Genomic DNA, 225,989 nt, shown 5'->3' on the forward strand with positions numbered 1-225,989 from the left:
GCGTCGATCCAGTCGTTCGCCAGGCCGATCGACAGCTGGCCCGCGAACACCGCGAGCGCGACGAGGAGCACGCTCCACACCGGGTGTCCGACGGCGACGGCGATCACCGTGGCGAGCACGGTCACGGCCACGGTCGGACCCGGGTGCGACGCGGCGAGGAGCAGACGCACCCGGGAGGTCACGGCGCCAGCCTACGGACTGCCGGGAACCTGAGCGTTCTCGCCGTTCCCAGCGCGCCCCGCGCCTGGCATGCTGGCGGGGTCTCCCGTGTCCGCGCGCCGTCCGCGCGCCGAACCGGGCCGACGGAGGGGAACGCATGGACGGCTGGGCCGGGGGGCTGCCGCCCGCTGCGCACGACCGCATCGAACGCCAACGGTCGAGCGGCGTGGCCGGGTCGTTGCTGTCCGCCGCCGGCGCGGCCGCGATCCGCGCGGTCGACCTCGCGCCGGTCGGCGAGGTCTTCGGGTGCGTGGTCGAGCAGCTCGCCTACGCCGGTGGCGGATGTGGTATCTGGTCGTCGGGGCTGAACATCCCGTTCGGCGGCGGGTACTCGGCCTTCCCCAACGGTTCCGGCACGGCGACCCTCGGACGCTCGGGACCGTTCGGCTCGGGCGGCTTCGGGTCCGGACCCTTCGCCTCGGGTCCGTTCGCCTCCCAGCCCGGCGGGTACGTCCCCTGGACCTCGCCCGTCCTCACCACGGGGAGCGACGGCCGGAACGCCGGCTTCGGCTCCTACGTCCACGCCGTGCAGGAGGCCTGGCACGGGGCGCTCGACCGGATGATCGCCGAGGCTGCGGCCCTCGGCGCCGACGGTGTCGTCGGGGTCCGCATCCGGCGCACGCGGCTGGAGACCGCGACCCACGAGTTCACGGCGACCGGCACCGCGGTGCGCACGCTCGACGCCTCGGTCTCGCCGCACGCGCGGTCGGCACGCGACGTCTGGGCGGCCGGGTCGACCGCCGAGGAGGTCGCCGCCCTCATCCGCTCGGGCTGGGTCCCACGCGGGATGGCGTTCGGCGTCTCCATCGCCACGAAGCACGAGGACCCGCTCCTCAAGTCACAGCGGAGCGTCTGGTCGGGCAACGTCGAGATCGAGGGCCTCACCGAACTCGTGAACGCCGCCCGTCACGACGCCCGGGTGCAGCTCACCCGTCGCGCCGCACCGCTGAACGGCTCGGACATCGTCATCACCGGCAGCAGCCTCGGCGAGTTCGACACCCCGTGCGGCGAGGAGGTCGACCTCCACGCCGAAGCGACCTTCACCGGCACGGTCATCGCGCCGGGCCCCATGCACGCGTTCCGCGACCACTCCGCGACCGCCGCCGCCCGGCGCGACGTCACGACCGTGATCCCGCTCCGCGACACCACGAGAGGAACCACCCGCCGATGAGCACCACCGGACCCGACCTGTCCCGCGTCCCGCTCCCCGCCGACGCCACCGCGCGCCTCGACGAGGGACGGCGCCGCCTGTTCACGTCGGACCTGTCGGTCAACGAGTTCCTGCTCGTGCGGCAGGCCGGGTTCCGTCCGGTCGGTCTCGTCCTCGGCTCGAGCGTCTACCACGTCGGGATCCAGACGGGACGCTGGAGCAAGAACATGGAGCTCGACAAGCTCAGCCAGGCGATGTACCACGCCCGGGAGCTCGCCATGACGCGCATGGAGGCCGAGGCGGACCGACTCGGTGCCGACGGCATCGTCGGTGTCCGGCTCGAGATCGAGTTCAAGGAGTACGGCAACGACCTCGCCGAGTTCGTCGCGGTCGGCACCGCCGTCGTCGCGGACGCCCCGCCGCCCACGGGCAAGTGGCGCAACACCCGGGGCCTGCCGTTCACGTCGGACCTGTCCGGGCAGGACTTCTGGACCCTCATCCAGGCCGGGTACGCGCCCCAGGGCCTCGTCATGGGCACGTGTGTCTACCACATCGCCCACCGCGGCATGATGGCGTCGCTCGGCACGATCGGCCAGAACACCGAGATCCCGCAGTACACCGAGGCCCTCTACGACGCGCGGGAGCTCGCGATGGGCCGGATGCAGACCGAGGCCGAGTACCTCGACGCCGAGGGCATCGTCGGCGTGCAGCTCCTGTCGCTGCCGCACCGGTGGGGCGGCCACACGACGGAGTTCTTCGCGATCGGCACCGCGGTCCGGCCCCTGCGCGAGGACCACGTCATCGCCACGCCGGGGCTCGTGCTGCCGCTCACCGACCGATGACCGTGTCGCTCCCGGTGCCCCTGCCGTCCGCGGACGAGCCGCAGGCGCTCGTCGAGGCGCTCGCGGTGAACGCCGCGCGCGCGCTCGGCCCCGCGGCCGACGCGGCGCTCTCGGTCGAGCGCGACCGGTCGCTCGGCGATCGCCTCGCCGGGCGTCCCGGGACGGTGACCGCCCTCCGGCTCGAGGGCGTCGACGCGCGCATGACGTTGCGCCTCGAGCGGCACCGACTCACGGGGGAGGCTGCGCAGGTCTCGGGCGGCGTCGTGATCGCGCGTCGGGCGATGCCGCTCGGCGCATGGCTCCAGGCGTTCGCGGGCGAGGTCGCCGCGGTGGCCGCGGACGCCGCGGGTGACGCGGCCGTGGCCGCACGGGCGCTCGCGGCCCTCGGTGTCGCCCCGGCCGCCGACGTCGTGCGCGTCGACCCGTCGGACGTCGCCGGCGGTCTGCTCCCGCTCCGCGCGGCCGTCGCCGGACGCGTGCCCGAGCCGGCCGCCGCGATCGTCGACCGGATCGCCACGGCCCTCCAAGAGGCCCTGCCGCGCGTCACCGGCACCGGCGAACCCGAGGTCGTGGTCACCCGGACGGCGACCGACTACCTGCCCGAGACGCTGCGGGCGTACCTCGCGCTCCCGGCGGAGTGGGCGGCGCACCACCGGCTGTCCGACGGCCGGACCCCGGCCGAGGCGCTCGTCCAGCAGCTCACCGCGCTCGAGCAGGCGGCCGCGCGGATGCGCGACGCGGCCGTCGAACGCGACGCCGACGCCCTCCTCGTCAACGGGCGCTTCCTCGACGACCGGTTCCGGACCTCCCGGCTCGACCTGCCCTAGCCGCCCGGCCTGCCACGCGCGTCAGGCGGTCCGGCTCGCGTCCTCGGCGTGGGAACGAGCGAGCGCTCCGCGGGCACGGTCGACCTGCGCGCCCAGCGCGTCCACCGTCGTCGCCATGGACTGCACGGCACCCGCTCGGTAGGCGTCGATCGCGTCCATCGTCGCGAACACCTGGTCGAACGCGTGCTGGAGGGTCTCGACGCTGACCCCGGACGACGTCGCCTGCTCGTGCACGGCCGCGGTCTGCTGCCGGAGCAGGTCGCTCGTCCGGCCGATCATCGCGTCGGTCGCCGAGTTGAGCGCGGCGACCTGTTCGAGGACGAGCCGCTGCTGCCCGAGCGCCTGCGCGACGACGATGGCCGTGCGGAGCGCGGCGACGGTGGTCGTCCGTGCGCGGTCGACGCCGCGGATGAGCTCGAGGTTGTTCTTGCGGATGAGGTCGAGCGCCAGGTACCCCTGCACGGACACGGCGATCTGCGTCGCGAGGTCCTGCCGCCGCTGCCGCACGGGGAACAGCGCGTCGGCGACCAGCGCGTCCGCCGCGCGGTCGTCCGAGGCCCGGAGCGCCTCGGCCTTCGCGCTGATCGCGTCGTCGAGGGCGGCCGCCAGCGTGGCGTACTCCGCGAGTCGTCCCATCGTGGCCCACAGCTCCGCCCGCTCCTGCTCGATGGCGGCGTTGTCCCGGCGCAACGAGTCCTGACCGGACACGAGCGCCGTGATGATCGCGTCGAGTTGCTGCTGCGCGGACTCGTACTTGTGGAAGTACCGGGCGATCCGGTTCGCGCCCGGCAACCGACCGAGCAGGCGGCGTGCGCCGGTCAACTCGGCGCGCGCGGGGTCGAGGTCCGTGACGGTCTCGCGGAGGTCCTGCAGCGTCCGGGCCACCGCCGCCTGCGGATCACCCGCCGGGCCCTGGCCCTTCGCGGCGGCGAGCGACGTGGCGGGCCGCTCGAGCATGCGGCTCGATACCTGCGACGCCGACCGGATGTCCTGTTCGCCCATCCGCACGAGGTCGTCGACCCGCTTCGTGAACTCGGGGCTGCCGGGCTGCTCGGCGGCGAGTGCATCGGCGAAGGCGCGGGCCTTGTCCTGCAGTTCCGACCGCTTGTCGGCGGGGACGGCCACCATGCCGACGGCCTGGTCCGGCTCCACCTCGGGCACGGCGGCCGGCGGCGTGAGCTGGAGCTCCTGCCCGGTGGGCTCCGGCGGGGTCAGCGGTGCGTCGAGGTCGAGTTCGGACATGCGGTGTTCCCCCTCCGGCGACCGGCCGTCGGCGCCCGCGCCCAGCGTAGGGCCGGCGGCGTGGTGTGCGCCGGACGGCTCCCTGAGAAGACGGTCATCGTCCAGGGCCGACGGGCGCAGCGCGATCCGGGCGCGGCGGCCCGCTCCTGGTGGGGCGGCGAACCGCCGCGGCCGTTCCTCCTCAGACCGTCAACCGGTACATCCGGGCCTGCGCGTTCCCCGCCTCGGTGCCGATCGTCAGCCCGGCGGTGGTGGGCGTGACGGACCAGGGCGCGCCGACGCCGGCGGGCGGGTAGACCTGCTCGACGGTCGGCACGCTGCCACCCAGGTGCGGCAGGGCGAGCTCGACGTCGCCGGCCGCGGCCGGGAGGCGCCACACCACCAGGAGCGTCTCGTCACCGGCGTCGAACGCGACCGACAGCCACTGGTCGTCCCACGTCGGCAGCCCGGTCGGGAACCGGGGGACCGCGCGGGCGAGGGTGTGCTTGGTGGCCTGGTGGGCCTCCACGGCGGCACCGACCAGGGCGAGCTGGTCATCGTCCATGCCGCTGAGCACGCCCGCGAGGTACAGGCGACCGGCGAGCCCGGCACCCATCGCGAACACGATCTCCTCGTCCGACATCGTCGGCTGCGGGTACGCCCAGTTGCCCGCCTGCTCGGGCAGCACGTGTGCGAGGGCCCCGACGGCGATCGCCGGGTACAGGAGCGGGTCCTGCTGGTCCGAGGTGGACTGCAGCTGCAGGGTGCCGAGCATCGCGGGATCCGAGCGCATGGCCCCGGATCCGCAGTTCTCGATGACCAGGTCCGGGTGGCGGTCGAGCACGTCGCCGAGCCACGCCAGCAGCGCCCGGTCGTGTTCGAGCAGGCCCTGGCCCGCGGACTCGGCGCCGACGTCCGTGCCGGCGCCGGGCGTGACGTTGTAGTCGAACTTGAAGTAGCCGATGCCGAACTCGGCGATGAGCCGGTCGACCGCCTCGTCGAGGTGTGCGCGTGCCGCCGGGGAGCGCATGTCGAGGAAGTACCGCTGGTGCTCGCGGATCCGTTCGCCGTGCCGTCGGAGGAACGCCTCGTCGGGGAGCGTCTCGGCCGCGGTGCTCGTGACGCCGACCACCTCGGGTTCGAGCCAGACCCCGGGCACCATGCCACGGTCCCGGATGTGGTCGACGACCGCGCCGAAGCCGTCCGGGAACCGCAGGGTGGACGGCCGCCAGTCGCCGACGCTCGCCCACCATCCGGCGGAGTCGTCGTACCAGCCGGCGTCGATGCAGAAGTACTCGGCACCGGCCCGCGCTGCTGCGTCGACGAGCGGCAGGAGCTTCGCCGTGGTCGGGTCGCCCTCGAGCGTGTTCATGTAGTCGTTGAACACCACGGGCAGCGTGTCACCGACGGGGTGCGGTCGTCGGGCCGCGCGTCGATGTGTGGCGAGGTTCCCGAGGGCGTCCTCGAACGACGCCGCGACGGTCACGGTGACGGGCACGGTCGTGAACGTGACGTCGGGCGTCAGGGTGAGCGACCACTGGTGGTCGGCGTCCTCGGGACCGAGCAGCGCGACGTAGGCAGCGTCGTGGGAGCGGTCGCCCTTCGGTGGTCCGTACGGCTCCGGCGCGCGGACCCGGTCCTCGATCGGCACGGCGCCCCGGTTCCAGTCGGGGTCCTCGCCGACCTCCCAGTGCCAGGCGCCGTTGTGCTCGATCTGCCACGCGAGCGTTCGGCCGGTGCTCCGGGCGACGGCGGCACCCGCGGGGTTGTACAGGCCGGACGACCACGTCGAGGTGCTCGTGGCGGCGATGCGGTTCCGGCTCGTCTCGCCGCGCGCCCCGGGGTCGATGGACGGCAGACCGGGAGCGCGGAGCGGGGTGGGCGCCCACCGGTTCTCGGCGGACCACCCGGTGCGCGCCGACCAGATGTCGAGGTCGTCGATGTCCTCGGAGACCACGGCCCCGGTGGCGAGACTCGTGACCGCCCAGAGCGTGAGGGGAGCCGCGCCGTCACGGAGCGACACGGTCGTCACGGTGCGGACGGCGGGCGCTCCGCCGACGAGCTCGAACCGCGAGGTCACGACGAGCCCGTCGGGGTGCTCCTGGCGGATCTCGAGGCACTCGCGCCCGGGCCGTCCGTCCATCGCGGGCTCGGTCGTCGCGACGTGCGTGACGTACCGGAGGCCCGCGCCGAGTTCGGTGCCGTCGAACCGGTAGCTGTTGTTCCGCCGCCCGTACCGGGGCGCGAGCACCTCGACGAGGGGCTGCGTGGGCAGCAGGTCGTCCTGGATCCGCGGCGCCGGAGCGGCCGGACCCGCCAGTGACACGAGCCGGACCGGCCCGTCCTCGTCGGCGGCGAACGTCAGGGTGAGGGATGAGGGTTCCCAGGAGAAGTGCGTCACGGTGCTTCCTCGCATCGGTCGGACGGGTCGGTCAGCGGCGACCGTAGCACCGCGAGAGCGGTTTTGGTAACGTTTACATTCGTTATCATCCCGTTACCGAACGCGCTTGACCGGCTTCCCGGCCGCCGGACATGATCGTCCCCACGTTCCGGAGCCGAGCAGCCCGGGACCCACATCTGGCCCAGGCGGACACCCCGTCCGCGGGTCTCCATCGGCGATGGCGCCGGTGGTCCGTCGGCGTGCCCGCCGGCGGTCTCGTCAGGACTCGAGGAGGCGTCCGTGAACGATCAGAAAGCCCAGCCCGGAGACGACGGACGGCTCTCACGCCGTGGGTTCGTCGGCATGGGCGCGGCCATCGCGGGCGGGGCCCTGCTGTCCCCCCTCGCAGTCGCCGGCGTGCCGTCCGGCGCCGCCGAGGCCGCCGTCCCGAAGAACGTGAAGGCCGACCTCGTCCTGTCGACGTGGGACATCGCCGCGGACCTCGTCACGTACGCGAAGTTCGCCGCGGCGTACAAGAAGACGCATCCCGGGGTGAACATCAAGATCCAGAAGACGCCTGGCGGCGACTTCAACCAGTGGTTCACGACACAGCTCAGCGGTGGGAGCGCGCCCGACATCGTCCGCGTGACGTGGCAGTCGTTCGGCCGGTACGCCGAGAACGGCGGCCTCATCGACCTGTCGAAGTGGGTTCCCGCGCGGTACGGCAAGGGGTTCCAGAAGAGCTTCTGGCAGGCGTCGCTGCTCGACGGCAAGCCGCACGCGATCCCGCAACACACCGACACGTTCGCGACCTACTACCGCAAGGACGTCTTCGCGGCGATCGGCGAGCAGCCCCCGGCGAGCATCGGGCAGGCGTGGTCGCTGTCCGAGTTCCACGACCTGCTCGTCAAGGTCAAGAAGCAGACCGGCAAGTACGGCATGGTCTACGGCTTCGGCGGTCCGAACACGGCCTACCGCTGGCTCCCGTTCCTCTACATGATGGGCGGCCGGTTGCTCGACAACGACCTGAAGAAGCCGATGATCAACACCAAGAAGGGCATCGCCGCGCTCGACTGGTTCCAGGGCCTGTACAACGACGGCCTCATCCCGAAGTCGAACACGATCAAGGCCTCGAACGACGCCTCGACGCTCAACAGCTTCACGACCGGTCAGGTCGGCGTCATGCTCTACGGCGACTGGCTCATGGGGGACGTCGGCAAGGGCCTCGATCAATCGAAGTGGGACGTCACGTACATGCCGAAGGGCAAGAAGGCCGCGTCCGACCTCGGCGGGAACCTGCTCGGCGTCTCGAAGTCGTCGAAGCACCCCGACGTCGCCGCCGACTTCATCAAGTTCGTCTGCAACCAGGCGAACATGGAGTACTTCTGCGAGAACGACCTGTTCCTGCCGATCCGCACCGCGCTCGACGCCGACTCGCTGCACTTCAGGTCCAACAACGACCAGATGAAGACGTTCGTGGAGCAGGTCGCCACGATCCCGACGAACATGGCGAAGATCGAGACGAGCCCGCAGTTCAACCAGATCAACGAGGTGCTCGCCGACCAGCTCGACCTCTGCTTCATCGGGACGCAGACCCCGAAGGAGACGGCGAAGAACATCTCGGACGGGATCAGCCGTGTCGTCGGCTAGCGAGGTCGCCGCGCGCGGGGTGGTCGGGTCGGTCGACGTGCGGCCGTCGTCCCGCACCGGCGGGCGGCCGCCGCGTCGGGGCGGGCGGCGTCGCGTCCCGGTCGCCGTGCCGTGGACCTTCGTCGCCCCGTCGCTGCTCCTCTTCGTCGTGTTCGCGTTCGGACCGATCATCGTGTCCGTCGTGCTGTCGTTCCAGGACGTGCAGACGTTCGGCGGCGGGAGCTGGATCGGTGGGAAGAACTACGCCGACATCCCGAGCGACCCGGTGTTCTGGACGAGCGTGTGGAACACCGTCGTGTTCACGCTCGGCACGGTGCCGACGTCGGCAGCGATCGGGCTGCTGCTCGCCGTGCTCCTCAACCGCAGGCTCCCCGGCCGCGGCGTCATCCGCAGCCTGTACTTCCTGCCGATGGTCGTGTCCGGCGTGGCCGTGTCGCTCGTCATGGCGTGGATCTTCAACGCCGACAACGGGATCGCGAACGCCGCGCTCCAGGCGCTCGGGCTCCCGCGGATCACCTGGTTGTCGTCGCCGCACTGGGCCATGGCCACGGTCATCCTCACGGTGGTCTGGGGACGGATCGGGTTCTGCATGGTGACCTACCTGGCGGCGTTGCAGAACATCAACCCGAGCGTGCTCGAGGCGGCGAGCGTCGACGGTGCCGGCAGCGGCAAGCGCTTCTCGAACATCGTCTGGCCGCTGCTGCGACCGACGACCTACATCCTCGTCGTGCTCAACGTGGTCTTCTCGATCCAGGCGTTCGACGTCATCTACGTGCTCACCGGCGGTGGTCCCGGGTTCTCGACGACCGTGCTCGTGCAGTACATCTTCCGGGCCGCGTTCACGCAGGGGACGATGGGGTACGCGTCCGCCGTCGGCGTGCTCCTCGTGCTGACGCTGCTCCTGCTGACACTGGTGCGGAACGTCCTCGCGCGCCGCACCGAGGAGGACCAGGCATGAGCACCTCGACATCGCGTCCCGTCGAGCGGGTCGGCAGCTCCACCGCCGTTCCCGCCCGTGCCGTCGGACGCTCCAGGGCCGGTCGTCCGGGAGGCACGGCACGCGTCGTGCGCACCCGTCCCGACCGGCGCGTACCGATCCAGGACCGGATGACCCCCGCGCGGTGGGTCATCTGGGCGGCGATGGTCCTCGGGGGACTCGTCATGGTGTTCCCGGTCTACTGGGTGTTCGTCACCGCGATCAGCCCGGGCGGCCTCGCCCAGACGTCGGGGTTCTCGCTGTGGCCGCACCGGGTCGACCTCGGGGTGTTCGCCAAGGCGTTCGCGGACCAGCCGGTGCTGACGTGGCTGGTCAACTCGGTGGTCATCGCGGTCGCCGGGGTCGTCATCTCGGTGTTCATCAGCGTGCTCGCCGGGTACGCGTTCGCGAAGTTCTCGTTCCGCGGACGGAACCTGCTGTTCGGCGCGATGCTCGTGACGATCATGGTGCCGATCCAGGTGGTCATGGTGCCCGAGTTCGTCATCATCTCGAAGCTCGGACTCGTCGGCACCCCGTGGGCCGTGATCCTGCCCTCGGCGGCACAGGCCGTCTCGATCTTCATGGCCCGGCAGTACATCCAGGCGATCCCGACCGAGCTCATCGAAGCGGCTCGGGTCGACGGCGCGGGGGAGTTCCGCACCTTCCGGACCGTCGTGCTGCCGGCGTGCGGCCCGCTCGTCGCGGTCCTGACGATCCTGACGTTCGTGTGGCGGTGGAACGACTTCGTCTGGCCGCTCGTCGCCCTGCAGAAGCCGGAGAGCTACACGATCTCCGTGGGCTTGTCCTCGCTGAACGGGTCCTACTCGCACCCGTGGGACGAGATCATGGCGATCACGCTCATCTCGATGATCCCCGTGATGATCGTGTTCTTCGTCTTCCAGCGGCAGTTCGTGCAGGGCATCGCGGAGTCCGGCATCAAGTGACCGGCGCGTGGTGTCGGGATAGCATCGTCCGATGGTCGAGCGTCCGCCCCGCGCGCCGGGCATCGCGGACGTCGCCCGGATGGCCGGCGTCTCGGTCGCGACCGTCTCCCGTGTCCTCAACGACCCGGGGGTCGTGAGCGAGCGGCGTCGGACCGCCGTGCAGGACGCCATCGTCCGACTGGGCTACCGGCCGAACGAGGCGGCCCGCGCGCTCAAGTCGGGTCGCCAGAAGATGATCGGCGTCATCACCGGAAACACGACCCGGTACGGGTTCGCCTCGGTGCTCCGGGGCATCGAGGAGGCCGCGCGTGAGGGCGACTTCCTCGTCACGATCACGGTCGTCGAGAACGGGGACCCCGACCACGTCCGGTCCGCGGTCGAGCTCGTGCTGTCCCAGCCGTTGTCCGGGATCATCGGCATCGAGTTCGACGAGTTCGTGACGGCGGCACTGGCGCGGATCCCCGCGACCATGCCGACCGCCACCGCGGCGATGGTCGGCACGAACCGGTCGGGCCTGCCCTACGCATGGCTCGACGACGAACTCGGTGCGCGACTGGCGACCGAGCACCTGCTCGCGCTCGGTCACCGCACGGTCCACCATCTCGCCGTCGACTACCCGAACGACATCGGGCACGGCCGGACGTACGGGTACCTGGCCGAGCTCGCCGCCCGCGACGCGCCGGTGCCGCCCGTGGTCGCCACGGACTGGGCCCCGATGAGCGCCCGGGCCGCCGCGATCGAGCAGCTCCCGGACGACGCGACCGCCGTGTTCTGCTTCAACGACGAGGTCGCGATGGGCGTGCTCCGGGCGATGGCGGACCAGGGCCGCGCCGTCCCCGGCGACGTCAGCGTGGTCGGGTTCGACGACATGCCCCTCGCCGAGGTGTGGACGCCCGGGCTCACCACCGTCCGGATGGACTTCGCCGGACTGGGCCGCGCCGCGTTCGAGGTCCTGCGCGCGACGATGGCGGGTGCCCCGCCCCCGACCGCGCGGGCGATCCGGCCCTCCCTCGTGGTCCGCGGCTCGTCGGGCGCACCCCGCGCCGCCGCGCGACCGTGACGCGTTCGACGGTCCCCGCTCGGACGCTCCCGCCGGGCCGAACCGGGCCTCCCGGCGTCACGCGAATCGCGCCCGGCGAGCACGATGTGGTACTCACGTGTGTGCACCCCGCCCATCCCTCGGAGGAACGACGATGACCACGATCGACGGCACGGCCCGCCACGACCGGCCACGCGACGACGTCCGGGGCGAGGTCGACGACGACCTGCGCGGCGACGTCAGCTTCCTCGGGAACCTGCTCGGGCGGGTGCTCCGCGAGACCGGCGGCGAAGCCCTGTTCGCCGACGTGGAGGCCCTGCGCGCCGCCGTGATCGACGCGTACGAGGGCACGGACGACCGGGCCATCGACCGGGCCCAGGAGATCGTCGAGGGCTTCGACCAGGACCGCGCGGAGCAGGTCGCCCGGGCCTTCACCTGTTACTTCCACCTCAGCAACCTCGCCGAGGAGCACCACCGCGTCCGCGTCCTCCGACGCCGTGGTGACGTGGGGGGCACGCCGGGGGACTCGATCGCGGCGACCCTCGCCGGACTGCGTGACGCACTCGGCGAGGACGAGGCGGCCGCCCGCCTGGCGGCCCTCCGGTTCCACCCGGTGCTCACGGCGCATCCGACCGAGGCCCGACGCCGAGCCGTGGCCACGACGATCCGCCGGATCAGCGACCTGCTCGACGCACGGGACGCCGTCCGGAACGCCGTCGACGGTGCCGAGAACGCCCGCCGCCTGCTCGAGGAGGTCGAGACGCTCTGGCGTACCTCGCCCCTCCGGCCCACGCGTCCCACCCCGCTCGACGAGGTCCGCACGGCGATGAGCGTCTTCGACCAGACGCTGTTCGAGATCGTGCCGGCGGTGTACCGGCTGCTCGACGACCGCCTCCTCGGCGACGACGCCGGGCGCCGTCCGGTGGCCGCCCCGGCGTTCATCCGCCTCGGCAGCTGGATCGGCGGCGACCGCGACGGCAACCCCCACGTCACCGCCGAGGTCACGCTCGAGGCGGCCCGGATCCAGTCCGAGCACGTCCTGCTCGGGCTGACCCGCGCCGCGACCCGGATCGCCGACGCGCTGACCCTCGACGACGGCGGCACCCCGCCGACGGCCGACCTCACCGCGCTCGACGAAGCCCAGCAGGCGCTCGACGCCGAGGTCGCCGCCCGCATCGCGGTCCGCGCGCCGCAGGAGGTCCACCGCCGCGTGCTCCTGTTCGTCGCGGCCCGCATCGACGCGACCCGGCGCGAGGACGTCCCGCTCGCGTACGCCTCGCCCGAGGACCTGCTCGCCGACCTCCGGACCGTCCAGGGCTCGCTCGCCGCCGCCGGCGCCGAGCGCGCGGCCCACGGCGAGCTCCAGAACCTGATCTGGCAGGTGGAGACCTTCGGCTTCCACCTCGCGGAGCTCGAGGTCCGGCAGCACTCGCAGGTGCATCGAACCGCCCTCGCCGAGGTCCGTGCCGGCGTCGAGCACAGCCCGATGACGGACGAGGTGCTCGCGGTGTTCCGGGCGATCGCGTCCCTGCAGGCGCGGTACGGCGTGCGCGCGGCGTGCCGGTACGTCATCTCGTTCACGCAGTCGTCCGAGGACATCGCCACGGTGTTCGAGCTCGCCGAGGCCGCACTCGGGTCCGCCGAGGCCGCGCCGGTGCTCGACGTCGTCCCGCTCTTCGAGACCTTCGCCGACCTCGACGCGAGCACGCGGATCCTCGACGAGGCCGTCCGCCTGCCCGCGGTCGAACGTCGACTCGCCGCGACCGGGCGCCGGCTCGAGGTGATGCTCGGGTACTCCGACTCGTCGAAGGACGTCGGTCCGGTGTCGGCGACGTTCGCGCTGTACGACGCCCAGGCCCGGATCGCCGCGTGGGCTGCCGACCACGACATCGAGCTGACGCTGTTCCACGGCCGGGGCGGTGCGCTCGGCCGCGGCGGCGGTCCGGCGAACGAGGCCGTGCTCGCGCAGCCGCCGGGGTCGGTCGACGGCCGACTCAAGATCACCGAGCAGGGCGAGGTCATCTTCGCCCAGTACGGCGACAAGACGATCGGCGCGCGGCACCTCGAGCAGATGGCCGCTGCGACCCTGCAGGCGTCCGCGCCCTCGAACGAGTCCGTGACCGCCGCGGCCGCCGATCGCTTCGCGGACGTCGCCGCCACGATGGACCGCGCATCGCGCGCGGCCTTCTTCGACCTCGTCAAGGCGGACGGGTTCGCGCCGTGGTTCGCCACCGTCACGCCGATGGAGGAGATCGGGCTCCTCGCGCTCGGCTCCCGGCCGGCCCGTCGCGGCTTGTCCGTGGAGTCCCTCGAGGACCTCCGCGCCATCCCGTGGGTGTTCTCGTGGACCCAGGCGCGCATCAACCTGGCCGGCTGGTACGGCCTCGGGTCGGCGCTGGCCGCGGTCGGCGACGTCGAGCTGCTCCAGGACGCCTACCGGTCCTGGCCGCTGTTCTCGGCGATGATCAAGAACGTCGAGATGTCCCTGGCGAAGACCGACGAGGCGATCGCGAACCGGTACCTCGCGCTCGGCGACCGCCCGGACCTCGCCCGCATGGTCCTCGACGAGATGGCTCTGACGCGCGCCTGGGTGCTCCGGACGAGCGGCTCGTCGGACGTCCTCGAGGACCGGCCCGTCCTGAGCCGCGCCGTCCGCCTGCGGAGCCCGTACGTCGACGCCCTGTCGCTCCTGCAACTCCGGGCGCTCCGTGGCATCCGGACCGCGAGCGACGGCGACCCGCAGGACGCCGACCACCGACTGCTGCTCCTCACCGTGAACGGCGTGGCCGCCGGTCTGCAGAACACGGGTTGATCCCGTCGTCCCGACGGCGGACGGGAGGCACGGGGATCGCGGTCCCCGTGCCTCCCGTCGTCTCCGTGGAGGCGTCCCTCCCGGGCGGGATCAGACGCCGACGGTGATCGCACTGGTCGGCACGGCGGCCGCGGCGGTCGCGACGGGTTCACGCCGGAGCGCCACGACCGTGACGTCGTCGTCGTGCCCGGCGGTGCGGGCCATCGCGACGAGGGCCTCGACCACGGCGCCCGGCCGCGGATCCCGGCGGGCGATCGCGGCGACCTGGTCGATCGTGTCGAGTCCACCGCCGAACAGGTCGAGCACGCCGTCGCTGAAGGTGACGAGGACGTCCCCGGGCGCGATGGCGATCTCCATCGTCTGCCAGGCGTCGTCGATCCCGAGACCGATCGGCAGGTGCGCGGTGGTCAGACGCTCGTGGGTCCCGTCCTCGCGGACGACGATCGACAGGCCGTGTCCGGCGTCCGCCCAGCGGAGGACGTCCCCGCTGAACCGGGCGTGGAAGAGCGTGGTGAAGGCCGTCGACTCGCCTCGGTCCGCGACGTCGGTCGAGAGCCCTTCCGAGGCACGCACGATCGCGGCCGCGGGGTCGGGATCACGCCGGGAGCTGCGGACCACGGCCCGCACGGCCGCGGCGATGAGCCCGGCGCCGACGCCCTTGCCCATGACGTCGCCGAGGGTGATCGCGATGCCCTCGTCGGTCCGGTACCAGTCGAAGAAGTCGCCGCCGACCGTGGCCGAGGGCAGACAGGTCCCCGCGACGGAGTAGCCGGGCAGCGAGCAGAGGGGCTGGGGGAGGAGCGAGCGTTGCACCGCGGCGGCGCGGTCGATCTCGTCCGTGACGGCTGCCTCGCGCTCGGCGGCGAGGCGCAGCTGCGTCGCGTGCTGCCGGGCGAACTCGTTGACGACGAGCGCCACGGTCGTGTAGACGACGAGCACGACGACGAGGCGGATGAGCTCGGTGACCCGGCCGCTGCCGCTGATCCCGAAGACGAACGGCGTGAGGATCACGACCGCGGTGCCGAGCATCGCGTAGAGGACGTGCCGTCGGCCGTCGGTGGCGGCGAACCACACGACGGGCAGGACCACGAGGGCGGTGAAGATCGACGCCGACGAGCCCGTCGCCCATCGGAGGACGCCGAGCGCCACGAAGTCGACCGCGGGCACGAGGAGCGCGAGGGCACCGAGCCGCTCGCTGCGCGCGGTCACCACGCTCGCCCAGAGCGTGGCGATCGCGGTGAGCACCAGGCTCACCGCGAGTCCGGTGTGGTCCGACACGGCGAGCTGCGGGACGGCGACCGAGAGCACCGCCGCCAGGGCGACCAGCACCGCGATCGGTGCCTGCTTGAGGAACGGTGTCACCGAGTACCGGTGGATGAACCGACGCACGCTGGTCATGGGGGGTGCCTCCGGTCCGCGTCCACGAGAGTGATCGTGACGACGATAGGTGTCGCGGCTCCCGCTTCCCACCCCCAGAACGGGCACGGCGGCGGATGGGCGCCACGCCGGAGCGGGTCGCCGCTGCATGGTCGTCGGCGTGCATGCGCCGTCCGGGACACGGGCGACGTCATGGGTGCGGAGTAGACCGGTGCCATGACCGACAGCTCGAAGGACCCGCAGCTCGTTCCGCTCGCCGGCAGCGAGCGTCCGTCCGCCCCCGGCGTCCGCGCCGCGGCGGCCCTCCCGCCCGACTCCCCGGTCCAGGCGACCGTGGTGGTGCGGCGCGCGAACCCCGTCGCGCCGCTCGACGGCACCGCCGTCCCGATGGACCGCGCCGCGTTCGTCAGTGCGCACGGGGCGACCGAGGCCGACCTCGACCTCGTCCGCACCACGCTGGAGGCCCTCGACCTGACCGTCCTCAGCGCCGACCCCGCCACGCGTCACGTGCGCGTCGAGGGGACGACCGCGGCGATGGGCCGGGCGTTCGGCACGGACCTCGAGACCGTCACGAGCGACGCGCCCGGCGGTGGCAGTGCCCAGCACCGGCACCGGTCGGGGAGCCTGAGCGTCCCCGCGGCACTCGACGGCGTCGTCGTGGCGGTGCTCGGCCTCGACGACCGCCCGCAGGCGCGGACGCAGTTCCGTTCCGTGCCCGCCGCCGCCCGCTCGACCAGCTACTCGCCCGTCGAGCTCGGCACCGCGTACGCGTTCCCGCCCGACATCGACGGCTCGGGCCAGACGGTGGCGATCATCGAACTCGGCGGCGGGTACGTGCAGTCCGACCTCGACACCTACTTCTCCGGTCTCGGCGTGGGCTCCCCGTCCGTGACCGCCGTGGGTGTCGACGGCGCCGAGAACGTCCCGGGTGGGGATCCGAACGGCGCGGACGGCGAGGTCATGCTCGACGTCGAGGTGGTGGGGGCGCTGGCTCCCGGAGCGGCCATCGTCGTGTACTTCGCCCCGAACACCGACGCCGGCTTCGTCGACGCCGTGGCCACCGCGGCGCACGCGACTCCGACCCCGACGGCCATGAGCATCAGCTGGGGACAGAGCGAGGACGCCTGGACCGCCCAGGCCCGCTCCGCGCTCGACGACGCCGTGGTCGACGCGGTGTCCCTCGGGGTCACCGTGACCGCGGCCGCGGGCGACAACGGCAGCACCGACGGGCAGTCGGACGGCGGGCAGCACGTGGACTTCCCGGCGTCGAGCCCGCACGTCCTCGCCTGTGGCGGGACGCGGCTCGAGGCCTCGGGCACGACGATCACCTCCGAGACCGTGTGGAACGACGGTGCGAGCGGTGGTGCCACGGGCGGTGGGGTCAGCGATGCGTTCCCGCTGCCGACCTGGCAGCAGGGCGTCGGCGTGCCGGGCACCGCCGAGTCGTCGGGCGGCCGAGGCGTCCCCGACGTCGCCGCGGTCGCCGATCCCGAGACCGGGTACGAGGTCCTCGTCGACGGCAACCGCACCGTCATCGGCGGCACGAGCGCGGTCGCTCCGCTGTGGGCCGCGCTGATCGCCCGGATCGTCCAGTCGACCGGGCGGCCGCTCGGGCTCGCGCAGCCGGTGCTGTACAGCGCGGCGTCGACCTTCCGCGACGTCACGTCGGGGTCGAACGGCGCCTTCGCGGCGGCTCCCGGGTGGGACGCCTGCACCGGGCTCGGCTCGCCGGACGGCGCTGCACTGCTCGGAGCCGTGGCCGCGGGCAGCGGTAGCGCTGGCAGGTGACGTCTCCGGACGACACCGCGGCCCCGCTCGGAACGCGACACACCGCCGATCATCCGGGTTCCTCCGCTCCTCCTGCCTACGATTCGGCCATGGAGACCCAGTCCGGAGCACGTCCCGCCCTCGTCGACCCGTTCGGCCGCGAGGTCGAGGCGTGGCTCCGGGACGTGCCGGCGGTCCACGCCCCGTACGTCCCGGACCTCGTCGTGCCGCCGGTGACCGGGCCCGTCGCACTCCCGACGGAGACCGACACGGCGGCCGCTCCGGACGCGGGCGGCACGGACGCGGGCGGTCCGGAGACGGCGGCCGAACCCGTCGCCGCTGCGGCCGTCGTCGCCGAGCCCGTGCGGGCACTCGACGTCGCTCCGCTGGACGACCCGGCACCCGCCACGCTCGTGGACCCCGCGCCCGCCGCCTTCCGCCGTGATCGCGGACGGCACGCCTCCGCCTGCGCCCCGACGTTCCCCGAGCCCCCGGCCCGGATCTCGCTCCGGATCGGGGACCTCGCCGTCGAGCTCGCGACCGCGACCGGCCGGAGCACCGTGGAGCGCATCTCCCTGCTCGAGGAAGAACTGCGCCGCCGCGACGAGGACCGCGCGCGCTTCGCCGCATGGGAGGCCCGGATCGCCCGGTCCTCCGACCCCGAGGTCGCCGCCGCCCGGGCCTGGGCCACCGAGGTCTTCGCGGACCTCCTCGCCGCCGCCGTGGTCACTCGACCAGCCCGCACCGCCGTCTCGACCCGGGCCACCACCACGCCGGCCCGGGGCGACGCGCTCCCCGCCCTGCAGTCCGTCCTCGCCGACGCCCTCGACCGCGAGGACGTCGACGTCGAGTCTGCCAGCGCGCTGGTCGCTCCGGTGGCCGCGGTGACGCGTCCGACGCCGCTCGTGCCGCCCGCCACGGGCCCGAGCGCGATCGACCACGAGGCCTTCGTCGCCGCGTTGCGCGCCCACACGGGTGCCGACGCCGGTGCGGCGACCGCGTTCCCGCTCGGTCCGGTCCGGTCCGGGTCCGACACCGCGGTCGAGGCATCTGCCGGGCCGCTCGCGGGCACCGACACCGACGAGCAGCACCGTGCCGACGCGGCGGCACCGGGGGAGCCGGTGCCGTCCGACGTCGCGGCGACCACGCCGAGCTGGTGGGCACGTATCGTCGCCCGCGTGCTGCGGGTCCTCCGCCGCGCCTGACGTGCCGCTCGGGGCTGGCGTGCCGCTCGGCGCCGACGTGCCGCTCGGGGCCGACGGCCCTCGGTAGACTGGGCCGATGCCGACCCTCCGCGCCGTCCTCGCCGCCGCCGAGGCCCTCTGGCCCGCCGACGGCGCCGAGTCGTGGGACGCCGTCGGCCTCGTGTCGGGCGACCCCGATGCCGAGGTCCGTCACGTGCACCTCACCGTCGACGCCGTCCCCGAGGTCGCGCGAGAGGCCGTCGCGCTCGGCGCCGATCTGCTCGTCGCGCACCACCCGTTGCTCCTGCGTGGTGTGACCACGATCGCCGAGACCACGTACAAGGGGTCGGTCCTCGCCACCCTCGTGCGCGGCGGCTGCGCGCTCCTCGCCGCGCACACGAACGCCGACGTCGTGACGACCGGGACCTCCGCGGTGCTCGCCGACCGCCTCGGCCTCGTCGAGCAGCGCCCGATCGAACCGGGCGCCCGACCGGGGACCGGGATCGGCCGGGTGGGCGTCCTCGCCGCCCCGATGACGCTCGGGGCGCTCGCGCGGCACCTCGTCGACGTCCTGCCCGCCACGGCGTCGGGTGTCCGCGTGTCGGGCGAGCACGACCGCCCGGTCCGGACCGTCGCACTCTGCGCGGGTGCCGGCGACTCCCTGCTCGGTGCTCCCGAGGTGCTCGCCGCCGACGTCTACGTCACGAGCGACCTCCGGCACCATCCCGCGTCGGAGTTCCGGGAGCGCGCGATGCTGTCGGATGGTCCGGCACTCGTCGACACGTCGCACTGGGCCACGGAGTGGCTCTGGCTCGACGTCGCCGCCGCGCAGCTCGCCGACGCCACGGGCGTCCGGGTGACCGTGAGCGACATCCGAACCGACCCCTGGGACTTCGCCGTCCTCCCGTCGTCCGCCCCGCATGCCGACGGGACCGACGAGGGGCCCCAGCCGACCGACCCGGAAGGAGCCGCCGCGTGAAGGCAGCCCCGGAGGCACAACTCCTCCTCCTCGATCTCCAGCGCATCGACAACGACGTGACCCGCATCGGCCACCGCATCACCGGACTCCGCAAGGGGGAGCACCTCGCGGAGCTCGGGCGGCGGGCGGCGGTGCTCCGCAGCGACCTCGCCGCGGCGACCGGCAGCGTGGAGGACGCCGAGCGCGAGCTCGCACGCCTCGAGTCCGACACCGCGACGGCACAGGCCCGGATCGACCGCGACACCACATTGCTCCAGGCGGCGAAGAACGCGAAGGACGCCGCCGGGCTCGAGAGCGAACTCGCCAGCCTCACCCGCCGCATCAACGACCTCGAGACCACGGAGCTCGAGGTCATGGAACGGCTCGAGGTCGCGCAGGCCCGCCTCGGCGACGTCCAGGCGCAGCTCGCCGAGATCGACGGCGAGCACGACCGGCTGCTCCACGAGCGGGAGGCCCAGGTGGCCTCGCTCGAGCAGGACCTCGGTCACGTGCGGGCGAACCGCGAGACCGTCGCCGCGCGCGTCCCCGCGGACCTCCTCGCGCTGTACGAGCGGCAGCGGGCGCGGTACGGCTTCGGCGCGAGTCTGCTCCAGGGTGGGGTCTCGACCGCGTCCGGTGTGTCGCTCACGGCCTCGGACCTCCAGACCGTCCGCGCGGCCCCGCCGGACGAGGTCCTGCTCTGCCCGGACAGTGACGCGATCCTCGTACGGACGGCCGAGTCCGGGCTCTGACCACCCGGTGCGACCGCCGCGGTGGCCGTGCTGAGGGCCGTCCGAGCGGCAACGACTGCGATCTCGGCGATCGGGCCGGTAGGGTGGACGCGCGAATGGGTCGGTGAGACGGTCGCGTCACCCCTCGGGGTGCCGAGGAACGTCCGGGCTCCACAGAGCAGGGCGGTGGGCAACACCCACCCGGGGCAACCCGCGAGACAGTGCCACAGAGAACAGACCGCCGTCGGGGCGACCCGGCGGTGAGGGTGAAACGGTGGTGTAAGAGACCACCAGGGATCCGGGTGACCGGATCTGCTCGGTAAACCTCGCCCGGAGCAAGGTCAGACAGAGGACGACGAAGCTGCTCGCTGAGTCCTCGGGTGGACCGCTGGAGGCCGACGGCGACGTCGGTCCGAGATAGATGGCCGTCACCGCCGCGCGAGCGGCGGGACAGAACCCGGCGTACGGCCGGCCCATTCGCACCGACGTCGTCAACGGCCGACGAACCGGTACCTTCCGGTTGAACACCGGCATGCCGCGGTTCCACCGGAAGCAACCGGTTCAACGGGGCGGGACGCGGCAGGACCGGCGGACGGGAGGGGCGGTGCCAGGCGGCGCCGCCCCTCCCGACCGTCACTCCTTGCTGTCCGCCGCCAGCTTCGCGGCCCCGATGATCCCCGCGTTGTTGCGGAGCGTCGCGGGGATGATCTTCGCCTGGAGGTCGAGCAGGGGCAGGAACTCCTCGTGCTGCTTCGAGATGCCGCCGCCGACGACGAACAGCTCGGGGGACAAGTACGCCTCGAGGTGGGAGTAGTACTTCTGCAGGCGCTTGGCCCAGTGTTTCCAGGAGAGGTCGTCGCGCTCCTTCGCCGCGTACGACGCCTTCGTCTCGTAGTCGACCCCGTCGATCTCGATGTGGCCGAGCTCGGCGTTGACGATGAGCACCCCGTCGTTGATGAGGGCCGTGCCGATGCCGGTGCCGAGCGTCGTCATGATGACGAGGCCGTCGACGCCCTTCGCCGCACCGAACTGCTGCTCGGCGAACCCCGCCGCGTCGGCGTCGTTGACGAAGTGGATCTGGCGCCCGAGCCGCTTCTCGAACAGCTCCTCGGCCGGGAAGCCGATCCACTTCTTCGACACGTTGGCCGCGGACATGGTCCGGCCGTCCTTCACCACGGCGGGGAAGCAGATGCCGATCGGCTCGTCGTTCGTCATGCCGAGCTCGTTGATGATCTCGACGACGACCTCGGCGATGTCGTCCGGCTTGCCGCCCTCGGGCGTGGCCTTCTTGATCCGGTCGCTCGTGAGCGCGCCGGACTCGACGTCGACGATCGCGCCCTTGATGCCGGTTCCGCCGATGTCGACGCCGACCGCGAGTTGTGCCATGGGGGAGTGCCTTCCGGTGCTGGTGGGTTCAGGAAACGGTGAGGAGCTCGGCGCCGCGTTCGGTGACGACGAGGGTCTGTTCGAACTGTGCCGTCCAGGACTTGTCGCGGGTCGAGACCGTCCAGTCGTCGGGCCAGATGTCCGCGTCGATGCCACCGAGGGTGAGCATCGGTTCGATCGTGAACACCATGCCGGGCTCGATGACGGTGTCGTACTGCGGGGCGTCGTAGTGGGGGATGATGAGCCCGGAGTGGAACGCCCGCCCGACGCCGTGGCCGGTGTAGTCACGGACGACGCCGTACCCGAACCGCTTGGCGTAGGACTCGATCGCCCGCCCGATGACGTTCACCTGGCGTCCGGGAGCGACGGCGCGGATGCCACGGCGCATGGCTTCCTCGGTCCGCGTGACGAGGTCCTGGACCTCCTGGCTCGCGGTGCCGACGACGAAGGTCCGGTTCGTGTCCCCGTGGACGCCGTCCTTGTACGCCGTGATGTCGATGTTCACGATGTCGCCGTCCTGCAGCACCGTGTCGTCCGGGATGCCGTGGCAGATGACCTCGTTGACGCTGGAGCAGAGCGACTTCGGGAACCCGCGGTAGCCGAGCGTCGACGGGTAGGCGCCGCGCGCGACGATGAACTCGTGGCCGACCCGGTCGAGCTCGTCGGTGGTCACCCCCGGGCGGATGGCGGCGGCGACCGCGTCGATGGCCTGCGACGCGATACGGCCCGCGGTCCGGATCCGCTCGACCTCGTCGGGCGTGTACGTGTCGCCCAGGCCGTGCTCGTGCGGTTCGACGTGGCCCACGTACTCCGGTCGGGCGATGTCCGCGGGGACGGGGCGGGTGGGACTGATGCGGCCGGCAGTGAGGTGTCCGTGTTCGTCCCGGGGCATGCTGCCGAGTCTATCCGGCGGTCACGGGCCCGATCCTCGCGCGTACGCTCGCGGTCATGAGCGACGAACGGATCGAGTCCCAGTTCTGGTTCAACTGTCCCTGACGCCACCTACCCCAGTGTTTCCGGGGGTTCAGCCCTCCGCGGTCCCCAACTGGTCCCCACGAGCGTCAAGCGCGGTGCTCATCAGGTCCGCGGCAGCGACCCGCGTGCGGTCCTCAGCGGTCGGCCACAGGTGCCCGTACGTGTTCAGGGTGGTTGTTGCCTTGGCGTGTCCCAGCGCCCGCTGCACCGTCACCACGTCGCAGCCCGCAGCGATCAAGCCGGACGCGTAGAAGTGCCGAAGGTCGTGGGGAATCAGGTCCAACCCGACACGCTCGCACGTGCGGTCGAACGCGCGGCGCATGTTCCTGGGGCTGGTGGGCACGCCGGGGAACAACCATCCGTCGTCGCCATGCACGCCGACCCGTTCGATGTGCTGGGCCAGGAGCGTCACCAACGCGTCGGGCAGGTACACCTTCCGCTCGGACCCGTACTTCGGCGCTGACACCTCGACACCCGTCGGTCCGTTCTGCACCTGCCGTTGGACATGGAGGGTGCGGCGGAGGAAGTCGATGTCCCGGACCTGCACGGCGGATGCTTCACCGATCCGCAGGCCCGCGAACGCTGCGAGGGCGACGAACGGCGCGAACCAGTCTTCTGCGGCGGTGAGCACCTGCCCGACCTGCTCGGGGGTGGGGATGCGCATGGCGTGCTCGGTGCGGCGCTGACGGGGGAGTGTGACGGCTTCGGATGGGTCGGTGGCGATGATGCGGTCGCGGATGGCTGCGCGGAGGACGGAGCGGACGTTGTTGACGCGGGTCCGGATGGTAGATGCGGCGAGGGTGGCGGTCATCGTCTTCACCCACTGCTCGACGTGGCTGCGGCGCAGTTTGGCGAGGTCGGTGTCTGCGAAGGTGCAGCAGCGGATGGCGGTGTCCATCGCTCGGAGGGTGGTGGGTGCCCACACTTGCCGGGTCTTCCATTCAAGGTAGAAGTCGCGGAGGGTGAGCCGTCCGGCGTTGGGGTCCACGTAGGTGCCGGTGACAACGGCGGCGGTGACTTCGTTGAGCCACTTCTGGGCGTCGCCCTTGCGGTCGAAGTGCTTCGCGTGTTGCTTGCCGTCGTCGTCGCGGTAGCGGGCGCGCCACTTGCCGTCGGGTCGTCTCGCGATGCTTGCCATGAATGCTCCTCGGGTCCAGCGTGCTGGACAGGTTAACGCGGCTGCTGTACCCGGATGAGGTTGCCTGCCCTCGGTACCTGGGAATCCGCTTAAGATCAGCGGCCTGGCGGTACCCCGCGAAACGCATTCGCTCACGCAGGATTGCCTGTCCCCGTGCCTTTCTAGCGGTACTTTCCGTCCGACACAATGCACTCACGCTGGCGTATTACTAACGCCAACGTTGCCATTGCGGGCTTCTCCGAACTCATCTTTACTCGCTCTTGTCAGCACGACAAACAAACGGCGAGGACACATCATCATGGCAACGAAACTGCTCACTGTGGACGAGGTAGCGGAACGGCTCCGGCGAACCCCCGCAACCATCCGTTGGATGCGAGCCAACAACAAGGGACCGAAGTCGGCAAAGGTCGCGGGCCGCGTCATGTTCCGCGAAGAGGACGTTGAGAACTACATCAACCTTCAGTTCGATGGCGGCGACGAATGAGCATGACGCGAGGGGAAGCGCTCGTCATGCTCGCCATCATCGAGATACGCCAGGACGCAATCGATGAGGCCCTGTCGAAAGCGATCCGCTTCCTCAACGAAGAAGGCCCCCACAAGAGCAGCAACTCTGTGGAGGCCACCGAAACGAGTCCTTCCGGGAACGAAACGGTCAACAACATGATTGCACGCAACGGCGGTGAACACCATGAGTGACCTCGCCTCTTGGATCGCTTGGGACTACCCCAAGGACGACCTGTCGTCCGGGCAGGGCCTGGCCCTGCTCGCGCTCGCGCAGGAGTCGGTGGAAACGGACGGGCGGTTCATCGCCACCACGACGTACGCCCGCCTGAGCCGCCTCACGGGCCTGTCCACGGGCGCGCTGCGCAAGTCCCTCCGGGTTCTGGAACAGCGCCGCCTGATCCGCCGCGGACCGATCCGGGTCGCCAACAGCCGCAACGCGTTGGGCCTGGTGTACCTCGACTTCGCGGAGGTGGACGATGCCTGACGCTGTTGAGGAGTACCTGCTGCACCTGCTCGCTGACCTGATGACGGGCACGGTCGGGTTGGACCAGATGCCCGCTGCTGTCGCTGCGCTTCTGATGTGGGGGAACCAGCCGCTGCGGGACCGCATCGACCAGTTGCAGCACGAATGCGACCGGTTGTACGGGGAGGTGGCTCGGAGGACGCCGCCTGTGCAGGCGCTGCCTGAGCCGTTCGCTGAGGTGCAGGAGCGGCGACGGCAGATGTACGCCGTGGGAGGTGCCGCATGAACGAGAACTTGCAGCAGCCCAACGAGTCGGACGAGCAGTACCAGGCTCGCGTGGACGACGCGGTTCGGAACCGGAAGATGGGTTTGCTCATCGACCGGCAGGCGCGCGCCGAACTCGACATCGTCGCGGAACCGGAACTGCGGTTCCTGACCCTCGACGACATCCGTGCCCGACCGCAGATCACCTGGCTGGCGGACCGGTTCATCGCTCGCGACACCGTCGCCGCGTTGTCCGGCCCGAGCGGGGCGGGGAAGTCGTTCGTGGCCGTTGAATTGGCGTGCTGCATCGCGACGGGACGTGCGTTCCTCGGGGAACGGCCGGTGCGGCAGGGTCGGGTGCTGTACATCGCTGGTGAGGGCATCGCGGGGCTGGGGCAGCGAGTCGTGGCGTGGGAAGCAGCGCACGGCACGACGGTGCCGTCCGACGGTCTGCACTTCCTCGACGCGGGCGTGAACCTGTCCAACGAGGGCAGCGTGAACCGTCTCATCGACGGCAACGCGGAACACCGCTTCGACCTCATCATCGTGGACACGTTCTCCACCCTCGGCGGGGTGCGCGACGAGAACGCCGCACCGGAAGTCGCGACGGTCATCGCGGCGCTGGTGCGGGTTAGGCAGGCGAACCCGGGCAGCGCGGTGCTGATCCTGCATCACACGGGGAAGGACGCGGACCGGGGTTCCCGTGGGTCGTCGGCGTTCCAGGCGAACGTGGACACGGTGTGGATTCTCCGCGGCGAATCCGCAGCGTTCAGCCTCAGCAGCAAGGCGCAGCACGGCGGGAAGATGAAGGACGCGCCGACGGACGAGATCGTGGGCCTCAGGTTGGACACGCAGGACCGGTCCGCTGTTGTCGTCGGCGGTGCAGCCACGCTCGACGCGGATTCGAAGGATCGGCTGCTGACCGCGATCCGCACCGCCTTCGGGGACGACGAGTTCCGCACCGGGCAGATCACCGACGACGCGATGCTCGCTGACCTTCGGATCAGTGAACGGACCGCGAAGAACGCGCTGCGGAACCTGACCAGCAGCGGGGCCCTGACGCAGGTTCGTCATGGCGCGTACCGCCTCGCGGAAAGTGCAACGACCGGATAGTGCAGCCAGTTCCGGGAACCTGCACAACCCCGCCGATCCGCACAAACAAGCGGATCGGGAAGTGCAACTCCGAAAGTGCAATCGACCCCCACTTACAGGGGTAGGGACTTGCACTTCGTGCCAAGTCCCTGACTACCAGGACGGTGAACAGATGAGTCAGCACCACCGCAACGGCGGATGGACCGCCAAACACCTCCGCGTGTGGAAGCCCCGCATAGCAGCCACCCTGCCCGCACCCTGCGTCGACTGCGGCAACCCCGTGTTCCCCGACCAGCAGTGGGACATCGGCCACATCATCCCCGTCAGCGCAGGCGGTACACCCACAGCCGACAACCTCGGCCCCTCACACCGGCACTGCAACCGCTCCGCAGGCGGACGCCTCGGAGCAGCACACACCAACAGCGGCCACCGCACCACCAGCCACCACGACCCCCGCTACCCGCAACCGTAAGGACCACACCATGCGCACCTACGAAACCGTCGCCTGCCACACCTGCAACCGGCTCCTCGGCATCGCCGAAGCAGGCACCGAAGCCCTCGACCTCGAAGTGCAGCACCTGCTCTGGGACTGCCCCGAAGGCACCTTCCGACCCGACCACCCGAACTACCACCGGAACACCAAATGACCGTCACCTGCCGCTACTGTGCAGCCGTCCTCGGCACCACCACCAAACAGCGCACCGCCACCACCATGCGCGCCGTCCACATCGGACGCTGCCCTACCCTCATCGCACAACGAAAGGAACACCGATGAACAACCGACAAGCAGCCCTCATCGCCGCCGCCTCCTCCGTCACCGACAGCGCCTGGGGGAAGTCCATCACCAAAGACAACGTCGCCAAACGAATCACCGACAACGCTCGCCTCTTCGAACTGTGGCTCATCGAACGTGACTGGGCCGAACGGGAACACCGCGCACCCATGCCCTTCGAACTCGTGCAATGGGCAGCACGCGCAGTAGCCGACGTGGAAGCCAAACGCAACAGCACCGTCACCGCCCTCACCCTGCGAGACAACATGCCCACCTTCCTGCTCACCGACGACACCGCAGTAACGATCACCGACGCCGCAGGGCACTGGAAACCCCGCCACTCCTGACCGTCCACCATCCAAAACATCACACACGCGCGGTTTTTCACACACACGTATGAACCCCCGCCTGTGGGCAGCACAAACCCCCTCCCCATTGAGCCCAACTCGAGTTGAAGGATTTGATGATGACCGAGAACACGCCGGTTGCTGAGCCGTTGCATGTGTCCGTTTTGGACGGGTTCGAGGTGCGCCGTGACGAGTTCGTGCGGGGTGCTGAGGAACTGGGGTTGAACACTCCCCGGAAGCGGTTGCATCCGCAGCAGTTCGTTGTCGCGGATGTGTTGCAGGCGGAGCGGGCGGAGGAGACTCCCGCGTTCGGGATGGTGGGGGTGTGCATTGAGCGGCGGGCGTCGAAGACGACGACGATTCTGGCGGTGCTGCTGGGCCGCTGCATTGAGCGCGAGGACTACCACGTGGTGATGACGGCGCAGACGGGTCAGAAGGCCCGTGACCGGTTTCTGAAGGACATTGTCGCGCCGATGGAGCGGCGGTACGGGGAGGACAACATTCCGTGGCGCATCAACCGGGGTCGTGGGTCTGAGTCGATCCGGTTCCCGAACGGGTCGTCGTTCAGCATTCAGCCTCCGAAGCCGGACAACTTCCGCGGTGACGCGTTCGACGCGGCGTTCATTGATGAGGGGCAGGAGTTCGATCCGGAGTTGGCGGAGGACCTGCTGGGCGCGATCCTGCCGACGTTCGACACGCGTCCTGGCGGCGGTCAGTTGGTTGTCGCGGGAACGGCGGGGGAGCACCGTTCTGGGTTGCTGTGGGACACGTTGCAGTCTGGCCGTGCCGGTGAGGCGGGCATTGTGGAGTACGCCGCCCCGGACGGCACTGACCCGGAAACGTACGGGGACCCGGAGTTGTGGGCGCGGGTGCATCCGGGTGTGGGGACGTTGACGACGGTGGAGGCGGTGCGACGGAACTTCAACGCGATGTCGCCGCTGATGTTCGCCCGCGAGTACCTGGGTATCTGGCCGACGGTGGGGATGAACGCGTTCATGGATCAGGTGAAGTGGGCGGCTGGGACGGTGGAGGAGCCGTGGCCGTCGGCGGATCAGTTGCCGCGTGGGTTCGCGTTGGCGATGGCGGTGCATCCGGATCAGTCGTGCGCGTCGATCGTCGCGGCGTGGCGTGAGGGTGGGGATGCGTACATCTACGTGCTGGACTGGCGGACGGGCACCGATTGGCTGCCGGAAGCGGTCGCGAAGTGGGCGCAGCGGTTCCGGACTCCGGTGGTGCATGACGGGAAGGGGACGGTGTTGGTGACGGTGGAGCAGTTGAACCGGATGCCGCGTCGTCCGTCGTTGGAGCCGCAGTTGTGGGGGCAGGTGACGACTGCTGCGGCGCTGCTGATGAAGGAGTTGGACGGCGGCAGGTTGCGGCATTTCGCGGGTCAGGAGCGGCTTGATGAGGCTGCTCGGGTGGTGGTGAAGCGGGGAACGAAGGACTCGAAGGCGTGGGCGTTCGGGCGTCGGGACGTGGGTGACGACATCACCCCGTTGGAGGCTGCGTCGATGGCGTTGCGGTACTTCGATGAGCGTGGGGAGCGCCGTCCGGCGCGGTCGATCATGGCTGCTTGACCGGCATCCGCGACACCTGTAGCGGACCCTGCCGGTAGACGGTCCGTGTACACCCCCATTGGGGGTGTACGAAACCTACAGTCGGAGTTGTGGGATTCCTCTCCGCTTTGGGACTCGACCGGAAGCGCTTCGACGCGCTGTCAACACCGGTCGATCTTGGCGTTGTGTCCCCGTGGTCTGACGGGAACTTGCAGCAGATCGTCGTAGCCGACGTGTTCGGCGCGGACATCGCTGACCGCCTGCCGATGGACCGCACCCGGGCGATGACCATTCCCGTGGTCGCGCGCGCCCGGAACCTGCTGGTGTCCACCATCGCGAAGTACCCGCTGCTGGCGATGAACGCCGCGGGACCGCTGGACCCGAAGGCGCAGCCAACGTTCCTGTACCGCACCAACGGACTCGTGCCGCCGCAGGACCGCATGGCGTGGACCATCGATGACCTCATCTTCTACGGAGTGTCGTTGTGGCTGGTGGAGCGCGGCGCGGACGGGCAGATCACCGACGCGGCGTGGGTTCGTCGGGAGCAGTGGCACATCGAAGCGGGCGTGTTCGAGGTTGAAGACGACGACGGGCAGTGGCGTCCCCTGACCCGGGAGCAGTACATCCTGTTCAACCCGCCGTTCGAGGGGCTGCTGACCATCGCGCAGCGCAGCCTCCGCGGCGCTATCGCCACTGAAGAGGCGTGGGTCGGCCGGATGCTGAACCCCCTGCCGCTCCTGGACCTGCACATCACCGACGACACCCGCCTGGAACCCGAAGAGGTGCAGGCGATGGTGCAGCAGTGGGCGAAAGCACGGATGAGTCCGAACGGCGCTGTCGGTTCCACCCCGCAGAACGTGGACCTCCGCGTCCTCGGCAACGTGCCCACCGACCTGTTCGTGGAGGGCCGCAACGCGATCCGCACCGACATCGGATCGTTCCTGAACATCCCGGTGCAGATGCTCGACGGCACCGTGCAGGACTCCACCGTCACGTACTCGTCCACGTCGTCCACGTCGTCGTCGAACCCGAACTGGACCCGTTACTACACGGAGTCCGTGCCGTTCTGGACCGCGTTCATCGAAGCGGCGCTGTCGCAGGACAACGTCGTGCCCCGCGGTACCCGCATCCGCTTCGACCGAAGCGAAGACCTCGAACCGAACGTTCCGCAGCCGACCGGGCTGCCTGAGGAGGACTGATGACCGAGTTGGTGCAATCCGGCGACTTCGCCGTTGACGTTGAGAACCGCAGCGTCCGCGGGCTGCTCCTGCCGTGGGGTGAAACCAGCCGCCTGTCCGCGTCCGGTGAGAAGCCGATCGCTTTTCCCCGCGGCTCCGTGCCCGCACCCACCGACCCGTCGTACATCTCCGTCAACATCGGCCACGACCGGTACCAGCCCGTTGGCCGGGTCACCGCGATCGAGGACACCGACAAGGGCCTCGTCGCGGACTTCGCCATCGCGAACACCCCCGAAGGCGACGAGTTCCTCGACCAGCACAAGGCCGGAACGATCCGGAAGTTGTCCGCCGAACTCACCGACATCGTCCGCAGCGGCGTCAACGGCGTGAAGGCCCGACTCACGGGCGCCGCGTTCGTCAGCGAAGGCGCGTTCGCGTCCGCCGCTCTCTTCGCCGTCGGTGATGTGCGCGACGACCAGACCACCGACCCGGCACCCGCCGCGCCGGACACCATCCCGGCTGAGGAGCCGGGCGACACCCAGGAGGACACCGTGGGCGACACCCAGGTTCCCAACACGCTCGACGCGTCCCGCACGGGAGCGCCGAAGCCCCTCAACAAGCACGCCATGTTCGCGCTGCTCAACGCCGCGAAGGCGGGTCAGGCGACCGGCGACCAGATGGAACTGCTCCGCAAGCAGGTCGGTCACACCCCGGAGGGTGCCCTGTTCGCCCTCAGTGACGTGATCTTCGACGGCACCACCGCGCAGCACACCGGCCCCGCCTCCACGATGACGGTTCCGCAGTGGCTCGGTGAGGTGTACTCGTCCGCGACGAAGCCGTACCGGCCCACCTACTCGGACCTGTTCACCAGTCAGAACCTCACCGGCCTCGTCGTCAACGGCTGGCGGTACACGCAGGCCCTGACCGGTGGCGACTGGGCTGGCAACAAGACGGCGATCCCGTCGGGGAACATCGCCGTCGCGCCCGTGCAGGTGCGTGCCTCCCGGTTCGCTGGCGGCGCGGACGTTGCCCGCGAGTACCAGGACTTCGCTCTTCCGGGGTTCTTCGACGACCTGTTCAACCAGTTGGCGTTGTCGTACGCGAAGTGGAAGGACCAGAGCATCGTCGGCCCCGCCGTCGTTGCCGCTGCGACCGCTGTCGCCGCCGACAACCCGGCAGGGCTCAGCATCGGTTCGGCTCTGTCCAAGGTGCTGGACGGCGCTGTCGCGGTCGCGAAGTCGGGGTCGCTGCCCGGGTTCGCGATCGTCGGGTTCGACGACTACAAGCAGATGCTGAAGACCCCGCAGCAGGACATCCTCGGCTACCTGAACGCGGCTCTCGGCATCGACCGGGGTGACCTCGCCGGGTTCGCGATCCGCCCGTCCGCGCTCATCACCGACGGCTCCGTGCTCGTCGGCACCCGCACCGCGGCGACGATCTTCGAACTCGGTGGTGCCGCTCCGATCCGGGTGCAGGCCCCGAACATCGCCAACGGTGGCATCGACATCGCCGTGTTCGGCTACGCCGCCGCGCTGGTGACCAACACCGACGAACTGGTGAAGGTCACGCCGTACTCCGCGTCCTGACGCATCCGCGGGGGTCGGGCATCCGCTCGGCCCCCTGACGACCGGGAGGTTCCTGATGGCTCTCGCCACTGCTACCGCCAAGAACAATCTGGCGAACGCGTACGCCGCTGCTGCGCAGTACGCGGCGTTGTACACGACGGTGCCTTCCGACACTGCGGGTACGGAGGTCACGGGCGGCGCGTACTCCCGGAAGCCGGTGGCCTGGTCCAACGCGGTGCAGGGCAGTGTCAACGCGACGGTGACGTTCGACGTGCCTGCCGGTGTGACGGTGCAGGGCGCGGGCGTGCACAACGCTGCCTCGGCTGGGTACTTGGACGGCTGGTCGGTGCTGCCGCAGACGTTCGCGACCGCGGGCAAGTACACCCTCTCGCTCACCTTCTCGGAGGCGTGACCGTGGCTGATGTCGTTGAGTACGCATGGACCGGAACGGCGAACCTCTCGCCGTCGGTTCAGCGCGTCAACGGCGTCGTCACTCGTACCAACCTCGTGACGAACCCCGGCTTCGAGGTCGGGACGGCGGACTGGGGTGCAGAGGCCAACGTCACGGTCACTCGTGTCACCACCGGGCAGGCATCGGGAGTCGGCGCTGCTCAGGTCGTCAAGAACGTCGCCACGGCCAGCAGCACGGGCTTCCGTTACACCAAGTCCGGTCTGACGGTCGGGGCCACCTACACGATGTCTGCCTCTGTGAAGAGCGTGCAGGGACACCCGATCGTGTCCTGGACCAACCAGTCCGTGCAGGGACCGGCGTTCACCACGACCGACTCGTGGCAGCGCGTCACGTACACGTTCGTTGCCACCACGGCCACGGGCCAGAACTTGTTCCTCATCATGAACAGCGGGGCCGGTTCGAGCGGTGACGGCTACCTCATCGATGAAGTGCTACTGGAAGCGGGCAGCACCGCGGGGATGTACTTCGACGGATCGGCCGTGTCGGGCACCACCTACGCCTGGAAGGGAACCGCGAACGCATCGCCCTCGGTGCAGCGCGTTGGGACTCTCACGCGGACCAACTTGATCACCAACCCCGGACCGGGCGGCAGCGGTGGCACCACCACCGGATGGATGCAAAGCGCGGGCACTGGCGGCACGACCACCCTCTCGGTTGTCCACGATGGAAGCGAACCGGCGAGCGCGCGTGGGTTCGTTCGTGTCAAGTGGACCACCGCTCAGACCGCTGTCGGTGGGTCTACCTACTGGACTGGCCTGCCGGTGACCGTTGGCACGACGTACACGTTCAGCGGCTATGTCCGGTACTCACAGGCGCAACGTCTCCGTGCACGGATCGCGTGGCAGGACACGACCGGGACGATCATCACGACGGCGGACAGCGCCGTGTTTGACCAGCCGCCGAACTACTCGTGGAACCGGCTGTCCGTCACCGCGACCGCTCCGGCGAACGCTGTTACAGCGACGGTGTACATCTACATCACCACGGGCGGCAACGGCAGTCTCATGGCCTCGGGCGCGTTCGGGGACCTGACCGCATGGTTGTTCGAGGCATCGTCCACGCTCGGTGACTACTTCGACGGTTCGTTCCCGTGGAGCCTCAACGGCTGGACCGCGAACACCGGCACCACCACCAGCACTCAGGCCGGCCTCCCCGAACTACTCGCCGCCACCAACGGAACCACCGACGGACACTCCACCGCCGACACCGCCCTCGAACTCATCGCCGCCGCCACCAGCAGCAGCGACGCCCAAGTGTCCGCGTGGGGCGTCAAGCCCCGCGTGTTCACGATTCAACTTCCCAACTTGGAGGTGACCGTCGCATGACCGAATCCATCGGCCCCTTCCACATCGGAGACAGCCCCACCACGCCCGTCGAACTCGCCCTCAGCGGCGACGAAGCGTTCGACCTGTACACGTCCGCCGACGTGACCCTCACCAACGCCACCGGCACCACCGTCGCGTCGTGGACGGACCTGCCCATCGACGAGGAAGCCATCACCATCCTCGTGTCGATCCCCGTCGGATCGTTCCAGACCGCAGGCATCTACCACCTCACCCCGCGGCTCATCGGCCACGGCACCGTCACCCTGCCCGGAGTGCCCGTCATCGTCGAAGCCAACGACGGCTGGCACACCGTCGAATCCGCGCGCGGCGAATGGGCCGGAGCACCTGACGACGCCGCACTCTTCACCCTCCTGAACATCGCGAAGGGACAGGTGCTCGCCTACGCACCGCGACTCACCAGCAACGTGCCCGACGCGTACCGGAAAGCGCAGGTGATGCAGGCCCGGAACCTGTACAACGCGTCCAGCACCGACCCCAACGGGTCCTGGAACGGCGGCGACATGGTGATCCGCACCGCACCTACCCGATGGACTGGACCGTGAAGAACCTGCTCCGCCCGCAGCGGGCCGTTCCGGTGGTGTTCTGATGGCCCTCGAAACCGACAACAACGTCCCCGCGTTCCGGCAGTTCATCGTCGATCAGGTCAACGAGTTTCTGCCCACCGGCTGGCGGTTCGAACCGTACCTGACCGACGTGCAGACGATCAGCGCGCCGACCCTCACGTTGACGTTGAAGACCATCGACCGGCACCCGAACCTGCCGAAGTCGCACCTTCAGGTCACGTACACGCTGTCCCTGTTCACGCCCGTTCAGTTCGCCGCGGGCGACCAAGCCCTGGACGGGAACATCGCCGCGCTCCTGCTGCACCTGAACACGCTGCGGGACATCACGTGGGCCAACGCCCGCCACGTCACCACCGGCAACGACCAGTACCTCGGCTTCGACATCGACCTCACCTTCACCGTCCAGCAAACCAAGGAGAACAACTGATGGCTACCACGCCCGTGACGCCGGTCCCCGTCGTCCTCAACAACATCGTCTTCACCCTCACCATCGGGTCGAACACGTACGACTACTCCGCAGCCATCTCGTCCGCGGAGTTCACCCCGTCCAGCAGCCAGGTCAACTGGAAGGGCATGACGCCGACCTCCGCGTTCTCGTTCGCCACGTCCGCCACGTGGACCCTCGCGCTCGCCCTCGCGGACGACATCGCCACCGCGAACAGCCTCACGAACACGCTGCTCGCCAACGCGGGGAAGACGGCCACCGTCGTCTACCGGCCTGTCGCTGGCGGTCCCGGGTGGACGGCGACGGTCAACTGCACCCCGTCCGGGCTTGGCGGCGCTGTGGACACCGTGTCCGCGTCCACCGTCACCCTCGGCGTGCAGGGCACTCCGTCGGCTGTCGCCGCCGCCTGACCGGTCACTAGCAGGGGTTGAGGTTCCGCATGGTTGCTACGCCGCTTCGCATCTCCGTCTACGAGTCGGAGGAGTTGCAGGCTGTGCTGACCGCCATGCGGAACCTCGACAAGACCACCAAGAAGTGGATTCGTCAGGAGACGCGGACGCAGTCGCTGCCGATCTGGCAGGACGAAGTACGCGGGCACGTGACGACAGCACTTGAGACTCGGGTGCTGTCCGACACCGCTCGCGTGCAGCCGTCGGACCAGAACGTGCAGTTGCGGTCCGCGTCGTCGGTGGCTCGGATGCGGGGCGGTGGCACGCCCGCGGCTCTCGCCCACGCAACGGAGTTCGGTGCGAACCGGGCTGAGGAACGCACCTACGAGCGGCGCACCCGCTCCGGTCGGATGGCGACGGTTCGCAGGCACACCCAGCGGCAGTTTAAGCCGGTGAACCGCGGCGGCTATGTCGTGTACCCGGCTGCTGCGCAAGCGATCCCGCGGCTGGCGTCCCTGTGGGCACAGACGGTCGCGCGGGCCGCGCACGACGCGATGGAAGGGCATGAGGATGGCTAGCGGTATCAGCATCAGCATCGGTGCGAACACCCGCGACTTCGTCTCCGGGGTGCAGCAGGGCTCCGACGCGTTGGAGAAGTTGCAGCAGTTGTTGCAGCGCATCGGTGAGGGCGGCGGCAACGTCTCCGACGATGACCTCACCGCGATCATGCGGCAGGCGCAGGAAGCCACCGCTGCGGTGGAGAAGTTGAAGGCCACGTCGGACACGGTGCGCAGCAGCGGCTCCGGTCCGGCGATGGTGTTCGACGAGATGGGTTCGAAGGCGAAGGAGTCCGGCGAACGCGTTGAGGAGGGCAGCAAGGTCGGTGAGGCCGCGCTGATGAACCTCGGGTTCTCCGCAATGACCGCGGGGGAGGCGTTCAAGGGTCCGTCGGGGCTGCTGAACAGTGTCGGGTCGTTCGCCGCGTTCATGGGTCCCGCGTTGGGTCCTGAACTGGCGTTGCCGATCACGGTCCTCGGTGTTGCGATGGCTGCGGTCGGTCAGACGATGGGCGATGACACGGAGGCTGCGAAGGAACTGCAAGCGGCGGTGTCGAACCTCGTGTCGTCGTGGGTGGGGTCTGGTGACGGCATCTCGGCGTTGGACGCGAACCTGCGGGACTGGACGAAGAACTCCGCCGATTACGGCGGTTCCCTCGGCAACCTGCGGAAGGAACTGGGCCTGACGGACCAGTCGTACCGGGATGTCGCTGACGCCATCGCGTCGGGCAGTGTGCCCGCGATGCAGCGAGCGGTCACGTCGATTCAGCGGGAGATCGACGCACGGAAGGCACTGTCGCAGGCTGCGGAGTCTGAGTCGCACACGGCGTACAACAGCCGCGCCGCGGTCGATGACGAGACGGGGGCGCGGAACCGGAACTACTCCGCCGCGTTGAAGCAGATCGACGCGCAGGACGCGTCCACGGCGGCGCTGAAGAAGGCGAAGGCGGAGATTCAGGACAACATCACCAAAGAGCAGCAGGCGCGCGTTGAGGAGGCGGCGCTCGCCGCTGCGATGGGTGAGACGGTCAAGCAGTACAAGGCGCAGGAGGCGGCGTCGGCGCAGGCGAAGTCCGCGAACGAGGACTTCAAGAACTCGGTGCGTGACACGGCGAAGGCGTCTGCTGACTCCGCGAACGGCATCATCGCGAACTCGAAGTTGAGCGCGAAGGCGTACATCCAGAATCAGGACGCTCAGGTCAAGGCGATCCAGAACTTCGAGTCGAACGCGTCGAAGGTGTACCAGACGGTGGACGCGAACACTCGCGACTACTTGAAGAGTCAGGGCACGTCGATGTCGCAGGAGTACGCGACGTATCTCGCTGCGACTCCTGCGCAGCAGGCGCAGTTGCGGAAGGACTGGGCGATTGAGGCTCAGATCAGCGGTGACACGAAGGACGTGGACGCGAAGACCGCTGCTGAGGGCAAGAAGACCGTGGACGGTCCGACGGTGCGCGCGAAGGGCGACACGAAGGATGTGGACTCGAAGGTTCAGCGGATGGGCCGGGAGTCGCAGGCGGGGCCGACTTCGAAGATTCGCGGCAACACGGACGACGTGGACAGGAAGGTTGCGAAGAAGAAGGCGGAGCGTGACGACGGGCCGACGGTGAAGTTGCGGGCCGACGACGACGCGGTGCAGCGCCGCATCGCGGACCTGCGTGGGAAGACGTACAGCGGTCCGACGGTGCGGATCGGCGCTGACTTGTCGGCTTTCAACGCAGCGGTGCAGCGGGCGCGGGGCACGTCGATCACGGTGACGGCCACCATCAACGGGAAGCGGAACTTCTGATGACGACAAGCCTGTCTATGACTGTGGGTGGCGTGCAGACGGTGGTGCAGCCGCTGCTGATGTTGGGATACGCCGATACCCGGAACACGAACACGGTGGTGCACACCGTGTTGGGCGCAGCGGAACCGGATGTGATGTGGCGTCCGCCGTCGCTGCGGACGGGGACGTTCCAGTTCCTGTTCGACAACAGCGATGACGCGCAGACCGCGCTGACGATCGTGCAGAACGGTGCACCCGCGTTGATGGATGACACGGACCGGCCGGAACTGGCGATGTCGTTCGTGGCGTCAGGTTCGGTGTCGTTGGAGTTGGACGACCAGACGCAGACGCTGTGGGTGCTGTCCGTCGGATTTCAGGAGGTGTAGTCGTGATCCTCCGACAGACGTACCAGGCTTATGTGCAGGCATCCCCTGACTCGCAGCCCCTCGACGTGGTGGATGCCACCGTGACGTTGGACGAGCAACAGGTTCCGTTCGGTAGCGCGTCGCTCACGATCAACACGCCAACGCCCGCCGTGCTCGCGTTGCTCGACCCGCGAACCAACCCGAAGTTGGTTCTTGAGATGACGGCTGAGAACGGCGCGAACAATTTGCGCACCATGTTCCTGCTGGTCACGGGCCGGACTGTTGACCACGACGAAGGCACGACATCGGTGACGGCGGTGACGTTCGATCAGCAGGTCGTGAATTACCGGCTGGTGGCAGCGGAGGCTGACAACTCGTTCCGCGCGGTGCAGTCCTCGGTTCGGGCGATCACTGAGAAGGTGCTTGCCGATATCGGACTCGGGTTCGTGCCCTCGGTGAACGGGACCGCCGACGCCGACTTCACGACGCTGACGAACCTGACGAACTACATCACGAACGGTGCGTTCGAGGACTCGACGGTGACGGGTTGGACTGGCAGCAATGCGACGTTGACGCAGGTGACGGCGTGGGCGCAGTCGGGCACGCACAGCATGCAGATCGGTCCGTCCAGCACGTCCTCCGCTGACTCGTACGCGCTGATGACGCTGACGAACCTGACCCCCGGAAGCACGTACACCTGCTTCGGGTACGAGCACCTTCCGGCGACGCAGAACAGCACCGCGGCGACGAGCACTCGGTCCCGCGCCATCGTGATCGTGACGACGCCGACGGGCGGGTCGGCTTCGGTCCTGGCGCAGTCGGCGCAGCCCGCGAACGCTGTCGGGATGTACCGGGTGTCGGTGACGTTCACGGTGCCCGCGAACACGGCGTCGGTTCAGGTGCGGTTGTACAACGGCGGGCAGTCGGGTTCGACGGTGACGCAGTGGGACAACGTGATGTTGGTCGATGGTGACGGTACGGAGACTGACGGCACGGCGCTGGCGTACTTCGATGGAGACACGCCTGACACTGCCCTGTATGGGTACGCGTGGACGGGCACGAACGGCGCGTCCACCTCGACGCGGGTTCCGGTGTTCAGCCGTCCTCCCGAGTCGTTGGCGTGGTCCCCGGGCCAGTCGGCGTGGGACTTCCTGTCCCCGATCCTCACCGCGGTGGGGTTGCGGTTGTTCTGCACGGACGGTGCCGACTTTTTCCTGGTGGACAACACCTACTCGGAGGACGGGTTGGTGACGCTTGCTGTTGGTCGCAACCTGTACTCCGCGTCCAGCACGCTGGACAGGACGCAGACGGCGGTCGATGGTTCGTTGATGTTCTTCGAAGCGGCCGTGGTCACGTACACGTGGACGGATCAGGCGGGCAACACGGAGACCGCGTACGACTCGTACTCCGCCGTGGACAACCCGTCGAACGTGCTCACCGTGTCGTACGACAAGGCGTACCCGGGGCCGGGAGCGGCGAAGTACATGGTCACCCGGAACATGAACCGTGGGTACGGGCTGGACCTGACGGCACGGCCGGACTTCAGGGTCACGCCGTCGCAGCAGGTGTCCGCGACGGTTCCCGGGTTGGACCCGCAGGTGGGGTGGGTGTCGTCGGTGACGTGGTCGCTGGCGGCGGCGGAGATGACGGTCACCACCCGGGGACTCATCAGCACTCCGACGACGAGTTGGTTCTTCGTCGCCGGTCAGACTTGGGCGTCGTCTGCTGGCACGTCCTGGGCGAACGACTAGGGAGACATCATGGCTATCGGGGATGCGGCTGCGGCAGCGGGACTCGTCGTGTACGGGTCGGACCAGGACCGGTCGTTGGGGTACCAGAACGACAACCAGCGCGGCGATGATGTTGCTGCTGTGATGGCGCGGACGGATGCGTTGGAGGCGGCAGCGTTGAACCCGCCGCTGTTCTCCGCGTACCGGGGTGCGGCGCAGAACGTGGGGTCGAACACGTGGAGTGTGATCGCGTCGGATCGGTTCACGGTGGAGGTGAACAGGGGCTTCGCGTCGTGGGCGAACGGCGGTCTGGTCGTGTCCCGCGCGGGCGTGTACGAGGTGTCGTGCCATGTGGAGTTCCTGGGCGATGACTACAACCAGGTTGGCTGCCAGTTGACGGTGAACACGTCGTCGCCGGACACGGATAACACGTTGTGCAAGGGCGAGGTGATGGGTTCGGGTTCGGGTTCGCACAACGGCGGGCCTACGGGCTTCGGGATGCGGCGGCTGGCTGTTGGGGACGTGGTGCGGATGTTGGTGCTTCAGACGAACACGAACGACAACGTGTGGTCGTATGGGCCGTCGAAGCCTGACCTGGGGTGGACGATGCGTTGGGTTACCGCGTGACCGTAGGTTGAGCGGATGACGAGTATCGAGAAGCAGACAGCGCAGATCGTTCTGGACCTGCTCAGCGGAACCGAGGGCGCAACCAGCGAGGAGCGCCGTCAGGCGTTCCTTACCAGCGGGAAGCAGTTGCAGGAGGCCGGTGCGTTGCCGGTGGTTCTCGACGATGACGGGACGGCGCTGGTTGACCCCACGAAGTTCCTGATCGGGATCACGCTGGTTGACCTCTACCTCGTGCAGCGCCTCACAGGATTCACGGGACTGAGCCGTGAGGAAGTGATGTTCGACGCGCGCCAGTTCGTTGACTCGCTCGATATTTAGGAGTCCTAGGCGGTGAGGAAGTTGCCTACGGTTCCGGTGACGATGCCGATGACGAGCAGGGCGATCGTGAACCACTGCTTCCGTGTCGTGTAGTTGTCGAACAAGAAGCGTTCCCGGTCCGAGAGTTGGTCCGCCTCGGTCGTGCCTGCCGGGGGAGAGTTGCCGTCGATGCTGCGCTGCTGCACCGGACGCCGTAGCAGCCGCTGTCCGGCTCGGATGTCCTTGATGACCAGGAAGACACCGCCCGTCTCGGCTACGCACGAGATGGCGAACAGGACGCGGGCAAGGTTGTCCAACATGGGGCTGAGGGTAGGGCAGTCCCCACCTAGTCCCCAAAAACGTCTCTACGCCACTCGAACCCACTCGCGCCCACAGCACTCAGACCCGCGAGAATCCAACGCTCTGAGTATTCTGCAACACATGGCACGCATCGAAGAGCAGTTCTGGTTCAACACCACCACGCACCAGGTCGAACAGGGCATGCAGTCCCCGAACCGCGACCGCATCGGGCCCTTCGACACGCGCGAGGAGGCGCAGGCGGCACTCGACCGTGTCCGTGCGAACAACGCACGGTGGGACCAGGAGGACGCGCAGGGCTGACCGTCCCGCCGCTGCCCCGCCGATGTCCGGTTCGCGCGAGCGGAGGTCCGATGTGCGCAGGACCTCGTCCGGCTTGCGCAGTCCGATCGCGTCGCGACCCCGTCGGACGTACCGTCGGAGCGGGCGGGGAGGCTGACCACGGCGACCCACCGATGCCAGCATCCGGTCCGGTGTCCTCGCTCCGTCGAGAGGAGGCACCAGATGAGCCTGTACGAGTCCCAGTCCGGCGTGGAGCCGGCCCGCATCGCCACCTACCGCCGGCTCCGGCAGCAATGGCGCCGCGGCACGCTGACGAGCAGCGGTGGCCCACGGTACGAGGACTTCTTCAGCGACGACGCGTCGTCGCTGGTCGATCGCTAGCCGACACGAGGAACGGCCCGGCACCCATGGGGTGCCGGGCCGTTCGTCATCCGGCCGGGAGGCCCGGCCTCAGCGGTACTGCTGCGGCCGGTACGTGATCGGCAGACGACGGTCGCGTCCGAACGCCATGCCCGAGATCTTCGGGCCGATGGCACCCTGCCGGCGCTTCCACTCGGAGCGGTCGACCAGCCGGGTCACCTCGGCCACCGTGTCGGGGTCGTGACCCTCCGCCACGATGTCGGCGGCACCCAGGGCCCGGGTGATGTACCCGTCCAGGATGCTGTCGAGCACCTCGTACGGCGGGAGCGAGTCCTCGTCCTTCTGGTCGGGACGGAGCTCGGCCGATGGCGGTTTGGTGATCGAGTTCTCGGGGATCGGCTCGGTCTCGCCCCGTCCCGCGGCGAACCGGTTGCGCCACGTGGCGAGTTCCCACACGAGGGTCTTGGGGACGTCCTTGATCGGTGCGAAGCCGCCGACCGAGTCACCGTAGATGGTGGAGTACCCGACCGACAGTTCGGTCTTGTTCCCGGTCGTGAGCACCAGGTGACCGTCGAGGTTCGACAGCCCCATGAGCACGAGCGCCCGGGCGCGGGCCTGGATGTTCTCGGCGGCGAGCCCGGTCAGGTGGAGCTGGTCCTCGAAGGGGCGTACGAGGTCGGCGATCGCCTCGGTCCGGTAGTGCAGGCCGAGGCGTTCGGCGACGTCGTCGGCGTCCGAGCGGGAGTGCTCCGACGACCACTGCGACGGCATCGAGACGCCGTACACGCGGTCGGGGCCGAGGGCGTCGACCGCGATCGCCGCGCACACCGCCGAGTCGATCCCACCGGACAGGCCGAGGACGACCGAACGGAAGCCGTTCTTCTCGACGTAGTCGCGTGTGCCGAGGACGAGCGCGTTCCAGATCTCCTCGAGGTCGTCACGGGGTTCGGCGACGTCGCGGGGGAGTGCCGGGCGTTGGCCGTCCAGCGCGATGCTCCCGGGGGTGGTGTCCGGGGTGTCGAGGAGGACCCGGTGGACGTCCTCGGTCACGACCGGGTCGGTCGCCGGCGCGGGGTCGAGGTCGACGAGGAGCAGGTGCTCCCGGAACTGCGGGGCGCGGGCGAGGACCGTCCCCGCTTCGTCGACGACGAGGCTGTCCCCGTCGAAGACCAGGTCGTCCTGGCCGCCCACGATGTTGACGTAGGCGACGATCGTGTCGGACTCCGTGGCCCGCCGGGTGACGAGCGGGAGGCGGACCTCGTCCTTGTCCGCGATCCACGGCGAGGCGTTGACGACGAGGAGCAAGCCTGCGTCGGCGGCGAGCACCCGGGCGACCGGACCGCCCTCGCGCCACAGGTCCTCGCAGATGATGATCGCGACGTCGACGTCGGCGATGCGCGCGACGAGCAGGTCGTCGCCCGGGATGAACACCCGGTACTCGTCGAACACCGAGTAGTTCGGCAGGTGGTACTTGGCGGTCGTGGCGATGACCCGCCCGTGCTGGAGCACGCTCGCGCAGTTCTGGGCGATGGCGCTCGGCGCGGTGGTGACGTCCACCGAGCGGGGCTCGAACGGGCCGTCCGGGTGGCCGACGACGACGGCGACGTCCCCGAGGCCCTGGTCGGCGAGCCGGCGTGCGAGGGTCTCCACGGCCTCCCGTGCGGCGCGGAGGAACGACGGGCGCGAGGCGAGGTCCTCGATGGGGTACCCGGAGATCGCCATCTCGCCGAAGGCGACGAGGTCCGCGCCCTGCTCGGCGGCCGATCGCGTGGCCGTGATGATGCCTGCCGCGTTGTGCTCGAACGCCCCGACGACCGGGTTGGTCTGTGCGAGCGCCAAGCGGAGTCGGGGCATGGCCACTACCCTAGTGACGACCATCAGAAAGGGCGTGCATGGACAAGCAGACGGACTTCGTGCTCCGCACCATCGAGGAGCGCGGCATCAAGTTCATCCGACTCTGGTTCACCGACGTCATCGGCACGCTCAAGTCCGTCGCGATCGCCCCCGCCGAGGTCGAGGGCGCGTTCGCCGAGGGGATCGGGTTCGACGGCTCCGCGATCGAGGGCCTCACCCGCTCGTACGAGGCCGACGTGCTCGCGCACCCGGACCCCTCGACGTTCCAGATCCTGCCCTGGCGCGGCGAGGTCGACCCGACCGCCCGCATGTTCTGTGACATCACGACCCCGGACGGGCAGCCCGCGGTGGCCGATCCGCGCAACGTCCTCAAGCGCACGCTCGCACGTGCCGGCGAGCGCGGCTTCACCTTCTACACGCACCCCGAGGTCGAGTTCTACCTGCTCAAGAGCCTGGCGCTCACCGACGGCCGTCCGGAGCCCGTCGACCAGGCCGGGTACTTCGACAACGTGCCCGGCGGCAGTGCCCACGACTTCCGGCGTCGTTCGGTGCGCATGCTCGAGGACCTCGGCATCTCGGTGGAGTTCTCCCACCACGAGGCCGGCCCGGGCCAGAACGAGATCGACCTCCGCTACGCGGACGCCCTGACGACCGCCGACAACATCATGACCTTCCGCACCGTCGTGAAAGAGGTCGCGATCGAGCAGGGCGTCTACGCCACGTTCATGCCGAAGCCGCTGTCGGGTCGGCCGGGTTCCGGCATGCACACGCACGTGTCGTTGTTCGAGGGCGACCAGAACGCCTTCTACGAGCCCGGTGGCGAGTACCAGCTGTCGACGATGGGCCGTCAGTTCATCGCGGGGCTGCTCCGACACGCGCCCGAGATCACCGCCGTCACGAACCAGTTCGTCAACTCGTACAAGCGCCTCTGGGGCGGTGACGAGGCTCCGTCCTTCGTGACGTGGGGGCACAACAACCGCTCGGCCCTCGTCCGCGTGCCCCTGTACAAGCCGAACAAGGGGCAGTCGAGCCGGGTCGAGTACCGGGCGATGGACTCCGCCGCCAACCCCTACCTCGCGTTCTCGCTGCTCCTCGCCGCGGGGCTCAAGGGCATCGAGGAGGGCTACGAGCTCCCCGCGGAGGCCGAGGACAACGTGTGGAGCCTCACCGACGCGGAGCGCCGTGCACTCGGCTACAACCAGTTGCCGGCGAGCCTGGACCACGCGCTGAGCCTCATGGAGGACTCGGAGCTCGTCGCCGAGACACTCGGCGAGCAGGTGTTCAACTTCGTGCTGCTCAACAAGCGGCAGGAGTGGAAGGCCTACCGCGACCAGGTGACGCCGTTCGAGCTCGAGACGAACCTCGAGCGGCTCTAGCCGGACCGGACCACGAGCGGGTCCGAGCGCACGGTGCTCCGGGCCCGGAACCACCGCCGAGCAGGACCAGGAACCGCATGAGCGACACGACGACGATGACGTCGCGGAGCGTGTTGGCGCGCCTCGGGTTCGCGGACCTCGGGACGGCACAGGAGCGGATCGCGGCCCTCGGCCGTCGGGTTCCCGTCGCCGAGGCCGCGTCGACCTGGGGGGCCACGGCCGACCCCGACGGCGCACTGCTCGCGGTCGAGCGGCTGCTCGACGCCGCGCCGGAGGCCGTCGCCCCCGTGCTCGCCGACCGAGCAGCCACCGAGCGCCTCATCCGCCTCATCGGGGCGTCGGCGGGGCTGGCGGAGTTCCTCGTCCGTCGGCCCGGGGAGCTCGCCCTGCTGCTCGACCCCGTCGCACCGCCGGACGACGCCGACACCTACCGGCAGGCGCTCGAGCGGGCGGTCGACGGCGCGGTCGGCGAGGACGCCCGGGTCCGGCTCCGGGTGCGCTACCGCAGCCTCCTGGCCCGCATCGCGCTCCACGACGTCATGCACCCGGACGCGACCGAGGCGTTCCCGGCCGTCGCCGCGGGACTCGCCGACCTCGCTGGCGCCGCCCTCGACGTCGCCGTCGCGATCGCCCGGCGCGAGGTCCCGTTCCCGGAGGGCGACGTCGCCGCGACTCCGCTCGCCGTGATCGGCATGGGCAAGGCCGGCGCCCGCGAGCTCAACTACGTCAGCGACGTCGACGTCATCTTCGTCACCGAGCCCACCGAGGGCGTCGGCACCGACCGCGCGGTCCTCATCGCGACGCGCATCGCGATCGCCGCGACGCACGTCATCACGGATCTCGCAGCGGAACCGCCCCTCTGGGAGGTCGACGCGAACCTCCGCCCCGAGGGCAAGGACGGCGCGCTCGTGCGGACGCTCGACTCGCACGTGGCGTACTACGCCCGGTGGGCCCGCGAGTGGGAGTTCCAGGCACTGCTCAAGGCGCGGCCGATCGCCGGTTCGCGCGACCTCGGCGAGCGGTACGTCGCGGCGGTCGCGCCGTTCGTGTGGGAGTCATCCGACCGGCCCGGCTTCGTGGAGTCCGTGCAGCGGATGCGCGAACGCGTCACGGCGGCGATCCCGGGCGACCAGGTGGACCGGCAGATCAAGCTCGGACCGGGTGGGCTGCGCGACGTCGAGTTCACGGTGCAGCTCCTCCAGCTCGTGCACGGTCGCACGGACCCGACCGTCCGGCAGCGTGCGACGCTCGATGCGATGGCGGCCCTCACCGATGCCGGGTACGTCGGGCGTCCCGAGGCGGCGCGGTTCGGGCCGGACTACGCGTTCCTCCGGGTCCTCGAGCACCGCATCCAGCTCCGGGGGCTGCGTCGCACGCACCTCATGCCCGCCGACGAGTCCGACCTGCGCGTGTTGGCGCGGTCGACCGGGCTCGCGACGAGCGCCGAGCAGCTGCTCGCCCGGTGGCGCTCGGTCAAGCGCGAGGTCCGCGGCCTGCACGAGCGGCTGTTCTACCGACCGCTGCTGTCGGCGGTCGCCGCGACGTCGGCGGACGGCATCGTGCTCACGAGCGACCAGGTGCGGCAGCGCCTCGCGGCGATCGGGTTCGTGGACCCGGACGGCGCGTTCGAGCACATCCGCGCGCTCACGCAGGGGGTGTCGCGACGGGCGACGATCCAGCGCACGCTCCTCCCGGTCCTCCTGCGGTGGATGGCCGAGGGTCCGGCACCGGACCGCGCCCTGCTCGCGTTCCGACGGCTCAGCGACGCGCTGGGGGAGTCGAACTGGTTCCTCCGCATGCTCCGCGACTCGGACGGCGCCGCCTACAGCCTCACCGTCGTGCTGTCGGAGTCCGCGTTCCTGGCCGGTCTGCTCGAGCGGACGCCCGAGGCCGCACGGTGGCTCGACGACCCCGACGAGCTCCTGCGACCGCGTCCACGTGCCGCGCTCGTCGCCGAGGCCGAGGCGACCGTCGCGCGCCACGCGACGGACGACGTGGGCGCCGCCGCGGTCCTCCGCGCTGCCCGTCGGCGCGAGACGCTCCGGCTCGGCATGGCCGCGGTCATCGGGCGGATCCGGGTCGAGGAACTCGGTGAGGCGCTGACGGACGTGTCCGAGGCCATGCTCACGGGCGCGCTCGAGCTCGCGCGCCGGGGGACCGCGCCGGGGCTCGAGTTCGGCATCGTGGCGATGGGCCGGTTCGGCGGCCGCGAACTCGGCTTCGGCTCCGACGCCGACGTCCTGTACGTGTACCGCGCGGACGGCTGGGACCGCGAGGCCGCCGCACGTGCCGCCCGCCGCATCGTGACGCGCCTCGGGACCTGCACCGAGGACGCCCTGTTCCCCTTCGACCTCGACATCGGACTGCGGCCCGAGGGTGTGAACGGCCCGGTCGTCCGGACGCTCGAGTCGTACGCCGCGTACTACGCCCGCTGGTCCCTGACCTGGGAGGCGCAGGCGCTCCTCCGCGCCCGCGGTGCGGTCGGCGACGACGCACTGCTCCGGAACTTCGAGCACCTGGCCGACCTGACGCGGTACCCGGAACACCTCGACGACCGCGAGGTCCGCGAGGTCAAGCGCATCAAGGCGCGCGTGGAGTCGGAGCGGCTGCCTCGCGGCGCGGACCCCGCTAGGCACCTCAAGCTCGGGCGGGGATCACTCAGCGACGTCGAGTGGTTCGTACAGCTCCTCCAGCTCCGGCACGCACTCGCGATCCCCGGGCTCCGGACGACGTCGACCCTGCGGGCACTGCGCGCCGCCGAGCGCGCCGGGCTGGTCACGACGGACGACGCCGAGCGCCTGGCCGACGCGTGGCTCCTGGCATCGCGGGCCCGCAGCGCGCTGGTGCTCTGGACGGGCCGCACGACCGACGTGCTCCCCGTCGAGCGAGCCCAGCTCGAGGGCGTCGCACGGTTGCTCGGGTACCCGCACGGGTCGGCGTCGCAGCTCGAGGAGGACTACCTCGCGACGACGCGCCGCGCTCGGCAGGTGTTCGAGCGCGAGTTCTACGGAGGACCGGACCGGAGCCCCGTCGAGGGCTGACATTCCTGCGGACGAGAGCCGCCGGGCGAGGGTCGGTGCTCCCGGGCCGGCAGACCACTCGGATCTGCGCCCGACACGCCCGAGATGCAGATCTCGCGGGTGATGCGCCCGACGATCACGGGTGATTTCGTGTTGGCGCGGATCGTCCCCCGACCTGGGAACGGTGTACCCCGGCGCTCAGGGACCGCGCGGCTCGGGCCCGGCGTCGCGCGCGGTTCGACGCAGTGCTCCCGGTCCGGCCCCCGGACGACACCTGTCAAGCACGAAAACATGCTGTGACCAGGTGATCATGCGAGACCGACCGAAGCGGCGAACGGCCGTTCCAGCGCCGGAACACCGGCTCGATGCGGAACCGTCGGTCCCCCTTCCTGCTGTCGGGCGGACGGCGGACATGTCGGGTAGGGCGAACGACCGACCCTGATGTACCCCGTAACGCACGTGTAACACCCCCGGACGGGGGCCGCGTTGCGGACTCCGGCAGGCTCTGTCACAAATGAAGCACCCGAACTGACCCTGGTTCCCCGATGGCGCGGAATCCCACCTCGAACGCCGAAGCAGGGATCGATGTTCACTTTCATCCTCCAAATCCGCCAGATGGTCGATGGACACCCGGAGTTCTACTTGTTCACCGTGTACTCGGCGATCATCTGGCTCCTCTGGATCGCCAAGGTGGTGATCTCCGCCCGGTACCGGCCGTACACGGGCACGTTCACGGGGACGACGAGCGTCGTCGTCCCCGTCGTCGACGAGCCACTCGACCTCTTCCGTGACGTCATCGGCCGCATGGTCGAGCAGCGTCCGGGCGAGATCATCGTCGTCATCAACGGCGCGCCCAACGCGGGGCTCGTGCAGGTCTGCGAGGAATTCGCACCCCTCGTGACCTGGACGCACACCCCGATCCCGGGCAAGCGCAACGCCGTCAAGATCGGAACCGAGCTCTCGCGCGGTGACATCACGATCCTCGTCGACTCGGACACCGTCTGGACCCCCGGCACGCTCGACGAACTCGTCAAGCCGTTCGCCGACGAGTCCGTGGGCGGCGTCACGACGCGCCAGCGCATCCTCGAACCCGAGCGCAGCTGGATCACCCGCTGGGCCGACTGGCTCGAGAACTCCCGAGCCCTCTACTCGATGCCGGCGCAGAGCGTGCTCGGGCAGATCGGGTGCCTGCCGGGCCGGACGATCGCGTTCCGCCGCAGCATCCTCATGCGCGTCATGGAGAAGTTCATGACCGAGAAGTTCATGGGCGTGTTCCTCGAGGTGTCCGACGACCGGACGCTCACGAACCTCACGCTCAAGGAGGGCTACCGGACCGTCTACCAGTACACGTCACTCGTGTACACGGACGCGCCGCTCAAGGTGAAGAAGCTGTTCAAGCAGCAGCTCCGCTGGGCGCGTGGTTCGCAGTACAACACGCTGCGGATGCTCCCGTGGATGATCGGCCACGCCCCGATCCTCGCGCTGTTCTTCGTGACCGACATCATCCTGCCGTTCATGCTCTTCGGTGTCATCGCCGGCTGGGTGTACCGCGCGTTCACCGGTCAGGGCCAGAACCTCTACCAGGGCATCCTGCACCAGTACGGGTTCTCGACCGGCTTCGTCTACGTCGCCGCGCTCATGGTCGTCTCGAGCGTGCTCAGCATGGCGATCCGGCAGATGCGGCACCTCGCCGAGAAGCCGTCCGACTTCGTCCGCCTGCCGATGTTCATCATCGTCTCGACGTTCTTCCTCATGCCGATCCGGCTGCTCGGGTTCTTCCGCCTCGCGCACGCCTCGGGCTGGGGCACCCGCGCCGGTGCGTACGCGGGCGGACCGATGGAGACCGAGCCCGCCGTGCCCGTCCCCGGCCACGACAGCACCCCGCCCGTCAGCCCCATCGACCGGATCGACGAGGTCCGCTCCGAGGACGTCGACCGCGAGTTCGAGCAGATGTTCCAACTCGGCTCCTCGACCGGCGCCGACGCCACCAGCACCTCCACCACCACCGTCCTCGCGACGCGTCGGGACACCGTCCGGGACGCCCGCATCTCGCGCAAGGCGGCGGCGACGCCCGCCAAGCGCGTCAACCCCTACGCGGTGATCCCGTACCTCATCGGTGTCGCGATCTTCGCCCTGGAGGCACTCACCATTGTCTGAATCCATCCGCCACTCCGGAAGCTGGTGGGCCCCGTCGAGCAAGCACGCCAAGCGCACCGCCGTCGGGACCACCGCCATCGTCGTCGCCCTCGCACTCATCACGTGGGCCGTCTGGATCTTGCCCGGCAACGTGGTCAGCACCGCCGTGCACCACGCGCTGGGCGTGAAGACCCAGGCCCAGAAGACCGCGGACGCCACGGCCGACGCGGCGAAGCTGCAGGTGAAGCTCACCGCCGCGCAGCACCGCATCTGGAAGCTCGAGGGGCAGCTCCAGTCCGCGAACGCCTCCGGCGCCTCTCGCGCCGAACGTCTCGCCTCCTTGCAGGCGCAGCTCAAGACCGCGTACGCCAAGCTCGGCACGGCCGAGTCGGCGGCGTCCGGTGGGACCACGACCGCGTCCGGATCGACGTCGGGCGGGTCCGGTTCCGCCAGCGCCTCCAACGGGTCCGGCGGGTCCGGTGCCGCCCCCGCGGCCGCCGGGAACCCGGCCAAGGCGTCGTCGACCTCGACGGCGGCCGTCGCGGCCCCGACGAAGGCCGAGGTCCTCGCGCAGACGTCCCGCTGGTTCGGCCTGTACACGGACCAGTCGCCCTTCAACTGGGCGACGTACGACGACACCGCCACCAAGATCGGGACCGCGCCGAACATGGCGGGGTACTTCCAGGGCTTCGACCAGGACTTCCGAGCCGACGCGGTGCAGCGCTCGTGGGCGAACGGCCGGCTCCCGATGCTCACGTGGGAGTCGCAGCCGAACGCCGCTGGCAACAACGCGCCGGACCAGTCCGCGTACAGCCTCTCGCACATCATCAAGGGTGACTTCGACGCGTACATCACGAAGTACGCCGAAGCGGTCAAGGCCAACGGTCAGCCGGTCGCGATCCGGTTCGACCACGAGATGAACGGCAACTGGTACCCCTGGTCCGAGGGCGTGAACGGGAACACCCGGGGTCAGTACGTCGCGGCGTGGCAGCACGTGTGGAAGATCTTCCAGACCACGGGAGCGAACGCCGACGCCATCTGGGTCTGGGCTCCGTCCCGGGTTGACGTGCTCCCGACCGAGAGCACCACGGCGTGGAACCACCGCACGATCGACTACACCAGGTCGCTGTACCCGGGCACGCAGTACGTCGACTGGGTCGGCATGAGTGGGTACTACCGCTCCGCGAGCTCTGACCCGACGTTCGACACCACGTTCGGTGCGACGCTCCAGCAGCTCCGGCAGATCGCGCCGGACAAGAAGATCCTGCTCGCCGAGATCGGCGCGACCGAGACCGGCGGCAGCATCGGCTCGGCCAACGCACCGAGCCAGAAGGCCGCGTGGATCACGTCGCTCTTCGACGCCCTGGCCGAACCGCAGAACAAGGACATCATCGGGTTCTCGTACTTCGACGAGACCGCGACGACGATCGCGGACGGCGTCCGCAGCACCAACGACTGGCGCATCGACTCGCGCTCCGACAGCCTCGCCGCGTTCACGGCGGGCATCGCACGCACCGACATCGACTACGACCTGCAGGAGGTCAGCAAGTGACGAACAGCAACAGCGAGCACGCCGCCACCGGGCTCGACACCCGCCCGGCGCCCCGGATCAGCGTCATCGGGACCGGGTACCTCGGTGCGACGCACGCCGCGGCCATGGCCGAGATGGGGTTCGACACCATCGGCGTGGACGTCGACCCGTCGAAGCTCGCGGCCCTCGCCGCGGGCGAGGTCCCGTTCTACGAGCCCGGGCTCCCCGAACTCATCACCAAGCACGTCGCGAGCGGCAAGCTCCGCTTCACGGCGGACCTCGCCGAGGCGGTCGCGTCGAGCGATGTGCACTTCATCTGCGTCGGCACGCCCCAGCGAGCGGGTAGCCATGCGGCGAACCTCAGCTACGTCGAGAGCGCCACCCGGTCCGTCGCGGAGCACCTGACGCACCCGGGTCTCATCGTGGGCAAGTCGACGGTCCCGGTCGGTACGGCGGCACGGCTGCGCTCCCTCGTCGCCGAGTTCTCGCCCGCCGGCATCGACGTCGAGCTCATCTGGAACCCCGAGTTCCTCCGCGAGGGCAAGGCGGTCGAGGACACGCTGCACCCGGACCGCCTGGTCTGGGGCGGTGCCTCCGCGGCGGCGGACGCCGTCATCCGCGAGGTCTACGCCGCACCGATCGCCGAGGGCACGCCCGTCATCGCGACGGACCTGCCGACCGCCGAGCTCGTCAAGGTGAGCGCGAACGCGTTCCTCGCCACGAAGATCTCGTTCATCAACGCGATCTCGGAGCTGTGCGACATCGCCGGCGCGGACGTCACGACGCTCGCCGACGCCCTCGGGCACGACGTGCGCATCGGTCGCAAGTTCCTGAACGCGGGCCTCGGCTTCGGCGGTGGCTGCCTGCCGAAGGACATCCGTGCGCTCATGCACCGCTCGTCCGAGCTCGGCGCGAACCGGGTCGTCGGCCTCATGCAGCAGGTCGACGAGATCAACATGGGCCAGCGCCAGCGCGTCATCGACATGGCGATCGAGGCGGCCCAGGGCTCGGTGCTCAACCGGCGCATCGCCGTCATCGGCGCCGCGTTCAAGCCGCTCACCGACGACGTGCGCGACTCCCCGGCGCTCAACGTCGCCGCGGCCCTGCACCTCCGCGGCGCGCAGGTCTCGCTCTGGGACCCGGAGGCCGTGGAGACCGCCAAGCGCAGCTTCCCGACGCTCACCTACGCGGAGAGCATGGAGGCCGCGGTCGAGGGTGCCGACATGGTGCTCGTCCTCACCGAGTGGGACGACATCGTGCAGGCCGACCCGTCGAGCCTCCGTGCGCTCGTCGGTCGCGCGATCGTGATCGACGCGCGCAACTGCATCCCTGTCATCGACTGGGTCAAGGCGGGGTGGTCCGTCCGATCCCTGGGCCGGACCGCCTCGGTCGCGGGTGCACCCGTGAGCATCGCCGCCGGGACGAACGACTTGATGGCCACGAGTCGCTAGCCCCGCGGGGAACCGGAGGGCCCGTGTCGGCGGACACGGGCCCTTCGCCGTTCCCGCACACGGCCGGGAGGTCCGTCCCGCGTCGCGCGCTGCGGTGACGCTCGCGGGCGGCCCGGCCCGTGCCTCCCAATCCGTGCCTCCCGGCCGTCCTCCGCGGTGACGAGACGACGAGAGGCCCGCACCCTGCCGGGTGCGGGCCTCTCGCGAGCGGCTGCGACTCAGACGCCGAAGTACATCTCGTACTCGAACGGGTGCGGGCGCTGCGCGTACGGGAGGATCTCCTTCTCGTACTTGTAGTCGATCCAGGTGCGGATGAGGTCCTCGGTGAAGACGTTGCCCTTCGTGAGGAACTCGTGGTCGGCCTCGAGCGCGGCGAGGGCCTCCTGGAGCGACGACGGCACCTGCGGGATGTCCTTGGCTTCCTCGGGCGGGAGCTCGTAGAGGTCCTTGTCGACCGGCTCGTGCGGCTCGATGCGGTTCTGGATGCCGTCGAGCCCGGCCATCATCTGCGCGGCGAACGCGAGGTAGGGGTTCCCCGAGGCATCCGGTGCACGGAACTCGATGCGCTTCGCCTTCGGGTTCGTGCCCGTGATCGGGATGCGGATGGACGCCGACCGGTTGCCCGCCGAGTACACGAGGTTGACGGGGGCCTCGAAGCCCGGGATGAGCCGGTGGTACGAGTTGATCGTCGGGTTCGTGAAGGCCAGGACCGCCGGGGCGTGCTTGAGCAGGCCGCCGATGTACCAGCGGGCGATGTCCGACAGACCCCCGTAGCCGTTCTCGTCGTAGAACAGCGGCGAGCCGTCGCTCCACAGCGACTGGTGTGTGTGCATGCCCGAGCCGTTGTCGCCGAACAGCGGCTTCGGCATGAAGGTCGCGACCTTGTTCCACTGCTCCGCGGTGTTCTTGACGATGTACTTGAACTTCAGGATGTCGTCGGCCGCGTGCACCATCGTGTCGAAGCGGTAGTTGATCTCCTGCTGCCCGCCCGTGCCGACCTCGTGGTGGGCGCGCTCGAGCACGAGGCCCGAGTCGATGAGCTTGAGCGAGATGTCGTCACGCAGGTCGGCGGTCTTGTCGACCGGCGACACCGGGAAGTACCCGCCCTTGTACGCGGTCTTGTTCGCGAGGTTCCCGCCCTCTTCGCGACGACCGCTGTTCCAGGCGCCCTCTTCGCTGTCCACCTCGTAGAAGCTGCTGTTCTGCTTCACCTCGTAGCGGACGTCGTCGAAGATGTAGAACTCGGCCTCGGGGGCGAAGAACGCGGTGTCCGCGATGCCCGTGGACGCGAGGTACTTCTCCGCCTTCTTGGCGACCTGACGCGGGTCACGGGCGTAGATCTCGCCGTTCCGCGGGTTGTAGATGTCGAAGACCATGATCAGCGTCCGCTCGGCCCGGAACGGGTCGATGTAGGCCGTCGTCACGTCGGGGATGAGCTGCATGTCCGACTCGTGGATCGAGGCGAACCCGCGGATCGACGAACCGTCGAAGAGCTGCCCGACGGCGAAGAAGTCCTCGTCGACCGTGGAGGCGGGGATGTTGAAGTGCTGCTGGACACCGGGCAGATCCGTGAAGCGGATGTCGAGGAACTTGACATCCGTGTCCTTGATGAACGCGAGCACCTCGGAGGAATCACTGAACATGTGAGTCGTTCTCCAATGGTTGGTGATGGCGGGGGCCAGGAGGCTACCTCCGTCGAGGCTATTGACCCGGCATTTCCCCGACGTGACTGCATTGTTTCCGGCATGTTACGTGGCGGTCGGCCCAGTACCCTGGGTGGTATGCCCGGTCCGACCTACTCAGCCCCCGCCGCCTCGTCGGACACCTGGCCCGGGAAGGACCTCGGGCTCCCGGCTGAAGGGTCCCGGAGCGTCGCTCGGCTCGGTCGTCGGATCGCTGCCCTCGCGATCGACGGTGTCCTGGCGGACCTGGTCGCCGTGGCGCTCCACGTCTACCCGTCCGGCCGCGACGTCGCCGAGGGCTGGTGGGTCCTCGGGATCTTCGCCGTGCTGCAGATCGTCTTCATCGCCGTGCTCAGCGGCAGCTTCGGTCACCTGTGCGTGGGGCTGCGGGTCGTACCTGTTCGACCCGGGTACATCGGCGTGGTTCGGCCGGTGGTCCGCACGGTCCTGCTGTGCATCGTGATCCCCGCGTTCATCTTCGACCGGGATCAGCGTGGGTTGCACGACCGGATCCCGGGCACCGTGCTCGTCCGCCGATAGCCGAGCGCGCCGTCAGGGGACGAGGCGGACACGCGAGTTCCGCCCCCGCGAGCGGAGTGGGCCGACGTTTCGCCCCGGGAGCGGAGGGCGCCGACGATTCGCCCCGCGAGCGGAGGGCGCAGACGACGAAGGCCCCGCAGTCGAGCGGGGCCTTCGTCGTGATCCGGGGTGCTCAGCGAGGTCGCCCGGCACGCATGCGCGTCGGGTCCATGCCCTTCGGGATCGCGGACGCGGGGTTCTGGGTCAGCGAGTCGAGCCGGTTCGCGACGGCGACGACCTCGTTGCGGTTGAGCGAACGCTTCAGACGGTTCATCCGCCGTGGCAGCCGGTGCAGCGTGACAGCGTCCTCGCCGTCGCCCACGGCGATCACGTGGAGCGCGACGTTCGGCACGATGCGGTGCACCTTGCGTCGCTCCTCCTCGACCAGGCGGGAGAGCGTCGCCGTCCGTCCCTCGGTGATGAGGACCACGCCGGGAGTCCCGACGGCGCGGTAGACCGCGGCCTGCGACCGGGCATGCACGGCGACGGGCATCTCGCTCGACCGCCAGTTGCGGCGGAGGGAGTTCGACAGGACGGCGCCGACCGCGCCGGGCTGGCCGTCGATCTGCGAGTACGCCGCCCGCTCGGCGAGACGCCCGAGCACGATGAGGAACAACAGGACGCCGAGCAGCACGCCCGCGACGATCCAGAGGATCTGGGCGAAGACGGTCTGGTTCGGCAGCAGGAACGCCAGCAGGACGCCCGCGAGCACGGGAACGCCGAACGCGAGGATGAACCACCCGAGCGACGTCGGGTCGGCGCGCCGCGTCATCTGGAAGACCTGGAACATCTGCTTGAGACGTCCGGGCTCCTTCGCCGTCGGCTCCGGGGTCGTGGTGCGTGCCATGCGTCCAGGATACGGCCTGCCCGGACACCGGTGATCCCGAGGTCGGCGCTGTGGGCGAACGAACCGTCCTGGTCCGTGTGGAGGGCGCGGGAGCCGTCGTCCACATGTGCCCGGCCGCCCGATCGTTCCCCTGGTGGATTCCGTGGCGGGCCGTGGCGGCGTGGGGACCGCGATGCTACCGGGCATGGACGGATGGTTGCGAGGAAGGGACGGGCGACGGAACGGGCGGATCGCGCCACCGCAGGTCCGGATCACCCGGAGACCCGACCGGCGTACCCCGCGCGTCGACCGTGGACGGGGCCACGGTACCGAAGCGGACGGGGGTACCGACGTCGCCGAGGCGGTCGTGGTGGACGACCAGGGGTGGCCCGGCTCCTGGATCCCGTGCGTCGACGTGGACGCGGCTGCTGGCTTCCTCGGATGGGTGGCAGCGAGAGGTGTTGACGAGGACCGCCACCTCGTCTGCGTCTCCGCGCTGGCTGCCGGTCCGGACGGCCTCCCGATGGCGTTCGTCCGTCAGGTGGAGGGTCTCCCGCTGCCCATCGCGCTCGACGTGCTCGGCGGACTCACGGTCGGTGTCGCGGTGACGCTCGGGCTGCCGCTCGTCCGCCTCGCCGTGCGCGCCGCCGTGTCGGGCAGCACCCCGGGCCTCCTGCCGTTCGGCCCGGTGCGTCCGTCCGACGTGCTCGTGGACCGCTCGGGGGCGGTCGTCGTCGCCGAGCCGCCCCCCGGCGCATCCGGGGGTCCGCCACACCCGCCCGGTTCCGGCACGGAGAGCGCCATGATGCGTTCCTCGGCGGCGGGACGTCGCCACCGCGCGCCTGCCGGTGTGGACGGCCTGCTCGTGGCGTGCCGCGTCGTGTGGGAGCGGGCGGACCCGCGTCTGCCCGAAGTCGACCGCGTGTTGCGCGCACTCGACGAGGCGCGCGCCGACGTCGACGGCTGGACCGATCGCGTGCCCGCGGCGATGGTCGCCGCGGCGGTGCCTCGCCCGGTCCGATGGCCTCACGACGCGACGTTCCCGGGCACGGTCGCCACCGACAGGGCCTCGCCGGCTGCGGTGCATGGGGGAGCGACGCGGTGGGGCGCAGGGGGAGCGGTGCGTGCCGGCGCGGGCCACGGCGACGGCGCGTCCGCGCCGCTCCCGAGCCGCGTGGGCACGATCGTCGGCGCGTTGTCGGCCGGTCTGCCGGTACCCGGGGGTCGGCGGCTCCCGCTCCGGGTGGTGATCGGCGGCCTCTTGGGCGTGGTCGGGCTCGTCACCGGGCTCGTGCTCACGGGCGGGCCGCGCGCGGCGACCGCGATGCCGGTGTCGCCCGGTGCGGGCACGACAGCGGCCCCGGTCCTCGTGCGAGGACCGGGGCCGCCGTGATCGCGTCAGTACCCGAGGTGCGCCGTGAAGTCGCCCGCCTCGAGCCGGTTCTTCACCGCGACGAGGTACCGCGCGGCGTCGGCACCGTCGATGATCCGGTGGTCGTACGACAGCGCGAGGAACACGGTCGATCGGATGGCGATCGCGTCCTGACCGTCGACGGTGATCACCGCCGGCTTCTTGACGACGATGCCCGTGCCGAGGATCGCCGACTGGGGCAGGAACACGACCGGGGTGTCGAACAGCGCACCACGCGAACCGGTGTTCGTGAGCGTGAACGTGCCTCCGGAGAGCTCGTCGGGCTTGAGCTGGTTGTTGCGCGTCCGCGCGGCCAGGTCCGCGATGCTGCCGGCCAGTTCCGCGAGGCTCAGCTCCGCCGCGTCCCGGATGACCGGGGTCAGCAGCCCGCGCTCGGTGTCCACCGCGATCGAGAGGTTCTCGGTCTCCGGGTACACGATCTCGTCGCCCTCCACCGTGGCGTTGAGCTTCGGGTGGGCCTTGAGGGCTTCGGCGGCGGCCAGGGCGAAGAACGGCATGAAGCTGAGCTTCGAGCCGGTCTTCTGCTGGAACTCGGCCTTGTGCGCGTCACGGAAGCGGGCGACGTTCGTCACGTCGACCTCCACCACGCTCGTGAGCTGGGCGGTGGACTGCATCGACTGCACGGCCCGCTCGGCGACGACCTTGCGCAGGCGCGTCATCTTCTCGCGGGTGCCGCGGAGCGGCGACACCTCGGCGACGAACGGTGTCCCGCTCGCAGCCGGAGCCGTGGTCGACGCGGTAGAGGCCGCCGCTGCGGCAGCGGCCTCGGCGGCCGCGAGGACGTCCTCCTTGCGGACACGCCCGCCGACACCGGAGCCGGTCACGGTGGCGAGGTCGACGCCCTTCTCGTTCGCGAGCTTGCGGACGAGCGGGGTGACGTATCCGGAGGTGCCTGACGTGGTCGGGTTCGGGACCGTGGCCGACGTCGCCGGGGACTGCGGCGCCGCAGCGGGGGCTGACGGCACGGCGGCCGGAGGAGCGGGGACCGGCGCCGGCGGCGCGGGCACGGCGGCGGGCGGCGCGGGCACGGCGGCCGGCGGAGCGGCGGGAGCGGCCTGCGCGGCCGGCATCGGCTGGACGGCGGGCGGCGCCGGCGGTGCCGGGACGGGTGCGGGAACCTCGTGGTCCTGCTCGTCCGTCGGGGCGGCGAACGGGGCCTCCTGGTCGGCGGCCTGCTCGTTCTCGGGCGCGACCGGCTCGTTCGACTCGACGGGCGCGGCATCCTGCGCGGGGGCATCGCCGGACGCGCCCTGGTCGGAACCGTCACCGATGCGGACCAGCGGCGTCCCCACCTCGACGGTCTCGTCCTCGCCGACGAGGATCTCCTCGACCACACCCGCGACCGGTGACGGGATCTCCGTGTCGACCTTGTCGGTCGAGACCTCGAGCAGCGGCTCGTCGACCTCGACGCGGTCGCCCACGTTCTTCAGCCATCGGGTCACCGTGCCCTCGGTGACGCTCTCCCCGAGCGCCGGGAGGTTGACGGATTCGCTCATCAGGTGGACTCCTCTTCGAAGGCGTGGTGGTGTGGTGGTGCGGTGGTGCTCGACCGGGTCCGGCGGAGCGTCACAGTGCGTGGAGGGGCTTGCCCGCGAGGTGCAGGAACGCCTCGCCGAGCGCCTCGTTCTGGGTCGGGTGTGCGTGGACCAGCGGGGCGACGTCCTCGGGGTGGGCTTCCCAGTTCACCGCGAGCTGGGCCTCACCGATGAGTTCGCCGACGCGCGCACCGATCATGTGCACGCCGACGACCGGACCGTCGACCACGCGCACGACCTTGATCGAGCCGGACGTGCCGATGATGTGGCTGCGGCCGTTCCCTGCGAGGTTGTAGTCGTACGCGTCGATCTTGTCGGCGCCGTACTCCTGCTCCGCCTTCGCCTGGGACAGCCCGACCGAGGCGACCTCGGGGTCGCAGTAGGTGACCTTCGGGATGTTCTTGTCCTCGATGATGACGGGACTCAACCCCGCGATCTCCTCGGCGACGAAGATGCCCTGCTGGAACCCGCGGTGCGCGAGCTGCAGGCCGGGGACGATGTCGCCGACGGCGAACACGCCGGGGACGCTCGTGCGGAGCCGGTCGTCCGTGAGCACGTACCCACGGTCCATCCGGATGCCGGTTTCCTCGTAGCCGAGCCCGGCCGTGACGGGACCGCGGCCGACGGCGACGAGCAGCAGGTCGGCCTCGACGGTGGAGCCGTTCTCGAGCGTCACGACGACGCCGTTCTCGTGCTGCTCGACGCCCTGGAACCGGACGCCGAGCGAGAACCCGATGCCGCGCTTGCGGAACGCCCGCTCGAGCTGCTTCGACATCGCCTCGTCCTCGTTCGGGACCAGGTGCGGCAGCGCCTCGATGATGGTGACGTCGGCGCCGAAGGACTTCCAGACGCTGGCGAACTCGACTCCGATGACACCGCCGCCGAGGATGGCCACCTTGTTCGGCACGTAGTCCATCTGCAGGGCGGTCTCGGAGGTGATGACCCGCCCGCCGATCTCGAGACCGGGCAGGCTGCGCGAGTAGGAACCGGTCGCGAGCACGACGTTCTTGCCGGTCACGGTGCGTTCACCGACCTGCACGGTGGTGGGGGAGGTGAGTCGACCGGAGCCCTCGACCACGGTGATGCCGCGCGCCTTGATCAGCCCCTGCAGGCCCTTGTACTTCGAGGTGATGACACCTTCGCGGTACTCGATCACCTTCGGGACGTCGATGCCGTGCAGCTGGGCCCTGACGCCGAAACGCTCGGCGTCACGGGCGCCGTCGGCGATCTCGGCCGCGTGGAGCAGTGCCTTGGTCGGGATGCATCCGCGGTGCAGGCAGGTCCCGCCGAGCTTGTCCTTCTCGACGAGCGCGACGCTCATCCCGAGCTCCGCGGCCCGGAGCGCCGCGGCGTACCCGCCGCTGCCGCCACCGAGGACCACGACGTCGTAAGTCTCTTCCGTCACCTGGTGCAACTCCCTCGTGCGAGAGGGCCGATCGGGCCCTCGTGGAACGCCGCGCCGCGGCGGCGCCCGGCGGTCGGTGCCCTGGTTCGGGTCCCGTGCCGTGTGTGAGCAGTCGGCGGATGACAAGCACATCCGCCGGAACGACCCTACTCCTCGGACTGCAGCTGTTCTGCGAGGGCGACGAGTGTCCGGACCATGACGCCGGTCGGACCCTTGCCGAGCCAGCCGTACCCGCCACCCTTGTTCTCGGCGGGCCCGGCGATGTCGAGGTGGGCCCACGGGATCGTGCTGCCGTCCGGGCGGGTGCCGACGAACCGCTCGAGGAACCGGCCCGCGAGCAGCATCCCGGCGGCCGGCTGCCCCGGCGTGGCGTTCACCATGTCGGCGACCTCGCTCGCGAGCCGCGCGTCCAGCTCGTCGGGCAGGGGCATCGGCCAGACGAGCTCGGAGACGGATTCGGCCACCGCACGGACGCGGTCGACGAGGTCGTCCGATCCCATCAGCCCGGACGTGCGGTCACCGAGGGCGACGACCTGCGCACCCGTGAGTGTCGCGACGTCGACGATCGCGTCCGGGACCTCGAGCGACGCCGCGGCGAGGCCGTCCCCGAGGACGAGGCGCCCCTCGGCGTCGGTGTTCGTCACCTCGACGGTCTTGCCGTTCTTGAGCGTCAGGACGTCGCCGGGGCGCGTGGCGGACCCCGACGGCATGTTCTCGGCCAGGCACAGCCACGCCGTGACGCGGACGTGGAGCCCCAGGCGGGCGGCGGCGACCGTGGCGGCGAGCACGGTGGCGGCGCCGGTCATGTCGTCCTTCATGCCGTTCATGCTCGCGGCGGGCTTCAGCGAGAGACCCCCGGAGTCGAAGGTGATGCCCTTGCCCACGAGCGCGAGGTGCTTCGACGCTCCGTCGGGCGCGTACCGCACGACCACGAGCCGGGGCGGCCGGACGGAGCCGCGGCCGACCCCGAGGATCCCGCCGTAGCCCTGCTCCTCGAGCGCGGCGACGTCGAGCACCTCGACGTCGAGGGGGAGACCGCGCGCTGCGTCCAGGGCGGCCTCGGCGACGTCCTCGGGCGCCATGTCGGCGGCAGCGGTGTTGACGAGGTCACGGACGAGCGCCACCGCGTCGGCGACGATCGCCGGTCGGACCGTGGCCTCGGCCGGGGCGGCCGCGAGCACCGTGATCCGTTGGTCGCCGCGGACCGGTCCGGTGGTGCCGGTGCCGCGGTGCCGGGTGAACGTGTAGGTCCCGAGGGCCGCGCCCTCGAGCGCTGCGTCCACCAGGTCCTCGTGATCGGTCGGGAGGCCCAGCGCGATCGAGACGACGTCGTGCAGCTGTCGGACGGCGCTGCCGGCAGCCGCACGGATCGACGCCGCGTCGACCCGGCTCCCCAGGCCGATGAGCGCCACGCTGCGCGCGGCGAGGCCGGGCGCCGGCAGCCGGACCAGCTGGTCCTTCGTGCCGCGGACGCCGAGCGCCGCGAGGTCGATCCCGAGGTCGACGACGGTGCCGTCGGCGGTGGGGGCGACGACGGCGGGCGAGCCGTCGGAGCCCGGGCGGACCCCGAGCACGAGGACGTCGGCGTCGACGCTGTCGGGGCGGTCGGAGGTGGTGTCGAGCGTGGGGCGGACCATAGCGCCAACCCTACTGACGCGCTCGTGCCGGACCGTCGGAGCTGTTCGCTCTGGGCGTGCAGCGGCGGTCGGGGGTGTCCGACGGCCCCGCCTAGCATGGTCGGGATGAACCCCGAAGACCTGTACACGCTGACCGCGGCAGCGGCGGACGTCCCGCCCGGTCTGCACCTGGTCGCGGGCCTGACGGGGTTCGCCGACGCCGGCACGGCGGTCGGTCAGGTGACCGAGACGCTGCTCGCCGGTCCGGGGGCGGTGCTCGTCGCGGAGTTCGATCCGGACATCCTGCTCGACTACCGGGCGCGCCGCCCGGTGATCACGTTCGACCGCGACCACATCGCCGAGGTCACGCCGTCCCGTCTGACGCTGCACCTCGTGCACGACGAACTCGGTCGCCCGTTCCTCTTCCTCTCCGGGTACGAGCCGGACTTCCAGTGGAACCGGTTCGTCCGCGCGGTGGTCGACCTCGCCGAGGACCTGGCCGTCACCGACACGACGTGGATCCAGTCCATCCCCATGCCCGTCCCGCACACCCGTCCGATCGGGATCACGGTGAGCGGGACACGCGCGGACCTCGTCGAGTCGATGAGCATCTGGAAGCCGCAGACCCAGGCACCGGCGAACGTGCTGCACCTCGTCGAGCACCGCATGAGCGAACTCGACCGCCAGGTCACCGGTCTCGTGCTGCTCGTCCCGCACTACCTGTCCGACACCGAGTACCCCGACGCCGCCGTCGCCGCGCTCTCCGGCATCGCGGCGGCGACCGGCCTGATCTTCCCGACGGACCGCCTCCGCGAACTCGGGCGCGACTTCCACAACCGCGTCGACGAGCAGGTCGCGGGCAACGGCGAGCTCGAGCACCTCGTGCAGGCACTCGAGGAGCGGCACGACACGTACGTCGAGGGCAACCCGGTGTCGTCGCCGCTCACCGGTGCCGACGGTGAGGTCCCGACGGCGGACGCGATCGCGGCCGAGCTCGAGCGCTTCCTGGCGGACCGCCGCCCGGACGGCCCCGACGGGGTCGCGGGCGACGCCACGCTCGACTGAGCCGCACGACGTCGGCAGCCGGAGCCGCACGGTCCAGAGGGCGGCCGCTGGATACGCTGGCGAGGATGAACTCCCGCCGCTCGTGGACCGTCTGGTCCGTCGCCGTGCTCGCCTACGTGCTGGCCGTGCTGCAGCGGTCGTCGCTCGGTGTGTCGGGCGTCCAGGCGCAGGAGCGGTTCGCCGTGTCCGCGGCCGTGCTCTCGACGCTGGCGGTCGTGCAGATCGCGGTGTACGCGGGCCTCCAGATCCCGGTCGGGATCCTGCTCGACCGGGTCGGGCCACGTCGGCTCGTCGCCGCCGGCGCGGCGTTGCTCGCGGTCGGTCAGGCGGTGGTCGCGATGTCACCGACGATCGGTCCCGCGATCGGCGGTCGGGTGCTCGTCGGCGCCGGCGACGCCATGACCTTCATCTCGGTGATCCGGCTGTTGCCGATGTGGTTCACCGGGCCGATCCTCCCGCAGATCTCGCAGTGGACCGGCAACCTGGGGCAGCTCGGGCAGATCGCTTCGGCGTTCCCGTTCGCGGTCCTGCTCCACGCCTCCGGGTGGAGCGCCGCGTACGGCGTCGCGGCCGCGGTGAGCCTCGCCGGGTTCGTGCTGGTCGCCGCGTTCGTCCGCAACGGTCCGATCGCGGTGCGGACGGACGCCATCCCGTTGCCCGGCTCGCGGCGCGGCGCGTTCTCGACGTTCGGGCAGGCGCTGCGGCGTCCCGGGACCCAGCTCGGCTTCTGGTCGCACTACGTCACGCAGTCGTCTGGGACCGTGTTCAGCCTGTTGTGGGGCGTGCCGATGCTCGAGCGCGGGCTCGGGTACTCCGCGACCGTGGCGGCGGCGTTCCTCACGGTAATCGTGCTCGTCGGGTTCGTGGTCGGCCCGGTCCTCGGGGTGCTCTGCGCACGCTTCCCGTTCCGGCGGTCGAACCTGGTGCTGACGATCGTGGGCGTCATCTTCGCCGCGTGGACGGCCGTGCTGCTCTGGCCCGGCGCTCCGCCGACGTGGCTCGTCGTCGTGCTCGTGGTGGTCCTCGGCGTGGGCGGCCCCGGGTCCCTCATCGGCTTCGACTTCGCGCGGACCTTCAACCCCGTCGGGTCGCTCGGTTCGGCGAACGGCGTCGTCAACGTCGGCGGGTTCCTGGCTGCCTTCGTCATGATGTACTGCATCGGCGTCGTGCTCGACGCGGTCCACGACCACACGGGCGCGGCGGTCTTCGCGTGGTCGTCCTTCCGGGTCGCCCTGCTCGTGCAGTACGTCGTGGTGGGGTTCGGCGTGGTGATGCTCCTCGTCGCGCGGCACCGCACGCGAGCACGGATCCACGCCGAGGACGGAATACGCGTCGGCCCCCTCTGGGTTGCTCTGGTGCGGCGTATGCGCGCCGGCCGTACGACGGACGGGCCGACCAGACCCTGACATCGCATCCCACCCGACCACGCATCGTGCGTTCGATCGACCTCGAGCGGACGACACGCGTCGGGCGGCGGCGGGACGTGCAATAATGGCGTACGGACCCGTTCGGGTCCTGGTACGCCGATCAGCGGCGAGCTCCGGCTCGTGGTGATCGGGGCACGAGGACTTGACATGGGTCCTCATGCTGCCCGGAACGCAGGGTCCTGACGTCGGTCCGCCGACGGCGGGGGCAGGACAGCGAGGGGCCGTCACGACCCAGGACGTGACACGACGAGAGAGGTGATCGCATGGCTGCCCGGAGCACGACGATCGATGCGACGAAGGCCACGGCCGACGCCGAGACGGTGGAGACCGCGACCGATGAGAACGCGGCACCCGCCGCGCCGAAGAAGCGCGCCCCCGCCAAGAAGGCCGCGCCGAAGAAGACGACCGCCAAGACCGCGCGCGGCAAGGCGGCCGCCCCCGCCGACGACGAGCCGGACACCGTCGAGGACGCGCCGGAGGACGCCGTCGACGTCGAGGCCGACGACACCGAGGTCGCGGCCGACTCCGAGGACAGCGACACCGAGGACGGCGAGGAGACCGAGTCCGAGGACACGGCGACCCCCGCGCCCGAGGCGGCCCCTCCGGCGGGCGCGCTCGTCATCTCGCAGGCCGACGACGACGAGGTCCCGGTCTACTCGACCACGATCACGGGCGCCACGGCGGACCCGGTCAAGGACTACCTGAAGCAGATCGGCAAGGTCCCGCTCCTGAACGCGGCCGAGGAGGTCGAGCTCGCGATGCGGATCGAGGCCGGCCTGTTCGCCGAGGACAAGCTCCAGCACGCGACGGGGCTGTCCAAGCAAGAGGAGCGTGAGCTCAAGTGGGTCGCCCGCGACGGTCAGCGCGCGAAGTCCCACCTGCTCGGTGCGAACCTCCGCCTCGTGGTGAGCCTCGCCAAGCGCTACACGGGTCGCGGCATGCAGTTCCTCGACCTCATCCAAGAGGGCAACCTCGGCCTCATCCGTGCCGTCGAGAAGTTCGACTACACGAAGGGCTTCAAGTTCTCGACCTACGCGACCTGGTGGATCCGGCAGGCGATCACCCGCGCCATGGCGGACCAGGCGCGGACCATCCGCATCCCGGTCCACATGGTCGAGGTCATCAACAAGCTCGCCCGCGTCCAGCGGCAGATGTTGCAGGACCTCGGACGTGAGCCCACGCCCGAGGAGCTCGCGCGTGAACTCGACATGACGCCCGAGAAGGTCGTCGAGGTCCAGAAGTACGGCCGCGAGCCGATCTCGCTGCACACCCCGCTCGGCGAGGACGGCGACAGCGAGTTCGGTGACCTCATCGAGGACACCGAGGCCGTCGTCCCGGCGGACGCAGTGGGCTTCACGATGCTGCAGAAGCAGCTCGAGAGCCTGCTCGACTCGCTGTCCGAGCGCGAGGCGGGCGTCATCCGCATGCGCTTCGGGCTCGGCGACGGCATGCCGAAGACCCTCGACCAGATCGGCGACACGTTCGGCGTCACCCGCGAGCGCATCCGCCAGATCGAGTCGAAGACGATGGCGAAGCTGCGCCACCCGTCGCGGTCGCAGTCCCTGCGCGACTACCTCGAGTAGGCCCCGCGTGCGTTTCGTCGTCCCGATCCTCATCGGGCGGATCCTCCGCGCCCTCGCTCGTGCGCGCGGCGGGGGGTCCGCCTACCCCGGCTACATCCTCCTCAAGCTCGTTCCCGACTTCCTCCGGCACGTGTCGCGGCAGTTCCCGAACGGGATCGTGTTCGTCCTGGGTTCGAACGGCAAGTCGACGACGACCCACATGATCTCCGAGATCATGCGGGCGCACGGGCTCCGCGTGTTCACGAACCCGTCCGGGGCGAACCTGCCGCAGGGCATCGCGTCGGCGCTCCTCTCGGAGGTCGGGCTGACGGGACGCCTCAAGGCGGACATCGGCATCCTCGAGGTCGACGAGGCCTTCGCCGTGGAGCTGTCCGGCATCCTCTCGCCGTCGACGGTCACGATGCTCAACGTGCAGGTGGACCAGCTGTACCGGTTCTTCGAGACGGAGCGCGTCGCGACGATGATGCTCGACACCGCGGCGACGTCGTCGCGGAACGTCATCACGAACCACGACGACCAGTTCCTCGACGCCTACGAGGGCCGGGCCGGCCAGCGGGTCCTGCGCTTCGGCGCCGCGCCCGAGGTCGTCGCTGCGGCCCCGAACGGATTGCAGAACGCGGACGACTTCGCCCGGGACGCGTCGGGCACGACCGCCGCGGACGCCGAGGTCGTCGAGTCCACCGGGGACGCAGCGGTGGTCCGCTTCGGTGGGGCCGACATCCCGGTGCGGCTGCCGGCCCGGGGGCTGCACTACGCGGTGGACGCCGCTGCTGCCACCGCGACCGCTTCGGCCGCCCTCGGCGAGCAGTTCCGCGCGGAAGCGGTGACCCGGGCCTTCACCGCGATGAAGCCGGCCTACGGGCGTGGTGAGCGCATCCCGATCGCGGGAGAGCACGCCGAGTTCACCATGTTCAAGAACGCCGCGAGCCTGCAGCTCAACCTCGACGCCCTGTCGACGCCGCCCGAGCAGGTGCTCATGGCGATCGACGAGGGCACGCCGGACATCTCCTGGATCTACGACATCGACTTCTCGCATCTCGACCACGTGGACGTCGTGTCGGGTGACAAAGCGTGGCAGATCGCCCTCGCCCTCGAGTTCGCCGGGGTGCGGATCGGCCGTGTGGAGCCTGATGTCGAGGCCGCGATCCGACTGATGTCCGGACTCGGAGCGACGACGTCCGGTACGAAGCACTTCATCGTCAACTACGAGATCATGATGCTGGCCCGCAAGGCCCTCGGTCATCCCGACCTGGAGAGGACGGCATGACGGCCGATTGCCTCACGATCCTGCACCTCTACCCGCGGCAGATGGGCGTCTCGGGCGACCGGGGGAACGTGACCGCCCTCGTCGCCCGCGCGGACGCCGCCGGGATCCCGACCGAGGTCGTGCGCCACGACGTCGGGGACAGCCTCCCGACGGACGCCGACGTCGTCGTGGTCGGCAACGGCCCGCTCAGCGCGATGCGCTCGCTCGGCGGGGACCCCGCCCGGCTCGCACCGTTCCTCCAGGACGCCGTCGCCGCCGGCGTGCCGCTCGTGGCGGTCGGTGGCGGCTACGACCTGGCGACCCGCGAGGTCGTCCCCACCGAGGGGACGCCGGTGACCGGCCTCGGGGTGTTCGACGCCCGCGCCGTGCGGGGCGCCGAGCGCCGGGTCAACTACTTCCTGCTCGACGTGCGTGCGACCCTGCCCGGCGGAGACCAACGCGTGGCGGGGTTCGAGGACCACGCGACCCGCATCGAGAACATCGATCCCACGGCGGTGTTCGCGGACGTCGTGTCGGGCGGCGGCAACCAGGACGGCACCGGCACCGAGGGCTCGGCGACCGCCGCGGCGTTCGGCACCCACACCCAGGGGCCGCTCCTGCCACTGAACCCGCACCTGACCGATGCGGTGTTGGCCGCCGCCACCGGTCGTCTGGGTCGCGAATACGCGCCGGATCCGGCCCGCACCGCCGCCGTGGACCGCTACGCTCGCGAGGCCCGCGCGGTGATCACGCGCTACGTCGACAAGGCGTTCAAGCGCATCGCCTGACGCGGTCGCGAGCGGCACACAGGCCGGGTACGCGAGAGGCCGGATCCCCGATGGGGATCCGGCCTCTGTTCGTCGGACCGACCGCGGCGATCGCCGTGGCGGGGCCGGGCGCTACTTGCTCTCGTAGAGACGGCTGGTCTCGTCGTGCCACTCGAGGGCGGTCGCGGCGAGCTTGTCCTTGAACTCGGCACCGTGGTGGGCGCAGAAGAGGAGCTCGCCGCTCGCCATCGTGGCTCGGATGTAGGCCTGCGCGCCGCAGCTGTCGCAGCGGTCGGCCGCCGTGAGCTGGTTGCTGCCGAGGTCGTCGATGGAGAGGTCCTGCACGGTCTGGGACATGGTGTGCTCCTCGTTGATCGGAGGCGGTGCCGGGGTTGGTGCGTCCATTTCAGCACGCGCTCCCTGGGATCCCCGCATTGTGGTCGCGCTGTTTCGCTGACCGCGGATTCCGTCGACGGTCACCTGCGCGTCGCGGACACCGCCGGGAGGCGCGGGTCGGCCGAGCGTCGTGCGCTCACGTCCGGGGTGGTGCGCCAGGAGCGTCACCGGTCGCGGGTAGCCTCGGCAGGTGAGTTCCGACTACAACGCCCGCCATCTCTCCGTGCTCGAAGGGCTCGAGGCGGTCCGCAAGCGTCCCGGGATGTACATCGGTTCGACGGACTCACGAGGGCTCATGCACTGCCTGTGGGAGATCATCGACAACTCCGTCGACGAGGCCCTCGCGGGCCACGGCGACGAGATCACGGTGCGGCTGCACGCGGACGGCAGCGTCGAGGTCGGGGACGTCGCGCGTGGCGTGCCCGTCGACGTCGAGCCGAAGACGGGGCTGACGGGCGTCGAGGTCGTGTTCACCAAGCTCCACGCGGGCGGCAAGTTCGGGTCCGGCTCGTACGCCGCGTCCGGCGGTCTGCACGGGGTCGGCGCATCCGTCGTGAACGCACTGTCGGAACGCCTCGACGTCGAGGTCGACCGCGGCGGCAAGACGTACGCGATGTCGTTCCACCGCGGTGAGCCCGGCGTGTTCGACGACGCTGCGGGCATCGGCCCGGACGCACCGTTCACCCCGTTCACCTCGGGCAGCGAGCTCCGATTGATCGGCAAGGTGAAGCGCGGCGTCACCGGCACGCGCGTCCGGTACTGGGCCGACCGGCAGATCTTCACCGCCGACGCGGTGTTCCAGCTCGGCGACCTGACGAACCGGGCGCGGCAGACGGCGTTCCTCGTGCCGGGTCTCGGCATCACCATCACCGACGAACGCCCGCACGCGATCGCCGCGGCGTCCCGGCTCGCCGAGGGGCAGGGCGCCGAGCGGCTCGAGGGACCGGTCGTCGAGCGGTTCCGGTTCGACGGTGGCATCAGCGAGTTCGCCGAACACCTCGCTCCGGACACGGCCGTGACCGACACGTGGCGCGTCACGGGGACCGGTACCTTCACCGAGACCGTGCCGGTGCTCAACGACGCCGGGGCGATGGTCGCGACCGAGGTCGAGCGCACCTGCGAGGTCGACGTCGCGCTGCGCTGGGGGAGCGGCTACGAGACCGTGACCCGGAGCTTCGTCAACATCATCGCGACGCCGAAGGGCGGGACGCACCAGACGGGCTTCGAGAACGGTCTGATGAAGGCGATCCGCGCGCAGGTGGACGCGAACGCCCGCAGGCTCAAGGTGGGGCAGGACAAGCTCGACAAGGACGACGTGCTCGCCGGACTCACCGCGGTGCTGACGGTGCGGCTGCCCGAGCCACAGTTCGAGGGGCAGACGAAGGAGATCCTCGGCACGCCGGCGGTCCGGCAGATCGTCGCGAACGTCGTGGCCGCCCGGATGACCGAGATCCTGACGTCGACGCAGCGGACCGAGAAGGCACAGTCGCAGGCGCTGCTCGAGAAGGTCGTCTCGGAGATGAAGTCCCGGATCTCCGCTCGCGCGCACAAGGAGACCCAGCGCCGCAAGAACGCGCTCGAGAGCTCGTCCCTGCCCACGAAGCTCGCTGACTGCCGGTCGAACGACGTCGCCGCGAGCGAACTCTTCATCGTCGAGGGCGACTCCGCGCTCGGCACCGCCAAGCTCGCCCGGAACAGCGAGTACCAGGCGCTGCTTCCGATCCGCGGCAAGATCCTCAACGTGCAGAAGGCCTCGGTGAGCGACATGCTCTCGAACGCCGAGTGCGCGTCGATCATCCAGGTGGTCGGAGCCGGATCCGGACGCTCGTTCGAGCTCGACCAGGCCCGTTACGGCAAGGTCATCGTCATGAGCGACGCCGATGTCGATGGTGCGCACATCCGCACGCTGCTGCTGACGCTGTTCTTCCGGTACATGCGCCCGATGATCGAGGCCGGCCGGGTGTTCGCCGCCGTCCCGCCGTTGCACCGCGTCGTGGTGGTGAACCGGGGCAAGCCGAACGACACGCTGTACACGTACTCGGAGCAGGAGCTGCAGGGCGTGCTCCGGAAGCTCGAGAAGTCGGGCAAGAAGTACCAGGAGCCGATCCAGCGCTACAAGGGCCTCGGCGAGATGGACGCCGACCAGCTCGCCGAGACCACGATGGACCGGGCGCACCGGACCCTCCGGCGCGTCAACGTCTCGGACGCCGAGAACGCCGCTCGGGTGTTCGAGCTGCTCATGGGCAACGACGTGGCGCCACGCAAGGAGTTCATCCTGGCCGGCCAGGGGCTCGACCGGGACCGCATCGACGCCTGACCGGCCCAGGCCCCGGCCGCCCCGCGGGGTCGCCTTCCGGCCGCTCCGCGGGGTCGCCTTCCGGGCCCGCTACGCGGGGTCGGACTCCGCCCCGATGGGGACGGCGGGGCTCGCACCGATCGTGGTCACGACGGCCTCGAGCGGTGACCCGGACCCGTCGCGCTTGGACAACCAGTCGGGCAGTGTCCGGGCCGCGCCGTCCGGACCGAGCGCGTGCGGGGGAGCGACGCCGGCCCACGCGACGGCGAGGCCGTCCTCGCCCTTGAGGAACGCGTGCGCCCGGACCCCCATGGTGCCGCGCCCCTTGGCGGGGAACTCGGACAGAGCGGAGACCTTGGCGCGGCCGGGGTCCGTGCCGGCGAGCGTCGCGGACGACGTGGGCACGGTCGCGACGACGACGTCGGCCGCTGGGTCGACGGTCGTGAAGGCGATGACCGTGGCACCCGCGGCGAGCTGGACGCCGGCGACGCCGCCCGCGGGGAGCCCCTGCGGGCGGACCACGGCGGCGGGGAACCGCAGGAGCTGCGCGTTCGAGGTCACGAACACGACGTCGTCCTGTTCGGGTCCCTGTGTGGCGCCGACCACGGCGTCGCCGTCCTTGAGGGCGATCGCCACGACGTCGGGCTTGTCCGGCCACGCGTTCGGCACGACGCGCTTGACGACGCCCTGCCGTGTGCCGATCGCGAGCGCGTTCGGTGACTCGGGGTCGAGGAGCGCGACGACGGTCTCACCCGACGGCAGGCCCAGGTAGTCGCGGACACGCACGCCGGCGTCCAGGCGGACCGAGGCCGGCGGGACGGCGGGGACGTCGACGGGCGAGAACCGCACGACGCGGCCACGGTCCGTGAGTGCGCCGACGGAGGACCGCACCGTGGTGGCGACGGTGGACCGCACGGCGTCGTGCTTCGATCGCGCCGGGGTGCGCGCGACGCGGTCGGAGCCCTCGGTCTGGTCGACGCGCACGAGCCGTCCGGTGGTGGACAGGAGCACGCGGCACGGTGCGTCCACGATCTCGAGCTCGACGGCGGCCTTGCGTCCGCCGCGCACGGGCGCGTCGGCTTCGGTGAGCAGGGTGCGGCGCGGGGTCGCGAAGCGGTCCGCGACCTCGGTGAGTTCCGTGGCCACCTGGGTCCGGAGCCGGGCGTCGGAGCCGAGCAGTTCCTCCAGGGCGGCGATGTCGGTGAGCAGCTCGTCGCGTTCCCGCTCGAGCTCGAGGCGCGAGAACTTGGTGAGGCGCCGCAGGCGCAGCTCGAGGATGTACTCGGCCTGCACCTCGGACAGGTCGAAGACCTCTTGGAGCCGCGTGCGTGCGGCCTCGGAGTCGTCCGAGGTCCGGATGACCTCGATGACCTCGTCGATGTCGAGGATCGCGATGAGCAGGCCCTCGATGAGGTGGAGACGCTCGCGACGCCGCGCGAGGCGGTAGCGGGACCGGCGGGTCACGACGTCGAGGCGGTGTGCGACGTAGACCTCGAGGAGCTCCTTGAGCCCGAGCGTCTGCGGGGTGCCGTCGACGAGGGCGACGTTGTTGATGCCGAAGCCGTCCTCGAGCGGGGTGTGCTTGTACAGCTGCTCGAGCACGGCGGACGGGTTGAACCCGGTCTTGATCCCGATGACGAGCCGGAGTCCGTGGTTCCGGTCGGTCAGGTCGGTGACGTCCGAGATCCCCGAGAGCTTCTTGGACTGGACGCCGTCCTTGATCTTCTCGATCACCCGCTCGGGACCGACGAGGTACGGCAGCTCGGTGACGACGAGCCCGGTCTTGCGTGGGGTGATGCTCTCGACGCTCACCTTGGCGCGGGTGCGGAAGGAGCCGCGGCCGGTGGCGTAGGCGTCCCGGACCCCGGCGAGGCCGACGATCGTGCCGCCCGACGGCAGGTCGGGGCCGGGCACGAACTCCATGAGCTCGTCGAGGGTCGCGTCGGGGTGACGGAGCAGGTGCTTCGCGGCCTCGACGACCTCGCCGAGGTTGTGCGGCGCCATGTTCGTGGCCATGCCGACCGCGATCCCGGACGCGCCGTTCACGAGCAGGTTCGGGAACGCCGCGGGCAGCACCTCGGGCTGCATGAGCTGGTTGTCGTAGTTCGGGACGAAGTCGACGACGTCCTCACCGAGGCCGTCGGTCATCGCCATCGACGGCTCGGCGAGTCGTGCCTCGGTGTAGCGGGCGGCGGCGGGTCCGTCGTCGAGCGAGCCGAAGTTGCCGTGGCCGTCGACGAGCGGGACGCGCATCGTGAAGTCCTGTGCCATCCGCACGAGGGCGTCGTAGATCGCGCCGTCGCCGTGCGGGTGCAGCTTGCCCATGACCTCGCCGGTCACGCGCGCGCACTTGACGTGTCCGCGGTCCGGGCGGAGGCCCATCTCCGACATCTGGTACAGGATCCGGCGTTGGACGGGCTTCAGGCCGTCACGGGCGTCGGGCAGCGCGCGGGAGTAGATGACCGAGTACGCGTACTCGAGGAACGAGCCCTGCATCTCCTCGGAGACGTCGACGTCCTCGATGCGCTCACCGTCGGGGAGGCCGACTGCGTCCGTGCGTGCCATGGGCCCTCTCTGTCGCGGCGCTGTCTGGTTGACTGGGCCGGATGACTCCGATGGTACCGACGGCGACGCAGGACACCGCGAACCTCGCCGACGTGGTGCCGGCCTGCCTGACCGCACTCGGCCACCCTGGACCAGCGCTCGCGGGGCTCGGTCGGGAGGCCCGGATCCGGCTCCGTCCCGCCCGGTCCGCGATCGTCGTGCTCGTCGACGGACTCGGTGCGAACGCCGTGCGGGCGCGCGCCGGTCACGCGCGGTTCCTCGCCGCCGAGAAGCGCCGCCTGCGGAGCGGGTTCCCCACGACGACCGCCGCCGCGCTGACGACGCTCAGCACGGGTGCGACGCCCGGGACGCACGGCGTCGTCGGGTACAGCGGGTTCGACCCGGGCTCGGGCCGCGTGGTCAACCTGCTCAGCGGCTGGGACACCGAGGTCCCCGCGGGGTGGCTGCTCGTCCCGACGCTGTTCGAGCGGGCCGTGGCCGACGGGCTCGTGGTGCGGTCGGTCGGGCCGGCGCGATACCGGACGTCGGGGTTCACCGCGAACGTCCTGGCGGGCGCGGACTACGTCGACGCCGACACCATCCCCGCCCGGGTGGACGCCGCGCTCGAGGCGGTCGCCGACGGGCCGGCCACGCTCGTCTACCTGTACGTGCCGGAGCTCGACTCGATCGCCCACAAGCGCGGCTGGCAGTCGGACCGGTGGACGAGTGCGCTCGAGGCCCTCGACGCAGAACTGGCCCGGCTCGCGGCGGCGCTCCCGGCCGATGTCGGCCTCGTCGTCACCGCGGACCACGGCGTGCTCGACGTCCCCGACGAGGCGAACGTCGCCATCGCTCCCGACCTGCTCGAACCGGTCGTCGGGTTCGCGGGGGATCCGCGCTGCCGACAGCTCACCCTGGCGCCGGGGACCGACGTCGACGCCACCGTGCGGGCGTGGCGGGAGCGCGTCGGCAAGCGCGCGTGGGTGGCGAGCCGCGACGAGGCGATCGCCGCCGGGTGGTTCGGGGCGGTCACCGACCCGGTCCGGGCGCGACTCGGCGACGTCGTGGTCGCCGCTCGCGGTCAGTGGGCGTTCAACGACGACCGCGAGGCCGGCGAACACCCCCGGCGGATGCTCGGCCAGCACGGATCGATGTCGGACGACGAGACCTACGTCCCGCTGCTCCTCGCGGGGGCGTTCGCCACCTGAGGTCGGGGTGCCGGATCAGGCCAGGTCGTCGTCCGGCCGCGTGCCGAACACGATCTCGTCCCAGCTCGGCATCGCCCGTCGGCTCCGCTTCTTCCGGTCCGGTCGGCCTCCGTCGGGCTGCTCCGCGGTGGAGCCGGACTCGTCCGCCCGGGGCGCGGACGACGGGCGGCCGCCGTCGCCCACCGGGTCGTCGACCCCGTCGGCGTCGCCGACCTCGCCGGGAGCGAGGGTGTCGAGCGGGATGTCCACGACGGTCACCGACCGGCGCTGCCGGTCGTCCCCGCGGCGGTCGTCCGAGTGGTCGCCGAACGTGGCGGCCTCGCGCTCACCGCGCCGGCGCCGCAGCGCCTCGAGCAGGTCGGCGGTCTCGTTCCCCGGGCCCCGTTCCTCGACGGCCGGCGCGCCGATGCGCGGCAGCGGTGCGCGGAGTGGCGGACGGTCGGCGGCCTCCCGGTCCGGTGCCGGACGCTGGTCGGTCTCGACCCGGAACGCGCCGGAGTCGAACCGGGTGGACGCGCTGTCCTCGGGCTCCGGATCGACGGCGCGGAGCCGAGGGGTGAGGCCCTCGTCGTCGTCCTCGCGCGACAGGCGGTGCGCGTCGCCGTTGTCGGGCGTCAGCGTCGAGGTCTTCGGGTCGAAGCGCCACTGCGCGTCGTGCTCGACCTCGTCCGCGATGTAGTGGACCTGCACCTGCCAGCCGTGCTCGACGTCCTTCCGGCTGGACCAGCGGACGTCGGTGGCGTCGCCGGCCTCGAGCCGCGCGGTGATGGCGTCACCGAATACCTCGGGTGCTCCCGCTTCGCCCGTGACGGAGACGCGGCGGGCGGCGTCGAGCACGAACGACCGCTCGGCCATCACCGGCCCCTCGAACCGACGGACGTCCTCGACCGCGACGCCCATGAGCTCGGCGACCTGCTCGCTGCTCAGTCCGGCGCGGATGCGCGCCTGGATCTCCTTGGGCGGGATCCGGCGGTGCGGCTCGCCCTCGGCGGGGCTCGCCTGGCGGACCTGGCCGGACAGCGAGGGGGTGACCGCGAGCCGGTACTCGCTCCCGGAATCGGTCGCGAGGAGGATCGCGCCCGGTTCCACACCGATGACTCTCACGTCTTGCATCTGTCCGCCTTCCCGTGCATGCGTACAGTCCGGAAGTGTGCCACCCGCCCGACCCCGCGACCGGGACGTCGTGGGCGTGCCGCGCGGAAACGTCGTCGGCCTGCTGTCCGTGGCCGGCCGCTGACGCCGGTGCCGACGATGGCGTGAAGACGGGCTGGAAGCGGGAATGCGCAGCCGGCCCGACGGGTTGCACCGCCTGCTGGAGCACCGGATCGCACGGTTTGCGAATCATCGGTACTTGATGCAAACTGTCGCCGCCGATCCCGGCGACGACCCCTCTCAACGAGAACGGATGGGCATGGCCACCGACTACGACGCCCCTCGGAAGACCGACGACGACTCCGAGTCGATCGAGGCACTGAAGGAGCGCGTCCCCGACAAGATGTCGGGTGTCGTGGACGTCGACGACGCCGACAACCCCGGCAGCTTCGAACTCGCCGGACAGGACCTCTCCGACGTCGACCTCGACGTCGTGGTGCTGCCGCCGCAGGTGGACGAGTTCACCTGCGTCGAGTGCTTCCTCGTGAAGCACCGCTCGCAGCTCGACCACGAGACGAAGCTCGGTGCGGTCTGCATGGAGTGCGCCTCGGCGTAGTCCACATCCCGCACGTCGAACGGCGCCGGATCCCGATCGGGATCCGGCGCCGTTCGTCGTCCTCCCGACCGGCGCCGTTCGTCGTCCTCCCGACGGGTCAGCGTCCGAGGGCCGCGACGACCTGGTCGGGGTGCCGCACGGACACCAACCAGTACGGGGTCGGGTCCTGCGCGTCGGCGACCTCGACCTTGACCACCCCGTGGACGTAGCCGCGGAAGAGCGTCCACGCGCGCGCGTCCAACGTCGGCCCGCGCTCGCGGGTCGCCGCGCTGCCGTCGTACCCCTGCACCGCGCCGACCGCGCTCCGCGGCAGGTGCGCGCGGCCGGCCCGGAACTCGTCCTCGGTCACCTCGACGATCGGTGCGAGCAGCCAGAGCATGACGAGGACCGCGAGCTCCATGCCGATCGCGACGACGACGCCGACGGTGGTGTTGATGGGCAGGAACACGAGCAGGCTGGCGGGGATCACCAGCGCGGTCGCGAGGTAGAGGGTCGGGGGAGCCCAGAGTCGTTCGCGGTACACGGTCACCCCCCTATTCGACCACGCCGTGTGCACTACCCTCGTCACGTGACCGAGCCCCTCGACGTGCCATGGACCGGGGCGGACGCCCCTCGGTTCGCCCATCCGGGAGACGCCGGAGCCGACCTCGTCTCCACCGAGGCGGTGGTGCTCGCCCCCGGTGAGCGTCGACTCGTCGGCACCGGCGTGCGGATCGCCCTGCCCGACGGGTACGCCGGGTTCGTGGTGCCGCGGAGCGGTCTGGCCGCCAAGCACGGGATCACAATCGTCAACGCGCCCGGCACGATCGACGCCGGGTACCGCGGGGAGCTCAAGGTCGCCCTGCTCAACACGGACCAGCGCGAGTCGTACTCGGTGGCGGTGGGGGACCGCATCGCCCAGCTCGTCGTGATGCCCGTGCCCGCCGTGCGGTTCGTCGCCGTCGACGAGCTCCCGGACAGCGTCCGCGGACACGGCGGATTCGGGTCGTCCGGGTACGGTACGGCGGTGGACGTGAGCGTGGCGGCCGCCCCCACGACGGAGGGCGCGGCGGACGGCACGCGACCCGGAACGGACGACCAGGAAGGAGCCGGCGCATGAGGATCGGCAGGGGCAAGAAGGGCACCGAGCCCGCCGAGGAGGTCGAGCTCGCCTCGACCACGCCCGAGGTGGACATCGCGGACGAGGCCGACGAGGCGCTCGACGAGGTCGTGACGGTCGAGCCGACGGCGAAGTCGGCTCCCGCAGACCGCGAGGAGAACGGGCCGCTCGACGAGACCGAGGCGAATCCCGTGCGTCCGTACGTCGACCTCGGCGGGGTGAAGATCCTGCCGCGCGAGGGCCTCCACCTCCGCCTCGAGGTCGAGGAGGGCTCGCAGCGGGTCGTCGCGGTCGGTCTCGACTTCGAGGAGTCGACGCTCCAGGTGCAGCCGTTCGCCGCGCCCCGGACGACGGGGCTCTGGCACGAGATCCGCGCGCAGATCGCCGAGCAGATCGGCCGGCAGGGTGGCGTGGCGACCGAGGTGGACGGGCCGCTCGGCCCGGAGCTCCGCGCGGACGTCCCGGTGGTCGGCGAGGACGGCGTCACCGACGGCCTGCGGACCGCGCGCTTCGTCGGGGTCGACGGGCCCCGCTGGTTCCTCCGCGGTGTGATCGCCGGCAAGGCGGCGGAGGACCCCGAGGCCGCGACCGAGATCGAGGACCTGTTCCGGAGCGTGGTCGTCGTCCGCGGGACGAGTCCCATGCCGCCCCGCGACCTCATCCCGCTCCACATGCCGAAGACGATGCCGACCGCGACGATCTGATGACGTCGGACCCGAGCGCCCCGCTCCCCGAGGACCACGCCACAGACCACGCCGACGCGCTGTCGTTGTCGGCGCAGCTGCGTGACGCGGTCGCGCGGGCCGGCATCGCGCGGGTCGCTCCGGGCGAGGCGCCATCGGGCCGGGCGCTCGTCGCGGCGGTCGGCGGGGTGCGCGGACTGGCCGAGTCGATCCTCCCGGGGTTCGCGTTCCTGATCGTGTTCGCCGTCACGCACCAGCTCGTGCCGAGTGTCGTGGTCCCCGTGCTCGTCGGGCTCGTGTTCGTCGGGCTGCGGCTCGTGCAGCGTCAGCCGCTCGTCACCGCGCTCTCCGGGATCCTCGGCGTCGCGATCTCCGCCGGCCTGTCGCTGTTCACCGGGCGCGCCGAGAGCAACTTCGTGCCGGGCATCGTCGTGAACGCGGTGTCCCTGGCCGTGTTGCTCGCCACCCTCGTGGCCCGACGGCCGCTCATCGGGATCGTCGTGGGGCTCCTGCTGCCGGAGGGCGACCACTGGCGCAGCGACCCCGGCAAGCGCCGTGTGCTCACCGTGGCGACCTGGCTCTGGGCGGGGCTGTTCGCGGTGCGGCTCGCGATCGAGGTCCCGCTCTACCTCGCCGCGCAGGTGGAGCTCCTGGCCGGCATCAAGCTCGTGACCGGGGTACCGCTCTACGCGGCGATGCTCTGGGTGACGTGGCTGCTCGTCCGCTCCGTGTTCGGGCAGGTCGCCGACGGCGGCACCGGGGACGTCGACGCCGCCGGAGGCCCCGACCGCGTGTAGCATCTGTCTCGACATCGAGACATCTCGGGCCCGCGACGGAGCGGACCCGACCAGCAAGGGAGGCGGCACGATGGCTGCGTTGAACAGCTTCGGTTCGAAGGACGTCCTCACGGTCGGGGGTGTCGACCACGCGTTCCACCGCATCGACACCGTGCCCGGGCACGAGCGACTCCCGTACAGCCTGAAGGTCCTGCTCGAGAACCTGCTCCGCACCGAGGACGGCGCGAACGTCACCGAGGCGCAGATCCGCGCGCTCGGCTCCTGGGTGCCGACCGCGGAGCCCGACACCGAGATCCAGTTCACGCCCGCGCGCGTGGTGATGCAGGACTTCACCGGCGTGCCGTGCATCGTCGACCTGGCCACCATGCGTGAGGCGATGGCGGAGATCGGCGGGGACCCGACGAAGATCAACCCCCTGGCACCGGCCGAGCTCGTCATCGACCACTCGGTGATCGCCGACCTCTTCGGGCGTGCTGACGCGCTGCAGGTCAACACGGACATCGAGTACGAGCGGAACGGCGAGCGGTACCAGTTCCTCCGCTGGGGGCAGACCGCGTTCGAGGACTTCAAGGTCGTCCCGCCGGGCACCGGCATCGTCCACCAGGTGAACATCGAGTACCTCGCCCGTGTCACCTACACGCGCGAGATCGACGGCGAGCTGACGGCCTACCCGGACACCCTCGTCGGCACCGACTCGCACACCACCATGGTGAACGGGCTCGGCGTCCTCGGGTGGGGCGTCGGCGGCATCGAGGCCGAGGCGGCGATGCTCGGTCAGCCGGTGTCGATGCTCATCCCGAAGGTCGTCGGGTTCAAGCTGTCCGGTGCGATCCCGGCCGGCGTCACCGCGACCGACGTCGTCCTGACGATCACCCAGATGCTCCGGAAGCACGGCGTGGTCGGCAAGTTCGTCGAGTTCTACGGCGAGGGCGTCGCCCAGGTGCCGCTCGCGAACCGCGCGACGATCGGCAACATGAGCCCCGAGTTCGGGTCGACCGCCGCGATCTTCCCGGTCGACGACGTCACGCTCGAGTACCTGCGCCTCACCGGGCGCGAGGAGTCGCAGATCGCCCTCGTCGAGGCCTACTCCAAGGCGCAGGGCCTCTGGCACGACCCCTCGGTGGAGCCGGCGTACTCCGAGTACCTCGAGCTCGACCTCTCGACGGTCGTGCCGTCGATCTCCGGACCGAAGCGCCCCCAGGACCGGATCGAGCTCTCGGTCGCCAAGGACCAGTTCGAGGTCGACCTGGCGAACTACGCCACGATGACGCCGTCGGAAGAGGACAAGGCCGTCGCCGACTCGTTCCCCGCGTCGGACCCGGTGGCCGTCGCGCCCGGCGACGAGCACGCCGTCCAGGACGACGCGGACGCCCAGCCGTCGGAGGTCCCGCTCCACGCCGCCAGCGCGCCGAACACGGCGTCGAAGCCGGTCCGGGTGGCGCTCGACGGCGGCGACGCGTTCACGATCGACCACGGCGCGGTCGCCATCGCCGCGATCACGTCGTGCACGAACACGTCGAACCCGTCGGTCATGCTCGCGGCCGGGCTCCTCGCCCGGAACGCCGCGAAGAAGGGCCTGAAGTCGAAGCCGTGGGTCAAGACCACGCTCGCGCCCGGGTCGAAGGTCGTCACGGACTACTACGAGAAGGCCGGGCTCACCGGGTACCTCGAGGACCTCGGGTTCTACACGGTCGGCTACGGCTGCACCACGTGCATCGGCAACTCCGGCCCGCTGCCCGACGAGATCTCGCAGGCGGTGCAGGACAACGACCTCGCCGTGACCGCGGTGCTCTCCGGCAACCGGAACTTCGAGGGGCGCATCAACCCCGACGTCAAGATGAACTACCTGGCGTCCCCGCCCCTCGTGATCGCGTACGCGCTGGCCGGGTCCATGCACTTCGACTTCGACGCGGACGCGCTCGGCACGGACCAGTCGGGGGAGCCGGTGTACCTCAAGGACATCTGGCCCGACGCGGCCGAGGTGCAGGAGGTCATCGACCACTCGATCGACACCGGGATGTTCACGCACGAGTACGCCTCGGTGTTCGAGGGCGACGACCGCTGGAAGTCCCTGCCGACGCCGACCGGTGACACGTTCGAGTGGGACGCCGAGTCGACCTACGTCCGGAAGCCCCCGTACTTCGAGGGCCTGACGATCGAGACCACCCCGGTGTCGGACATCAGCGGCGCCCGGGTGCTCGCGAAGCTCGGCGACTCCGTCACGACCGACCACATCTCGCCCGCCGGGTCCATCAAGGCGGACAGCCCCGCCGGGCACTACCTGGCCGAGCACGGGGTGGACCGGAAGGACTTCAACTCGTACGGGTCGCGCCGCGGCAACCACGAGGTCATGATCCGCGGGACGTTCGCGAACATCCGCCTCAAGAACCTGCTGCTGGACGGCGTCGAGGGCGGGTACACGCGGGACTTCACGACCCCGGAGGGTGCACAGGCGTTCATCTACGACGCGTCGCAGCACTACCAGGCGCAGGGTGTCCCGCTCGTGATCCTCGGCGGCAAGGAGTACGGATCCGGGTCCTCCCGCGACTGGGCGGCGAAGGGCACGAACCTGCTCGGCGTCCGTGCGGTGATCGCGGAGAGCTTCGAGCGCATCCACCGCTCGAACCTCATCGGCATGGGTGTCGTGCCGCTGCAGTTCCCGGCGGGCGAGACCGCGGACTCGCTCGGACTCGACGGCACCGAGGTCGTGTCGATCTCGGGGCTCGAGCAGCTCAACGACGGGACGACCCCGCGCACGGTGCACGTCACCGCGACGCCGAGTGAGCACTCGCCCGCGGGTGCCCAGCCCGTCGAGTTCGACGCGGTGGTGCGCATCGACACCCCCGGCGAGGCCGACTACTACCGCAACGGCGGCATCCTGCAGTACGTGCTCCGCTCGCTCGTCTAGGTGACCGGTGGACGGACGGGAGGGAGGGTGCGACTGGCACCGTCCCTCCCGTCCGTCCAGGTCACCATCTGCGCGACGAGCCCCGCGCCGCCAGCAACCAGACCGTTCTGCGGTGGCGCGAATACACTGAGCGTTCGCCCACGAAAGGAGCGTCCGTGAGCCTGTTGTCCGGCATCCGGTCGCCACGCGACCTGAAGCGTCTGTCCGACACCCAGATGGTCGAGCTCGCAGCGGAGATCCGCACGTTCCTCGTGGCCGAGGTGGCGAAGACGGGCGGGCACCTCGGGCCGAACCTCGGCGTGGTGGAACTCACCCTCGCCATGCACCGGGTGTTCGACTCGCCGCACGACCCCATGGTGTTCGACACCGGGCACCAGTCGTACGTCCACAAGCTCATCACGGGGCGACAGGACTTCAGCGGCCTGCGGACACAGGGCGGTCTCGCCGGGTACCCGCAGCGATCCGAGTCCGAGCACGACATCGTCGAGTCCTCGCACGCGTCGTCGTCGCTGTCGTGGGCGGACGGCATCTCGCGGGGGTTCCAGCTCACCGGGCAGAGCGATCGCACCGTCGTGGCCGTGGTCGGTGACGGCGCGCTCACCGGCGGCATGACGTGGGAGGCCCTCAACAACATCTCGGACGACAACGACCGCCGTCTCGTCATCGTCGTCAACGACAACGGCCGCTCCTACGCGCCGACGATCGGCGGCATGGCACGGTTCCTCAACCAGGTGCGGACGCGGCGTGAGTACCGCGAGATGTACGAGCGCACCCAACGCTTCGCGAGCCACTTCGGGCATCCCGGACGTGCCGTGTACCGGGGACTCCGGGGCGGCATGCACGGGTTCCTGTCGCGGTTCACGAACAACGAGGCGCTGTACTCGAACCTCGACATCAAGTACATCGGACCGGTCGACGGCCACGACGAGCGCGCGCTCGAAGCCGCGTTCCGGCAGGCGAAGGACTACGGGACGCCGGTCATCGTGCACGCGATCACGGAGAAGGGGCACGGCTTCGAGCCCGCGCTCCGCGACGTCGCCGACCAGTTCCACGCCGTCGGGCACATCGACCCCGAGACGGGCGAGTCACTCGAGAGCGCGAGCGCCGGACCCGCCTGGACGGACGTGTTCGCGGAGGCACTCGCGCAGGCCGGCGACGACGACGAGCGCATCGTCGCGATCACCGCGGCGATGCTCCGGCCGACGGGACTGCACCGGTTCCAGGAGCGGCACCCGGAGCGCGTGTACGACGTGGGGATCGCCGAGCAGCACGCCGTCACCACGGCAGCGGGGCTCGCGTTCGGCGGACTGCACCCGGTCGTGGCGCTCTACGCGACGTTCGTGAACCGCGCGTTCGACCAGGTCCTCATGGACGTCGCCCTGCACCGCGCCGGCGTGACCTTCGTGCTCGACCGCGCCGGCGTCACCGGTCCGGACGGGCCGAGCCACCACGGTATGTGGGACCTCGCGATCCTGCAGGTCGTCCCGGGCATCCGCATCGCTGCGCCCCGTGACGCCAGCACCCTCCGCGAGGAGTTCCGCGAGGCCGTCGCCGTCGACGACGCCCCGACCGTCGTGCGGTTCCCGAAGGGCGCGGTCGGGCCGGACATCCCCGCGGTGCACCGCCTCGCGGACGGCGTGGACGTGCTCCGGTCGGCCTCGGACTCGTCGGACGCCGAGGACGTCCTCATCGTCGCGGTCGGGGCGATGGCACCGATCGCGCTCGACGTCGCCGCGCTCCTCGAAGCGCAGGGCATCGGCGCCACGGTGGTCGACCCGCGATGGGTCGTGCCCATCGCGACCTCGCTCGTCGACCTCGCGCGCGACCACCGGCTCGTCATCACGCTCGAGGACGGCGTCCGCGTCGGGGGCATCGGGACGCGCCTGCGGCAGGACCTCCGCGCGGCCGGGGTCGACACCGCGGTGAACGAGCTCGGGCTGCCCGACGCGTTCATCGACCACGCGTCGCGGTCCCAGATCCTCGAGCAGGTCGGACTGTCGGCACAGGCGATCGCGCGCGACGTGATCGACCAGGTCGTGGGCACGAAGCTGCCGAAGGCGAAACCCGCCCCCGCTCGCGAGTCGTCGGGCTCGGCGCAGCGCTGACGGCGGCGGGGTCCCCGACCGCCGTCGCACCGCCGGGGTGCCGGTCGCGCCGGGGCATCCCTGTTTCCGAACGGGATGCCCCGGTGCGACGCGGCCGGAGCGGCGCTCAGCGGGAGGCCGGACCCACGATCCGCGGGTCGTGGAACGTGCCGCCGAACACCCGCTCGGACGCGCCGACCCGGTCGAGGTACGGGCTGATGCCGCCCGAGTGGAACGGGTACCCGGCGCCGAGGATCAGCCCGAGGTCGATGTCCTCGACGGCGGAGACGACGCCCTCGTCGAGCATGCGGTGGAGCTCGTCCGCGAGGCCGTCCTCGAAGCGTCGCTGGATCTCGGCCGCGGACGACGGTGTCGCGTCCTTCCTCGCGGGCGCGACGAGTTCCACCGCCACCCGGTCGTACCCGGTCACGGCGCCCTTCTTGTCGCGCGTCGTGATGGCACCGTGCTCGGCGAGCCGCCGGAGTCCGTCGCCCGGCCAGTAGCGGTCGGGGAACGCCTGGTGGTGGGAGTCGAGCACGTGGGCGCCGACGGGCAGACCGACGAGTTCGAGCAGCTCGAACGGCGACATCGGGAGGCCGAGCGGCGCGGCGCCCTCGGCCACGACCTCGAACGGGGTGCCCTGCTCGACGCCGCGCATCGCCTCGCCGAGGACCCGGGCGAGCACACGGTTCACGACGAAGCCGGGGGCGTCCGCCGTGATGATCGCGGTCTTCTTCAGCGTCCGCGCGACGGCGAGTGCGGTCGAGACGGCCTCGTCCGACGTCCGCGGTGCGCGGACCACCTCGACGAGCGGCATGACCGCGACCGGGTTGAAGAAGTGGAAGCCGACGAGGCGGTCCGGGTGCTCGAGCGCGTCGGCCATGGCCTCGACCGAGAGCGACGACGTGTTCGTGGCGAGGATCGCGTCCGGGGCGACGATCTGCTCGACCCGGCGGAGGACGTCCTGTTTGACGCCGAGTTCCTCGAACACGGCCTCGATGACCCAGTCTGCGTCGGCGAACGGCTCGAGGGACACCGTGCCGGAGACGAGGCCCACGATCCGGTTGGCGTCGTCGGGCGAGATCCGTCCCTTGCCGAGCAGCGCGTCGACCTCGCTGCGGATCCGGGCCACCCCGGCATCGACGCGGCCCTGGTCGAGGTCGGTGATGACCACGGGCACACCGAGACGGCGGGCGAACAACAGCGCGAACTGCGACGCCATGAGTCCGGCACCGAGCACGCCGACCTTCGTGATCGTCCGCGGAGCGGCCTCGGGTGCGCCGACCGGACGCTTGGCGCGCTTCTGCACGAGGTCGAACGCGTACATCGACGCGGCGAACTGGTCGCCGCTGATGAGTTCCGCGAGGGCGTCGTCCTCGGCCGCGAACCGGTCGTCGAGGCTGCCGGAACGGGCGGCGGCGACGAGGTCGAGAGCGACCCGGGGCGAGCGCGGCACGGTGCCGATCCGGCCCGTGACCTGCCCTCGGGCGACCTTGACGACCGTGCCCCAGGTGGCCTTGGCGAGGGTGCCCGGCTCGTTCGGGCGCTGCACCGTCACCCGACCGGACAGCACGCCGTCGGCCCAGCGCAGCGCATCGGTGAGGAACATCGCCGAGGGCACGAGCGCATCGCCGATGCCGAGTTCGACGGCGGTGGGCCCGTCCATGAGCCGGTTGTTCTTCAGCGGGTTCTCCACGATGACGCGGAGCGCGCGCTCGGGCCCGATGAGCCGCGGGAGCAGCGTCGCGCCGCCCCAGCCGGGGATGATCCCGAGGAACACCTCGGGCAGCCCGATGCCCTGCGCCGCGGACGAGAACACGCGGTAGGTGCAGTGCAGCGCGACCTCGAGTCCGCCGCCGAGGGCCATCCCGTTGACGAAGGCGAACGACGGCACGCCGAGGTCGCCGAGCCGCCGGAGGGTGTCGTGTCCGAGCCGGGCGAGCGCGTGCGCGGTCTCGCGGTCCGGCACGCGGGAGGCCTGGGAGAGGTCGGCGCCGGCGGCGAGGCAGTACTGCTTGCCCGTGATGGCCGCGGCGCGGATCGTGCCGGCGGCGGCGTCCGCGCGCACCTGGTCGAGCGCCTCGCCGAGCGCCCGGAGCGACCGCGGGCCGAGCGTGTTGGGGCGTTTGTGGTCCTTGCCGTTGTCGAGTGTGATGAGCGCCAGACGGCCTCCGGAGGGCAGCGCCACGTGGTTGACGTGGGCGTTCGTGACGACCTCGTCGGCCGCGAGCGCCTCGAGTCGGTCGAGCACGGCCTGGTCCGGTGCCGCGGTGGCGTTCGTGCCGGTCGTGGTCATGTCAGGCCGCCTTCCGTGCCGCGCTGCGCGAGAAGCCCGGGTTCTCCCAGACCACCGTGCCGCCCTGCCCGAGTCCGATGCACATCGTCGTGATCCCGTACCGGACCTCGGGGTGCTCGGCGAACTGGGCGGCGAGCTGGGTCATGAGCCGGACACCGCTCGACGCGAGGGGGTGGCCGACCGCGATGGCCCCGCCCCACGGGTTCACCTTCTCGCTGTCCTCCGGGATGCCGTAGTTGTCGAGGAACGCCAGGACCTGCACGGCGAACGCCTCGTTGATCTCGAACAGCCCGATGTCGTCGATCGACAGCCCGGCCTTCCGGAGCGCCTTGTCCGTCGCCGGGACGGGTCCGACGCCCATGACCTCGGGGTCGACGCCGGCGAACGCGAACGACACCATGCGCATCTTCGTCGGGAGTCCGTGCTGCTTCGCGCCGTCCTCCGAGGCGAGGAGGCTCATGGTGGCGCCGTCATTGAGGCCGGCGGCGTTGCCGGCGGTGACCCGTCCGTGGGGCCGGAACGGTGTCCCCAGCGCGGCCAGGGCCTCCAGAGTGGTGCCGGGCCGCGGCGGTTCGTCGCGGTCGACGACGTCCCAGCCCGATCCGGTCGCGACCGCGACGGGGACGAGGTCCGGCTGGAGCTTCCCGGCCTCCCACGCCGCCTGGTACCGCTGCTGGGAGCGGACGGCGTAGGCGTCGGTGCGGTCCTTCGTGATCGCGGGGAACCGGTCGTGCAGTCGTTCCGCGGTGTTGCCCATGACGAGTGCGTCGCCCGCGACCATGCGCTCGGCGAGGAACCGGGGGTTCGGGTCGACCCCGAAACCCATCGGGTGCCGACCCATGTGCTCGACCCCGCCGGCGATCGCGACGTCGGCGGCGCCGAACGCGATCGCCCCGGCCAGGGTCGTCACGCTCGTCATCGCGCCGGCGCACATCCGGTCGATCGCGTACCCGGGAACCGACTTCGGGAGGCCCGCGAGCATGCCGACCGTGCGGCCGAGCGTCAGTCCCTGGTCGCCCTGCTGGGTCGTCGCGGCGACCGCGACGTCGTCCACGGCGGCGCCGTCCAGCGACGGGTTCCGGTCGAGCAGACCACGCATCGCGTGCGTCGCGAGGTCGTCCGCCCGGGTGTTCCAGAACACCCCCTTCTCGCCGGCGCGTCCGAACGGGGTCCGGACACCGTCCACGAAGACGACGTCTGATGCCTTGGTCACATGAGCCTCCTGATCTTCCTCGATCATCGCCGACGCTATGCCGGGCGCGACCCCGGAGCGAGTCGGTTGGCCGGTTCCTACGAGGCGGACTCGCCGCCCGGCTCGTCGGCCTGTCCGGCTGCCACAAACGCGGCGGCGATGCGGTCCGCGGTCTCCTCGATCTGCCACGGGCGGGCGTCCAGCGCGGCCAGCGCGTCGGCGACGGTCTCGGGGGTCACGGGCGAGGGGGGCTCCCACGCGAGCGTCCGGAGGGTGTCCGGAGTGAGCAGGTTCTCGACCGGGAGCGCGAGCTCCTCGGCGCGCGCCACGACCGCCGGTCGCGCCGCCTTGTACCGGCGATCGGCCGCGGGATTGCGGTCCGACCACGCACGCGGCGGCGGGAGGGACGGCTCACCCGTTCCACGCACCGACGGGAGGTCCGTGGTCGCCCGGCCCTCCTCGACGGCGGCCCACCACCGGTCGAGTTCGCTGCGGCTCGCGCGTCCGGAGAACGTCTTGACGGCACCCAGCTCGCGCTTCGACGACGGGTTCGCGGCCGCGGCGGCGATGATCGCCGAATCCGGGATCGTGCGCCCGGGCGCGACGTCCGCCGCCTGGGCGTAGGCGTCACGCGCCTGCCAGAGCGCCCGTGCGATCGCGAGGGACCGCTGTCCGCGGAGCGTGTGCAGCCCCGAGAGCCGGCGCCAGGGCTCCGCGCGCGCGGGCTTCGGCACGCGCGTCAGGACCGCCGCGAACTCCTGTTCGGCGATGCGGGCCTTGCCGGACCGTTCGAGGCGCTCGGCCATCTCGTCGCGGAGGTCGACGAGGAGCTCGACGTCGAGGGCCGCGTACACGAGCCACGCCTGGGGGAGCGGACGTGTGGACCAGTCGGCGGCGGAGTGCTCCTTGGCGAGGTGGATCCCGAGGAGCTCCTCGACGACCGCGCCGAGGCCGACGCGGCTGAGCCCCGCGAGCCGCGCTCCGAGCTCGGTGTCGAAGATGCGCCGCGGCACGAGCCCGACCTCGCGGAGGCACGGCAGGTCCTGGCTCGCGGCGTGGAACACCCACTCCTCGTCCCCGATGACCGCTTGGAGCGCGGCGAACGCGTCGGCGTCCTCGGCCCTGATCGCGATCGGATCGAGCAGGAACACCCCGGCACCGCGGCGGTAGACCTGGATCAGGTAGGCGCGCTGGGAGTACCGGTAGCCGCTCGCGCGCTCGGCGTCGACCGCGACCGGACCGTGACCGGCTGCGATGTGCGCGACGGCCTGCCGGTACGCCGCGAGGTCCTCGATGACGCGGACGGTCGCGTGGGAGTCCTCGACGCCGGGGTCCGTTCCGTCGGGCGTCGTGCGCTGGTCAGTCACGGGCGAGCCGCCTCGGGGCGAGGAGGGTGACGCCGTCCGACGACGGTGGGAGTCCGGCGAGCATCGCGACGATGTCCTCCCAGGCCCGCACGTGCGCCGTGAGGTCGTCATCGGTGGGGCTCCACGAGGCACGGAGCTCAAGCTGGGCGCCGTCGCCCTGGGCGCTCAGCTCGCCGTAGCCGCGCGAGATGATCTTGGTCGCCGTGCCGGAGGCGTGGTCGTACGCGGCACCGTGCGCCGCGAGGGCGTCGACGAGCCAGCTCCACGTGACGTCGGCGACGAACTCGTCCACCCCGATCTCGGGCTCGAGGGGCGCCTGGGCGAACGTGACGACGCGGAACGGGCCGTACCAGCCCTCGGGCTCCGCCGGGTCGTACATGGCGATGAACCGACCGGTGCCGAGGTCGGAGTCGACCCCGTGAGCGATCCCCGAGACGTCGGCGGCCAACGCGAAGGAGTGCGGCGCCACCCGGCTCGGCGACGGGATCTCGGTCACGGTCGTCTCCGACCGGGTCGAGCCCTGGGCCACGAACGCCCGCAGGCGCGCGAACGCCTCGGGTTCCGCGGTCGGTGCAGGGGTATCGGACACCTCTGCAGACTAGGCTCCGGAGCCGGGACCGGGAGGGGCGGCACGCCGTCCGTCGGTCTGCTCGGCAGAGAGGACGCGTGCGATGACCGGAACGGCGTCGTCGGCGCGCCTCGCGAGGAGTGTCCTCACGGTCGGTCTCGGCGTCGGCACGGTCTCCCTCGGACGCACCGTGACCTACGCGGCGACGGCCGCCCGGACCTGCCGCTGCACCCGGCCGAGCATGCCGACCATGCCGCGGATCCGCAGCGGGCTCACGGCCTCGCTGAGTCCGAGCGTCAGCGGGTAGTCCGCCGGCACCGCCAGGACCTCGTCCGAGGTCAGTCCGCTGAGTCCCTGCGCGAGGATCGACGCGAAGCCGCGGGTGGTCGGGGCCTCGCGCGGAGCCGTGGCGTGCATCGTGACCACGCCGTCATCGACCGTGACGAAGATGAACACGGGGGACTGGCACTCCTCGACGCGCTCGAGCAGGTCCGGGTGCTCGGCGTACTCCTGCGGCAGCGCCGGGAGTTCGTCCGAGAACTCGAGCAGCAGCTGCAGGCGGTCCTGGAGCCCCAGCGCGAGGAAGTCGTCGCGGATCGTGGCGAGCGACGCGGGCAGCGTGTCGGTCATCGGGTCCGTCCCGCCGGGATGTCGCCCGGCTCGGTGCCCGTCGCGATCGGCACGCGCACCGCGCTGCCCCACTCGGTCCACGAGCCGTCGTAGTTCTTGACGTCCTGGATCCCGAGCAGGTGCGTGAGCACGAACCAGGTGTGGCTCGACCGCTCGCCGATGCGGCAGTAGGCGATCACAGCGTCGTCGTCGCCGATGCCCGCACCGTCGCGGTACACGGCGTCCAGCTCGGCTCGAGGACGGAACGTGCCGTCCGGCGCCGCCGCGGTCGCCCACGGGATGTTCGTGGCGGTCGGGATGTGGCCGGCGCGCAGCGCGCCCTCCTCCGGGTAGTCCGGTGCCGTGGTGCGCTCACCCGAGTACTCGGCGGGGCTCCGGACGTCGATCAGGGGCTCGCCGAGGTGCGCGAGGACGTCCTCCTTGAAGGCGCGGACGGCGCTGTCCCGCCGCTCGACCACGGGGTACTCGACCGGCGTCACCTCGGTCCGGTCCGTCGTCATGGGGCGACCCTCGGCCACCCACTTCGCCCGCCCGCCGTCGAGCAGACGGACGTCCTCGTGCCCGAAGAGGGTGAAGACCCACAACGCGTACGCGGCCCACCAGTTGTTCTTGTCACCGTGGATGACGACCGTCGTGTCGCGCGCGATCCCCTTGCCGCCGACCAGGCGCGCGAACGCCTCGCCGTCGATGTAGTCGCGCTGCACCGGGTCGTTCAGGTCGGTGTGCCAGTCGATCTTGACGCTGCCGGGGATGTGGCCGGTCTCGTACAGGAGCACGTCCTCGTCGGACTCGACGACGACGAGGTCGTGCTGACCGGGTTCCGCGGCCGTCAGCCGTTCGGCGAGCCACGCGGTCGACACGAGTCGCTCGGGGTGGGCGTACGCGGCGAACTGCTCGGACGGGTCGACCGGGGCGGTCATGGGTACCTCCTGGGCCCCTCGGGGCCGGTTCGGATCGTGCGGGTGGACATCGGACGCGGATAGCATCGACGGGCGGCGCCCGGACAACGCTACGCGTCCGCACCGTCCGTGGTCGATCAACGTGACGACGGGTGACGCTGTTCCCGATCCCTCGACGGAAGGTCCGCCCAGCATGCCGAACGACGCCGTCGGGACCCTGCCGCGTCTGGCGGACCGGGACCCCGTCGTCACGCCGGAGCAGATGGCCGCGGCGCTCGTCCCGCCGCCGCAGTTCGCCGACGCGTCGTTCGCCTCGTACCGACCCGACCCCGACTTCCCGTCGCAGGCCGAGGTCCGCGACGCCGTCGAGCGGTTCGTCGCCGACCGGCCCGTGTCCGCCCGCCGCGGACTGTTCGGCCGTCGGCGTCCCGCACCCGAGCCGACGACGTCGGGCGTGTACCTCGACGGCGGCTTCGGTGTCGGCAAGACCCACCTGCTGGCGGCGGCGTACCACGCGGAGACCGGCCGCCGGACGTTCGGGACGTTCATCGAGTACACGGCACTCGTCGGTGCGCTCGGGTTCCAGGGCACCGTGGACCTCCTCACGGGCACGGCGCTCGTGTGCATCGACGAGTTCGAGCTCGACGACCCGGGCGACACCATGATGATGACCCGGCTGATCCGGGAACTCGCCGAGCGCGGCACCCGCATCGCGGCGACGTCGAACACGCCGCCCGGGGCCCTGGGCGAGGGCCGGTTCGCGGCGCAGGACTTCCTCCGGGAGATCCAGGCGATGGCGGACCGGTTCACCACGCTCCGCATCGACGGGCTCGACTTCCGCCGCCGCTCCATCGACGAGACCGCCGCGACCGTCGACGACGTCGCCGCGGTCCTCCGCGCCCTGCCGGGAGGCCAGGCGCGCGTCACCGAGGACCGGTTCGCCGACCTCGTCGCGCACCTCGGGACGGTGCACCCCTCGCGGTACGTCGCGATGGTCGAGGGGCTCGACGCGGCCGGCCTCGTCGACGTCGTGCCGTTCACCGACCAGACCGACGCGCTCCGGTGGGTCGCGCTCGTGGACCGCCTGTACGACGCCCAGGTGCGGCTCGTGGCGTCCGGCACTCCGCTCGACCAGGTGTTCCCGGAGTCCATGCTCTCGGGTGGGTACCGCAAGAAGTACCTCCGTGCCGCGTCGCGCGTGGTCGCGCTGACGCGCGCCTGAACGCCGCTCCGGCGCGTCGGCTGCGCGTCGGCACCTGTTCGGGGGAGGTCCTCGGCTGCTGTCGAGCGCCGCGCCAGCCTGCCGAAACACAACGTTCACACGGCGGCGCGTCGTGTTACATCCGTGAAACACGCCGTGCTCCGGAGTGAAACCTCTCGTCGCCACACTGGTCCCACCCGAGGCGGGCCCGTCAGACGCGGACAGCGCCGCCGACGCGGTCCACAGCAACAGAGAGGTGAACAGATGCTCAACCAAGGTCAAACGGCCTTCATCTTGATCATGGCGGCGCTGGTGTTGTTCATGACGCCGGGCCTCGCGTTCTTCTACGGCGGCCTGGTCAAGGCGAAGAGCGTCATCAGCATGATGATGATGTCCTTCGGCGCGATCGGTCTCGTGAGCGTCCTGTGGGTGCTGTACGGCTACGCGATCTCGTTCGCGAACACCGGCCCCGGCACCCACGTCGTCGGCAAGGTCGGGTTCTTCAGCATCGACCTCAACCAGCTCGGCCTCGGCCAGGCGTTCGAGCAGTCGCAGGCGTCGACGCTCCACGCCACGTACCCCGACCTCGCGTTCGTCGGGTTCCAGGCCACGTTCGCGATCATCACGGTCGCGCTCATCTCCGGCGCCATCGCCGACCGCGCCAAGTTCGGCGCGTGGATGATCTTCTCCGGCATCTGGGTGACCCTCGTCTACTTCCCGGTCGCCAGCTGGGTGTTCAACCTCAAGTCCGGCATGTTCGCCACGTGGGGTGTCATCGACTTCGCCGGTGGCACGGCGGTCCACATCGACGCCGGTGCCGCGGGCCTCGCCCTCGCGATCGTGCTCGGCCGCCGCGTCGGGTTCGCCAAGGGTGCCCACAAGCCGCACAACCCCCCGTTCGTCCTGCTCGGCGCCGGCATCCTCTGGTTCGGCTGGTTCGGGTTCAACGCCGGGTCCGAGGGCGCCGCGGACGGCATCGCCTCGCTCGCGTGGATCAACACGCTCGCCGCACCCGCCGCCGCCGTGCTCGGCTGGCTCATGATCGAGAAGATCCGCGACGGCAAGGCCACCTCGGTCGGCGCGGCGTCGGGCGCCGTCACCGGTCTCGTCGCGATCACGCCCGCCTGTGCCGCGCTGACGCCCGGCTGGGGCGTCGTCCTCGGGTTCGTCTCGGGCATCATCTGCTGCTTCGCGATCGACTGGAAGTACCGCCTCGGCTTCGACGACTCGCTCGACGTCGTCGGCGTCCACCTGGTCGGCGGCATCGTCGGCACGCTGTGGCTCGGGTTCTTCGCGAACACCACCGGCCTCATCTACTCCGGCTCGTTCGTGCAGCTCGGCAAGCAGGCCACCGCGGCCGGCGTCGTGCTCGTCTACTCGTTCGTCCTCGCCTTCGTCATCGGCTGGATCGTCGAGAAGACCATCGGGTTCCGCGTCCGCGCCGAGGACGAGGTCGCGGGCATCGACACCGCCGTCCACGGCGAGGAGGGCTACGTGCTCTACGAGGAGGCCGACCGCACCCCGGTCTCCGTCCGCTGACCCACGCGACACGCACGACGCCCCCGGCTCCGCGCCGGGGGCGTCGTCGTGTCCGGTGGCAGACTGACGCGGTGACCACGACGACACCGCCCACGCTCGCCAACTTCCGTGAGGTCGGCGGACCCGGGTTCCAGGCGGGGCGGACCCGCACCGTCTACCGCTCGAACACCGAGGACGTGCCGGCCACCGCCTACCCCGTCGTGCTCGAGACGGTCGTGGACCTGCGCCGCGGCGACGAGGTCGCCGCGCTCGCGCACCCGCTCCGCGCGGCCGCGGGCTACCGGAACGTGCCGCTGTTCGACCCCGCGGCCGGTGAGGAGTCGGCCCCCGACGCCCTCGAGCTCCGCGACCAGTACGTGGACTGGCTCGTGCGGCACCGAGCGACGATGCTCCTCGTGTTCCGCGCCCTGGCCGAGACCGAGGGCGACGTGCTGGTCTGTTGCTCCGCGGGCAAGGACCGCACCGGCGTCGTCAGCGCGTTGCTCGCCCGGCTCTGGGGCGCGGACCTCGACCGCATCGGCGCGGACTACGCCGCGACCGGGGCGGCGCTGGCGGACCGTTTCGCCCGCGAACGCGCTGAGGCTGCCGACGCCGAGCACTTCGACCGGAACGCCCGATCGGAGGCCGCCACGGCCGTCGCGGTCGTCGAGCACGTGGAGGAGCGGTTCCTGTCCGTCCGCGGCTACCTGCGCTGGCTCGGGCTGAGCGACCGCGAGGTCGACCGGCTCTGACCTCGGGTCCCGGCCCCCGGCCCGGGGACCGCGAGATCGCGGACGATGCCGCCCTGTCGTGTGTCAGAGCGGCATCTCGTGCGACCTCGATCGTCCCGGGGACCGGGTCCGGGGTCCCGGGGTCCGGGGTCCCGGCGTCAGGACATCACGGCAGGTCGGCGCCGTCCGCGCGGTCGCCGCCCGGTGCCTCCTGGTCGTCCTGCTGGGTGCCCGAGGACGCGTCGCCGGCCGCATCGGCCGCGCCGACCATCGCGTCGCCGCCGCGCGCGTCGTCACCGAGTGCGGCCAGGGCGCTCTGCTCCTGCTCGCCCCGGTCCTCCCGGTCGAGGCCGGACGAGCCGTCCTCGGCGCGACCCATCTGCTCCGGGTGCTGGTCCATGTGCCGGTCGCCCGACTCGGATGCCTCGTGCTGCAGGCTCGCACCCACGCTCGCGGCACCCTCGTTCATCCCGCCGCGGTCGTTCACCATGTCGTCGTCCTCTCCGAGTTCTCGGCCACCGGATGGGTGACCGGCGCGTCCGTCGTCACCAGGCGTAGTCCTCCGGGGACGTCTTGTGCCCCGGGAAGATCTCGTCGAGGCGGTCGAGCGCTGCCTGGTCGAGGTGGATGTCCACGGATGCGACCGCCGACTCGAGCTGCTGCATCGTCCGCGGGCCGGTGATCGGCGCGGTCACGCCCGGCTGGTGGAGCAGCCACGCGAGCGCGAGCTCGCCCGGCGCGTGGCCGATCTCCTTCGCGAACGCCTCGTACTGCTCGATCGCGGGTCGGTTCGCCTCGAGGGCCTCCTTCGCGCGACCCTCGAGCCGGCGCGAGCCCTCCTCGGTCTTCTCGATGACGCCACCGAGGAGACCGCCCTGGAGCGGCGACCACGGGATCATGCCGAGGCCGTACGCGCGCGCGGCGGGCAGGGTCTCGCGCTCGACGTCGCGGACGAGCAGGTTGTAGATCGACTGCTCGCTCACGAGGCCGACGAAGTTCCGGCGCGCGGCGGCCTCCTGCGCCTGGGCGATGTGCCACCCGGCGAAGTTGCTCGACCCGGCGTACAGGACCTTGCCCTGCTGGACGGCGACCTCCATCGCCTGCCAGATCTCCTCCCAGGGCGTCTCCCGGTCGATGTGGTGGAACTGGTACAGGTCGACGTGGTCCGTCTGCAGCCGGCGGAGCGAGTCGTCGAGCTGACGACGGATCGCCAGGGCCGAGAGCTTCGACTCGTTCGGCCAGTCGCCCATGTCGCCGTACAGCTTGGTCGCGATGACCGTGCGTTCGCGGCGGCCGCCGCCCTGCGCGAACCAGCGGCCGACGATCTGCTCGGTGACGCCCTCGCCCTTCTGCCAGCCGTACACGTTGGCGGTGTCGAAGAAGTTGACGCCGAGGTCGTGGGCGCGGTCCATGATCGCGAACGAGTCCTCCTCGCTCGTCTGTGGTCCGAAGTTCATGGTGCCGAGCACGGCGCGGGAGACGGACAGGCCGGTGCGTCCGAGGTGTGTGTATTCCATGCCTCCGGGTCTACGCCTCCCGCTGAGCGCGGGTCCAGGAGCAGCGGACCAGCCTGGGTGCCGTGCGTCCGCCACGCATCGCCAACGGACGCCGACGGAGCAACGACAGGAGAGGACCACATGAGCGACCAGCAGCAGCCCCCGCAGCAGCAGGACACCCCCGGCAGTGAAGCCGAGCTCGGCCCCAAGGCGGACCACGGCGAGCAGTCGTACAAGGGCTCAGGCAAGATGACCGGCAAGCGTGCCGTCATCACGGGCGGCGACAGCGGCATCGGCAAGGCCGTGGCCATCGCGTTCGCCCGCGAGGGTGCCGACGTGCTCATCAGCTACCTCCCGGAAGAGGAGGAGGACGCCCAGGACACGAAGCACTGGATCGAGGACGCCGGCCGGAAGGCCGTCCTGTTCCCCGGTGACCTGTCCGACCCGGCGTACTGCCGCTCCGTGATCGCGACGGCGGTCGAGGAGTTCGGCGGGCTCGACGTACTCGTCAACAACGCCGCGTTCCAGATGACGCACGAGACGCTCGAGGAGATCCCCGACGAGGAGTGGGACCACACCATCGCCACGAACCTCAGCGCCTACTTCCACCTCGCGAAGGCCGCCCTGCCGCACATGGAGGCGGGCGCGTCGATCATCGGCACGAGCTCGGTCAACTCGGACAACCCCGTGCCGACGCTCCTGCCCTACGACGTGACGAAGGCCGGCATCGCGAACTTCTCGGCTGCGCTCGCGCAGCTCGTCGGGTCGCGCGGCATCCGCGTGAACAGCGTCGCGCCCGGGCCGATCTGGACGCCGCTCATCCCGTCGACGATGCCCGAGGAGCAGGTCGAGTCGTTCGGGTCGCAGGCGCCGCTCGGTCGCGCCGGCCAGCCCGCGGAACTCGCCCCGGTGTACGTGCTCCTCGCCAGTGACGACGGCAGCTACGTCTCCGGTGCCCGTATCGCCGTCACGGGCGGCACGCCGATCCTCTGATCCGCGGCCACGGGACGGACGGGAGGCGCGACATCGAAACCGGTGCCGCGCCTCCCGTCCGACACCCGGCCGCGTGGGGTACGACTGGACCAGCGAGAGGAGTGACCATGCCCGCGAAGGACGAGATCCCGAGCACCCTGCAGCGCTCGGATGAGCACGCGCAGGAGATCTACGCGAAGACGCTCGACTCGGCGAACGAGACCTACGGCCCCGGGGAGCGCGCCCACCGGACCGCGTTCGCCGCCGTCAAGCACGAGTACGAGAAGATCGGCGACCACTGGGAGCGCAAGGCGGAGAACGGTCCGTCCGACTCCGGTGCAGCCGGGAGTCGTGACGACGGTGAGACCCAGCAGGGCGTCGACGCGAACGCGTCCAAGCAGCACCTCATGGACGTGGCGAAGCGGCTCGACGTCAGCGGGCGATCGTCGATGACCAAGGACGAACTCGTCGACGCGATCAAGAAGGCCAACGCGAAGGCGACGCGCGACGCCCGCTCGTGAACGTGCACGAGGGCCCCAAGACGGGGTCGGGTTCGTTGTCGTGCGCACTGCACGGTCGCCGGGCGCGCGTCGACTAGCGTCGATCCGGTGAACGACGCGAACACGCCCGGCAGCCGCATCATCGGCCTCGGGCACCACCAGCCCGCCCGGATCATGACGAACGACGACCTCGCGGCGATCGTCGACACGAACGACGAGTGGATCCGGACCCGAACCGGGATCCGCACGCGGCACATCGCCTCCGAGGCCGACACCGTCACGAGCATGGCGATCGAGGCCGGCCGTGCCGCCATCGCCGACGCGGGCATCGACCCCGCCGAGATCGACCAGGTGTTCGTCGCGTCGACCTCCGCCACCGACCGCGCGCCGTACACCGCCGGACGCGTCGCCGTCGCGCTCGGGCTCACTGCCGGCCCGGCGCCCATCGACATCAACACCGCCTGCTCCGGCTTCGAGTACGCGCTCGCCCTCGCCGACCAGTCCATCCGGCTCGGCAGCGCCACGACCTCGCTCGTGATCGCGTCCGAGAAGATCTCCGGCCTCGTCGACTGGACCGACCGGTCGACGTGCGTCCTCATCGGCGACGCAGCCGGAGCCGCCGTCGTCCAACGCAGCGACACCGCCGAGATCGGCCCGGTGTCCTGGGGGAGCGTCCCGCACCTGCTCGAGGCCGTGCTCGTCGACGGGGACCCGCAACGGTTCTCGCAGGAAGGCCGCTCGATCTACCGCTGGGCGATCACCGAGGCGGAGGGGCACGCGCGCCGCATCGTCGAGAAGGCCGGGATGACGATGGACGAGATCCAGGTGCTCGCGTTCCACCAGGCGAACCTCCGGATCATCGAGCCGCTCGCCAAGGCGCTCGGGGGCGACACGAAGTTCGTGATCACCGACGTGCAGGAGTCCGGGAACACCTCGGCCGCGAGCGTGCCGCTCGGGTTGTCGAAGGCGTGGGCGGCCGGGAAACTGCCCGAGGGCGTGCCCGCGCTGCTGTTCGGGTTCGGCGGGGGCTTCGCGCACGCCGGACAGGTCGTCCGGACGCCGGTCCGGCGGGGCTGAGTCCACCGTCGGTGCGGCCGTGGCGCGCCCGGCCCGCTCGCTACGACGCGGGCGTGTCCGTGCCCGTGTCCGGGTCGGCCCAGAGGTCGTCCGTGTCGGCCGGACGACGCCAGGGCAGGGCGCGCTGCCGGCGCCGCGAGGTCCCGGCCTCGACGCCCGGGGCGACGTCGCGCCCGCGTCGAGCCCGCTCGGGGCGCGGCGACACCGGGAGCGGGAAGTGTGCCGGCGGCGGGCCGAACGCCGTCCGCGAGCCGTCGATCACCTTGCGGCCGAGCGCGTGGTTCCCGACGCCGCCGATGACAGCGCCGATCCCGAACGGCACCGCGCGGCCGAGCACGCTCGCCCCCTGCCGCGCCAGGAAGCGCTTGACGAACGAGTCACGGAGCCGCCCGCCGATGCCGCTGACGACCGAGCGGGGCAGGCTCGACGTGACGAGTTCGCCCCAGAACGCCGTCCGCGTCGGGCCACCCCCGGCCTGGGCCGCGAGCTGCTTGACGAGCGAGGTTCCGGGCGCGCCGAGGATCATCGCCATCACGAGCGTCCGCGCTCGTTCGGGGTCGGTCACCGCGATGCCGTGCACCTCGGTGACCGACTGGGCGAACAGGGCGCTCGCCTCGAGGAACGCCGCCGTCTCCGCGCCCGTGAGGCCGAGGCTCGTCGCGAACCCGACCCCGGGGATCACCGCGCTCGCTCCGACCGCGGCGCCGCCCGTCGACACGGCGGTGAGGTACTGGCGCTCGAGGATCGCGATGACCTCGGCCGGTGTGGCGTCCGGGCGGCGCCGACGGATCCGGTCGACGTGTGCGACCACCACCGGGCGTTGCACGCTGAGCACGCGGTCGAGCGTCGCCGACCAGCGAGTGGACGCCAGGCCGCTCGGGCCGGGTACGTCGGTCTGCGCCTCGACCGAGGTGTTGTCGGTCGGGACCGTGACGGGAAGGGGGACGATGGCGTTTCGATCGCCCGGGGTGCCTCGTTTGGCCATTCGTGCACCCTACGCTCGGCGGTTTCGCGGGTGCCGGGGCCGGTGCGTTCCGCCCGCCCTGCCTGCGCGCTTCTTCCGCTTCAGACTGCGCGTCGGGGCGGCGATGGGGCGGAGGGGTAAGCCCGCGCGGGGGAGCGTCGGCAGCTCGGCCCGCGGGCGGCGTCGGCGTCGTGGACGCGTGCTGGCGGCGTGGACGCCGGTCGTGCGCTCCGGGGATCCGTGAACGGGGCCCGTACCGACCGTGCGCGCCCGGCGGTTGCCGGTCCGGCGGGGACGAGGTGGGCCTCCCGGTCGGTGGCGGCACCGGCGGCTGTCGGCGGCGCGACCAGAGCGGGCGTGACGAGTCGACGGCATGCAGTGATGCTCGTGGAGCAGGGGCGCGCCCACGCACCGGGAGCACTGGACTGGGGACGGGCCTGCTCGTGGATCACCTGGGGAGGAGTGTCGTCACCGTCGGAAGCGAGTGGTGCGTCACCTGGTGACGGTCCCGCTGTCGTCCGTCATCGGTGATGTCGTCGTATGCGCGGGAACCAGATGCACGCGTCTTCGGTGACGGTGTGCGTGTCGGACGACCGCCGACCTGTCGGGAAACCAGCGGGAGCGGCGGGGCGGCGTCAGCGGCGCGCGAGCACCGCTCGGAGGGGGTGGTCCTGCCCCTCGAGGATGAGCTGCGCGCCGATGCCGGTCCGGGCGTTGACGATGACCGGCGCGAGCAGGTTCACCGTCGTGCCGCTCTCGGCGGGGTTCGCGACGACGAGGAGCATCGCCTCGCCCGCGTCGCGGAGGTCGAGGAGCGCGGTCTGCTCCTCGGTGATGACGGGCGTGTAGTCGGGCAGGTGCACGGCGGCGTCGAGGACGAACAGGCGTGGGTCCTCGGTGCCGGCAGCGGTGGTGCCGTGCCCGGCGAGGGCGAAGAGCCCCTCGGCACCGGTGACCTCCTGCAGGGTGAACGACGTCAGGGGTTCGAGACCGAACGGTGGGACGGTGAACGTCAGCGGGATGTTCATGAGAGGTAGTCCATCAGGGTCGGCTGCAGCGTCTTCGCGGTGACGGCGAGGGCTGCCTGGTAGTTGGTCTGCTGGAGCTGCAGGTCGAGGATCGCCTTGGCCACGTCCTTGTCCTCGATCTGGGAGCGCTGTCCCTCGAGGTCGGTGGACCGGGACGCGAGCGTCGACTGCGCGGCGATGACCGAGGAGTGTCGGGTGCCGACGTCGCCCTGGACGCCACGGACGGCGGCGATGCGGCTGTCGACCTGACTGATCCGCGCGCTGACGTCGGCACCGGACTGCAGGTCGCTGCTGATGTCGTCGATGAGGCTGAACACCGAGTCACTCCCGGTCCCGAAGACGGCGCTACCGTCGGTGTCGACGCGCACGGTCGTCCCCGACGCGATCCGGCGCTGCACGCCGACGTCGGTGCCGTCGGTCGACCCGTTGTAGGTGAAGTCGCTGCCGTACGCGGCGGACGCGTCCGTGTTGCCGGCGAAGACGGCCCGACCGCCGTACTGCGTGTTGGCGTCCTGGAGCAGGTCCTGCTTGAGTCCCTGGAGCTCGGTGACGATCGCGTTCCGGTCGGTGTCGTTCAGGGTGCCGCTGTTGGATCCCTGCACGGTGAGGTCCCGGACCTTGTTCATGACCGAGTACACGCTCGCGAGCGCGGAGTCGGTCGTGGCCAGCCACCCGGCGCCGTCGTCGGCGTTGCGGGAGTACTGCGCGTTCTGGGCCTGGGCGCTCCGCACGGTGATCGACTTGCCGGTACCGCTGGGGTCGTCCGACGGGACGGTGATGTTCTTCAGGCTCGACGCCTGGTCCTGCAGCTGCGCGAGCCGCGCGGCACCGGTCTGGAGACGCTGTTGCGCCGCCGCCATGGACATCTGGGTCGTGACACGAGTGAGCATGACGATCAGCTGATCCCGACGACGCCGACGTGGTTGATGAGGGTGTCGAGCATCTGGTCGACCGCGGTGAGCACGCGCGCGGCCCCCTGGTAGGCGTGCTGGTAGGTGAGCAGGTTCACGTTCTCCTCGTCGAGGTCGACGCCGGCCCCGGACTGCTGCTGCGTCTTGGCGCTCGTCGCGGCGAGTCCGGTGAGGGTGGTCTGGGTCGCGGCCGTCCTCGACGTCGTGCCGATGCCGGTGACGACGTCCGACCAGGTCCGGTCGGGGGCGTCCGCGGCGGAGCCGATCTGGCCGATGGTGTCCGCGATGCTGCCGCTGTACGAGCCGTCCCCGGTCCGGACGGCGATGCCGGCGGCGTCGGTCGGGACGACGGTGAGGCCCTGCGCGGCCGGGACACCGGCCGCGATCGCGAAGAAGTCCGTGCCGGTGGCACCCGCGGGGGTGTACCCGGTCTCGTGCACGGCGTTCACCTGCGTGGCGAGCGCGGTCGCGACACGGTCGTACCCCGCGGAGGCCTCGGCGAGGGCGCCCCCGGTGCCGTCGGCGTTCGCGGGCGCGAGGACGCTGAGCGTGCCGGCGATGCTGCCGCCGTCCAGTGTGACGGCCGAGCCGGACCCGCCGACCCACGACAGGGTCACCGGGGAGGCGGCGGCGCCGCGCAGCGTGTCGGAGCCGGTGACGGCCACGGCGTGGGCGGACGTGCCGTCGACGATCGCGTTCCCGCCGATGACCACGTCGACCGTGCCGTCGCCGTTGTCCCGCACCGTGGCGCCGGACAGGGACGCCATCTGTTCGGTGAGCACGTCGCGTTGGTCCATCAACTCGTTCGTCGAGCCGCCCCCTGCGGCCGTGGTGCGGATGCGGTCGTTGAGCGCCGCGACCTGGGTCGCCGCGGTGTTGAGCTGCCCGACCGCGTCGCCGACGTCGGACCGCGCGGAGGCCCACTGCGCGTCGATCGCCTGGGATCCGGTCCGCAGCGTGCTCGCCACCTGCGTGGCCGAGCTGAGCACGACGCCGCCGGACGCGGTGTCCCCGGGGTTGTTCTGGAGGTCGGACCAGGCCGACCACATCGTGTCCAGCTGGCTGGACAGTCCGTTCGCCCCGGGTTCGTTCAACGACGTCTCGAGGTCGGACAGTGCGGATGAGCGAGCCGACGCGTACCCGGAGGCGGACGCGGAGGCACGGACCTGCGTGTCGAGCGTCATGGTCGCGAGTCGGGCGATGCCGTCGACGGAGACGCCCTGGCCGGCGGTCGCGACCGTACCGGTGAGGAGCCCGGTCGCGGCGACCGGCGGGATGGACGTCTGCGTGATCCGCTGCCGGGTGTACCCGGTCGTCCCCGCGTTCGCGATGTTCTGACCCACGACGTCGAGTCCGGCACGCGCCGCGGAGAGCCCGGAGTAGGCGGTTGCGAGCGATCCGAAGGTGCTGACCATGACTACAGGCTCCCGTCGAAGAAGTGCGCACCGGCGGCGCCGGCGTCGGCGGACCCGCGGCCGTCGTACGTCGCGACCTCGCCGACCGCACCGGCCAGGGTCTCCTGCGTGGCGCGCGCCGCCGCTCGGAGGAACCGCTCGTTCTCGTCCCGCAGCGCGGCGACCTGCGCGGTCAGCTCGATCATCGCGCGGAGGTGCGCAGCGAGGATCTCGCCCCACGGCCCCTCCGGCGCGGCGGCCGACACGATCTCGCGGAGGGGTGCGTCGGTCGGCGCGCCGAGATGCTCGGCGACGGCGGCGCTCTCGACGCTGCGCTCGAGGCCGACGGCGCGCAGCCGCTCGAGGACCTGTTCGACCTCACGGCTCGCGTGGTCGACCCACCGCGAGCGTCCGGCGGTCAGGAGCAGCTGCTCCTCCTCGAGCTTGAAGGTGAGGAGCTCGAGGAGCTCGCGTTCCCGCCACAGCACGGCGGACAGTTCGTTCATGCCCAAGGTCTCCTCCCGGTGATCGGCTCGCTGCGTCGACGAGCACTATCGGTCCGCACGTCCACCGCCGTTAGGAGCGACGGTGGGAGCGACCTGGGCGCACTAGCCGAACCCCCGGAGGGGCACCAGTGGCACCGCGCCTCCACTTCGGGGGGACGGGAACCGCCTTGTCCCCCGAAATGCCGACCCAGGGCGCCCAGGAAACCCCCGGACTGGGGCCGGTGGAGGTCTCCTGTCCCCCTCAGCTCGTCGATAGGTTCATGACTGCACCGCGGGCGACCGCACCGATCATCGAGGGGGAGACACCGGATGGACCGCACGGCACGGAACGCACTCGTGGTGGAGAACCTCCCGCTGGTGGGGTACCTCGTCGCCGAGGTCTGCGCCCGTGCGACCCACCTGTCGCGCGACGACATGGCCTCCGTCGGTGCCCTGGCGCTCGTCACCGCCGCGGACGCGTACGACCCCTCGCTCGGGGTGCCGTTCGGTGCGTACGCCCGCACGCGCATCACCGGGGCGTTCGCCGACGACATGCGCGCCGGCGACTGGGCCAGCCGTGGGACGCGCAAGCGCATCAAGGAGACGCTCGCCGTGCAGGACACCCTGACGGCGCAGCTCGGACGCGCGGTGTCGGTCCAGGAGCTCGCGGACGCCATGGGGGTCGACCGCCAGTCCGCGGCGGACGCCCTCGCCGACGCGGGCCGGACGGTCACCACGATCGACGAGACCGTGCACGACTCGCTCGCGGCCGAGGTCCCGCTGCCCGGTGACGACCTCCTCGCCACCGAGCGCACCCGCTACCTCCGCGCCGCCGTCGCCGCTCTGCCGGAGCGCATGCGGTTCATCGTCGAGGCCGTGTACTTCGGCGACCGCACCGTCACCGAGGTCGCCGAGGAGCTCGGGATCACCCACTCGGCGGTGTCGCAGCAGCGGTCCGAGGCGATGCGCCTGCTCCACGACGGCCTGACCGCCCACTACGGCGACAGCGACGACGTCGTCGTCGAGCCGCGCTCCCGCACGACGGCCGCGCGACGCAGCGCCTACCTCGCACGGGTCGCCTCGAACGCGGCGGTCGGCATGGCCCGCGCCGTGATCGAGCCCCTCGCCGGAACTGCCGCCGCGGCGAGCTGAGAACGTCGGGAGCACGGCACGCGGAAATCGGTCCGCACCGTCTCCTAACGGCTCCGGCCGCACGGCCGAGAGTCCTCGATGCCAGCCCATGGACGGGCCGGCGCACCACACCCACGTTTCACGGAGGAAATCACCATGGGTATGTCCATCAACACCAACCTCTCGGCACTCGACACGTACCGGAACCTCAACGCGACCCAGAACGACCTGTCGAACTCGCTCGAGAAGCTCTCGAGCGGTCTGCGGATCAACAAGGCCGCCGACGACGCCGCCGGTCTGTCGATCTCCGAGGGCTTGAAGTCGCAGGTCGGTGGCCTCACGGTCGCGGCCCGCAACGCCCAGGACGGCATCTCCGTCGTGCAGACCGCTGAAGGTGGCCTCACCGAGGTCCACTCGATCCTCCAGCGCATGCGTGACCTCGCCGTGCAGGCCGGCAACGACTCGAACAACGCCGACTCGCGCACCGCGATCACGACCGAGGTCTCGTCGCTCCAGTCGGAGCTCAGCCGCATCGCCTCGTCCACGAACTTCAACGGCACGTCGCTGCTCAACAGCAACAGCACGCTGAAGTTCCAGGTCGGCGCGAACGGTGACGCCAACAGCCAGATCTCGGTCGACCTGTCCGGCGCCAACGTGAACAAGGTCGTCGACGCGCTCGGCGCGACGCAGTCCGACGGCACCGCGTTCACGATCAAGAGCGGCACGAACATCAACACCGCCTTCCAGGGCAAGTCGCTCTCGTTCGAGGCCGGCAAGGGCACCTCGTCGGACCTCAAGGTCACGACGGGCACCCTCACGGGCTCGAACGCCGACGGCACGTTCACGTCGGTCGACGATCTCGTGTCCTCGCTGAACGGTGACGCCACGTTCTCGAAGAACTTCACCGCCACCGCGGTGAAGGACGTGAACGGCGCGACCACCGGCTTCAACGTCCGCGCGAACGACGGCAGTGCGGTCGACACCGCCAGCCCGCTCGGGACGGCGGACACCACCGGCACCCTGACGGGCGCCGCCGGTTCGTCCACGACGGGCCTGCAGTTCGACACCGCGGACCACGCTCAGGCGGCGATCCGTGCCATCGACGCGCAGATCACGGCCGTGTCGACCGCCCGCTCGAACCTCGGTGCCGTCCAGAACCGCTTCGATCACGCCATCAACGTGACGAACGTGGCGAAGGAGAACCTCACCGCGGCGCAGTCGCGGATCACCGACGTCGACATGGCGGAGGAGATGGTCAACTACACGCGCGACAACATCCTGAGCCAGGCCGGCACGGCGATGCTCGCGCAGGCGAACCAGAGCACGCAGGGCGTCCTCTCGCTGCTCAAGTAACACCCCTGGCGGCCGCCGCCGTACGGATCCGTTCGGGTGATCCGTGCGGCGGCGTCGCTGCCGTCGAACGACCGGAAGGAGCCCCACGGTGTCCACCACCTCCGCCTTGACGACCACCTCGACGTCGGCATCGGGCACGCTCGGCATCGACGGCCTCGCCAGTGGCCTCGACACCACGAGCATCATCAACTCGCTCATGTCGATCGAGCAGCTGCCGCAGTCGCTGCTCCAGGACAAGGTCACGTCGACGAGCGCGTTCATCTCGTCGCTGCAGACGATCAACGGCCTGTTCGCGACGATGGCGACGAAGGCCACGGCCGCCGCCACGAGCACCTCCCTCAACCTCCTCACCGCGTCGAGCTCGTCCTCCGCGGTCACCGCGAGCGTGTCGAGCACCGCGGCCGCCGGGAGCGTCAGCTTCACGGTCGGGAGCACCGCCGCAGCGCAGGTCGGTGTCACCGCCGCGATGACGACGTGGTCGAGCAGCGCGCCGACGCTCACACTCGTCTCCGCGAGCGGTGCGAAGACCGAGATCAGCCCCGCCTCCGGCTCGCTCGACGACGTCGTCAGCGCGATCAACAAGGCGGGCGCCGGCGTCACCGCGACGAAGGTCGCCGCGGGGACGACGGCCGACGGCACGAAGCAGTACCGGCTCCAGCTCACCGCGACGGCCTCGGGGTCGGCGGGCGCGTTCACCCTCTACCGCGGCTCGGGCAGCGACGTCGACGCGGGGACCGCGACGAACGTCCTCACCGAGTCCGGTGCCGCCGTCGTGCAGCAGGCGTCCGACGCCTCGGTCACGCTGTGGGCGGGCACCGCGGCCGCGCAGACGATCACGAGCTCGACGAACACGTTCACCGACCTCGTGCCCGGACTCACCGTGAACGTGTCGGCGGTGTCCGCGTCGCCGGTCACGGTCACCGTCGCCCAGGACACGACGAAGGCCACCGCCGTCGCGTCCGGCCTGGTCGACGCGCTCAACGCGATCACGAGCTACTACTCGTCGAACACGAGCGTGTCGACGTCGACGAGCGCCACCGACGGCTCGCAGTCCACGACCGCGGGCGTGCTCCTCGGCGACGCGACAACGCGGGACGCCGTGCAGCAGATCACGAGCGCGATGTCGACACCGGTGAACGGCCAGTCCCCGTCCTCGATCGGCATCGAGATCACGAAGGACGGCGACTTCACCTTCGACTCCGACGCGTTCCGGGCCGCGCTCGCGACGGACCCCGCCGGCACGCAGAAGATCCTCTCGGGCCTGGCGCAGAACGTCGCGAACGTCGCGAACGGTGCGTCCGACAAGTACAGCGGTTCGATCACGACCGCGATCACGGGGCAGCAGTCCGTGGTCACGGACCTCAACCAGCAGATCAGCGACTGGGACACGCGGCTCGCGGACCGCCGTGCGACGCTGCAGGAGGAGTACACGAACCTCGAGACGAACCTGTCCACCCTGAAGTCGCAGTCGACCTGGCTCACGAGCCAGATCTCGTCGCTGCCCTCGTACTCGTCGTCGAGCAAGTGACCCGATGAACGCCTTCGACCTCGCCTCCGCCGCCGCGTTCCGTCGCGCCGCCGCCGAGGGCACCGCCGCTGACGACCGTCGCCGCGCGCAGTACGCGACCCAGTCGGTGCTGTCCGCGACCCCGGCCCAGCTCGTCACGATGCTCTACGACCGGCTGCTCCTCGACCTGCACCGCGCCGAGCAGGCGCAGACCACCGCCGACTGGTCGACCGCTCGGGAGCAGCTCATGCACGCGCAGGCGATCGTGGGGGAGCTGTCCACGTCGCTCCGCATCGACGTGTGGGACGGCGGGGAGGGGCTGCTCGCCATCTACAACTACGCGTCGACCGCGCTGATCACCGCGAACGTGCACCACGACGTCGACGCGACACGGCAGTGCATCCGTCTGCTCGAGCCGCTCCGTGCCGCGTGGCACGACGCCGCCGCGGCGTTGCCCGCGTCGGCGACGGCGACCGGGACCGGGGGAGCACTCGGTGTCGCCTGAGTGGTCGACGCCCGGCGAGCAGTCCGGTCAGGATCGCGGCGACGCAGCGACCGTGGACGCGCACTCGGCGTGGGACCGCGTCCTCACCGACCTCGAGGTCGCGGTCGCCCGCGCCGACGCCGTCGGCGTCGCGGTCCCGGCGTGGACCCCGCCGACCGGACTGGGACGGATCCCGCGCGAGCTCGTGGGTCGGGCCTCCCGGCTGCTCGCAGCGCAGCGGGACGCCGTCGCGCGCGTCGACGCGGCCAGGAGGGACGTCGCCGCGCACCTGGGCGCGCTGCGGTCCGTCGCGTCGTCGCGGGCGCCGGAACCGGCTCGGTACCTCGACGTCACAGGCTGACCGACCCCCGTTCGGGGCGACCGCTTACGTGGGCCGGGCGGTGCGCCGATAGCCCCTCTCGAGCACGGATCGCTCGTCCTCGGCCACGGATCGGCCTCCGCCACCGGCGACCCCTCGTGGTCGCCGTCCTCGTGGAACGGCTGGTCATGCTCGACTCCGTGTCGACCTCGGCGCTGCAGAGCGCGCTCGACGGTCTCTCGCTCCGGCAGAAGGTGATCGCGAACAACGTCGCGAACATCAACACGCCGAACTACCACGCCGAGAAGGTGCAGTTCGAGGACGCGCTCGCCCAGTCCGTCGCGGACGGGAACGGCAGCACGACGCCGACCATCGCGCGGAGCCTCGAGCCGACGAACACGAACGGCAACAACGTCGACCTCGACGAGGAGACGCTGTCGAACGTCGACACGACCCTGCGGTACCAGTTCGCGTCACAGGCGATGAACGCGGAGCTCACGGCGGTCCGCGCGGCGATGCGGACCGACTCGTGACCACGTTCGACGCGATCGGCATCGCGAGCACCGGCCTCACGGTGCACCGGAAGTGGCTCGACGCGATCTCGGACAACATCGCGAACGTCAACACGGTCAAGTCCATGGACGACTCGGCGTTCCAGGCCCGGTACGTCGAGGTCCAGGAGGGCGACGGCGTCTCCGGCGCCTACGTCGAGGGCGCAGCGTTCGGCAGTGCCGCCGGCCGCGTGACCTACGACCCGGACAACCCGCTCGCGAACAAGGAGGGGTACGTCCGGATGCCGGACATCGACCTCGGGACGCAGATGGCGGACCTCATCATGGCCCAGCGCGGCTACCAGGCGAACGCCGCCGTGGTCGACCGTGCCAAGACCGCCTACGAGGCGGCACTCCAGATCGGGAAGAACTGATGCCCATCGACGCCGTCAACGGGGTCACCACGAACGCGCTCTCCGGCGTGTTCGGCACCTCGCAGGCCACCACGCCCGCCACCACCGCCGAGCCCACGACCGGCACCGACGGGTCGTTCGCCACGAGTCTCGGCAACGCGGTGGACGGCCTCCAGTCGCTCGAGAGCCAGTCGAACACGCTCGCCGTCAAGGCCGTGACCGGGAACCTCGACGACATCCACGACGCGACCATCGCCGCCACCCGCGCGCAGGTGACGCTCGAACTCGTCTCCGCCGTGCGGAACAAGGGCGTCGACGCCTTCAACGAGATCATGAGGATGCAGGCCTGATGCCGCTCGCACTCCGCAACGCGTTCGCGCGTCTCGGCGCGACCCTCAAGGGCTTCAGTGTCGCGCAGCGCACCATCGCGGTCATCGGGATCGCGGCCGTCGTGCTCGGCGCGATCGCCCTGACGAGCTGGCTCTCGAAGCCCTCGTACGCGCCGCTGTTCACCGGCCTCGCCGCCACCGACGCGAGCTCGATCACCGACCAGCTGACGACGGACAACGTGCCGTACCAGCTCACCGACGGCGGGGCGACCATCCTCGTGCCCCAGGGCGACGTGTACCAGGAACGCCTCAAGGCGGCCTCGAACGGGCTGCCGTCGTCGAACGAGGGTGGGTACGCACTGCTCGACAAGATGGGCGTCACGGCGTCGGAGTTCCAGCAGAACGTCACGTACAAGCGCGCGATCGAGGGCGAGCTCGCCAAGACGATCAGCGCCATGGACGGCGTGCAGACGGCGTCCGTGCAGCTCGCGATCCCCGAGAAGAGCGTGTTCGTCTCGGAGACCAAGGACCCGACCGCGTCGGTGTTCGTCGAGCCGAAGGCCGGCCAGACGCTGAGCACCGAGCAGGTCCAGGCGATCGTCCACCTGACGAGTGCCGCCGTCGAGGGCATGCAGCCGACCGACGTCTCGGTCGTCGACGCGAAGGGCGACGTGCTCTCGGCCGTCGGCACCGGCACCACCGGCGGGTCCGACGACCAGGCGAGCGACTACGACACCCGCGTCGGCCAGCAGGTCCAGGCACTGCTCGACAAGGTGGTCGGCGCCGGCAACTCCTCGGTCGTCGTCGCGGCGACCATGGACCCGAACTCCGGGACGCGCACCACCGAGTCGTTCGCCCAGCCCACGAGCGGCCCCGTCGCGCTCAACGAGTCCAGCTCGACCGAGAGCTACGACGGCTCCGGCGCCGGCGGATCCGGAGCGACCGGTGTCCTCGGCCCGGACAACATCGCCGTGCCGAGCGGCAGTTCGACGAGCGGCACGAGCGGATCGAGTGGGTCCAGCGGCTCGGGCAACGGTTACACGAACGAGTCGTCGACCAAGGACAACGCCGTCGACAAGACGACCGAGACCACCACGATCCCGGCCGGTGCGCTCAACCGGCAGACGATCTCGGTCGCGCTCGACAGCAAGGCCGCCAAGGGCGTCAACCTGCAGAGCATCGACGACCTCGTGGCCAACGCCGCCGGTGTCGACCAGACCCGCGGCGACCAGGTGAAGGTCGCGGTCGTCGACTTCAACAACGACGCGGCCAAGCAGGCCGCCGCCGCGCTCAAGGCCGCCGACGCCCAGGCCGCCGCGACCGCGATGTGGTCCACCATCCGCACCGCGGCCATCGTGGGCGGTGTCGTGCTCGCGATCGTCGCCGTGCTCGTCATGATGGCCCGCCGGGGTCGGCGCGCCGAACGCGAGGACGTCGACCTCGGCGAGCTCGACGCGTTCTCCGACGCGTACGAGCTGCCGATCGCGCTCGACGGTGCGGACCCGCGTGCGTCGCTCGCCGCGGCGGACGCACCGACCATCGCGCTGCCGACGCTCGGTGAGGCGCCCACCGGAGACGCCCCGACCGAGGTGCTCTCGAGCGAGGACGTCACGGCGGAGCGCCGGCGGGCGGACATCGCCGCCCTCGCCGAGCGTGATCCCGAGAAGACCGCCGACCTGCTCCGCGGGCTGCTCGACGACAGGACCTCGGTGTGAGCACGCCGCTGACGACCCCGAGCAGCGGGGCCCCGACGGCCGGGACGCAACAGCTCACCGGCGCGCAGAAGGTCGCGGTCATCCTCATGCAGATGGACACGGCCAGCGCCGCGAAGGTCATGAAGCAGTTCTCGGAGCTCGAAGCCGAGGAGATCACGGCCGAGATCGTCCGGATGCGCCGCGTCGACCAGACGGTGGCGGACCGCGCGATCGCCGAGTTCCACCGCATCAGCACGACCGGCCGAGTCACCCGCCGCGGGGGCAAGGACGCCGCGCTCGGACTGCTCGAGGCGTCGTTCGGCTCCGAGCGGGCCGCGGGTGTCATGGAACGCCTGGCGTCCACGATGGCCGGGGCGTCGTTCGAGTTCCTCGACGAGGCCGAGCCCGGGCAGGTCGTCACGCTGCTCGACGGCGAGCTGCCGCAGACGATCGCGCTCGTGCTCGCGCACCTCAGCGCCGGGCAGGCGTCCGCGGTGCTCGCCGGCATCGACGAGGCCGCGCGGACCGACGTCGCGCAGGCGTTCGCGACCATGGGCACGGCGACCCCGGAGGCCGTCGGGATCGTGGCCGCCACGCTCCGCGGTCGCGCCGGCGCCGTCGTCGCTCCCCGCGAGAGCGTCGAGGTCGTCGGCGGCATCGCGCCCCTCGTCGAGATCATCAACCGGTCGGACGTGTCGACCGAGCGGGCCCTGCTCGACAGCCTCGAGTCGCGCGACCCGGAGCTCGCCGAGGACATCCGGTCGCGCATGCTCACGTTCGCCGACATCGTCAAGCTCGAGGCGCGGGACATCCAGCAGGTGCTCCGCGGCATCGACTCGAAGGTGCTCGCGACGGCGATGAAGGGCGCGCAGCAGGCGGTCGTCGAGACCATCCGCGCGAACGTGTCCGAGCGCAACCGTGACCTGCTCGACGACGAGGTGCAGTCGATGGGGCCGGTCCGCATGTCGCAGGTCGAGGAAGCACGTGCCGAGGTGGTCCGTTCCATCCGCGAGCTCGAGGCCCAGGGCGTCATCACGGTGCACCGCGCCGAGGAGGACGACTTCGTTGAGTGACGTCGACACGAGCGCTGCCACGTTCACCCGGATCGCCTATCCCTCGATCGCGGCCCCGGCCGAGGAGCGTCGGAAGGCGCAGGCCGACGTGCGCGGTCACGCCGCGGGCTACGCGGCGGGCCTGCGCGCCGCCGAGGCCGAGGCGTCGGCGCGGCGGGCTGAGCTCGAGGCCGAGCACGTGGCCCGCACCGCAGCGCTCGAGGCGCGGACGGCCGCCGCCGTGGCCGCGCTCGAGACCGCGACGCGCGCGCTCGTGGCACGCGTGGTCCCGGTGCTGCACGAGGCCGAGGAGACCGTGGTCACCACCGCCGTGGAGCTCGCCGAAGCCGTCGTCGGACACGAGATCCGGGCCTCCCGGGCGGTGCCCACCGACGGCCGGGAGGCGCAGCACCCGTCCGGCGCGCTCGCGACCGTCCGACGCGTGCTCGCGTCCCTCGACACCGACGTCGCGCTGGCGGTGCGCCTCAGCCCGGCGGACGCCGCCGCCGTCGCAGGGGCCGCTCTGCCGGTCCCCATCGTCGCGGACCCGGCGTTGCGCGACGGCGACGCCGTGGTCGACCTGCCCTCCGGGATCCTCGACGCGCGCATCACCACGGCGTTCGCCCGCGTGCGTGCCGCGCTCGACCTCGCGCCGGACGACGGGACCGCCTCGTGAGCGTGGGAACGCCGCTGCGGATCCGTCCGGCGGCACTCGACCGCGCCGTCGCGGCGGCACGTCCGCAGCGGGTCGGCGTCGTCACGAGCGCCGTCGGACTCGGACTCACGATCGCGGGGCTCGACTGCGCGATCGGCGAGGTCGTCGCCGTCGGCCGGGACGGCGAACCACCGGTCGCCGTCGAGGTCGTGGCCACCGACGCGAGCGGCATCCGCTGCATGCCGCTCCACCGACTCACCGGCGTGACGGCGGGCACCCCGGCACGGCCGACCGGGCGTCCCGTGCTCGTGCCCACCGGTGCCGGTCTGTTCGGGCGTGTGCTCGACGGGCTCGGGCGGCCGATCGACGGTGCCGGGCCGCTCGACGCCGACGACCTGGTGCCCCTCGACCACGACACGCCCTCCGCCATGCACCGCGCACGGATCGCGACCCCGCTCCAGCTCGGCGTCCGCGTGCTCGACACCCTCACCACCGTCGGCCGAGGGCAGCGCCTGGGGCTGTTCGCCGGCTCGGGTGTCGGCAAGTCGTCCCTGCTGTCGATGATCGCGCGGGGGAGCGACGCGGCCGTGAGCGTCATCGCCCTCGTCGGTGAACGCGGTCGCGAGGTCCGGGAGTTCCTCGAGGACGACCTCGGGCCAGCCGGGCTCGCTCGTTCGGTCGTCGTCGTCGCCACCTCCGACGAGCCGGCGCTCATGCGGCTCCGGGCGGCGTTCCTGGCGACCCGCATCGCCGAGTCGTTCCGCGACGCCGGACAGGACGTCGTCCTCATGATGGACTCGCTCACCCGCGTCGCGATGGCGCAGCGGGAGATCGGCCTGTCCGTGGGCGAGCCGCCCGCGACCCGCGGGTACCCGCCGTCGACCTTCTCGCTCCTCGCAGGCCTGCTCGAGCGTGCCGGAACGGACCGCGTCGGCAGCGTCACCGGCCTGTACACGGTGCTCGTCGACGGCGACGACCACAACGAGCCGATCGCCGACGCGGCGCGGAGCATCCTCGACGGGCACGTCGTGCTCGACCGGCGCCTGGCGGTCACGGGACACTTCCCGTCCGTCGACCCCCTCGGGTCGGTGTCCCGCGTCGCCGGCAAGGTGACGCCCGCGGACCGCCGCTCCCTCGCCACCACGCTCCGATCGGTCATGGCCGCGCGGAAGGCCGCGCAGGACCTGCTCGACGTCGGGGCGTACCAGCGGGGGAGCAACCCCCTCGTCGACGCCGCGGTGGACCACCAGGGCGCGATCGACGCGTTCCTCCGGCAGGGCATGGACGAGCGCGCCGAGGCCGAGGACTCCTGGCGACGGCTCGCCGCCCTGGTCGCGCGGTTCGGGGGCGTCTGATGCCCCGCCGCTTCGCCCTGGCCGGACTGCTCCGCCTCCGGCACGCGCAACAGGACCAGGCCGCCGCCGAGCTGGCTGCCGCCAACGAGCGGCTCCGCGACGCCGCCGACGCACGGATGGCCGCCCGCCGCACGCTCGACGACCCGCAGGCCGAGGTCACCGACGCCGCGGTGCTCAGCGCGGTCGCCGCCGCCCGCGCCGCGACCCGCGGGATGCTCGAGGAGCTCGCGGGGGTCGAGGCCACCCGCCGTGCCGCCGCCGACCGGGCCCGCAGTGCCCACCACGACGCACGCCGTGCCGCGATCGGACTCGAGAAGCTCGAGCAACGGCACGCCGAGCGCGTCGCCGAGGAGGACCTGCGCGCCGAACAGCTCGTCCTCGACGAGATCGCCGCCCGCACGGCACGACCCACGCCGCCGGAGACCGAGCGTCCCGCGGCCCCGACCGACCCCACCGGAGGTGCCCGATGACCGTCGACGCGGTGTTCGCCCGGATCCAGGAGATCCAGTCCCAGATCGCCACCCTGCGCGGCGGTGTCGACGCGAGCGCGACCGCCACGAGTTCCACCGATGCCTCGACCGCGTTCGCGGACGCCCTGAGCGCCGCGAGCGACCCGACGACGGCGACCGGCGCCAGTGCCACCGCTGCTCCGGCCACCACCGACGCTGCCGCGCCGACGTCGACGGATGCCGAGGCCGGCACGCTGGCGACGGGGTCCGGGGCCACCGGAACCGAGGTCGTGGCGGACGCGGAGAAATACCTCGGCGTGCCGTACGTGTTCGGTGGCACCACCCGGTCCGGTATGGACTGCTCGGGACTCGTCCAGACGGTGTTCAAGGACCTCGGCGTCCACATGCCCCGCGTCGTGCCGGACCAGGCGAAGATGGGCGTCGCCGTGCCCTCGCTGGCCCAGGCGCAGCCCGGGGACCTCATCATCCCGAAGGGCGAGGGCCACGTCGTCATCTACGTCGGCAACGGGAAGGTGCTCCACGCGCCGCACCCCGGCAAGGACGTCCGCATCGTCGACAACTGGCTGAAGGACAGCGACATCGCGACGATCCGACGCATCGTGCCGTCGACCGCCACGTCCTCGCCCCCGTCCGCGGCCGCCTCCGACGCGTCCGCGGTCGCGTCCGCCCGGTCCCTCCTGGCGTCGCTGTCATCCGCGACGGGAGCGGGCTCGAGCGCGTCGTCGCTCGACGCGCTGGCGTCGCTCGGCGGGCTGTCCTCACTGTCCTCGCTGTCCTCGCTCGGGGGCCTGTCGTCGCTCTCGTCGCTCGGCGGCACCGCGGGGACCTCGTCGGCCGACCTCCAGACAGCGGCGCTCATGTCGCTGCTCGGCGGCGGGAGCATCGCATGACCGTGCTCGCCACGCCCGCGGCACCGCCGCCCGCGGCGCCACGGTCCGGTACGGGACGTCCGACGTCGCCCACCGGCTCCGGGGACTTCGACGCGACCCTGGCCTCCGTCGCCACCGACAGCGATCGGGACGGCCGGTCCGACGACCGGCTGGACCAGGAGGCCGGCGTCCGACCCGATCACCGGCCCGCTCCGTCGACCGGGAGGCCCGGGAGCAGCCACGAGGACCGCGCCGCACGACCACGGGGTCGCCACGACGGCGCCGACCGCCATGCGGAACGAGCCCGGTCGGCATCGACGCCCGCGAACGGGACGGACGCGGGCGACCAGTCCGGCGCCGACGTCGGGGACGGGCTCGTGGACGTCGCCGGCGCCGCGGCGCTCGCGAGCCTGGCTGCTGCCGTCACCGGGGCGTCCTCGGCGACCGCCGGTGCGCCCTCGGCCGTGGCCGACACCGGAGCCGCGTCCGGCTCGGCCGGCGCTGTCCCGACGGGCGCGGGTGCTGCGCTCGACGTCCCCGGTGCCACGACCGCCACGGCCACCACCGTCGCCGGGGGCGCCGTGCCGACGGGCGTCGGTCTCGGCGCGGACCCGACCACCGGCCGCCGCGCGGCGCTCGGGTCCGGTGCCTCCGGCCCGACATCCGCCGTGCCGGCGACGCTCACCCCGATGGGGGGACTGCCCGGACTCGCCGCCGCCCCGGTGCCCGACGGCGTTCCCGGGAACACCTCGGCCGACGCGACGTCCGACCCGAGCGCGACCGCAGGCGTCCCCGGCACGCTCGCCGGAGGCACCACGGCCCCGGGTGGCGCCTCCGTCACGTCGACGTCGCCGGTCGGAGTCGACTCCGTCGGCCGCAGCCGGCTCGGCCGGAGTGCCACCGGCACCGGCGCCGGCACCGGCGCCTCCCGGTCCGGCTCAGTCGAGACCAGGACCTCCGAAGCCATCACCGACGGGGTCGGCATCGCCGGGCGCGCCACCGACGCCTCGAGCACCGGAGCGAGCGTCACCGGACCCGCCACGACCGGCACCGCGACGAGCGGCACCGCGACGACCGGACCCCTGCCGAGCGCGGCGGCGGCCAGCGGGGCGATCACCGCTCCGCCGTCGACGGCGACCGAGCGACCGGCGGTCCGCATGGCCTCCGCGGACGCCGCACCGTCCCTCCCGACCCGCACCGCGGGACCGGCTCCGGCCGGGCCGGCGCGCACGACGACCGGACCCGCGGCCGTCGACCAGCGCGCGCCGGACGCGGCCCCGTCCCTCCCGTTCGCCGTACCCGCGGTGGCCCCGGGAGCCGGACCGGCCGGTCCCGCGGTGTCGGCGACCGCCGCAGCGCCGTCGCCGACCCCCGCGCCGTTGGCGCAGCAGCTCGCGCGACCGCTGTTCACGCTCGCGGCAGCACCACACGGCGAGCATGTCGTGACCGTCACGGTGAGCCCGGAGACGCTCGGATCGGTGACCGTCCGCGCGCACGTGTCCGCCGACGGGATGCGCGTCGAGCTGTTCGCCGCGTCGGACGCGGGCCGGGACGCGGTGCGGTCGATCATGCCCGAGCTCCGACGTGACCTCGGGCAGACCGGGGTGGCGACGACACTCGACCTCTCGGGGCAGAACCAGCCGTCGGACACGGGCGGCGGCGACCGGCGACCCTCGACCGCCCCGAGGCCCGCGTCGGGCGGTCCGGTCGGGCCCACCGGCGCCACGGCGGCGTCCGCTGACGCCGCTGCGGCCGCCGGACGGACGGCCACCCCGACCACCGGGCTCGACGTCCTCGCCTGACGGCGCTGACGAGACCCGAACGACGACCGATAGTCACCGAGAACGAACGAAGGACCGCACATGGCACTCGACGGCATCACCGGCACCGTGGACACGGCCGCCCAGGCATCAGCGCTCGCGGCGAACCCGACGACGACCTCGTCGACGATGGACTCGCAGATGTTCCTCAAGCTGCTCGTCACGCAGCTGCAGAACCAGGACCCGTCGAGCCCGATGGACACGAACGCCATGATCAGCCAGCAGACGCAGATGGCGATGATGGAGCAGATGACGAACCAGACGTCGACCGCGAACGAGAACTTCTCGCTCCAGATGCGGATCGCCGCCGCCAACCTCGTCGGCAAGCAGGTCTCCTACACCGACGCGACGACCGGCACCGACGTGACCGGCACCGCCACCGCCGTCTCGTACGCCGGGAGCGTCCCGCAGGTGACCGTCAACGGGAAGGAGGTCGCTCTGGACAGCGTCTCCGGCGTCACGACCACGACCAGCAGCGGGTCCTGAGGGCCCCGCACCTCCCCGGGCCCTGCCCGCACGACCACCCCGGCCAGGACGGCCGGTCGGACCACCACCGCACAGCACGGACGCGCCGCGGAGACCACCACTTCCGTCACCGACGGCGAGCCAGCCGGCCCGTCGCCCTCCGAAAGGACGCACCATGCTCCGCTCGCTGTACTCCGGGATCTCCGGACTCCGCTCCCACCAGGAGATGCTCGACGTCACGGGCAACAACATCGCCAACGTCAACACGGCCGGCTTCAAGTCGTCGACGACCGTGTTCCAGGACACCCTGTCGCAGATGACCCAGGGTGCGGGCTCCCCGCAGTCCGGCCTCGGCGGCACGAACCCGGCCCAGATCGGCCTCGGCGTGCAGGTCGCCGGCGTCTCGACGAACTTCGCGCAGGGCTCGGCCGAGGCGACCGGCAAGGCCACCGACCTCATGATCTCCGGCGACGGGTTCTTCGTCACCCGGCAGGGCAACGACACCGTCTACACGCGAGCGGGGTCGTTCGACTTCGACGCGCAGGGCCGACTGACCACGCCGGACGGGAAGATCGTCCAGGGCTACTCGGCCACCAACGGCGTCGTCGACGACGGCGGCCAGCTCGGCGACATCACGCTGCCGCTGACCGCAGCGGCACCCGCTGCCGTGACGACCTCGGCCACGGTCGACGGCAACCTGCCGTCGGACACCGCGACCGGACAGGTGATCACCCGCGACAGCGACGTGTACGACGCGTCCGGCACCAAGCACGCGATGACGCTCGCGTTCACGAAGACCGCCGCGGGCTGGAACGTCAGCGGCACCGACGGTGAGGGCAACGCCGCGTCCGGCACGATCACGTTCGGCGCCGACGGCAAGATCAGCGGCGGTGGGACGCTGAAGATCGGTGGTATCACCGCTGACATGACCCAGCTCACCGGGTTCGCCACGCTCTCGACCGCGTCGATCAGCAGCCAGAACGGCCACGCGGCCGGCACCCTCAAGGGCTTCTCCATCTCGCAGGACGGCACGCTCGTCGGCCAGTTCTCGAACGGCTCGACCGAGGCGCTCGGCCGCATCGCCCTGGCGTCGTTCGCGAACCCGGGTGGCCTCGAGAAGGTCGGCGACTCCGGCTACCGCGCCACGGCGAACTCGGGTTCGGCGCAGGTCGGGAGCCCCACGTCCGGCAGCCTCGGCTCGCTCGCGTCGGGCACGCTCGAGATGTCGAACGTGGACCTCTCGCAGGAGTTCACGAACCTCATCGTCGCCCAGCGTGGGTTCCAGGCGAACGCCCGCATCATCACGACGTCCGACTCCGTGCTCGAGGAGCTGACGAACCTCAAGCGCTGACGCGCACGCCGCGCGGCCGGGAGGCCCGGCGGACGTCCGGTTCACCGGTCACGTCCGCCGGGCCTCCCGGCATGTGCGCGGTCACCGGCGCGCCGCTGCCCCTCGGGTGCTGGGAATTCGAAGCACCTACGATGGAGGGATGCCCGTCGACGAAGCCCGACCCCTGCTCGACCCCGTCGAACTCGACGCGTACTTCGCGCTCATCGAGGTGAGCAGTCTGCTGCGCCACACGGTCGAGCAGCAGCTGCGTGAGGCCGGCGACCTCAGCTACGTGCAGTTCCAGCTCCTCGCCACGCTGGGCGACGCTCCGGACGGCAGCCGCCGGATGACCGAACTCGCCGACGGCGTCGTCTACAGCCGGAGCGGCCTCACCTACCAGGTGGGGCTGCTCGAGCGGGCCGGGCTCGTCGCCCGGAGCACCTCGGCCGAGGACGAGCGCGGCGTCACCGTGACGGTCACCGACGCGGGTCGCGCCGTGCTCGCCCGCGTGTTCCCGGGCCACGTCGCGGTCCTCCGCGAGCTGTTCCTCGAGCCGCTCGGCCACGACGACATCGAGGCGCTGTCCCGCGTCCTCGCCCGCGTCCGCGATCACATGCGCACCATCCCGCCCCGTTCCGCCCGGCCGCGGCGCACCCGTGCCGCACGGCGCGACACGCCGAGCGGCGACTGACCGGAACGGATCGTGAACCCGATCGCCCGGTCCGTGCAATACCTGGTGTGAGCACCGACAGCGACATCATCCGGCGGACCCTGGAACGGCCCGCCGAGTTCGCCCAGCTGTACGACCGGCACGCCCCGGCGATCCACCGGTTCGCAGCGCGCCGCGCGGGACCCGACGTGGCCGAGGACCTGGTGTCCGAGACCTTCACCGTCGCGTTCGAGCGCCGGACCGCGTACGACCTCGACCGCGCGGACGCCCTGCCCTGGCTGTACGGCATCGTCACGACGCTGCTGAAACGGCACCGTCGGATCGAGGCGCGGCTCTGGGCGAGCGCCCGGGCCGACCCGACCGCGCTCGTCACCGAGCACGACCACGAGGCGCTCGAGGCCGAACTCGCGGTCCGCCGACTGCGCTCCGCGATCCAGCGGATGCCCGCCCGCGACCGCGACGTGCTGCTGCTCTACGCCTGGGCCGACCTCGACTACGAGGGCGTCGCCCTGGCGCTGGACGTTCCCGTCGGGACCGTCCGCTCACGACTCAACCGAGCACGCCGCACGCTGCGTGCCGCTGCAGGCCGCGACGCGGCTCAGGAGGTGGAACATGGACGAGTTGACACTGCTCCGGTCCGTTCGTGACGACGTGGAACCGGTCCAGCCGGAGACGTTGGCACGCGGCCGGGAGGCACTGCTCGCGCACATCGAGCAGGGCACGCCCACACGGGGTCCGGTCCGACGTGGATCCGGTCGGCGCGGCCGCCGTGCCGGGTGGATCGGCGCCGGTTCCGTCGTCGCCGCGGGCGTCGCGGCGGCCCTCGTCGTCGGGAACGTGATCGGCGTGGCCGGCACCGGACCGCACGGCAGCGCCGCGCCGGCCGCGGCGGAGGTCCTCACCCACGCCGCCGCCTCGACGACCGCCACGACGGACCCGGTCGTGCACCCCGGTCAGTACCTCGAGGTCGCGACGCGGGCCGTCTACGCATCCGGGTTCGAGGACGACCACGGCTCCGGCACCTACCTGTCGTCGCAGGACGGCCAGTTGTACGTCCCCGCCGACACGGCCGGTGACTGGGTCTGGGTCCGCGACCCGGAGCGGGTGGTGCAGACGTTCGGGCCCGACTCCGAGCGCGCCGCGCGCGTGTCCGACAAGGCGAAGGGGGAGTACCTGCGCGCAGCCGGTGGTGGGTTCTACGGGAGCCCGGCCGTGGTGTCGCCGTCGGACCTCGCGGCCCTTCCACGGGACCCCGCCGCGCTGCTCCGGCACGCCTACGACGCCACGAAGGGCCAGGACGACCCGGACCTCGCCGCGTTCGGGTGGATCGCCGACACGCTCCGCAGTGGACTCGCACCGGCGGACCTCCGCGCAGCCCTGTACAAGGCGGCCGCGGGCATCCCCGGGGTCGTCCTGACCGACCGCCAGGCCAACCTCGAGGGGCGGACCGGCGTCGCGATCGGCTACGCACAGGGCAACGGCGACCAGCAGGAGCTCATCATCGATCCGTCCACGGGCCTGCTCATCGGCGAACGCGAGGTCGTCACGGGCGGGGCGGCTGCCTCCTGGAAGGTGCCCGACGGCACCCCCATCGGCTGGACCGCGGTGACCACGAGCGTCGTCGACGCCGCACCGGCCAGGAGCGCCCGGTGAGCGCCGCACCGCAGGTCGAGACCGTCGGCGTGGACACCGTGCCGCTCCTGGTGATCCCGACACCGAGGACCCGCTGGGTCGACGTCACCTGGGCACTCGAGCGCGAGGCCGCGAACGGACGATGACGGCCCGTGCCGGGGAGCGGTACCGCCCGACCACCGGGCGTACGCTCCCCGGCATGACCGCCGCCGACCCCGCGATGCCGACCCTCGTCGCCACCGTCCTCGACTCGCCGCGCCCCCTGGAGCTCGCCCGCTTCTACGGCGCCCTGACGGGTTGGACGGTGTTCGAGGACGACGACAGCTGGGCCCGGGTCCGTCCTGACGACGGCCCGGGCCTCTCGGTGCAGCTCGAGCCCGAGTACGTCCCGCCGACCTGGCCCGGCCGATCGGACGCGCCCGGCATGCAACTCCACCTCGACTTCCTGGTCGAGGACCTGCCTGCCGCGGTCGCGCGAGCCGAGGGGCTCGGCGCACGGCAAGCCGCGTGGCAGCCGACCGAGGACGTCCGGGTGATGCTCGACCCCGACGGCCACCCGTTCTGCCTGTTCCTGCCGGGGGCTTGAGCGTTCCCGGCTGTCCCCGCCGGTGGTGCGGGCCGGCGGGTCAGCTCCCGTCCCCGGTCGGACGGACGGGCGACGGCGCCGGCCACGCCCCGGCCGGCGCACCGTCCGACCGCCCGTGCTCCGCGGCGAGCCGGTCGGCTCGGCGGAACTCGCCGCGCCGAGCGATCGCCCCGGCGGCGCCGGCCGCGACCGAGATGGGTACGAACAGGATCGCCGACGGCGGCCAGACGGCGATCGGGACCGCGGCGAGCGTGCCCGCGAGCACCGAGGTCGCGACGACGTGCACCGCGCGCGAACGGACGGGGCGCATCACCCGGCCCAGTGACCACGTGAACGGCAACGCGACGAGGACGGCGCCGAAGGCGAACACGGCAGTGAGGCCGTCCATCCAGACGACCCAGAGCAGCATCTGGCCCACGACCTCGTACCAGGGCCCGCCACCGACGCCGATGCCGTCCGTGAGCGACACGAGCGAGGTCCCCGACAACCCCAGGAGCAGGACGATCGGCAGTGTCACCCCGACGAGCCACCCGTACGCCCGGATCTCGAGCCACCAGCTGTCGGCCCACGTCCGGGTCCCGTTCTGGCGGTCGGTCATCATGCGAGGCGCCCGGCGACGATGCCGACGATCTCGGTGACCGCCGAGCGGAACGGGCGGATCCGGAGCATCGGGAGTGCGAACCGGAGGACGCGGAGCATCGCGTCGACGAGACGTGCCGTGCGGGCCTGCTCGGCGGAGGTGTCGTAGGTCCAGAACAGCGTGAGGAGCAGGTAGCCGGTCCAGAGCGCGATCGGCAGGTCACCCGCGAGGTCGCGGGGGAGCTGTTGCCGCGCAGCGTCGACGGCCTCGCGGAACAGCCCGAGCACGAGGTCCCGCGCGGCGGACGACTCGGTGGACAGCGGGTTGATCGGGGAGCCGGGCGCCATCGCGGCCGCGAGGAACTGCGGGGCGATCGCGTGGTAGCCGCGGAGGTTCGCGAGCCCGGTCCGGACGACGATGCCCACCCGTGCCGTCAGATCGTCCTCCACGGCGAGCTGCGGGAGCGCGACCGCGCGGTGCTCCTGCTGCACGTCGACGTAGAGCTCCTGGACCAGGTGGTCTTTCGTCGGGAAGTGGTAGTAGGCGTTCCCGACGGAGAGTCCGGCGTCGGTCGCGATGCCTCGCATGGTCGTACCGTCGTAGCCACGCTCGCGGAGTGACCGCAGCGCGACCTCGCGGATGTGCGCCCGTGTGCGGCTGCGCTTCGACTCCCGGTCCTCGTTTTCGAACATGTTCAAAAACTAGCGCGCGATGCGTTCCGCCGTCCAGCTTCCGGGACGGCGTCGTCCAGTGCGTCACCGTCGACCGGCTCCGTCCCTCCGGACCGTGCGGCTCGGCGGATGGCATCCACCACATCGAGGTTCGCGACGATGTCGTCGCCGCGCCCGTACGCCGTGCTCGGATCGGGGACGCCGGCACCGACACGACGGACGAAGGCGTCGAGCTGGTGGTCGAAGCTCGTGCCGCCGGCGACCGTCGTCATCGTCGGAGCGCCGTGTCGGGGGATGACACGGAGGCTGTTTCCGTGGTGCGGCACGATCGGTCCCGTCACCGTCACCTCGGCCCCCGCGAGTTGGAGCGTGAGGGACACCGGATCGTCCTGGTCGAACGAGCAGTGGATGCTGGCGGTGGTGCCCGTGGGGAAGCGCAGCGTCGCGATCGTGTCCGAGTCCGCGCCGCTCGGGTTCCACCGCTGACGGGCGGTCACCTCGCTCGGCTCCGCGTCGAACAGGAGTCGCGACCAGTGCACGGCGTACACGCCGTTGTGGAGGAGGGCACCGCCTCCGAGCGCGGCGACGTGCAGGATCGACTGCGGATCGTACGGGCGGGTGCCGTTGACAGATGAGCTGATCGACGAGAGCGGCCCGTACCGGCCGTCCCCGACCAGCGTCCGGAGTGCGTCGAACAGCGGGTGGAAGCGGTAGTGGAACCCCTCCATGACGAGCCGCCCCGAGTCCGCCGCGACGGCGACGATCGCGCGACCCTCGGCGCCGCTCACACCGATCGGTTTTTCGCACAACACGTGTTTGCCCGCGCGGAGCGCCGCGATCGTCCACCGTGCGTGTTCGGCCGCGGCGTTCGCTATGTACACCGCGTCGACGTCGGCGTCGGCGAGGACGTCCTCGTAGTGCTCCGACGCGCGCGGGATGTCCCACGTCCGCGCGTACTCCGCGGCTGCCCCGGGGCGACGCGCCGCGACCCGCGCGACGCGCACGTCCGGACGACGTGCGGCAGGCTCGAGCAACCCGGATGGACCGATCGTCGACGCCCCGATCATCCCGAACGTCAATGACATGCTCGCTCCCTCGTGGCTCATCTCGGTGTTCGTGTTCGCTCCGCGCGACGCGCGGACGCTCACCAGGTGTCGGGACGCGCTCCCAGCGGGACGGGCTCCGGTCGCTCGACGCGCGACGCGATCTCGATGACGCGGTGCTCGACGGCGGCACGGGTGATCGACTCCATCACGTCGAGCACGTGGAACGCGAGCGCGCCGGAGGCCCGGTGCGGCCGGCCGGTGGCGATCGCGTGGGCCATGTCCGCGAGGCCGTGACCGCGGCCCGCGTCGGCGTACCCGCCGGCGACCGGGAGCTCCCGCCACGCGTCGCTCCCGGCGACGAACACCGACACGGGGTCCGAGAAGCGGTTGGGGTCGGGCACACCCAGCGTGCCCGCGGTGCCGTACACCTCGAACAGGGGTGCGCGGGTCGCCCAGACCTCGAACGACATCGTGACGGTCGAGACGCTGCCGTCGACGTGCTCGAGGATCGCGACGACGTGGGTGTCGACCGACACGTCGATGCCCGTCCCGGCCGCCGGGCCCGTACCGATCGTGCGCCGGCGGTCCGATCGCGTCGCACTCGCGCTCACCCGGGCGACGGGGCCGAGGAAGGTCACGAGGCTCGACAGGGAGTAGGGACCCATGTCGAAGAGCGGACCCCCGCCCGGCTGGTAGTAGAACCCCGGCGCGGGGTGCCACAGCTCGTGCCCGGGCGCGCTCCAGGCGACGGCGGCACCGACGGGTGTGCCGATGAGCCCGTCGTCGATCGCGGCCCGTGCGGTCTGGATGCCGGTACCGAGCACGGTGTCCGGGGCGCTGCCCACCCGGACGCCCGCGCGCGCGGCGGCCTCGAGCACCGGGGCGGCCTCGGCGGTCGAGAGCGCGAGCGGCTTCTCGCCGTACACGTGCTTGCCGGCCGCGACGGCGCGTGTGGCCACGGACGCGTGTGCGGCGGGGATCGTCAGGTTGAGCACCACGTCGACGTCGGGCGAGGTCAGGAGGTCGTCGACCGCGAGTGCCTGCACGCCCGCAGCGGCGGCGACGGCAGCCGCACGGTCCTCCAGGACGTCCGCGACGGCGGTGAGCCGGAGTCCGGGCAGGGACGGCAGGTCGGCGAGGTACTGGGCGCTGATGGTGCCCACGCCGACCAGGCCGACGCGCATCGGGGCGGTCATCGCGCGGCCTCCCCGTGGAACTCGACGCGCGGAGTCGCACCGTCGAACGACACCCGTGTCGCGCCGATCCGCCACGTGTGCCCGTCGTCCGCGTTCGCCTGGAAGAACAGGACCCCGGCGTCGGGGCCGTCGGCGAGGAACCCGGGATGTCCGGACTCGCTGTGGTTCCAGGCGCCGCCCGGACCCGCCGGGATCAGCGGCTCGTCGGCACCCCGCGTCCACGTCCGCGCGTCCGTGCTCGTCGCCCAGCCGATCTGCTGCGGGCAGTTGTTGTACGCGCCCGCGTAGAACATCGTGAACGTCGTGCCGTCCCAGCGCAGCGCCGGCGCTTCGATGCACTCCTGCTCCCACGGCAGTTCCGGTGCCAGCGCGGGACCGTCGACCGACAGCTGCTCCCAGTCCGCCCTGCCGAAGGCGCTGTCGAGGGGCGCGCGAGCGGTGCCGAGCATCTGGATCCGCATCTCCGGGTCGCGCGTGACCCAGGCGAGCACGAGGTGCTCGTCGGTCGCCACGAGGTCGGCGTCGATCGCACGTCCGCACGTCCAGTCGCCCGACGGCGCGAAGACCGGGTTCTCGGGGTTCGGCGTGAAGGCGATGCCGTCGTCGCTCACGGCGTGGCAGATCGCGTCCTCGCGACCACGGCCGTAGGTCTGGAAGAACAGGTGCACGCGTCCGTCGAGCACGACCGCACCGGGGGCGGCGGCGCCCGTCGCGTCGTAGTCGCCGAACGGCGGCAGGACGGCGACGGTGCGCCAGGACACGAGGTCGTCGCTCTCGGCCACGGCGACCGACCAGCCCTCGGCGACGTCGTCGGACCCGGACGGCAAGGAGCAGTAGAGCAGGTAGCGGCCACCGAACCGGATCACCGACGGGTCCTTCGCGTACGGGCGGCCCCGCCGCGAGGTGTCACCCCACGGTGCGCCCACCAGTCGAGGGGTGCCGGGGAGGTCGATGGACCCGAGTGCGTCGTCAGCGGTCATGCCCCGAGCCTGCTCCCGATCCGCTCGTCATGCCGCGACGAGCAGGTACCCGGCGAGCACGAACCCGCACACCGCGATGGCGACACGGAGCACGGACTGCGGGACACGCCGTGCGACGCTCGGACCGATCAGCCCGCCGATGAGCGCGCCGAGGCCGAGGGGCCACACCGCGGCCCACGTGACCGTCCCGGAGAGGGCGAACAGCACGGCGGGCACGATGTCACCAGCGAGGAGCAACACGTTCTTCAGCGCGTTCGCACGGTGCAGGACGGGTTCGCCGTCGAGCAGCAGCACGGCGATCATGAGGACCCCGGAGCCCGCCCCGAAGTACCCGTTGTAGAGCGAGACGCCGGCGACGCTCGCCGCGGCGACCGGGCGCGCCATCGTCGTCGCCGTCCGTCGGCGGTCGATCCACGGTTGCACGAGCAGCAGGGCGGACCCCGCGGCGACGAGGAACGGGACGATGCGGTCGAACACGTGCGACGGCGTCGCGAGCAGCAGGGCCGCGCCCGCGGTCGACACGACGACCGTGACCGGCAGCCACCGCCGGACGGTCGGCGCGTGCCCGACCAGGTCGCCCCGCGCGCGGAGGGCCGATCCCGCCCCGCTGCCGAGCAGGGCCACTGAGTTCGTCACGTTCGCGGCGAGGGGCGGGATGCCCACGGCGAGCAGGGCCGGGTACGCCACGAGCGACGTGATGCCGCCCGCGGTGCCGATGACGCCCGCGGCGACACCGGCCACGAACAGGAACACCGCGGTCGTCACCGTTGGATCCTGGCACGTCGCGGAGCCCGGCCGACGGGTCCGCGCCGTGGCTCGGCGGGTTCCCGCTGCCGGTCGTCAGGCGGTCGCGGTCCTCGGCCGGGAGGCCCGGTGCGGGGTTGCGGATGGGTCCGGCTCCTCGAGGTCGATCGTCCCGGAGCGGTTGCGTCCCTGCGTCTCGAGCACCGCGCTCCGCACCACGGCGCCGAGATCGCCCGTCCGCGCGTACTCGGCGCGCTGCCGCTGGGCACCCGTGCCGTGCGCGAGGACCTCGGCGATGCCCCGCTCGACGAACTGCTCGTCACCGTTCGCGCGGAGCGCCGGGCCGAGGCGCTCGAGGAGCATCCCGATGACCGTGCGCGCCTCCGCCGCACGTCCCGTGACCGGGTCGACGAGTTCGCCCTCCAGTCCCTCGAGTGCCGCCCGCCAGTTCGCCAGTCGAACCGCGCACGCGGGAGCGTCCGGGGCGGGCACGCCGTTGCGCCAGTCCGCCGCGGCGGTGTCGACCATCGCCCGCACGATGCCCGCGATCATCGCCGTCACCGCCGGGTCGAGCGGCACGTCCGCGACGCGCACCTCGACCGTCGGGAACGACCGCGACAGCCGAGCGTCGAGGTAGAGCATGCCCGCATCGAGCAGGGCACCGGTGCCGAGCATCGCCTGCTCGACGGCGTTGTACCGGGCGACGGATCCGAACCGCTCCATCGGCCCGGCGGAGGGCCACCGCGTCCACTCGATGCTCCGGTAGCTCGCGTGCCCGGTGTCCTCGCCGTCGTGGAACGGGGAGTTCGCGGTGAGGGCGATGAGGACCGGTGTCCAGGTGCGGATCCGGTCCAGCACGGCGACGCCCTCGTCCTCGGACTCGATGCCGACGTGCACGTGCAGCCCGCAGGACAGGCTCCGACGGGGCAGCGCTCCGTAGCGGTCGAGCATCGTCCGGTACCGCGGTGTGTCCCGGGCGTGCGGTCGCGTCGGGAGCGGCGCGCTCGCGAGTGCGGCGACCCGGGCACCCTCGAGCGCCGCGATCGCGTCGACCGTGCCGCGGTTCGCGAGCACCTCCTGCTCGAGCGCCGACAGCCGGTTGTGCACCGACGACACGGTCTCCAGCATCTCGAGCTGCATCTCGCCCGTCAGGGAACCGTGGGCGCGTGACCCCTGCAGCCGGGTCCGCCAGCCGAGGACCTCGTCGGCCAGGGGCACGGGCTCGCCGGTCTCGCCATCGACCAGCAGCAGTTCTTCCTCGACACCCATGGTTCGCATGCCACAACTGTGTGCGGACGCGGCCGGGAGGACTCACGGGGTTGCCAGGTGGACGACGCGGGTGTAAAGCGCGCGATCGCCGCCCGTGCGCGAGGGGCTAACGGCGGCGACGCCACGGCCGATAGTCGTGCCTGTACCGCTCAGGACGAGCGGGACACCCGCCCCACGGACGGCGGCGGGAGCACACGACCTAGGACGGGCCATGATCGTCGTCACGCGACTCAACGACAGCAGATTCGCTGTCAACCCGGATCTCGTGGAACGCATCCAGGAGAGCCCGGACACCACCCTCATCATGGTGGACGGCGCGAAGTACATCGTGCAGGAGTCGATGGCCGAGGTCATCGACATGATCGCCGCGTACCGCGCCCGGATCATCGCGATCGCCTCCGGCGTGGCCGACGACACGGCCTCGAGCGTGAACACGACGGGCCCGCAGCCGGTCCTCGCGCCGGTGTCCGACATCGCCGCACCGCGCACGTCCGAGGGGCGGCGCTGACGTGGACCTCGCGACGATCATCGGCGTCCTGCTCGCGTTCGGGGCGCTCTTCGGCATGGTCTCGATGGAGCACGTCGAGATCTCCGGACTCATCATCCCCGCCCCGATGGTGCTCGTGTTCGGCGCGACGCTCGCCTGTGGCCTCGCCGGAACCACGCTCAAGGACGCCATCGCGAACCTCAAGGCGATCCCGACCGCGTTCACCGGCAAGGTCGTGCCCCCGGCATCGGTGATCGAGGACGTCGTCGGTCTGGCTGAGACGGCGCGGACGAACGGCCTGCTGTCGCTCGAGCAGGAGGCCGACAAGCACGACGACCCGTTCCTCAAGAAGGCGCTCCAGAACATCGCGGACGGCACCGACGGCGAGGAGCTCCGGATCCTCCTCGAGGACGAGATCGAGTCGAACGCATCGACCCTGCGGAACGCGAGCAAGTTCTTCATGGGACTCGGCGGATACGCCCCGACGGTCGGCATCATCGGCACCGTCGTCAGCCTGACCCACGTGCTCGCGAACCTGTCGAAGCCGGACGAGCTCGGGCCGCTCATCGCGTCGGCGTTCGTGGCGACGCTCTGGGGCCTGCTCAGTGCGAACTTCCTGTGGCTGCCGATCGGCGGCAAGCTCAAGAAGCTCGCCGACCTCGAGGTGGCTCGACAGACGCTGCTCATGGAGGGCCTCCTGGCCGTGCAGGCGGGCAGTCAGCCGCGCCTGCTCGGCGAGCGGCTCCGCGCCATGGTGCCGCCGTCGGCCCGCGGTGACGCGGCTCCGGCCAAGGGCGCCAAGGGCAAGGGCAAGGGCGCCGCCGACGACGAAGCGCTGGCGGCCTGACGTGGCTGGCAGAGGGCGAGGGCGCCGCGGTCACGGCGGCGGCGGACACGATGACGACGACCACCCGGACGAGCGCTGGATGGCGTCGTACATGGACATGATCACCGTGCTCATGTGCATGTTCCTGGTCCTGTTCGCGATGTCGCAGGTCGACCAGCAGAAGTTCATCGCGCTCAAGGACTCGCTCGCGACCGGCTTCGGCCAGGTGCAGAAGCAGAAGGTCGACACGGCGTCCGGCACGGTCGTCAAGCCCGACGAGGTGACGAAGAAGGACGGCAAGGGCTACGCGCTGTCGAAGTCCGATGCGGAGCACTCGAGTGCGGCGAGCGGCACGGCGAACAGCAACGCGGACGGCACGAGCGCCGACCCGAGCGCGGTCGCGGTCCCCGCGGCGGCCCCGACGCCGAACACCGCCGTGGCGAAGGCGAGCAAGGCGGACGTCGAGGCGGCGAAGAAGGAGCTCGACGACCTGAAGGCGATCGAGGCCGCGATCAAGAAGAACCTGACGGCCGAGGGCAAGACCGCGAACGTGCAGTTCGACCTCGACGCCCGCGGGCTGACGGTCCGGCTGGTCGGGAGCGAGACGTACTTCGCCACCAACAGCGCGGACCTGTCGGACGAGGCCCGGGCGGTCATGGACGCGATCGCCCCGGTCCTCAAGAGCAGCGGCCACGACATCAGCGTCGAGGGGCACGCCGACCAGCGGAACTCGACCGCGCCCTACGCCACGAACTGGGAGCTGTCCGCGGCCCGCGCGACCGGCGTGCTCCGGGATCTCGTCGAGCGCGGAGGCCTGCCGGCCGACCACGTGCAGAGCGTCGGGTTCGGGTCGAGCCGGCCGCTGTCCAAGGGGTCGACCGACGCCGACCTCGCGCTGAACCGTCGCGTCGACATCGTCGTGCTGTCGAACCAGGACCAGGACGTCAGCGCGCTCATGCCGGCCATCGCGGCTGCGCAGGACGCGGCGCATCGGGGCGAGACGGCGGGGACCACGGCGCCGACGACCGCGGAGGGCGATGGGTAGCGGCGACGGGACCCCCGCCCAGTCCGGGGGACAGCGCTAACGACGGATCACCGCGGGACCGATAGTGCCCGTCGTGACCGACCTCCTCGCCCAGCGCGCCGTGGCGTCCCCCCGCGACGACCACGGTGGGGACCAGCGTGCGCACGACGACGCCCAGGTCGAGGTGGTGGACTTCCGTCGACCGACGACCCTCGCCCGTGAGCAGTCCCGCGTGCTCGAGCTCGCGTTCGAGACGTTCGCGCGGCAGTGGGGCACCCAGTTGACCGCGAAGGTCCGGGTGCTCTCCCAGGTCACCTGCGAGCAGGTGCAGGTGCTGACGTACGACGAGTACGCCGCGTCGCTGCCGCCGCTCACCGCGATGGTGCTGCTGACGATCGAGGACGTGAGCGCCAAGGGCGTCCTGCAGTTCCCGCTCACCTCGGTGCTCACGTGGGTCAGTCACATGCTCGGAGCGGCCCGACCGCTGCCGGCCCCCGAGCGCACCTTCACCCCGATCGAGCAGGCGCTCGTGCGCAAACTCGTCGAGGACGCGCTCGACGACCTCCGCTACTCGCTCGGCACGCTCCTCGTGCAGCCGATCGGGGTCGGCTCGTTCCAGTGGAACAGCCAGTTCGCGCAGGCGGCCACGAAGAGCGACCTCATGCTCGTCGCGTCGTTCGACATCCGCGTGGGGGAGCGCATCGCGCCGGCCACCCTGGCGATCCCGCTCGAGGTCGTCCTGCCGCAGCTCGGCGAGTCGAACCCGACGGTGACGACGGCCGATCCGCGCGAACTCCTCGACGCGCAGATCGCGAACGTGCCGGTCGGGGTCTCGCTGCAGCTCGCCCCGGCGGTCGTGCGTCCGGCCGTCGTCCTCGGCCTCGCGGTCGGCGACGTCGTGCCGCTCCCGCACCCGCAGCACCGTCCGCTGACCCTGACGGTCGACGGCGAGCCGATCGGCACGGCGGCGGTCGGCGCGAACGGCTCACGTCTCGCCGGCGTCGTCGTCGCCACCACGCCCGCCGCCGCCGGCGCCCACGCACGCACTCCGAACACCGAAAGGGCGTCATGACCGCCACCATCACCCTGCAGACCTCGGTCGCCGAGGCGCTCGTCGGTCAGCTCCCGACCCCCACGCCCCTGCGCGCCACCCCGCTCACGCCGGGAGCGGCGAGCGGTGCCGCCGGGCAGGCGGGCGGCGCGGTCGTCGCGTCGTTCGTCGGTGCCCTGTCGGCCGACCTCGCGCTCGTGCTCCTCGACCTCGACGGCATGACGGCCGCCGGCGGCGTCGACGCGCCGCTCGTCTCGGTGACGGACGTCGTCCGGCCAGCGCTCGAGGCGGCGGCCGGCATGCTCGGCGTGGGCGTGCTCGGCGAGGCCGTGCGCGCGTCCGCCGCGTCACTCCTGCTCGACCCCCAGACCACCGTGTTCGAGCTGAGCGCCGCGGGCGTCCCGGCGGGGTGGTTCGCCATCCGCATCCGCGAGGACGCACCCGCGGCCGCGGCCGCGGCCGTCGCCTCGTCGATCAGCGGCAACCTCGGCCGGATCAACAACGTCGAGATGGCGCTCACCGTCGAGATCGGTCGCACCCGCATGGCCGTCCGTGACGTCCTGGGCCTCGAGCCCGGGGCCGTCGTGGAACTCGACCGATCCGCCGGCGCACCGGCCGACGTGCTGCTCAACGGCCGCCTCATCGCGCACGGCGAGGTGGTCGTCGTCGACCAGGACTACGCCGTCCGCATCACGAAGATCCTCGACGTCGCCGAGGGGATCTGACCCTCCGTGGACACCCTCGTCGTCGCCCTCCGGGTCGCGCTCTCCCTCGGCGTCGTGCTGGCCCTGCTCTGGTTCGTGCAGCGCCGCGTCGCGAAGAGCACGACCGGCTCGTCGCGTGGTCGCGGACGACGCTCGGCGGCGGTCCAGGTCGTCGCGCGCCAGGGGATCGGTGGCAAGGCCAGCGTCGTCGTCGTCGACGTCGAGGGTGAGCGGCTCGTCCTCGGTGTGACCGAGCAGCAGGTGGCCGTGCTCGCCTCCGGGACCGCGCCCGCTGCGTCGGCCGCGGGGTCCGACGCGGGGTCCGACGCGGGGTCCGACGCGACCGACCCGTTCCGGGCGGTCCTGGCGGCACAGGCTGCACCGTCCCTCCCGGCCGCCGCGCAGGCGCTCACCGAGGAGCCGGAGAGCGCCGCACCCGTCCTCCGGGCCCGCCCCCGCAACCGCCGCGCCGCGCACATCGCCGTGCCCACGCAGCAGCAGCTCCAGGGCTCGATCCTGTCGGCGGACACGTGGCGGCAGGCCGCCGCGGCCGTCCGCGCGAGGCGCGCCGGATGACGCTCGTCCCCGGCGGACGCACCCCGCTGCGTCCGCTCGTCCTCGCGCCCGGCGTCGGCCGGGAGGCCCGGAGCAGCCGAGCCCGCGCGGTCCGGGTCGCACGCATCGCCGTCCTGGTCTTCCTCGGTCTCGCAGCGGTCGTCGGCTTCCTCATGCTCACCGCTGGCGGCGCGCACGCCGCCGGCGTGGTCGGGCCGACCGCACCCGCGGCCCCCACCGCGCCCGCGACCCCGTCGACGAACGGCGGCCTCGACGTGTCCGTGAACGGGCCGGACGGCACCCCCTCGTCGGCGGTCGTCACCCTCGTCGGCATCACGCTGCTCAGCGTCGCACCCGCGTTGCTGCTCATGATGACGTCGTTCACGAAGATCTTCGTCGTCCTGTCGATGACCCGGAACGCGCTCGGACTGCAGTCGATCCCGCCGAACCAGGTGATCGCCGGGCTCGCCCTGTTCCTGTCCCTGTTCATCATGGGGCCGATCATCGGGCACATCAACGACGACGCCCTGCAGCCGTACCTCGCCGGGCACATCGACTTCCAGCACGCCGTGGACGTCGGCAGTGCGCCCCTGCGGAAGTTCATGCTCCACCAGACGCGGCAGGAGGACCTGGCGTTGATGACCCGCGCGGCCGGCCGGCCCAACCCGAAGAACGAGGCCGCGGTGGGGATGACGACGTTGGTCCCGGCGTTCATGATCTCGGAGCTCCGCAGCGCGTTCATCATCGGGTTCGTCATCTTCCTCCCGTTCCTCGTCATCGACCTCGTCGTGTCCGCGGCGCTCCAGTCGATGGGCATGATGATGCTGCCGCCGGTGATGATCTCGCTGCCGTTCAAGGTGCTGCTCTTCGTGCTCGTCGACGGCTGGGGACTCATCATCAAGTCGCTCATCGAGAGCTACCAGGTGGTGTCGTGAACCAACAAGCCGTCATCGACCTCGTCCTGCAGGCGCTCATCGTCGCGGGCAAGCTCGCCGCGCCCGTGCTCATCACGTCCCTCGTCGTCGGGTTCGCGATCTCGCTCCTGCAGTCGATCACGCAGATCCAGGAGGTCACGCTCGCGTTCGTCCCGAAGGCCCTCGCCGTCGCCGTCGCGCTCGTCGTGTGCGGCAACTGGATGATCGACGAGATCGTCGGGTTCACGCACTTCCTGTTCGACCAGATCCCGAACCTGCTCGGGAGCTGACGTGGACCTGTCGATCGACTTCGACCAGCTCGAGGGCACCATGCTCGCGGGCGTACGGATGGTGGCGTTCATCGTCATCGCGCCGCCGTTCTCGTACAAGGCGTTCCCCGGCACGGTCAAGGCGATGCTCGCGATGGGCCTGGCGCTCGCGGTCGCGCCACGGGCGGCAGCCCGGTACCACGCGCTCGACACCGGCGCGTTCGTCGTCGCGCTCGTCGTCGAGCTCGCCGTGGGACTGACCCTCGGGTTCCTGGTCTACCTCGTGTTCGCGGCGGTCCAGTCGGCCGGCGCGCTCGTCGACCTGTTCGGCGGGTTCACGCTCGCGCAGGCGTACGACCCGCAGTCCCAGGTGAACGGGGCGCAGTTCACGCGCCTGTTCGAGATGACGTCGCTCGCGCTCCTGTTCGCCTCGGGCGGGTACCAGCTCATCGTGGGCGGCCTGACCCGCTCGTTCGACGCGGTGCCGCTGGCCGGGTCGTTCTCGCTGGCCGACCCGGTGCACGCGATGCTCGCCGGCACGACGCAGATGTTCCTCTCGACACTCCAGATCGCGGGCCCGCTCGTCGTCGTGCTGTTCCTGTCCGACGTCGGCCTCGGCCTGCTCACCCGCGTCGCACCCGCGCTCAACGCGCTGCAGCTCGGGTACCCGATCAAGATCGGTCTGACCGTCATGTTCGCCGGCGCGTTGTTCATGGCGCTGCCGAGCGTCGTGTCCTCGCTCACGGGTGACGCGGTGACCCTGCTGACCGGAGGGCGGTGACCATGTCCGACACCGGAGAACGCACCGAACAGGCGACCGAGAAGCGGATGAAGGAGGTCCACCGCAAGGGCCAGCTCAGCCGTTCGACCGACCTCAGCGCCTGGCTCGGGGTCGCCGCGGCCGCCGTCATGGTGCCGTCCACCATCGCATCGGCCGCCGCAGCGGGCACGGACCAGGTGTTCCGGATCGAGCGGGTGATCGCCCACCCGACGGTGGGCGCCGTCCGCGAGACCATGGCCGCCGACCTCGGCTCGATCGGGTCGACCCTCGCCCCGATGCTCGGCGTCGTCGCGGTCGTCGTGGCGGCCACCGCGATCGCGCAGGGCGGCGTGCACATCAAGCGCATGACCGGCAACTACGAGCAGTTCAACCTGCTCACCGGCATCACCCGGGTGTTCGGCACCCAGGCGCTCTGGGGCGGCGCGAAGGCCCTGCTCAAGAGCGCGGTCGTCGGGCTCGTGCTCTGGGGGGCCGTGCAGGGCCTCGTGCCCGTGCTCATGTCCTCGGGGTCGCTGCCGCTCACCGCGGTGCTGCAGGCCGCCGGGAACGGCGCCGCCACGCTCCTCCGCGCGGCGATCGCGGCCGGCCTGCTCCTGGCGGCGGTCGACGTGTTCGTCGTCATGCGCCGGAACCGCAAGAAGACCCGGATGACGAAGAAGGAGGTCAAGGACGAGCACAAGAGCACGGACGGCGATCCCCACGTCAAGTCGCACCGGCGCTCCCGACAGCTCGCGATGAGCCGGAACCGCATGATCGGTGCGATCGCCACGGCCGACGTCGTCCTGACGAACCCGACGCACTTCGCGGTCGCGATCCGGTACGAGCCGGGCAAGTCGGCACCGAAGGTCGTCGCCAAGGGCGCGGGCGCCGTCGCCGAGGTCATCCGCGACCGTGCCGAGGCGGACCGTGTCCCGATCGTCCGCGACGTCCCGCTCACCCGTGCACTGCACGCCGCGTGCGAGATCGGCACGGAGATCCCGGTCGATCTCTACACGCCCGTGGCCCGGGTCCTGTCGTTCGTCATGGCGCTCCGCGCCCGCGGCGCCGCCACCGGCGTGCACTCGGCCCCGCGTCCCACGACCGCCGACGAGGTCGCCACCGTCATCGCCGCCGACCAGCTCGCCGGGGACGCCCTGCCCCGCCGCATCCGTCATGCCCGGACCACCGAAGGAGCCCCAGCGTGAACCGCAAGGACCTGCCCAAGCTCGCCGTGCCGATCGGCATCGTCGGCATCATCCTGCTGCTCATCATGCCGGTGCCGTCGTTCGTCCTCGACTTCCTCATCATCTGCAACATCCTGCTGGCGCTCGTCATCCTGCTCACGACGCTGTTCGTGCGGAAGCCGCTCGACTTCTCGGTGTTCCCGTCGCTGCTGCTCGTCGCGACGCTGTTCCGGCTCGGACTCAACGTCGCGTCGACGCGACTGGTGCTCGGCAAGGGGTTCGCGGGCGACGTCATCCAGGCCTTCGGGCACGTCGCGGTCTCGGGGTCGGTGATCATCGGCGCGGTGATCTTCATGATCCTCGTCGTGATCCAGTTCGTCGTCGTCACGAAGGGCGCCGAGCGCGTGGCCGAGGTCGGGGCACGGTTCACGCTCGACGCGATGCCCGGCAAGCAGATGGCCATCGACGCGGACCTCAACGCGGGACTCATCACCGACACCGTCGCCAAGGAGCGCCGGGCAGCGGTGTCCGCCGAGGCGGACTTCTACGGCGCGATGGACGGCGCCTCGAAGTTCGTCAAGGGGGACGCGATCGCGGGCATCCTCATCATCGTCATCAACCTGGTCGGCGGCATCGCGATCGGCATGGTGCAGAACGGGCTGTCGATCACCGACGCGTTGGGCAAGTACGGCATCCTGACGATCGGTGACGGCCTCGTGACGCAGATCCCGGCGCTGCTCATGGCGGTGTCCACGGGCATGATCGTCACCCGGTCGAACGCGGACGCCGACATGGGCTCCTCGGCCGCCACGCAGCTGACGCAGTCCCGCAACGCGATCCTCATCGCGGGGATCGCGGCCTGCGGCATGGCGTTCATCCCGGGCATGCCGATCGTCCCGTTCCTGCTCGTCGGGGCGGCGCTCCTCATCGTCGCGTACCGCCTCGGGGTCACGGCGAAGGCCGATGCGGCCGCCGCGGAACGGGCCGAGCGGGCCGCGGCCGTCGCCCCGACGGGGGACACCCCCGAGGACCTCATCGAGCAGATGCGGGTGCACGCGCTCGAGATCCTGCTCGCGCCCGACCTCGTCGACATGGTGTCCGGGGCCTCGGACGACCTGCTCGGGCGCGTCCGCGCCCTCCGCCGCAAGATCGCGGTCGACATGGGACTCGTCGTCCCGCCGGTGCGCACGCGGGACAGCGTCGACCTGCCGCCGTCGACGTACGCGATCCGCATCGCGGGGGTCGAGGCGGGCCGCGGCACCGCGCCGGCACGGAGCGTGCTCGCCCTCGGCGACCAGCTCGACGGGCTGCCGGGGGAGCCGACGACCGAGCCGGTGTTCGGGCTGGCCGGCAGGTGGGTTCCCGCCGAACTCCGGCACGCCGCCGAGATGACCGGCGCGACGGTGATCGACCGCGTGTCCGTGCTCGTCACACACCTGCAGGCGATCATCGGGGACAACGCCGCCCGGCTGCTCACGCGTGAGGACGTCAAGGTCCTGACGGAGGGCGTCAAGCAGACCAACCCGGCAGCGGTCGAGGAACTCGTGCCGGGCATGCTGTCGATGGCCGAGCTCCAGCGTGTGCTGCAGGGCCTCCTGGCCGAGCGCGTGCCGATCAACGACCTCGGGCGCATCTGCGAGGCGCTGACGCTCCGGGCGAAGGTCTCGACGGACCCCGAGGGACTCGTCGAGGCGGCCCGTGCGGCGCTCGGCCCCGCCCTGGCCGCGCGCTACCTCGACGGCAGCGTGCTCCGGGTGATCATGATCGACCCCGGGCTCGAGCAGTCCATGCTCGAGGGGCTCCGCCCCTCCGAGCAGGGCACGCAGATCCTGCTCGACGCCCACCGGGTGGAGCAGGTGCTCGGATCGGTCCGCGATGCCGTGGGCGCCGTCGAGCACCAGGGCCTGTCGGCCGTGCTCGTGTGTGCGCCGCAGCTCCGTCCGGCGATCCACCGCCTGGTGTCCGCCCAGTCCAACGGCCTGCCGGTGCTCTCCTACCAGGAGGCGACCGCCGCGGGCTCCACCATCGAGACCGTGGGAGTCGTCCGTGCCGCCGATCCGATCGCAGCGTAGTGCGCCGACGCTCGACGCCCTGCGCGCCGACGTCCGCGCCGAGTTCGGCCCGGCGGCCCGCATCGTCGCGGCCGAGCGGGTGACGACGGGCGGCATCGGCGGCCTGTTCCGGAAGCACCACTACGAGGCGACCGTCGAGGTGCCGGCGCCCGGCGACGAACCGGTGGCGCGCGTCGCCATCGACGCGGGTGGGCCCCGTCGCGCCGGGATCCTCGCGTTGCTCGAGGACGCCGAGGCCCGGGAGGACCGGCTCGCCGCCGCCGACGCCGTCATGACCCGTCGTGGTCGCCGCGCCGCCGAGGAAGCGCGCGGGTCCCTCCGCCCCGTTCCCGGCATCCCGGCCTCGGGCAGGTCGGTGTCGTCCGGTCCCGGCCCGGCCGGTCCGCTCCTGGTGGGAGCGGACGAGGAGGTCGTCGCGACCCGCTCGGACGCCTTCGCTTCGCTCATGGACGACTTCACCTTCAACGGCCTGGCGCCGCGCGTCCCGCTCGGTGAGGCCCTCGGTGGGGGCGGGACGGCGACGCCCGCGGTGGGTCCGGCCGTTCCGCTGCCGTCCGACCGGGAGGACCGGCTCGTCGAGTCGACGCCCCTCACCCCGGTCGCGGCCGGCGTCGACGGGTTCGTGCAGGCTCCCGTCCCCGACGCGACGGACCGGATTCCCGACCCGCCCGCGGTCCGTCGCGCCGACGGTGACCTCGTGCTCGTCGTGGGCCGGTCCGCGGCGGTGACCGAGGTCCTCCCGGTCGTGGCGACCGCACACGCGCTCCGGATCCTGCCCGTCGAGGACCGGCGATCGGCGATCCTCGCCCGGGCCGCGGGGGTCCAGGAGGGCACGGCGGTCGTGTCGTCGTTCGTGTGGAGCGGTGCGGCGGACGACCCGGAGCGTGCCGCACGACTCGTGGGGATCGCGCCCGACCAGGTGTGGGTGGTCGTGGACGCGGGCCGCAAGCACGACGACACGGCGCGCGAGGTCCGCGCGGTGCAGCGGACGATCGGCGTGACCGGGGTCCTCAGCGTCGGGGCCGAGGACACGACGACGCCGGAGACCGTGCACATGCTCGGGTTCCCCGTGGTCGACGTCCGGAGCTGGCGGTGACCGTCGACGCGATCGGCGCCGTGCCGAGTCCGCACCGGGGGCTCCCCGCGCCCGTCCGCCGATAGGCTGTCGGGATGCTGGTGCTCACACGCAAGATCGGCGAGCGGATCCTCGTCGGTGAGGACATCGTCATCACCGTCCTCGACTCCCGCGGCGACGGCGTCCGCATCGGCATCGACGCCCCGCGCGGCGTCAAGATCCAGCGTGAAGAGGTCGTCGCCGCCGTCACCGAGGCGAACGTCGAGGCGAGCCGGTCCTCCAGCGATGCCGAAGCGCGGCTGCGCGCGGCGCTCGGTGCCCTGGGCGGGGGCGGCGGCGCCCCGGGTGGGGACCGTCGCGGCGACGCCGAGGAGTCTCGCTGAGGCTGCCCCCCGGCTGATCGCGTCAGGCGAGCGCGACCAGCGCTGCGAACGCCCCGGCCCACAGCATGCTCGCGAGCGTGCCGATGATGAACCGTTCCCGGGCCTCCGCGCTGTCGAGCTCCGAGAACCGGCCGAGGCCCTTGATCGCGATCACCGCGGCGACGATCTCGAGTCGACCGACGAGGATCGCCGCGACCACCGCAATGCGTTCGAGGTGACCGATCGCCGCGCCACCGCGGAGGACCTCGTGTCGCTGCCCGTCCCCGCGCTGGTCGAGGATGAGGATGCCCCCGTTGCGCCCGGGCGTCGCGTCGCGGTGCGTCGCCAGGCGGAGCACGACGGCGGTGGCGGGTCCGCCGCCGACGACGCCGAGCACGCTCATGAGCACGGTCATGACGCTCGCGAGTGCCGGGTCGGGGGCGGGGACGCCGACGTGGAACGCGAGCGCGAGTCCGCCGGCGGCGAGGGGCACGACCCCGGCGAGGCCGGCCGCCGTGCGGGGTTCCCGGCCCGAGGTGAGTGCGAGCACGCAGCAGACGAGCAGGACCACGGGGCCGACGATCCAGACGAGGACCTGCGCCGCGGTCATGCCGGCGCTCCGTCCGGTTCCGGGCGGTCCGCGTCCTCGAGCAGCCGGACCAGCGCCGCCCGCACGGCATCGTCCTCACGGAGCCCGGCGGCGGCCGCGCGCTTGCTCGCCGCCTGCGGGCTGATCCCCAGGTGCCGGGCGGCCTCACGCTGGCTCATGCCCTGGTCGAGCAGGTCGGCCAGCTCCCAGCCCTCGGGGGACCGGCGCGCGCGGAGCCGGATTGCCTGCGTGACGAGGGGTTCGACGTCATCGGCGGTGCGGTGCCGGCCCGGCTCGACGGCGACCGCGACGTGGTCGGGCCGGTCCTTGGCGCGCTCGACGGCTTCGCGCGCACGGTAGAACGCGGTCCCGGATGCCGCACGGGTCGCCGTGGGCAACGGCGTCTGGACGTCGCCGATGCCGCACCCGATGCTCCAGTCACCCGCGCGGGCGAGCCGGAAGACGACGTCGAGTGCGGCGCCCGCGTCGGCGGTGGCGATCTGGAGTTCGTCGCCCGCGGTCCGGTCCGCGGGGAGGAGCAACCGGGGCCCCACGGCCGCCCTGATCGCGGCGAGCGCGGCCTCGACGAGGTCGGCTCCGTGTCGACTGTCGATCTGGTCTGCGGTGATGACGTACATGCTCGACCTCCGCGTCAACCCTACGAGGTTGATCTGGTGCCGATCAACCCTGGGAGGTTGATTGCTCCCGGATCAACGCGCCAGGGTTGATCGTTCTGCTCATCGTCGCGGGCGGGGCTCCGCGCCGGGAGTCCGTCCGGCGGCCCGCTCGGCGGCGTACCACGCGCGGGCCTCGTCCTGCCGTCGCGCCTCCGCCCCCGAGGCGATCGGCGCGCGGACGTGGCCGGGCTCGTACCCGAACGTCGCCACGAGGTCCGTCGCCAGCGGCCGGAGTCGACCCACGAGCCGGTCCTTGGTGGCCGAGACGGCAGCGCCCCGCTGCGCGGACAGACGCCCGTGCATGAGGTGCCAGGCGAGGTGCTCCTCGACGAGCCCGAGTCCGAAGCAGTCGCGGAGCCACGTCAGCACCGTCCGCGAGTCGTCGTCGGGGGCGTCGGCGAGCGCCGCCGTGAAGGCGTCCCACTGCATGAGCTCCGCGTGGGCACGAGCGGCCTCGATGAGCTCGTGCTGCTGCTCGTTGAGGAGGCGCGCCTGGCGGACGCGGTCCTTCCCCGCGCTGCGGAGACGCATGCCGATGCCGGCCACCATCGTGTCGACGCGGTCGGCGAGGAGTCGGCGCTGCGTGACCGGGTCCCGGAGGTCCTGCGACGCGCGGCGGACGGAACCGCGGTCGAGCACGGTCTGCCCGACCGCACGGACCCGCGTCACGTCGGCGACCCGGCCGGCGACCCGAGCGGCCACGAAGCGGGCTGCCCCGGCCGGGTCCCGTGGTGCCGCGGCGGCGAAGTCACCGAGCAGGCGCTTGCCCACCAGCTGGAGGAGCACGGTGTTGTCGCCCTCGAACGTCACGTACACGTCGAGGTCGGCCCGGAGGCCGGTGAGCCGGTTCTCGGCGAGGAACCCGGCCCCGCCGCACGCTTCGCGGGCCTCCTGCAGCGTGTCGAGCGCGGCCCACGTGGACAGCGGTTTGAACGCCGCGGCCTGCGTCTCGAGGTCCTCGCGCCGCTCCGGCGTGTCGGCGCGACCGCTGAACACGTCGTCGAAGGTGCGGAGGAGCCGCTCGTGGGCGAACGACTGCGCGAACACGCGGGCGATCCGGGGGATGAGCCGGCGCTGGTGCTGCCCGTAGTCGAGGAGCACGCCCTCCTCGCCCTCGGCGGTCGGGAACTGCCGACGCTCGGACGCGTACGTGACCGCGATCTGCAGCGCGAGCTTCTGTGCGACGACCGCGGCGCCGTCGAGCGACACACGGCCCTGCACCAGGGTGCCGAGCATGGTGAAGAACCGGCGGCCGGGGGACGCGATGGGCGACGAGTACGTGCCGTCCGGCGCGACCGCGCCGTACCGGTCGAGCAGGTTGGTCCGCGGGACCCGGACGTGGTCGAAGTGCAGCCGGCCGTTGTCCACCCCGTTGAGGCCGCCCTTGACGCCGTCGTCCTCGCCACCGATCCCGGGCAGGAACGCGCCGGTCGCGTCGCGGAGCGGCACGTAGAAGGCGTGCACGCCGTGCCCGACCCCGCCCGTGACGAGCTGCGCGAACACCACCGCGGCGACCCCGTGCACCGCCGCGTTCCCGATGTAGTCCTTCCACGCACCCCGGAACGGCGTGTGGATCTCGAACTCCTCGGTCGCCGGGTCGTACGTCGCGGTCGTGGCGATGCTCTGGACGTCGGAGCCGTGCCCCGTCTCGGTCATCGCGAAGCAGCCGGGCACCGTGAAGTCGAGGATGTCGGGCAGGAACTCCTCGTGGTTGTGCTCCGTGCCGAGGTGCAGCACCGCCGAGCCGAACAGGCCCCACTGCACGCCCGCCTTGATCTGCAGCGACGGGTCCGCCGTGGTGAGCTCCTCGAAGGCCGCGACGTTGCCGCCGTGGTTCTCCTGACCGCCGAACGACCGCGGGAACGGACGCTGGATCGCGCCCTGTTCGACGAGCAGCCGGCACTGTGCGAGGGCCCGCTCGCGGTGGTCGTCGACCGAAGCACCCTCGAGGCGGTGCGTCGCCGGGTCGAGCACCAGCGCGCGCGAGATCCGGCGGTCCTCCGCCCAGCGTCCGAGCAGCATCTCGGCGACCCCGGGGACGTCGATGCGCGGACGGGACCGCCGGTCGGCCGCGTGGGGTGACGAGCCACCGGACGCGTCCGGTGTGGGTGCGATGGGGACGTCAGGGACGGCGATGTCGACCATGGACGGGAGGCTATGCCCGCCTCCGCGTGCTCGCCAGCAGCCGCGTGGTCGCCCGACAAGGCCGACCCGGGGGAGTCGACGCCCCTGTGGAGGTTTCCTCCAAGCGGCCTCCGGTGCGGGTCCACAGGATGCAGCCCGTCCGGATGGGGGAGCCGTCCCTCCCGACCGGGTAGCGTTGCGGACGCACCGTTCGGATCTGGAGGACCCCCATGCTCACTGTCATCGCAGTCGTCATCATCGGCATCGGCGTGCTCGGCGGCGTCGGCGTGTGCGCGGCGTTCGGCGCCATGCTCAAGGGCGGCACCGAAGGCCGCAGCTGACCCGACGGGACGCCGTGCCACCATCGGCGCGCCGTCCCGTCGCCGTCCGGGCTAGCGTGGCGAGGAGTCCCGTCCAGCACTCCCTCGAAGGAGCAACCGCGTGCCCGCCTCCACCGTCCGCGTCGGCGTCCAGATCGCCCCGCAGCACTCGCCCTACGCCACCATCCGCGACACCCTCGCCGAGCTCGAGGACCTCGGGGTGGACATCGCCTTCAACTGGGACCACTTCTTCCCGCTGTCCGGCGACCCCGACGGAACGCACTTCGAGGGCTGGACCATGCTGGCCGCCTGGGCCGAGCAGACGACCCGGATCGAGTTCGGCCCGCTCGTGACGTGCAACACCTACCGGAACCCGGACCTGCTCGCCGACATGGCCCGCACCGTCGACCACATCAGCGCGAAGGACGGCGCCGGGCGGCTCGTGTTCGGCATCGGGTCCGGGTGGTTCGAACGCGACTACGCCGAGTACGGGTACGACTTCGGCACGGCCGGGAGCCGGCTCGACGCGCTCGATGCCGCGATGCCCCGGATCGAAGCCCGTTGGGCGGCGCTCAACCCCGCGCCGACCCGGAAGATCCCCGTGCTCATCGGCGGTGGCGGCGAGAAGAAGACGCTGCGCATCGTCGCGGAGCACGCCGACATCTGGCACAGCTTCTCGGACGTCGAGACGCTCGAGCGCAAGCTCGGCGTGCTGCACGAGTGGTGCGAGCGCGTCGGCCGGCCCACCGACGCGATCGAGATCTCGACGGGCGTCGACGTCTCCGGCACGCTGACCGCCGAGCAGGGTTCCGCCCTCGACGCCCAGCACGCCCTCGGGGCACGGCTGTTCACCATCGGGGTGAGCGGGCCGGACATCGACCTGGCGCCGGTCAAGGCGCTGCTCGCCTGGCGGGACGGCGTCAGCGGCTGAGACGAGGCCACCCTGCGGAACGACGAAGGCCCCGGGGACTCCCCGGGGCCTTCGTGGTGGTGGGCGATACCAGACTCGAACTGATGACCTCTTCGGTGTGAACGAAGCGCGCTACCAACTGCGCCAATCGCCCCTGCGCGGCTGCCCGCGCCCATCGATACTACTGGAAGCAGCGCCGTCGTCCTATTCGGCGACGTCCCCGCGCGTCGTCAGCTCGCTGACACGCCCGGCCTGGCTCGTTTTGCGATCCGGGCGGGAGGTCGGATAGAGTAACGGAGTCGCAGCGAGCGGCGGGCCGGAAACGGACCGTCCAGTGGCGGCGATGCGGATGTGGCGCAGTGGTAGCGCATCACCTTGCCAAGGTGAGGGTCGCGAGTTCGAATCTCGTCATCCGCTCGAGTGCAGGATCCCCGGATCCTGAAGGCTCACCAGAGAGGATCCCCACCGATCCGGTGCTCACGGAGACGTGAACCTCAGCACGGTGGGGTGGCCGAGAGGCGAGGCAGCGGCCTGCAAAGCCGTATACGCGGGTTCGAATCCCGTCCCCACCTCGAATTCGTATCGTTCGCAAGGGCGGTAGGAGTTCAACTCTGGGCGATTGGCGCAGCGGTAGCGCGCTTCCCTGACACGGAAGAGGTCACTGGTTCGATCCCAGTATCGCCCACCACGTAGCAGCCCCCGGTTCTCCGGGGGCCCTCTTCGTTTCGCGGTGTGGTCGTGCTTCTCGCTTCATCCCGAGGCACCGTTTGGCACCCCCTGCTGCTGACGTCGCCGGCAAGGTGACGAGAGGGATTCTGCGGTTCACGCAGACGTGCCTCCGCCTCGCCGATCCGCCCCGGCGGATGCCGACGTTCGAATGACGTGCCCGCATCGAGACTGACACCGGACGGGCTCTGTGAGACACGGCGTCCGGGGCATCGTCCGGTCGTGCTCCGTCGTTCGGCGGGGGACCATGCATCGGGCACTGGTCACAACGAGTCGTCGACGACGGGTGCAGCTTGAGCACCGTCGATCACGGTGAGCAGCAACGCGTTCAGCTGAGCACTCTGCGAGGCGTCCAACCCGAAGGCGCTGAGGTCGTTCGTCGCCAGGGCCACAGTCTGTGCCGCATCGAGCGCGGCCTGCCCGGCCGGCGTGATCGCCGCCGGGTTCCTCCGGCCGCGTGCGCGGACACCGACCCTGTGGACGAGGCCGCTTCGCTCCATCCCGTCGAGTACATCGGACATGCTCTGCGGGCGCACGAAGACAGCCGGGTCCGTCGAGGTCCGGTTGACGATCGGCTACCGGACGGCCGACTCTGCCTCTACCCAAGCGTTGCCGATGCACTCGATCTGGTCGTTCACTGTCATACCTGTGACGTCGAGGATGAGGTCTACCGCTGGCGGAGTGGCACTGATTCGGTGCAGTAGCTCGAATTCTTCTTCCGTGATGTAGACCGGACGGGTGGTTGCTCGTGTGCGGGCCTCGTCGAGGGTGATAGCGAGGTGCACGATGAAGCACTCGGGTAGCTGCGAGCGGTACACGGGTAGGACCTCGGAGGTCACGACGTCCGAGGCTGTGACAACAAAGCCGGCGTCGCTGAGGTTTCGCGCGAGGTTCGCAGTGTTGCGGGCCGCGAGCGTGTGCTGCGCCCTTCCGTCCGGGCCGGACCACAGCGTGGAGGCCCCGGCGACGATGAGTTGACGGATGTCGTCACCATCGATGTAGGCGGCTCGCTCCTGAGCGGCGGCGAGAGCCCGAGCGCAGGCGTCTTACCGACTGCCGGGCCGCCCGAGAGGAGTAGTGGTCGCATCGTTGCGTCCTTTCGGCAGCGGATCGATTCAGACTACGACGCGTTCAGGTGCGCGATCGGCTCTCAAGACGCCATCGGGAACGACCTAATCGAGCCGGGAGGGCAGCCGATCGCGGCCCTCCCCGCTCCGATCAGAGCGTCCGGGCGTAGTCGACGGTTGGGTACGGGATGAAGCCGAGGGATTCGTAGAGGGCTCGTGCCGGGGCGTGGAACTCGTCGCCGCCCGTTCCGATGTGCACCACGGTGACCCCAAGCTCTCCGAGCCTTGTCAGTGCCGCGGAGCAGAGCGCTCGCGCGACTCCACGCCGTCGAGCATCAGAGTGGACGGCAACCATCTCCAGTCGGCCGGAGGTCTCACCCGTGGTGTTCCAGCCGACGTAGCCGAGCGGTTTGCCGCGTTCTTCCGCCAGTGTGATGAAGCGGCCCTCCTCGGGAGCGAGCAGGGAGGGGACTTCGTGGCGGTAGTCGTCCTCCCAGTGCCCGTGGTCGTGTGCGGTGACCTCGGCCCGTAGCTGCACGAGGGAGCCGGCGAGGAGAGGCCGGAAGGCCTCGATCGTGAGTGCGGTGAGCGCGGGCAGGTCGAGCGGTGTGCAGTCGCGGATGTGCATGGTTGTGCTTCTTTCGTGAGCAGTCTGAAGGCTCCACGCCCGGGGTTGGGGTGGAGGAGAGCGACGGCCACAGCCGTCCCTTCAGTCGCGCGTGCGCCAGCTCGCGAAGCAGTCCATGTGACCACGGTATCCAGGGGGTCTCAGCCGGGGAAGAGGTGCGTCCTCGCGTGCTCCGGCCACACATCGGCTATCGGGCGGTGGTCGTCCACCTCTGGAAGCGTTGACCAGGAGGGAATCGGCGACCGCACGCCATCGAGTTCTCCTTTGTGATTCCGCAGCAGGAGAAGGTGCTCAGGCTGCAAGAATCGCTGAGTGACCAGGGGTGGCGGGGCAGAGTTTCCGGACGTAGACGTTCGTTTTGAGGTGCAGCCGCGGCGACTTTTCGGGCCGTTCTGGCAGCTACGGGTCGTTGACACCGTCACCGGTGCAGCGATTCCGGTGAGCGGCGGGGCGATGCTCACCGGTTATGGATCCGTTCGTCGCGCCGCGAAGTACTCGACGCTGTATTACCTGAACCGGGAGCGTCGGCGGAACGATCGCGCGGCCCGCCGACGGCAGGCACGGTGAACCGACCGAGTAAGCGCAGCGATCGGGCAGGTGACAGGGATTCCGAGTGGTCGCGTCGGATCGGGCCGGAAGCGACGCGGACACGACGCACGGCCGTGCGGGCGCAACGTTCCGCGCGCGGTGTCCTCATCGTCTACGTCGCGGGCCTGATCATCGTGTTCGGCTCGCAAGGCTTCCGCTCGACCGGGGAACGGACGCTTCCGAACGTGCTCCTGTTCGGAAGCATGATCCTGGTGCTCGCCTGCGAGACCGAGCTGACCATCCGGCAGCAGAGGTCCATGTCGCAGGCGCGGAAACAGGCCAGCGCAGTGCTCACCCGTGGCACCGGTGAGACCCGGAACGTGCTTCCCTCGGACGACTACCTCCTCCAACTGTCACGGTTCGACCAATGGACCGCCCGGTACAAGCTTCGATGGTTCGACGGCACGGTCCCGTCCTCCCGAAGCGCACAGCCGTAAGCGCCGACCTTTCGTCTGGACAGCCGCAGGAAGGCGCGAGTTCCGGTAAGCCATCGGCCATCGGACGCCGCTCGTCGACGCGGCCTACTCCGTAAAACGCGTCAGCCAGCACGTCTGCTCGACGGTGGTCGGAGATGCTGCCACTTCCCTAGGATCGAAGCATGGACCTTGCCGACGTTCTCAAGAGAGTTGAGGCGTCTTACCGCGGCAGTGCGTCGTGGACCGACCCCCATGTTGACCGCGAGGTCGAGGATGCCGAGTACTCGCGGGTCACCGATCCGGACCGCTACCGGATCGTGGGAGCCAGGGCGAGTGCGTGGGAGCGAGCCCTCGTGGACCTGGGCCTCGCCGCCGCTGAGCAGGCACGGCTTCCCGATTGGCCGTACGGCCCGAGGGGCGTCTTCGCGATTCGCCTCCGCCCACGCGTCGCCGACGCGTTGGAACTCCTCGTGGTGCACGGGTCGATGGAGTCAGTGTCCGACACGGTGATCGGCATCGGGATCGGAATCCCACCCGTGATGGTGGCCATGGAGCCCGACTGTGGGTGCGACGCATGCGACTCCGGCTCGGCCGATCTCCTCGACGTGGTCGACCAGGCGTTCGTCGACGTGGTCTCTGGCGAGATCCTCTACGCCGAAGGCGACGGTTGGACGCTCATCGACACTCATGAGCGTTCTCAGTACACCGGCGGCATCAACGCTGCAGCGATCGCCGCTTCGGTCCGGCGTGGTGACCCAGTCGGCATTCGTGCCTTGATCGGTCGGGCTTGGCTCTCTGCAGCGGACCAGTAGGCAGCGTGATCGGCGTCTCGGCAGCCGATCGGCTACCGAACGTTCTGAGCGAGCGTCACCCACTCCTCGTCGCGGACGTAGCCCAGCGCATCGTTCGCGCGGAGGATCGCGACATTGTCCACGGAACCACCTGTGCGAAATCGCGTAACGCCCTCTGCCGCGAGCGTCAGCACAGAAGCCGCCTTCACGGCGATACCCAAACCCCGACCACGCCAGGCTCGGTGGACAACGGTGAAGTGCGTCTCAGCCTCCACTCCGTCGATGTCCACGAAAGTATTGGGCCTGGGTGGGGCCATCATCATCGCAGGAATAACGGTCGGAGCAGCAGCTCCGGCATCGGCGGCCACGGCCGCCGCCACTGGGACCGCAGACGGAGTGGCGCGTGTGGTCGATCGTACGTCCGAAGCGATGCCCGTCGACAGTACCGCGATCCGAACGCTCCACGCACGCATCCAGTCTCTGAGCACAGCTCAACGGACTGAGGGAAGCGAGTGTCGGCGCAGTGCGGTCGACGGCGGACATCCCGCTTCCGGCGGGGGTGACGATGAAGCCGGGTGAGACCGTGCTGGTGAACTACGCCGACGGCGTCGTGACCCACACCGCCATCACTGCTTCCTGCACTTCGACCTCGAGCGCCCAGACCCCGTACAAGGAGTCTGGGTACGCCTGGTCGTACCACGACCACCACCTGAGTGCTGGGTGCGCCGGTGGCACTTCCGTGAACGGGCTGCTCGAGACCAAGGCGACCATCGGGTGGACGGCACGCGATTTCGAGACCGTGACCGTAGACCCGAACTCGTCGATGTACTGGGCCACGGACGCGAAGTGCAAGGGCAGCTCGAACACCAGCTGGCACGGCCTGAACTCGATCGGTTCTTCGGTCACCGCGCAATCCGCGACCAAGACGCTCGCCTGTAGCGTCTAGGTCGGCTAACTCCTAAGGAGGCATCATGGCAACGTCGGATATTCACATGCAAACCAGTCGCGCTCACGCGTCGGCTGGCCGAGTCACCCTGGCGGTCGTCGCCGGCGTCGTGGTCGGACTCCTGGCGTACTACGTCATCTCCGTCGTGGCGACTGCGCCGCTCACCGGCTGGTTCACCGTCCACCCGCTGATCCTGTTGATGGTCGGGGTGGTCGCTGCGGCATCGGTGTTCGTGTCGTGGCGGGTACCCGTGATCGGACTCGCGGCAGGCGTCGTTGTCCTGGCCATCGTCGCCTTCGTCGTCGTGGAGCGAGTGAGCTGGAACAGCAGTGACGTCGGAACGCTTACCCCGACAGGAGTCCTCGGATACGGTGCCGCAAGTGGCTACCCGATCATGCTCGGGGCTGTCATGGTCACCGGTTCCATCATGCAGCTGCTGACACAGCGCACTCACCGAAAGTAGTCATCCTGAAAGCGGCTCCGGGCATCGCCTGGGGCCGCTTTTTTGGCTGTGGGACACGACTGTGGGTTGGCGTGCGCGTGGCGGCGGGCGAGCAGGGACGAAGGCGCCTCGAGCTGGAACCGCGGCCACCGCCGGGCTGCCGCCTGAGATCAACCAGTGGATGTCGAGTAGATCTCGGGCATCGGATGCCCGACACCCTTCCGGTTCTGGTGCATGAGCGCGCCCTGCTCAGCGCCCATCCGGTATAGCCACCCACCTCGCGAGTGGCCACCGCACTCGCACTTCCAGTGGAAGTGCTCGAGCTGCATGGCGTCGTAGCTGCCGTCTCCACCACGGTCGTCTGAGCGGACCGCATTCACGAGGCCCCGGAGGAAGTCCCAGACCATCAGGACACGCTCGGTGCGCTCTTGCCGCCGAGCTGTTCGCGGCCGATCCCCGTCTTCAGGACTTTCTCGTCCCACTGCTCCACGAGCTCCATGACGGACGACGGGTCGACGCCGTCCTTGACTGCGTCGTACCGGGTTCCCTCGTCGACGTGCTCCGCCGACGCCTTGAACGCGTCGAGGTGGAAGTAGCTGTTCCAGCGCGTCTCTCGAATCATCGTCGACGAGTAGGGGTCCGCAAAGTGCCCATCAGGTGATCATCACTCAGGACTACGGCGATCGTCACGCTGAGGTCTGGCCCGGAACGGCGGCCAGCCGCTCCACGGCCCCGATCAGCTCCAGGACGGACCCGAATCGCTGGTTGACGTGATGCGCTGTGCACTTCTGCACGACCTTCGCACCTCATCCTCGCCGGTGAACAGCGACTCCGGCCCAGAGAAGATGTACGACAGCTCGTCCAGGAGCGCCCTATCGGCGCGGAGGAGAGCGCATGGCAGATTGCAGACCGAATTATCCGCGAAGGCCCCACCGGGCTTTAGCTCGCCCGTCCGGCTGACGATCCTGTTCGGGGCGTCAAGACGTTCGGTCACTCACTAGCGCCCAGCAGTTGCTTGCGCGGGGCGATGCTTGCCGCGAGAACGGTGAGCAACCCGACCAGGGCGAGTGGGACGGCCACGTCGGCGTGATCGATGAGGGCGCCGGTGGCGGCGGAGGCGAGCGCAGCTCCGAGATTGACAGCGGTGTTCACCCAGGTCGAAGCCTCGGTCCGGGCGGCTTCGGGCACGACAGCCTCAGCGACGAGGTACCCGGTGATGAGGGACGGCGCGAGGAACAGACCGAGCAACACGAGCCCACCTGCGAACCAGATCAGGCCACCGACCTGGGAGACGCCGACAGCGACGATCCCCATGCCGACGGCAAGCAGCAGCAGCTTCGTCCCGAGCGTTGCCCGCCAGCGGATGTGCCCGTAGAGCACACCGCCGATCGCGCTCCCGGCGGCGAACGCAGCGAGCAGCCACCCCGAGCTCGCCACGGAGCCGTGTTCTTCCGCGACCGCGGGCGCAACAATCTCGGCAACACCGAGCACGCATCCGACCCCGACGAGCACGACCAGGACGCGAGGGAATCCGGGCTGTCTCAGCGGCCGCTGCGCTCGGTAGGTGTCGCTGCTGTTTGACGACTGCGCCCGTGACGCGGTACTCGTCGTGAGCCCGAGGGTGCCGACGAGAACGACCACAGCAGTCAGCAACAGGCCGATCGCGGCTGTTGTGGCGGTGATGACGCTGGCGATCAGGACCGGACCGATCACGAAGAGCAATTCCTCGGCGACCGCGTCGACGCTGAACGCTTGCTTCCGCTGTTCGCCCGGTTGGGTGAGGGCCGCCCAGATGACGCGCATCGCCGCTCCCAGCGGCGGGGCGGTCACCCCGATCACGGCGCTTTCGGCGAGGATGATGAGAAGTGGTGCATGCGCGGCGACGGATGCTGCGAGCACGGCGAGGCCCGCGGCTTGACTGGCGCCGAGCGTCGTGAGAGCACGTCGTTGCCCCCATCGGTCGACTGCCCGGGCGCGCGACGGAGCGGCAACGACGTTGGCTACGCCGAAGACAGCGGCCGCGACACCTGCGGCAGCGAATGAGCTGGTGCTTTCCTGTACGGCGAGGACGATGCCGAGGCTCGCCATCGCGAGAGCGGAACGACCGACGAGTGCCGGGATGAAGGCGCGAAGCGCGTCGGGAATACGAAGCACGGTGAGCATGGAGAACGCTTGGTGATGCGCTTACAGCGTGCGGCTGAAGCGGTACTAACGGTTGAAGCCCGGGGCACGACAAAGACACCCTGGGGTCAGGTTCCTGCGCGGGCGAGACGCAGGGCCGTTAGTTGAACATCACGATGTGCACGTTGCGACGGTAGCACCGGCAGCGCGCTGCCTCAGTAGCCGATGACGACCCGTAGCTGCCAGAACGGCCCGAAAAGTCGCCGCGGCTGCACCTCAAAACGAACGTCAACGTCCGGAAACTCCACTCCGCCACCCCTGGTCACTCAGCGATTCTTGCAGCCTGAGCATCATCTCCTGCTGCGGAATCACGAAGGAGAACTCGATGGCGTCCCGTAGCCGATCGGCAGCCGAGACGAGCGGTCAGTCCTGCTTGCGCTCGTCCTCGTCAGCCCACCGACGAAGCAGCTGGCGGTTTTCGCGTACTCGCGCAGTCACCGCGACAGCCGCAGTAGCAAAGCCCGCAACGATCATGATCCATCCGAGCACCATCTGGCCCGACGTCGAATAAGTCGAATAAGTGGACCCGAGCACTCCGACGACGATGCCAACGAGGGCGATGACAGGAAGACCGACCTTCACGACGTGAACGGTACCGGGAGCTAGCTGCTCCTGTGCCCGGTAGCGGATCAGCTAGCGAACGGTCGTGGTTCGCAGGGGTGAGCACGCAGCGACAACTACGGCGGCGGCGAACACGAGAGTCACCGCGAGCAGGGCGAAGCGATCTCCGGCGACGGTCATGAGGGCACCGCCACCCACTGCTCCTACTGCGGCGAGCGTTCGGTTCGCGCTGCGCATCGTGCCGTTCATGCGGCCGAGGAGGGCGTCGGGTGTGACGGTCTGGCGGAGGCTCATCTCGTTCGCGTTCTCGCACCCCGCCGCAGCGCCATGCACGGCGAACGCGACGAACAAGACCACGACGGCCACCAGCGGCGCTGCAGCGCCACTGCCAACGGTTGCGAACGTGATGGCCGCCCACGCGATCGGGTACGCGGCTCGAGCGGCGATGATCGTCTGGCCGGCACCGAAGCGGGTGCCGAGGCGCGGCGCAGCGGTAGCGCCGAGGAGCATCGCGACTCCGCTGACGGCGATGATGGCCCCGTACACGGCGGCTGGTAGTGCGAGGGTGCGAAGCGCGAGGGTCGCGAATACCGTCAGACCCGCGGCGTTGGCGAGGAACCACAGGTGTGTGGACAGCGCCAGAGGCGCAAGCGTTGCATGACCGTACGTCCAACGCAGACCGTCAACGATGTCGTGCCGCAGCCGCGTACCCGGCAGGCGTGCCCGCTTCTGCTCGACAACGCGGACCCGGGCGATGAGGACAGCGTCGACGAAGTAGCTCACCGAGTCGAGGGCGATCGCGACCGGCGCGGTGACGATGCTGACCACGACACCGCCGAGAGCCGGGCCCACCGTCTGCGCTGCCGCGTCACTCTGATCCACCCGCGCATTCGCCGCCAAGAGGAGCGGGCGAGGGACGATCCGAGGCAGGAGAGACTGCGTGGCGGCGAAGCCCACGACCGACAAGGCACCGAACACGAACAACGCCGCCGCCGTCACGCAGAGGTTCAGTAGTCCAGTCAGCCAGAGGACCGGAATCGTACCGAGGCACACGCCACGACCGACACTCGCCCAGATCAGGAGTGGCTTCCGCCGGAAGCGATCGACGTACGCGCCGACGATCAGACCGAACAATGCATACGGGAGGAATTGGGCAGCGTTCACCAGGCCCACCTCGAACGGAGTGGCGTGCAGCACCGTCACCACGAGAACCGGTACGGCGACCGCGCTCACCGCTGATCCGAACGACGAGACTGTCGCGGCCGACCAGTACGAGCGGAACCCGGGCACTCGACGCAGCGTGGTCACGTCGTCGCCCATGCGCCAACGCTTGCAGATCGCAAACCCACGAGCAAGGAGCTCGGCACCATACGTCCCTGTGCGGGTGGCTGATTGCTCGCCGGGCGTTCGTGGCACTGTGAGGTCATGGTTTCCAGCGTCGCCGTCCTCTCCGATGTGCACGGCATGCTGCCTGCGCTCGAGCGGGTCCTCAGCGAGCCAGCCGTGGAGCGCGCGGAGCTGATCGTCGTGACGGGAGACCACACCTGGGGCCCTCAGCCGGCGCAGGTCCTCGACCGCCTCATGCAACTCGGCGACCGGGCGGTCCTGATCAGGGGGAACGCGGACCGGGAGCTGCTGTCCATGTCTCGTGGGATCGACGTCGGCCTCGGCGATGACCCCGTGTCAGTGTGGGGCGCGGCGCAGCTCGCCTCCGAGCACCGTGCCCTCCTGGAGTCGATGGCTGAGAACGTCACGGTCGACATCGACGGGTTCCGGCCGGTGTTCTTCTCACATGCGACGCCGCGCAACGACGAGGAAGTGGTCCTGGCGCGTCGCGGTGTTCGGAGGTGCGAAGACCGTGCCGTGCCAGCTCGTACCCTCGCGGCTCTCGACGACGCGACGTTCGACGTCACCGCCGCTCGAGTGAGCGACGGCCAACTGTTCCTGCACGGGTGGGTCGACGAACACGACACGAGCCTCGGGACGGTGCGACTTCCGGTCCTGCTGACTGTTTCCAAGACAACCGACGTCGTCATGGACAGCACCGGCGGGACCGGCGAGCTCGTGCCCGAAAGCATCGACGTCATCGCAACAGCGGTGACGCTTCGAGGCGTCATCCCATGTGTGGTCGTCGTGACCACGTCGACGCGGAGCGAAGTGCCGCTCGACGTCGGAACCAGCCCGATCGCGCTCCGCCGATGGTGCCGATGGTGGCCATGGGACGGTGCGCCGGCGCTTCTGAACTACCGCGCCGTGTCGAGGCGGCTCGGGGGCACGGCCTGCCCCGCGTGCACGCATCGGTGGGACGAACACCCGGGCGGAGAGGACGTGACGCGGACGACCTGCGGTGAATGCGAGTACGAGCTCGGCACGGTGAGCTGCCGCCGGATGGATCGATCTGCACGGCGACGGTGCCGCGTTGGCTTCTCGAGCTCGGCCGAGCGGACCCCGGGCGCGGGCACCCCTTAGCGGGGGGCGGTCAGCATCCCGCTAGCTGATCTTGCCATCGAGACGCGCGTCGACGCTGGCGTGGCCGTAATCTCACTCCATGGCCGAGGCCCTGTTCCCCCTGGTGAGTGTGGCGATCCTCGTGCTCACCGTCGGAGGAATCGTTTGGCGAGGGCGAGACAAGCGACGGGTTCGTGACGCTCAGCTCGCGCTCAACGCTCAACCCCTGTTGAGCCTGATCCCGGCCGCGTTCCTCGCACTAGGTGCTGTTGCACTCGCCATCCTCGGCTTTGGATCGCTTGCAGCAGGCTTCGCGCCCCGGTGGGGCTTCTTCCCCTTGGCTCTCGAGGCGCTAGTCATCATTGGTTTCACCGTGTGGATCGCCCGTTGTCCGTTCCCCGCGGACTGACGCGTCGCATCTCCAGCTATGCCGACGTCGGCTACCGATCGGCTATTGAGATGGAGCCGACCCGCCTGGTAGGGGCGCTCCAGTGCTTTGGATGATCTGCCACGCTGCATCGGTCAAGGTGCAGCGGGGTCCTACTTGGATCGCTCGCAGGCCAACCGCTTCGGCGCCGGCGATGTCGGCGATCCGGTCGTCACCGACCATCCATACGTCCTCCCCGGCGCCCGCAATCTCCATCGCGCGCGCAAAAATGCGCGGATTCGGCTTCTCGGCTCCCACCGCTGCGCTCGTGACGGTGGCATCGATCCAGGGGCCGAGTCCGAGGTCAGCGACGAGGTTCGGGAGTTCGGGCGCGTGGTTGCTGAGGATGACGTTCCGATACCCGACGGCAGCCGTGCGCGCGAGCGCCGGTATCGCGTCTTCGGCCAGATTCCAGGCCGAAGGCCGGTAGTACTCAATAGGGATCTCGGCGATCGCGCGTTCCGCATCTTCTCGTCCCACGCCCGCCACCGTGTACGCACGGAGGAACACAGAATGCTGTGCAGCCCACCATGCGGCAGCGGACTGCGTTACGCGCACGATGTCGGGTGAGTGCCAGGGGAAGCCGACAGAGAGCTCGGCGGGGAAGTCCGCTGCGGCGAGTCCGAGCCCGGGAGCGATCGGCTGCAGCGCCTTTTCCAGAGTGGAGGACCAAAGACCTTCACGAGACGCCAACGTGCCGTCGAAGTCCCACAACACGACGCGATTGGTTCTATTGCGCACGTCGCCAGACTAGGGCCGGCAACGCAGTTGTGCCCTCCCAGTAGCAGACCTTTCATCGGCCGGGAATGAAGGCGTGCTGAGTTGCCGGCAAGTCCTCCTCGATCAGCACCCCGACTGCCTCGTCATCGTCCCTACATCGACTGGTCCCGACACCGTCACCGGGTGGGCGTTGTTGCCCTACACGTACAACTTTCCCGACGCCCACCCAGAACGCTTCATCCGCTTCAACCCGCGGTACTACAACGCGATCGTCGAGGGCCGCAAGACCGCAACCACGCGCCTCAACGAACCAGGCGCGACCGGACCAGCTTGGCTCCTGTTCGAGTTCGACGAGACCTACAAGCGCCTACCCGCTGAGGTCGAACTCATCGAAACCAAGACGTTCGACGAGCTCACCGACGCTGATGCTCGAGCTGAAAACGCTGCCACCGCTGAGGACCTTCGGGGAGCTTGCGGCACCACTACCCCTCCCTCACCGACACCTCGACCGTCGACATCGTCCACTTCAAGCTCACCCCCGCCCGGTGAAGGATCGACTAGCGAGACGGAGCGTGCCGGGCTGCCGATGGTAAACAGACGCATGCGCATCCGCCCCTGGGCTCTCACGCTCCTGATCGTGCTCGCGGCTTGCGGCGTTGCACTCTTCGTCCTGCCCCCGGGAATGCCGACGCAGATCCTCGGGGCAGTGCTCATCGTTGTGGCGTTCGCGGTGTTGATCGTCTCAGAACGAGCTGGTCGGTCGGGGCGCTGACGGCACGGCAGGTGATCCACAACGGGTGAACCAAAGCGACAGCGGTCTCGACGCATGGGTGAGGGGGATACCGGCTTCATGACATAGCTCGAGGCGCACCTCTTTCGGCGCTATCAGGATCGTCGCGCTCGGCAGCACCCAGCTCAGGCCTCGGCCGCGCGCCCGGCGCTTTACCCGTCCCTGGGACTTGGCGGCCGCTCCATCGAGCGCTCGATCGCGTCGAACGTCACTCCCGACCCGGGTGCTTTCGAACGGGCAGCTGAACACCTGCACGCTCGAGTCGTCCAACAGGACCGGGGCCACATCGACCTCTTACAGGCGGGGCGGTGGCTTCGTGATCATTGACCCAGTGAAGCACCCGCACCGGTCCTCGCACGGCTTGGTGACGACCTCGCGGAGCTTGCTCGCCGCGAGCAACCGAAGGGGGCCGGTTGCGATCGGCTGACGAGCAGCCCTGGCTGCCAACGCTGCCGGCGCGCTGTCTCTGACGGTCGGCATGCTCCGGGCAGCTCCTGTCTGACGTGGCGGAACGTCCGCGTCGTGCTGCCGGAGCCTCCGCTGCAATGACGCAGATGACGAGCGGGACGAGACCGCCGACGGGATTTCCCCACGACCATCCCACGAGAGGTCCTATGCTGGTTCGTGCCGTCGCGATGCCGGGCATTCGGGTTGCCCTGGAACGCAACGGCTCCGTGCGTGCCTGCAGCATTCGGGTTGCTGCAGGCACGCACCTCCGGCCGCCCTCGACGATGCCCTCCGCGGCTGGGTCGCACGGTACGACGTGGACGAGCTCCCCACCGACGGCACCGGCGACACCGATTGGCTTGCGGAGGTGCGCTGCCTGCTCCAAGCACTGCGGGGCCAGAACGCGGACCGGTACCACGTCGTCGTCGACGAGCCCTGGTGGGGGTGACCGGTCCGCTCATGGTCGACGGGTGCCTGTTGGTGATGGCTCGTCTGAGCTACTGCGGACCGTCGTCCCAACGGACCGGCTGCTGGCGGTCGTCCGTCCGGAGCACCGCCGCCAGGAGCTGGTCACGGCGCGTCCCTCGATGTGTCAGGGCTGATCGGAGCCGTCCTTCGAGGCGGAACCCACATCGTTGCGCGACCAGAGCGGAAGCCTCGTTCTCAGGGAGGGCATGCCACTGCACACGGCTGAGCCCGAGACCGTCGGGAGGACCGGCGAACGCCCAGTCGAGGATCGCGCTGACCGCTTCGGTCATGAAGCCGTGGCCGCGACCGGCGGGCGCGAGCAGGTACCCGACTTCTCCGGCTCCGTCTGCGACACCGAAGATGCTCACCGCGCCCACGACGTCGGTGGGGTCGGCTCGCGGGCGGACCGCGAACTCGAACCGGGTCCCGTCCCGCCATCCCGCTTCGACCTGCCGGACGAACGACTCAGCTTCGTCGCGTCCGTAGGGCACCGGTATCGGGGTGAACGCGATGACGTCCGGGTCCTGGCAGTACGCCACGATCTGATCCGCGTCCTCGGTCGTCTGCGGGCTGAGGACGAGCCGCGGCGTTCGGAGCGTCACCGGTTCCATCGCCCCACGCTACCGAGCGAGACGGCGCAGGGAGGGGCTTCGGGCCCAGCAGCGGCCGGTCCTGGTCTCACCGCCCCGCGCGCGTCGTCGCGACGCACTGGCGGCGACGGAGGAGGTCCTGCAGGTCGGGGCAGTCCCAGGTCGTCCATCCGTTCTGGCCGTACGCGTCGAACGCCGAGGTGGAGGCCATGGAGACGCCCGACGGCGTCGTGCGCACGAAGGTCGGTACCGGGGGTCACCCTCGGTGGTGAGACCGACCCAGCTGAACGTCGCCGAGCCTCCAGCGGCACCGCGAGCACGGCGAGCGCTGCGGCCACCGCCACCACGGGCCTCCCTACCGACATGGCACGAGCGTGGCGGATCAGGCGGCCCGGCGACGTCACGATCGAGCGACGGTGCCGTCGGGTCGAGCGTCCTGCTGGCTCTCGTGCAGACGGTCGATGACGGACCGGTTGGTGGCCGCCCCGACGGTCCCGTACGCGATCAGCGCTGCACCGCGGAGCGCGTCGAGCGCGGCCGGCACCAGTGCCACCGATGCGTACGTGTCCTCGTCGAGCGCGTCCGCGAGGCGGGCGGTGAACGCCGGCGTCGTCGCCAGACCACCCGTCGTCGACACCGTCACGCGGTCGCCGCCGATGAGGGGCGCCAGCAGTCCGACGCCGCGAGCGGTCTTGCGGGCGAGATCACGGAGCGCCCGATCCGCCAGTGGCGATCGGTCGGCGGCCTCCGTCACGAGGGGCGCGAGTGCGCCGAACCGGTGCCGGACCTCCATCCGGTCCACGTGCGCGAGGCCGAGGATGACGTGGCGGAGTCCCGGCACGTCGTCCGCGCCCCAGGAGCGGAGGACCGCCGCGACGAACTCGTCGTCGTCCGGACCGGCGGCGCCGAGCAGGATGAGCTGCACCGCCTCGTAGGCCAGGTGCCGGGCCGCGCCGGCGTAGTGCTCGAACTGCCCGCTCTCGACCTCGGTCCCGTCCGCGTCGATCGCGAGGATCATCGAGCCGGTGCCGGTGACCACCATGATCCCCGGGGCACCGAGCAGGGCGCCGCGGTGCGCGACGACCGCGTCGTTCAGGATGAGCCGTTCGCACTGCAGCCCCGGCACGCGGAAGAAGTCATCGGCCCAGCCGTTGTCCCCGTCGCCCTGGTTCGAACCGGCACGGCTCACCATCGCCAGCCCGGCGACGAGCGCGACAGCGTCAGCAGCGTCGCGGCCGGCGTCCTGCAACGCGCGGACCGTCGTGTCCGCGACGTTCGCGGCGGCGTCCGCTTGGTGGTACGGACTCCCGCCTCGACCCGTCGCGGAGCCGAGCAGTCTGCCGTCGAGGGCGAAACACCCGACGCGGGAGAACGTGCCCCCGGCGTCGGCGGCGATCACGAAACGGGGGTCCCCTCCGGCGTCGGACATGGGCCGAGCGTAGCCAACCCGCGCTCGACGCCGCGCTGTCGCCGCTCCGTGCATCACTCGGTGGCACTACCGCACCGTCGGCACGTGGACCACGGGCCGGTGGCGGTTGTCGATCTCCGCGCTCGGCCGCCACCATGGCACCACGCTCGGTGACCCGCGTCGTCGAACCGTCCGGTCGACTCGGATGCGCTGGGGATCCGATGCGCCCGTTGACGAGCGGATCCGGACCGAGCAGGCTGGCTCGCGACTGCGACGACCCCGGAGGCATCGATGACGACCAGCATGTGGGTGAGCATCACGTCAGGAGATCTCGCGCGATCGGCAGCGTTCTACGAGGCGCTCGGGTTCGTCGTCAACCCGGACTTCTCCGATGAGCACGGGACGTGCTTCGAGGTCGCCGACAACCTGCACCTGATGGTGGTCGCGCGGGACTTCTTCGCGACGATGACCACGAAGGAGATCGCCGACCCGAGGACGCATGCGCAGGTCGGCCTCAACCTGACGCGCGACTCCCGCGACGAGGTCGATGCGATCGTGGAGAAGGGGCTGGCCGCCGGTGGGCACGAGCCGCAACCAGCGCAGGACCTCGGGTTCATGTACTCCCGCGACCTCGAGGACCCGGACGGGAACAACCTCGGGTTCCTCTTCATGGCCCCGGCGGACTGAGGGTCGCGGGTCACCCGGTCATGAGCTCGTAGGTCGTCATCACCCTTGGCCGGCGGGCGCGTAGGCGACGAGCGGTGAGCCATTGGCAGCGCAATCGTGCTGTGCCCGCTGCATGGCCGCGCGGAACGCGGGCGCGTCCGGGTCGAACTGCGCGGACGCGACGGTCGGCGGCGAGCTGGCAACAGCGTCCTGGATGCCGGTGAGGTCGGCGACCAGGCCGCGATCCGGCGTTCGCAGCATCCCCGACACGACGGTCGGCGTCAGATCGACGATCGCGGCGTACCCGGCGTCCTCGATGGTGCCCGCACTCCGCTCGCTGTCTGCGGCGGAGAGGTCCGTCTCGAGCTCCGTCAGCCCTGCGCAGGTCACCGCGATGTCCGGGTCGGGCGTCGGTGACGCGGCGGATCCCGTGCTGTGCGCGACGGCGCTCCGTGCGGTGTGATGCGGCGCCGCGGCAGAACATCCGGTCAGCGAGATCACCGCGCACGCGGCAGTGATGGCGACGAGCAGTGTGCGCATGGTGCCCCCTCGTGCGGCACGTTTCCCCTCGCTGCCGCGTCGACTCATCCTGCCGCATCCACTGTCGCCGCTGCCCGCAGAACGAGTCGGATCGCCACCTCGAGCCGCGCCCGGTACTCGTCGCGGGTGTCGACCTGGTGTTTCAGCCCCACGGACACGCTGCTCAGCGTCCGTGCGACGTCCGCTGCCGCCGCGCAGTGGTCGCTGATCGCCGCGGTCACCATGGCCTCGAACCGCGCGGGAGCCTCACGGGCGGTGGCATCGAGGAGTTCCGGGTTGTCGGCGATCACGGCGGACACGTCGCGCACCATCGGTCCGACGTACCGTCCGGCCCACCGGTCGAACGCGTCGAGCAGGCGGTCGGCGATGGGCCGCGTGTCGTCCGCGAGGAGCTGTTCGATCGCTGCCAGATCCTGGGTCAGGACGTGTGCCGCGGCCTCCCGGAACAACGCCTCCTTCGACTCGAACAAGAAGTACAACCCCGGGCGGGAGATCCGTGCTGCTCGCGCGATGACGTCCATCGATGTCCGCCGGTATCCCGCTTGTGCGAACGTGTCGAGCGCTGATTCGAGCACGGTCCGACGGCGTCCCACATCCGTGCCGGTGGAGGTGTCGACCATGCCGCCGATGATACCGCCTTCCATACCGACTAGACAGAACCTGTCTAGTCGGTACAGTTGCCCGCATGCCCCTTCCGCTCATCCGAACGCGGTTCGACGCCGAGTCCACCGCCGCTGACGTCCTGGTCGACGTCGATCTGATGGGTCTGCGCGCGATCGTCACGGGCGCGTCGTCAGGACTCGGCGTGGAGACGGCCCGCGCCCTCACCGCCGCCGGCGCTGCGGTCACGCTCGCCGTCAGGAACACGTCTGCCGGCACGGCGGTGGCCGACGTCGTCGCCCATTCGACGGGCCGCCGGCCGGACGTGCGTCACCTCGACCTCGCGGATCGCGCCTCCGTGGCCGCCTTCGTGGCGCATTGGGAGGCTCCGCTGCACTTGCTCGTCAACAACGCCGGTGTGGTGACCGGGGGGCTCGAGCGGACGGCGGAAGGGCGTGAGCTGCAGTTCGCCACGAATCACCTCGGCCACCACGCGCTCGCGAATGGTCTTCGACGGTCACTCGCCAGAGGCGCCGCGGAGCGCGACGGCGCCCGGATCGTCGCGCTCAGTTCCACCGCGCACATGCGGGCGAACGTCGACCTCGACGACCTCGACTTCACCCGATCCGAGTACGATCCCCAGATCGCCTACGCACGAGCCAAGACCGCGAACTCCCTGTTCGCCGTGGCGGCGACGCGCCGTTGGGCGGACGACGGCATCGTCGCGAACGCCGTCAACCCGGGCGGGATCGCCACCGGGCTCCAGCGGAACTTCTCGGCGGCGCAGAAGGCGTCGTTGGAAGCCGCCGAAGCCGCTGGCGTGTTCGCCTACAAGACGGTCGAGCAGGGCGCCGCGACCACCATGGTCGCCGCGGTCGCGCACGAGTTCGCCCACACCGGCGGGCACTACCTCGACGACTGCCAGGAGGCCTACACGGTTCCGAACGAGGCGAGTCTCGCGGATCACCCGCACGGGGTGAAGGCGTGGGCGCTCGATCCCGACGCGGCGGATCGGCTCTGGAGGGCGTCGGAGGAGCTCACGCGCGGGCCTCACTGACGCGGATCCGCCGAGAGCGACCCAGGCAGGTGCTCCGTCGTGCCGATCTCGCCCACGTGGTAGCCGAGGGCGACGACGTCGAGACGTGTGATCGACCCGTGCGGGAGCCCCGCGAGGGCGTCGGGGCGGAGCGATCGCATCTCGTCGTCGGAGAGGATGTCTCGCAGCACGTCGCGGATGATGCCGCCGTGCGTGATCACGACGAGATCACCTGCGTCCGGGAGTGCCTCGTCGATCAGGTGACGGAGCCGTGCCGCGGCTGCGCGCGACGAATCGCCGACGGCCGGGACGAGGTCCCGATCGCGCTCCGTGCGGTCCCACGCTTCTCGGAACGCATCCCACGATGCGTCGTCGACGACCGGTGGGTCGTACTCCATGCGCTCACGCGCCCGGTCGTCCACTCGAACAGGGAGCGCGGGGCGGTCGATCAGCAGCGGCGTCGCGGAGTCGCGGGCGCGGCGCGCCGGGCTGATGACGATCCTCCCGATCGGCTCGGTCCGGAGGCGCTGCATCACCGCGTCGGCCTGCTGCGTCCCACGCACCGTGAGCGCTCCGTCGCGGTGCCGGACCTGTTCGCCGTGGCGGACGAGCCACACGCGCTGCACCACCGTCGGCTCCTCGGTCCTCGGGCGCCCCGGCCGGTCTCGTCGCTCAGACCGGACCGAGCGGCTGCAGATCGCCGTCGGGCAGCTCGACCCGGATCGGGTCACCAGGACGGACGACCCCGCCGGACACGACGACACCCATGACGCCGCCCTTGCGTTCGACCGAGCCGTCCTCGGCCCTCCCGAGGACCGCCCGGAGGAGGCCGGGCTCGAACTCGTTGATCTGCTGGCACGGATTCCGGAGGCCCGTGATGCGGACGCGAGCGTCCGACCCCAAGAGCAGGAGCGCATCTGCGGGAAGACCGAGGAGGTCGACCCCGCGAGTCGTGATGTTCTCGCCCATCTGACCCGGCTCGACGTGGTGTCCCGCTTCCGCCACGTCATCGAACAGCTCGGCGTGGATCAGGTGCACCTGGCGCAGGTTCGGCTGGGACGGGTCCCGTGCGACGCGAGACCGGTGCTGAACCGTGACGCCGGCATGCGCGTCACCCTCGATGCCCAATCCCGCGACGAGCACCACCTCGTCCACCACCGGTTTGCTGAACCGATGGGCACCGTCCCTGCTCACTGCGACGACGCGAGGGTGGGTGTCGTGATCTGCGCTCATGGCTCGATCATGGCGCAGGACCGCTCGGGACGGACCCTGGCAGACTGCACGACATGCACATCGGGGGAAGGGTGCCGACGGACCAGCCGGATCTGAAGCTGGCGATGCGTGCCGAGGCGGACGCGCTCGGGATCGCCGTCGCCGGATTCGTTCCGCAACGGCATCTCGAGGACCTGGGCGTCGCCGGTATCTCGTCGCATGGCCAGGGGAGTGGTGCGGACGCCGTCACCATCAGCGCGGCCGTGGCACGGATGTACATGGTGTGGAAGAACCCGGACGACCGTTCGGACCCGGTGAACCTCGCGGACCTGACCTCGGAGATGGAGGACGCGCTCGCTCGGCCGGTGCCCCGGGACCTGCCGCCGTGGCTGCTCGAGCGCCGGGAGCGGATGCGTCATCCCTCGCTGTGGGAGGCCGTGCAGACACACTGGTTCGCTCCGGGATCCGCCGCGCCCGGCGACGACGAACGCGATCCACCGGAGTTGCTCCGCGCCCACGTCGACCACATCCTCCACAACCGGTTCCGCGACGAGTACGGACTCGGCGACCCCACGATGGAGCCCGGCTGGACGGAACTGGTCTCGATCCGCGCGGTGCAGCCGCGGGCGGTCGTCGTGGACGGAACGGCGAGGGACGGGTTCACGATCGACACCGACGCGTTCGTCCTCGGGCTGGCGGTGCCACTCGACGATGGCCGGGTGATCACCTCGGTCGTGGAGCGGGACCTGCTGCCCTGGGTGACGACGGAGTTCGTCAGCGACGCAGGCTGACGCCGCCGCCGTCGTTGCCGCACCGATCTCGGTGAATCCGTTCGGCCTCCTCCGCGTCACCCGGATGTCACCCGAACAGGGTTGAATGCTGCTCGTCGGGGTTCAGGGGAGAGCAGCATGCGACGTTCAATCGCAACATCGGTCGTGGCGGCCGTGGGGATCGCCGGAGGTCTGCTGACCGCGATGCCCGCGACGGCGGCGCCGTCGGCGGATCTGGTGGTCAACGAGGTGTACGGCGGTGGGCGCAACGCCGGCAGCACCTTCACGAACGACTTCGTGGAGTTGGCGAACCGGGGATCGTCGACCATCGACCTCAGCGGTCACTCGGTCCAGTACCACGCCGGGTCCGCGACGGGCACGTGGCAGGTGACCCCGCTGAGCGGGACGCTCGCTCCTGGTGGTCGCTACCTCGTCGCCGAGGCGAAGGGCGCTGGCGGGACGACCGCGCTGCCGACGCCGGACGTCACGGGCACCATCGCGATGAGCGCCACCGACGGCACGGTCGCCGTCGTCGCGAGCCGGACCGCGCTCACCTGTGCCGACAGCGCCACGTGCGTGAGTGCGTCGGTCGACCTCGTCGGGTTCGGCTCCGCGGCGATCGCCGAGGGCAGCCCGGCCGTCGGCGCCTCGAACACGGCCTCGGTGCAGCGGCAGGGGGCGTCCGACGACGACCACAACGCGACGGACTTCGCCGCCGCTGCACCCACCCCGGGTGCGGCGAACACAGCATCGACGACGACCCCGCCGACCGGCCCTGCGCCCGAGCCGGGCACGGTCCGCATCCACGACATCCAGGGGACGTCGTTCGTCTCGCCGCTCAACGGCGAGCAGGTCACGAACGTCCCCGGCATCGTGACCGGGATCCGGACGTCGGGCAGCAGCAAGGGCTACTGGATCCAGGACCCCGACGCCGACAGCGACCCCGCGACGAGCGAGGGCGTCTTCGTCTACAGCTCCTCGAGGGCGGCGGTCGCCGCGGGTGACAGTGTCCTCGTCAGCGGCACGGTCAGGGATTACTACCCCCTCGCCTCCGGTGACACCACGGCGACCACCTCGAACCTGTCGGTCACGGAGCTCACGAACGCCACGGCGACCGTCGTCTCGACGGGGGACGCGCTGCCGGCGCCGATCGTCCTCGGCCCGACGAGCGTGCCCGACACGTCCGCTCCGGACCTCGCGGGCGGGAACATCGAGTCCACGCCCATCACGCCGACACGCACGGCGCTCGACTTCTTCGAGTCGCTCGAGGGCATGCGTGTCGAGGTCGACGACGCCCGCGTGGTCGGGCCGAGCGACGAGTACGGCGAGCAGTACGTGACGACGAAGCCGTCCCAGCTCCCGACGACGCGCGGCGGCACGCTCCTGACCGCCGAGAACGCGACGCCGTCCGGACGTCTCGAGGTCGTCGCGGCGAACGGCAGCAATCCCCGGGTGGACGTGGGTGACGTGTTCCGTGGTGCCACCGTGGGCGAGGTCGACTACTCGCAGTACGGCGGGTACGACCTCACGGCCACGACACTCGGGTCCGTCGCGCGGGGAGGCATCACCCCGACGGTCGCGACGACCCCGAAGCCCGATCAGCTGTCGGTCGCCACCTACAACGTCGAGAACCTGGCGCCGTCGGACCCGGCGACCAAGTTCGCCGCGCTCGCGAAGGGGGTCGTCGCGAACCTGCGCTCGCCCGACATCCTGACCGTCGAGGAGGTGCAGGACGACGACGGCGCGACCGATGACGGTGTCGTCGCGGCGGATCAGACCATCGCCAAGCTCACCGCTGCGATCACCACGGCTGGAGGCCCGTCCTACGCGTCCCGTGAGATCGATCCGGTGAACGACGCCGACGGCGGTCAGCCCGGCGGCAACATCCGCGTCGTGTTCCTCTTCAACCCGAAGCGCGTGAGGTTCGACGACCGCGGTCCTGCGTCGGTGAACCGGTCCACCACCGCGACCGTGGTCACCTCCTCCCACGGCGTGCCGGACGTCACCCTGTCGCCGGGGCGCATCGCTCCGACGGACGCCGCCTGGCAGAGCAGCCGGAAGCCGCTCGTGGGCGAGTTCACGTTCCGCGGCCGGCGCGTCTTCGTCATCGGCAATCACTTCGACGCGAAGCTCGGCGACCAGAACCAGGACGGTCGATTCCAGTACCCGGCGCGGTCGTCCGCCGTGCAGCGTCAGCAGCAGGCGCAGCTCGTGCACGACTTCACGGCGCAGATCCTCAAGGTCGACGCGAGGGCCGCGGTCGTCGTGGCGGGTGACTTGAACGACCACCAGTTCAGCCCTGCGCTCGCCACGCTCACCGGCAAGCCGTTGCACGGCCAGGCCGCGACGAAGCCGGTCCTCACCGACCTGATCACCACCCTGCCGGCGAACCAGCAGTACACGTACGTGTACGACGGGATCAGCGAGGTCCTCGACCACATCCTCGTGACCGCGGGCGTCGGGACGCCGGACTACCAGGTGGTGCACCTCAACGCGGAGTTCGCCGACCAGACCAGTGACCACGATCCGCAGGTCGTCCGCGTCTTCGGACACCATGGAGGGCCGTCCCAGGCCGTCCCGCCAGCGGCGGTGGCGCTCGGCTACAGCGACGCGCTGGACAAGCTCGTGCACAACGGAGCCGAGGTGGGTGGCCTCTCGTCGCTGGCCTACGACGGCCGGTCGCGGTCGTGGATCTCCGCCGTGGACAACCACGCGGACGACCCGTCGCGGATCTGGTTCTTCCGGAACCTCGACGACCCGACGGTCACCCGTGATCCGTTGGTCCTGAGGAACGAACAGGGCGTTCCCTACACCGGTCTCACGGCAGACGACGAAGGCCTGGCGGTCCTCCCGAACGGCGACTACCTGGTGAGCTCCGAGACGGAACCGTCGATCCGGGTCTTCGGCCGCGACGGCGTGCAGAAGGCGCAGCTGCCGGTCCCCGGACGGTTCGCGGTGACCGGCACGGCGTTGTCCGGAGCGGGGCTCGAGGGTGCGAGCGTCCCGGGCGAGGCCACCGCGAACGCGACGCTCGAGGGCCTGTCGATCTCGCCGTCCGGGCACACGATCGTCGCGTCGATGGAGGGCGCGCTGTCCGGCGACGTCTCCGCCGCCGGTGACGCCACCGCCCACCGTCTGCTCGTGTACACCCGGGGGCGCTCCGGCGCGTGGGCGCTGACGAAGCAGGTCGGGTACCGCACGGACACGGGCAACCGCATCCCCGAGGTCGCGCTCGTGTCGGACGACCGGATGCTCGTCGAGGAAGCCGCGTTCTCGGCGACCGCGGGCAACTCCGCGGACCTGTACTCGGTCTCCGGTCTGTCGCGGGCCTCCGACGTGAGCGGGGTCAGGAACCTCTCGGCCGCACCGGCGTCGAGGATCCTGCGGAAGACACTGGTCGCCGATCTCGTGAAGGGTCCGACGCTCGGCGCGACGGCGCTCGAGACCCAGACGAACCCGCTCCTCGACAACTACGAAGGCATGGCGATCACGGGCCGCGCTGCCGGTGGGCGCGTGGGCGTCGCGCTCATCTCCGACGACAACTTCGGCGCGCTGCAGCGGACGCGGATCCTGGACCTGGCCGTGCGGCTGCCGCGGTAGCCATGCGCCCTGGGCTCGCCTACGGCGTGGGTGCCTTGCCCTCGGCAACACTGGCGCGAGAGGCTGCCGGCATGACATCTCCCTCTGGTCGCGGACCTCGTCGGCACCGCGGCGTGGTCGTCGGTGGCGGCATCGTGTTCGTCATCGGCCTCGCCGCACTCGTACTCGGTGGTTGGTTCGACGCCGTGACAGCGGACGGCGGCGGGGCCAACATCGGGGCCGGGGTGCTGGTGCTGTTCGGCGGGATCGTCGCGGCCACCGGTGCGGTCATGTTGCTCGTGGTGACCGCTGGCACCGTCGCCGCGCGAACGCGACGGTGAAGCGTGTCTCTGAGCGCTGAGGGTCACGACGACACTCGGTGGTAGCGGTACCAATCCACCTGGTCCGGGTCGCCGACCACGAGATCGAGTTGGCGATGTGCGGCCGACCCGCGAACGATCGCGGTGCAGCGGTCTGCATCGCGGTTCTCCCAGCACACGGTCTTCCACCCCCACCCATCGCCGTCCTCGATGTGCCAGCGGCCGGTGCTCGTGGAGGGCGTGGCCGGGTCATCAGGCTGTGCCGTGATCCCGCGCAGGGGGACACCCACCAGACGGACCGTGCCGCCGCGGTCGAACCGGATGGTGCCAGCGCCGTCCGAGGCCCAGGTCCCGACGAGGTCGGCGCGGGCGAGGGGCGCGGTCGGGAGGTCGGCCGCGTCCTGGCCGCACCCGGTCACGGCGAGGACCGTTGCCAGGGCGATCACGGCCCCGACTGCTGTCCGCACTCGTCCCATCCCCAGCCCCCTCGTGCTGATGACACACTACGGGCGATTCGGCAACGGCTTGCGCTCTCGTGCGTGCGGCCAGCGGGGATCAGGACCGCTGACCGTGAGATTCATTCGAACCGGCGGACCATGTCAGCAGACGGATCCTGGTCGATCACGAGCGCGGCGCTCCGCTCCTCGGCGTCCGCGGTGGCTGCCCAGGCCGCGAGTAGCTGCAGCGCCTGTTCCGAGGCGGAGTCCGGCAGCGTGCCGTAGACCACGAACGTCAGACCCGTGTCGGCGTTGAGGTCCAACGCCTCGTAGGTCAGCTCGAGGTCCCCGACCACCGGGTGGTGGATGCGCTTGAGGCCGCTCCGGTGCGCGCGGACGTCGTGCGTGGCCCATCGCACGCGGAAGTCGTCGCTCCGGGTCGAGAGCTCGCCGATGAGGTCGGTCAGCCCCTTGTCGTACGGGCTCCGGCCCGCCTCGGTACGGAGGACCGCCACGAGATCGGACGCGAGCTGGTCCCAGTCGGGGTAGAATGTGCGGGCACGGGGGTCGAGGAACGCGAACCGCGCGGTGTTGGGCGTGCCGATCGGGTCGATGAACAGCGGCGAGTAGAGGGCACGTCCGAGCCGGTTGCCGGCGAGGAAGTCCGACCGGCCGTTGCGGACGAACGCCGGGGCGCTCATCGCGTCGAGCATCCGCTGCACGTTGGGCCGGACGCGGTTGGTGAGGCGACGACGCCGGGCGGTGGGCGCGGCGTTCTGGGTGTGCGCGAGGTCGAACAGATGCGCGTGCTCGACCTCGTCCAGCTGCAGTGCGCGCGAGAGCGACTCGAGGACGGTGTCGGAGACCCCGCCGAGGTTCCCGCGTTCCAGGCGGACGTAGTAGTCCACGCTGACACCGGCGAGCAACGCGACCTCCTCGCGTCGGAGTCCGGTCACGCGTCGGTTGCCGCTGAACACGGGAAGGCCGGCCTGCTCCGGAGTGATGCGGCCCCGTCGGGAGGTCAGGAACTCCTTGACCTGTGTCGTCGCGTCCATGTCATCGACGGTACGACCACCGTCGGCGACCGGGGAGGTGCTGTCGGTACCCCGCGCCACCGGCAGGAGCTCACCAGCCGACCGGCGAGCGACTGGCGAGCGGCCGGTGCGCGACCGGTGCGCGGTCGGACGGGAGGCCCGCTACCGCCGGCACCGCGCCTCCCGTCCGACCGGTCGGCGCGTCAGGCCTCCGGGATGACCCGCGCGTCGAAGCGCGAGGAGTCACCGTCGGGGTCGGGGCCGCCCCGCCGTCCGGTGTCGAGCGCGTCGAGCCGCGCGAGCTCGTCGTCGGACAGCGCGAAGTCGAACACCGCGAAGTTCTCGGCGATACGGCCGGGGTCGGTGGACTTCGGGATCGCGTTCCGGCCCTGCTGCACGTGCCAGCGCAGCATCACCTGCGCCGGGGTCCGCCCGTGCGCCTCGGCGATCGCCCCGATGGTCGGGTCCGCGAGCACGCTGACGCGCTCGTCGCCGCCCCAGCCCGGGTAGAAGGTGATGCCGCCGATCGGGGACCACGCCTGGTCGAGGATGCCGTGCTCGGCGTCGACACGCTGGACCTCCCGCTGCGTGAAGTACGGGTGCAGCTCGATCTGGTTGAGCGCCGGCACCACCTCGGTCTGCGCGAGGAGGGACTCGAGGTGGTGCGGCATGAAGTTGCTCACGCCGATCGCGCGGACCTTGCCCTCGGCGTACAGCGACTCCAGGGCCTTGTACGCCTGCACGGTCTTCTCGAACCGGTCGGGTGCGGGCTGGTGGAGGATGAAGACGTCGATGGTGTCGATGCCGAGCTTGCCGGTGGCCTTCTCGAACGCATGCAGGGCCTCGTCGTACCCGTAGTCGGACGGAAACACCTTCGTCTCGATGACGATCTCGTCCCGGTCGAGGCCGGAGGCGCGGACCGCCTGGCCGACCTCACGCTCGTTGCCGTACGCGGCTGCGGTGTCGATGTGGCGGTAGCCGACGTCGAGTGCGGTGCGGACCGCCTCGACGGTGTCCTCGGGGGAACTCTGGAAGACGCCGAAGCCGATCGGCGGCAGCTGGACGCCGTTGTTGAGTGTGATCATGTCCATGACGACGACGTTAGGTCCCGCGGCCGGAGCGTGACGGGGGCTGCCGTTCCCTCCCTCCGCCACGCCGTGCCCACGCGGTGCAGCGGAGGGACGCCCCGGCAGAACCGGGGACGACGGTCCCTGTCACCGGTCAGGGGAGGACGATGACCTTCCCGGCGATCCGACCGGCCTCGGCTTCCGCGTGGAGCGCGGGCAGGTCGCCCAGCGGGATCCGACGGGTGACCTCGACGGTGAGCGCGCCGTCGTCGACCAGGGACACCAGTTCGGCGAGGCGTTCGCGGTTCGGCAGCACGAACACCGTCGATGCCCGCACGCCGCGGGACTCGTCGTCGGGCGTGGCCATGAACGCCGTCGTGCTGACGACCACGCCTCCGTCGCGGACGGCGGCGACGTCCGCGGCGAACTGCTCCGGGTCGATCGGTGCGAGGTTGAGCAACACGTCGAACTGGCCGTCGACGGATGCGAGCAGATCGGCGTCCGTGTGGTCGATGACCTGGTCGGCGCCGGCCGCGCGGACGGCGTCGATGCTGCGGGGGCTGGCGGTCGCGCTGACGAACACGCCGGCGCGCTTGGCGAGCTGGATCGCGTACTTCCCCACGACGCCACCGGCGCCGACGATGAGGACGCGCTGACCGGCGTGGAGACCACCGTCGTCGAAGAGCGCCTGCCATGCGGTCAACGCGACGGACGGCAGCGCGGCTGCGTCGGGGAGCGGGATGCTCGTCGGGGCGGGGACCAGGGCCTCGGCGGGTGCGATGACGTACTCCGCCGCGCCACCGTCGCGCTCCATCGGCAGGAAGCCGATCACGGCGTCGCCGACGGCGAGCCCGTCGACGTCCTCGCCGACCGCGTCGATCGTGCCGGACACGTCGTACCCGGGCACGTGGGGCAGCGCGATCGGGATGGGGAGGAACCCGCCGCGCATCCCGGCGTCGGCCGCGTTGTAGGCGGATGCCGCGACGCGGACCCGCACCTGCCCGGCGCCCGGGGTGGGCTGCTCGATCTCGACCTCCTCGAGGACCTCGGGACCGCCGACCTCGTGGAACTGGACTGCCTTCATGATGGACTCCTTCGCTCACTGCTTCGAACTCGAAGCGATACCAGAACCGTACACCTGCTTCGAATACGAAGCAACACTGATCCGGTCCCTGATCGCCGAATGCGTCCGGAAGCCCCCGAACTGGGCACTACGCGCGCGCCGCCGAACCTGTTGTCATGGGCAACAGCTCCTCACGTGTGTACCCGACGCACGTTTCCCTGCTCCCGTGTGACCCGACGCACGACCGCGCCGAACCACGTCGTCAGGAACGTCATGCCCCGCTCGGGATCCCGTCACCCCGTCCGCCTCCGGACCATGACGCGTGCTTTCGCCGCGACCGTGGCCGTGGCCCTCGCCGCCCTCGCCGTGGGTGCGAGCGTCGAGCCGGCGAACGCGGCCACGCAGAACCCCGTGGGCGCGTTCGACACGGCATCGGGCGGTGCGGGCGCGGTCACCGTCGCCGGGTGGACCGACGACCCGAGCAGCGCGGCGTCGAGCAACAGCGTCACCGTCACCGTCGGTGGCACGAACGCCGGAACGCTCCGGGCCACCGGGGTCCGAGCGGACGTCGACCGGGCCAGGCATGTCAGCGGGAACCACGGGTTCTCCGGGACCCTGACCACCGCGAAGACGGGTGCGCAGTCGGTCTGCGTCACGGCGGTGAACACGGGCGCGGGGACCGACACGAACCTCGGCTGCAAGACCGTCACGATCACCGCCGCGAACCCGGTCGGCGCGTTCGACACGGCGTCGGGTGGTACGGGCACGGTCGGTGTCGCGGGGTGGACCTACGACCCGAGCAGCGCGGCCGCGAGCAACAGCGTCACCGTGACGGTCGGTGGTGTGGCCGTCGGCACCCTGCAGGCCACCGGGGCCCGCGCCGACGTCGACCGGGCCAAGCACGTCAGCGGGGACCACGGCTACTCCGGCAGCCTGACGACGTCGAAGTCCGGAGCGCAGTCGGTGTGCGTCACCGCGGTGAACACCGGCGCGGGTTCGAACACCGCGCTCGGGTGCAAGACGGTCACGATCACCGCCACGGGCACGGCACCGGCACCGGTGAGCGGCGCGAACGTCACCACCAGCCCGTCCGGGGTGGCGATGCCGAAGGGCGACGTGACGTCGAACGGTCGCGTGTGGAAGCAGGCGTACGCGCAGGACTTCACCACCCCCGCCGCGGTCGGCACGGTGCTGTCGAGGTACCACGACCTGTCCGCGTACGACGGCTCGAGGGACACGTCGGGGCTCGGGCAGTACGCGCCGAACAAGGTCCTGTCCGTGTCCGGCGGCGAGCTGGACTTCGATCTGCACAGCGAGAACGGACAGCCGCTCGTCTCCACCGTCGTCCCGGACAACTACCTGCCGTTGACCACGGGCCGCGTCTCGGTCCGCTACAAGACGACGAAGACCCCCGGCTACAAGTTCGTCGGCATCCTCTGGCCCGAGGACGACAACTGGAACGAAGGCGAGATCGACTGGCCCGAGGCGGACCTGGGCGGCACCCCGCGCCCTGCGTCCGCCATCCCGGGTACCTACGCGAACGGGCGGATGAGCTTCGCGCCAGCCGTCACCAAGTACGCCGGGTCCGACACGACGGGTTGGCACACCGCGACCACCGAGTGGGACCACGGCGTCGTCCGGTTCTCCTGGGACGGCACCCTCGTCGACTCCGTGACGAACGCCGTCCCGACCACCGCCTTCCGGCTCACCCTGCAGGCGGAGACCTGGATCGGTGAGGGCGCCGTCCCGGCCACGGCGACCGGACACGTGGACGTCGACTGGGTCAGCATCTGGAAGTGACGACGCTCCTGGCGGTCCTCCGAGCACGAGCCAAAGCGGTGGATTCGTCACTTTTCGTCCTCCCGCTCTAGGATCGTGACGGGCATCCGGTGGTTCCGTGTGCCCGTGGGGGAGGGCCCATGTCGATCCGTAGTGTCCCGGGGTCGATCGCGTCCGGGGGTCGGTCGCGTTCGTCCCGTCCGCGACATCCGACCCGTCCGAACGGGCAGGGACTGCCGCAGCCGGTGCAGCCGACGCTGTTCCACCGAGTGGCCGAGTGGACGCGCACGCCGGTCCCCGGTGACGCGGCGTGCGAACGGAGGGTCTGGATCGCGTTCGACGAACGGCTCGTCTCGTACTCCGAGTGCGAGGGCGAGACCTCGCACACCGCGGTCTGGTGCGTGGACGAGTTCCTCCAGCACTTCGCAGACCGCCTCGACGAGGACGACGCGTCGCGCTGGTTGCTCCCGCACCTCGAGCGGCTCGCCTCGACCGGGGGCGGCAAGGCCGCGACGCTGCGCGCGTACGCCGCGCGGCACGACGGTGCACCACCGCCGACGATCGTGTGCGATGTCGTCCTCTGACCGCGCCCGCGCACGCGGTCCGCGGCTCAGCAGGGGCGCCCGGGAGGCCCGCTCAGGCCACGCGCGCCTCGTCCGCCGCCAGGTGGTCGGCGAGCACGTCGCGCACCGTGGTCCACGGGTACGGCCCGTAGCGGTCGTTGTCGACATGGCGGAGCTGCGCCTGCCCGCTGAACATGCTCACGAAGTACTGCATCCCCTGCCACGCCGGGAACGTGTCCTGGTCGCTGCGGGACAGTCGGCGGACCACCTTGCTCATGACGGACAGGGACCCGGTGGTGCCGGCCCACTGCAGCCCGAAGGGCGTGCCGGTCAGTTCGGTGAGCGTGCGGGCGACGTCCCGGGCGGAGACGCGGTCGCCAGCGACCTCGACGACACGCGGTGCGTCCTCGTCGAGGGCCACGAGCGCGGTCACACGGGCGACGTCGTCCTTGGTGGTGAAGTCGAGCACCTGGTCGGGTGACGACCAGTACATGACGCGGTGGCGCCCGAACGCGATCATCGGCGCCTGCCCGGTGAGCATGTCCGTGAACGCGCCGTTGAGGACGGAGGTCGCCCGGATCGGCGCGGCGTCCACGTCCGCCGCGAACTCACGGCGGAGCTCGAAGTTGCGGTTGCTGCCCACCGCGATGCGGCGGTAGTCCGAGGAGTAGTCCGACGGGACGAACCGGGGCACGCCCGCGGCGACCGCGGCCGCGAGCAGCGCGCGCTGCGCGTCGACGATGACAGGGCGCACGCCGCTCACGGCGGAGACGACCGACTCGACACCCGTGACCGCGCGGGTCAGGGCCTCCCGGTGGGAGTACGCAGCGGCGACGACCTCGACGCGGTCGTCGGACCCGTACCGCTCGTCGGCGGCGGTGCTGCCCGGACGGGTGAGGACGCGGACCCGCACGTCCCGCTCCAGGAGCGCACGGACGATGCGGTGACCGAGGTCACCGGTGGCTCCGGCGACGAGGACGGTTCGGGTCATGGCGGTGCTGCTCCTGGTGGTCGCGCGGACGTGCCGGACGCCGACGGCGATCGACGGGACGGTGACGGCCGGAATGGTGCTCGACGGGCCGCGCCGTCGGTGGCACACCCCGGAGGCTACCGCGCGGGGACCGCCGGCGCCCTGGGCCCCGAAGGCGGGGCTTGTGCGGCGGACCGCGGTGCGGATTCACTGGCGGAGCACCGTCGTGCGGCCGTGGTTCGCGGGCCGACCGGCGGATCGAGGCCGCCCCGCCCGGAATGAGGATCCCCATGCTGTCCCTGGTCTACATGAGCACGAGTGTCCGACCGCTCTCGGACGACGAGTTGTCCGCGATCCTCACCGACGCGCGCACCCGCAACACGGCGCTCGAGATCACCGGGGTCCTGGCACACCGCGACGGCCGGTTCATCCAGGTCCTCGAGGGCCCGGACGACGCCGTGCGCGAGCGGTTCGAGGTGATCCGGCGGGACCCTCGACACACGGACGTGCGGCTGCTCTGCGAGGACCCGCTCGACGAACGGGCGTTCCCCGGATGGTCGATGGCGTTCCAGCCGGCGGACGCGGACATGACCGCGGTCGCGGGGTTCTCCGACCTGACCGTGGCCGGTCGGGACGAGCACCGGAACGCGTCGCGCGGTCGCGCCCTGGTCGAGTGGTTCCGGAAGCGTCCGTCGTTCACCTGATGCCGGTGACCGGGGGCAGGGCCCTGGATCAGCCCGCGGCGCGTGCGACCGTCCAACCGGCGTCCGTCCGGTCGTAGCGGAGCCGGTTGCTCGGTGCATCCGCGGCGCCGCGCCAGAACACCATCCGCACCGGGGTGATCGCGTAGCCGGCCCACGTGGTCGGTGGATCCAGGTCGGGGCGGTCGGCGTCGAAGGCAGCCCAGCGCGTCCGGCGGTGGTCGGACTCGACCGCGGCGAGGTCGTCGTCGTTGAGCCAGGCGAGCACCTGCAGGTAGCGACTCCGCGCGGTGTAGGCGTCCCGGGCCTCCCGGTCGGTGACGCGCTCGACGTCGCCGGTGACGACGAGCTGCCGGGCCAGCTCGGGCCAGACGAGCGTCACGGTGGCACGGGGCACCGCGGCGATCTCGGCGGCCTTCCGGCTGCGGCTGTCGGTGTGGAAGTGCACGCGACGGCCGTCGAACAGGGACATGAGGACCGTGCGCGCGGCGGGGTAGCCGTCGAGCCCGATCGTCGACAACGTCATGGTCGGGGTCACACCGGATCCGGGCGCCGGCAGCCAGCGCGCGGCGAGCGCGAGCGGGTCCATGGGGACGTCGTCGTCCGCGTCGGCGCCGTGGGCGAGCCCGCCGACGACGACGCCCCCGTCCGTCACCGCGGGACCGCGGGGTCGAACCGGGCGATCTCGTGCAGGGACGCGACGGCCTGGTCGAGCGACACGTCCCACAGGAGCTTCCCGTACTCCGCGCTCGCACGGCTGGCGTCCCCGACCACACCGGGCGTGCCGAAGTCGTTCGAGAGCCAGCCGAAGCTGACCGGGCCGCCGTTGAACGCGATGCGCTCGAAGTCGGCGATGTGGTCCGGCACCCAGCGGTCCGCTCGGGCGAGGTCCACGAGGTCCGGACGCAGGTGCAGGATCATCGAGGTCTCCGCGGCACCGCCGTGGATGCCGAGGCCGCGCTCGTCGGCGTCCTCGCCGTCGGGTCCCGGGACACGGGCGAGCGTCGGCATGAGGAACGTCTTCAGCCCCGTCCGTCGGCGGATCTCGCGGAGCGCCACCTGGAGGAGTGCCGTGTTGCCGCCGTGGCCGTTCGCGAACACGAGCGTCCCGGCGCCCATGAGCGCGACCGCCCGCCCGATCTGGACGACCGTGTCGAACATCGTGTCGGCGTCGAGCCAGACGGTACCGGGAGCCCAGCTGTGCTCGTCGGACTTCGTGAACGCCAGGGTCGGCAGTTGCCAGACGTCGAGGCCCTCGTCGGCCGCTCGCTCGACCGCTGCGCCGCCGATGTGCTCGGCGAGCAGGAAGTCGGTGACGAGCGGCAGGTGCGGGCCGTGGTGCTCGACCGCGCCGGTCGGCTGCACGACGATCGTGTCCGGGCCGAACCGGGCGGCGACGTCCGGCCCGGGCAGCTCGGCGAGCTTGCGCGTGCTCACTTGCCGAACCCCGGGATGCCGGTCGAGGCGGCCGACGCGGGCTGCGCCGAGGCCGTCGAGCCGCCCGTGACGACGAGCGCGGGGTCGACGAGCGCGGGGTCGACGATGTGTCCGGGATTGAGCACGCCCTCGGGATCGGTCCGCTGCTTGAGCGCCACGAGGTCCTCGACGCCGTGGTCGACGTAGTACTGGTGCGGGCTGTGCACCCGCACGCCGAGGGCCTCGAGCAGCGGGTACCCGGCGTACACCTCGTCGGCTCCGGTGTACGGCGCGGTGAGCATGCCGATCGGGAACCGGTGGGCGGCCTCGATGTGGAGCATGCCGCCCGGGTAGACGCCCTCGACGTCGGCGATCCGGTCGATGAGCGCCTCGCCGCCGACCTCGACGTGGAAGTACACGGTGTCGGGTGTGTTCCGCTTGAGCCACCAGATCGGGTGGTTGTACGAGAGCATCGACACCTTCGTGGTCTGCTGCAGGCCCTCGCGGACCTCGACGACCGTGCCGCCGGCGACCTCGATGAGCCCGGTCGCGTCCTCGAGCGCGGTGGCGTCGATGATGCCGCGCAGGCTCGCCGCACCCGCCACCACGGGCGTGTCCTTCGGGAGCGTGGCGGCGATCTCGGCACGGTCCGCGCTGACGAGCCGGGGCGCGGGCGTCAGACCGCGGAGCGTCCGGACGGCGGTCAGGGCCCGCTCGAACGTCGGGAAGCTCGCGTAGACCGCGCGCCAGTCCTGCAGCGGCTCGAGCCGGACCGTGGCCCGCGCGATGACCCCGGCGGTGCCGTAGGTGTGCACGAACGTCTGGGCCTCGTCCCCCTCGACGTGGAGGAGGCCGTCCTCACCCGGGAGCGCGATGTCGAGGGCGGTGACGAATCCCTCCCAGTTCGAGCCGTGGGAGATCGACCCGGTCCCGCCCGAGCCGCCGGACAGGAAGCCGCCGATCGTCGACTGCGCGGTGGACGGGTACATCCACAGCTGCTGGCCCTGCGCGGCCGCGGCCTGCTCCATCATCACCATCGGGGTGCCGGCCTCGGCCGTGATGACCCCGTCCCCGACCTCGACGACCGCGCGGGCACGCGAGGTGTCGAGCACGAGACCGCCGTCGAGCGGGATGCCCTGCCCGTAGTTGCCGGTGCCCTTGCCGCGCGTCGTCACCGGGACGCCGTGCCGTGCCGCCGCCTGCACCGTCTGCGCGATCGCGTCGGCACTGGCCGGGTAGGCGACGAGGTCGGCGAGGCCGAGGGGCAGCTGCTCGGTGAGGATCGGGCTCATCGTCGCCTCGTCGACCGACGCGCGCTCGCGGGTCTTCGGGTCGGCACTGACGCCGCGGTCACCGAGCAGGTCGACCAGGTCGAGCCGCAACGCCTCGAGGGCGGCGGGGGTGGCGGGCATGTGGGGCTCCTTGCTGGTGGGGTGGCGTGGGGTGGGCGGCCGGGAGGCGCGGTGCGGGGCCGGCACGCGCCTCCCGGCCGGTGGGTCGGCTAGAAGCCGAACCCGATCTTCTTGTCGATGAACTGGTTGGTGTACAGGTCGTCGGCCGTGAGCCCCGACTGGACGTGACCGCCGGACTTCTCGAAGATCGGCGCCGCCTTGGTGATGAACGAGTTCAGCCGGCTGGCGTCCATGTCGCCGACGTAGCCGTTGCTGCCGTCCGTGGCGACCTTGAGCTTCTTCATCTGCTGGACGGCGAACGCACCGACCTTGGCGTCGTAGGTCCAGCCGTTGTTGTAGTCCTGCACGAGCGTGTCGATGAGGTCGTTCGTCGGTGTCGGGTTCGTGAAGTAGTCCACGTCGGCCTGCTGCATGACCGGCACGAGCTTCTTCAGGCACGGGGTGAGCTTCGCCAGGTCGCCCGAGCGGACGGACATGGTCTCGGGGTAGGGGTTCCACCCCGTGCTCGAGACGAGCGAGGAGTCGAGCTTCTTGCCCCAGGCCGCCACCTCGTGCTGGTAGATGTACGGCTCGGCGGTCGCGAAGCCCTGCTGCGCGTCCTTGCCGCCCGCGGTCACGAACTTCGACGGCGTGCCGTCGTAGCTGCCGTCCTGGACGCTCGTCGGGAGGTATCCCGCCTGCGCCAGGTAGGTCATGTACGCGGCGCCGCTGAAGTAGCGGACGACGCCGCCCTTGGCCTTGAGCGCCTTGCCGAGGCCCTTGATGCTGTCGACGCTCTTGTACGTCGCCGGGTCCCACATGAGCACCATGGGCGACTCGTCGTTCTCGGCGAACACCGCCGTGGTGGGCAGGTTGCCGGAGAACTCGACGGCCTCGTCGGTGGAGACGTAGCCGAGCGTGATCGACTTGTCCTGGTACATCTGCGAGCTCACCGTGGAGTAGCCGATCGCGGGACCGCCCGCGCGGATCTCGAGCTGCACACCCGTCGACTTGCCGTTCGCCATGAGGTCGCCCGTGACGGACTTGCCCGAGGCGTCGATCTTCGGGTTCGCCCCGAGCATCTGGTAGACGTGCCCGTGGTCGGCTTCGGGGTTCCAGTCCGTCTGGACGACGACGGTCGAGGGGCAGACGCCGGACAGGTCGACGGCCGGGCCCTTCGCGGCGGACGACGTGGTCGCGGCGCCGGCGCTGTCCGACGTGCTCGTCGAACAGCCGGTGAGGGCGAGGGCGGTGACGCCGAGGGCTGCGGCGACGACGCCGAGACGGGTTCTGCTGCGCATGGGTGCTCCGTTCGTGGTGCAGGTCGGGGTGGTGCGGGGTGCAGGGTGTGGTGGGAGGGGGAGACGATGGGGGCGGGAACTCAGCCGAAGTCGTGCCAGCGGCCGACGGCGAGACGCCCGATGAGGCCGAAGACGAGGAACACGGCGACGCCGAAGAGCGAGGCGACGATGATCGTCGCGTAGAGCTCGGGGCCCATGAGCCGCGACGCGGTCACCTGGATGAGGACGCCGAGGCCCGGGTTGCCGCGCTGGAAGAACTGGTCGCCGACGATCGCGCCGATCACCGAGAGCCCGGCCGACGTCCGCAGTCCGACGAAGATCGACGGCAGCGCGGCGGGGATCTGCAGCTTGAGCAGCTGGGCGCCGCGGCCGGCCTGCTGGAGCCGGAACAGCTCGCGCGCCCCGCGGTCGGCCGACTGCAGACCGAACAGCGTGTTCGACACCATCGGGAACAGCGCGATCATCACCGTGACGATGACGCGGCTGGCGAACTCGTACCCGAACAGGGCACCGATCAGCGGGACGAGCGCCAGGATCGGCACGCACTGGAGCACGACGGCGTACGGGTACAGCGAGTTCTCGAGCCACTTCGCCTGCGCCATGAGCATCGCCCAGACGACGCCGATGACGATCGCGATCGCGAGCCCGGTCAGGGACACCAGGGCCGTCCGCGCGAGCGCCTGCCACAGCTGCCCGTCGAACCCGGAGGGCGTGCCGTCGGGACTCGTGTCCCAGACGATCGCCTTGGCGACGAGGTGCGGGTAGGGGACGAGGAACGCCAGGTTCTTCGCCTTGTCGTAGTACGTCGCGGCGACGTACCAGAGGGCGATGAGGACGACGAACACGGCCACGGGTTGCCACCACATGACGGCGGGCCGTGTCCTGCTGCGTGTCTGACGGGCGGCCGCTCGGGCGGTGCGGGTCTCGGCGACCTCCTGCAGCGTGACCATCAGCGGTGTCCTTCCCGGAGCGCGTGCGAGACCTCGCCGACGAGTTCGGCGAACTCGGGCGTGAAGCGGATGTCCGGGTCCCGTGGCATCGGGAACGGGACGTCGAAGCGTCGGACGACCGTGCCGGGACGGCCGGACATGACGATGACCTTCGTCGACAGGTAGACGGCCTCGGACACCGAGTGCGTGATGAACAGCCCGGCGAAGCGCTGTTCGACGAACAGGCGGAGCAGTTCGTCGTTGAGTCGCTCGCGCGTGATCTCGTCGAGCGCGCCGAAGGGCTCGTCGAACAGGAACAGCTCCGGGTCGAGGGTGAGCGACCGGGCGAGGGACACGCGCATCCGCATGCCGCCCGACAGCTGCTTCGGCAGGTTCGTCTCGAACCCGTTCAGTCCGACGAGGTCGATCGCCCGGCGCGCCTTCTCGGCCCGCTCCGCCTTGCCCACGTGGCCGAGTTCCGCGAGCAGCTCCACGTTCCCCTGCACGGTGCGCCAGGGGAGCAGGGTCGCGTCCTGGAACACGTACCCGATCCGGGAGGCCCCGACCGACGCGGTCCCGTCGGACGCGGTCTCGAGTCCGGAGGCGATCCGGAGGAGGGTCGACTTGCCGCAGCCGGACGGACCGACGACGGACACGAACTCGCCGCGGTCGACCGTCAGGTCGACGCCCTGGAGGGCGATGGTCCCGTTCGGGAACGTCATCTCGACGTTCCCGAAGTCGAGCAGCGTGTCCGTCGACGTGGCGGGCGCGGGTGCGGTGGTGGTCACGGCTACCTCTTCGTTCTGGTGGATCGGGCTGGGTCAGGCGGCGGGTGCCGGGGTGGCGGTTGCGGGGGTGGTGTCGGCGGGAACGGTGTCGCCGGGGGCGGTCGGCGCGGGGGTGGGCGCGGCGACGGAGCGGTGGACCTCGGTGACCGCGACGAGCCGGCCGTGCGCGACGACGAGCCGGTCCGCGGGGGCCTCGGCGACGGCCTCGATGAGGCTCGACGCGGCGATGGCCAGGAACTCGGCCCGCGCACCCGGCACCGCCCCGGCGGGCGGGAGGCCCATCACACTGCGGGCGCCGTCGCTGACGAGCCGGTACGCCTCCTCCGGCGTGAGGTGTCCCGCGGTCACGAGCAGCGAGGCGGTCTCGAGCGCGTCCGACCGCCCGACCGGGTTGAACGGGTCCCGCACGTTGTCCGCTCCGGCCGCCACCCGGACGCCGGCGTCGAGGAGCGCCCGGAGCGCCGTCAGACCGCGCGGCGTCGACACCGGGTGCTGCCAGCCCTGCAGGTACAGGTTCGTGATCGGGAGTGTGATGACGCCGAGGTCCGCGGCGAGCACGTCCTCGATCACCTCGGCGCGGCGCTGCGGCGACAGGGTGCCGAGACGCACGCAGTGTCCCGCCGAGTACTGCCGGTCCCGTGGCCAGTCCCGCACCGTCCGCGCGTAGCGGTCGAGCGTGACCGGGCCGTCGAGGCTCTCGTCGGCGTGCATGTCGACGCCGAGTCCGCGCCGCGCCGCGATCGCGAGGAGGCGGTCGAGATCGGCGTCCGGGTCGTCGGCGAGGTGCGGGGCACCGCCGACGAGGTCCACCCCGAGGTCGAGCACCGCTTCGACGTGCGCGTCCGGCGCGCGGTGACCGGCGAGTGCGACGAGCTCGATGTCCATGAGGCCGGCGAGTTCACGCCGCACCCGGAGCAGCGCTCGTGCGCCGCGGGTGGCCTGGTCGGTCGTGGCCGTTCCGTCGCCGCTGAGCACGTCGACGTGCGTGCGGACCGCGGTCGTGCCCGTGGCGAGCATCGCGAGGGCCTGGGTGCGGGCCCGGTCGGCGATGTCGTCGACGGTCATGTCCGCCGCGTGGGCGATCCAGGCGCCGATGGCCGAGCCGAGGTCACCGAGCGGGGGTCGGATCCGGTCGAAGCTCAGCGCCTTGTCGAGGTGCGCGTGGGGCTCCGCGGGGGCCGTGAGGAGCAGACGCCCCTCGAGGTCGAGGGTGGCCTCGGCGTCCGCCGTGAGCGTGCCGGCCGGGGCGACCTCGGACACCGTGCCGCCCTCGATCGCGATGTCGACACGGCGCCCGTCGGGCAGCAGTCCGTGGCGAAGGAGTGCCAGTGGCCGGGGCAGTGTCGCGCTCACGGGATCCCTCCGCTCGTGTGCCAAAATGTTGATCGCATCAACATCGGCGATGCTAGGGCGGCCACGTTTCCCGCGCGTTTCGCCCCCGTTGCCGCATGTAACGACCCGCGACGCCGCCCGCAGCGGCCAGCACGATGGAGGAGCCCGTGGTCACCACCGAGGTCGTCGACCCCGACGCCGCCGGCACGCGCGTCGTCGACGAGCAGGCCCGCCGGATCGGCCAGCACATCCGCGAACTCCGCCGTGACCGGTCCCTGACGCTCGTGCAGCTCGCCGACCGGAGCGGACTGTCGCACTCGTTCCTCAGCCAGCTCGAGCGCGGGCACACCCGAGCGAGCATGGTGTCGCTCGACCGCATCGCCGGCGCGCTCGGGACGAGCCAGGTCGCACTGCTCGCCGCCGGTGACCCGCAGCTCCGCGAGCCCGACGATCCGCGCCCCGAGGTCGTCCGCGCCCACGAGGGTGCCCGGAGCCCGTTCGCCCTGGGATCGGCCCGCCTGCTCGTGCACGGCGGCAGCCACGCGTTCGAGCCCCTCGAGTGGATCGGCGCGAACACCGATCCCGGCGAGCACTACGAACACCACGAGGACGAGTTCCTCACCGTCGTGGCCGGGGCGGTGCTCCTCGACCTCGCCGGGGACGTGACGCGGCTCGGCGTCGGCGACTCCGCGTACTACCGCGGCGGCACGCCGCACCGATGGTGCAGCGCCGACGGCGAGCGGTTCCACCTCATCGTCGTCAAGCAGACGCCCGCGCCGACCGGAGGTGCCGCATGAGCGCGCAGGAGGCCCGCATCGCCGTCCGGGTCGCGGCCAGGACCGCGGTGGCCCGGGACGTCGTCACCCTCGACCTCGCTCCGGTGGACGCGGCACCGCTGCCCGCGTGGACCCCGGGGGCGCACGTCGACCTCGAGGTACGCCCCGGGCTCGAGCGGCAGTACTCCCTCGTCGCCACGACCGCGGACGGGCACTGGCGCGTCGCCGTGCTCCGCGAGCAGGAGGGCCGCGGGGGATCCGCCGCCGTGCACGACGTCCTCGTGCCCGGCGAGACCGTGGCGGTCCGCGGTCCGCGCAACCACTTCGCGTTCGACCCCGCACGCCCGGCGGTGTTCGTGGCCGGCGGCATCGGGATCACACCGATCCTGCCGATGATCGCCCTGGCCGAGGCCGACGGCACCCCGTGGACCCTGCACTACGCGGGACGGGATCGGGCGGGGATGGCGTTCGCGGCGGACCTCGCCGCCGCACACCCCGCCGAGGTCCGGCTCTACCCGGGCGACGAGGGCACCCGGCTCGACGTGCCGGGCCTGCTCGCGGGACCCTCGGACGCGGTCGTCTACGCGTGCGGGCCGCGGCGGCTCGTGGACGCGGTCGTGGCGGCCGGCGCCCACCGCGGCCCTGACGCCGTCCGCGTCGAGCGGTTCACGGCCGCCGACGACGCCACCGCACCGGGGGAGCCGTTCGAGGCGGAACTCGCGCTGTCGGGGATCACCGTCACCGTGCCTCCCGACCGATCGCTGCTCGACGTCGTCGAGGACGCGGGCGTGCTCGTACTGTCGTCGTGCCGCGAGGGCACCTGCGGCACCTGCGAGACCCCGGTGCTCGAGGGGGAGGTCGAGCACCGGGACACCGTGCTCAGCGCCGAGGAGCACGCCGATGGGCGGACGATGATGATCTGCGTCTCGCGGGCGCGCGGCGGATGCCCCCGGCTCGTGCTCGACCTGTAGGGCCCATCGCTGCCGGAGGGCGCGCGCCGACGACGACTGCGCTGTCGCTGCTCGGCGCGCTCGTCGTCCGCGCGCGCCCTACGGCTGTGACGGGGACGGCGCCGCGTCGATCCGCTGCGCGCGGAGCTCGTCGACGAGTTCGGGACGCGAGCGCATGTAGCGGATCCCGGACTGCGTGCCCCACACGTACAGGCCGGCCGCGAGCACCGCGAGCACGACGGAGTCCCACGGCGCCCCGATGAGGCCGAGGCCGCCGAAGCTCCCGATCGCCGACATGCCGTAGACGACGGCGAGATACGCGACGAGCCAGATGCCGCCGACGACCTCACCCGCACCGTGGTGCTGCAGGGCGTACGTGACCGCGTACCAGATGAGTCCGACGACGATGATCGGGATGGTGAGGACCAGCTCGGACCACGGCACCCAGTAGATGACGAGCGCGCTCACGACGAACGCGAACGGCGCGATCACCGACATCCCGGGCAGGCGTGCCGCGCGGTCAGCCAGACCCGACCGACGGAACGCGACGAGCGACACCGAGCCGATCGAGAACGTGAAGGCGATGAGCGTGCCCGTCACACCGATGATCGCGTGCCAGCTCGGCAGGGGGAGCAGGAACAGGATGCCGACGAGGAAGTTCGTGATGAGCGCCCGTCGCGGCACGCCGGATCCCGGGTGCACCTTGGCGAACCACGAGGGGAAGAACCGGTTCTTCGCCAGGCCGAACATGTTGCGCGCGTTCGACGCCGTGAAGACGATGCCCGACCCCGACGGCGAGACCATGGAGTCGGCGATGAGGACCCAGTACAGCCAGGTCATGCCCAGGAGCATGGCGAGCTGCGCGAAGGGTGAGTTGAAGTCGATGCCGCTCCAGCCCTTGCCGAGCAGGTGCTGCGGCACGCCGAAGATGAACGCGAGCTGCAGCAGCAGGTAGAGCGCGATCGCCGCGAGGATCGTCGTGACGAGTGAGGCCGGGATGTTCCGGTGCGGGTTCCGGGCCTCGCCCGACAGCTCGACGATGTTGCGGAAGCCGGTGTAGGCGAACACCATGCCCGCGGTCGCGATGGTGCCGAGGGCCGCGCCGATGCCATACGGGGCGAACCCGCCGCCGGCGGCGAAGTTGTGCGTGCCACCCGCGCCACCGCTGTGCGTGAACCCGCTCGCGAACAGCATGACGATGGTCAGTGTCGGGATGCAGATCTTGACCGCGGTGACGATGTTGTTGCTGCGTGCGAAGAACTGCACACCGAAGTAGTTGACGACGACGAACACCGCCATGAGGCCGATGGCGACGAGGATCCCGGGGAACGTCAGCTGGCCGTGGCGGAAGAGCCCGGGGATGTACGAGCTGGCGTACTGGACGACGCCGGACGCTTCGGTCGGCGGGTTCGCGACGTAGGTGACCCACATGCTCCAGCCCACGATGCTCGCGGCGAAGCGCCCGTTCGAGTACAGCGGGTACCGGACCAGCCCACCGGATTCCGGGTGCACCATGCCGAGCTCGGCGAACACGAGTGCGACCGCGAGCATGACCGCGCCGCCGATCACCCACGCGATGAGCGCTGCCGGCCCCGCCGTCTGTGCGGCGTACATCGCGGAGAACAGCCAGCCCGAACCGATGACGCTGCCGATTCCCGTGGCGACCAGGGACCAGTAGCCGAGCCGCTGCTTGAGGTGGCTGTCCTCGCTCGTGGCGGACTGGGGGACCGGACTCGCGCTGACCATGCACCCGTCGTACCCCGATCCACGTCGGTTGGCACGACTCGAGCCGCCCGTGGACCACGGCGCGCCGACATCCGGGAGGTCCGTGTCGGCATGTGCGACCGGTACAGTCCCGCGCATGATCGTGTGGATCAACGGCACCCACGGTGTGGGGAAGACGACGACGAGCGCGCTCGTGCAGCAGATGCTCCCGGACGCGCGCGTCCTCGACGCCGAGAAGGTCGGTGAGGTCCTCATGGACATCCGACCGGGCCTCCCGGCGACCGACGACTTCCAGCACTGGGCGCCCTGGCGACCGCTCGTCGTCGAGACCGCCCGACGCGTGCTGCAGTACACCGGTGGGATCCTCGTCATGCCGATGACCGTCCTGATCGAGCGGTACTGGCGCGAGATCAGCGACGGCCTCGCCGCGCATGACATCCCGGTCCGCCACTTCGTCCTGCACGCCGACCAGGAGACGATCCGCGACCGGATCCAGAACGACCCGGTCCTCGGCCCGTCGACGTTCCGCTTCTCGCGCCTGGAGCCCTACGCCGAGGCCGCTCGCACCTGGCTCCACGCCGAGGCGGAGGTGGTCGACACGACGCACATCGACCCGACGCAGGCGGCGCAGCGGATCGCCGCAGCGGTCCGCGCCGGCTAGGGCCGGAGGCCTGCGGACCCGTGCCCACGGGCCTCCCGATTCAGGGCCGCTCCGTGCCCTCGAGCGGGCCCCCGCCGAGCGCGGACAGCCGGGACAACCCCGCCTCGGCGACGAGCTGCTGGGCCAGCGGCCGAGCCCGCGCGACGGCCTCGGCCGGATCGACGCGCGTGACCTCGCCATCGGCGAGGCTCAGCTCGCCGTCGACCCACACGTCCTTGACCTCGCGGCTCCCGGCGACGAACACGACCGCCTGGTAGGGGTCGTGCACGTTCGCCAGCGCCGGGCTGTCGCCGTCGAACACGACGACGTCCGCGCGCTTGCCGGGCTCGAGCGAGCCGATCTCGCCGTCCATCCGCAGTGCCCGGGCGCCGCCGATGGTGCCCATCTCGAACGCTTCGCGGGCGCTCATCGCGGTCGCCTGCAGATCGCGGATCCGGGCGAGCAGCGCGGCGGTCTTCATCGCCTGCAGGAAGTCCTGGGAGTCGTTCGAGGCGGGACCGTCCACGCCGATGCCGACCGGGACGCCGAGGGCGCGGAGTTCGGCGACGGGCGCGATGCCGCTCGCCAGGATGCCGTTCGCGACCGGGTTGTGCGCGACGCCGACGCCGTGCTCCGCGTAGAGCTGCCGGTCCTCCCGGTCCACCCACACGCTGTGCGCGGCGATCACGGGGACGGCGAACATGCCGGTGGCCGCCGCGTGCCCGACGACGGTCTTGCCGGTGCGCTGTCGCGCCGCGGTGACCTCCTCGCGCACCTCGTGGATGTGGATGTGGATGCCGTGGCCGCCGTCCACGGCGTACCCGATGTGCTGCTCCCACGCGGCGTCCGTGTAGCGGCCGATGGAGGAGATCCCGACGCGGAACGAGCTGTACCGGCTCGCGGCGGTGGCTTCCTCGAGCACACGGAGTTCGTCGAGGATCGGCGCGGGCCCGAAGTCCCGGTCGACGTCACCGGACCCGAACGAGAGCACGCCGCGGAGCCCCAGCTCGTCGAGCGCCTGGACGACGCCCGGCGTGGCGGGGTCGCCCGGGATCGGGTCCGAGCAGAACATGTCGTTCGCCGTCGTCACGCCGCTGCGGAGCATCTGGATGCCCTGGAGCATCGTCCCCGCGTACGCCTTGTCCCGCGTCATGACCGGGTTGACGGGTGCGATGAGTTCCTGCAGCCACTCCCACAGCGTGTACTGCGAGCCGATGCCGGTGATGAGCCCCTCGCTGAAGTGCCCGTGCGTGTTCACGAACCCGGGCGTCACGATGTCGTACGCCCCGCCGCGGACGACCGCGTGTGGGTTCACCGCCCGCAGGTCGTCGTAGGTGCCGACCCCCGCGATGCGATCGCCGTCGACGAGGACGGCACCGTCACGGATCGCGGCGGGCGTCGGCGAGGCGTCGGAGTGTGCGGGGACACCGGCGACGGGGACGGACTCGGGCGCTCCGGTGAGCACCCACCCGCCACGGATCAGGGTCTGGGCCATGCCTGTGACCCTAGGGGCGACGTGTTCCGGGGATGTTTCCGATCGATCACGAGCACCGCCCGGTGCCGGTCCGCGTCATCGCGCCGAAACACACCGCCACCGCCCGGAAACACTGCGCTGCTACAACGGCCCCATGCTCACCGTCACCGGCGCCGTCCGTGTCCTCGTCGATCCCGGCACGGAGCGCGGCGGCGACGTCGTCCTCGAGGACGGCCACGCGGAGTCCTCCAGCCTCGACGCGACGGGCTGCGTCGTCACGCCCGGACTCGTGAACGCACACCACCATCTGTTGCAGACGGCGTTCCGCACCCTGCCCGGAACGCGTGGGGTCCCGATGGCGGACTGGCTCCCCGCGATGGCCGCCGCCTACGGACGAGCGGGGCACGACCCCGAGCTGTACGGACTGGCGGCGACCGTGGGGGCCGCCGAGGGCCTCCTGAGTGGCGTGACGACCATCGCCGACCACCACCTCAACTGGTCCACGGGCGCCACCCCCGACGACACCGTCGCGCTCGCGCGGGCGACGGCCGACGCCGTCCGCGCACTCGGCGGCCGACTCGTCTTCGTCCGCGGCTCCGCTCGTGACGACCCGGAGCAGGCCGCGGCGTCGGCCGACGCGATCGTCGGCGCCTTGCTCGACCGGGAGGCCGTGGGCGGCGTCGACCCGGACGGTCGCCTCCAGGTCGCGGTCGGGCCGGCGGGCGTGCACTCCGACGGGCGCGAGACCTTCCTGGCACTCGGTGAGGTCGCCGCGCGCCACCGCCTCCGGCGGCGGACGCAGGCGAACGAACAGGTGGACACCGCGATCGCGCTCGAGCGGTACGGCCGACGCCCCATCGACCTCCTGGAGGAGTGGGGCTGGCTCGCACCGGACGTCACCATCGCGCATCTGTGCGACGTCACGGACGACGAGATCGCCCGACTCGCCGGGGCCGGTGTCACCGCGACGCACGCGCCGGGCTGCGACGTGCCGATGGGCTGGGGGATCGCACCGGTCGCCCGCCTCGCCGACGCCGGGATCGCCGTCGGACTCGGGACGAGCGGTGGCGGGAGCAACGACGCTGGCCACCTGCTCGCCGACGCCCGTCTGGCCATGCAGGTGTCCGCGCTCGTCGGCCCGCAGCTCCCGGCCCGCCAGGTGCTCGGGATGGCGACCGCCGGGTCCGCGGCCGGTCTCGGTCGGCCGGAACTCGGTCACCTGGGTGCCGGGACCGCCGGTGACCTGTGCGTGTGGGACGTCTCGGGCGTCGCCGATGCCGGCGTCGATGACCCGGTCGCGGGCCTCCTCTGGGCGTCACCCGGTCGCCGTCCACGGCACGTCGTCGTCGGCGGCCGCGTCGTCGTCCGGGACGGGAGGCTCGTGGCCGCCGACGAGCGCGAGCTGGCGGCCCGGCTGCGGGAGCGGTTGGCTCGGACGCCTGCGGTGGTCGCCTGACCGGAGCGGCATCGGCCTCAGGTGCGCCTACCGATGAGATCGCCGGCGCCAGCGCTCCGCGAGGCGCTGGAGGTCGCCCCACTGACCGGCGAGCACCACCGCGAACGCTGGGAACCCCAGCGCGAGCACCGCTGGGGGAATCCACGTCTGGTCGATCCCCTCTTCGTCCCAGACCGTGGCAGGCAGGCCGTCGTCATCCGCGTCGAACGTCCGGTAGCCCGCGCGCACGGCATCGCCGGGGTGGGCCCCGTCGTCGTCATCGAACCCGTCGAACTCGACGTCGTGCGCTACCGTGCCTCCGTCGTCGCTCGTCCATGTCCCGGTCGAGGTGCAGGTCCTGCCTTCGCGACCCACCGTGCACTCCCAGAGCGTCTCGCGATACGTGCCCCAGTGAACCGGTTCATCGAGTGCCGCGTGCTCCTGCACCGCTGTGAGAGCGAGGAACACGCCGGCCGCGAGGAGCAGTGTGTAGACGGTCATCGCCGCGATCGTGAGAACGAGCGGACGCCGGGAGAGCTTGCCGGAGTGGCGGCCCGATCGCGTGTGCCGACGATGCAGGGCCGGACCAGGGTCGAGCGATGACACCGGGTCAGTCTGCCGACCCGCGGAGGTCGGGGCGACCCTTCAGCACCGGCGTGGCGGCGGTCCGGACCCGGGCGAACCGAGCAGGGGTCATCACGCCGGAGTGTCGCGTACGGCTCGGACGGTGGCCACCGAGGTGACGGAGAATCTCCCGTCATGACCGTCTCACCGGTGGTTGATGGCGAAGCAGCTCAGGCGGGCAGCTCGCCGAGCACGCGCCGCCACGCCGCGGTGAGCGTCTGGTACTCGTCGTCCGGGATCAGGTCGCGGACGCCGGCCGCGAGTACCGCGGAACGGACGGCTTCCTGCGCGCCGTCCTCGGCGAGTTCGTCGTCGTGGATGTGACGGAGGTCGCGTGCAGCCGCACGGCCGGCGTCCTGCGCGGCTTCGATCTCGTCGACTCGGCCCGCGGTGCCCGCAGCGTGGAGCGCGTGCTCCCAGGCGGCGACGAGCTGCACGTTCGTGACGACGGGGACGTCGATGCCCCCCTGGATCTCGAACGCCCAGCTCGGCTCGGGCAGCACGATGTCCTCGTCGGCCTTCCACAGGCGACCGAGCGCCTCGGCCTCCTGCGCCGTGAGGGACCCGGCGCGCTCGATCATCGCCTGGAGGTGCTGCGCGTACGTCCGCTTCGACATCGTTGCCTTCCCGACCGCCGCCGGTGCGACGTGCCGTAGGTCATCCTGGCATCCCGACCAGCGAGGTGGCGGGAGACGGCGCCAGATCCGCGAGGACGAGGAAGCGGCGCCCTTGTCTAGGGTCGGGATGTGCTCGTCTCCTCCGACCGCCTGACCCCGCCGCCCCAGCGCGTCCTGGTCGCCGGGCCGTCCGGCGCGGGCAAGACCACCTTCGCGCAGCAGATCGAACGCGTCGCCGGGTTGCCGCACACCGAGGTCGACGCGCTCTTCCACGGTCCGGGCTGGACGCCCCGACCCGACTTCGTCGAGGCGGTCGACGCGTTCACGCGCGAACCGAGGTGGGTCACCGAGTGGGCGTACACGTCGCAACTCGGCGACCTCGTGGTCTCGCGTGCGGACACGCTCGTCGCGCTCGACTACCCGGTGCTCCTGCACATGTCCCGCCTCGTGCTGCGGACGATCCGACGGTCGGTGCGACGCGTCGAGCTCTGGAACGGCAACGTCGAACCGCCGCTGCGGACGTTCTTCGGGAACCCCGAGCACATCATCCGCTGGGGCTGGAAGGGCCGCGCACGGATCAGAGCGAACGTCGTCGCCGCTGAGCGCGACTGGCCGCAGCTCCGTGTCGTCCGTCTCCGCTCGCAGCGCCAGGCGGACGCGTGGTTGCGGTCGCTCGCGCTCTGACGGACCGCACGACGATGAGCGCGACGGCGACGATGACGCCGATCAGGACCCCACCCCACACCTGCCACGACCGTGCCTCGGTGGTGAACAGGAGGACCGCGAAGTCCGCGAACTCGCTCGGCACCGTGAGCAGCGCGCGGGACCCGAGCGCGCCGGTCAGCGCCGCGATCGAGGTCGGTCCGATCCACGCCAGCCCGAACGCGACGACGGCCCCGACGATCTGCCGACCGAACGGGCGCTGCCAGAACGAGCCGACCGCGACACCGACGGCCAGCCCGGGCAGCAGGTGGGACACGGACAGCAGATCCGCGGACCAGGTCGGCGGTGCCGTGGTCGGCCGGACGACGAGTGCGTCGGCCCAGTCCGTCAGCGTCGCCGCGGCGAGCGCGATGCCGATCACGGGCCCGGGGGCCGGAACAGCGACGACGAGCGAACAGGCGACGAGTGCGACCACGGTCGCCGACAGCGCGATGACCACCAACCCGAACAGGTAGACCTGCTCCGGGGTGACGAACGTCGCCACGTACCCCGTCGGACGACGGAGTCCGACCCCCGTGACGACCGCCGACTCGACGACCGCGACGAGGTCGAGCGCGAACACGCCGATCAGCGCGGCCAGCACCGTGCCGATCGTCCGTGGCACGCGCACGGCGCGGAACAGCACGCCGGCGAGTGCGCCGCCCACGACGAGCATCGACGCCATGAGCGCGACGTCGTACTGGCTGAACGGCAGGAGCGCGATCGGCATCTGGTGCGGCGAGGTCACGTCGGACGCCCAGAGGTTCTGCAGCGGCAGCCGCATGCCGGTGATGATCCACGGCAGCAACCCGACCGCGGCGGATCCGGCACCGACGGCGAGTGCGGTCGTGCGGCTCCGGCTGGTCGGTGCGACGGTCATCCGAGGACGCTAGCGGGACGGTGGCCGGCGCGACGTCCTCCGCCCGGTGGATCTGTGGGGCCGCGGACGACCGATCCCGTCAATCCAGCCGCTGCCACCCGGACAGGGCGCGCCATGTGCCGGGGTCGAACGTGAACCAGCTCCCGAGCCCGGGCTGGTCCAGGCCTCGGCTGATCGGTGCGCCGGTCAGGCTCGCCAGCAGGAGACCGCCCACGCCGCCGTGCGAGACGAACGCGACGGAGTCACGCGTGTTCGTCAACTGCCTCCGGACGGCACGCTCGATCCGTCGTTGCGCATCGACCGCTCGTTCCCATCCTCGGATCGACGACGTGGGTTCGGCGAAGAAGGCGTCGACGGTCACGTCGAACTCGTCGGGCGGGAGGTAGCCGGTCGCGCTCCGGTCCATCTCGCCGAGTTCGCGGTCCACCACGACTTCGACGCCCAGGGCCGCGGCCAGGACGGCCGCCGTCTCCCGGGCCTTCCGTTCGGCGCTGCTGACGACGACGTGGGCAGGACGCGGAACGACCTCCACCGCATGGGCGGCGCGCGCCCGTCCCGCTGCCGAGAGGCCCCAGTCCTCGACACGCGCCATCGGTTCGATCGTCACTTCTGGATGGGTGATGAACGTGCACGGCATGTGGAGACGGTACCGAGGCCGCGAGCACGCGGCGGTGGTGCTGGAGGCCTGTCGACTGACGTCCACTCGGTCGTCCGGCCGAGCCACCTCGTCCGGGCGGCTGACGACGGCGGGGTCCCCGACGACGACGATCGTCCCACCAGCGCCCGGTCCGACACCGGAGCGAGGCGCGTCGACGGAGCGGACCGGCAGCGGTCCGACGGAGGGGAGTTGTGATGGACGACAGGTCGAGCGCGGCGGGGACGACATGGACCGCAGCAGGCACCGAGCACCCTGCACGAACAGCGCTGGTGGACGCGCAGTCGTCGGGGTTCGACCCCTGGGTCGCGTACTTCGAGGCGAACACCGCGCGACAGCAGCGACTCGAACGGGACTGGGACCGGTCGGCTTCCGTCGTGCTGAGCGACCGGCAGCGGCGTGGGTTGGTGAGGTCGTTCCAACGCCTCGAGCTCGGTGAGGGTGGCGACGGGGTCCGGCTGCTGTCCAAGGCGACGGCGGCCGGCGACCCCGTGTACACGCGGGCCCTGGAGCTGCTCGTGTCGGAGGAGCAGAAGCACTCCGCGCTGTTCGGCGTGGGCCTCCGCCGGATGGGCGCACCCTCGCTCCGGCGGCACTGGTCCGACTCGGCGTTCACCCGACTGCGACGTCTGCTCGGGCTGCGCACCGAGATCGCGCTGTTCATGATCGCCGAAGCGGTGTCCGTCGAGTACTTCGAAGCGCTCGCGGACCACGCGCCAGATCCGATCCTGCGCGGGATCGGCGAGCGCATCCGGACGGACGAACGGGAGCACCTCCGGTTCCAGGTCGACGGACTCCGAGCCGGGTTCGCCGACGCCTCCGACCTCACGAGGGCCGCCGTCGGGGTCGCGTGGTGGGTCGTCGCCGTCGGAGCTGCGACGGTGTTGTGCGTCGACCACGCCGAGGCGCTCCGTGCATGCGGACGGCGACCGCTCGGCTACTGGGGTCGAGCACTCCGGCGGTTCCGTTCCGTCGCGCGGTCAGCGCTCTGGGGCGGGCACTCCCGCGAACCGTCGGAACCGGACGACCGTCCGCACCTGCTCGGCCCCGAGGTGGCGATCGACGCGGCGAGCTGACCCGCGCGCACCGTCAGGCGCACCCGCGATGCGGTGCCGACCACCCCGCTCAGCCCGCCTCCCCGTTCGCGAGCGCCCAGACCCGGTCCCGGGTCATCGGGAGGCGGTGGGGACGGACGCCGATCGCGTCGCGGACCGCGTTCGCCACGGCCGGCGCGACGGGGTTGTAGGGTGCCTCGCTCATGGACTTGGCGCCGAGGGGCCCGAGGGGGTCGTGCGTGACGGCGAACACCACCTCGGTCCGCGGCACGTCGGAGATCTTCGGGACCCGGTAGTTCCGGAAGCTGTCGGTCGTGACGCGGCCGGTGTCGTCGAGCACGACCTCTTCGTACAGCGACGAGCCGATCGCCTGCGCGGTGCCGCCCTCGACCTGGCCGCGGAGCTGTTCGGGGTTCATCACGGTGCCCGCGTCGACCGCCTGGACGCTCTGCAGGATCCGGACCTCGCCCGTCGGTCGATGCACCGCGACGCGGATCCCGTGCACCGTGAACGCCACGGATCGCGGCGTGCCGTCGTGGTGGCCGTGCGCGACGAGGGGACCGTCGGCGAGGAGCTCCGCGGCGGACACGAACTCCTGCCCGATCCGGACGCCGTCCGGTTCGACGGACACGCTCGGCCCGAGGATGCCCGACGCCGTCCGCGGAGTCCGCGCTGCGACGACGTCGAGGGCCCGGGCCGTCATCGCCTCGCGCAGGTCGAGGGCGGCCGCGTACAGGGCCTTGCCCGCGACGACGACCCCGGCCGAGCCGAACGCACCCGTGTCGTGCCGGGCGGCGTCGGTGTCCGACTGGTGGATGTCGACGCGGTCGGGCGTGGTGGCGAGCGCCGTTGCGACGAGCTGCGCGTGCACCGTCGTCGTGCCGTTGCCGAACTCGGCCGTCCCGACGCCGATCCGGTAGCGCCCCTCGGGCGTCAGCGCCACGGTGGCGTGGGCGTGGTGGCCCCGCGGGGGCAGCGTCGCGATCGCCGCCAGCGCCATGCCCGATCCGAACGCCCAGTCGCCGGACGCGGGGTCGAGCGCGGGGCCGTCCATCCGCGGCACGAGGGCATCCCGCGCGGCGGTGTCGGGTCCGGTCCGCAGGGCGTCCTCGACCAGGTCGATGCACTGGTCGAGTCCGTAGCTGCCGTCGAAGTGCAGGTCGGACTCCTCGTCGGGGTCGGTGACGACGAGCGGATCACCCGGCACGATGACGTTCCTGCGGCGCATCGTGAACGGGTCGATGCCGAGGCGGCGCGCGAGTTCGTCCATGGCGGACTCGATCGCGAACACGACCTGCCCGAGTCCGTAGCCGCGGAACGCCCCGCCGGGCAGGTTGTTCGTGTAGACGGACTCGGCGTCGACGCGCTTGGCCGCGCACCGGTACACGGCGACGGACTCGCTCACCGAGTGGAACATGACGCCGATGCCGTGGTTGCCGTAGGCGCCGGTGTCCATGGTCTCGTCGACATGGAGGGCCGTGAGGACCCCGTCAGCGGTCGCACCGAGTCGGACCCGCACGCGCATCGGGTGCCGCGTCGGGGCGATCGTGAACTCGTCGCGTCGCGCGTACTCGTACTGCACGGTCCGACCGGTCCGGAGGACGGCGAGCGTCACGAGGTCCTCGGTCAACATCTCCTGCTTGCCGCCGAACCCGCCGCCCACCCGCTTGGCGAGCACCCGCACCCGCTCGGGGTCGAGTCCGAACACGCGGGCGATCTCGTCGCGGACCAGGAACGGCACCTGCGTCGAGGTCCGGAGCACGAGTCGGCCGTCGTCGTCGAACCACCCGCGGGTCGCGTGTGTCTCGAGCGCTGCGTGCGAGACCCGGCCGGTGGTCCACTCGCCCTCGACGGTCGCTGCCGATGCGGCCAGCGCGGCCTCGACGTCCCCGGTCTCGTCGTGGAACGCGGCGACGACGTTCCGACCCGGCTCCGCGATCCGGTGCTCGTCCGTGGTCTTGTCGCCGTGCAGGAGCGGCGCGCCCGGAGCGCGGGCGGCGTCGGGGTCGTGCACGCTCGGCAGCACCTCGTACTCGACGCGGATGTGCTCGCACGCCTGTTCGGCGATGCGCACGCTGTCCGCCACGACGGCCGCGACGCGTTGCCCGCGGAACCGCAGCACGCGGTCGAACACGCGGGTGTCGTCGGGGTCGTCGAGCCGCGACTCGTGGCGTCCGGTGGAGAACAGGACACCGGGGTCGTCGTGGTGGGTGAGGACCGCGTGGACGCCGGGCAGGGCCTCCGCGTTCGTGACGTCGATCGCGGTGATGCGTGCGTGGGGGTGGGGGCTGCCGAGCACCGCGACGTGCAGGAGCGCCTCGGTCTTCCGGACGTCGAGCGTGTACTCCTCGCGGCCCGTCACGATGCGCATCGCCGCCGGGGCGGCCACCGAGGTGCCGACGGCGTCGCCGGTGGTCGGCGTGCAGGTGTTCCGCACACCGGCGAGCGCGTCCTCGATCGCCCGGTAGCCGGTGCAGCGGCAGAGGTTGCCCTTGAGCTTCCGGTGCAGGTCGGCGTGGTCGTCCTCGGTCAGGGTCGATGCGGTGACGACGAACCCGGCGGTGCAGAACCCGCACTGGAACACGGCCGCGTCGGCGAAGGCACGCTGCACGGGGTGCGGGTCCTCCGGCGTCCCGAGCCCCGCCGCGGTGGTGACGGTCGCACCGTCGAGCCGATGGGCCGGCGTGATGCACGCGTGCACGGGTGTGCCGTCGACGAGGACCGAGCAGGCACCGCAGTCGCCGGAGTCGCAGCCCTTCTTGACGGCCGTCACGCCGTGCTCGCGGAGCAGGGTCCGGAGGACCTGACCGGGCTGCGGGGCGACCTCGAGCTCGGCGCCGTCCACGTGGAGCCTCACGACGCCTCCCCGGTCCGGCCGGTGGGGCCGCCGACCGACGCGGCGGCCTCGTCCCGGAGTTCGTGTGCGAACCGCACGCTGACCGCGCGGCGCCACGCGGGGCTCCCGTGTGGGTCGTCGTACCAGTCGGTGACGTCGGCGAGCACGGCGGCCAGCGCGTCGTGCGATGGGACCGCGTCGAACCGGAGCACGACCGGGCGCGGTGTCGCGGCGGTGATGACGAGCGTGAAGCCGCCGGGGACGCCGGAGGACCCGGGCGGGCCCGACCGACCCGGACGCCCCCAGCGCGCGGTGACGAGCGCCCCCGACCGTCCGTGCGGGCTGAGCGACACCCGTCGGTACCCGGTCTCGTGGCGGAGCGCGGCGACCGGGACCTCGAACGCCCGCAGCACCTCGCCGTCCCGCAGGTCGAGCGTCCGCACGCCCTGCACGAGGTGCTCGACGGCCGTCCGGCGCTCGGCCCCGTCGGGGGTCCACACGACGGCCGTCGCGTCGAGCGTCGCGAGGAGTGCGATCATCGCTCCCGCGGGGAGCCCGACCGCGACGTTGCCGCCGACCGTCGCCGCGTTCCAGATCTTGAACGAGGCCAGGAGCGCGTTCGCGCACCGACCGACGAGCGGCCACGCGGTCCAGTCCGGGTCGGGGGTGGTGCGGACGAGGGTGGCGATCGTGCAGGTCGCGGCGATCGTGAGCGTCTCACTCGTGCGTTCCACGTCGGGCCAGCCGAGCGTCGTGAGGTCGACGAGCCCGGTCAGGCCCGGCTGCTCCTCGGAGTGGAGCCAGGTGCCGCCGCCGAGCGGTCGCTCACCGGGTGCGAGGGCGAGGTCGTCGCGGTGTGTGGGTGTCCGCACGGTGCGGACGGTGACGAGGTCCATGGACGGATCCGATCTGCGGGAGGGGGACGGGGACGCGCGGGACGACCGGACCTCGGCCGTGCGCGATCATGCCCCGGTTCCACGCCGCGAGCGGTCGTCGGTGCGTGACCATGGCGACCTCCCGTCCCGGATCCGGGCTCGCCGCCGGACCTCGTGTGCAGCGACGCTACGGTCGGCGTGTTTCGGCCGAGGGGTCGGCGTGTTTCCGCCCGGTTACGGCTGGCGGGGTGTCGGCCCACCCGCCGAGACATGCCGGAAACACGGCTGTGCGATCCTCCCGACATGCAGCCTCAGCGAACCGATCCGGGAGGCACGGTGCACGCGACCGCGCCGGTCGCCGTCCGCGGCCACCGCGTCTGGACGGACGGCGGGTTCCGTCCGGCCACGGTCCTCGTGCGGGACGGCCTCGTCGACGCCGTGCTGCCCCTCGACGCACCGGTGGAGGTGCCGGTCGTCGAGGTCTCGGCCGGCCGCGTGCTGCTCCCGGGGCTCGTCGACACGCACGTGCACGTGAACGAGCCGGGCCGGACGGAGTGGGAGGGCTTCGCGTCGGCCACCCGTGCCGCGGCGCTCGGCGGGGTCACGACCATCGTGGACATGCCGCTCAACTCCGTGCCCCCGACCACCACCGTCGACGCACTCGCCGTCAAGCGGGAGCGGGCCCAGGGTCGGGTCGCGGTGGACGTCGGGTTCTGGGGCGGCGCCGTCCCCGAGAACCTCGGTGCGCTCCGGCCCGTGTGGGACGCCGGCGTGTACGGCTTCAAGAGCTTCCTGGCACCCTCGGGCGTCGACGAGTTCGGCCACCTCGACGCCGACCAGCTCCGGCGTGCACTGGCGGAGATCGCCGCGTTCGACGGCGTGCTCATCGTGCACGCCGAGGACCCCGCGCACCTCGCGGACGGCGGAGCCCTCGGCACCGGGTACGGCGCGTTCCTGGCGTCGCGGCCACCGGCCGCCGAGGAGGACGCGATCGCCCGGGTGATCGACGGCGTCCGCGCGACCGGGGCACGGGCGCACGTCCTCCACCTGTCCGACGCCGGGGCGCTGCCGATGCTCCGCGCCGCCAAGGACGAGGGCCTGCCGATCACGGTCGAGACCTGCCCCCACTACCTGACGATCGACGCGGAGTCCGTGCCGGACGGCGCGACCGAGTTCAAGTGCTGCCCGCCGATCCGCGAGGCGGGCAACCAGGACGCCCTGTGGGCGGGCCTGCTCGACGGCACGATCGACATGGTCGTCACCGACCACTCGCCGTCGACGGTCGACCTCAAGCGGGGGAGCGGCGGCGACTTCGGCCTCGCCTGGGGTGGCATCGCGGGCCTCCAGGTCGGGTTCCGCGCGACGTGGACCGAGGCGGCCCGGCGAGGTGTGCCGCTGGAGCGGATCGTGCCCGCGTTCACCACCGGGCCGGCCGCCCTCGTCGGCGTGACCGACCGTGCGGCGATCGCGCCCGGCGCCGTCGCGCACCTCGTCGAGTTCGACCCCGACGCCGAGGACACCGTGCACGTCGAGGCGCTCGAGCACCGCAACCCGATCTCGGCCTACGACGGACGGACCCTCCGTGGCCGCGTCACGCGCACGTGGCTGCACGGCGCGCAGGTCGCGACCGCCGACCAGGGCGTGACCGCGGTCGCAGGACGGCTGCTCCGCCGTGCCTGAGCCGCAGGGGGGACGCGCCGTGGAGCGGGCGGACGTGACGGAGTGGGGGACGGTCCTCCCGGACGGCGTCCTGCAACCCGGGACCGGACCGGTGCGGGGCGACCACCTCGTCGAAGCGCGACCGGGCGACGTGCTGTGGGGGCGCCTCCCGGCGCGTGACGACCGGCCGGTCACGACCGTGCAGCCCGGCGACACCGTGACGTTCGACACCGTGAGCCACGAGGGGATCCTCGCGGACCAGGGCGGCGATCCGGTGGCGTTCTTCGCCCGGCACGGCGTCCCGCGGGAGTTCGTGCTCGACGACGCCGTCGCGATCACCGAGGAGCTCCGTCGCGACCCGGTCGACGGGCCGCACGTGGTCTCGCGGCCGGTCGCCGTCGCGGGCGCGGAGCCCGGCGACCTCGTGTCGATGACGCTGCTCGAGGCGCTGCCCCGCGTGCCGTACGGGATCGTGTCGAACCGGCACGGCCGCGGGGCGCTCCCGGGCGAGATGCCGCGCGGCGAACTCCCGGTGAGCGTGTTCGCGGACGTGGTCGAGCGCGACGGCGAACTGCGCGGCCGTCTGCCGGTCGCCGAGGACGGTCCGCGCCTCGTGACGTTCCCGCTCCGGCCGTTCCTCGGCATCGTCGGCGTGCAGGTGTCCGACGACCTCCGCCCGCACTCGGTGCCGCCCGGGCCGCACGGCGGCAACCTCGACATCGCGCTGCTGACCGCCGGGACGACACTGCACCTGCCCGTGCAGGTCCCGGGCGCCGGGGTCTACGTCGGCGACCCGCACTTCGCACAGGGGGACGGCGAGGTCGCGCTCACCGCCATGGAGGCCTCGCTCCGCGCCACGTTCCGGGTCGACGTCGTGCCGCGGGAACGCGCACTGCAGGAGTTCGGTGAGCTCGCCGGACCGCTCGGCGAGACCGCGGAGTACCTCGTGCCCACCGGCCTCGACGCCGACCTCGACGAGGCCGTCCGGCGGTGCGTCCGCCAGGCGATCACGCTCGTCCGTGCCCGGTGGGGTGTCGACGAGCACATCGCGTACGCGTACCTCAGCGCCGCGACCGACTTCCGCGTGTCGCAGGTCGTCGACCTCGTGTGCGGGGTGCACGCGACGATCCGCGTGGCCGACTTCGCCGCGGTGCCCCGTGCCGCGGTGCCCCGTCCGGCGGTGCCCCGTGACCGGTGAGGTCGGCGGGGTCGACCCGCGCGCGACGGTGACCGGACCGAGCTGGCCGGAGGGCCTGCACGCGGCGTTCGACCGCTACGAGGCGGCGCTGCTCACCGACGACGTCGCGGTCCTCGACGCGCTCTTCGAGCCGGGGCCGGAGACCCTCCGCGCCGACGCGGCCGGGCTGCTCGTCGGACACGACCGGATCAGCGCCTTCCGCTCGGCGCGTGGCGGTGTGCCCGGGCGGAGCATCGGGCGGACCGAGCTGCGACCGCTCACCGACGACGTCGTGCTGGTGGTGGCCGAGTCGCACGTCCACACCGGTGGCCGGGGCATCCAGACGCAGCTCTGGCGCCGCACGGAGGGCTCCTGGCGCATCGCCGCCGCGCACGTGACCAGCCGGGCACCCGCGTTCGACCGGACGATCTGGCGCGTCGTCGGCGACCCCCTGGTGCCCGGCGCGTCGGTACCGGCGCCGGACCGAGGAGCACGGGACCCAGCGCTCCCGCTCGCCGGTACCGCGCTCCCACTCGCCGGCGTCCGGGTCGCGGTCAAGGACCTGTTCGCCGTCCGCGGGCAGGTCGTCGGTGCGGGGAACCCGGTGTGGGAGCGCGAGGCCCTGCCGGCGACCACCGACGCTCCGGCCGTCCGTGCCCTCCTCGACGCGGGCGCCTCGATCACCGGCATCGCCCGGACCGACGAGTTCGCCTACAGCATCGCGGGCCGCAACGCGCACACGGGCACCCCGCCGAACGGCGCGGCGCCGGACCGCATGCCGGGCGGCTCGACCTCCGGCCCGGCGGCCGCCGTCGCGCTCGGCCAGGCGGATCTGGCGCTCGGCACCGACACGGCCGGGAGCGTCCGCGTCCCCGCCTCGTACCAGGGGCTCTGGGGGCTCCGGACGACGCACGGTCTGGTGGACCGGGAGGGACTGCTCCCGCTCGCGCAGTCGTTCGACACGATCGGGTGGCTGGCCCGGGGCGCCGCGACCGTCCGCGCCGCCGCGGTCGCGTCCGGTGCGTCCGGCCCCGCCGATGCGCCCCCGGACCGAGACGCCGCCGACGCGCCCCTCGACGCCGCCGACCTGGTCGTGTCCCGAGCGCTCCTCGACGCGGTCCAGCCCGCGACCGGCGCTGCCTTCCGGCGGTGGCTCGCGGCGGCCCGGCTCGAGCCCGACGAGGTCGCGCTGCCGCCGCTCGACGAGCTCGCCGAGACCCTCCGCGTCGTCCAGGCCGCCGAGGCGTGGCGGAACGACGGTGCCTGGGTGACCGCGCACCGCGACGCCCTCGGCGTGGACGTGCTCGCCCGCTTCGACGCGGCCGCCGCCGTGGACGCCGCGGCCGAGGCCACGGCCCGCCGCCGACTCGCCGAGCTCCGCACCGCGGTCCGGACCGAGCTCGACGGACGGGTCCTGTGCCTCCCGACCGTGCCCGGCCCCGCGCCGCTGCGCACGGCCGACGCGGCGGACGTCCAGGTGGTCCGTGCCGCGACGCTCCGCATGACGGCCGTCGCCGGGGTGGGCGGTCTGCCCGCGGTGTCCGCACCGTTCCTCATGGTCGACGGCGCACCCGTGGGCGTCTGCCTCGTCGGCCCACCGGGACGCGACGTGGCGCTGATCGACCTCGCCGTGTCGCTCGGCACGCCGCGGCGCTGAGCGGCAACCGAGTGGCGGCACCTGTTACACGCCTGAAACGACCGGCCCAGTAGCGTCGACCGTGGAACGGAAGGAACACGTATGCAGCCAGTCGACCCGCCCGCACGACTCCTCATGGGTCCCGGCCCGGTCAACGCGGACCCGCGCGTGCTCCGGGCGATGTCGACCCCGCTCGTCGGGCAGTACGACCCGTGGATGACCGCGACGATGACCGAGACGCAGGGCCTGTACCGCCAGGTGTTCGGCACCGACAACGACGCCACGGTGCTCGTCGACGGCACCTCGCGCGCCGGGACCGAGGCCGCGCTCGTGTCCCTGCTGGCGCCGGGTGACCGGGTGCTCGTGCCCGTGTTCGGGCGCTTCGGCCACCTGCTCGTCGAGATCGCCACCCGCGCGCAGGCCGAGGTGCACACGATCACGACCGACTGGGGCCAGGTGTTCCCGCCGTCCGTGATCGAGGAGGCGATCATCGCGACCCGGCCCACGGTCCTGGCGATCGTGCAGGGCGACACGTCGACGACGATGAACCAACCGCTCGACGAGCTCGGCGCGATCTGCGCCCGGCACGGCGTCCTGCTCTACACGGACGCCACGGCGAGCCTCGGCGGCAACGCGTTCGAGATGGACGCCTGGGGGATCGACGCGGTCACCGCGGGCCTGCAGAAGTGCCTGTCCGGTCCCTCGGGCAGTGCGCCCCTCAGCCTGTCCGACGCCGCCGTCGCGGTCGTGCGGTCACGGCACTCGGTCGAGGCCGGCATCCGCGAGCCGGGCGACGACGTGCAGGACGACCCGATCCGGTCGAACTACTTCGACCTCGGCATGGTCCTCGACTACTGGGGGCCGCGACGCCTCAACCACCACACCGAGGCCACGAGCATGCTCTACGCCGCGCGGGAGTGCGCCCGCGTGCTCCTCGACGAGGGGCGCGATGCCTTCGCCGCCCGGCACGCCCTGGCCGGCGCCGCGATGCTCGAGGGGGTCCGCGCGCTCGGCCTCAGGGTGTTCGGCGACGTCGCCCACAAGATGCACAACGTCGTCGCGGTCGAGATCCCCGAGGGCGTCGTCGGCGACCGGGTCCGCTCCGCCATGCTCGAGGACCACGGCATCGAGATCGGCACCTCGTTCGGGCCGTTGCACGGTCGCGTCTGGCGGATCGGCACGATGGGGGTGAACGCCCGGAAGGACGCCGTCGTGACGACCCTCGCCGCGCTCGAGCAGTGCCTCCGTCGTGCGGGCGTCGCGGTCCCGCAGGGGGGCGGCGTGGACGCCGCCCTCGACGTCTACGCGGGCGAGCGCGCGACGCCGACCGCGGACCGGCAGGCACGGTGACGGAGCCGACGCGCGCCTCCCGTCCGGCAGCGGCACGGGCCGCGACGATCGCCGACCGCTGCGACGAGCTCGCCGCCGTGACCTCGATGGAGGGCGGCATCCGCCGCGTGTACCTGTCGCCCGAGCACGCGCGGGCGAACACGATCGCGGCCGGGTGGATGGAGCAGGCGGGGCTGCGGACGTGGCAGGACGCCGCGGGCAACCTGCACGGACGGGTGGCGGCGCTCGGTGCCGACGGTGACCCCCGACCGGTGCTCCTCGTCGGCTCGCACCTCGACACCGTGGTGGACGCCGGACGGTACGACGGCATCGTCGGCGTGCTCATGGGCATCGCGCTCGTCGAGCTGCTCGCTGACCGCGTCCACGACCTGCCGTTCGCGATCCAGATCGTCGCGTTCTCCGACGAGGAGGGCACCCGCTTCGGCAAAGCACTCCTCGGTTCCTCCGCGGTCGCCGGCGTGTGGAACGACGCGTGGTGGGACCTCGCCGACGGAGACGGCACGACGCTGCGCGACGCGTTCACCGCGTTCGGGCTCGACCCCGCCCGGGTCGGGGAGGCCGCCGTCGACGCCGGATCGCTCGCCGGGTACCTCGAGGCCCACATCGAGCAGGGCCCGTTCCTCGACCGGTCCGGGCAGGCACTCGGTGTCGTCACGAGCATCGCCGCTGCGCGACGGTTCAGCGTCGAGGTCGTGGGGGAGGCCCGGCACGCGGGCGGGACACCGTACGAGATGCGCCACGACGCGCTGCTCGGCGCGGCCGAGGTGGCCCTCGCGGTCGAACGGACCTGCGTGGCCGAGCAGCACATCGGTACCGTCGGCACCATGACGGTCGAACCCGGCGCGGTGAACGTCATCCCAGGGCACGCGCGGCTCTCCGTCGACCTCCGGGGCGAGTTCGACGACGGACGGGACCGTGTGTGGGACGCCCTGGTCGCGGAGTTCGACCGGATCGCGGAGCGCCGCGGCCTGACGATCACGCCGACCGAGGTGCACGCCGCCCCCGCCGTGTTCTGCGCACCGCGGCTCATGGACGCCGTCCGGACGGGCATCCGGGCGACCGGCGAACCGACCCCACCGGAGCTGTTCTCGAAGGCGGGCCACGACGCGATGTCGCTCGGCCTCGTGACGGACGTCGCGATGCTGTTCCTCCGGAACCCGGACGGCATCAGCCACCACCCCGACGAGTTCGTGTCGGTGGCGGACATCGCCCTCGGGCTCGACGCGCTCGTCGCCGCGGTCGAGGCGCTGGCGGCGGCGGAGGTCGGCCCGTGACGGCGCCGGACCTCCGGAGTCGGATCGCCCGGGTCTGGGACGACCTCACCCCGGCCGAACGACGGGTCGCGGCCGTGGTCCGGGACGACCCCGAGCTCCTCGTCCTCCGCACCTCGGCGGAGACCGCGGCCGAGGCCGGCACGTCGAAGGCGACCGTCAGCCGGCTGGTCCGCGCGCTCGGCTACCGCGACGCCGCCGACGTCCGCGAGGCACTCATGGCCGCCCGCGGTGCCGGTCTGCCCTGGTCCGCCGAGGACGCCGCGCACGTCGACGCGCGCGAGGTCGAACGCCGGAACCTCGACGCCGCGTTCGCCTCCCTCGGCCGGGCCGACCGGGCGGGACTCGCGCGCCGCATCGTGCACGCCCGACGCGTCACCGTGGTCGGGGTCCGCAACGCCCATCCGATCGCGCTCCAACTGCGCGCCCAGCTCGCCCAGGTCCGCGCCGACGTGCGACTCGCTCCCTCCGCGGGCCAGAGCGTCGGCGAGGACGTCGCCGACGTCGGGGCCGAGGACCTCGTGGTGGTCGTGACCGTGCGTCGGCACGCCGCGGTGGTCGGCGCGCTCGTCGAGCAGTGCGTCGCGAACGGTGCCGACGTCGTCGTCATCGCCGACCCGACCGCGGCGGTGCTCGCAGCGTCCGCACGCACCCTCGTGCTGTGTCCGGTCGACTCGCCGTCCGCCTTCGACAGCCTCGCCGCGATGGCGGCGGTCGTCGCGGCCATCGCGAACGACGTGTACGACGCGAGCGGCCCGGCGGGACGCGACCGCGTCGCCGCCATCGCCAGCACCTACGCCGCGCTCGGCGAACTCGACGAGGGCGACCGTCGGCGCCCCACAGGACGACCGGGAGGCCCGCAGCGGCACCCGGGGGAGGACCGCCATGGACGTGCCTGAGTTCGACGCCCTCGACCCGGACGCCGCCGCGGCGCTCGTCCGGAGCTGGGCCGACGTCCCGCGCTGGGTGGACGCGGTCGTGGCCGCCCGTCCGTACGCGACCGCCGCCGCGCTCGCGCAGCGCGCCGGCGACCTCGCGGCCGGCTGGACCGACGACGAGGTCGATGCCGCGCTGGCCGACCACCCCCGCATCGGCGACCGGCCCACCGGCACGGGTGCGAGCGCCGCGGCGTCACGGACCGAGCAGGCCGCCTCCGCCGACGCGGACGCGACGACCGCGACCGCGATCCGCGACGGCAACGTCGCGTACGAGGCGCGGTTCGGCCGGGTGTTCCTCATCCGCGCCGCCGGCCGGACGGCCCCCGAGATCCTCGCCGAGCTCCGACGGCGACTCGACAACGACGACGACACCGAGCGGGCCGAGGTCGCGGAGCAGCTCCGCGCGATCGCCCTGCTCCGACTCGAACGGAGCATCGGATGAGCCACCTCAGCACCCACGTCCTCGACACGACGCACGGGAGGCCCGCCGCGGGCATCGCCGTCACGCTCACCGACGCCGCGGGCTCCGTGGTCGCGGTCGGCACGACGGACGAGGACGGCCGGGTCGGGGACCTCGGCCCGGACCTCCTGCCGCCCGGCGCGTGGACGCTGACGTTCGCCACGGGGGAGCACTGGGCGCGACTCGGGCTCCCCGTATTCCACCCGCGCGTCGACGTCACCTTCGTCGTGCCCGAATCCCCGGCGGGCCACTACCACGTGCCCCTGCTCATCAGTCCGTTCGCCTACTCCACCTACCGAGGGAGCTGACCCCATGACCGACACATCCAGCGTGCACCTGGGCCCGAACCAGTACGGCAAGGCCGAGGTCCGCCTCGTCCGCGTGACGCGGGACACCGACCGGCACGAGATCGAGGACCTGACGATCACGACGCAGCTCCGCGGTGCCGCCCTCGCCGACTCGTACACGTCGGGCGACAACGCGAAGGTCCTGGCGACCGACACGCAGAAGAACACGGTCTACGCGTTCGCCCGCGAGCACGGCGTGCACAGCCCCGAGGAGTTCCTGCTCCGTCTCGGCCGACACTTCACGACGGCGTTCGACTGGTACGAGGGCGCGACGTTGACCGCGGACCAGCACGGGTGGGCGCGCATCCCGGTGGACGGCCGCGACCACGACCACGCCTTCGTCCGCGCCGGCAGCGGCACCCGCACCGCCGTCGTGCAGGTCGACGGCGACGACGTCCACGTCCTCGCGGGCGTGACCGACCTGACCGTGCTCAAGTCGACGGGGAGCGAGTTCCACGGGTTCCCCCGCGACCGCTACACGACGCTCGCCGAGACCGACGACCGGATCCTGGCGACCTCGGTGACGGCGCGCTGGCGGTACCTGCCCGAGGCGGTCGAGGCGGGCATCGACTGGAACGCCACCCACGCGGGCGTCCTCGAGCGCATGCTCGCGACCTTCGCCGACCTCCACTCGTACGCGCTGCAGCAGACGCTGTTCGCGATGGGCCGCACCGCGATCGAGGCGTTCCCCGAGATCGCCGAGGTCCGCTTCTCGATGCCGAACAAGCACCACTTCCTCGTCGACCTCGCGCCGTTCGGCCTCGACAACCCGAACGAGGTGTTCTACGCCGCCGACCGCCCGTACGGACTCATCTCCGGCTCGGTGGTCCGCGACGGCGTCGCCGAGGCCCCCGCCGCGTGGACATCGGTACCCGGGTTCGTGTGACCACCGACGCGACCGGGGAGCGTCCCGGCAGCACGGTCGTCGGCCTCGTGCTCGCCGGCGGCGCGGGCTCCCGCATGGGCCGACCGAAGGCACTCGTCAGGGGTGCCGACGGACGCCCCTGGGTCGAGCGCGCCGTCCGGACCCTGCTCGACGGTGGCTGCGCGACCGTCGTCGTGGTCCTCGGAGCGGCCGCCGATGTCGCACGGCCGCTCGTACCCGACCATCCGGCCGTCCGGGTCGTCGTCGCCGGCGCTTGGGCGGAGGGACTGGGGGCGTCGCTCCGCGCCGGACTGGTCGCGGTCGCCGACGGCGACCGCGCACCCGGCGACCGCTCGTGTGACGACGACGGCGCACGAGGCGGCGCCGACGCGGTCCTCGTGACCCTCGTGGACCTCCCTGAGCTCCCCGTCGCTGCCGTCCGACGCCTGCTCGAGGTGGAGCCGCCCGGTCCCTCCGGACCGCACGGAGGCCGCCGTGCCCGCCTCCGGCAGGCGATGTTCGGCGACCGACCGGGGCATCCCGTGCTCGTCGGGCGCGCACACTGGGCACCGCTCGCGACGTCCCTGCACGGCGACCGCGGGGCCGGAGCCTACCTCCGCTCGCACGGGGTGGAGCGGGTCGAGTGCGGCGACCTCTGGGACGGTGCCGACCACGACCGGCCGGCCGGATCGACGCCCTGACCCGGTTCCTCGTATACACGCCATCGCGATCCTGACCGCTCCGCCGAGCTCCTGACGGCGGCTTGAAACTGCTCCTCAGCAGGGGTTTCCCTCGCGCCCCGGTACCGCGTCCAGCATCGCTTCACGAGCCGGTAACGCGCGTTCACACCCCGGAAACACGGTTCTGTATACCGTTTGGTCACCCACCCCCTCCACCCCGAGGAGCACTCCGCGTGACCGACTCCCTGCGCCACCCCGACGCCGACCCGACCGGCTTCCGCCTGGTCGGCGTCCTGCACCTGCCGCCGCTCCCGGGTGCCGTGAACCACACGGGCGTCCCGGTCGCCGACATCGCGGTGCGCGCCGCCGAGGACGCCCGCGCCCTGCAGGACGCCGGCTTCACCCACGTCATGGTGCAGGACGCGAGCGACATGCCCCAGGCCGTGCGTGTCGACGCCCCCACGGTCGCGGCGCTGTCCGTCGTCGGCGCCGCGGTCGTCGGGGCCGTCGACGTGCCGGTCGGTGTCGTCGTCGGCCACAACGACGGCCCGAGCGCCGTCGCCATCGCCCACGCGATCGGCGCCACGTTCGTCCGCGTCAAGGTGCTCACCGGCGTCTCCGTCGGCCCGACCGGCTGGATCGAGGGCTGCGCGTACGAGGTCGCCGCGATGCGCCAGCGCCTCGGCAGCGACGTCGAGGTCTGGGCCGACGTGCACGAGGCGACGAGCCTGGCACTCGCGGGCAGCGGGGCGTGGGCCGCGCAGGAGGCCCGGGCCTTCGGTCGCGCCGACGTCCTCGTCGTCACCCGGGACAGCGGCGTCGGGGACGCGCTCGACGACATCGACGGCCTGCGCGCGACCGCCCTGGACGCGCCCTTCGTCGTCGGTGGCCGCGTCGGGCTCGACACCATCGCGCAGACCGTCGCCCGGGCGGACGGCGCGATCCTCGGCAGCGCGATCAAGCGGTCGAGCGCCCCGGACGCGCGCGTCGACCCCGCGGTCGCCGCCGCCTTCGGCCGCGCGCTCGTGCCCGCCGCCGCCTGACGCCCGGCGACACCGGCCCCGCCCCCGCCCGCACGGCCCACCCCACACCAGCACCAGCGCCGGACCCCAGGACAGGAACCATGACCACCACCCCGCCCAGCCCGTTCATCGGCCAGGACAGCCCGCTCGACGCGCGCCAGCAGCAGATCGTCGAGCGCGTGTCGGCCGCGGAGCACGCGTCGATCGTCGCCCTGCCGACGGACCACCCGCTCGACCCGAAGCGGCGTGCGCGGGACGAGGCCACCTACCCGGAGCTCATCGCGCAGCCCGACCGCATCCGCGAGACCCTGGCCGCCAACGACGCCGCCCTCGACGAACTCGCGGACCGGATCGCCGCGATGGACGTCGACCGCGTGTTCGTGACCGGCGCGGGGGACTCCCTCGCGGTGGCGATCGCCGCCCGACAGACGCTCGAGCTCATGCTCGGGGTCCCGGTCGAGCCGGTCCAGAGCCTCGACCTCGCGTACTACCTCGCACCGCTCGTGACGACCCGCAGCGTCGTCGTCGCCCTCTCGAGCTCGGGGGAGACCACCCGGACGGTCGAGGCGGCCCTCGTCGCCCAGCACATCGGCGCCCTGACCGTCGCGATCACGAACACGGCGGGTTCCACGCTCGACACGGAGTCCGAGCGCACCCTGCTCCTCCGAGCCACCCGGGTCGGCTGGCCCACCCAGTCCTCCACCACGGCGCTCGCGCTCCTCGTCGACCTCGCCATCCGCGTCGGTGCGCTCCGCGGTCACGCGGCCGCCCCCGCACTCCGGCAGGCGCTCGACACGGTGCCCGCGCTCATGGAACGCGTCATCGCCGAGACCGAGCCCCGCCTGCGCGCCATCGCACAGCGAGAGCAGGCCGCCGACGCATTCCTGTTCTCGGCCGCCGGCCCCTCGTGGGGCGCGGCGATCATCGGCGCCGCCAAGGTCAAGGAGTGCACCCCCGACCACGCCGAGGCGATCCAGGTCGAGGAGTTCCACCACTACAACTCGCTCAAGGCGGGGGAGCCCATCTGGGTGATCGCGCCCGCCGGGCCGTCCGTGCCGCGCGCCGTGCACACCGCGAGCGAGGCGAAGCGATTCGGCGGCAGCGTCACGGTGGTCACGACCGAGGGCGTGCACGACTTCGACGACGTCGCCGACGACGTCGTGACCGTCCCGGCGGTCCCGGAGCCGATCAGCCCACTCCTCACGGTCCTCCCGGCCCAGCTCACCGGCTACCTGCTCGCGATGGAGCAGTTCGCCACGGCCGAGGCCGCGGTGGCGGCCGAGGCGGGGACGACGACCACGGCGGCGACGCATGCGTGAGGACGCGGCCGCGCCGAGCCTCCTGTGCGTCGGCAACCTGACGATCGACGACTCCGTCATCGACGGCGTGACCACCACCGCACTCGGGGGCGACGCGCTCTTCGCGGCGCTGGCCGCGCGACGCGTGCTCGACGACGTCCGCATGCTCGCACCGGTCGGGACGGACCTGCCCGCCGCGCTCCTCCAGGACGTCGCCGACGCGGGGATCCGCGTCGAGTCGGCACGGCCGCGCGACGGACGCACCGTCCGCAACCGGGTCACCTACGCCGCGGACGGCACCCGCACCTGGGACCTCCTCGACGGCGAGGACGCGTTCGACGCGATGTCGGTGTACCCGGACGACGTCACCCAAGCCGCGCTCACGGCCACGGGCGTGCTCGTCTCCGCCATGAGCCTCCGGTCACAGCTCGCCCTCGGCCCGTGGCTCCGCACCGCGACCGCGGCGACCGTCTACCTCGACCTGCAGGAGGACTACGTCGCGGGCAACGAGGACGCGCTCCTCGCGCTCCTGCCGACGTGCGACGTGTTCCTGCCGAGCGAGGTCGAGGCGGTCGCCCTCGCGGGGACCGACGACCTCGTCGCCGCCGCCGCGGTGTTCCGCGCCGCCGGAGCCGACCTCGTCGTGATCAAGACGGCCGAACGCGGCTGCGTCCTGGCCACGGCGGACCGGACGCTCGTCGTGCCGACCGACGTCGTGACCCCCGTCGACGCCACCGGCGCGGGCGACGCGTTCTGCGGCGCCTTCGCCGCCGCGCACCAGACCGGCGCGGACCCGGTGACCGCAGCCCACGCCGGCGCCGCCGCCGCCCGCGTCGCGATCAGCGCACACGGCGTCACGGCGCTCCTCGCCGAGCGCACCGCGGCCGCCGCCGCACCGAGTGGCGCGCCGACCGCCGCGACGACCGGGGCCGCCTGATGCACGTCCGACTCCTCAACCCGAACACGAGCCTGCCGATGACCGACGCCGTCCTCGCCGCCGCCCGCGCGGTCGCGCGCCCGGACACCGTCCTGACCGCGAGCCACTCCAGTGGTGCACCGGCGACCGTCGAGACCCACGTCGACGAGGTGTTCGGCGCCGCCGGTGTGCTCGCGCAGGTCGAGCAGGGCGAACGCGACGGGGTCGACGGCTACGTCGTCGCCTGCTTCGGCGACACGGGCCTCCCGGCCGCTCGTGAGCGCGCCCGCGGACCGGTCGTCGGCATGACGGAGGCAGCGCTCCAGACCGCCGCGCTCCTCGCCCACCGGTTCACCGTCATCACGATGCCCCCGCGGACCATCGCCATGACCGACCGCGTGGTCGCGTCGCTCGGCCTCGGGCACCGCTGCGTCGTCCGCGCCGTCGACGTGGCGGTCGAGGAGATCGAGACCGGCGCCGGCCCCGCCTTCGACGCGTTCGCCCGGGAGGCCCGGCACGCGCTCGTCGCGGACGGTGCGGAGGCCATCGTGCTCGGTTGCGCAGGACTCACGGACCTGGTGTCCGGCCTCGGGGACGCGCTCGGCGTGCCGGTGGTCGACGGTGTCGCCGCCGCCACGACCGCGATCGAGGGGCTGCTCGCGCAGGGGCTGACGACCTCGCGTGCGAACACCTGGGCCGTGCCGACCGGGTCCCCGACCACGAGCGAGGTGTGGGCATGAGCGCGCTGTTCACCGACGTGTTCGTCTGGGCACCGGAGACACCCGCAGGCATGGTCGGTCCGACCGATCTCCTGGTCGTCGAGGACACCGTGCGTGCGATCGGCCCGGCGGCTCGGCAGCAGGCTCCGGCGGACGCGCGGGTGGTCGCCGGTGGGGGGCACCACGTCCTCGTCCCGGGACTGGTCAACGCGCACTTCCACTCGCCCGCGAACCACCTCAAGGGCGCGTTCCCCAGCCGCCCGCTCGAGACCTTCATGCTCTACGAGTCGCCCGCGGACCCCGACCTCGCCCCGACCCCGCGCGAGGCGTACCTCCGGACGATGCTCGGCGCGCTCGAGATGCTCCGGACCGGGACGACGAGCGTGCAGGACGACGCGTTCCTCATGCCGGCACCCGATCCCGACGTCATCGACGCCGTCATGCAGGCGTACGAGGACAGCGGCATCCGCGCGAGCGTCGCCCTGGACCAGCCGGAGCTCGCCGACGCCGACAAGCTCCCGTTCCTCGACGACGCCGACGCGCTGGCCGCGGCACTCCACGCGCCGGCACCGGCCGCGGCACCGGAACTCCTGGCCGCGTACGACCACCTGTTCCGGCGGTGGCACGGCGCTGCCGACGGCCGGCTCACCGCAGCGGTGTCGATCTCGGCGCCCCAGCGGGTGAGCCCGGAGTACTTCGGTGCGCTCGACGACCTCAGCCGTACGCACGACGTCCCGCTCTTCGCCCACATGCTCGAGACACGCACGCAGCGTGCCCTCTCCGCAACGGGCAGCGGGCAGGAACGGTTCGCCGGGCGGAGCCTCGTCCGGTACACCGCGGACCTCGGGCTGCTCAGCGACCGCGTCAACGTCATCCACGCGGTGTGGGTCGACGAGCACGACCTCGACCTCATCGCCGCAGCGGACGCCGTCGTGGCGCACAACCCGGTGAGCAACCTGCGGCTCGGCAGCGGCGTCATGCCGTTCCGCGCCATGCGCGACCGCGGCATCCGGATCGCGCTCGGCGTCGACGAGGCGATCTGCGACGACACCGTCAACACCTGGGGCGTCGTCAAGCAGGCCGGCCTCATCCACAACGTCGCCGGGCTCGACGCGGACCGCTGGCCACTCCCGGCCGAGGTCCTCGACGCGCTCTGGGAGGGCGGCGCCGCCGCGATGCGCCGCGACGGGCGGAACGCCGAGCGCGGCCGGATCGGCCGCGTCGCCGAGGGCGCGCAGGCGGACCTCGCGCTGCTCGACCTGCACGCGCCGGCGTTCACGCCGTTCAACGACCTCCGCGGCCAGCTCGTCTACTGCGAGTCCGGCGGCAGCGTCCGGATGACGGTCGTCGCCGGTCGGATCGTCGCCGAGGGCGGCCGCGTGGTCTCGGTCGACGAGGCCGAACTCCTCGCGGAGGCCCGGGAGCTGCACGCAGCCCGGCGTCCCGCGCTCGAACGCACGTGGGCCGCGGCCGACGCCCTGTACCCGGCGTACGACGCCGTGGTGCGGCGGGCCGCCCGCACCGACGTGGGCATGACCAGGTGGATCGCCACGGACAGGACGACAGCATGACGCACGACGACACCCGCACCGACACCGCCCCGGGACACAGCTTCTGGGACTACCGGCCGATCACCGACGCGCCCGGCCGGGACTGGCCCGACGGCCGACGCCTCGCCGTCTACGTCGCCGTCGGACTCGAGGAGTACCGCTTCGGCGTCGGAGCGACCGAGGACATCGTGCCGGACGTCACCGCGCCGGACCTCGTCAACACCTCGTGGCGGGACTACGGCAACCGCGTCGGGGCGTTCCGCCTGCTCGAGCGTCTCGACCGTGCGGGCATCCCACCGACCGTGCTCCTCAACACCGCCGTGTACGACGCCGCGCCGGACCTCATCCGCGCCGCCCGGGCCCTGGGCGCGGAGTTCGTCGGGCACGGCATCTCGAACTCCGACTCGCTCGGGGCCATGTCGAGCGCCGAGGAGGCCGCGTACGTCGCCGCCGTGGCCGACCGGATCGCCGCCGAGGAGGGCGAGGCGCCGGGCGGCTGGTCGAGCCCCTGGCTGACCCACACGCCCTCGACGCTCGACAACCTCGTCGCGAGCGGGTACCGCTACCTCCTCGACCTGCGTCTCGACGACCGCCCCGTGCCGATCACGACCGCTGCCGGCCAGATCGTGGCGCTGCCGTACGCGCTCGAGGTGAACGACAGCACGACGATCGTCGGCCGCGGCGCGTCGGCGTCCGAGTTCGCCGACATGGTGGTCGACGAGTTCGACGAGCTCCTGGAACGCTCCGAGGAGCAGCCGCTCGTCATGAGCGTCGTCGTGCACTCGTTCATCTCCGGCGCCCCATTCCGCCTCCGTGCCCTCGACCGGGCCCTGCAGCACATGACCGCACACCGGGACCGCGTCTGGTTCACCCAGCCGCGGGCGATCGCGGCGCACCTCGCGACGACGGAGGTGACGGCGTGAGCGACCCCATGGACACCCCGAACGCTGGAGGCACGGCCGCGGGCGCGGCGGCCAGGACGGGCGGCGTGACGGCGTCGATCCGGGACCTGCACGTGTCGCTCGAACGTGACGGTGCCCGCAGCGCGGTGCTGCGCGGCGTCGACCTCGACATCGCCCGCGGCGAGATCGTCGGGCTCGTGGGGGAGTCCGGCTCCGGCAAGAGCATGCTCGCCATGAGCCTGCTCGGGCTCCTGCCGGACGCCGCCCGTCCGCACATCAGCGGCGAGGTCCGGGTGCAGGGCACCGACATGGCCCACGGCACCGACGCCGAACGCGCTCGTGCCCGGCGCACCGCGCTCGGCGCCGTGTTCCAGGACCCGATGACGTCGCTCAACCCGACGATGCGCGTCGGCCGTCAGATCGTCGAGGCCGGGCAGGACCGCGCCGGCTCGATCGCCCTCCTCGACGCGATGGGCGTGCCCGACCCCGCGATGCGGTTCAGCGTCTACCCGCACGAGCTCTCCGGTGGCCTCCGCCAGCGCGTCATGGCGGCGATCGCGATGGCCGGGAGGCCCGCCCTGGTCGTCGCGGACGAGCCCACCACCGCGCTCGACGTCACCGTGCAGGCGCAGCTGCTCGACCTGCTCCGCGAACTCCGCGACGAGCAGGGCTGCAGCGTCCTCCTCATCACCCACGACCTCGGCGTCGCGGCCCAGATCGCCGACCGGATCGCCGTGATGTACGCGGGACGCCTCGCCGAGGTCGGTCCGACCGACGCCGTGCTCACCGCCCCCGCGCACCCGTACACGGCCGGCCTCATGCGCTCCCGCCTGTCGCTCGGCCTCGACCGCGACGTCCGGCTCCCGACCCTGCCGCCGGACACGCTGACGCCCGAGCAACGCCTCGTCGGCTGCCCGTACCGCGCACGGTGCCCCCTCGCGTTCGACCGGTGCGTCGCCGAGACCCCCGGGCTCGACGCCGCGGTGTCCGCGCCGGGCCACGCAGCCGCGTGCTGGGCCCCGGCCGAGGTCGTGCGCACCGACGCGGCCACGCCGCGGACCGCCGCGGTCGCACCCGGCCCGGGCCGCGCCTCCCGGCCGGTCGCCACCCGCGCCACACCGGCCGGTGCCGCGCGCGTCGGTGACGGCACGGCCCCCGCCCCGGCGGTCGTCGTCGACGACGTCGTCTGCACGTACGTCACCGGCCACGGTCGACGGCGACGCACGGTGGAGGCCGTGCGCGGCATGCGCTTCGACGTGGCCGCCGGTGCGTCTCTCGCGATCGTCGGCGAGAGCGGTTCGGGCAAGTCGACGATCCTCCGCGCGATCGCCGGCCTCGTGCCCGTCCGGTCCGGACACATCCGGGTCGCCGACGGCGGCGCGCAGATGGTGTTCCAGGACGCCGGGTCGTCACTCACCCCGTGGATGACGGTCGGCGAGACCCTCGCCGAGCGGCTCCGCCCGCAGCGGCTCGGCCGCACCGAGACCGACCGACGCGTGTCCGAGGCCCTCGACGCCATCGGTCTCCCCGCATCGGTCGCACGGCTCCGCCCCTCCGACCTGTCCGGTGGGCAACGGCAGCGCGTCGCGCTCGCCCGAGCGACCGTCGTGCGGCCCGCCGTGCTCCTGTGCGACGAACCGACGAGCGCGCTCGACGCCTCGCTCGCCGCGACCACCCTCAACCTCATCCGGGACATGCGGGAGGAACTCGCCATGACCGTCCTGTTCGTCACGCACGACCTCGCGGTCGCCCGGCTCATGGGCGACCGGATCGCCGTCGTCGAGCGCGGCCGCATCGTCGAACTCGGCGCCGCCGACGCCGTCATCGGCGACCCACGTGAGCCGTACACGCGCACGCTCGTCGCGTCGGTCCCCGAGATCGCGGTGGCCCGGTGAGCGCCGTCGTCGCGACCCGCCGGTTCTCACCCGCGGCGTTCACGAGCGGCGTGCACGCCGGACGCACCACGGCATGGGTGCTCGTCGGGCTGCTCGGCGCACTCACCGTCGTCGCGATCGTCGCCCGCCTCATCGCGCCCGACGACCCGATCCAGCCGGTCGGGGGCGTGCAACTCCCGCTCGGGTCGCCGGGACACCTGCTCGGTACCGACTCGATCGGGCGCGACATCCTCTCGCGCACGCTGTACGGCCTCCAGACGTCCTGGTTCTCGGCACTCGCCGTCGTCGCGGTCGGCCTCGTCGTCGGCGGCGTGGTCGGCGTGGCGGCGGGCGTCGCCGGCGGGTGGGTCGACAGCGTGCTCATGCGGGTCACCGACCTGTTCCTCGCGCTGCCGTCCACGCTCGTGGCCATCGCGATCGTCGCGGCGCTCGGACCCGGCATCACGAACACGCTCATCGGCATCTCGGTCGTGTGGTGGCCCTACTACGCACGCATCATCCGGTCCGAGATCCGCGCCACCGTCGCCCGACCCCACGTCGAGGCGGCCCGGGTGGCCGGGGTCGGCCGGGCACGGCTCGTGTTCCGGCACGTGCTCCCCGCCGCCGTGCCGACCGCCATCGTCACCGCGAGCCTCGACATCGGCAACGTCGTGCTCCTGCTCGCCGGGCTGTCGTTCCTCGGTCTCGGCGCGCCGTCACCCGCACCCGAGCTCGGCGCCGACACCGCCGCGAACACGCAGCTGCTCCTCAGCGCGTGGTGGGTGCCCGTCGTCCCCGGCGTCGCCGTGCTCGTGCTCAGCCTCGTCGCGAACCTCGCCGGCGACGGCATCCGCACGCTCGTCGGGTCCAGGAGGTGACGAGCGTGATCCGCTTCCTGCTCCGTCGTCTCGGGTCCCTCGTGGCCGTGCTGCTCGTGCTCAGCGCCGTCGTGTTCCTGCTCCAGCAGATCTCGCCCGGCGACCCGGCCCGCGCGGCACTCGGCGCGAACGCGTCACGGCAGGCCGTCGACGCGGAACGCCACCGCCTCGGCCTCGACGACCCGCTGCCGGTGCAGTTCCTGCGGTTCATCGCCGGGGCCCTGCACGGTGACTTCGGGACGTCGTACCGGACGCACCGGGCCGTCGCCACCGACCTCGCATCGGCGTTCCCCGCGACTGTCGAGCTCGTGCTCGCCGCGTTCGTGATCGCGCTCGTGCTGGCCGGGCTGTTCGCGGCCTCCGCGGCCCTCCGCTGGCCGTTCGCGGGCGTCTACCGGGGAGCGCTGCTCCTCGCGGCGACCGCACCGCCGTTCCTGCTCGCACTCGGCGGAATCATCCTGTTCTACGCGCAGCTCGACTGGCTCCCCGCCTCCGGGCAGGGCACCGGCGGGGTCGGGTCCGCGGTGTCGCACCTCGTCCTGCCCGCGACCGTGCTCGCGATCGCACCGGCACTCGCGATCGGGCGCATCCTGCGGGCCGGTCTCGAGACGACGCTCGTGGCCGACCACGTCCGGACCGCTCGGTCGAAGGGCCTCGGCGAGGGGGCGGTGCTCGCCCGGCACGTCGTGCGGAACGCGATCGGTCCCGCCCTGGCGATGGCGGGCCTCCAGCTCGGGTTCATGTTCGCCGGCGACGTCGTCGTCGAGCAGGTGTTCAGCTGGCCCGGCATGGGCAACTACCTCGCCAACAGCATCCCGACCTCCGACTACCCGGCCATCGCCGCGGTGACGCTCGTGCTCGGCGCGGTCTACGTCGTCGTGAACACGGTCGCCGACGTCCTCCAGACCGCCGCGGACCCGCGTCTCGCCTGACTGCGGGAGCGACCTCGGCCAGCTCCACCCCATCCCACCCAGAACGCACCACCCCATCCAATGAAGGAGACACCGTGAGGCTCAGCTCACTCCGTCGGCGGACCCGCATCGCGCTGGTCGCGGCCGCGGCCGTCCCGCTCCTCGCCCTCGCGGCCTGTTCCGGAGGTGGCGGCTCGAGCCCGAACGCCGCACCGGAGAACGGCACGCTCACCGTCGGTCTGCTCGGCGACATCGGCCAGCCGCCGGACCCCGACATCTACTACGCGAACAACGGCCTCGCGATCGTGCTCAACACGTACGAGGGGCTCGTGCAGTACGCGAACGACACCGACTCGGTGAAGATCGCGCCCCGCCTGGCGACGTCGTGGACCGTGAGCGGCGACAACACCGTCTACACGTTCCACCTCCGCAAGGGCGTCACCTTCCACGACGGCACCCCCTTCACCTCGGCGGCGGTCAAGGTCGCCTTCGACCGACGCATCGCCGTCAAGGGCGGCGCCGCGTACATGGTGCAGGGCGTCGAGAGCGTCGCGACGCCGGACGCCTCGACCGCCGTGGTGACCCTCGACGCCCCGAACTCGGCGTTCCTGGACTACCTCGCCTCGCCGTTCGGCCCGAAGATGGAGTCGCCCACCGCGCTGCAGAAGCATGCCGGATCGGATGACGCGCAGACCTACCTGCAGACCCACGACGTCGGGACCGGTCCGTACGAGATCAGCTCGGCCGACCCCGGCACCTCGTGGACCCTGTCCCGCTACGCCGGGTACTGGGGCACGAAGTCGCCGTTCACCACGGTGAAGCTGCCGATCTACTCGGACGCCTCGGCGCTGCAGCTCGCGTTCGACCGCGGGGACGTGTCCGCGATCGTCGCCGCACTGCCCTCGTCGAGCCTGTCCAAGTACGAGGACAGCAAGCAGTACGCCAGCTACATGCTCCCCACGCTGCAGTCCGCCCTGGTCACCGTGAACCCGACCAAGTCGTTCTTCAGCAGCAAACAGGCCCGACTCGCGTTCCTCGAGAGCATCGACCAGAAGTCGATCGTCAAGCAGGTGCTCGGCAGCCGCTCCGAGCCGGCGACGACCCTCTACGCCAAGGGCATGATCCCGGGCGGCAAGGACGAGCAGACGATCACGTACGAGCCCTCGGCGATGAAGTCGTACGCGAAGACGCTGCCGTCCGGCACCACGATGACCATCGGCTACGCGAGCGGCAACACGAACGCCCAGCAGATGGCGAACATCCAGGCGGCGAAGCTCCAGGCCGACGGCATCACGGCCACGGCGAAGTCGTACCCGACGTCCCAGGTGTTCGGGTGGATCAACGACCCGACCACGGGCCCGGACGCGTTCTTCGACGGCAACAACGGGCCGGACGGCGGCTCCCCGTACATGTGGGGCCACGTCTTCTGGGACAAGTCGGGCGGCATCGACTACTTCGGCTGCGACGTCCCGGCGGTCGACCAGAAGCTCGACCACGCCGTGCAGACCGGCGACGACAGCGCGTACGTCGCCGCGGCCGAGCAGTACGCCCAGACCGGCTGCTACTACAACCTCTCCTACAACAAGGACTGGGTCGTCGCGCAGAAGTGGCTGACCGGCGTCGCGAAGTCGCACAACATCGGCGCGAACGAGCTGGACTTCAGCAAGCTCGGCATCGCCGGGTGAGGTCCGCGGGCGCCGGTGCACGCCGGCGCCCGCGTCCCTTCCCCCCGTCCACCGCTTCCAGGAAGATCGACCTGATGACCCCTCCCGAGATCGCCGCCCTGGCCACCGTCCCCGCCGCGCCGTCGCTCCCACTGCGGATCCACGCGCGCCTCCGCGAGGCGATCATCCGCGGCGAGTACCCGCAGGGGCAGAAGCTGCCGGAGGTCCGGATCGCCGACGAGCTCGCGGTCTCCCGCGTCCCGCTGCGCGAGGCCGTCCCGATGCTCGAGTCCGAGGGGTTCGTCGTCACGACGCCCCGACGCGGAGCGGTCGTCGCGACGTGGACCTCCCGCCTCGTCCACGACCTCTTCGACCTCCGTGAGGTCCTCGAGGTCGGGGCGGCCCGCCACGCCGCCCGCGCCGTCGCGGGTGGTGCCTCCGTCGACGCACTGCACGAGGCGCTCGAGCACTCGCAGGCCGTGGTCGACGACGGGGACCCGTACGCGATCGCCGCGGCGAGCACGCGGTTCCACGAGGTGATCGTGGAGATGACCGGCAACACGCTCATGCAGGCCTCGATGCGGTCGGTCTCCGGTCGCGTGCAGTGGCTGTTCTACCTGACGAGCGAACTCGACGTGCACGACGCGTTCCACGACCACGTCGAACTCGCCGCCGCGATCGAACGCGGCGACGAGCGGATGGCGGAGGCGCTGGCGTACTCCCACATCGAGCGCGACCGGATGCCGTCGATCGCCGCGCTCCACCCACGCGACTGACCGCGGCGGGTCGTGCCGCGCGCGGGTCAGCGCGCCGGCGTCACGACGCCGGGGCGCCCTCCGCCTCCGGCGCCGCCTTCCGCCGCCCCACGCGGGGCAGGAACACGCCGTCGCGCAGGGACCGCTCGATGTCCTCGAGCGACCGGTTCTTCGTCTCGGGCAGGCGGAAGAAGATGAACACCCAGGCGACCACGTTGAGCCCCGCGTAGACCCACATCGCGCCGCCGAGCCCGAGCCACAGCACGAGCGTCAGGGCCGTGACGGTCACGAGCAGGTCGGAACCCCACAGCGTCATCGCCTGCAGACTCGTCGCGGCCGGTCGGACGGTGAGCGGGTAGAGCTCCGATTCGAGCAACCAGCCGATGACCTGCAGACCCCCGGACTGGAAGAACATGAACAGGAGCAGGAACAGGAGACTGAGCACCGGGTTGAGGTGGTCGCCCCCGAACAGGAACAGCGCCCCGAACGCCGCCAGGCTCGCCGCCGAGAACGGGAGCGTGAGCAGGGGGAGCCGCCGACGGCCGATCCGGTCCACGAGCCGACTGCCGATGAAGGTCATGAGCAGGTACACCGCACCCACCCCGACGTTCGCCCAGAGTGCGAACGCATGTGGGAACCCGGCCTGCGTCAGGATCGTCGGCGTGTAGTAGATCATCATCTCGAGCCCGGTGATCTGCGTCAGGATCGCGACGCCGACCCCCGCGACGAGCGCGGGCCGCACCCACCGCTCCCGGAGCTGCGACCACGCTGCGCCCCCGCCGGTGCCTCCGTTCTGCTCACGGTCGGCGACGGACCGGATGTCGTCGAGCTCGTCACCCGCGTCGGCGGGGGACCGCCGCACCCACCGGAGGACCGTCCCTGCGTCGTCGTCCCGGCCCGCGTGCACGAGCCATCGGGGGCTCTCGGGGAGCACGAACATGCCGAGCAACAGCACGATGGCGGGCACACCGGACAGCATGATGAGCCAACGCCAGGAGAGCACGTCGTCGAGCGCGACGTTGACGAACGCGGCCGACAGGATGCCGATGCCGATGGCACAGCTGAACAGGGTGACCATCCGCCCGCGCCGCTCCCGGGGCGACAGCTCGGCGACGTACGTCGGGATGACCTGCGTCGACCCCCCGACGGCGAGGCCGAGGAACAGGCGGCTGAGCACGAGGGTCGTGGGGCCGGGGGAGAGCCCGGCGAACACGACGCCGAGCACGAACACGGCCGCCACGATCATGATCGTCCGACGCCGACCGATGCGACGTGAGAGCCAGGAGCTGCAGAACGCGCCGAGGACGGCACCGGCGAGGATCGCCGCCGTGATGAGCTGTTTCACCCCGTTGCCGATCCCGAAGTCCTTGCCGATCGAGATCAACGTCCCGGAGATCACACCGGTGTCGTAGCCGTAGAGCAGACCGCCGAGCGCCGCGATGAGTGCGATGCGCCGGACGTGCCCCCGCGTGGCGGACGCCACCTCGTCGTCGGACCGGCCCTCGCGATCGATCTCGTCGGGGATGCCCCTGCCCTTGGTCGCTGTCGTCACCGCGCACACGGTACGGCGGTCCCGCCGAGCGCGGTCACGGCCGGGAGGCCCGGGTGTCGCGTCGCGCGCCGCCGCCCGGCGTCAGGCCGAGTGGGCGGGCCGTCGCGTGTGGTCGCCGCGGCCGGATCGTGTTCGGGTCTGCTCGGCGCAGTGGAGTGCGGGGTTCCGCGGAACACCGGCGAACCGGTCGGAGTCGGTGAGGAAGGAACGGACGGCGGTCATGCGACCAGCCCTTCACGAGGCTGTGGACACCTCATCGCTGCCGGACCGCCTCGCTGTGCCAGCGTTCCGCGGATCGCGGAGGCCGTCGTGGCGACGAGACTGCTGAACAGCCCGGTTCCACGACTCTACGATCTGCGATCGGGAGGCCCAACTCCCTCCACCGGACCATCCGGATCGCGCGGTCCACGCCCTTGCATGCATCTCCACGACCACGGCGCGCCGCTTAGGCTGGACCGCATGGCCACCGTCATCCTCGTCCGCCACGGCCGCACCACCGCCAACGCCTCCGGCGTCCTGGCGGGGCGGGCGGCGGGCGTGGCGCTCGACGACGTCGGACGGTCGCAGGCGCGACGCACGGCCGAGCGACTCGCCGTCGTGCCGCTCGTCGGCGTCGTCACCAGCCCCCTCGAGCGCTGCCGTCAGACGGCGCGGGCCGTGACGGACCTCCAGACCGGATCACCGACCACCCTGGCGGACCGTGGCATCACGGAGTGCGACTACGGGGACTGGCAGGGGCGCGCCCTCGGCGAGCTCGCGAAGGAGGCCCTGTGGTCGGTCGTGCAGTCGCAACCGTCGGCCGCGGTGTTCCCGGGCGGCGAGTCCATGGCGGCGATGCAGGCACGCGCCGTCGCGGCGATCCGGCGCCACGACGCCCGGTTCGAGGCCGAGCACGGTCCGGGCGCGGTCTGGGCGGCGGTGAGTCACGGCGACGTCATCAAGTCCGTGATCGCGGACGCCCTCGGCATGCACCTCGACCTCTTCCAGCGGATCTCGGTCGGGCCGGCGTCGGTGTCGATCATCCGGTACGGCACCGCCCGTCCGGACGTCGTCGCCACGAACACGGACTCGGGTGACCTGTCCTGGTTGCGCGCGCCGGCACCCGCCGCGGACGCCCCGGTGGGCGGCGGTGCCGGGCATCCGGAACCGACGGCCGACGGCCCCGCCCCTCGCTGACCGGGGTCCGACCGGACGCTCGTAGGATGGACGCATGCCCACCATCGTGCACGGGTTCGACTGGCCCGATCGCGTCGTCGTCGGCACCGTCGGCCGACCGGGATCGCGCTCGTTCTACCTGCAGGTCCGGTCCGGCTCGCGGGTCGTCAGCGTCGCCCTCGAGAAGGAACAGTCCGCTGCCCTCGCCGAGAAGATCGGCGAGATCCTCGACCAGCTGATGACGACGGCGGGCAACCCCGTCAGCGTCCCTTCGGGGACACCCGTCGAGCTCGTCGACAACGAGCCACTCGACCAGCCCGTGGAGCCGGAGTTCCGAGCCGGTGCGATGACGCTGGGGTGGGACCCGACGACCTCGCAGGTCGTGATCGAGGCGTTCCCGATCGACACCGCGGACGACGACGACGTCCCCGACGAACCCGCCGAGATGCTCGTGGTGCGCATCCCGGTCGGGACGGCGCGCGCCTTCGCCGAGCGCACGCTCGAGGTCGTCGGCGCCGGTCGAGCGATGTGCCCGTTCTGCGGCACCCCCATGGACCCGGACGGGCACGTCTGCCCGGTGCTCGGCGAGCGCTGATGCCCGAGGGGCCCGACCTCCTCACCGCGGACGTCGAGATCAGCGGGCGCATCACGACCGCCTCGAACGCCACCTTCCTGGGGACCATCGGCGACACCACGGTCGTGTACAAGCCGGTGTCGGGGGAGCGCCCGCTGTGGGACTTCCCGGACGGCGACCTCGCGCACCGCGAGGTCGCGGCCTACCTGGTGTCCGAGGCGTTCGGATGGGACGTCGTCCCGCGCACGTGGCTCCGCGACGGCCCGCTCGGCGCCGGGATGGTGCAGCTCTGGCAGGACGTCGACCCGGACCAGGACCCGGTCGACCTCGTCCCCTCGGACCAGGTCCCGGACGACGGCTGGCGCGAGGTCCTCGACGGGGACGACGAGACCGGCCGACCCGTGACCCTCGTCCACGAGGACTCCGTCGCACTCCGGCGCATGGCCGTGTTCGACGTCGTCGTCAACAACGCGGACCGGAAGGGCGCGCACGTCCTCGCGATGCCCGACGGTCATCGCCACGGGGTGGACCACGGGTTGACCTTCCACCAGGAGCACAAGCTCCGGACCGTGCTCTGGGGCTGGGTGGGCGAGGAACTGACGGACGACGAGCTGGCCGGTCTCGACCGCGTCCGCGCCGGGCTCGAGGGCGACCTCGCCGAGACGCTCATCGCGTACCTGAGCGCCGAGGAGATCGGGGCGTTCGCCGGCCGGTGCGCCCGCTTGGCGGCGCGTGGTCGCTTCCCGGCGCCGCACGGGCCGATGCCCGCGCTGCCCTGGCCGCTGTTCTAGCGGTCCCAGCCGCCGCGCCCCTGGTCTCCGCGCCCCCAGCCGCCGCCGAAGGCGTCGTCGAACCCGGCGGCGCCGAAGCCGCCGCGTCTCGAACCGAGGTAGGACCCGACCACCGCGGCCCCGAGGTCGTCGGCCTCCGGTGCGACGACGGTCCCGCCCGCGCGCTTCGCCATGGCGTCGATGAACCGGGCGAGCCCGGGGTCGTCACCGAGACGGAAGAAGCTCGTGTGCGCTCCCAGGCGCGTCGACGTGTCGAGTTCGCGGATCGCGTGGGCGATCGTCAGCGGATCCGGCGGGTAGGCGAAGTACACCTCACCGCCCGGCTCGAGGTGCGAGGTCGGCTCGCCGTCCGTCACGACGAGCAGCACCGGTTGCGCGTTCGGGTGCTTCCGGAAGTGCCGGTTCGCCAGGAGCAGCGCGTGGTGCAGGTTCGTGCCCTTGTCCCACTGCGCGTCGAGCCCCACGAGCTGCTCGATCTCCATGACCTCGGCGGTCCTCCCGAACCCGATGAGCTGCAGGTCGTCGCCGCGGAACCGACTCGTGATGAGCGTGTGCAGGGCCAGCGCGGTGCGCTTCATCGGCACCCAGCGGTCCTCCATCGCCATCGAGAACGACGTGTCGACGAGGAGCGCCACGCACGCCTGTGTCCGCGCTTCGGTCTCCTGCACCTCGACGTCGTCGATCGTCAACCGGACGCCGGAACCGATCGCGCGCCCCTCGCCAGCGGTGCGCGTCAGGGCGTTCGTCATCGTGCGCGTGACGTCCCACGGCTCGGTGTCCCCGAACGCCCAGGCCCTCGTCGCGCCGGAGCGCTCGCCCGCGGCTCCAGCGCTCCGCAGGTCGCGGCCTCCCGTGCGGCCGCTCATCTTCTCGGCGACGTCGCGGAGCAGCGCCTTGCCGAGCTGTCGCATGGCCTTGGGTGTCAAGCGGAGCTGCCCGTCGAGTCCGCGCTTGAGTGCCCCGGTGTCGCGGAGGGCCTTCTCGAGCTGCTGCAGCGTCCGCGCGTCGACCGCGGACTCCTCACCGAGCTGCCGCCGGAGCGCGTCGAGGTCGAGGTCGTCGAGCTGTGACCCGTTGTGCGACTGCGCGAGCTGGTCGGCGAGCTGGTCGAGGTCCGCCAGGTCCTGGAACACTCCGGTCCCGTCGCCGAGCCCGAGACCCTCGTCGCCGTCCATGCGCTCGCCCCCGCCCCAGTCCTCGCCCGGACGGAGCGCGCGGAGGTTCCCGTCGAGTTGCGCGAGGGACTGCATCAGGTCGGGGGAGCCGAAGGCCTGGGCCGCCAGCGCGTCGAGCTCGTCCCGCTGCTCCCGGGTCATCGAGTTCCGCATGC

General features: G+C 71.4%; 224 protein-coding genes, 4 tRNA genes and 1 other RNA gene (2 of these 229 cut by a window edge). 148 read left to right on the forward strand and 81 right to left on the reverse strand.

The features are described 5' to 3' along the window. Positions 1–182, reverse strand: partial view of a UbiA family prenyltransferase gene (locus DEI93_RS06995; protein WP_111119123.1) — the 5' end (the start) only. Its footprint begins 694 nt before the window's first position; 182 of the gene's 876 nt are visible here — the first part of the coding sequence; the start codon lies at positions 180–182; the stop codon falls past the left edge of the window. 134 nt (positions 183–316) lie between these two features. Here DEI93_RS06995 and DEI93_RS07000 point away from each other — a divergent pair, with 134 nt between their 5' ends. Genes DEI93_RS07000 through DEI93_RS07010 form a run of 3 tightly spaced genes read left to right on the forward strand, consistent with a single transcriptional unit; the run spans position 317 to position 3,038 of the window. Next, positions 317–1,390, forward strand: coding sequence for a heavy metal-binding domain-containing protein (locus tag DEI93_RS07000; RefSeq protein ID WP_111025986.1), 1,074 nt, complete (start codon positions 317–319; stop codon positions 1,388–1,390). Next, entirely contained in the window at positions 1,387–2,211 is an 825-nt protein-coding gene (locus DEI93_RS07005) for a heavy metal-binding domain-containing protein (RefSeq protein WP_111008766.1), read from the forward strand. The genes DEI93_RS07000 and DEI93_RS07005 overlap by 4 nt, the downstream gene beginning before the upstream one ends. Next, positions 2,208–3,038: a hypothetical protein gene (locus DEI93_RS07010; protein ID WP_111036375.1), complete on the forward strand. Its 831-nt coding sequence runs from the start codon at positions 2,208–2,210 to the stop codon at positions 3,036–3,038. Before DEI93_RS07005 ends, DEI93_RS07010 begins: the two co-directional genes overlap by 4 nt. 21 nt (positions 3,039–3,059) lie before the next feature. Here the strand turns inward: DEI93_RS07010 and DEI93_RS07015 are convergent, their stop codons facing one another. Next, complete coding sequence (locus DEI93_RS07015) at positions 3,060–4,280, reverse strand: toxic anion resistance protein (RefSeq protein ID WP_111119122.1); 1,221 nt, start codon at positions 4,278–4,280, stop codon at positions 3,060–3,062. A 181-nt stretch (positions 4,281–4,461) separates the two neighbouring features. Continuing rightward, on the reverse strand, positions 4,462–6,660 hold the full coding sequence (locus DEI93_RS07020) for a glycoside hydrolase family 36 protein (RefSeq protein WP_181435966.1): 2,199 nt from the start codon (positions 6,658–6,660) through the stop codon (positions 4,462–4,464). 279 nt (positions 6,661–6,939) lie between these two features. On the opposite strand from DEI93_RS07020, the gene DEI93_RS07025 reads away from it, so the two are divergent. From DEI93_RS07025 to DEI93_RS07045, 5 genes are all read left to right on the forward strand, one after another. After that, positions 6,940–8,289 (forward strand): ABC transporter substrate-binding protein, encoded by a 1,350-nt coding sequence (locus DEI93_RS07025; RefSeq protein WP_111119120.1) that lies wholly within the window; start codon positions 6,940–6,942, stop codon positions 8,287–8,289. Next, positions 8,276–9,247: a carbohydrate ABC transporter permease gene (locus DEI93_RS07030; RefSeq protein ID WP_258370061.1), complete on the forward strand. Its 972-nt coding sequence runs from the start codon at positions 8,276–8,278 to the stop codon at positions 9,245–9,247. The genes DEI93_RS07025 and DEI93_RS07030 overlap by 14 nt, the downstream gene beginning before the upstream one ends. Next, positions 9,244–10,209 carry a carbohydrate ABC transporter permease gene (locus DEI93_RS07035; RefSeq protein ID WP_258372155.1) on the forward strand — a complete coding sequence of 322 codons (966 nt, stop codon included), beginning with the start codon at positions 9,244–9,246 and terminating at the stop codon, positions 10,207–10,209. Before DEI93_RS07030 ends, DEI93_RS07035 begins: the two co-directional genes overlap by 4 nt. Before the next feature lie 31 nt (positions 10,210–10,240). Further along, positions 10,241–11,269 carry a LacI family DNA-binding transcriptional regulator gene (locus tag DEI93_RS07040; protein WP_111025996.1) on the forward strand — a complete coding sequence of 343 codons (1,029 nt, stop codon included), beginning with the start codon at positions 10,241–10,243 and terminating at the stop codon, positions 11,267–11,269. A gap of 133 nt (positions 11,270–11,402) precedes the next feature. Next, positions 11,403–14,060, forward strand: a complete 2,658-nt coding sequence (locus tag DEI93_RS07045; protein ID WP_111119119.1) for a phosphoenolpyruvate carboxylase — start codon at positions 11,403–11,405, stop codon at positions 14,058–14,060. Between the two features lie 90 nt (positions 14,061–14,150). Here the strand turns inward: DEI93_RS07045 and DEI93_RS07050 are convergent, their stop codons facing one another. Continuing rightward, a complete protein-coding gene (locus DEI93_RS07050) occupies positions 14,151–15,458 on the reverse strand; it encodes a PP2C family protein-serine/threonine phosphatase (protein WP_181434643.1) in 1,308 nt (435 codons plus the stop codon). 195 nt (positions 15,459–15,653) lie between these two features. Between DEI93_RS07050 and DEI93_RS07055 the strand changes: the two genes are divergently transcribed. From DEI93_RS07055 to rnpB, 5 genes are all read left to right on the forward strand, one after another. Continuing rightward, positions 15,654–17,225 (forward strand): S53 family peptidase, encoded by a 1,572-nt coding sequence (locus DEI93_RS07055; RefSeq protein ID WP_111119117.1) that lies wholly within the window; start codon positions 15,654–15,656, stop codon positions 17,223–17,225. Between the two features lie 89 nt (positions 17,226–17,314). Beyond that, positions 17,315–18,409, forward strand: a complete 1,095-nt coding sequence (locus tag DEI93_RS07060; RefSeq protein ID WP_111119116.1) for a hypothetical protein — start codon at positions 17,315–17,317, stop codon at positions 18,407–18,409. Positions 18,410–18,485: 76 nt separating this feature from the next. After that, the gene (locus DEI93_RS07065) at positions 18,486–19,367 is read left to right on the forward strand and encodes a Nif3-like dinuclear metal center hexameric protein (protein WP_111036384.1); all 882 of its coding nucleotides are present in this window, start codon (positions 18,486–18,488) and stop codon (positions 19,365–19,367) included. Further along, a complete protein-coding gene (locus tag DEI93_RS07070; RefSeq protein ID WP_111119115.1) occupies positions 19,364–20,098 on the forward strand; it encodes a zinc ribbon domain-containing protein in 735 nt (244 codons plus the stop codon). Before DEI93_RS07065 ends, DEI93_RS07070 begins: the two co-directional genes overlap by 4 nt. 95 nt (positions 20,099–20,193) lie before the next feature. Continuing rightward, positions 20,194–20,558: RNase P RNA component class A (gene rnpB / locus DEI93_RS07075), an RNA gene on the forward strand. 152 nt (positions 20,559–20,710) lie between these two features. Here rnpB and ppgK read toward each other — a convergent pair. The 3 genes from ppgK to DEI93_RS07090 all read right to left on the reverse strand — a co-directional run bounded on the left by ppgK (position 20,711) and on the right by DEI93_RS07090 (position 23,576). Further along, entirely contained in the window at positions 20,711–21,463 is a 753-nt protein-coding gene (ppgK, locus tag DEI93_RS07080) for a polyphosphate--glucose phosphotransferase (protein ID WP_111008778.1), read from the reverse strand. Between the two features lie 28 nt (positions 21,464–21,491). After that, complete coding sequence (map, locus tag DEI93_RS07085; protein WP_111008779.1) at positions 21,492–22,355, reverse strand: type I methionyl aminopeptidase; 864 nt, start codon at positions 22,353–22,355, stop codon at positions 21,492–21,494. A 132-nt stretch (positions 22,356–22,487) separates the two neighbouring features. Continuing rightward, positions 22,488–23,576 (reverse strand): tyrosine-type recombinase/integrase, encoded by a 1,089-nt coding sequence (locus tag DEI93_RS07090; RefSeq protein ID WP_111119114.1) that lies wholly within the window; start codon positions 23,574–23,576, stop codon positions 22,488–22,490. A gap of 298 nt (positions 23,577–23,874) precedes the next feature. Here DEI93_RS07090 and DEI93_RS07095 point away from each other — a divergent pair, with 298 nt between their 5' ends. The 22 genes from DEI93_RS07095 to DEI93_RS07195 all read left to right on the forward strand — a co-directional run bounded on the left by DEI93_RS07095 (position 23,875) and on the right by DEI93_RS07195 (position 39,897). After that, the gene (locus DEI93_RS07095) at positions 23,875–24,060 is read left to right on the forward strand and encodes a helix-turn-helix transcriptional regulator (RefSeq protein ID WP_111119113.1); all 186 of its coding nucleotides are present in this window, start codon (positions 23,875–23,877) and stop codon (positions 24,058–24,060) included. A 26-nt stretch (positions 24,061–24,086) separates the two neighbouring features. Next, positions 24,087–24,272, forward strand: a complete 186-nt coding sequence (locus DEI93_RS07100) for a hypothetical protein (RefSeq protein WP_146244345.1) — start codon at positions 24,087–24,089, stop codon at positions 24,270–24,272. Further along, positions 24,265–24,564 (forward strand): hypothetical protein, encoded by a 300-nt coding sequence (locus tag DEI93_RS07105; protein WP_111119111.1) that lies wholly within the window; start codon positions 24,265–24,267, stop codon positions 24,562–24,564. The genes DEI93_RS07100 and DEI93_RS07105 overlap by 8 nt, the downstream gene beginning before the upstream one ends. Further along, positions 24,557–24,829 carry a hypothetical protein gene (locus DEI93_RS07110; protein ID WP_111119110.1) on the forward strand — a complete coding sequence of 91 codons (273 nt, stop codon included), beginning with the start codon at positions 24,557–24,559 and terminating at the stop codon, positions 24,827–24,829. The genes DEI93_RS07105 and DEI93_RS07110 overlap by 8 nt, the downstream gene beginning before the upstream one ends. After that, entirely contained in the window at positions 24,826–25,920 is a 1,095-nt protein-coding gene (locus tag DEI93_RS07115; RefSeq protein ID WP_111119109.1) for an AAA family ATPase, read from the forward strand. The genes DEI93_RS07110 and DEI93_RS07115 overlap by 4 nt, the downstream gene beginning before the upstream one ends. A gap of 151 nt (positions 25,921–26,071) precedes the next feature. Continuing rightward, on the forward strand, positions 26,072–26,371 hold the full coding sequence (locus DEI93_RS16470; protein WP_181435965.1) for an HNH endonuclease: 300 nt from the start codon (positions 26,072–26,074) through the stop codon (positions 26,369–26,371). Positions 26,372–26,381: 10 nt separating this feature from the next. Then, the gene (locus tag DEI93_RS07120; RefSeq protein ID WP_181435964.1) at positions 26,382–26,546 is read left to right on the forward strand and encodes a hypothetical protein; all 165 of its coding nucleotides are present in this window, start codon (positions 26,382–26,384) and stop codon (positions 26,544–26,546) included. A gap of 124 nt (positions 26,547–26,670) precedes the next feature. Further along, a complete protein-coding gene (locus DEI93_RS07125) occupies positions 26,671–27,018 on the forward strand; it encodes a hypothetical protein (RefSeq protein ID WP_111119107.1) in 348 nt (115 codons plus the stop codon). Between the two features lie 119 nt (positions 27,019–27,137). Next, entirely contained in the window at positions 27,138–28,595 is a 1,458-nt protein-coding gene (locus tag DEI93_RS07130; protein ID WP_146244344.1) for a terminase large subunit domain-containing protein, read from the forward strand. 89 nt (positions 28,596–28,684) lie between these two features. Continuing rightward, positions 28,685–29,773, forward strand: coding sequence for a phage portal protein (locus tag DEI93_RS07135; protein WP_146244343.1), 1,089 nt, complete (start codon positions 28,685–28,687; stop codon positions 29,771–29,773). Continuing rightward, positions 29,773–31,338, forward strand: a complete 1,566-nt coding sequence (locus DEI93_RS07140; protein ID WP_111119104.1) for an HK97 family phage prohead protease — start codon at positions 29,773–29,775, stop codon at positions 31,336–31,338. Before DEI93_RS07135 ends, DEI93_RS07140 begins: the two co-directional genes overlap by 1 nt. Before the next feature lie 55 nt (positions 31,339–31,393). After that, positions 31,394–31,729, forward strand: coding sequence for a phage tail fiber protein (locus tag DEI93_RS07145; RefSeq protein ID WP_111119103.1), 336 nt, complete (start codon positions 31,394–31,396; stop codon positions 31,727–31,729). A 2-nt stretch (positions 31,730–31,731) separates the two neighbouring features. Continuing rightward, complete coding sequence (locus DEI93_RS07150) at positions 31,732–33,114, forward strand: phage head spike fiber domain-containing protein (RefSeq protein ID WP_146244342.1); 1,383 nt, start codon at positions 31,732–31,734, stop codon at positions 33,112–33,114. Beyond that, positions 33,111–33,677 (forward strand): hypothetical protein, encoded by a 567-nt coding sequence (locus DEI93_RS07155; protein WP_111119101.1) that lies wholly within the window; start codon positions 33,111–33,113, stop codon positions 33,675–33,677. The genes DEI93_RS07150 and DEI93_RS07155 overlap by 4 nt, the downstream gene beginning before the upstream one ends. Positions 33,678–33,720: 43 nt before the next feature. Further along, a complete protein-coding gene (locus DEI93_RS07160; protein WP_111119100.1) occupies positions 33,721–34,125 on the forward strand; it encodes a hypothetical protein in 405 nt (134 codons plus the stop codon). Next, positions 34,125–34,553, forward strand: a complete 429-nt coding sequence (locus tag DEI93_RS07165; RefSeq protein ID WP_146244341.1) for a hypothetical protein — start codon at positions 34,125–34,127, stop codon at positions 34,551–34,553. Before DEI93_RS07160 ends, DEI93_RS07165 begins: the two co-directional genes overlap by 1 nt. A 29-nt stretch (positions 34,554–34,582) precedes the next feature. Next, positions 34,583–35,110 carry a hypothetical protein gene (locus tag DEI93_RS07170; protein ID WP_111119098.1) on the forward strand — a complete coding sequence of 176 codons (528 nt, stop codon included), beginning with the start codon at positions 34,583–34,585 and terminating at the stop codon, positions 35,108–35,110. Further along, complete coding sequence (locus DEI93_RS07175; RefSeq protein ID WP_111119097.1) at positions 35,103–36,878, forward strand: hypothetical protein; 1,776 nt, start codon at positions 35,103–35,105, stop codon at positions 36,876–36,878. The genes DEI93_RS07170 and DEI93_RS07175 overlap by 8 nt, the downstream gene beginning before the upstream one ends. Then, positions 36,878–37,243 carry a hypothetical protein gene (locus DEI93_RS07180; RefSeq protein ID WP_111119096.1) on the forward strand — a complete coding sequence of 122 codons (366 nt, stop codon included), beginning with the start codon at positions 36,878–36,880 and terminating at the stop codon, positions 37,241–37,243. The genes DEI93_RS07175 and DEI93_RS07180 overlap by 1 nt, the downstream gene beginning before the upstream one ends. Before the next feature lie 233 nt (positions 37,244–37,476). Then, positions 37,477–38,973 (forward strand): hypothetical protein, encoded by a 1,497-nt coding sequence (locus DEI93_RS07185; protein ID WP_284158698.1) that lies wholly within the window; start codon positions 37,477–37,479, stop codon positions 38,971–38,973. A 9-nt stretch (positions 38,974–38,982) separates the two neighbouring features. Next, positions 38,983–39,579 (forward strand): hypothetical protein, encoded by a 597-nt coding sequence (locus DEI93_RS07190; protein ID WP_111119094.1) that lies wholly within the window; start codon positions 38,983–38,985, stop codon positions 39,577–39,579. A gap of 15 nt (positions 39,580–39,594) precedes the next feature. Then, positions 39,595–39,897, forward strand: coding sequence for a hypothetical protein (locus DEI93_RS07195; protein ID WP_111119093.1), 303 nt, complete (start codon positions 39,595–39,597; stop codon positions 39,895–39,897). A gap of 5 nt (positions 39,898–39,902) precedes the next feature. Here the strand turns inward: DEI93_RS07195 and DEI93_RS07200 are convergent, their stop codons facing one another. Continuing rightward, positions 39,903–40,196 (reverse strand): hypothetical protein, encoded by a 294-nt coding sequence (locus DEI93_RS07200; RefSeq protein WP_111119092.1) that lies wholly within the window; start codon positions 40,194–40,196, stop codon positions 39,903–39,905. A gap of 121 nt (positions 40,197–40,317) precedes the next feature. On the opposite strand from DEI93_RS07200, the gene DEI93_RS07205 reads away from it, so the two are divergent. Next, entirely contained in the window at positions 40,318–40,497 is a 180-nt protein-coding gene (locus DEI93_RS07205; protein WP_111119091.1) for an SPOR domain-containing protein, read from the forward strand. 201 nt (positions 40,498–40,698) lie between these two features. Beyond that, positions 40,699–40,857: a hypothetical protein gene (locus DEI93_RS07210; RefSeq protein ID WP_181434642.1), complete on the forward strand. Its 159-nt coding sequence runs from the start codon at positions 40,699–40,701 to the stop codon at positions 40,855–40,857. 69 nt (positions 40,858–40,926) lie between these two features. Here the strand turns inward: DEI93_RS07210 and DEI93_RS07215 are convergent, their stop codons facing one another. Further along, positions 40,927–42,690 carry an NAD+ synthase gene (locus DEI93_RS07215; RefSeq protein WP_111119192.1) on the reverse strand — a complete coding sequence of 588 codons (1,764 nt, stop codon included), beginning with the start codon at positions 42,688–42,690 and terminating at the stop codon, positions 40,927–40,929. A 38-nt stretch (positions 42,691–42,728) separates the two neighbouring features. Here DEI93_RS07215 and DEI93_RS07220 point away from each other — a divergent pair, with 38 nt between their 5' ends. The 5 genes from DEI93_RS07220 to DEI93_RS07240 all read left to right on the forward strand — a co-directional run bounded on the left by DEI93_RS07220 (position 42,729) and on the right by DEI93_RS07240 (position 52,204). After that, positions 42,729–44,066 (forward strand): glutamine synthetase family protein, encoded by a 1,338-nt coding sequence (locus DEI93_RS07220; protein ID WP_111008781.1) that lies wholly within the window; start codon positions 42,729–42,731, stop codon positions 44,064–44,066. A 77-nt stretch (positions 44,067–44,143) separates the two neighbouring features. Continuing rightward, positions 44,144–47,107 (forward strand): bifunctional [glutamine synthetase] adenylyltransferase/[glutamine synthetase]-adenylyl-L-tyrosine phosphorylase, encoded by a 2,964-nt coding sequence (locus DEI93_RS07225; RefSeq protein WP_111119090.1) that lies wholly within the window; start codon positions 44,144–44,146, stop codon positions 47,105–47,107. 564 nt (positions 47,108–47,671) lie between these two features. Next, on the forward strand, positions 47,672–49,243 hold the full coding sequence (locus DEI93_RS07230; RefSeq protein WP_111008783.1) for a glycosyltransferase: 1,572 nt from the start codon (positions 47,672–47,674) through the stop codon (positions 49,241–49,243). Further along, the gene (locus tag DEI93_RS07235) at positions 49,236–50,774 is read left to right on the forward strand and encodes a glycoside hydrolase family 26 protein (RefSeq protein WP_111119089.1); all 1,539 of its coding nucleotides are present in this window, start codon (positions 49,236–49,238) and stop codon (positions 50,772–50,774) included. The genes DEI93_RS07230 and DEI93_RS07235 overlap by 8 nt, the downstream gene beginning before the upstream one ends. After that, positions 50,771–52,204 carry a UDP-glucose dehydrogenase family protein gene (locus DEI93_RS07240; protein WP_111119088.1) on the forward strand — a complete coding sequence of 478 codons (1,434 nt, stop codon included), beginning with the start codon at positions 50,771–50,773 and terminating at the stop codon, positions 52,202–52,204. Before DEI93_RS07235 ends, DEI93_RS07240 begins: the two co-directional genes overlap by 4 nt. 218 nt (positions 52,205–52,422) lie before the next feature. Here DEI93_RS07240 and glnA read toward each other — a convergent pair whose 3' ends face one another. Next, positions 52,423–53,847: a type I glutamate--ammonia ligase gene (gene glnA, locus DEI93_RS07245; RefSeq protein WP_111119087.1), complete on the reverse strand. Its 1,425-nt coding sequence runs from the start codon at positions 53,845–53,847 to the stop codon at positions 52,423–52,425. 138 nt (positions 53,848–53,985) lie between these two features. Between glnA and DEI93_RS07250 the strand changes: the two genes are divergently transcribed. Then, positions 53,986–54,426, forward strand: coding sequence for an RDD family protein (locus DEI93_RS07250; RefSeq protein ID WP_111008787.1), 441 nt, complete (start codon positions 53,986–53,988; stop codon positions 54,424–54,426). 172 nt (positions 54,427–54,598) lie between these two features. On the opposite strand, the gene DEI93_RS07255 is transcribed toward DEI93_RS07250, so the two are convergent. After that, positions 54,599–55,312, reverse strand: coding sequence for a DUF4191 domain-containing protein (locus DEI93_RS07255; protein WP_111008788.1), 714 nt, complete (start codon positions 55,310–55,312; stop codon positions 54,599–54,601). A gap of 349 nt (positions 55,313–55,661) precedes the next feature. Here DEI93_RS07255 and DEI93_RS07260 point away from each other — a divergent pair, with 349 nt between their 5' ends. Further along, entirely contained in the window at positions 55,662–56,684 is a 1,023-nt protein-coding gene (locus DEI93_RS07260) for a hypothetical protein (protein WP_146244339.1), read from the forward strand. Positions 56,685–56,689: 5 nt separating this feature from the next. Here the strand turns inward: DEI93_RS07260 and sucB are convergent, their stop codons facing one another. From sucB to DEI93_RS07275, 3 genes are all read right to left on the reverse strand, one after another. Continuing rightward, positions 56,690–58,219 carry a 2-oxoglutarate dehydrogenase, E2 component, dihydrolipoamide succinyltransferase gene (gene sucB / locus DEI93_RS07265; RefSeq protein WP_111119085.1) on the reverse strand — a complete coding sequence of 510 codons (1,530 nt, stop codon included), beginning with the start codon at positions 58,217–58,219 and terminating at the stop codon, positions 56,690–56,692. Positions 58,220–58,289: 70 nt separating this feature from the next. After that, positions 58,290–59,663 (reverse strand): dihydrolipoyl dehydrogenase, encoded by a 1,374-nt coding sequence (lpdA, locus tag DEI93_RS07270; protein ID WP_111008791.1) that lies wholly within the window; start codon positions 59,661–59,663, stop codon positions 58,290–58,292. A gap of 146 nt (positions 59,664–59,809) precedes the next feature. Next, positions 59,810–61,300 carry a leucyl aminopeptidase gene (locus tag DEI93_RS07275; RefSeq protein ID WP_111008792.1) on the reverse strand — a complete coding sequence of 497 codons (1,491 nt, stop codon included), beginning with the start codon at positions 61,298–61,300 and terminating at the stop codon, positions 59,810–59,812. A 105-nt stretch (positions 61,301–61,405) separates the two neighbouring features. Between DEI93_RS07275 and DEI93_RS07280 the strand changes: the two genes are divergently transcribed. The 5 genes from DEI93_RS07280 to DEI93_RS07300 all read left to right on the forward strand — a co-directional run bounded on the left by DEI93_RS07280 (position 61,406) and on the right by DEI93_RS07300 (position 67,388). Then, on the forward strand, positions 61,406–62,344 hold the full coding sequence (locus DEI93_RS07280; RefSeq protein ID WP_375334614.1) for a proteasome assembly chaperone family protein: 939 nt from the start codon (positions 61,406–61,408) through the stop codon (positions 62,342–62,344). Between the two features lie 65 nt (positions 62,345–62,409). Further along, positions 62,410–63,750, forward strand: a complete 1,341-nt coding sequence (locus DEI93_RS07285; protein WP_111026026.1) for an MFS transporter — start codon at positions 62,410–62,412, stop codon at positions 63,748–63,750. Positions 63,751–64,034: 284 nt separating this feature from the next. Next, positions 64,035–65,354, forward strand: a complete 1,320-nt coding sequence (locus DEI93_RS07290; protein WP_111008795.1) for an RNA polymerase sigma factor — start codon at positions 64,035–64,037, stop codon at positions 65,352–65,354. A 7-nt stretch (positions 65,355–65,361) separates the two neighbouring features. Continuing rightward, positions 65,362–66,621, forward strand: coding sequence for a MurT ligase domain-containing protein (locus DEI93_RS07295; RefSeq protein ID WP_111008796.1), 1,260 nt, complete (start codon positions 65,362–65,364; stop codon positions 66,619–66,621). Then, the gene (locus DEI93_RS07300; RefSeq protein WP_111119084.1) at positions 66,618–67,388 is read left to right on the forward strand and encodes a type 1 glutamine amidotransferase; all 771 of its coding nucleotides are present in this window, start codon (positions 66,618–66,620) and stop codon (positions 67,386–67,388) included. The genes DEI93_RS07295 and DEI93_RS07300 overlap by 4 nt, the downstream gene beginning before the upstream one ends. Positions 67,389–67,499: 111 nt before the next feature. Here DEI93_RS07300 and DEI93_RS07305 read toward each other — a convergent pair whose 3' ends face one another. Next, complete coding sequence (locus DEI93_RS07305; RefSeq protein ID WP_111008798.1) at positions 67,500–67,724, reverse strand: DUF7455 domain-containing protein; 225 nt, start codon at positions 67,722–67,724, stop codon at positions 67,500–67,502. Between the two features lie 229 nt (positions 67,725–67,953). Between DEI93_RS07305 and DEI93_RS07310 the strand changes: the two genes are divergently transcribed. Then, complete coding sequence (locus DEI93_RS07310) at positions 67,954–70,080, forward strand: DNA gyrase/topoisomerase IV subunit B (protein WP_111119083.1); 2,127 nt, start codon at positions 67,954–67,956, stop codon at positions 70,078–70,080. 69 nt (positions 70,081–70,149) lie between these two features. On the opposite strand, the gene DEI93_RS07315 is transcribed toward DEI93_RS07310, so the two are convergent. Continuing rightward, complete coding sequence (locus DEI93_RS07315; protein WP_111119082.1) at positions 70,150–72,624, reverse strand: DNA gyrase/topoisomerase IV subunit A; 2,475 nt, start codon at positions 72,622–72,624, stop codon at positions 70,150–70,152. Positions 72,625–72,665: 41 nt separating this feature from the next. On the opposite strand from DEI93_RS07315, the gene DEI93_RS07320 reads away from it, so the two are divergent. Beyond that, positions 72,666–73,811, forward strand: a complete 1,146-nt coding sequence (locus DEI93_RS07320; RefSeq protein ID WP_220037451.1) for an alkaline phosphatase family protein — start codon at positions 72,666–72,668, stop codon at positions 73,809–73,811. 15 nt (positions 73,812–73,826) lie between these two features. Here the strand turns inward: DEI93_RS07320 and sepH are convergent, their stop codons facing one another. Then, positions 73,827–74,924, reverse strand: coding sequence for a septation protein SepH (gene sepH / locus DEI93_RS07325; RefSeq protein WP_111012500.1), 1,098 nt, complete (start codon positions 74,922–74,924; stop codon positions 73,827–73,829). Positions 74,925–75,222: 298 nt separating this feature from the next. Here sepH and DEI93_RS07330 point away from each other — a divergent pair, with 298 nt between their 5' ends. Beyond that, positions 75,223–75,519, forward strand: a complete 297-nt coding sequence (locus DEI93_RS07330) for a DUF4193 domain-containing protein (protein WP_111119191.1) — start codon at positions 75,223–75,225, stop codon at positions 75,517–75,519. 97 nt (positions 75,520–75,616) lie between these two features. On the opposite strand, the gene DEI93_RS07335 is transcribed toward DEI93_RS07330, so the two are convergent. Further along, positions 75,617–76,048: a DUF3093 domain-containing protein gene (locus DEI93_RS07335; RefSeq protein WP_111008803.1), complete on the reverse strand. Its 432-nt coding sequence runs from the start codon at positions 76,046–76,048 to the stop codon at positions 75,617–75,619. Between the two features lie 39 nt (positions 76,049–76,087). Between DEI93_RS07335 and dut the strand changes: the two genes are divergently transcribed. The 5 genes from dut (at position 76,088) to dxs (ending at position 83,111) form a co-directional block, all read left to right on the forward strand. After that, on the forward strand, positions 76,088–76,618 hold the full coding sequence (gene dut, locus DEI93_RS07340) for a dUTP diphosphatase (protein ID WP_111008804.1): 531 nt from the start codon (positions 76,088–76,090) through the stop codon (positions 76,616–76,618). Then, positions 76,615–77,322, forward strand: a complete 708-nt coding sequence (locus DEI93_RS07345) for a DUF3710 domain-containing protein (RefSeq protein ID WP_111008805.1) — start codon at positions 76,615–76,617, stop codon at positions 77,320–77,322. Before dut ends, DEI93_RS07345 begins: the two co-directional genes overlap by 4 nt. Then, positions 77,322–78,098, forward strand: a complete 777-nt coding sequence (locus tag DEI93_RS07350) for a DUF3159 domain-containing protein (RefSeq protein WP_111008806.1) — start codon at positions 77,322–77,324, stop codon at positions 78,096–78,098. The genes DEI93_RS07345 and DEI93_RS07350 overlap by 1 nt, the downstream gene beginning before the upstream one ends. 70 nt (positions 78,099–78,168) lie before the next feature. Then, positions 78,169–81,006, forward strand: coding sequence for an aconitate hydratase (locus tag DEI93_RS07355; protein ID WP_111119081.1), 2,838 nt, complete (start codon positions 78,169–78,171; stop codon positions 81,004–81,006). A 155-nt stretch (positions 81,007–81,161) separates the two neighbouring features. Further along, entirely contained in the window at positions 81,162–83,111 is a 1,950-nt protein-coding gene (gene dxs, locus DEI93_RS07360; RefSeq protein ID WP_111026032.1) for a 1-deoxy-D-xylulose-5-phosphate synthase, read from the forward strand. A 106-nt stretch (positions 83,112–83,217) separates the two neighbouring features. On the opposite strand, the gene DEI93_RS07365 is transcribed toward dxs, so the two are convergent. The 6 genes from DEI93_RS07365 to DEI93_RS07390 form a co-directional block, all read right to left on the reverse strand. Next, positions 83,218–85,386, reverse strand: coding sequence for a 3-hydroxyacyl-CoA dehydrogenase NAD-binding domain-containing protein (locus tag DEI93_RS07365; protein WP_111119080.1), 2,169 nt, complete (start codon positions 85,384–85,386; stop codon positions 83,218–83,220). Position 85,387: 1 nt separating this feature from the next. Then, complete coding sequence (locus DEI93_RS07370) at positions 85,388–86,599, reverse strand: thiolase family protein (protein WP_111008810.1); 1,212 nt, start codon at positions 86,597–86,599, stop codon at positions 85,388–85,390. Positions 86,600–86,676: 77 nt separating this feature from the next. Then, positions 86,677–87,945: an HRDC domain-containing protein gene (locus tag DEI93_RS07375; RefSeq protein ID WP_502868540.1), complete on the reverse strand. Its 1,269-nt coding sequence runs from the start codon at positions 87,943–87,945 to the stop codon at positions 86,677–86,679. Continuing rightward, a complete protein-coding gene (locus tag DEI93_RS07380; RefSeq protein ID WP_146244338.1) occupies positions 87,938–88,534 on the reverse strand; it encodes a DUF3000 domain-containing protein in 597 nt (198 codons plus the stop codon). The genes DEI93_RS07375 and DEI93_RS07380 overlap by 8 nt, the downstream gene beginning before the upstream one ends. Before the next feature lie 174 nt (positions 88,535–88,708). Further along, positions 88,709–89,143: a SufE family protein gene (locus DEI93_RS07385; RefSeq protein WP_111008812.1), complete on the reverse strand. Its 435-nt coding sequence runs from the start codon at positions 89,141–89,143 to the stop codon at positions 88,709–88,711. Continuing rightward, positions 89,140–90,063: a sulfurtransferase gene (locus tag DEI93_RS07390; protein ID WP_111012495.1), complete on the reverse strand. Its 924-nt coding sequence runs from the start codon at positions 90,061–90,063 to the stop codon at positions 89,140–89,142. Before DEI93_RS07390 ends, DEI93_RS07385 begins: the two co-directional genes overlap by 4 nt. 172 nt (positions 90,064–90,235) lie before the next feature. Between DEI93_RS07390 and zapE the strand changes: the two genes are divergently transcribed. The 3 genes from zapE (at position 90,236) to DEI93_RS07405 (ending at position 93,513) form a co-directional block, all read left to right on the forward strand. Further along, positions 90,236–91,264, forward strand: a complete 1,029-nt coding sequence (zapE, locus tag DEI93_RS07395; RefSeq protein ID WP_111008814.1) for a cell division protein ZapE — start codon at positions 90,236–90,238, stop codon at positions 91,262–91,264. Between the two features lie 243 nt (positions 91,265–91,507). Beyond that, entirely contained in the window at positions 91,508–92,782 is a 1,275-nt protein-coding gene (locus DEI93_RS07400) for an ammonium transporter (RefSeq protein WP_111012494.1), read from the forward strand. A 71-nt stretch (positions 92,783–92,853) separates the two neighbouring features. Further along, positions 92,854–93,513, forward strand: a complete 660-nt coding sequence (locus DEI93_RS07405; protein ID WP_181434640.1) for a tyrosine-protein phosphatase — start codon at positions 92,854–92,856, stop codon at positions 93,511–93,513. A 145-nt stretch (positions 93,514–93,658) separates the two neighbouring features. Here DEI93_RS07405 and DEI93_RS07410 read toward each other — a convergent pair whose 3' ends face one another. Further along, positions 93,659–93,982: a hypothetical protein gene (locus tag DEI93_RS07410; RefSeq protein ID WP_111119077.1), complete on the reverse strand. Its 324-nt coding sequence runs from the start codon at positions 93,980–93,982 to the stop codon at positions 93,659–93,661. Between the two features lie 55 nt (positions 93,983–94,037). Continuing rightward, positions 94,038–95,009, reverse strand: a complete 972-nt coding sequence (locus DEI93_RS07415; protein WP_111012491.1) for an aldo/keto reductase — start codon at positions 95,007–95,009, stop codon at positions 94,038–94,040. 120 nt (positions 95,010–95,129) lie between these two features. Here DEI93_RS07415 and DEI93_RS07420 point away from each other — a divergent pair, with 120 nt between their 5' ends. The 3 genes from DEI93_RS07420 to DEI93_RS07430 all read left to right on the forward strand — a co-directional run bounded on the left by DEI93_RS07420 (position 95,130) and on the right by DEI93_RS07430 (position 97,537). Continuing rightward, a complete protein-coding gene (locus DEI93_RS07420; RefSeq protein WP_111119076.1) occupies positions 95,130–95,981 on the forward strand; it encodes an SDR family oxidoreductase in 852 nt (283 codons plus the stop codon). A gap of 107 nt (positions 95,982–96,088) precedes the next feature. Continuing rightward, complete coding sequence (locus DEI93_RS07425; protein WP_111008820.1) at positions 96,089–96,481, forward strand: ChaB family protein; 393 nt, start codon at positions 96,089–96,091, stop codon at positions 96,479–96,481. Between the two features lie 153 nt (positions 96,482–96,634). After that, entirely contained in the window at positions 96,635–97,537 is a 903-nt protein-coding gene (locus DEI93_RS07430) for a beta-ketoacyl-ACP synthase 3 (RefSeq protein WP_502868541.1), read from the forward strand. 40 nt (positions 97,538–97,577) lie between these two features. Here DEI93_RS07430 and DEI93_RS07435 read toward each other — a convergent pair whose 3' ends face one another. The 5 genes from DEI93_RS07435 to DEI93_RS07455 all read right to left on the reverse strand — a co-directional run bounded on the left by DEI93_RS07435 (position 97,578) and on the right by DEI93_RS07455 (position 102,346). Continuing rightward, positions 97,578–98,522: a hypothetical protein gene (locus DEI93_RS07435; RefSeq protein ID WP_181434639.1), complete on the reverse strand. Its 945-nt coding sequence runs from the start codon at positions 98,520–98,522 to the stop codon at positions 97,578–97,580. 614 nt (positions 98,523–99,136) lie between these two features. Then, positions 99,137–99,529 carry a flagellar assembly protein FliW gene (locus DEI93_RS07440; protein WP_111119074.1) on the reverse strand — a complete coding sequence of 131 codons (393 nt, stop codon included), beginning with the start codon at positions 99,527–99,529 and terminating at the stop codon, positions 99,137–99,139. After that, positions 99,526–100,419 carry a flagellar hook-associated protein FlgL gene (gene flgL, locus DEI93_RS07445; protein ID WP_111119073.1) on the reverse strand — a complete coding sequence of 298 codons (894 nt, stop codon included), beginning with the start codon at positions 100,417–100,419 and terminating at the stop codon, positions 99,526–99,528. Before flgL ends, DEI93_RS07440 begins: the two co-directional genes overlap by 4 nt. Before the next feature lie 5 nt (positions 100,420–100,424). Next, positions 100,425–101,855, reverse strand: coding sequence for a flagellar hook-associated protein FlgK (gene flgK, locus DEI93_RS07450; RefSeq protein WP_111119072.1), 1,431 nt, complete (start codon positions 101,853–101,855; stop codon positions 100,425–100,427). A 2-nt stretch (positions 101,856–101,857) separates the two neighbouring features. Then, positions 101,858–102,346 (reverse strand): flagellar protein FlgN, encoded by a 489-nt coding sequence (locus DEI93_RS07455; protein ID WP_111119071.1) that lies wholly within the window; start codon positions 102,344–102,346, stop codon positions 101,858–101,860. Positions 102,347–102,649: 303 nt separating this feature from the next. Here DEI93_RS07455 and DEI93_RS07460 point away from each other — a divergent pair, with 303 nt between their 5' ends. The 22 genes from DEI93_RS07460 to DEI93_RS07565 all read left to right on the forward strand — a co-directional run bounded on the left by DEI93_RS07460 (position 102,650) and on the right by DEI93_RS07565 (position 120,944). Then, complete coding sequence (locus DEI93_RS07460; RefSeq protein ID WP_111008826.1) at positions 102,650–103,471, forward strand: sigma-70 family RNA polymerase sigma factor; 822 nt, start codon at positions 102,650–102,652, stop codon at positions 103,469–103,471. 135 nt (positions 103,472–103,606) lie between these two features. After that, positions 103,607–104,803: a flagellin N-terminal helical domain-containing protein gene (locus tag DEI93_RS07465; protein ID WP_111119070.1), complete on the forward strand. Its 1,197-nt coding sequence runs from the start codon at positions 103,607–103,609 to the stop codon at positions 104,801–104,803. An 88-nt stretch (positions 104,804–104,891) separates the two neighbouring features. After that, entirely contained in the window at positions 104,892–106,331 is a 1,440-nt protein-coding gene (fliD, locus tag DEI93_RS07470) for a flagellar filament capping protein FliD (protein ID WP_258372154.1), read from the forward strand. A gap of 4 nt (positions 106,332–106,335) precedes the next feature. After that, positions 106,336–106,815: a flagellar export chaperone FliS gene (fliS, locus tag DEI93_RS07475; protein WP_111008828.1), complete on the forward strand. Its 480-nt coding sequence runs from the start codon at positions 106,336–106,338 to the stop codon at positions 106,813–106,815. A 52-nt stretch (positions 106,816–106,867) separates the two neighbouring features. Continuing rightward, on the forward strand, positions 106,868–107,155 hold the full coding sequence (locus tag DEI93_RS07480) for a hypothetical protein (RefSeq protein ID WP_146244337.1): 288 nt from the start codon (positions 106,868–106,870) through the stop codon (positions 107,153–107,155). Between the two features lie 146 nt (positions 107,156–107,301). Beyond that, positions 107,302–107,646 (forward strand): flagellar basal body rod protein FlgB, encoded by a 345-nt coding sequence (locus tag DEI93_RS07485; RefSeq protein ID WP_111008963.1) that lies wholly within the window; start codon positions 107,302–107,304, stop codon positions 107,644–107,646. After that, positions 107,643–108,038 (forward strand): flagellar basal body rod protein FlgC, encoded by a 396-nt coding sequence (locus tag DEI93_RS07490; protein WP_111008830.1) that lies wholly within the window; start codon positions 107,643–107,645, stop codon positions 108,036–108,038. Before DEI93_RS07485 ends, DEI93_RS07490 begins: the two co-directional genes overlap by 4 nt. Next, positions 108,038–108,367 carry a flagellar hook-basal body complex protein FliE gene (fliE, locus tag DEI93_RS07495; protein ID WP_111012485.1) on the forward strand — a complete coding sequence of 110 codons (330 nt, stop codon included), beginning with the start codon at positions 108,038–108,040 and terminating at the stop codon, positions 108,365–108,367. The genes DEI93_RS07490 and fliE overlap by 1 nt, the downstream gene beginning before the upstream one ends. Continuing rightward, positions 108,367–110,061 carry a flagellar basal-body MS-ring/collar protein FliF gene (gene fliF, locus DEI93_RS07500; protein WP_111119068.1) on the forward strand — a complete coding sequence of 565 codons (1,695 nt, stop codon included), beginning with the start codon at positions 108,367–108,369 and terminating at the stop codon, positions 110,059–110,061. Before fliE ends, fliF begins: the two co-directional genes overlap by 1 nt. After that, the gene (fliG, locus tag DEI93_RS07505; protein WP_258368435.1) at positions 110,058–111,113 is read left to right on the forward strand and encodes a flagellar motor switch protein FliG; all 1,056 of its coding nucleotides are present in this window, start codon (positions 110,058–110,060) and stop codon (positions 111,111–111,113) included. Before fliF ends, fliG begins: the two co-directional genes overlap by 4 nt. Then, positions 111,106–111,768, forward strand: a complete 663-nt coding sequence (locus DEI93_RS07510; RefSeq protein ID WP_181435962.1) for a FliH/SctL family protein — start codon at positions 111,106–111,108, stop codon at positions 111,766–111,768. The genes fliG and DEI93_RS07510 overlap by 8 nt, the downstream gene beginning before the upstream one ends. A 2-nt stretch (positions 111,769–111,770) precedes the next feature. After that, positions 111,771–113,102 carry a FliI/YscN family ATPase gene (locus DEI93_RS07515; protein ID WP_111119066.1) on the forward strand — a complete coding sequence of 444 codons (1,332 nt, stop codon included), beginning with the start codon at positions 111,771–111,773 and terminating at the stop codon, positions 113,100–113,102. Then, a complete protein-coding gene (locus DEI93_RS07520; RefSeq protein ID WP_111008835.1) occupies positions 113,102–113,572 on the forward strand; it encodes a flagellar FliJ family protein in 471 nt (156 codons plus the stop codon). The genes DEI93_RS07515 and DEI93_RS07520 overlap by 1 nt, the downstream gene beginning before the upstream one ends. After that, positions 113,569–114,462 (forward strand): C40 family peptidase, encoded by an 894-nt coding sequence (locus DEI93_RS07525; RefSeq protein ID WP_111119065.1) that lies wholly within the window; start codon positions 113,569–113,571, stop codon positions 114,460–114,462. Before DEI93_RS07520 ends, DEI93_RS07525 begins: the two co-directional genes overlap by 4 nt. Continuing rightward, positions 114,459–116,243 (forward strand): flagellar hook-length control protein FliK, encoded by a 1,785-nt coding sequence (locus tag DEI93_RS07530; protein ID WP_111119064.1) that lies wholly within the window; start codon positions 114,459–114,461, stop codon positions 116,241–116,243. The genes DEI93_RS07525 and DEI93_RS07530 overlap by 4 nt, the downstream gene beginning before the upstream one ends. A 60-nt stretch (positions 116,244–116,303) precedes the next feature. Then, the gene (locus DEI93_RS07535; protein ID WP_111008838.1) at positions 116,304–116,747 is read left to right on the forward strand and encodes a flagellar hook capping FlgD N-terminal domain-containing protein; all 444 of its coding nucleotides are present in this window, start codon (positions 116,304–116,306) and stop codon (positions 116,745–116,747) included. A 154-nt stretch (positions 116,748–116,901) separates the two neighbouring features. After that, positions 116,902–118,077: a flagellar hook protein FlgE gene (locus DEI93_RS07540; protein WP_111026046.1), complete on the forward strand. Its 1,176-nt coding sequence runs from the start codon at positions 116,902–116,904 to the stop codon at positions 118,075–118,077. 139 nt (positions 118,078–118,216) lie between these two features. Continuing rightward, a complete protein-coding gene (locus DEI93_RS07545; protein ID WP_111119063.1) occupies positions 118,217–118,747 on the forward strand; it encodes a MarR family winged helix-turn-helix transcriptional regulator in 531 nt (176 codons plus the stop codon). 47 nt (positions 118,748–118,794) lie between these two features. After that, positions 118,795–119,373 carry an RNA polymerase sigma factor gene (locus tag DEI93_RS07550; protein ID WP_258368437.1) on the forward strand — a complete coding sequence of 193 codons (579 nt, stop codon included), beginning with the start codon at positions 118,795–118,797 and terminating at the stop codon, positions 119,371–119,373. Further along, positions 119,339–120,379, forward strand: a complete 1,041-nt coding sequence (locus tag DEI93_RS07555; RefSeq protein ID WP_111008841.1) for a CU044_5270 family protein — start codon at positions 119,339–119,341, stop codon at positions 120,377–120,379. Before DEI93_RS07550 ends, DEI93_RS07555 begins: the two co-directional genes overlap by 35 nt. Then, positions 120,376–120,504, forward strand: a complete 129-nt coding sequence (locus DEI93_RS07560) for a hypothetical protein (protein WP_258368438.1) — start codon at positions 120,376–120,378, stop codon at positions 120,502–120,504. Before DEI93_RS07555 ends, DEI93_RS07560 begins: the two co-directional genes overlap by 4 nt. Before the next feature lie 53 nt (positions 120,505–120,557). Beyond that, a complete protein-coding gene (locus tag DEI93_RS07565; RefSeq protein WP_258368439.1) occupies positions 120,558–120,944 on the forward strand; it encodes a VOC family protein in 387 nt (128 codons plus the stop codon). A 40-nt stretch (positions 120,945–120,984) separates the two neighbouring features. Here the strand turns inward: DEI93_RS07565 and DEI93_RS07570 are convergent, their stop codons facing one another. The 7 genes from DEI93_RS07570 to DEI93_RS07600 all read right to left on the reverse strand — a co-directional run bounded on the left by DEI93_RS07570 (position 120,985) and on the right by DEI93_RS07600 (position 127,439). Next, positions 120,985–121,542 carry a hypothetical protein gene (locus tag DEI93_RS07570; protein ID WP_111119062.1) on the reverse strand — a complete coding sequence of 186 codons (558 nt, stop codon included), beginning with the start codon at positions 121,540–121,542 and terminating at the stop codon, positions 120,985–120,987. Beyond that, positions 121,542–122,216 carry a TetR/AcrR family transcriptional regulator gene (locus DEI93_RS07575; protein WP_111119061.1) on the reverse strand — a complete coding sequence of 225 codons (675 nt, stop codon included), beginning with the start codon at positions 122,214–122,216 and terminating at the stop codon, positions 121,542–121,544. The genes DEI93_RS07570 and DEI93_RS07575 overlap by 1 nt, the downstream gene beginning before the upstream one ends. Before the next feature lie 2 nt (positions 122,217–122,218). Next, the gene (locus DEI93_RS07580; RefSeq protein ID WP_181435961.1) at positions 122,219–123,280 is read right to left on the reverse strand and encodes a Gfo/Idh/MocA family protein; all 1,062 of its coding nucleotides are present in this window, start codon (positions 123,278–123,280) and stop codon (positions 122,219–122,221) included. 59 nt (positions 123,281–123,339) lie between these two features. Then, on the reverse strand, positions 123,340–124,437 hold the full coding sequence (locus tag DEI93_RS07585) for a Gfo/Idh/MocA family protein (protein WP_111119059.1): 1,098 nt from the start codon (positions 124,435–124,437) through the stop codon (positions 123,340–123,342). Further along, positions 124,434–125,417: a glycoside hydrolase family protein gene (locus tag DEI93_RS07590; RefSeq protein ID WP_111008846.1), complete on the reverse strand. Its 984-nt coding sequence runs from the start codon at positions 125,415–125,417 to the stop codon at positions 124,434–124,436. The genes DEI93_RS07585 and DEI93_RS07590 overlap by 4 nt, the downstream gene beginning before the upstream one ends. 27 nt (positions 125,418–125,444) lie before the next feature. Continuing rightward, entirely contained in the window at positions 125,445–126,182 is a 738-nt protein-coding gene (locus DEI93_RS07595) for a sulfite exporter TauE/SafE family protein (protein WP_111026053.1), read from the reverse strand. A 75-nt stretch (positions 126,183–126,257) separates the two neighbouring features. Continuing rightward, positions 126,258–127,439 (reverse strand): carboxylate-amine ligase, encoded by a 1,182-nt coding sequence (locus DEI93_RS07600; RefSeq protein WP_111008848.1) that lies wholly within the window; start codon positions 127,437–127,439, stop codon positions 126,258–126,260. Positions 127,440–127,641: 202 nt separating this feature from the next. On the opposite strand from DEI93_RS07600, the gene DEI93_RS07605 reads away from it, so the two are divergent. The 13 genes from DEI93_RS07605 to DEI93_RS07665 all read left to right on the forward strand — a co-directional run bounded on the left by DEI93_RS07605 (position 127,642) and on the right by DEI93_RS07665 (position 138,734). Then, entirely contained in the window at positions 127,642–127,938 is a 297-nt protein-coding gene (locus tag DEI93_RS07605; protein WP_111008849.1) for a flagellar FlbD family protein, read from the forward strand. Between the two features lies 1 nt (position 127,939). Continuing rightward, positions 127,940–128,764: a motility protein A gene (locus tag DEI93_RS07610; protein ID WP_111008850.1), complete on the forward strand. Its 825-nt coding sequence runs from the start codon at positions 127,940–127,942 to the stop codon at positions 128,762–128,764. Between the two features lies 1 nt (position 128,765). Beyond that, entirely contained in the window at positions 128,766–129,788 is a 1,023-nt protein-coding gene (locus DEI93_RS07615) for an OmpA/MotB family protein (protein WP_258368440.1), read from the forward strand. Positions 129,789–129,861: 73 nt separating this feature from the next. Then, positions 129,862–130,839, forward strand: a complete 978-nt coding sequence (locus DEI93_RS07620; RefSeq protein WP_258368441.1) for a flagellar motor switch protein FliM — start codon at positions 129,862–129,864, stop codon at positions 130,837–130,839. Next, complete coding sequence (fliN, locus tag DEI93_RS07625) at positions 130,836–131,543, forward strand: flagellar motor switch protein FliN (RefSeq protein WP_111119058.1); 708 nt, start codon at positions 130,836–130,838, stop codon at positions 131,541–131,543. The genes DEI93_RS07620 and fliN overlap by 4 nt, the downstream gene beginning before the upstream one ends. Positions 131,544–131,549: 6 nt before the next feature. Then, positions 131,550–132,098: a flagellar biosynthetic protein FliO gene (locus DEI93_RS07630; protein WP_111119057.1), complete on the forward strand. Its 549-nt coding sequence runs from the start codon at positions 131,550–131,552 to the stop codon at positions 132,096–132,098. Next, complete coding sequence (fliP, locus tag DEI93_RS07635; RefSeq protein ID WP_111008968.1) at positions 132,095–133,012, forward strand: flagellar type III secretion system pore protein FliP; 918 nt, start codon at positions 132,095–132,097, stop codon at positions 133,010–133,012. Before DEI93_RS07630 ends, fliP begins: the two co-directional genes overlap by 4 nt. Beyond that, on the forward strand, positions 133,009–133,281 hold the full coding sequence (gene fliQ / locus DEI93_RS07640; protein WP_111008854.1) for a flagellar biosynthesis protein FliQ: 273 nt from the start codon (positions 133,009–133,011) through the stop codon (positions 133,279–133,281). Before fliP ends, fliQ begins: the two co-directional genes overlap by 4 nt. 1 nt (position 133,282) lies before the next feature. Continuing rightward, a complete protein-coding gene (locus tag DEI93_RS07645) occupies positions 133,283–134,041 on the forward strand; it encodes a flagellar biosynthetic protein FliR (protein WP_258368442.1) in 759 nt (252 codons plus the stop codon). Positions 134,042–134,043: 2 nt separating this feature from the next. Further along, complete coding sequence (locus DEI93_RS07650) at positions 134,044–135,225, forward strand: EscU/YscU/HrcU family type III secretion system export apparatus switch protein (protein ID WP_111012469.1); 1,182 nt, start codon at positions 134,044–134,046, stop codon at positions 135,223–135,225. Beyond that, positions 135,222–137,276 (forward strand): flagellar biosynthesis protein FlhA, encoded by a 2,055-nt coding sequence (locus tag DEI93_RS07655; protein WP_111012468.1) that lies wholly within the window; start codon positions 135,222–135,224, stop codon positions 137,274–137,276. The genes DEI93_RS07650 and DEI93_RS07655 overlap by 4 nt, the downstream gene beginning before the upstream one ends. Then, the gene (locus DEI93_RS07660) at positions 137,251–138,372 is read left to right on the forward strand and encodes a hypothetical protein (protein ID WP_111119056.1); all 1,122 of its coding nucleotides are present in this window, start codon (positions 137,251–137,253) and stop codon (positions 138,370–138,372) included. Before DEI93_RS07655 ends, DEI93_RS07660 begins: the two co-directional genes overlap by 26 nt. A gap of 74 nt (positions 138,373–138,446) precedes the next feature. After that, positions 138,447–138,734, forward strand: a complete 288-nt coding sequence (locus tag DEI93_RS07665) for a carbon storage regulator (protein ID WP_111119055.1) — start codon at positions 138,447–138,449, stop codon at positions 138,732–138,734. A gap of 22 nt (positions 138,735–138,756) precedes the next feature. Here DEI93_RS07665 and DEI93_RS07670 read toward each other — a convergent pair whose 3' ends face one another. The 3 genes from DEI93_RS07670 to DEI93_RS07680 all read right to left on the reverse strand — a co-directional run bounded on the left by DEI93_RS07670 (position 138,757) and on the right by DEI93_RS07680 (position 142,124). Beyond that, positions 138,757–139,323 carry a hypothetical protein gene (locus DEI93_RS07670; protein WP_111072123.1) on the reverse strand — a complete coding sequence of 189 codons (567 nt, stop codon included), beginning with the start codon at positions 139,321–139,323 and terminating at the stop codon, positions 138,757–138,759. Further along, positions 139,320–139,940 (reverse strand): DNA-binding protein, encoded by a 621-nt coding sequence (locus DEI93_RS07675; protein ID WP_111008860.1) that lies wholly within the window; start codon positions 139,938–139,940, stop codon positions 139,320–139,322. Before DEI93_RS07675 ends, DEI93_RS07670 begins: the two co-directional genes overlap by 4 nt. Positions 139,941–140,039: 99 nt before the next feature. Further along, on the reverse strand, positions 140,040–142,124 hold the full coding sequence (locus tag DEI93_RS07680) for an acyl-CoA dehydrogenase family protein (RefSeq protein WP_111119054.1): 2,085 nt from the start codon (positions 142,122–142,124) through the stop codon (positions 140,040–140,042). A 420-nt stretch (positions 142,125–142,544) separates the two neighbouring features. Here DEI93_RS07680 and DEI93_RS07685 point away from each other — a divergent pair, with 420 nt between their 5' ends. Further along, a complete protein-coding gene (locus tag DEI93_RS07685; protein WP_111008862.1) occupies positions 142,545–143,354 on the forward strand; it encodes an LLM class F420-dependent oxidoreductase in 810 nt (269 codons plus the stop codon). 57 nt (positions 143,355–143,411) lie between these two features. Here the strand turns inward: DEI93_RS07685 and DEI93_RS07690 are convergent. After that, positions 143,412–143,487, reverse strand: a tRNA-Val gene (locus DEI93_RS07690). A 191-nt stretch (positions 143,488–143,678) separates the two neighbouring features. On the opposite strand from DEI93_RS07690, the gene DEI93_RS07695 reads away from it, so the two are divergent. The 3 genes from DEI93_RS07695 (at position 143,679) to DEI93_RS07705 (ending at position 144,021) form a co-directional block, all read left to right on the forward strand. Next, positions 143,679–143,750: transfer RNA gene (locus DEI93_RS07695), tRNA-Gly, on the forward strand. 84 nt (positions 143,751–143,834) lie between these two features. Continuing rightward, positions 143,835–143,905, forward strand: a tRNA-Cys gene (locus DEI93_RS07700). Between the two features lie 41 nt (positions 143,906–143,946). Beyond that, positions 143,947–144,021: transfer RNA gene (locus tag DEI93_RS07705), tRNA-Val, on the forward strand. A 301-nt stretch (positions 144,022–144,322) separates the two neighbouring features. Here the strand turns inward: DEI93_RS07705 and DEI93_RS07710 are convergent. From DEI93_RS07710 to DEI93_RS07720, 3 genes are all read right to left on the reverse strand, one after another. Beyond that, the gene (locus DEI93_RS07710; protein ID WP_146244335.1) at positions 144,323–144,559 is read right to left on the reverse strand and encodes a hypothetical protein; all 237 of its coding nucleotides are present in this window, start codon (positions 144,557–144,559) and stop codon (positions 144,323–144,325) included. A 75-nt stretch (positions 144,560–144,634) separates the two neighbouring features. Then, a complete protein-coding gene (locus DEI93_RS07715; RefSeq protein WP_111119052.1) occupies positions 144,635–144,898 on the reverse strand; it encodes a hypothetical protein in 264 nt (87 codons plus the stop codon). A 379-nt stretch (positions 144,899–145,277) separates the two neighbouring features. Continuing rightward, entirely contained in the window at positions 145,278–145,754 is a 477-nt protein-coding gene (locus DEI93_RS07720; protein ID WP_111119051.1) for a GNAT family N-acetyltransferase, read from the reverse strand. A 662-nt stretch (positions 145,755–146,416) separates the two neighbouring features. On the opposite strand from DEI93_RS07720, the gene DEI93_RS07725 reads away from it, so the two are divergent. Beyond that, positions 146,417–146,779, forward strand: coding sequence for a hypothetical protein (locus DEI93_RS07725; RefSeq protein ID WP_111119050.1), 363 nt, complete (start codon positions 146,417–146,419; stop codon positions 146,777–146,779). 161 nt (positions 146,780–146,940) lie between these two features. After that, a complete protein-coding gene (locus DEI93_RS07730; RefSeq protein WP_111119049.1) occupies positions 146,941–147,570 on the forward strand; it encodes a DUF6226 family protein in 630 nt (209 codons plus the stop codon). 32 nt (positions 147,571–147,602) lie between these two features. On the opposite strand, the gene DEI93_RS07735 is transcribed toward DEI93_RS07730, so the two are convergent. Continuing rightward, entirely contained in the window at positions 147,603–147,839 is a 237-nt protein-coding gene (locus tag DEI93_RS07735; protein WP_146244334.1) for a GNAT family N-acetyltransferase, read from the reverse strand. A gap of 275 nt (positions 147,840–148,114) precedes the next feature. Between DEI93_RS07735 and DEI93_RS07740 the strand changes: the two genes are divergently transcribed. Together DEI93_RS07740 and DEI93_RS07745 are read left to right on the forward strand one after the other, a co-directional pair. Then, positions 148,115–148,495: a hypothetical protein gene (locus DEI93_RS07740; RefSeq protein WP_146244333.1), complete on the forward strand. Its 381-nt coding sequence runs from the start codon at positions 148,115–148,117 to the stop codon at positions 148,493–148,495. A gap of 25 nt (positions 148,496–148,520) precedes the next feature. Next, positions 148,521–148,958 (forward strand): hypothetical protein, encoded by a 438-nt coding sequence (locus tag DEI93_RS07745; RefSeq protein WP_111119046.1) that lies wholly within the window; start codon positions 148,521–148,523, stop codon positions 148,956–148,958. A 149-nt stretch (positions 148,959–149,107) separates the two neighbouring features. On the opposite strand, the gene DEI93_RS07750 is transcribed toward DEI93_RS07745, so the two are convergent. The 5 genes from DEI93_RS07750 to DEI93_RS07770 all read right to left on the reverse strand — a co-directional run bounded on the left by DEI93_RS07750 (position 149,108) and on the right by DEI93_RS07770 (position 152,999). Then, positions 149,108–149,344 carry a hypothetical protein gene (locus DEI93_RS07750; protein WP_111119045.1) on the reverse strand — a complete coding sequence of 79 codons (237 nt, stop codon included), beginning with the start codon at positions 149,342–149,344 and terminating at the stop codon, positions 149,108–149,110. Beyond that, the gene (locus tag DEI93_RS07755) at positions 149,344–149,559 is read right to left on the reverse strand and encodes a hypothetical protein (RefSeq protein WP_111119044.1); all 216 of its coding nucleotides are present in this window, start codon (positions 149,557–149,559) and stop codon (positions 149,344–149,346) included. The genes DEI93_RS07750 and DEI93_RS07755 overlap by 1 nt, the downstream gene beginning before the upstream one ends. A 368-nt stretch (positions 149,560–149,927) precedes the next feature. After that, on the reverse strand, positions 149,928–151,100 hold the full coding sequence (locus tag DEI93_RS07760; RefSeq protein ID WP_111119043.1) for an MFS transporter: 1,173 nt from the start codon (positions 151,098–151,100) through the stop codon (positions 149,928–149,930). Positions 151,101–151,481: 381 nt separating this feature from the next. Further along, on the reverse strand, positions 151,482–151,700 hold the full coding sequence (locus DEI93_RS07765) for a hypothetical protein (RefSeq protein WP_111008873.1): 219 nt from the start codon (positions 151,698–151,700) through the stop codon (positions 151,482–151,484). Positions 151,701–151,751: 51 nt separating this feature from the next. Further along, positions 151,752–152,999: an MFS transporter gene (locus DEI93_RS07770; protein WP_111119042.1), complete on the reverse strand. Its 1,248-nt coding sequence runs from the start codon at positions 152,997–152,999 to the stop codon at positions 151,752–151,754. Positions 153,000–153,104: 105 nt separating this feature from the next. On the opposite strand from DEI93_RS07770, the gene DEI93_RS07775 reads away from it, so the two are divergent. Then, a complete protein-coding gene (locus tag DEI93_RS07775; RefSeq protein ID WP_146244332.1) occupies positions 153,105–154,148 on the forward strand; it encodes a metallophosphoesterase family protein in 1,044 nt (347 codons plus the stop codon). 79 nt (positions 154,149–154,227) lie between these two features. Next, positions 154,228–154,536 (forward strand): hypothetical protein, encoded by a 309-nt coding sequence (locus DEI93_RS07780; RefSeq protein WP_111119040.1) that lies wholly within the window; start codon positions 154,228–154,230, stop codon positions 154,534–154,536. 42 nt (positions 154,537–154,578) lie between these two features. Here the strand turns inward: DEI93_RS07780 and DEI93_RS07785 are convergent, their stop codons facing one another. Next, positions 154,579–155,295 (reverse strand): HAD family hydrolase, encoded by a 717-nt coding sequence (locus DEI93_RS07785; protein ID WP_111119039.1) that lies wholly within the window; start codon positions 155,293–155,295, stop codon positions 154,579–154,581. Positions 155,296–155,467: 172 nt separating this feature from the next. Here DEI93_RS07785 and DEI93_RS07790 point away from each other — a divergent pair, with 172 nt between their 5' ends. Continuing rightward, positions 155,468–156,046 (forward strand): ASCH domain-containing protein, encoded by a 579-nt coding sequence (locus tag DEI93_RS07790; protein ID WP_181435960.1) that lies wholly within the window; start codon positions 155,468–155,470, stop codon positions 156,044–156,046. 781 nt (positions 156,047–156,827) lie between these two features. Next, positions 156,828–156,959 carry a hypothetical protein gene (locus DEI93_RS07795; RefSeq protein WP_258372153.1) on the forward strand — a complete coding sequence of 44 codons (132 nt, stop codon included), beginning with the start codon at positions 156,828–156,830 and terminating at the stop codon, positions 156,957–156,959. A gap of 49 nt (positions 156,960–157,008) precedes the next feature. Here DEI93_RS07795 and DEI93_RS07800 read toward each other — a convergent pair whose 3' ends face one another. The 3 genes from DEI93_RS07800 to DEI93_RS07810 all read right to left on the reverse strand — a co-directional run bounded on the left by DEI93_RS07800 (position 157,009) and on the right by DEI93_RS07810 (position 158,998). Next, the gene (locus DEI93_RS07800; RefSeq protein ID WP_111119037.1) at positions 157,009–157,590 is read right to left on the reverse strand and encodes a GNAT family N-acetyltransferase; all 582 of its coding nucleotides are present in this window, start codon (positions 157,588–157,590) and stop codon (positions 157,009–157,011) included. A gap of 67 nt (positions 157,591–157,657) precedes the next feature. Continuing rightward, positions 157,658–157,780, reverse strand: coding sequence for a hypothetical protein (locus DEI93_RS07805; RefSeq protein ID WP_258372152.1), 123 nt, complete (start codon positions 157,778–157,780; stop codon positions 157,658–157,660). Between the two features lie 189 nt (positions 157,781–157,969). Next, entirely contained in the window at positions 157,970–158,998 is a 1,029-nt protein-coding gene (locus DEI93_RS07810; RefSeq protein WP_181435959.1) for a BadF/BadG/BcrA/BcrD ATPase family protein, read from the reverse strand. Positions 158,999–159,268: 270 nt separating this feature from the next. On the opposite strand from DEI93_RS07810, the gene DEI93_RS07815 reads away from it, so the two are divergent. Then, complete coding sequence (locus tag DEI93_RS07815; protein WP_111072132.1) at positions 159,269–159,664, forward strand: VOC family protein; 396 nt, start codon at positions 159,269–159,271, stop codon at positions 159,662–159,664. Between the two features lie 39 nt (positions 159,665–159,703). Here the strand turns inward: DEI93_RS07815 and DEI93_RS07820 are convergent, their stop codons facing one another. Together DEI93_RS07820 and DEI93_RS07825 are read right to left on the reverse strand one after the other, a co-directional pair. Next, positions 159,704–160,183 carry a hypothetical protein gene (locus tag DEI93_RS07820; protein WP_111072133.1) on the reverse strand — a complete coding sequence of 160 codons (480 nt, stop codon included), beginning with the start codon at positions 160,181–160,183 and terminating at the stop codon, positions 159,704–159,706. A gap of 44 nt (positions 160,184–160,227) precedes the next feature. Next, positions 160,228–160,803, reverse strand: coding sequence for a TetR/AcrR family transcriptional regulator (locus tag DEI93_RS07825; RefSeq protein ID WP_111119189.1), 576 nt, complete (start codon positions 160,801–160,803; stop codon positions 160,228–160,230). A gap of 65 nt (positions 160,804–160,868) precedes the next feature. Between DEI93_RS07825 and DEI93_RS07830 the strand changes: the two genes are divergently transcribed. Then, positions 160,869–161,840, forward strand: coding sequence for an SDR family NAD(P)-dependent oxidoreductase (locus DEI93_RS07830; RefSeq protein WP_111119035.1), 972 nt, complete (start codon positions 160,869–160,871; stop codon positions 161,838–161,840). Here DEI93_RS07830 and DEI93_RS07835 read toward each other — a convergent pair. Then, complete coding sequence (locus tag DEI93_RS07835) at positions 161,834–162,448, reverse strand: histidine phosphatase family protein (RefSeq protein ID WP_181435958.1); 615 nt, start codon at positions 162,446–162,448, stop codon at positions 161,834–161,836. The two genes, DEI93_RS07830 and DEI93_RS07835, sit on opposite strands and share 7 nt — an antisense overlap. Positions 162,449–162,491: 43 nt before the next feature. Beyond that, entirely contained in the window at positions 162,492–163,052 is a 561-nt protein-coding gene (locus tag DEI93_RS07840) for an MOSC domain-containing protein (RefSeq protein WP_111119033.1), read from the reverse strand. Between the two features lie 53 nt (positions 163,053–163,105). Here DEI93_RS07840 and DEI93_RS07845 point away from each other — a divergent pair, with 53 nt between their 5' ends. From DEI93_RS07845 to DEI93_RS07855, 3 genes are all read left to right on the forward strand, one after another. Then, entirely contained in the window at positions 163,106–163,822 is a 717-nt protein-coding gene (locus DEI93_RS07845; protein ID WP_146244330.1) for a hypothetical protein, read from the forward strand. Between the two features lie 117 nt (positions 163,823–163,939). Next, positions 163,940–167,401, forward strand: a complete 3,462-nt coding sequence (locus tag DEI93_RS07850; RefSeq protein ID WP_111119031.1) for an esterase-like activity of phytase family protein — start codon at positions 163,940–163,942, stop codon at positions 167,399–167,401. Between the two features lie 71 nt (positions 167,402–167,472). Then, positions 167,473–167,721, forward strand: coding sequence for a hypothetical protein (locus DEI93_RS07855; RefSeq protein WP_146244329.1), 249 nt, complete (start codon positions 167,473–167,475; stop codon positions 167,719–167,721). 23 nt (positions 167,722–167,744) lie between these two features. Here the strand turns inward: DEI93_RS07855 and DEI93_RS07860 are convergent, their stop codons facing one another. The 4 genes from DEI93_RS07860 to DEI93_RS07875 all read right to left on the reverse strand — a co-directional run bounded on the left by DEI93_RS07860 (position 167,745) and on the right by DEI93_RS07875 (position 171,322). Then, positions 167,745–168,167 (reverse strand): hypothetical protein, encoded by a 423-nt coding sequence (locus DEI93_RS07860; RefSeq protein ID WP_146244328.1) that lies wholly within the window; start codon positions 168,165–168,167, stop codon positions 167,745–167,747. 110 nt (positions 168,168–168,277) lie between these two features. Then, entirely contained in the window at positions 168,278–169,192 is a 915-nt protein-coding gene (locus tag DEI93_RS07865) for a helix-turn-helix transcriptional regulator (protein ID WP_111119188.1), read from the reverse strand. Positions 169,193–169,374: 182 nt separating this feature from the next. After that, positions 169,375–170,262 (reverse strand): aldo/keto reductase, encoded by an 888-nt coding sequence (locus tag DEI93_RS07870; RefSeq protein ID WP_111119028.1) that lies wholly within the window; start codon positions 170,260–170,262, stop codon positions 169,375–169,377. Between the two features lie 130 nt (positions 170,263–170,392). After that, positions 170,393–171,322 (reverse strand): NADP-dependent oxidoreductase, encoded by a 930-nt coding sequence (locus DEI93_RS07875; RefSeq protein WP_111119027.1) that lies wholly within the window; start codon positions 171,320–171,322, stop codon positions 170,393–170,395. A 294-nt stretch (positions 171,323–171,616) separates the two neighbouring features. Here DEI93_RS07875 and DEI93_RS07880 point away from each other — a divergent pair, with 294 nt between their 5' ends. Both DEI93_RS07880 and DEI93_RS07885 read left to right on the forward strand, forming a co-directional pair. Continuing rightward, positions 171,617–173,101 carry a glycoside hydrolase family 16 protein gene (locus DEI93_RS07880; RefSeq protein WP_181435957.1) on the forward strand — a complete coding sequence of 495 codons (1,485 nt, stop codon included), beginning with the start codon at positions 171,617–171,619 and terminating at the stop codon, positions 173,099–173,101. Positions 173,102–173,349: 248 nt separating this feature from the next. Continuing rightward, positions 173,350–173,664, forward strand: coding sequence for a hypothetical protein (locus DEI93_RS07885; RefSeq protein WP_146243999.1), 315 nt, complete (start codon positions 173,350–173,352; stop codon positions 173,662–173,664). A gap of 52 nt (positions 173,665–173,716) precedes the next feature. On the opposite strand, the gene DEI93_RS07890 is transcribed toward DEI93_RS07885, so the two are convergent. Then, positions 173,717–174,634, reverse strand: coding sequence for an NmrA family NAD(P)-binding protein (locus DEI93_RS07890; RefSeq protein ID WP_111008902.1), 918 nt, complete (start codon positions 174,632–174,634; stop codon positions 173,717–173,719). Between the two features lie 269 nt (positions 174,635–174,903). Between DEI93_RS07890 and DEI93_RS07895 the strand changes: the two genes are divergently transcribed. Next, complete coding sequence (locus DEI93_RS07895; protein WP_181435147.1) at positions 174,904–175,317, forward strand: BLUF domain-containing protein; 414 nt, start codon at positions 174,904–174,906, stop codon at positions 175,315–175,317. Between the two features lie 28 nt (positions 175,318–175,345). On the opposite strand, the gene DEI93_RS07900 is transcribed toward DEI93_RS07895, so the two are convergent. The 7 genes from DEI93_RS07900 to DEI93_RS07930 form a co-directional block, all read right to left on the reverse strand. Further along, the gene (locus DEI93_RS07900) at positions 175,346–175,969 is read right to left on the reverse strand and encodes a pyridoxine/pyridoxamine 5'-phosphate oxidase (RefSeq protein ID WP_220037841.1); all 624 of its coding nucleotides are present in this window, start codon (positions 175,967–175,969) and stop codon (positions 175,346–175,348) included. Beyond that, positions 175,966–176,751 (reverse strand): creatininase family protein, encoded by a 786-nt coding sequence (locus DEI93_RS07905; protein ID WP_111119025.1) that lies wholly within the window; start codon positions 176,749–176,751, stop codon positions 175,966–175,968. The genes DEI93_RS07900 and DEI93_RS07905 overlap by 4 nt, the downstream gene beginning before the upstream one ends. Next, on the reverse strand, positions 176,748–178,142 hold the full coding sequence (locus tag DEI93_RS07910; RefSeq protein WP_111119186.1) for an FAD-binding oxidoreductase: 1,395 nt from the start codon (positions 178,140–178,142) through the stop codon (positions 176,748–176,750). The genes DEI93_RS07905 and DEI93_RS07910 overlap by 4 nt, the downstream gene beginning before the upstream one ends. 89 nt (positions 178,143–178,231) lie before the next feature. Then, positions 178,232–179,422: a substrate-binding domain-containing protein gene (locus DEI93_RS07915; RefSeq protein WP_111120740.1), complete on the reverse strand. Its 1,191-nt coding sequence runs from the start codon at positions 179,420–179,422 to the stop codon at positions 178,232–178,234. Between the two features lie 80 nt (positions 179,423–179,502). Then, positions 179,503–180,372, reverse strand: coding sequence for an ABC transporter permease (locus DEI93_RS07920; protein WP_111011695.1), 870 nt, complete (start codon positions 180,370–180,372; stop codon positions 179,503–179,505). Next, a complete protein-coding gene (locus tag DEI93_RS07925; RefSeq protein WP_258372370.1) occupies positions 180,372–181,139 on the reverse strand; it encodes an ABC transporter ATP-binding protein in 768 nt (255 codons plus the stop codon). Before DEI93_RS07925 ends, DEI93_RS07920 begins: the two co-directional genes overlap by 1 nt. Before the next feature lie 33 nt (positions 181,140–181,172). Further along, positions 181,173–182,492: an amidohydrolase family protein gene (locus tag DEI93_RS07930; protein WP_284158709.1), complete on the reverse strand. Its 1,320-nt coding sequence runs from the start codon at positions 182,490–182,492 to the stop codon at positions 181,173–181,175. Between the two features lie 146 nt (positions 182,493–182,638). Here DEI93_RS07930 and DEI93_RS07935 point away from each other — a divergent pair, with 146 nt between their 5' ends. Both DEI93_RS07935 and DEI93_RS07940 read left to right on the forward strand, forming a co-directional pair. Then, the gene (locus DEI93_RS07935; RefSeq protein WP_258372362.1) at positions 182,639–183,268 is read left to right on the forward strand and encodes a helix-turn-helix domain-containing protein; all 630 of its coding nucleotides are present in this window, start codon (positions 182,639–182,641) and stop codon (positions 183,266–183,268) included. Beyond that, positions 183,265–184,218, forward strand: coding sequence for a PDR/VanB family oxidoreductase (locus tag DEI93_RS07940; RefSeq protein ID WP_111120656.1), 954 nt, complete (start codon positions 183,265–183,267; stop codon positions 184,216–184,218). Before DEI93_RS07935 ends, DEI93_RS07940 begins: the two co-directional genes overlap by 4 nt. A 78-nt stretch (positions 184,219–184,296) precedes the next feature. On the opposite strand, the gene DEI93_RS07945 is transcribed toward DEI93_RS07940, so the two are convergent. Continuing rightward, positions 184,297–185,943 (reverse strand): APC family permease, encoded by a 1,647-nt coding sequence (locus tag DEI93_RS07945; RefSeq protein WP_111120655.1) that lies wholly within the window; start codon positions 185,941–185,943, stop codon positions 184,297–184,299. Positions 185,944–186,058: 115 nt separating this feature from the next. Here DEI93_RS07945 and DEI93_RS07950 point away from each other — a divergent pair, with 115 nt between their 5' ends. Then, on the forward strand, positions 186,059–186,583 hold the full coding sequence (locus DEI93_RS07950) for an AAA family ATPase (protein ID WP_111120654.1): 525 nt from the start codon (positions 186,059–186,061) through the stop codon (positions 186,581–186,583). Between the two features lie 40 nt (positions 186,584–186,623). Here the strand turns inward: DEI93_RS07950 and DEI93_RS07955 are convergent, their stop codons facing one another. After that, positions 186,624–188,057, reverse strand: coding sequence for an amidohydrolase family protein (locus DEI93_RS07955; protein WP_111120653.1), 1,434 nt, complete (start codon positions 188,055–188,057; stop codon positions 186,624–186,626). Between the two features lie 133 nt (positions 188,058–188,190). Between DEI93_RS07955 and DEI93_RS07960 the strand changes: the two genes are divergently transcribed. Further along, a complete protein-coding gene (locus tag DEI93_RS07960; protein ID WP_111120652.1) occupies positions 188,191–189,492 on the forward strand; it encodes an amidohydrolase family protein in 1,302 nt (433 codons plus the stop codon). A 27-nt stretch (positions 189,493–189,519) separates the two neighbouring features. Here the strand turns inward: DEI93_RS07960 and DEI93_RS07965 are convergent, their stop codons facing one another. Together DEI93_RS07965 and DEI93_RS07970 are read right to left on the reverse strand one after the other, a co-directional pair. Beyond that, positions 189,520–189,972, reverse strand: coding sequence for a hypothetical protein (locus DEI93_RS07965; protein WP_111120651.1), 453 nt, complete (start codon positions 189,970–189,972; stop codon positions 189,520–189,522). A gap of 293 nt (positions 189,973–190,265) precedes the next feature. Next, positions 190,266–190,712, reverse strand: coding sequence for a hypothetical protein (locus DEI93_RS07970; RefSeq protein ID WP_111037521.1), 447 nt, complete (start codon positions 190,710–190,712; stop codon positions 190,266–190,268). A 129-nt stretch (positions 190,713–190,841) separates the two neighbouring features. Here DEI93_RS07970 and DEI93_RS07975 point away from each other — a divergent pair, with 129 nt between their 5' ends. Further along, on the forward strand, positions 190,842–191,396 hold the full coding sequence (locus DEI93_RS07975) for a P-loop NTPase family protein (RefSeq protein ID WP_111027770.1): 555 nt from the start codon (positions 190,842–190,844) through the stop codon (positions 191,394–191,396). Here DEI93_RS07975 and DEI93_RS07980 read toward each other — a convergent pair. Together DEI93_RS07980 and DEI93_RS07985 are read right to left on the reverse strand one after the other, a co-directional pair. Next, positions 191,290–192,294: a hypothetical protein gene (locus tag DEI93_RS07980; protein WP_111120650.1), complete on the reverse strand. Its 1,005-nt coding sequence runs from the start codon at positions 192,292–192,294 to the stop codon at positions 191,290–191,292. The genes DEI93_RS07975 and DEI93_RS07980 overlap by 107 nt on opposite strands. A gap of 79 nt (positions 192,295–192,373) precedes the next feature. Beyond that, on the reverse strand, positions 192,374–192,931 hold the full coding sequence (locus tag DEI93_RS07985; protein WP_111120661.1) for a histidine phosphatase family protein: 558 nt from the start codon (positions 192,929–192,931) through the stop codon (positions 192,374–192,376). A gap of 290 nt (positions 192,932–193,221) precedes the next feature. Here DEI93_RS07985 and DEI93_RS07990 point away from each other — a divergent pair, with 290 nt between their 5' ends. Next, a complete protein-coding gene (locus tag DEI93_RS07990; protein ID WP_111120649.1) occupies positions 193,222–194,025 on the forward strand; it encodes a ferritin family protein in 804 nt (267 codons plus the stop codon). 49 nt (positions 194,026–194,074) lie between these two features. Here DEI93_RS07990 and DEI93_RS07995 read toward each other — a convergent pair whose 3' ends face one another. Both DEI93_RS07995 and DEI93_RS08000 read right to left on the reverse strand, forming a co-directional pair. Next, entirely contained in the window at positions 194,075–196,861 is a 2,787-nt protein-coding gene (locus DEI93_RS07995; RefSeq protein WP_111120648.1) for a molybdopterin-dependent oxidoreductase, read from the reverse strand. After that, positions 196,858–197,736: an FAD binding domain-containing protein gene (locus DEI93_RS08000; RefSeq protein ID WP_111120647.1), complete on the reverse strand. Its 879-nt coding sequence runs from the start codon at positions 197,734–197,736 to the stop codon at positions 196,858–196,860. The genes DEI93_RS07995 and DEI93_RS08000 overlap by 4 nt, the downstream gene beginning before the upstream one ends. 282 nt (positions 197,737–198,018) lie before the next feature. Between DEI93_RS08000 and allB the strand changes: the two genes are divergently transcribed. The 21 genes from allB (at position 198,019) to DEI93_RS08105 (ending at position 220,608) form a co-directional block, all read left to right on the forward strand. Continuing rightward, positions 198,019–199,395, forward strand: coding sequence for an allantoinase AllB (allB, locus tag DEI93_RS08005; RefSeq protein WP_111120646.1), 1,377 nt, complete (start codon positions 198,019–198,021; stop codon positions 199,393–199,395). Next, a complete protein-coding gene (locus DEI93_RS08010; protein ID WP_375334755.1) occupies positions 199,388–200,572 on the forward strand; it encodes an acetamidase/formamidase family protein in 1,185 nt (394 codons plus the stop codon). The genes allB and DEI93_RS08010 overlap by 8 nt, the downstream gene beginning before the upstream one ends. Further along, positions 200,562–202,208: an AtzH-like domain-containing protein gene (locus DEI93_RS08015; RefSeq protein WP_258372361.1), complete on the forward strand. Its 1,647-nt coding sequence runs from the start codon at positions 200,562–200,564 to the stop codon at positions 202,206–202,208. Before DEI93_RS08010 ends, DEI93_RS08015 begins: the two co-directional genes overlap by 11 nt. A gap of 81 nt (positions 202,209–202,289) precedes the next feature. Beyond that, the gene (locus DEI93_RS08020) at positions 202,290–203,537 is read left to right on the forward strand and encodes a pyridoxal-phosphate-dependent aminotransferase family protein (RefSeq protein ID WP_111120645.1); all 1,248 of its coding nucleotides are present in this window, start codon (positions 202,290–202,292) and stop codon (positions 203,535–203,537) included. Continuing rightward, the gene (locus tag DEI93_RS08025; protein WP_111120644.1) at positions 203,534–204,811 is read left to right on the forward strand and encodes an allantoate amidohydrolase; all 1,278 of its coding nucleotides are present in this window, start codon (positions 203,534–203,536) and stop codon (positions 204,809–204,811) included. Before DEI93_RS08020 ends, DEI93_RS08025 begins: the two co-directional genes overlap by 4 nt. Beyond that, a complete protein-coding gene (locus tag DEI93_RS08030) occupies positions 204,808–205,707 on the forward strand; it encodes a MurR/RpiR family transcriptional regulator (RefSeq protein WP_111072826.1) in 900 nt (299 codons plus the stop codon). The genes DEI93_RS08025 and DEI93_RS08030 overlap by 4 nt, the downstream gene beginning before the upstream one ends. Next, positions 205,694–206,188: a 2-oxo-4-hydroxy-4-carboxy-5-ureidoimidazoline decarboxylase gene (gene uraD / locus DEI93_RS08035; RefSeq protein ID WP_111120643.1), complete on the forward strand. Its 495-nt coding sequence runs from the start codon at positions 205,694–205,696 to the stop codon at positions 206,186–206,188. Before DEI93_RS08030 ends, uraD begins: the two co-directional genes overlap by 14 nt. After that, complete coding sequence (gene uraH, locus DEI93_RS08040) at positions 206,185–206,514, forward strand: hydroxyisourate hydrolase (RefSeq protein WP_111120642.1); 330 nt, start codon at positions 206,185–206,187, stop codon at positions 206,512–206,514. The genes uraD and uraH overlap by 4 nt, the downstream gene beginning before the upstream one ends. Positions 206,515–206,518: 4 nt before the next feature. Further along, on the forward strand, positions 206,519–207,439 hold the full coding sequence (gene pucL, locus DEI93_RS08045; RefSeq protein ID WP_111120641.1) for a factor-independent urate hydroxylase: 921 nt from the start codon (positions 206,519–206,521) through the stop codon (positions 207,437–207,439). After that, positions 207,436–208,119, forward strand: coding sequence for a nucleotidyltransferase family protein (locus DEI93_RS08050; protein ID WP_258372360.1), 684 nt, complete (start codon positions 207,436–207,438; stop codon positions 208,117–208,119). Before pucL ends, DEI93_RS08050 begins: the two co-directional genes overlap by 4 nt. A gap of 212 nt (positions 208,120–208,331) precedes the next feature. Next, positions 208,332–209,141, forward strand: coding sequence for a BtpA/SgcQ family protein (locus DEI93_RS08055; protein WP_181436136.1), 810 nt, complete (start codon positions 208,332–208,334; stop codon positions 209,139–209,141). Positions 209,142–209,221: 80 nt separating this feature from the next. Beyond that, positions 209,222–210,439 carry an SIS domain-containing protein gene (locus DEI93_RS08060; protein WP_181435984.1) on the forward strand — a complete coding sequence of 406 codons (1,218 nt, stop codon included), beginning with the start codon at positions 209,222–209,224 and terminating at the stop codon, positions 210,437–210,439. Further along, on the forward strand, positions 210,432–211,355 hold the full coding sequence (locus DEI93_RS08065) for a carbohydrate kinase family protein (protein ID WP_111119326.1): 924 nt from the start codon (positions 210,432–210,434) through the stop codon (positions 211,353–211,355). The genes DEI93_RS08060 and DEI93_RS08065 overlap by 8 nt, the downstream gene beginning before the upstream one ends. Continuing rightward, complete coding sequence (locus DEI93_RS08070) at positions 211,355–212,074, forward strand: aspartate/glutamate racemase family protein (RefSeq protein WP_111119327.1); 720 nt, start codon at positions 211,355–211,357, stop codon at positions 212,072–212,074. Before DEI93_RS08065 ends, DEI93_RS08070 begins: the two co-directional genes overlap by 1 nt. Continuing rightward, positions 212,071–213,624 (forward strand): amidohydrolase family protein, encoded by a 1,554-nt coding sequence (locus DEI93_RS08075; protein ID WP_111119395.1) that lies wholly within the window; start codon positions 212,071–212,073, stop codon positions 213,622–213,624. The genes DEI93_RS08070 and DEI93_RS08075 overlap by 4 nt, the downstream gene beginning before the upstream one ends. Beyond that, positions 213,621–214,526 carry a polysaccharide deacetylase family protein gene (locus DEI93_RS08080; RefSeq protein ID WP_111119328.1) on the forward strand — a complete coding sequence of 302 codons (906 nt, stop codon included), beginning with the start codon at positions 213,621–213,623 and terminating at the stop codon, positions 214,524–214,526. Before DEI93_RS08075 ends, DEI93_RS08080 begins: the two co-directional genes overlap by 4 nt. Then, on the forward strand, positions 214,523–216,400 hold the full coding sequence (locus tag DEI93_RS08085; protein WP_220037854.1) for an oligopeptide/dipeptide ABC transporter ATP-binding protein: 1,878 nt from the start codon (positions 214,523–214,525) through the stop codon (positions 216,398–216,400). The genes DEI93_RS08080 and DEI93_RS08085 overlap by 4 nt, the downstream gene beginning before the upstream one ends. Further along, complete coding sequence (locus DEI93_RS08090; protein ID WP_111013356.1) at positions 216,397–217,257, forward strand: ABC transporter permease; 861 nt, start codon at positions 216,397–216,399, stop codon at positions 217,255–217,257. Before DEI93_RS08085 ends, DEI93_RS08090 begins: the two co-directional genes overlap by 4 nt. 5 nt (positions 217,258–217,262) lie before the next feature. Then, positions 217,263–218,189: an ABC transporter permease gene (locus DEI93_RS08095; protein WP_111119396.1), complete on the forward strand. Its 927-nt coding sequence runs from the start codon at positions 217,263–217,265 to the stop codon at positions 218,187–218,189. A 74-nt stretch (positions 218,190–218,263) separates the two neighbouring features. Then, positions 218,264–219,853 carry an ABC transporter substrate-binding protein gene (locus tag DEI93_RS08100; RefSeq protein WP_111119330.1) on the forward strand — a complete coding sequence of 530 codons (1,590 nt, stop codon included), beginning with the start codon at positions 218,264–218,266 and terminating at the stop codon, positions 219,851–219,853. 74 nt (positions 219,854–219,927) lie between these two features. Further along, a complete protein-coding gene (locus DEI93_RS08105; RefSeq protein WP_111013354.1) occupies positions 219,928–220,608 on the forward strand; it encodes a GntR family transcriptional regulator in 681 nt (226 codons plus the stop codon). A 40-nt stretch (positions 220,609–220,648) separates the two neighbouring features. Here the strand turns inward: DEI93_RS08105 and DEI93_RS08110 are convergent, their stop codons facing one another. Beyond that, positions 220,649–222,139, reverse strand: a complete 1,491-nt coding sequence (locus tag DEI93_RS08110; protein ID WP_220037231.1) for a sugar porter family MFS transporter — start codon at positions 222,137–222,139, stop codon at positions 220,649–220,651. 459 nt (positions 222,140–222,598) lie between these two features. Here DEI93_RS08110 and DEI93_RS08115 point away from each other — a divergent pair, with 459 nt between their 5' ends. Genes DEI93_RS08115 through DEI93_RS08125 form a run of 3 tightly spaced genes read left to right on the forward strand, consistent with a single transcriptional unit; the run spans position 222,599 to position 224,659 of the window. After that, positions 222,599–223,315, forward strand: coding sequence for an MSMEG_4193 family putative phosphomutase (locus DEI93_RS08115; RefSeq protein WP_111009002.1), 717 nt, complete (start codon positions 222,599–222,601; stop codon positions 223,313–223,315). A gap of 34 nt (positions 223,316–223,349) precedes the next feature. Further along, positions 223,350–223,889, forward strand: a complete 540-nt coding sequence (locus DEI93_RS08120; RefSeq protein WP_111009003.1) for a DUF3090 domain-containing protein — start codon at positions 223,350–223,352, stop codon at positions 223,887–223,889. Next, positions 223,889–224,659, forward strand: coding sequence for an SCO1664 family protein (locus DEI93_RS08125; RefSeq protein WP_111025577.1), 771 nt, complete (start codon positions 223,889–223,891; stop codon positions 224,657–224,659). Before DEI93_RS08120 ends, DEI93_RS08125 begins: the two co-directional genes overlap by 1 nt. Here DEI93_RS08125 and DEI93_RS08130 read toward each other — a convergent pair. Next, on the reverse strand, positions 224,656–225,989 hold the 3' portion of the coding sequence (locus DEI93_RS08130) for a vWA domain-containing protein (RefSeq protein WP_111119331.1). Its footprint extends 733 nt past the window's final position; 1,334 of the gene's 2,067 nt are visible here — the last part of the coding sequence; the start codon falls outside the window, past its right edge — the gene reads right to left on this strand; its stop codon occupies positions 224,656–224,658. The genes DEI93_RS08125 and DEI93_RS08130 overlap by 4 nt on opposite strands.

It is taken from the genome of Curtobacterium sp. MCBD17_035 (genome assembly GCF_003234815.2).
Lineage (GTDB): Bacteria > Actinomycetota > Actinomycetes > Actinomycetales > Microbacteriaceae > Curtobacterium.

Excerpts from the sequence above, each read along its gene's own strand:
- DEI93_RS07000 (WP_111025986.1), top strand. The coding sequence starts at position 317 with ATGGACGGCTGGGCCGGGGGGCTGCCGCCCGCTGCGCACGACCGCATC.
- DEI93_RS07005 (WP_111008766.1), top strand. The coding sequence starts at position 1,387 with ATGAGCACCACCGGACCCGACCTGTCCCGCGTCCCGCTCCCCGCCGAC.
- DEI93_RS07010 (WP_111036375.1), top strand. The coding sequence starts at position 2,208 with ATGACCGTGTCGCTCCCGGTGCCCCTGCCGTCCGCGGACGAGCCGCAG.
- DEI93_RS07015 (WP_111119122.1), bottom strand. The coding sequence starts at position 4,280 with ATGTCCGAACTCGACCTCGACGCACCGCTGACCCCGCCGGAGCCCACC.
- DEI93_RS07035 (WP_258372155.1), top strand. The coding sequence starts at position 9,244 with ATGAGCACCTCGACATCGCGTCCCGTCGAGCGGGTCGGCAGCTCCACC.
- DEI93_RS07040 (WP_111025996.1), top strand. The coding sequence starts at position 10,241 with ATGGTCGAGCGTCCGCCCCGCGCGCCGGGCATCGCGGACGTCGCCCGG.
- DEI93_RS07045 (WP_111119119.1), top strand. The coding sequence starts at position 11,403 with ATGACCACGATCGACGGCACGGCCCGCCACGACCGGCCACGCGACGAC.
- DEI93_RS07050 (WP_181434643.1), bottom strand. The coding sequence starts at position 15,458 with ATGACCAGCGTGCGTCGGTTCATCCACCGGTACTCGGTGACACCGTTC.
- DEI93_RS07055 (WP_111119117.1), top strand. The coding sequence starts at position 15,654 with ATGACCGACAGCTCGAAGGACCCGCAGCTCGTTCCGCTCGCCGGCAGC.
- DEI93_RS07060 (WP_111119116.1), top strand. The coding sequence starts at position 17,315 with ATGGAGACCCAGTCCGGAGCACGTCCCGCCCTCGTCGACCCGTTCGGC.
- DEI93_RS07065 (WP_111036384.1), top strand. The coding sequence starts at position 18,486 with ATGCCGACCCTCCGCGCCGTCCTCGCCGCCGCCGAGGCCCTCTGGCCC.
- ppgK (WP_111008778.1), bottom strand. The coding sequence starts at position 21,463 with ATGGCACAACTCGCGGTCGGCGTCGACATCGGCGGAACCGGCATCAAG.
- map (WP_111008779.1), bottom strand. The coding sequence starts at position 22,355 with ATGCCCCGGGACGAACACGGACACCTCACTGCCGGCCGCATCAGTCCC.
- DEI93_RS07090 (WP_111119114.1), bottom strand. The coding sequence starts at position 23,576 with ATGGCAAGCATCGCGAGACGACCCGACGGCAAGTGGCGCGCCCGCTAC.
- DEI93_RS07095 (WP_111119113.1), top strand. The coding sequence starts at position 23,875 with ATGGCAACGAAACTGCTCACTGTGGACGAGGTAGCGGAACGGCTCCGG.
- DEI93_RS07100 (WP_146244345.1), top strand. The coding sequence starts at position 24,087 with ATGCTCGCCATCATCGAGATACGCCAGGACGCAATCGATGAGGCCCTG.
- DEI93_RS07105 (WP_111119111.1), top strand. The coding sequence starts at position 24,265 with ATGAGTGACCTCGCCTCTTGGATCGCTTGGGACTACCCCAAGGACGAC.
- DEI93_RS07110 (WP_111119110.1), top strand. The coding sequence starts at position 24,557 with ATGCCTGACGCTGTTGAGGAGTACCTGCTGCACCTGCTCGCTGACCTG.
- DEI93_RS07115 (WP_111119109.1), top strand. The coding sequence starts at position 24,826 with ATGAACGAGAACTTGCAGCAGCCCAACGAGTCGGACGAGCAGTACCAG.
- DEI93_RS16470 (WP_181435965.1), top strand. The coding sequence starts at position 26,072 with ATGAGTCAGCACCACCGCAACGGCGGATGGACCGCCAAACACCTCCGC.
- DEI93_RS07120 (WP_181435964.1), top strand. The coding sequence starts at position 26,382 with ATGCGCACCTACGAAACCGTCGCCTGCCACACCTGCAACCGGCTCCTC.
- DEI93_RS07125 (WP_111119107.1), top strand. The coding sequence starts at position 26,671 with ATGAACAACCGACAAGCAGCCCTCATCGCCGCCGCCTCCTCCGTCACC.
- DEI93_RS07130 (WP_146244344.1), top strand. The coding sequence starts at position 27,138 with ATGACCGAGAACACGCCGGTTGCTGAGCCGTTGCATGTGTCCGTTTTG.
- DEI93_RS07140 (WP_111119104.1), top strand. The coding sequence starts at position 29,773 with ATGACCGAGTTGGTGCAATCCGGCGACTTCGCCGTTGACGTTGAGAAC.
- DEI93_RS07145 (WP_111119103.1), top strand. The coding sequence starts at position 31,394 with ATGGCTCTCGCCACTGCTACCGCCAAGAACAATCTGGCGAACGCGTAC.
- DEI93_RS07155 (WP_111119101.1), top strand. The coding sequence starts at position 33,111 with ATGACCGAATCCATCGGCCCCTTCCACATCGGAGACAGCCCCACCACG.
- DEI93_RS07160 (WP_111119100.1), top strand. The coding sequence starts at position 33,721 with ATGGCCCTCGAAACCGACAACAACGTCCCCGCGTTCCGGCAGTTCATC.
- DEI93_RS07165 (WP_146244341.1), top strand. The coding sequence starts at position 34,125 with ATGGCTACCACGCCCGTGACGCCGGTCCCCGTCGTCCTCAACAACATC.
- DEI93_RS07170 (WP_111119098.1), top strand. The coding sequence starts at position 34,583 with ATGGTTGCTACGCCGCTTCGCATCTCCGTCTACGAGTCGGAGGAGTTG.
- DEI93_RS07175 (WP_111119097.1), top strand. The coding sequence starts at position 35,103 with ATGGCTAGCGGTATCAGCATCAGCATCGGTGCGAACACCCGCGACTTC.
- DEI93_RS07180 (WP_111119096.1), top strand. The coding sequence starts at position 36,878 with ATGACGACAAGCCTGTCTATGACTGTGGGTGGCGTGCAGACGGTGGTG.
- DEI93_RS07185 (WP_284158698.1), top strand. The coding sequence starts at position 37,477 with ATGTTCCTGCTGGTCACGGGCCGGACTGTTGACCACGACGAAGGCACG.
- DEI93_RS07190 (WP_111119094.1), top strand. The coding sequence starts at position 38,983 with ATGGCTATCGGGGATGCGGCTGCGGCAGCGGGACTCGTCGTGTACGGG.
- DEI93_RS07195 (WP_111119093.1), top strand. The coding sequence starts at position 39,595 with ATGACGAGTATCGAGAAGCAGACAGCGCAGATCGTTCTGGACCTGCTC.
- DEI93_RS07200 (WP_111119092.1), bottom strand. The coding sequence starts at position 40,196 with ATGTTGGACAACCTTGCCCGCGTCCTGTTCGCCATCTCGTGCGTAGCC.
- DEI93_RS07205 (WP_111119091.1), top strand. The coding sequence starts at position 40,318 with ATGGCACGCATCGAAGAGCAGTTCTGGTTCAACACCACCACGCACCAG.
- DEI93_RS07210 (WP_181434642.1), top strand. The coding sequence starts at position 40,699 with ATGAGCCTGTACGAGTCCCAGTCCGGCGTGGAGCCGGCCCGCATCGCC.
- DEI93_RS07215 (WP_111119192.1), bottom strand. The coding sequence starts at position 42,690 with ATGCCCCGACTCCGCTTGGCGCTCGCACAGACCAACCCGGTCGTCGGG.
- DEI93_RS07220 (WP_111008781.1), top strand. The coding sequence starts at position 42,729 with ATGGACAAGCAGACGGACTTCGTGCTCCGCACCATCGAGGAGCGCGGC.
- DEI93_RS07225 (WP_111119090.1), top strand. The coding sequence starts at position 44,144 with ATGAGCGACACGACGACGATGACGTCGCGGAGCGTGTTGGCGCGCCTC.
- DEI93_RS07230 (WP_111008783.1), top strand. The coding sequence starts at position 47,672 with ATGTTCACTTTCATCCTCCAAATCCGCCAGATGGTCGATGGACACCCG.
- glnA (WP_111119087.1), bottom strand. The coding sequence starts at position 53,847 with ATGTTCAGTGATTCCTCCGAGGTGCTCGCGTTCATCAAGGACACGGAT.
- DEI93_RS07250 (WP_111008787.1), top strand. The coding sequence starts at position 53,986 with ATGCCCGGTCCGACCTACTCAGCCCCCGCCGCCTCGTCGGACACCTGG.
- DEI93_RS07255 (WP_111008788.1), bottom strand. The coding sequence starts at position 55,312 with ATGGCACGCACCACGACCCCGGAGCCGACGGCGAAGGAGCCCGGACGT.
- sucB (WP_111119085.1), bottom strand. The coding sequence starts at position 58,219 with ATGAGCGAATCCGTCAACCTCCCGGCGCTCGGGGAGAGCGTCACCGAG.
- DEI93_RS07275 (WP_111008792.1), bottom strand. The coding sequence starts at position 61,300 with ATGGTCCGCCCCACGCTCGACACCACCTCCGACCGCCCCGACAGCGTC.
- DEI93_RS07280 (WP_375334614.1), top strand. The coding sequence starts at position 61,406 with ATGAACCCCGAAGACCTGTACACGCTGACCGCGGCAGCGGCGGACGTC.
- DEI93_RS07285 (WP_111026026.1), top strand. The coding sequence starts at position 62,410 with ATGAACTCCCGCCGCTCGTGGACCGTCTGGTCCGTCGCCGTGCTCGCC.
- DEI93_RS07290 (WP_111008795.1), top strand. The coding sequence starts at position 64,035 with ATGGCTGCCCGGAGCACGACGATCGATGCGACGAAGGCCACGGCCGAC.
- DEI93_RS07300 (WP_111119084.1), top strand. The coding sequence starts at position 66,618 with ATGACGGCCGATTGCCTCACGATCCTGCACCTCTACCCGCGGCAGATG.
- DEI93_RS07305 (WP_111008798.1), bottom strand. The coding sequence starts at position 67,724 with ATGTCCCAGACCGTGCAGGACCTCTCCATCGACGACCTCGGCAGCAAC.
- DEI93_RS07315 (WP_111119082.1), bottom strand. The coding sequence starts at position 72,624 with ATGGCACGCACGGACGCAGTCGGCCTCCCCGACGGTGAGCGCATCGAG.
- DEI93_RS07320 (WP_220037451.1), top strand. The coding sequence starts at position 72,666 with ATGACTCCGATGGTACCGACGGCGACGCAGGACACCGCGAACCTCGCC.
- sepH (WP_111012500.1), bottom strand. The coding sequence starts at position 74,924 with ATGCAAGACGTGAGAGTCATCGGTGTGGAACCGGGCGCGATCCTCCTC.
- DEI93_RS07330 (WP_111119191.1), top strand. The coding sequence starts at position 75,223 with ATGGCCACCGACTACGACGCCCCTCGGAAGACCGACGACGACTCCGAG.
- DEI93_RS07345 (WP_111008805.1), top strand. The coding sequence starts at position 76,615 with ATGAGGATCGGCAGGGGCAAGAAGGGCACCGAGCCCGCCGAGGAGGTC.
- DEI93_RS07350 (WP_111008806.1), top strand. The coding sequence starts at position 77,322 with ATGACGTCGGACCCGAGCGCCCCGCTCCCCGAGGACCACGCCACAGAC.
- DEI93_RS07355 (WP_111119081.1), top strand. The coding sequence starts at position 78,169 with ATGGCTGCGTTGAACAGCTTCGGTTCGAAGGACGTCCTCACGGTCGGG.
- DEI93_RS07365 (WP_111119080.1), bottom strand. The coding sequence starts at position 85,386 with ATGACCACGACCGGCACGAACGCCACCGCGGCACCGGACCAGGCCGTG.
- DEI93_RS07385 (WP_111008812.1), bottom strand. The coding sequence starts at position 89,143 with ATGACCGACACGCTGCCCGCGTCGCTCGCCACGATCCGCGACGACTTC.
- DEI93_RS07390 (WP_111012495.1), bottom strand. The coding sequence starts at position 90,063 with ATGACCGCCCCGGTCGACCCGTCCGAGCAGTTCGCCGCGTACGCCCAC.
- zapE (WP_111008814.1), top strand. The coding sequence starts at position 90,236 with ATGCCGAACGACGCCGTCGGGACCCTGCCGCGTCTGGCGGACCGGGAC.
- DEI93_RS07400 (WP_111012494.1), top strand. The coding sequence starts at position 91,508 with ATGCTCAACCAAGGTCAAACGGCCTTCATCTTGATCATGGCGGCGCTG.
- DEI93_RS07410 (WP_111119077.1), bottom strand. The coding sequence starts at position 93,982 with ATGGTGAACGACCGCGGCGGGATGAACGAGGGTGCCGCGAGCGTGGGT.
- DEI93_RS07415 (WP_111012491.1), bottom strand. The coding sequence starts at position 95,009 with ATGGAATACACACACCTCGGACGCACCGGCCTGTCCGTCTCCCGCGCC.
- DEI93_RS07420 (WP_111119076.1), top strand. The coding sequence starts at position 95,130 with ATGAGCGACCAGCAGCAGCCCCCGCAGCAGCAGGACACCCCCGGCAGT.
- DEI93_RS07425 (WP_111008820.1), top strand. The coding sequence starts at position 96,089 with ATGCCCGCGAAGGACGAGATCCCGAGCACCCTGCAGCGCTCGGATGAG.
- DEI93_RS07430 (WP_502868541.1), top strand. The coding sequence starts at position 96,635 with ATGACGAACGACGACCTCGCGGCGATCGTCGACACGAACGACGAGTGG.
- DEI93_RS07435 (WP_181434639.1), bottom strand. The coding sequence starts at position 98,522 with ATGGCCAAACGAGGCACCCCGGGCGATCGAAACGCCATCGTCCCCCTT.
- DEI93_RS07440 (WP_111119074.1), bottom strand. The coding sequence starts at position 99,529 with ATGAACATCCCGCTGACGTTCACCGTCCCACCGTTCGGTCTCGAACCC.
- flgL (WP_111119073.1), bottom strand. The coding sequence starts at position 100,419 with ATGCTCACTCGTGTCACGACCCAGATGTCCATGGCGGCGGCGCAACAG.
- flgK (WP_111119072.1), bottom strand. The coding sequence starts at position 101,855 with ATGGTCAGCACCTTCGGATCGCTCGCAACCGCCTACTCCGGGCTCTCC.
- DEI93_RS07460 (WP_111008826.1), top strand. The coding sequence starts at position 102,650 with ATGGACCGCACGGCACGGAACGCACTCGTGGTGGAGAACCTCCCGCTG.
- DEI93_RS07465 (WP_111119070.1), top strand. The coding sequence starts at position 103,607 with ATGGGTATGTCCATCAACACCAACCTCTCGGCACTCGACACGTACCGG.
- fliS (WP_111008828.1), top strand. The coding sequence starts at position 106,336 with ATGAACGCCTTCGACCTCGCCTCCGCCGCCGCGTTCCGTCGCGCCGCC.
- DEI93_RS07485 (WP_111008963.1), top strand. The coding sequence starts at position 107,302 with ATGCTCGACTCCGTGTCGACCTCGGCGCTGCAGAGCGCGCTCGACGGT.
- fliE (WP_111012485.1), top strand. The coding sequence starts at position 108,038 with ATGCCCATCGACGCCGTCAACGGGGTCACCACGAACGCGCTCTCCGGC.
- fliF (WP_111119068.1), top strand. The coding sequence starts at position 108,367 with ATGCCGCTCGCACTCCGCAACGCGTTCGCGCGTCTCGGCGCGACCCTC.
- DEI93_RS07520 (WP_111008835.1), top strand. The coding sequence starts at position 113,102 with ATGCCCCGCCGCTTCGCCCTGGCCGGACTGCTCCGCCTCCGGCACGCG.
- DEI93_RS07525 (WP_111119065.1), top strand. The coding sequence starts at position 113,569 with ATGACCGTCGACGCGGTGTTCGCCCGGATCCAGGAGATCCAGTCCCAG.
- DEI93_RS07530 (WP_111119064.1), top strand. The coding sequence starts at position 114,459 with ATGACCGTGCTCGCCACGCCCGCGGCACCGCCGCCCGCGGCGCCACGG.
- DEI93_RS07535 (WP_111008838.1), top strand. The coding sequence starts at position 116,304 with ATGGCACTCGACGGCATCACCGGCACCGTGGACACGGCCGCCCAGGCA.
- DEI93_RS07540 (WP_111026046.1), top strand. The coding sequence starts at position 116,902 with ATGCTCCGCTCGCTGTACTCCGGGATCTCCGGACTCCGCTCCCACCAG.
- DEI93_RS07545 (WP_111119063.1), top strand. The coding sequence starts at position 118,217 with ATGCCCGTCGACGAAGCCCGACCCCTGCTCGACCCCGTCGAACTCGAC.
- DEI93_RS07555 (WP_111008841.1), top strand. The coding sequence starts at position 119,339 with ATGGACGAGTTGACACTGCTCCGGTCCGTTCGTGACGACGTGGAACCG.
- DEI93_RS07565 (WP_258368439.1), top strand. The coding sequence starts at position 120,558 with ATGACCGCCGCCGACCCCGCGATGCCGACCCTCGTCGCCACCGTCCTC.
- DEI93_RS07570 (WP_111119062.1), bottom strand. The coding sequence starts at position 121,542 with ATGACCGACCGCCAGAACGGGACCCGGACGTGGGCCGACAGCTGGTGG.
- DEI93_RS07575 (WP_111119061.1), bottom strand. The coding sequence starts at position 122,216 with ATGTTCGAAAACGAGGACCGGGAGTCGAAGCGCAGCCGCACACGGGCG.
- DEI93_RS07580 (WP_181435961.1), bottom strand. The coding sequence starts at position 123,280 with ATGTCATTGACGTTCGGGATGATCGGGGCGTCGACGATCGGTCCATCC.
- DEI93_RS07585 (WP_111119059.1), bottom strand. The coding sequence starts at position 124,437 with ATGACCGCCCCGATGCGCGTCGGCCTGGTCGGCGTGGGCACCATCAGC.
- DEI93_RS07590 (WP_111008846.1), bottom strand. The coding sequence starts at position 125,417 with ATGACCGCTGACGACGCACTCGGGTCCATCGACCTCCCCGGCACCCCT.
- DEI93_RS07600 (WP_111008848.1), bottom strand. The coding sequence starts at position 127,439 with ATGCGAACCATGGGTGTCGAGGAAGAACTGCTGCTGGTCGATGGCGAG.
- DEI93_RS07605 (WP_111008849.1), top strand. The coding sequence starts at position 127,642 with ATGATCGTCGTCACGCGACTCAACGACAGCAGATTCGCTGTCAACCCG.
- fliN (WP_111119058.1), top strand. The coding sequence starts at position 130,836 with ATGACCGCCACCATCACCCTGCAGACCTCGGTCGCCGAGGCGCTCGTC.
- fliP (WP_111008968.1), top strand. The coding sequence starts at position 132,095 with ATGACGCTCGTCCCCGGCGGACGCACCCCGCTGCGTCCGCTCGTCCTC.
- DEI93_RS07650 (WP_111012469.1), top strand. The coding sequence starts at position 134,044 with ATGTCCGACACCGGAGAACGCACCGAACAGGCGACCGAGAAGCGGATG.
- DEI93_RS07665 (WP_111119055.1), top strand. The coding sequence starts at position 138,447 with ATGCTGGTGCTCACACGCAAGATCGGCGAGCGGATCCTCGTCGGTGAG.
- DEI93_RS07670 (WP_111072123.1), bottom strand. The coding sequence starts at position 139,323 with ATGACCGCGGCGCAGGTCCTCGTCTGGATCGTCGGCCCCGTGGTCCTG.
- DEI93_RS07675 (WP_111008860.1), bottom strand. The coding sequence starts at position 139,940 with ATGTACGTCATCACCGCAGACCAGATCGACAGTCGACACGGAGCCGAC.
- DEI93_RS07680 (WP_111119054.1), bottom strand. The coding sequence starts at position 142,124 with ATGGTCGACATCGCCGTCCCTGACGTCCCCATCGCACCCACACCGGAC.
- DEI93_RS07710 (WP_146244335.1), bottom strand. The coding sequence starts at position 144,559 with ATGGAGCGAAGCGGCCTCGTCCACAGGGTCGGTGTCCGCGCACGCGGC.
- DEI93_RS07720 (WP_111119051.1), bottom strand. The coding sequence starts at position 145,754 with ATGCACATCCGCGACTGCACACCGCTCGACCTGCCCGCGCTCACCGCA.
- DEI93_RS07730 (WP_111119049.1), top strand. The coding sequence starts at position 146,941 with ATGGACCTTGCCGACGTTCTCAAGAGAGTTGAGGCGTCTTACCGCGGC.
- DEI93_RS07740 (WP_146244333.1), top strand. The coding sequence starts at position 148,115 with ATGAAGCCGGGTGAGACCGTGCTGGTGAACTACGCCGACGGCGTCGTG.
- DEI93_RS07745 (WP_111119046.1), top strand. The coding sequence starts at position 148,521 with ATGGCAACGTCGGATATTCACATGCAAACCAGTCGCGCTCACGCGTCG.
- DEI93_RS07750 (WP_111119045.1), bottom strand. The coding sequence starts at position 149,344 with ATGGTCTGGGACTTCCTCCGGGGCCTCGTGAATGCGGTCCGCTCAGAC.
- DEI93_RS07755 (WP_111119044.1), bottom strand. The coding sequence starts at position 149,559 with ATGATTCGAGAGACGCGCTGGAACAGCTACTTCCACCTCGACGCGTTC.
- DEI93_RS07760 (WP_111119043.1), bottom strand. The coding sequence starts at position 151,100 with ATGCTCACCGTGCTTCGTATTCCCGACGCGCTTCGCGCCTTCATCCCG.
- DEI93_RS07770 (WP_111119042.1), bottom strand. The coding sequence starts at position 152,999 with ATGGGCGACGACGTGACCACGCTGCGTCGAGTGCCCGGGTTCCGCTCG.
- DEI93_RS07775 (WP_146244332.1), top strand. The coding sequence starts at position 153,105 with ATGGTTTCCAGCGTCGCCGTCCTCTCCGATGTGCACGGCATGCTGCCT.
- DEI93_RS07780 (WP_111119040.1), top strand. The coding sequence starts at position 154,228 with ATGGCCGAGGCCCTGTTCCCCCTGGTGAGTGTGGCGATCCTCGTGCTC.
- DEI93_RS07800 (WP_111119037.1), bottom strand. The coding sequence starts at position 157,590 with ATGGAACCGGTGACGCTCCGAACGCCGCGGCTCGTCCTCAGCCCGCAG.
- DEI93_RS07805 (WP_258372152.1), bottom strand. The coding sequence starts at position 157,780 with ATGGCCTCCACCTCGGCGTTCGACGCGTACGGCCAGAACGGATGGACG.
- DEI93_RS07810 (WP_181435959.1), bottom strand. The coding sequence starts at position 158,998 with ATGTCCGACGCCGGAGGGGACCCCCGTTTCGTGATCGCCGCCGACGCC.
- DEI93_RS07815 (WP_111072132.1), top strand. The coding sequence starts at position 159,269 with ATGACGACCAGCATGTGGGTGAGCATCACGTCAGGAGATCTCGCGCGA.
- DEI93_RS07820 (WP_111072133.1), bottom strand. The coding sequence starts at position 160,183 with ATGCGCACACTGCTCGTCGCCATCACTGCCGCGTGCGCGGTGATCTCG.
- DEI93_RS07825 (WP_111119189.1), bottom strand. The coding sequence starts at position 160,803 with ATGGTCGACACCTCCACCGGCACGGATGTGGGACGCCGTCGGACCGTG.
- DEI93_RS07830 (WP_111119035.1), top strand. The coding sequence starts at position 160,869 with ATGCCCCTTCCGCTCATCCGAACGCGGTTCGACGCCGAGTCCACCGCC.
- DEI93_RS07840 (WP_111119033.1), bottom strand. The coding sequence starts at position 163,052 with ATGAGCGCAGATCACGACACCCACCCTCGCGTCGTCGCAGTGAGCAGG.
- DEI93_RS07845 (WP_146244330.1), top strand. The coding sequence starts at position 163,106 with ATGCACATCGGGGGAAGGGTGCCGACGGACCAGCCGGATCTGAAGCTG.
- DEI93_RS07850 (WP_111119031.1), top strand. The coding sequence starts at position 163,940 with ATGCGACGTTCAATCGCAACATCGGTCGTGGCGGCCGTGGGGATCGCC.
- DEI93_RS07855 (WP_146244329.1), top strand. The coding sequence starts at position 167,473 with ATGACATCTCCCTCTGGTCGCGGACCTCGTCGGCACCGCGGCGTGGTC.
- DEI93_RS07865 (WP_111119188.1), bottom strand. The coding sequence starts at position 169,192 with ATGGACGCGACGACACAGGTCAAGGAGTTCCTGACCTCCCGACGGGGC.
- DEI93_RS07870 (WP_111119028.1), bottom strand. The coding sequence starts at position 170,262 with ATGGACATGATCACACTCAACAACGGCGTCCAGCTGCCGCCGATCGGC.
- DEI93_RS07875 (WP_111119027.1), bottom strand. The coding sequence starts at position 171,322 with ATGAAGGCAGTCCAGTTCCACGAGGTCGGCGGTCCCGAGGTCCTCGAG.
- DEI93_RS07880 (WP_181435957.1), top strand. The coding sequence starts at position 171,617 with ATGACGCGTGCTTTCGCCGCGACCGTGGCCGTGGCCCTCGCCGCCCTC.
- DEI93_RS07890 (WP_111008902.1), bottom strand. The coding sequence starts at position 174,634 with ATGACCCGAACCGTCCTCGTCGCCGGAGCCACCGGTGACCTCGGTCAC.
- DEI93_RS07895 (WP_181435147.1), top strand. The coding sequence starts at position 174,904 with ATGCTGTCCCTGGTCTACATGAGCACGAGTGTCCGACCGCTCTCGGAC.
- DEI93_RS07910 (WP_111119186.1), bottom strand. The coding sequence starts at position 178,142 with ATGCCCGCCACCCCCGCCGCCCTCGAGGCGTTGCGGCTCGACCTGGTC.
- DEI93_RS07915 (WP_111120740.1), bottom strand. The coding sequence starts at position 179,422 with ATGCGCAGCAGAACCCGTCTCGGCGTCGTCGCCGCAGCCCTCGGCGTC.
- DEI93_RS07920 (WP_111011695.1), bottom strand. The coding sequence starts at position 180,372 with ATGGTCACGCTGCAGGAGGTCGCCGAGACCCGCACCGCCCGAGCGGCC.
- DEI93_RS07940 (WP_111120656.1), top strand. The coding sequence starts at position 183,265 with ATGAGCGCGCAGGAGGCCCGCATCGCCGTCCGGGTCGCGGCCAGGACC.
- DEI93_RS07945 (WP_111120655.1), bottom strand. The coding sequence starts at position 185,943 with ATGGTCAGCGCGAGTCCGGTCCCCCAGTCCGCCACGAGCGAGGACAGC.
- DEI93_RS07950 (WP_111120654.1), top strand. The coding sequence starts at position 186,059 with ATGATCGTGTGGATCAACGGCACCCACGGTGTGGGGAAGACGACGACG.
- DEI93_RS07955 (WP_111120653.1), bottom strand. The coding sequence starts at position 188,057 with ATGGCCCAGACCCTGATCCGTGGCGGGTGGGTGCTCACCGGAGCGCCC.
- DEI93_RS07960 (WP_111120652.1), top strand. The coding sequence starts at position 188,191 with ATGCTCACCGTCACCGGCGCCGTCCGTGTCCTCGTCGATCCCGGCACG.
- DEI93_RS07965 (WP_111120651.1), bottom strand. The coding sequence starts at position 189,972 with ATGACCGTCTACACACTGCTCCTCGCGGCCGGCGTGTTCCTCGCTCTC.
- DEI93_RS07970 (WP_111037521.1), bottom strand. The coding sequence starts at position 190,712 with ATGTCGAAGCGGACGTACGCGCAGCACCTCCAGGCGATGATCGAGCGC.
- DEI93_RS07980 (WP_111120650.1), bottom strand. The coding sequence starts at position 192,294 with ATGACCGTCGCACCGACCAGCCGGAGCCGCACGACCGCACTCGCCGTC.
- DEI93_RS07985 (WP_111120661.1), bottom strand. The coding sequence starts at position 192,931 with ATGCCGTGCACGTTCATCACCCATCCAGAAGTGACGATCGAACCGATG.
- DEI93_RS08000 (WP_111120647.1), bottom strand. The coding sequence starts at position 197,736 with ATGGACCTCGTCACCGTCCGCACCGTGCGGACACCCACACACCGCGAC.
- allB (WP_111120646.1), top strand. The coding sequence starts at position 198,019 with ATGCAGCCTCAGCGAACCGATCCGGGAGGCACGGTGCACGCGACCGCG.
- DEI93_RS08020 (WP_111120645.1), top strand. The coding sequence starts at position 202,290 with ATGCAGCCAGTCGACCCGCCCGCACGACTCCTCATGGGTCCCGGCCCG.
- uraD (WP_111120643.1), top strand. The coding sequence starts at position 205,694 with ATGGACGTGCCTGAGTTCGACGCCCTCGACCCGGACGCCGCCGCGGCG.
- uraH (WP_111120642.1), top strand. The coding sequence starts at position 206,185 with ATGAGCCACCTCAGCACCCACGTCCTCGACACGACGCACGGGAGGCCC.
- pucL (WP_111120641.1), top strand. The coding sequence starts at position 206,519 with ATGACCGACACATCCAGCGTGCACCTGGGCCCGAACCAGTACGGCAAG.
- DEI93_RS08060 (WP_181435984.1), top strand. The coding sequence starts at position 209,222 with ATGACCACCACCCCGCCCAGCCCGTTCATCGGCCAGGACAGCCCGCTC.
- DEI93_RS08065 (WP_111119326.1), top strand. The coding sequence starts at position 210,432 with ATGCGTGAGGACGCGGCCGCGCCGAGCCTCCTGTGCGTCGGCAACCTG.
- DEI93_RS08070 (WP_111119327.1), top strand. The coding sequence starts at position 211,355 with ATGCACGTCCGACTCCTCAACCCGAACACGAGCCTGCCGATGACCGAC.
- DEI93_RS08075 (WP_111119395.1), top strand. The coding sequence starts at position 212,071 with ATGAGCGCGCTGTTCACCGACGTGTTCGTCTGGGCACCGGAGACACCC.
- DEI93_RS08080 (WP_111119328.1), top strand. The coding sequence starts at position 213,621 with ATGACGCACGACGACACCCGCACCGACACCGCCCCGGGACACAGCTTC.
- DEI93_RS08105 (WP_111013354.1), top strand. The coding sequence starts at position 219,928 with ATGACCCCTCCCGAGATCGCCGCCCTGGCCACCGTCCCCGCCGCGCCG.
- DEI93_RS08115 (WP_111009002.1), top strand. The coding sequence starts at position 222,599 with ATGGCCACCGTCATCCTCGTCCGCCACGGCCGCACCACCGCCAACGCC.
- DEI93_RS08120 (WP_111009003.1), top strand. The coding sequence starts at position 223,350 with ATGCCCACCATCGTGCACGGGTTCGACTGGCCCGATCGCGTCGTCGTC.
- DEI93_RS08125 (WP_111025577.1), top strand. The coding sequence starts at position 223,889 with ATGCCCGAGGGGCCCGACCTCCTCACCGCGGACGTCGAGATCAGCGGG.